Raw genomic sequence first — 226,764 nt, forward strand, 5'->3', positions numbered from 1 at the left:
CCCGGCAGCGCGCTATAATCCGTCGCGCCCACATCCTCCCCCGCTTGCGTGAGGAGCGTGGTGATCTGGCCGCGGTGATGCGTCTGGTGATTGAACATATGCGTCACCAGCGCCCAGTTGAAATTGGTGAACTCGGCATCGCCCTTCACCGTCCTGAAGGTGAAGGACTGCCCGAGCCAGGCTTCGTCCACGGTCGCCGCCCATTCCAGGATTTCGCGATCGAGCTCAGAGCGCGCGGCGCGCAGCATCGCTAGATCCGCCATCGGATCGCTGATCCGCGGCTTGCCTTCCCTGAAGCGCCCCATCCAGATGAGATCGGCATAGCGCAGGTGATTGAGCGTGCCGAGGATCGACTTGAAGAAGGCGCCACGGTCGTGCGCGACCTCTTCCGCCGGCAGTCGCCCCGCCGCGTCATAGACCTTGCCGTTCATCCACTCATTGTAGCGGGCCATGCTGACGACGTAGGGACGCGTGATCATCGAATTCCGCTCCGATCCTTCTTGCATTCGTGGATTCGTTGGCTGTAACTCACCTCAATTGTAGTACAAAGGGAGTGCACATGTCGGCTGCCATCTATCCGAGCCTCAAGGGCAAGACGGTTTTCATCACCGGTGGCGCCATGGGCATCGGCGAATCGATCGTCGAGGAATTCGCCAGGCAGGGCGCCAGGGTCGCCTTTGTCGATATCGCGAAGGAAGCGGGAGAGAAGCTCAAGAACCGGCTCGCGGGCGACATATGGTTCGGCCACTGCGATGTCACCGACATTCCGGCGCTGCAGAAGGCCATTGCCGAAGCCGCGAAAGCGCTCGGCCCCATCACCATCCTCGTCAACAATGCCGCCCATGACGAGCGCCATGCCTGGGACAGGATGACCCCCGACTATTGGGACCAGCGCATCGCCATCAACCTCAAGCACCAGTTCTTCGCCGCGCAAGCCGTCATCCCGATGATGCAGAAGGCGGGCGGCGGCTCGATCATCAATCTGGGCTCCTGCTCATGGAAGATCGGCCAGGGCGGCATGGCCGCCTATACGGCGTCGAAATCGGGCGTCACCGGCCTGACGCGCTCGCTGGCGCGCGATCTCGGCCCCGACAATATCCGCGTCAACACCATCTCGCCCGGCTGGATCATGACCGAGCGACAGCTGAAGCTCTGGGTCACGCCCGAGGGCGAGAAGAAGATCATGGAAAACCAGTGCCTCAAGCGGAAGCTCTTGCCCGTCGACATCGCCCGCGTGGCCCTGTTCCTCGCCTCCGATGAATCGGGCGCCTGCACCAACCAGGATTTCACGGTCGACGGCGGCTGGGTATAGACGCATCATCCCGAAAAGTTGCAGACTTTTCGGATAAGATGATGCGCATAGAAAATCACCTTTGCCTCCAACGAGGGAGAGCGGAGTTGATCTACACCGTATCGCTGTCGGGCCCGAAGCGCCATTCGATGCGGTGGCGATAGGTGTCGCCGGGCCTGAGCACGGCGGAGGGGAAATTCTCGTGGTTGGGCGCATCGGGCCAGTTCTGCGGCTCGAGCGCCAGCGACCCGAAGCGCCGGAGCGTGGCGCCGTTCTTGCCCTTGTAATCGGGCCCGTGATGGTTGCCGGTATAGAATTGCAGGCCGGGCTCGGTGGTGAAGAGATCGAGCTGCCGCCCGCCGGCCGAGACGCTCGCCGCGTGATGCAGCGCGCCGCGCTCGCCCTCCAGGCAGAAATTATTGTCGAAGCCGGTCTCGCCCAGCGCCTCGTCGAGCAGCACCGGCTCGCGGAAATCGTAATTGGTGCCGGATACGAAGCTCACATGCCCGGTCGGGATCAGCGCGCGGTCGGTCGGCGTATAGGTCTGGGCCGAGATCTGCAGCACATGGTCGCCCACCGTCTCGGCGCCGGAGAGATTCCAGTACACGTGATTGGTGAGGTTGACGATGGTCGCCCGCCGTGTCGTCGCTTCGAGTTCGCAGGAAAGCGTGTCCTCGTCGAACCGGTAGGTGCAGCGCGCCTTGAGTTTGCCGGGATAGCCTTCCTCGCGATTGGGCGAGACGAGCGTGAAGACGAGCGCGTCACCGTCGATCTCCGCCTGCCAGATGCGGCGATGGAAGCCCTGCGCGCCGCCATGCAGGTGGTTGGGCGGCTCGTTGACGCCGAGCTGGCGCTCCTTGTCGTTGAGCATGAACCTGCCGTTCTCGATGCGGTTGGCGAAGCGCCCGCATGTGGCGCCGGCATAGATGTCGCTTGCCGGAATTTCCTCCGGCCGCTCGGGTCCCTGGACGATGTCGAAGCCGTCGGGAAAAGCGAGCCCCATCAGCCGTGCCCCCACGGATGTGAAAGTGGCGCGATAGCCCTGATCGGACACGATCTCGAAATTGCGCGCCGCCTCGCCCTCGAATGTACCCGCTTCGAGTTCGGCGAGGCGCGCCGGCATCAATGATTGTCGCGCGGCAGACCCTTGGTCTGCGCGATCTTCTGGTATTTGACCGCGGGCTTCAGCACCATGCCCTGCGCCAGCTGGTCGACATTGGCGCGGAAGATCTCCTGCCACGGCGTCTGCGCCTCGGGGACATGATAGCCGCCATTGGCCTTGAGCGCGGCGCGGCGTTTCTCCAGCTCTTCTTTCGGGATAAGAATATCGGCCGTCCCCTTGTTGAGGTCGATTCGTACTTTATCGCCGTCTTTCAGCAAGGCAAGGCCGCCGCCCGCCGCCGCTTCGGGCGACGCATTGAGGATCGAAGGCGAGCCCGACGTGCCCGATTGCCGCCCGTCGCCGATGCAGGGCAGCGAATGCACCCCCTTCTTCAACAGCGAGCCGGGTGCGCGCATGTTCACCACTTCCGCAGCGCCCGGATAGCCGAGCGGCCCGGTGCCGCGCATGAACAGGATCGTATGCTCGTCGATATTGAGCTTCGGGTCGTCGATGCGCTTGTGATAGTCCTCAGGTCCGTCGAACACGACGGCCTTCGCCTCGAAGGCATTGGGATCCTTGGGGTCGGAGAGATAGCGCTGGCGGAATTCGTCCGAGATCACGCTCGTCTTCATGATCGCCGCGTCGAACAGGTTGCCCTTCAGCATCTTGAAGCCGGCATGCTTCTTGATCGGCTCCTCATAGGCCTTGATGACCTCGCGGTTGGCGGAGAACCTGCCTGTGCAGTTCTCGCCCATCGTCTTGCCGTTGACGGTGATCGCATCCTCATGGATGCGCTTCGCCTTGATGAGCTCGGCCACGACCGCCGGCACGCCGCCGGCGCGATGATAGTCCTCGCCCAGATATTCGCCCGCCGGCTGCAGGTTGACGAGCAGCGGGATGTCATAGCCATGCTTTTCCCAGTCGGCGACCTCGAGCGGCACGCCGATATGGCGGGCGATGGCATTGAGATGGATCGGGCAGTTGGTCGACCCGCCGATCGCCGAATTGACCGCAATGGCGTTCTCGAAGGCCTTGCGGGTGAGGATCTTGTCGGGGGTCATGTCCTCATGCACCATCTCGACGATGCGCATTCCGGTGCGATAGGCGATCTGGCCGCGCTCGCGGTAAGGGGCGGGGATCGCGGCATTGCCGGGCAGCGTCATGCCCAGCGCCTCGGCCAGCGAGTTCATCGAGGTCGCCGTGCCCATGGTGTTGCAGAAGCCGGTCGAGGGAGCGGAGGAGGCGACCAGCTCGACGAAGCCTTCATGATCGATGTCGCCGGTGGCGAGAAGCTCGCGCGCCTTCCACAGGATGGTGCCGGAGCCGGTGCGCTCGCCATTGTGCCAGCCATTGAGCATGGGGCCGGAGGAGAGCGCGATGGCCGGGATATTGACGGTCGCCGCCGCCATCAGCGCGGCGGGCGTGGTCTTGTCGCAGCCGATGGTGAGCACCACGCCGTCGATCGGATAGCCGTAGAGGACCTCGACCAGGCTCAGATAGGTCAGGTTGCGGTCGAGCGAGGCGGTCGGCCTTTTGCCGGTCTCCTGCATCGGATGGGTGGGGAATTCGAGGGGCACGCCGCCCGCCGCGATGATGCCGTCGCGCACCCTTTTGGCGAGCTCGACATGCGCCCGGTTGCACGGCGACAGGTCCGAGCCCGTTTGCGCGATGCCGATGATCGGCTTGCCCGACTGCAGCTCCTCGCGGGTGAAGCCGTAATTGAGATAGCGCTCGAGATAGAGCGCCGTCATGTCGATATTGTCGGGATTGTCGAACCAGGCCTTGGACCTGAGCTTGGGCAGGGATTTTTTCATGTCATACAAATAGCCGACCACCCCCTCGGGGAGCAAGCTTGTAATACCCTCGCCCTGCAAGCATTGGCGCCGCTGCCGGAAGGTTTCCCCCTCGCCCGTTGCGAAGCAACGGGAGAGGGTGGCCGAAGGCCGGGTGAGGGCACTTTGCCCGAAGATAGAGTGCTTTTGAAGGTTTCGCAGGCGTCCAGAAAGAGCCCTCATCCGCCCTTTGGGCACCTTCTCCCACGCTGCGCGCGGGAGAAGGGGAGTCTGTGCGGGGCGAGGGTAAGGTGCGACCCCTTGGCGCGGCAGGCCCCAGCCGCTATGGGGTTTTGTCATGAAAGCCCATGCCGACGACCTCATCTCCATCCGCGATATGCTGCGTTTCGCGGTCAGCCGCTTCACCGAGGCCGGGCTCGCTTTCGGCCAGGGCACGACGGGGGCGGTCGACGAGGCGGCCTTCCTCATTCTCGAAAGCCTTCACCTTCCGGTTGACGACATCAATCCCTGGGCCGATGCGCGGTTGACCAAGGCGGAACGGGAAGCGCTGCTCGCCCGCATCGAGGAGCGCGTCTCCAAGCGCAAGCCCGCCGCCTATCTCACCCGCAAGGCCTATATCCAGGGCATTCCCTTCCATGTCGATGAGCGGGTGATCGTGCCGCGCTCCTTCATCGGCGAGTTGCTGTTCTCCGATCTCTTCGGCGGCGAGGGCTTCACCCTGGTGCCGGATCCCTCATCCATCGGCCGCGTGCTCGATCTGTGCTCGGGCTCCGGCTGCCTGGCCATCCTCGCCGCCCATGTCTTTCCCAATGCGGAAGTGGATGCCGTCGAATTGTCACCCCAGGCGGCCGAGGTGGCGCGCCTCAACATTGCGGAATCGGGCTATGCCGACCGCCTGCGCCTCTACGAGGGCGATCTGTTCCAGCCGGTGGCCAAGGAGCGCTACGACCTCATCCTTACCAACCCGCCCTATGTCGATGCCGAGGCGATGGAGGCGCTGCCGCCGGAATTCCGCCACGAGCCGGCGATGGCGCTCGATGGCGGCGAGGACGGTCTCGACATCGTGCGCCGGATCCTGGCCGAGGTGCCCCGCCATCTCAATCCGGGCGGCGGCCTTCTCTGCGAGATCGGCCGCGGCCGCGAGATCCTGGAAGACGACTATCCCGAGCTCGATTTCTTCTGGCTCGATACCGCCGAGAGCGAAGGCGAGGTCTTCTGGCTCACCGCCGACAAATTCGGCCGTTGAGCCGCCCCGCGCATAACCCGCCGTCATCCCGGCGCCGGGGTGACGAATGTGAGCGAGAGTATCAGACCACGCTGCGCACCCGTCCACTGGGCGACGTCCCATAGCTCTCGCGATAGCGCCTGGCGAAATGCGAGCGCGATGCATAGCCGGCGGCTTCCGCCGCGCTGAGGCTCGACGCGCCTTTGGCGATCGCCGCCTGTCCGGCGCGCAGCCTTTAAATCTCACCGTCATCCCGGCGAAAGCCGGGACCCACTGAATAAGCGCAAGCGGGCGGCGCTGCTCGGCTGAGAGAATTTAGGGGGCCCGGGCTTGCGCCGGGGTGACGAATGTGAGCGAGAGTTTCAGACCACGCTACGCACCCTTCCACTGGGCGACGTCCCATAGCTCTCGCGATAGCGCCTGGCGAAATGCGAGCGCGATGCATAGCCGGCGGCTTCCGCAGCACCTAGGCTCGACGCGCCGCTGGCGATCGCCGCCTGTCCGGCGCGCAGCTTTTCCCGGCGCAAAAGTGCTCGGAACGATGATCCCTCCAGCGCCAGCCGCCGTCTCAAGGTCGAGGCGCCGAGCCCGGTCTCTTTGGCAATGCGCTCCACGGTCCAATCCTCGCTCGGAGCACTTCCGATCAGCCAGGCCACCTCATCGCGCAACGGCATCGTGAACAGCGCCCGTGCCTCGGGCAGCGGTCTGAGCAGGGTCAGCACTTCCGACAGCCGCAGCGCCTGCACCGCCTCGCTCATCGCCTCATCGCGGATCATGGTCGCCGCATGGCAGAGGCCCTCGACCAGATCCTCGCTCAGCGCCACGCTGAAGGCGCGCGAGACCTGCTCGCGCCCGCGCCGCTCGGCGAGGCTCAGGGGCGGCACGGCGTCCGGCAGCATCGGCACTTCCAGGACGAGCGATTCATAGACGCCGGAGTCGCCCGGAATATTCACCACATTCATCGGCACATTGCGCGGCAGCACGATCACCGATCCGGGCCGGAAGGTCCGGGCCACATCGCCGAGCCACACTTCCTTGGCGCCCCGAAGCACGATGCCGATCACAGGATGCGGCAGCTTGATGGCGGCCAGCCGCTCGCGCTTCAGCGCACAATAGGAGAACAGGTTGCGCGCATGGTTGTGCACGCCCTCAGCCGTGGCCGGCGCCCGGAAGCCGCGCAGCCGGGAGACCAGCGCGTGGCGCAGGCGGTCGTTGCTCTGGGGCACATGGATATTCATGGGCCTGACTGTAGCGCGCCGGTGCCTCGCGAAAAACCACCGAAGTGAGCATTTCGGGCTCAAGCCCGGGCGGCTCCGGCCCGTTCCCGGCCCGGCTCCCGGGCAGATTGCGGGGGAAAGGAGTCCCCTCATGAAGTTTCTGAAGTTTCTCGTGGCGGCCGCTTGCGCCGTGCCTTTCGCCGGATCGGCGCAGGCCGCCGATCTCGAGCTCTGGCGTCTCGATTGCGGCAGCGTGGAAGTGCGCGACCTGTCGCTCTTCTCCGATGCGTTCGGCTATGGCGGCACGCACCGGACTTTGACCGACAGCTGCTATCTCATCCGTCATGACAAGCAATATATGCTGTGGGACACGGGCCTGCCGGCGGCGCTGATCGGCTCCAAGCCCGACGCCAAGGCGCCCATTGTGCCGTCGCTTACGATCGATATTCCAAGCCAGCTCGCGAAAATCGGCGTGAAGCCCGAGCAGATCGGCTATATCGGCATCAGCCACTATCATTTCGATCATGTCGGCCAGGCGGCGGCTTTTCCGGATGCCGTGCTGCTGATCGGTAAGCCCGATTTCGACGCGCTGAAACTGCCGCCGCCGCCTTTCGGCGTCGAGCCGAAGCTGCTGCAGCCCTGGCTTTCGGGGAAATCGAAGGTCGAGCCCGTGTCGGGCGATCACGATGTCTTCGGCGATGGCAGCGTCGTCGTCCTGAAGATGCCGGGCCATACGCCGGGCGAGACGAGCCTGCTGCTGCGCTTGGCCGAGAGCGGCCCCGTCCTCTTGTCCGGCGACGTCGTGCATTTCGAGGAGCAGCTTGCCAATCGCGGCGTGCCGCCCTTCAACTGGGATCGCGCCCAAAGCCTGGCCTCGATGGACCGCCTGACATCCATCGCGAAAAATCTCGGCGCCAAGATCATCATCCAGCATGACGAGAACGATATCGCCAAGCTGCCCGCTTTCCCCAAAAGCGCCCGCTGAACAGCACTCCCTCCCCGCGAAGTGGGGAGGGTCCGCCGTGAGGCGGGGGTGGGGTCTATCTCTCCCCCTTGCGATAGGGAATCATCAGCGCGCGCGGATAGGAAGCGCGGCGCGACATGAGGATGAGCGCCAGGATCGAGAGCGCATAGGGCAGCATTAGGAAGATCTGATAGGGCACGAATATGCCGGCAAGCTGCTGCAATCTCAGCTGATAGGCATCGAAGGCGGCGAACAGCAGGGCGCCGAGCAGCGCCTTGCCCGGCCGCCACGAGCCGAAGACGACGAGCGCGATGGCGATCCAGCCCCGGCCATTGACCATCTCGAAATAGAAGGAGTTGAAGGCGGACAGCGTCAGGAAGGCGCCGCCGATGCCCATGAGCGCGCTGCCCGCCACCACGGCCATGATGCGCACCCGCGTCACATCGATGCCCTGCGCTTCGACGGCTGCCGGATTCTCGCCCGCGGTGCGCACCGCAAGCCCGGCGGGCGTGCGATAGAGGAACCAGCCGACGAGCCCTGCCGCGATGAAGGCAAGATAGGTCAGCGGCGTCTGGCGGAACAGCGCCTCGCCGAGAAACGGAATGTCGGAGAGGACCGGAACGGGCCACGGTGCGAAAGGCTCGATCTTGGGCGGCGACGTCACTTCCGGGAAAGCGAGCCGGTAGGTGTAGTAAGTGAGGCTCGCCGCGAAGAGCGTGATGCCGATGCCGGTCACATGCTGCGACAGGCCGAGCGGCACCACCAGCATCGCATGCAGGAGGCCGAAGGCAGAGCCCGCCAGCGCCGCCGCCACCACACCGAGCCACAGATCGCCGCCCTGATAGACGGTGAACCAGCCGGCAAAGGCGCCGACCGTCATGATGCCCTCGATGCCGAGATTGAGCACGCCGGCGCGTTCCGAGATGAGCTCGCCCAGGGTCGCGAAGATCAGCGGCGAGGCGATGCGGATGGCGGCAGCCCACAGGCTGGCGGAGAAGAGGATATCGAGCGCGTCCATCTATTTCCACCGGATCCGGTAGCGGGTGAACATCAGCGCCGTGACCATGGCGAGAAGGGCGGCCGCCACCATCACCTGCGCGATATAGCTCGGCACCTGCGCCTGCCGGCTCATCGCATCGGCGCCGACGAAGATGCCGGCGACGAAGATCGCCGCGGCGACGACGCCCAGGGGGTGCAGCAGCGCCAGCATGGCGACGACGATGCCGGCATAGCCGAAGCCCGGCGACAGATCGAGGGTGAGATTGCCCTTGAGGCCCGCCACTTCCGAAAGACCGGCAAGCCCCGCAAGTCCGCCCGACAGCAGCGCCGTCTTCAGCATGATGCGGTCGACCTTCATGCCGGCGAAGCGCGCCGCGCGCGGATTGAAGCCCACCGCCTTCATCTCGTAGCCGAGCGCCATGCGCGCATTGATGATCCACACGGCGAAGGCGGCGATGAGCGCCAGGATGAAGCCCGCATGCAATCGCTTGCCCTGGATGAGCTTCGGCAATTGCGCCTCGGCGATGACTTTCTTGGTCTGCGGCCAGCCCAGTCCCATCGGATCCTTCAGCGGGCCTTCGAGCAGCAGGCTGACGAACAGCACGATGATGAAATTGAGCAGCAGCGTCGTCACCACCTCATCGACGCCGAAGCGCACTTTGAGGAAGGCCGGGCCCAGCAGAGTGAGCGCGCCGGCGATCGCCGCGACGATCATGAGGATGGGGATCAGCAGCGGCGCCGGCAGCGGCAGGAGGCCGGTGCCGAAGACGACGGTTGCCACCGCACCCATATAGAGCTGCGCCTCAGCCCCGATATTCCAGAGCTTGGCGCGGAAGGCGACCGCGGCGGCGAGCCCGGTGAAGATGAGCGGTGTCGCGCGCGTCAGCGTTTCGAACAAGGCGAATTGCGAGCCGGCGGCGCCCTTGAGCACAAGGGTGAAGACCGAGAAGGGATTGGCGCCGCTGAAGCTCACCAGGATTCCGGCGAAGACGAACACCGCGAGGATCGCCAGCGTGGGATAGGCCAATGTCAAGGCGAGCGAGGGCGCTTCGCGGGGCTCAAGCCGCATGGGCCTCTCCCTCGCCGAAGCCATGGCCCGCCATCTTGAGCCCGAGCTCCTTGATCGTCACGGCCTTGCGCGGCTCGGGCGCCGAGATGCGGCCGCGATAGATGACGGCGATCCTGTCCGCCAGCGCCAGGATCTCGTCGAGATCATCGGAGATGAGCAGCACCGAGGCTTGGGCCTTGCGCGCCGCGAGAAGCCGCTGATGCACATAGGTGACGGCGCCGATATCGAGGCCGCGCGCCGGCTGGCAGGCCAGGATGAAACGCGGATCGAGCGACAGAGTGCGCCCGAGGATCAGCTTCTGCATATTGCCGCCCGACAGCAGCCGCACGCGGGCCTGGGGCGACGGGCATTTCACCTCGAACCGCTTGATGATGGCCTTCGCGAATTCATGCGCCTTGCCCCAGTCGAGGAAGCCGTGCCGGTTGAGGCTCGGATCGCGGTAAAGCTCGGCGATCACATTCTCGGTCACCGACATGTCGGCGATGAGGCCTTCGGCATGGCGGTCTTCCGGGATGCGGGCGATGCGCTCAATCGTCATGCGATCGGGCGTCCAGTTGCCTGCATCCTGGCCGAAGATGTGCAAGGACCCGCTCGCCTGCCGGCTGAGGCCGCTGAGCAGATTGGCGAGCGCCGTCTGGCCGTTGCCCGACACGCCGGCCAGCCCCATGATCTCGCCGCCATGGAGCGTGAGGGAGGCCTGGTCGAGACCGTCGGATGTCGTGACGGATCTGATCTCGATATGGACCTCGCCGCAGGGCTGCGGCTCGACCTTGGGTTCGGCGATGGGCCGCCCGACCATCAATTCGGCGAGCTCCTGGCGGTTCGTCTCCCGGGTCTTGCGCTCGGCGACGAGCTTGCCCGCGCGCAGCACCAGGATGCGGTCGCTGACACTCAGCACTTCATTGAGCTTGTGCGAGATGAAGATGATGGAGAGGCCCTGCGCCGTCAGCTTCTTCAGCGTCGCAAACAGGCTCTGGCTTTCCTGCGGCGTCAGCACCGCGGTCGGCTCATCGAGGATGAGGATACGAGCTTCGCGATAGAGCGCTTTCAGGATCTCGACGCGCTGCCTTTCGCCGACTGAAAGCGCGGCCACGGTTCTGTCGGGCTCGATGGCGAGGCCAAAATCCTGCGCCAGCCGGGTGAGGCGCTGGCGGGCTTGCGCCTTTCGCGCGGCGGGCCGCCACAGCTTCTCGGTGCCGAGCATGATATTGTCGAGCACGGTCAGATTGTCGGCGAGGGTGAAATGCTGATGCACCATGCCGACACCGGCCGCGATTGCCGCATGAGGCTGGCCTGCCGGCAAGGGCTTGCCGAACACGCTGATCGATCCGTCATCGGCGACATAGTGGCCGAACAGGATATTCATCAGCGTCGTCTTGCCGGCGCCATTCTCACCGAGCAGCGCCACGATCTCGCCGCGCCCGACCGCGAAGGAGATCGCGTCATTGGCGAGAAGCGCTCCGAAGCGCTTGGAGATGCGATCGAGATGGAGGACGGTGTCGGTCATGACTTACCCTCGCCCCGCTTCAGCGGGGAGAGGGAAGGGGCCCGCTGCGCAGCAGCGGGAAGGGTGAGGGGCATCGTGCATTGAAAGACTCCCTCACCCACATTCCGCTCATCCACCTTGGTCGTGTAATCGAGCGCACTTCCCAATAGGCCCCTCACCCTCCCATTGCTCTCGCAATGGGGCCCTCCCTCTCCCCGCTGAAGCGGGGAGAGGGCAGTTTGGCATCACGATGATTTCGGTTCCGAATCGTCGATCGTGACGGTGAAGGCGCCGGATTTGATCTCGCCCTCGCGCGCCTTCACCTTGGCGGCGACATCGGCCGGCACCTTGCCTTCGAAGGTGCCGAGCGGCGACAGGCTGCAGCCGCCGGCCTTCATGAAGGAATATTGCCCATAGTCGTCGGCCTTGAAGGCCTTTTCGGAGATCGCCTTGATCGCCGCATCGAGGGTCGGCTCGAAATGCCACAGCGCCGAGGCGACGACGGTGTCGGGATAATCCGCCTGCGTGTCGATCACATTGCCGATCGCCAGAACTTTACGCTCCTTGGCCGCGTCCGACACGCCGAAGCGCTCGGCATAGAGAAGGTCGGCGCCGGCATCGATCTGCGCGAAGGCCGTCTCCTTGGCTTTCGGCGGATCGAACCACGAGCCGATGAAGGCGACCTGGAACTTGGCGTCGGGCTTCGTCTCCTTCACCCCGGCCATGAAGGCATGCATCAGCCGGTTGACTTCCGGGATCGGATAGCCGCCCACCATGCCGATATTGCCTTTTTGCGTCATGGCGCCGGCGATCATGCCGGTGAGATAGGACGCGTCCTGGATGTAATTGTCGAACACCGCGAAATTGGGATTGGCGGCGGCATCGGGCTTGAAGCTGGAGCCGATCAGGAAGGCGCGGTCGGGATAATCCTTGGCGACGGCGCGCGCCGCATCTTCGACCGCGAAGGCCTCGCCCACGATCAGCTGGTGGCCCGCCTCGCAATATTCGCGCATCACCCGCTCATAGTCGGTATTGGCGACCTTTTCGGAGAAGGTGTATTCGATGTCGCCGCGCTCCTTGGCGGCAAGGGCCGCCTTGTGGATGCGGCTCACCCATTGCTGCTCGACCGGCACCGTATAGATGGCGGCGGTCTTGATGACGTCCTTGGCGCTGGCGGCGCCGTGAAACGAGCCGATGAGCGGCAACGAAGCTGCCGCTCCGGTGAGCCTCAAGACTTGTCGGCGTGACAGATGCATGATTTCCCTCCTCCGCTATGGTTTTTACCAGTTGATCAAAGCGCTCTGGCGCTGTCAATTGGGCCACTGACATTGTACGCGGCAAATTATCGTTATATGGCTGCGGTTATTGCGGGGATGGAACGGGTGGAATGACGAAGCTCAGCCTGGTGGGCGATATCGGGGGAACCAATTCGCGCTTCGGCCTGGTGGCGGAAGGCGCGATGGCGGTCACCCGCATCGAGAAACTGAAGAATGACGATTATGCCTCGCTCGAAGATGTTGCCGCGGCCTATCTCAGAAGCCAGAGCATTTCAGATCTCGAGGCAGCGGCCATCGATGTCGCGGGCCCCGTCACCGGAGAGGAATTCCCGCTCACCAACCGCGACTGGATCGTGAGCCGCACGAAACTCAAGGCGGCGCTCCACTGCCAGCGGCTTGTCATCCTGAATGATTTCGAAGCGCTGGCCCTGTCGCTGCCGCATCTGGGCAGGGATGATCTCGTCCAGATCGGCGGGACCGAGCCTGCCAAGCCCAGCGTCAAGCTGGTGCTGGGGCCGGGCACCGGGCTTGGCATGGCGGCGCTGGCGCCTTTGCCGAGGGGCGGCTGGCTGGCGCTGCCGGGCGAGCTCGGCCATGTCAATTTGCCGGTGGTCACCCGTGAGGAATTCGACCTCCGGGAAGCGATGACCGCGCCCGGCACCGTCTTCGAATCGGAATTCGCCGTCACCGGCGGCGGGCTTCATCTGATCTACATCACGCTGGCGCGGCTGGCCGGCCGCGCGCCTTTGCTCACGACGCCCGAGGCCATTCTCCAGGCCGCCCTTGCCGGGACCGATGCCGATGCGGTGAAGACGCTCGATCATTTCATCATCTGGCTGGGCCGCCTTGCCGGTGACGCCGCAATGATGATGCAGGCCCATGGCGGGGTCTATCTGGCGGGCGGCATCGCGCCCTCGATCGTGAGCGAGTTGCGCAAAGGTCCGTTCCGCCGTGTCTTCGAGGAGAAAGGCCGCCTCGATCTCAATTCCGTGCCGCTTTATGTGATCGTCGACGACTATCCCGCCTTCAAGGGCTGCGCCGCCGCTCTCCAGCACATCTGATAGGCGTACATCAAAAATTGACAAGATCGCCGCTATCGATCACGATGTCTCTGGATTTGGACAAATCCAGAGGACATGAACGTGATCGATCATATTAAGTGGAGCGGGATTCAGGCGGAAAACCGGCCTCCACTTTTCCGCATCCCGCTCTAGGTCAAGTGCAGGTCGATGGGAAAAATCACGATCCTCGATGTCGCCCACTCGGCGGGCGTCAGCGTCGCCACCGTCGACCGCGTGCTCAACCGCCGCACCGGCGTGCGCAAGGTGACGGTGGAGCGCGTCGAGGCCGCCATCCGCCAGCTCAATTACCAGCCTGACCGGCTCGCCGCCCGCCTCGCCCGCTCGCGCGATTATCATTTCTGCTTCGTGCTGCCGACCGGCAACAACACCTTCATGGTGTCGCTGGGCGAGGAGGTGCAGGCTGCCGCCGAGCGCATGGCGCCGGAGCGCGTGGTGATCGACACGCGCCTCACCGATGTGTTCGACGGCAATGCGCTGGCTCAGACCCTCGACCAGATCGGCGATATCTATGACGGCGTTGCGGTCGTCGCCCTCGATCATCCGAGCGTGCGCGAGGCGATCAGCGGCTTGACCGCGCGCGGCGTCACCGTGGTGACGCTCGTCTCCGACGTGCCGGGCTCGAAGCGCGTGCATTATGCCGGCATCGACAACACCTCCGCCGGACGCACTGCCGCGAGCCTCATGGGCAAGTTCTTAGGGAGCCGCAAGGGCGAGGTCGGCCTGATCGCGGGCTCGCTCGCCTTGCGCGATCACATCGAGCGCCAGTTCGGCTTCGAGCAGATCGTGACCCATGAATATCCGCATCTTGCGATCCTGCCGGTGCGCGAAGGCCGCGACGACTGGCAGCGTGTCGAGGAAGTGACGACCCAGCTCCTGAAGGAGCATCCGCATCTCATCGGCCTCTACAATGCCGGCGGCGGCACCCGCGGCATCATTGCGGCGCTCGAGAAAGCCCGGCGCGACCGCGACATCGTCTTCATCGCCCATGAGCTCACCGATCACGCGCGCAAGGCGTTGATCAGGGGCACGGTCGATGCGATCATCAATCAGGATGCCGGCCACGAGGTGCGCAGCGCAGTGCGCGTCCTCCTCGCCAAGGCCGACAATGCGCCTCTGGTCGAGGCGCAGGAGCGCATCCGCATCGACATCTTCCTGCGCGACAACCTTCCGTGAGCTAGCACCCATGTATCTCGGCCTCGATATCGGCACTTCCGGCGTCAAAGCGATCCTCATCGACGGGCGCCAGCGCATCATTGCCAGCGCCACCTCGCCACTCAAGGTATCGCGCCCCAGGCCAGGCTGGTCGGAACAGGCGCCGGACGACTGGTGGAAGGCCTGCACCGCGGCGGTCAAGGCCATTGCGAAACAGAAGCCCAAGGCGATTGCTGCGGTCGAGGGCATCGGTCTTTCCGGCCAGCAGCACGGCGCCACCTTGCTCGACAAGGCGGACAAGGTGTTGCGCCCGGCAATCCTGTGGAACGATGCGCGTTCCTTCGCCGAATGCCATGACATCGAGGCGCGTGAGCCGCGGGCGCGAAAAATCGCCGGCAATATTCCCTTGGCCGGCTTCACCGCCCCCAAGCTCGTCTGGGTGAAGAAGCACGAGCCGCGCGTCTTCGAGAAAGTGGCGAAGGTGCTGCTGCCCAAGGATTATGTGCGCCTGCGCATGACGGGCGAGCACGCCTCCGACATGTCCGATTCCTCGGGCACCTTCTGGCTCGATATCGCCAGGCGCGCCTGGTCGGATGAGCTTCTCGCCGCCACCGACGTGTCGCGCGACCAGATGCCGAAGCTCTATGAAGGCACCGAGGCGACCGGCCGGTTGACACCGCAAGTGGCGAAAGCCTGGGGCATGCCGAAGCGCCCGGTGGTCGCGGGCGGCGGCGGCGACAATCCGGCATCGGCCTGCGGCATCGGCGCGGTCACACCTGGCCAGGCCTTCGTGTCGCTCGGCACCTCGGGCGTGCTCTTCGTCTCCAATGAGCGCTTCATGCCCAATGCGGCGCGCGCCGTTCACGCCTTCTGTCATGCGGTGCCCGATGCCTGGCACCAGATGGGCGTCATCCTGTCGGCCACCGCGAGCCTCGAATGGCTGGCAGGTTTGCTCAGGACGCCGGCGCCGAAGCTCACCGCCGCCCTCGGCAAGTCGCTTTCAGGTCCCTCGCCCGCTTTGTTCCTGCCCTATCTCTCGGGCGAGCGCACCCCGGTCGCCGACGCCCAGATCCGCGGCCTTGCCATGGGAATCGGCCATGAGACGGATGCGAAGATCCTGACCCACGCGGTGCTCGACGGCGTTGCTTTCGCTTTCCGCGACAGCCTCGAAGCCTTGAAGGCGGCAGGCACCGACATGTCGCGCGTGATGGCGGTCGGCGGCGGCACGCGCTCGGAATTGTGGCTCAAGATCATCGCCACCGCGCTAGGTCTTCCGGTCGATGTGCCGGCCGATGGCGATTTCGGCGGCGCCTTCGGGGCGGCGCGGCTTGGCCTCATTGCGGCGACCGGCGCCGATTTCAGGAAGGTGTGCACGCCCCCGCGCATCGCCAGGACCATCAAGCCCGAAGCCCGCGCGCGTGACGCCTATGAGGCGGCCTATGGCCGCTATGTCAAAATCTATCCATCCATCCGGGAGATCTAGATGCGTTTCTATTCCGTAAGTGAGCCGGTCAGATATGAAGGACCGGAGAGCAGCAACCCGCTGGCCTTCCGCTATTATGATCCCAAGCGCAAGATTCTCGGCAAGACCATGGCCGAGCATCTGCGCTTCGCGGTGTGCTACTGGCACACTTTGTGCTGGCCGGGCCTCGATCCCTTTGGCGGCGAGACCTTCCTCAGGCCCTGGCACCAGGCCGGCGACCAGATGGATCACGCGCGCCAGAAGGCCGATGTGATGTTCGAGACGCTGCGTCTGCTGAATGTTCCTTTCTTCGCCTTCCATGATCTCGACATCGCGCCGGAAGGTTCATCGCTGAAGGAATTCAACCGCAATGTCTCGGCCATTGCGAACCATCTGCTCAAGAAGATGGACCAGACGGGCGTCAAGCTCCTGTGGGGCACCGCCAATATGTTCTCCAACCGCCGCTTCATGGCGGGGGCCGCCACCAATCCCGATCCCGATGTCTTTGCCTATTGCGCCGCCCAGGTTAAGCACTGTCTCGATGTCACGAAAGAACTGGGCGGTGAGAACTATGTCATGTGGGGCGGGCGCGAAGGCTATGAGACGCTGCTCAACACCGACCTGAAGCGCGAGCTTGCCCAGGCCGGGCGCTTCCTCAATCTCGTCGTCGACTACAAGCACAAGATCGGCTTCAAGGGCCCTATCCTGATCGAGCCCAAGCCGCAGGAGCCGACCAAGCATCAGTATGACTACGATGTCGCGACCGTCTACAGCTTCCTCAAGGCCAATGGCCTCGAGAAGGAGGTGAAGGTCAATGTCGAGCAGAACCACGCGATCCTCGCCGGCCACACTTTCGAGCATGAGATCGCGCTCGCTTCGGCGCTCGGCATTTTCGGCTCGATCGACCTCAACCGCGGCGATAACCAGGTTGGCTGGGACACCGATCAGTTCGCCATGAACGTGCCGGAGCTGGCGCTCGCCCTCTATGAGATCATCAAGGCCGGCGGCTTCACCACCGGCGGCATGAATTTCGACGCCAAGATCAGGCGCCAGTCGCTCGATCCCGATGACCTCCTCCATGCCCATGTGGGCTCGATGGATGCCTGCGCCCGCGCTTTGATCATGGCGGCGAAGATGGTCGAGGATGGCCGTCTCAAGGCCGAAGTCGACAAGCGCTATGCCAAATGGAACGAGCCGAAGAACCAGGCGATGCTTGCCGGCAAGGAAAGCCTCGCCGATATTGCCGGCCGCGTGCTGAAGGACGGCATCGAGCCCAAGCCCGTCTCCGGAAGACAGGAATATCTCGAAAATCTGGTGAACTCTTATCTCTAGGGTATGATGCTTACCCAACTCGTCATGGCCGCCCTCGAGGCGGCCATCCAGCCCCTCCATGCAATGGCTGTATGGCGTCGAATCTGGATGGCCGGGTCAAGCCCGGCCATGACGAAAGGGAGAGGGTTTCACTCGCTTGCGGCTCATAAGTAGCGGATCAATTGAACGAATAATCTAGGGAGGAGTTTATGGCGAAGAACATCAAGGGCCCGGCGATCTTCCTGGCCCAGTTCGCGGGCGATGCGAAGCCCTTCAATTCCTGGGACAGCATTTGCAAATGGGCGGCGGGCCTCGGCTATAAGGGCGTGCAGATCCCGAGCTGGGACGGGCGTCTCTTCGACATCAGGAAGGCCGCCGAATCGAAGACCTATTGCGACGAGATCAAGGGCGTCGCCAGGAAGCACGGCATCGAGATCACCGAGCTTTCCACTCATTTGCAGGGCCAGCTCGTTGCCGTGCATCCGGCCTATGACGAGGCCTTCGACAATTTCGCCCCCGCCGCCGTTCATGGCAAGCCGAAGGAACGGCAGAAATGGGCGGTCGAGCAGGTCATGCATGGCGCCAGGGCGTCGCGCAATCTGGGGCTTGACGCGCATGTGACATTCTCGGGCGCGCTCGCCTGGCCCTTCCTCTATCCCTGGCCACAGCGCCCGGCCGGCATGATCGAGATGGCCTTCGCGGAGCTGGCGAAGCGCTGGACGCCCATCCTCGATGAATATGACAAGCACGGTGTCGATGTCTGCTACGAGATCCATCCGGGCGAGGATCTGTTCGACGGCGCCACTTTCGAGATGTTCCTAGGCGCCGTGAAGAACCACAAGCGCTGCTGCATCAATTACGATCCCTCGCATTTCGTCCTGCAGCATCTCGATTATCTGGCCTTCATCGACATCTATCATGAGCGCATCAAGGCGTTTCACGTGAAGGACGCCGAGTTCAATCCGGATGGCCGCCAGGGCGTCTATTCGGGCTTCCAGCCCTGGATCAACCGCGCCGGCCGCTTCCGCTCGCTGGGCGACGGCCAGGTCGATTTCGGCGCGGTCTTCTCCAAGCTCGCCGCTCATGACTATGACTCATGGGCGGTGCTCGAATGGGAATGCTGCCTCAAGGATTCGGGCCAGGGTGCGGCGGAAGGAGCCCCCTTCATCGAAAGCCATATCATCAAGGTGACGGAAAAGTCCTTCGATGATTTCACCGCCCGCGCCATCGACAAGAAGCAGGTCCAGCGCATGCTGGGCATATAGTCAAGCGGCATTCAGGAGGGAGAAGAGACTATGGCCATCGAAGGACGCAGCGACGCCAAAGCGGGCGGGCGCATCAGGCTCGGCATGGTGGGCGGCGGGCAGGGCGCCTTCATTGGCGCGGTTCATCGCCTCGCCGCGCGCATGGATGACAAATATGAGTTCGTTGCCGGCGCCCTGTCCTCGAGCCCGGAGCGTTCTCAAGCTTCGGGTGCCGAGCTGGGCCTCGCCCCTGATCGCATCTATTCCGACTACGCCGAGATGGCGAAGGCGGAATCAAAGCGCAAGGACGGCATCGAGGCGGTCGCCATCGTGACGCCCAACAATATCCACGTGCCGGCGGCGAAAGCCTTCATCGAGGCGGGCATAAATGTGATCTGCGACAAGCCGCTCTCCATTTCGCTGAAAGAGGCGAAGTCGCTCGCGGCCTTGCTGAAGAAGAAGAACGTCGTCTTCGCGCTCACCCATAATTACGCCGGCTACCCGATGATCCGCCAGGCGCGCGAGATGGTGGCGAAGGGTGAGCTGGGCCAGATCCGTCTCGTCCAGGTCGAATATCCGCAAGACTGGCTCACCGAGGACATCGAGAAGTCCGGCCAGAAGCAGGCCGCCTGGCGCACCGATCCCAAGCAGTCGGGTGGCGGCGCCATTGGCGATATCGGGACCCACGCCTATCAGCTCGCAAGCTTCGTCTCGGGCCTCACGCTGGATGAGCTCTCGGCCGACATGACGAGCTTCGTCAAGGGCCGCAAGGTCGACGACAATGTGAATGTGATGCTGCGCTTCAGGAACGGCGCCCGCGGCATGCTGTGGGCGAGCCAGGTAGCGCCTGGAAATGAAAACGGATTGAGATTGCGCGTCTATGGCACCAGGGGCGGGCTCGACTGGACCCAGGTCGATCCGAATTATCTCTGGTTCACCCCCTTCGGCCAGGAGAAACGGCTGATCACAAGGGGTGGCGCCGGCTCAGGCGCCGCGGCAGGCCGCGTCACCCGCGTGCCGCCCGGCCATCCGGAAGGCTATCTCGAAGGCTTCGCCAATATCTATGCCGAGGCGGCGCGCGCCATCATCGCCAGGCGCGCGGGCAAGAAGGCCGACAAGGACGTCACCTTCCCCGGCATCGAGGACGGCGTCGCCGGCATGGCCTTCATCGAAGCCTGCAAGAAGTCCTCGGCCAGGAACGGGAAGTGGACGAAGGTGTAGCAATCACTTCAGTCGTCATCCCGGCGAAAGCCGGGACCCATTAGACTGGTGAAGTGCGAGCAGCGCCGCCCGGCTTTTCTTATTCAGGGGGTTCCGGCTCTCGCCGGGATGACGGAAGAGGGGTTACTTCAATTCCATCAGCTCGATCCGGTTGCCGAACGGGTCATCGACATAGACCCGGTCATACCCCTCGAGCGGCTCGTCGCGCTTCATGGCGACGCCCGCCGCTTCGAGTCGCGCCGCCAGCGCCGCCAGATCGCTGACCAGGAAGGCCGGATGCGCCTTGCGGGCGCGGCGGAAATCCTTCTCGACGCCGAGATGGACCTTGATTCCGCCCTTCTCGAACCAGCAGCCGCCCCGCTTCCTGAGATTCTCCGGCTTCTCCACCTCGGCGAGGCCAAGCAGGCCCTCATAGAAATGCCGGGCGTCGTCTTCCCGGCCTTCCGGCATGGCGAGCTGTATATGGTCGAGTTGAACGAGGCCCATTACCGATCTTTAAGCATTGCGGTTCATTGCAATCTAGCATAACACGCGAAGCCCCTGATCGAGGACTGCTGGCCATGGTGAAGCGCGACGGCGAAGTGCTCCTGGTTATCGACGTGCAGAACGACTTCTGCCCGGGTGGCCGGCTCGCCGTGCCGGGCGGCCACGAAGTGGTGCCGGTGATCAACCGGCTGGCGCGCGATTTCCGCCATGTCGTGCTGACCCAGGACTGGCATCCCGAAGGCCATTCCTCCTTTGCCTCCTCGCATCCGGGCAAAACGCCCTTTTCCACGGTCGCCATGCCCTATGGCCCGCAGACCCTGTGGCCCGATCACTGCACCTGGGACAGCGACGGCGCCCGCTTTCATGCGGAGCTCGACATTCCCCATGCCGGGCTCATCATCCGCAAGGGCTTCCGTCCGGAGATCGACTCCTATTCCGCCTTCTTCGAGAACGATCACAAGACGCCGACCGGCCTCCTCGGCTATTTGCGCGAGCGCCAGCTCACCCGCGTCACTTGCGTCGGCCTCGCCTTCGATTATTGTGTCCGCTATTCGGCGGAAGACGCGCGCTCTCACGGTTTTGACACGATCGTGGTCGAAGAAGCCTCGCGTGCCATCGATTTGAATGGAACCGCTGACGCTACAAGGGCGTCCTTTCGCGACAGAGGGATAAAGCTCACATGAATCTCCGCGAACGCATCATGGACTATGTTGTCGACTTGGCACCCCAGCCTGCCGTGCCGGTGGCCGGTACGCGTCGCAGCTTTCCGGTGCGCCGGCTCTACTGCGTCGGCCGTAACTATGCCGAGCATGCGCGCGAGATGGGCCATGATCCCAGGCGGGAGAAACCGTTCTTCTTCCAGAAGGCGGCGGATTCGATCGTCACCGACGGCGTTTTTCCCTATCCGACCGTGTCGTCCGACGTGCATCACGAGATCGAGCTGGTGGTGGCATTGAAGGCGGGCGGCGGCAATATCCCGGCGGCCAAGGCCCGGGACATCATCTATGGCTTTGCGGTCGGCCTCGATATGACGCGCCGCGACCTCCAGGCCGAGGCGAAGAAGGCGGGCCGCCCCTGGGAGGCCGGCAAGGCTTTCGATCGCGCGGCACCCATCAGCGCCATCACACCCGTCGAGCAGTCGGGTTATCTGGTCAAGGGCGCCATCACGCTCGATGTGAATGGCGAGCGCCGCCAGTCGGCCGATCTTGCCGACATGATCTGGCCGGTCGCCGATATCATCGCCGAGCTCTCGCAGCTCTTCCTCCTGGCGCCCGGCGACCTGATCTTCACCGGCACGCCCGCGGGCGTTGCCGCCGTCAAGCGCGGCGACAAGCTCCATGGTGAGATTGCCAGGCTCTCGGCGCTCGATGTGGTGGTTACCTGAGGACTGTCGCCTCAAGAATATATACTGTCATCCCGGCGAAAGCCGGGACCCATTAAATAAGTGAAGCTGGGGAAGCGCCGCCCGCCTTATTCTATTCAGGGGGTCCCGGCTTTCGCCGGGATGACGAATTGCTTACAGCGCGTTCGTATAGGCCGTCTTGATCGCGGTGTAGAATTCCGCCGCATGCCTTCCCTGCTCGCGCGGGCCATAGCTCGAGCCTTTTCGTCCGCCGAAGGGCACGTGATAGTCGACGCCCGCCGTCGGCAGATTGACCATCACCATGCCGGCCGCCGAGTTCCTGCGGAAATGGGTGGCATGTTTGAGCGACGAGGTGGCGATGCCGGAGGAAAGCCCGAAGGCCGTGTCATTGGCGACCGAGAGCGCCTCCTCATAGCTGTCGACCTTGATCACCGAGGCAACCGGCCCGAAGATCTCCTCGCGGTTGATGCGCATCTTGTTGTCGGTATTCACGAACAGGGCCGGGCTCAGATAATGGCCCTTGGTGTCGCGGTTGAGCAGCTCGCCGCCCCAGGCGAGCTCGGCGCCTTCATGGCGCCCGACATCGATATAGGTGAGATCCTGGGCGAGCTGGTTCTCATCGACGACGGGGCCGACCTGCGTGCCGTCCTTCAGCGCGTGATCGACCTTGAGCGCCTTCAGCGCCTCGACCGTCTTGGTGACGAAGGCGTCGTGGATCTTGCTCTGCACGATGAGGCGCGAGGAGGCGGTGCAGCGCTGGCCGGTCTGGTAGAAGGCGCCATCGACAGCGGCCGCGACCGCGACGTCGAGATTTGCGTCGTCGAGGACGATGAAGGGATTCTTGCCGCCCATTTCAAGCTGGAACTTGGCGCCGCGCATGGCGCAGGCCTGCGCCACCCGGGCGCCGGTCGCGACCGAGCCGGTGAAGGAGATCGCATTGACATCCTTGGAATCGAGCATCGCCTGGCCGACCACCGAGCCCTTGCCCATCACCAGGTTGACGACGCCCTTGGGCAGGCCCGCGCGCGAGAGGATCTCCACCAGCGCCCAGGCCGAGCCCGGCACCAGATCGGCCGGCTTGAACACGACCGTGTTGCCGAAGGCAAGCGCCGGCGCCATTTTCCAGGCCGGGATGGCGATCGGGAAATTCCATGGGCAGATCAGGCCGACCACGCCCAGGGGCTCGCGCGTGACGGTGACATCGACGCCGGGCCGCACCGAGGCGATGGCCACGCCTTCGAGCCGCAAGGCTTCCTGCGCGAAGAACTTGAAGATCTGGGCGGCCCGCATCGTCTCGGCGACGCCATTGCCGAGCGGTTTGCCTTCCTCGCGCGCGAGCAGCTTGCCGATCTCGTCCTTGCGCGCCAGAAGCTCGACGCCCACCGCTTCGAGAATATCGGCGCGCTGCTGCGGCGTCGTCTGCGACCATTGCGGAGCGGCGGCCTTGGCGGCGGCGATGGCGGCCTCTGCGTCACCCTGGCTCGCTTGCGCATAGGAGCCGATGATGTCGGACAGGTCGGACGGATTGATATTGTCCTTGGCGTTCCCGCCCTCGACCCATTCGCCATTGATGAAATTCTTGTGCAGTGTCATTAGGGTAACCTCTCCCGATTTGCGGCGGCGGAAGCTATAGCATCGGACCGGAAGCTGTGCAGCGGTTTTCGGATGATCCGATGCGAATGGGGAACACACGCCCGGACGCGAAAGGACGCGAAATGAAGATTGGATTTGTGGGTCTTGGCCTCATGGGTTCCGGCATGGCCGGACACCTTTTGGCCGCCGGCCATGAATTGTGGCTCATGGCGCATCGCAACCGTGTCTTCATCGATCCCTTGCTGGCCAGGGGTGCGCATGAAGCGAAGGATCTGGCGGGTCTCGCGCAACAGAGCGACGTGATCATCCTCTGCCTCACCACCGCCAGGGTGGTGGAGGAGACGGTGGCCGGCCTGAAGCCCCATTTGCGGCGCGGCCAGATCGTCATCGACACCGGCACGACGAATCCCGAGACGACGCGCCGTCTGGCGCGCGAGCTCGCCCATCTTGGGATAGGCTATGCCGATGCGCCGATGGCGGGCGGGCCCGAGCAGGTGGCGAAGAAGGATGTGGGGGTGCTGGTCGGCGCCGATGCGGGGACCTTGGCTGCGATCACGCCGGTCATTTCCTGCTATGCGAGCCGGCTGCGGCATTTCGGTCCGCCGGGGTCGGGCCATGTGGCGAAGCTCATCTCGAACTATCTGGTGATCGGCATGATCGGGCTCGTGGCGGAATCCTTCAAGGCCGCGCATTTGGCGCAGGTCGACTGGAAGGACCTCTATGAGGTGATGCAGAACGGCTCGGGCAATTCGGGCGTGCTGCGCAAGATGATGGATGCAGCGCTTGCCGGTGATTTCGACGGCTATAAATTCTCGCTCGCCAATGCCGCCAAGGACATCGGCTATTATGCGAGCCTTGCCGAAGAGCTCGGACAGTTGACGCCGCTCACCCAGGCAGTAGAGCAGATATTCGCCAATGCGGTCGCCACGGGTCATGGCGGCCGCAATGTCAGCCATTTGCTTGACCCGGCCATAGACGACGTCACATAAAGCATCACCCCGAAAAGTTGCGAGACATGCTGAACCTCAATCCCAATATCACCGTCATCGAAGAGGAGGGCGCCTTCGCCGTCCTCGATCGCGCGCTGGCGCTGAAGGCCAAGGGTGCGCCTGTCATCAATCTCGGCATCGGCCAGCCGGACTTCTCGCCGCCGCGCCACATATTGGAAGCAGCGGAGAAAGCGGTGCGCGACGGGCCGCATGGCTATACGACGCCGATCGGCATCCTGCCTTTGCGCGAAGCGGTCGCGGCGCATATCGAGGGCCGCTTCAAGGTGCCGGTCACGCCGGATGAAGTCGTTATCGTGCCGGGCGGCAAGGTCACTTTCTACTTCGCCTGTCTTCTCTTTGGCGGGCCGGGGACCGAGATCCTCTATCCCGATCCCGGTTTTCCGCCCTATCGCGAGGCGATCCGCTCGGGCGGTGCGAAGGGCGTGCCTTATCCGATCCGCGAGGACAAGGATTTCGGCTTCGATGCCGAGGAGGTGCTTTCGCTCATCACGCCCCGGACGCGCCTCATCATGGTCAACTCGCCAGCCAATCCGACCGGTGGCGTCGTCGATGCCAGGGAGATCGAGAAGCTGGCGCACGGCCTCGCGAAACACCCCAATGTCGCGATCCTTTCTGACGAGATCTACAGTCACCTCGTCTTCTCCGGCGCCAAATTCACGAGCTTCCTCGCCTTTCCCGAATTGCGCGACCGCACCATCATCCTCGATGGCTGGTCGAAGACCTTCGCCATGACCGGCTGGCGGCTGGGTTTCGGCATCTGGCCGAAAGCGCTTGTCGATCATGTGAGGAAGCTCATCACCGTCGATCATTCCTGCGTCAATGTCGCGGCCCAGATGGCGGGGCTTGCCGCCATGACCGGGCCGATGGACGAGATCGAGGGCTTCCGCAGGAGCTTCGAGAAGCGCCGGCAGATCGTGGTCGACGGATTGAATGCGCTGCCGGGCGTCAGCTGCCGCATGCCGGGCGGCGCCTTCTATGCCTTTCCCAATGTGAAGGGTACGGGCCGGGCGTCACGCGATCTGGCGCGCGATCTCCTCAACGAGGCGCATGTGGCGCTGATCCCGGGCGAGAGCTTCGGCGACAATGGCGCCGGCTATTTGCGCCTCTCTTATGCCGCGAGCGAGGCCGAGCTCAGGGAAGCGCTCGCGCGGATGAAGGGATTTCTCTCAGCTCGTCATGGCCGCCCTTGAGACGGCCATCCAGTCCAACCGTTGGCGGGGCAAGCCCGGCCACGGGAAAAGAGCCATGCCGGGCGCGGACCTTTAAGGGGCTGAGGATGAGAAGGTGGCGCCGGCATGGCGGGCAGTCGGGTGATGCCAGGAAAAGGGAACGCGACTGACGCTTCCTGGTGAGCTTAACGTGGCCTTAATTTATGACACGCGAGTGACGGCCTGACGTCAGTCACGCGAATCATGAGAGCCTGAGCGCCACCGCGCCCAGTACGATCAGTATGGCGCCGATCAGCCGCAGCCCCGTCACCTTCTCCTTGAGGACCAGCGCCGACATCAGCATGACGAACAGGATGCTGGTCTCGCGCAAGGCCGCCACCGCGGCGATGGGCGCCAGGCTCATCGCCCAGATGACGATCCAGTAGGCGCCGGCCGAGAGCACGGCACCGGCGGCCCCGCTTTTCCAGGAGGGGAGGATTTGGACGAAGGCCCTGGGCCCGCGGGTCATGAGCGCCACGGCGACCATGAACAGCCCGTCGAGCAGGAAGAGCAGCCCGGCATAGGCCGAGGCCGATCCCGACAGGCGTCCGCCGAAGCCGTCGACGATCGTATAGGCGGCGATGAAGCCCGATGTGCCGAGCGCGAAGAACAGCGTCATGCCGTCGAGCCGGATCGTCTTGCCGCCGGGCCGGACGGTGAGCCAGATGCCGGCGACGAGGGTGAGGATGCCGAGCGCCCCCACCGGCGTGACGGATTCCCCGGCAAGCCCCCAGGCGCCGATGAAAGTGAGGAGCGGCGCCGTGCCGCGCGCGATCGGATAGACCTGGCTCAGATCGCCGGTGCGATAGCTGCGCGCCAGGAAGATATTGTAGCCGGTATGCAGGAGCCCCGAGGCGAGCACGTAAGGATAGCTTTCAGGCCTGGGCCAGGGAAAGACCATGAGCATCGCAAGGCCCATGACGCCCATCAGGCAGGAGATCAGGAGCAGGGCAAGGAAACGGTCGAGATCGAGCTTGACCAGGAGGTTCCAGCTCGCATGCAGGATGGCCGCGACCAGCACGGCCAGGAAGATGGGAAGATCCACTTTCGCCCGAAATCAAGAAAGTTGCGCGGGCGCTTATAGCCCAGGCCGGGCCGGCCTGCCAGCCGCGATCAGCTGCAGCCGGAGGTGCAGTCGATCGTCTTGCTGAGGCGCGGCCGCATGGCGATCTGGTAGTGCAGGTTGAGCTCGTCGATGCCGATGATTTGCAGCGCGATGGGCGGTACCGAGGTGCAGACTTCCACGACGACGATGTCGTTGGCATCGGTCATTTCGGTGTCCCGCAGGCCCTGGAGGGCGGCTTCGTCACGGGCCGCGCCGCAGTTCGGCGGCGGCGCGTCCGGTTGCGAGCCGACCTGCTGCGTGTACTGCCATTGCTGCTTGGCCGTCGTCCCGTTGACGCGGAAGTCACGCACGGTGAGCGTGATGCTTTCGATCGGATAGGGTTCGGTGATTTTGCCGGTGGCGGTCCAGAACGCGCTGATCTGGGTGCCGGTGATCGAGTTGGCGTTCTGGGTGGTGAGATCGGCGAGCGTGCTGCCCGCGATCACCAGGCGGCGATGCACCATGAACCAGTTGGCGACATCGACGGTGCCGAAATAGAGCAGCAGCAGCAGGGGTGCGATGATTGCCATCTCGATGGCGGCCACGCCCCCGGGATCGCGCAGGAAGCCCACGAGCTTCGCCGGGAAGTTTCGTAAGGAACGGGTCTTGCTCATGGGTTCAACCGCCGAAGGGTTCGTTGCGGAACAGGGCGCCGGCGGTCAGGCGGCGCATTTGCTCGCCCTCGCCATTGCTGTAATTGCTGAGCCGGCTCAGGGCCGGAATGAACAATTTCCAGTCATAGCGGGCCTGGACCAGGACCCAGTCCGACGGGTCGCTCTTCTGCCAGCTCTGCGGGGTGCTGTCGTTGACCGTATCCATATCGACGCCGGCGGGCGGCTGGGTCGCCGACTTGCTGACATCCAGGCGGATCTTGCTGCAGTCGATATAGGAGAAGACATTCTTGCACACCGCCGAGCGGAAGGAATCCAGGCTCATATTCTGCGCCTGGCCGGTGCGGATCAGCCGCGAGGCGGCGGTCACGCCGTTCTGCAGCGAAATATCGGTGAACAGCACGACCGCGGTCTCGAAGATGACAAGGAGGAGCGCGAAGAACGGGCCGGCCACCAGGGCGAACTCAACCGCCGTCGCACCCTCTTCCCGCCGGCCGAAATGCCGGATGAGCCTCGCCAGTCCCCGCGTCTTGCCCCGCTTCATGGAAATCCGTCTCGCCTCTCAGCTGTACCGGTCTCGTCTATCAACTCGCCATTAGAGCGGGTTGAACAAATTCAATAAAATTTTAGACAGCTTGAGCGAGGCGCTTCACTGCGCCTTGGCGTTGCCGCTGGCGATGTCGCTCTTGGTCTGCATCTGCCGGGTCAGCGGGTCGAACACCCTGGTCGAATCATCGCCCACTTGCAGGGTCTGCTCGCACATCGGCGCGCAGGCCAGCGTCATGCGCCCGCCCGCCTTGAACACCTGGACGGCGTTCTTGTCGGTGATCTGCACGGTGACGTCGAGAGCGGCGAGCTGGTTGCCTTCGCGGTCGAGGATGATGAGATTGGTGACGCCGTAATTGCGGCCCATCAGCACGACCCGGTCGTCCTGCACGGTGACATCGGCAATGCTCGGATTGCCGACCACCACGGTGCCGGGCTGGCCGGAGACGGCGATGATCTTCGCCTGGTCGGCCTGGATGACGATGTCGCTGGCACCCAAGGCAGGCGCGGTGAGCGCCAGCAGGGCCGTGGCGACTGCGAGACCGGTTAAGGAATGATTAAGCATCGGGACAGGACCTTCATAGCCGTAGGGCCGGATGCGCGCTCCGGCAGGTCTGATTTGACCCGACAATGGTGAATCTTCCCTTACAGCGGCCTCGTTCTGCGCATTTCAGTTCCCCTCCCCCTTGCGGGGAGGGGTTAGGGGTGGGGGTCGGGCGGTGTCACAGAGACGGCGTCACTCATCGTTTGAAGGATCACGGAAATACCACCGGACCCCCACCCCGACGCTTCGCATCGACCCTCCCCGCAAGGGGGAGGGTTACTTCCCGATCGCCTTGAACTTCCGCGTCTGCTCGATGAGCGCGCGTTCCACCGGCAGGCGCTCCATCGAGGACGCGCCATAGAAACCATGGCAGCCGGGGCAGCTCCTGAGGATGAAACGGGCATCTTCCGGCTCGGCGATCGGCCCGCCATGGCAGAGGATGATGATGTCGTCGCGGATCTTGCGCGCCGCCTTGATCATCTCGTTGATGAGCCGGGCGCTGTCCTCAAGCGTGAAAGCCGTCGAAGCCCCGATGGCGCCGCCCGTGGTCAGGCCCATATGGCAGACCAGGATGTCCGCACCGGCCCTGGTCATCGCTTCCGCTTCCGCCACCGTGAAGGCATAGGGCGTGGTCAGCAGGTTCTTTTGATGCGCCAGCCGGATGAGGTCGACTTCGAGCCCATAGCCCATGCCGGTTTCTTCGAGATTGGCGCGCATCCTTCCATCGAACAGGCCGACGGTCGGGAAATTCTGGATGCCGGCGAAGCCGAGCGCGCTCAACCGGTCGAGGAAATCATCGAAGATGCAGAAGGGATCGGTGCCGTTGACGCCGGCCAGCACCGGGGTCTGCTTCACCACCGGCAGCACCTCCTTCGCCATGTCGAGCACGATGTCATTGGCATTGCCATAGGCCATCATGCCGGCAAGCGAGCCCCGGCCCGCCATGCGGTAGCGTCCGGAATTATAGATGATGATGAGGTCGATGCCGCCCGCCTCCTCGCCCTTGGCCGAAAGGCCGGTGCCGGCGCCACCGCCGATGATCGGCTCTCCACGCTTGATCATGGCGTTGAAACGGGCGACCAGCTCTTCACGCTTGAAACGGCTCATGGGTTCTCCGTGATCTCGCGGAACGCCGTGACCAGCGCTTCGGCGAATTGGGCATCATTGATGTGGAAGGGCAGCTTGCGCAGCTGATGAGATTGCGAGGTCTGGAAATCATTCTCGATCGCCGCGAAGAGCGCCGCATCGGCCGCGGGGTCGAAGAACGGCTTGCCTTCCTGGTCGAGCGCCGAGACGCCTTTCATCGGCAGCAGGAAGCGCACTTGCCCTTTCATGCGGTTGAGCTTCTGCGCGATGAACCGGCCGATCCGCGCATTCTCCTCAGGCGTCGTGCGCATCAGCGTGACATTGGCATTGTGGACATGGAGCTGGCGCTGGCGCAATGGCGCCGGCACCGTATCCATCCCCCAGAAATTCGCCATGTCGAGAGCGCCCGCCGAGCCGACATAGGGAACGGCATGCTCGGCAAAGACATCGAGGCGATGGGGACCGGCGCTCAGCACGCCGCCTGCGATCTCATCCGCGATCTCGGTCGTGGTGATGTCGAGCACGCCCGAGAAGAAGCCCGATCCCGCCAGCGCCTCGAAGGATTGCCCGCCGCTGCCGGTCGCGTGGAAGACGAGGCAGTCATACTGCTCATCGAGCAGCTTCGTCGCCATCTGCACGCATTGCGTGGTGACGCCGAACATGGTGAGGCCGATCGCCGGCTTCTCTTGCCCGCCTGCCGGCGGCTCGGCCCGCATCATGCCGGCGAGCGCGCCCGCCGCATTGGCGAGCACCCGCCTGGAGATGCGGTTGAGGCCCGATATGTCGGTGACTGGGTAGATCATCGCGATATCGGAGGAGCCGACATGCGGCCGGACATCGCCGCTCGCGATGGTGGAGACCATGACCTTCGGCACGCCGACGGGGAGGGCGCGCATTGCCGGCGTCGCCAGTGCCGTGGCGCCCGATCCGCCGGCCGAGATGACGCCGCCGAGATCGTCGCGCGATTTGAGGAAGATGGCGAAGGCTTCCGCCATGCGGGCGACGGCGCTGCCGCGCTCGCCGGTGAACACCGCACTCGCCGCGAGCGGATGGAAGGTCGCCACCGTCTGGGCACTGATATCGGCGCCGGCCATGGATTCTCCCGAGGTCGAGAGATCGACCAGCGTGACGGCAAGACCTTCGGCCTTCAGGCAGTCGCCGATATAGGCAAGCTCGCGCGCCTTGGTGTCGAACGTGCCGGCGACATAGGCGCGTTTCACGGACCTTCGCTCATTGGATTGGTTCCTCCCTCTCCCGACTGTGCATGAGCCGGAGCCGGCGGGCAATAGCGTAAACCCAGGAACATGAATCGCTGCGACAGGGACCCCGATGTTTGCTATCTGAACCATCGGAACATGAAAGGGCTCGCATCATGATCACCGGCAGCATTGGCAGGCATTTCGTTCTCGGCGCTTTCGCAGGCGTTGCCCTGCTGGGCGGCGGCGCCGTGGCGGCGCCGCAGAAGGAAACCTTCAGGGACTGGACCGCGACCCTCGATGAGATGAATACCGGCGAGGATATGCGCAAGACCTGCATGGCGGCAGTGGCCGGCCAGGGCTGGACGCTCAGCCTCGCGATCTCGAATGGCGATGTGCTGCCGCCCGACGCCTATCCCCAGATCGTCATTGCTTCGGACGGGCTGGCGCAAGGCGAAGGCATTCCGCTGGCCTTCGGCTTCGGCGACAAGCGCATCGATGTGCAAGGATCGGGCGACGGCAAGGAGGTGCTGGCCGGCAATGTGAAGGAGACGAGCCTCGCTTTGTTGCGCGCCATGGCGGCGGGAGACAAGCTCGACCTCGTGATCGCAGGCAAACCGTCGCCCTCGCTGTTCGCTCGCAGGCTTCACCGCCGCCTATCGCAAGCTCGGCGGCTGGTGCGGCTTCAAGACCGACGATGTCGCGAAATAGGAGATGGCCATGCATCGTTTCATCGCGCTCATCGTCATTGCCCTGGTCGGCACGGCGTCGGCGGCGCAGGCGGCGAGCTTTGATTGCGCCAAGGCGGGAACGCCCGACGAGATCGCCATTTGCGCCAATCCCGAGATTTCCGCCCTCGACAGCGAGATGGGCGGCCTGTGGTTCGCCTTCCGCAAGGTGCCGATGCTGATGGGCTCGAACGGCGCCCGCATGGACGCTGCGCAGGCCTTCCTGCAGCAGCGTGCCCGATGCGGCGGCAACCTGGCCTGCCTGCGCCCACTCTATCACGCGCGCATCGAAACATTGCAGCAGGGAATCACCCAGGCGATGGACAATTATTTCCAGCTGCAGAATGCCGATCCGCCGAAGTGTCAGTGACACAGGTTCCCCTCCCCGCAAGGGCTATCATGTGCACACATCGCGGTTGAGCCTTTCACCCTCGCCCCGCTTCAGCGGGGAGAGGGTAGGGGCCCGCCGCGCAGCGGCGGGAAGGGTGAGGGGCCTGCGTGCAACTTTCATACAGGCCCCTCACCCTCCCATTGCTGCGCAATGGGTCCCTCCCTCTCCCCGCTGAAGCGGGGCGAGGGCAAGGCCGCAATCCTTCTACGATGTGTGAATCCGATAGCCGCAAGGGAGAGGGTAACCGGCTACTTCCGTCGCATCTCCACATAGGCGATCGCCGAGTTGAGCGCCTGTTCGCGAGTCATCTGCGAGGTCTCGAGCACATAGGCGTCCCTCGCCGGGACGAGCGGCGCATGGGCGCGGGTCCGGTCGCGCTCGTCGCGGGCATGGATATCGTCGAGCACCGTCTCGAGGGAAGGCGCTTCGCCCCGCTCGGCCAGCTCGGCATGCCGCCGCTCGGCCCGGACTTCCGGGCTCGCGGTCACGAAGATCTTCACTTCCGCATCGGGGCACACGACGGTGCCGATATCGCGCCCGTCGAGCACCGCGCCGGGGGCGCGCTGTGCGAACTGGCGCTGGAAGCCGAGCAGCGCCTCCCTGACTTTCAGATTGGCGGCGACGATCGAGGCCGCCGCGCCCACATCTTCGCTGCGCAGGTCCTGCTCATGCGTAAGATCGGGCTTGAGCCCTTGCGCCGCCTCGAGCGCGGCTGCTTCATCATGGGGATCCCTGCCCGCCTGCAGCACCGCGAGGCCGACCATGCGGTAGAGCGCCCCCGTATCGAGGAAATGGAAATTGTACCGCCGCGCCAGCGCCCGGGCGAGCGTGCCCTTGCCGGCCGCCGCGGGCCCGTCGACGGCGATGATCATGGAGAGGGCTCGATGCGGCAGCCCATGCCGTTCATCAGCGCGGTGAATGTCGGAAAGCTCGTCGCGATCATGGCGCCGTCATCGATGCTGACCGGCTTGCGGGCCGCCAGCCCCATGACCAGGAAGGCCATGGCGATGCGGTGGTCGAGATGAGTCCTGACCTCGCCGCCGCCTGCGACCTCGCCGCCTTCGACCTCGAGCCAGTCGGGTCCGGAGCGCGTCGTGACGCCATTCGCCAGAAGCCCCGCTTCGACGGCGGCAAGCCGGTCGCTTTCCTTCACCCGCAATTCCTCGAGGCCCGCCATATGGGTGGTGCCTTCGGCGTATGCGGCGGCGACTGCAAGTGCGGGATATTCATCGATCATCGAGGGCGCGCGCAGTGCCGGCACCTTGATGCCCTTGAGCCTCGACGAACGCACGCGCAGATCGCCCACTTCCTCGCCGCCGGCGAGGCGGCGGTTCAGGATCGCGATATCGCCGCCCATCTCGATGAGCGTGGCGATGAGCCCGGTGCGCGTCTCGTTCAGCATCACATTGCCGAGGGTGATGTCGGAGCCTTCGGTGATGAGGGCGGCGACGATCGGAAAGGCGGCCGAGCTCGGATCGGCCGGCACGTCGATGGTCTGGGCTTTGAGCTCGCGCTGGCCGGTGATCATGATGTGGCGGCCGTCGGGGCGCGCCTCGGTCACGATCTCGGCGCCGAAGGCTTTCAGCATGCGCTCGGTATGGTCGCGCGTGGCCACGGGCTCGATCACCGTGGTGCGGCCGGGCGTGTTGAGGCCGGCGAGCAGCACCGCAGACTTGACCTGCGCCGAGGCGACGGGAAGCGTGTAGGTGATGGGCACGGCATGCTTCGCGCCATGCAAGGTGAGCGGCAGCCGGTTGCCTTCCGCCGTCTCGAAGCGCGCCCCGATCTCGGCCAGCGGCACGGTGACGCGGCCCATCGGCCGCTTCGACAGCGAGGCATCGCCGATGCAGCGCGCCACCAATGGCGTCGAGGCCATGAGGCCGAGCGCCAGCCTGACTCCGGTGCCGGAATTGCCGAAATCGAGATCGCCCTCGGGGCTTTGCAGGCCGGCGACGCCGACCCCCTGGATGCGCCATATCCCGTCTGGCGTCCGCTCGACCCGGGCGCCCAGCGCCCGCATGGCCTTGGCGGTATTGACCACATCCTCCCCTTCGAGGAGGCCCGACGCCCTTGTCTCGCCCACCGCCACGGCCCCGAACATGAGCGAGCGGTGCGAGATCGATTTGTCGCCCGGCACCCGGATCTGGCCCGTGAGGCCATGCGCGGGTTTTGAGGTCAGGGGAGAGGCGGTGGAACCGTGCACGGCAGCGTCCGGGACAAGGGGTTGCGGGATGGCGCCCGCTCCTAACATGGGGGTTTTTCCCTGTCACCTTTGCTTTTGACAAGCGCTGGCGACCGTGGCATGGAGCCGCTCAATCATTGAAATCCAGCGCATGATCCGGAAAAGTGGATGCCGGTTTTCCGATAAGATCATGCGCCATTAGAGAGGATCAACCGTGGTCAAGGCTGAACTCGGAAGCAAGCGTATATGCCCGTCCTGCGGGTCGAAATTCTATGATCTGCTGAAGTCGCCGATCATCTGTCCCAAATGCGGCACGAGCTTCATTGCCGCCCCCCTGCTGCCCTCCAAGGGTGAGCTGCCGCAGGCCGCGGTGGCCAAGCCCCGCGAGGTGCCGAAGCCCCAGTCGGAGGAGGCCGAGGAAGTGTCCGATGTCGAGCTCGTCAGCCTCGAAGAGGTCGAGGAGGGTGGCGACGCCGAGGACGAGACCGCGGCCATTGCCGATGTCGATCTCGGCGAAGAGGAAGAGGCCGCCGAAAGCGAGGAGGACAACACCTTCCTGGTCGAGGACGAGGAAGAGAATTCCGACGCCGCGGGCTATCTCGATGGCGGCATAGGCGCCGCCAAGGAAGGCGAGGAGGAGCCGTAAGCTCAGGCCCTCCGGCGGGAAATCAGGCCCGCCAAGTTTTGCTTGCTAAATGGCGGGGGCGGCACTAGTTTCCGCCCCGCTTCGCCGGGCCTCAGGGCCGGCACGGCATCCCAGGTCGATAGGGCTGAAAAGCGCCCCTTCGCAAACCCGGTGTGGGGTCATAGCTCAGTTGGGAGAGCGCTTGAATGGCATTCAAGAGGTCGGCGGTTCGATTCCGCCTGGCTCCACCATTTCCTTCTTATCCGTCCGGGACAAAAGCGTGCCGGGATATCCTGGCCGCAATCGTGATATGCTGATCCCGGAGCAATCCCGCCGAAGTTGAAGACTTGGCGATGGATCTGCTCCACCTAGTGACCTGGCGCCGGGATGCGCGCTGGAGAAGCGGAGGCACGATGCTGGCAAGAGATTGGATGGGCAGGACGGCGGTTATTGGCTTTGGCCTTTTGACGGTTGCCGGGACGGCGCTCGCCGAGGAATACGAGGCCTCGAGCGGGCAGGTCCTGGCGCTGGAGATCAGATCGACCACGCCCGAGGTCGACGCGCTCATTGATGCCACCTGTGTCGCCGCCAACACGATCGACATCCGCATTGGCGGCGAGCTCCCCTTCGGCAAGGGTGAGCGCGAGCCGACGCGCCTGACGCTCTCCGATGGCACGATCTCGACGAAGATCGCGGGAATTTCCGTCGTGAGCCCCGATGTCGAGATGACCGGCGGCTCGATGCTGCTGACCTCTGTCGAGCCGGACAGCAAGGTGATGCAGATCCTCGTCTCCGGCAAGCCGATCACCTTCAAGCCGCCGGATGGCTCCTCGCACAAGATCACGCTCGGCAAGAGCGCGACGGACGCGGTGAAGGCCTTCGTGAAGAACTGCGCGGATGGCGATAATAACTAGGCGATGATGACGGTGAGGCCCTGCACCCGCGCCAGCTCCTCGGCGAAGACCTGCGTCGAGCCCGCATCGATGAACAGGCGGTCGCCGGCGGTGAAGAGCGCGGCCGCCCGCCTGGCGATCCGGCACTTCTCTTCGACCAGCGCCTGCCGTTCTGCCAGGCCTGAAGGACACGGGAGGGCCGTTGACTGGCCCCTCAGGCCTGGGATCGAAGCCCGGCATGTGGGCGCCGGAGCCTCAAGTCACGAACGGTAAGGCACGCAACGCTTCTGCGGCGGACAGGCCTTCTTGGGTTGGTGGCCGGCAGGCCCACCGCAATGCAATGAGCCTGCCTGAGCAGACAGAATGCCCAAACAGGCGGTATGTCAACATAAAATTGACTGTTCGGTCATAAATTTTGGCAACAATGGCCATTCGGAAGTCCCATGGCCGGCCATCCAGCCCATCAGCCGCCCGACGGTCGCCATCTCATCAATCGCCTGAGGGCCAGGGCCTGCCGTGGAAAGTCGACCAGTCTGTTTCTTCGACAGGGAGCCCTGGAAACGCGGCACGCAAGGATTCAGCCCAGACACAGCTTTTGCGGACACAGCGATCCGGCAGGCGAAGCCTCTCACCCTCGATCCTGTCGAGATAGACTTCGCAACGGTGATAGGGATCTATGACGATCACCAGTTTTGCGAGGGCGCTGATGTTGACGACCGTCCTCGCCGCGGGAGAGGGACCTTCCCACCAGACGATTTGTTTATTCCGCAGATCGACGAAGCTTCCCCACTCGGTTTTCACGATCTTGGCGACGAAGAGCCAGACGAGCAGGCCGCCGGCCGACAGCGCCATCGCCGCTGCAACAAAAACGAACTTAGGCACTTCGGGATAGCTGACCAGAAGCACCAGGCCCACGGCAAGCGGCAGCAACAAGACCCAGGCCAGCGCCAGATAGTCATTGCCGTAATGCGCCGAATATTCCTCGATTCGATCGCCTTCCGGCAAGGCGGGCCCAGCGGGGGCGGTCTGCTGCGTATCCACGGGTTGCCGACCTCGAACAGATGAAACTGTGTCGAGATTACTCCTTGCCGAAATCCGGGCAATTGGGCCACCGCTCCCTGCGGAAAGCCCTACTCCTCCTCCGCCACGATGATCTCGACGCCTGCGATCTTGAGGATGCTTTCCAGCCCCGCATCGACGGGCTTCTCCGTCACCAGCCGGTCGATCTTCTCCGGCCCGCAGATCTGCAGCAGCGCATTGCGGTTGAGCTTGCTCGAATCCGCCAGCACCGTGACGGTGCGGGCGCTCTCCGCCATCGCGCGCGCCACGAAGGCCTCGTCCACGCTGTAGTCCATGATCTTGGCCGTCGAGCTGATGCTGCCCACCGCCAGCACCGCATGGTCGGCATGGATCTTCTGGATCTGCTCCACCACCTGCGCCCCCAGCGTCTCGAAGGCGTCGCCGAAATAGCTGCCGCCCATCAGGTGGATCGGCCCGCGCTGCGGCGCCTTCCACATCTCGGCCGCCACCAGCGCGGCATTGGTGATGATGGTGAAGGGTCCGTGCTGCGCCAGCTGCTCGGCGAAGAACAGGGTGGTCGTGCCGCAATTGATCAGCAGGCTGTCGCCCGGCTCGAACAGCTTCGCCGCTTTTTTGCCGATGCGGATCTTCTCCAGCCGCTGCCGGCCGCGCCGCTCGTCCAGCGGGCTCTCATGCGCCGACTGCGTCGCCGGCGCCGCCGTCGCCCCGCCATGGAATTTGCGCAGCAACCCTTGCTCCGACAGCAGCGCCAGGTCGCGCCGTACCGTCTCGCGCGACGTCGCAAGGTCTTCCGCCAGCTCCTCCACCGTCACCCGTTCGGAAGTCTGCACCAGCTCGAGGATCTTGCGCCGGCGGTCGGCGGGTCTCATGTGTGGATCTCCCATGGCTTGTGTTCGAACCGCAAGTTAAACCCAATATGCCTATATGGCATATTCTCTCCATGGTAGGATTACTTAGTTTCCAACGTTTTTCATCAAGCCAAATATCGGCCGTCGATAGGTCCTTGGCCCTGTTAGCTCCTCAGAACTGAGATAGTTTCCGTTATCCCCATGACTGAAGAAAGTAAGGCTGTAACAGAAGACTATCGAGTGCAGCGTCAACGCGCGGACGCACCGAAAAGTAGAGTTGACTACACCACGGCGACTTTCGATGACTGGCTCGCACAGAACGTTGCATGTTGTTTCGAAATGAAAGGTCCTCGGACGGCCTACCCGGATGCCTGAACTGTCACACACGCTTCTGGCGCGATGCGTCTCGATCGACATCGAGGTCGATCCTAAGACGGCACGGATTTTCGGGCTGGCAGCTGTTTGGCGCGAGGGGGCCGAGGTAATCGCTTCGCACAAAGGGCAGCTGGATCAGGCGCTCGATCAGATCGAAGTGGCATTGTCGGATACCACTCACCTGATCGGTCACAATATCCTACACCACGATTTGCCGCATCTAGTAGCGGTGAGGCCGCGATTGGCGGCGCTGGTTCTTTCTCCGATCGATACCCTTTGGCTGAATCCCTTGGCCTTTCCGCGCAATCCATACCACCACCTTGTGAAACACTATCAAGACGGGCGTCTGCAGGCGGGTCACATAAACGACCCGGAACTTGACGCCCGGCTGGTGTTCCAGGTTCTGGAGAACCAGCTCAGTGCCTTCCGTCAGTTGAAGGTCGAAGAGCCGGACGCCCTTTCTGCCTATCACTACCTGACGACGCGGGCAGAGCAGGCTGGAGGGTTTGATGCGGTGTTCAGGCACGTTCGAAGCGCAGCCGCACCTTCACACGAGACCGCAGAACGGGTGATCCGGCGTCTGCTTTCGGGCCGGGCCTGCGCGCTCGGTGTCGAGCAAACGTTGGGCCGGCTGTCGAGCCCGCAGCTCGGCTGGCCCATGGCCTATGCCCTGTCCTGGATTTCGGTCGCCGGTGGGGACTCGGTTATGCCGCCCTGGGTGCGGAAGCAGTTCCCTGAGGCCGCACGGATCGTAAGAGATTTGCGGGATAGTGCTTGTGATAGTCCAGATTGCGCTTGGTGCGGGGAAAAGAATGACCCCGCCCGGGCGCTGTTGCGCTGGTTCGGCTTCGACGCCTTCCGACCGCAGCCCGTGGATGAGACGGGTCGTCCGTTGCAGGAGCGGATTGTGAAGGAAACAATGCGAGGGCGGAGCCTGCTTGGCATCCTGCCTACCGGCACGGGAAAGTCTATCTGCTATCAGATCCCAGCGCTGACAAAATTCGACAAGACTGGGGCATTGACGGTGGTGATCTCGCCCCTTGTGGCGTTGATGGCCGATCAGGTGCAGGGGATGGAACGTGTCGGCATCTCCGCGGTTGTCACCGTCAACGGAATGTTGTCGATGCCCGAGCGGCAGGATGCACTGGACAAAGTGCGCATGGGCGACGCGGCGATGCTGCTGATCTCGCCGGAACAGTTGCGAAGCGTTTCGGTCCGATCTGTTTTAAAGCAGCGCGAGGTTGAGCTATGGGTGCTGGACGAGGCGCATTGCGTTTCGAAATGGGGCCACGATTTCCGGCCCGACTATCGCTATATCGGGAGATTCATACGGGAGTTCTCAGGAGATGAGCCGCCCGCTCCAGTGTTGTGCCTGACCGCGACCGCCAAGCCCGATGTGGTGCGCGACATCCGCGAGCATTTCCGGTCGCGGCTGGGCACCGAACTCATACTGCTCGACGGCGGTGCGGTGCGAACCAATCTAAGTTTTGAGGTAAGTTTGACGCAGCGGGGTACCAAGCTCGCAGACATCCTCGATGCGATCAACGCGAAGATGCCGCAGGAGGGAGTATCTGGTGCGGTCGTTTACTGCGCAACCCGTGAAGAAACCGAGCGTGTCTCAGAGTTTCTGAAACTGCAGGGCCTGTCGTCGGAACGCTTCCATGCCGGCCTGTCGCCCGAGGAGAAGCGCGACGTCCAGGAACGCTTCCGCACCGGTGATCTGAGGATCGTTGTTGCCACCAACGCTTTTGGTATGGGCATCGACAAACCCGACATCCGGCTGGTCGTCCACGGCGATATTCCCGGCTCGCTGGAGAACTACCTTCAGGAGGCAGGCCGCGCAGGGCGCGATGGGGCCCATGCCAATTGTGTGCTCCTGTTCGCAGGCGAAGACGTCGAGCGGCAATTCTCACTCTCCGCGCGCTCACGGCTTGCGCAGCACGAGATCGGCGCGATCCTCAAGGCAGTGCGGCGGCTCGACGAGCGGACGAAGAAGTCTGGCGAGGTCGTCGCCACTTCGGGAGAAATCGTGCGGGCAGACCGCGATCAGGAATTCGAGCGTGACAGTGCCACAGACGATACCCGCGTGAAGACGGCCATCTCCTGGCTGGAGGAGGCCATGCTGTTAACGCGCGAAGAGAACCGGGTGCGAGTGTTCCCGTCCTCCCTGCGCGTCCGCAGGCTAGAAGAGGCCAAGGCGATTGTCGACAGGGCTGCCATTACCGGTACGCGACGTACGCAGCTTGTAGACATTGTGCGGCATCTGATGAACGCTCCACCCGATGAGGGCGTCACGACCGACGAGCTTACGGGGGTAAGTGGCCTGACGGGCGGAGCGCTGAACAGAGTCATGACCGACCTCGAGATGCTCGGCATTGCTCGCAACGATCTGGCCGTAACGGTCTTTGTCCATGTCGGGGTCGAAGGATATTCGCAGCAGCGCCGTTCTGCGGCTGCGCAACTCGAGGCCAATCTGATCACTTTGATGCGCGAGTCGGCTCCCGATGCCGAAGGCGCCGGCGGCCAGCCGTTGAATCTAGCTGAGACCTGTCAGATCCTGCGCGACAAGGGGCATACGGCGGTACGCCCGGACATCGTCGAAAAGCTTCTGCGCGGCATGGCGCGCGACGGGCGCGATCAGGATGGTGGCAAGGGCAATGTCTGGCTCCGCAAGGTTTCGCGAAACACACTGATTGTGACACTGCAAAGGTCCTGGAATGCGCTGGAGCAGACAGCGGGATTGCGCCGACAGGGTGCGGAACTACTTCTCATGCATCTGATCGACAAGGTGCCCAAAGGCATCCGAGGCAAAGACGTTCAAGTCGAAACCACGATGGGCGATCTTCTCGCCGCCCTGAACGGGGATGCCCTGTTACGCGACACGGTGAAGGACATGACAAAACTCATGGATCGCGCACTACTATGGCTTCATGAGCAGGAAGTCGTAACGCTGGGAAAAGGGCTTACCGTTTTTCGTCCCGCCATGACGGTACATCTGAAGCCTGGCCGCGACGGCTTTACCCGGAAGGATTTCACCCCGCTTGAGGAGCATTACGCCGAGCAAACACTGCAGACCCACGTGATGGCGGCCTACGCCGAGATGGGTCTTGCCTCGATGGACCGGGCGCTGAAGTTGTCCGAGGATTATTTCGTTATGGATCGTAATGCCTTCATCCGCCGCTGGCTACCTGGGCATGAATCCGAATTCCGGCGACAAACCACCAGCGCCTCATGGAAGGCTATCGTCGAGGCGCTGGACAATCCAGTGCAGCAGAAGATTATTGCCGACGATCGAGAACAGACCAACGTCCTTGTGCTAGCGGGACCGGGATCCGGTAAGACTCGGGTTCTGGTCCACCGGATCGCCTATTTGATTCGCGTGAAGCGGGAGGACCCACGCGACATCCTCGTTCTTAGCTACAACCGCCACGCGTCAGCCGAAATCCGCGCCCGCCTGCGCCATCTGATCGGTGATGAGGCATACAGCGTCACCGTCTCTACCTGCCACTCACTCGCGATGCGTCTGGTCGGGGCGAGTTTTGCCGGCGGAGCGGCTGAAATCCAGGATTTCGATGAGTTCGTTTTGGAAGCGGTTCGGCTCCTGAATGGCGAGGGGCTCACGAGGACCGAGGCTGAGGCGCAACGCGACACGCTGATCCAGGGGTATCGTTGGATCTTGGTGGATGAGTATCAGGACATCGGCCCCGAGGAGTATGCCCTCATAGCCGCCATCGCGGGCAGATCACTGGACGATCCCGAACTGCGCCTTAGCCTTTTTGCAGTCGGTGATGACGATCAGAATATTTACGCCTTCGCGGGCGCGTCAGTCCACTTCATCCGCCAGTTCGAGGCAGACTACAAAGCCCGCCCCGAATTCCTGATCGAAAACTATCGCTCGACCCAGCACATCATTGAAACCGCCAACGCAGTGATCTCCGCGGCTTCTGACAGGATGAAGGCAGGGCATGACATCACTATCAACCGCAGGCGCGTAAAGGCCCCAGCGGGGGGCGCAATGGCGTCGCTCGATCCCGTGGCGCAGGGGCGGGTGCAGCTTCTCCAATGCCCGCCCGGCGATGTTGCACAGGCTGTCACGGCGGTGGACGAACTAGTTCGCCTGTCGCGCCTGGACGCTGACTGGAATTGGTCGCGAACAGCCATTATCGCGCGTGAGTGGCGGCGGCTAAACCCGGCGCGCGCTTATGCCGAAGCGCTTGGTATTCCGGTCCAGATGGCCAATGAGAGCCTGCCGAATATCTGGCGCCTGCGCGAGATGCAAAGCCTGATCGCCGCATTGCGGCGCGAACCTGCGCGGCTGATGGGAATCGCCAACTTGGTCGGGGCTCTCAATCGCCTGCCACCCAATCGCTGGACTGATCTGATTGCCGAAGGGATCGCCGCGCTGGCGCGGGAACTGGCCAACAAAACTATGCCCGTGCCCGATCTTATCGAATGGCTCGCTGAATGGGCTCGCGACACAAGAGGCGAGCAACGGGGGCTGCTCTTGCTGACCGCCCACCGCTCCAAGGGTCTTGAATTCGATGACGTGGTGATACTCGATGGCAACTGGGAGGCTTTCTCGAGCGGGGAGGACGCCGATGCACCCCGCCGCCTGTTCTATGTCGCCATGACCCGTGCACGCCGCAGTCTCGCGGTCATGGCCGCCGGCCGGCATCCTTTTGTACAGCCGGGAGGCAACTCGATCCTGCCGCGGCAGGTGAAGCCAGAGCTGGAAGCGATTGCCGGCGACATGCCCATCTATCAGATGCCAGACCTGAAGCTAGTCGATCTGTCCTGGCCTGGACGCCTTTTCGACGGAAATCCCGCGCTCGCGGCCATCACCGAGGCTCGCGTCGGCGATCCGATCGCGCTCCAGCCTGAGAACGGTGCATGGCTGATCCGGGATGCGAAAGGCCGGAAAATGGGCCGGTTGGCACGTAATTGGACACCGCCGGAGGGGCGCCATCTCAAGCGCGGTGAAGTAGGAGCAGTCGTTTGCTGGCGAAAGGCTGACAACAAGGAAGAATATCGCGATCACCTACGCCGCGACGAATGGGAAGTGGTATTACCAGAATTCGTCTTCGAGTGATCCTGGGTAAAGGCCACTCCGCATCGCTCAGATAGAATCGTGCCATCTCACGCTCCAGCGCACGGAGAATAGTCAGTTGCCCGCGAACTACTCTCAAGGCCTTGTTGGGGTTGAATGATCTGAGGATATTGAGGTTTTGATTTTACCGGAAAGTACGGATTGTGTGGCAGTTTTCTTGCAACATAGATTAGGGATTCTACGACTCGGCGAAGCGTGATTCTGTGGGCTGAGGCGCTTCTCCTGAGCGAGGTTAGCCCTTATTGATGTCACCACTCTCGCGACGACAGGAAGGCAACAGGCGCAACAGCCTCATCCGCGAACACCGCTGCCGTCAGCACCCCGCCATAGACGCAAGCCGTATCGATATTGACACGGTTGGGTCTGATCTCCGGGCGGGCGTGGTCGAGCGGTGTGTGGCCATGCATGATAAGTCTTCCATAATCGGCTTGCGACCGGTGGAAGCGGTCGCGAATCCACAGCAGCGCTTCCTTCGGCTGCCGGTCTAGCGGCAGATCGGGATCGACGCCGGCATGGGCGAAGAACCGTTTGCCGTCGTCGTAGGACAGGCGCAGCGATCTCATCCACGCAACATCGCCAGCGGGCAGCTCCTGAGGATCGCGTACGCCGTAGCTCGCCAGCGTTGCGGCTCCGCCATTGCTGAGCCAGTGAGATGGGTCACCGGTGTCAATGGCGTCAAGCAGCATTTCCTCGTGATTCCCCATCAGGCAGATCACGAAATCGGGATCGTGATGTTCGAGGCTGCGAATGGCCTCAATGACGGACCGGCTGTCCGGACCACGATCGATATAGTCGCCAATGAAGACCAGCCGGTGGCTTTGCCCGTTGGCATAGTCGCGGCACTGTTTGAGGCTCTGGAGCAGCGCCCTGTGGCACCCGTGAATGTCACCGATGGCGAAGGTGAATGCGGGCTCCATGGCGGCCATTCGGTTTGAGCTCCGACGCTTAGGTGAATCTGGTTCCTCTTAGCACATGGCGGAACCTTTATGGGCAAAGTGTTCCCGGGGCGTGATTGAGGCCAGGTTGATCCCATGTGGTGCATAAGTAACCGCCGGGATACCGGGCGTATTTCGCATGGCACGTCTTCGAGACGGGAAAACCTGACGCAACCGCACAATTTGATCCGCTCACGGAGTTTCCTGACAAGACAGTGGAATCGCGAAGCTTTTCCATTTCGCCACCCGGAGTCTGTCAGCATGTCGTTGCCGCCCCACAGCCGGCCCACGCGCGAACCGCACAGCATTTTTTGTTTGCCGCCACGTCCCCCGACACCACATGACGGGAGCAAAGATCAATTTGCATTCCCTTTAGTCAAGAGGAACACCGCCATGCGGAAACTGATCATCACACTCTCGCTTCTCCTGCTCCCGCTGATGGGAGGCGCCGCTCTCGCCGCCAGCGACAGCGGAACCGTGCGTTTCGTCGATACCCGCACCGGCATGCTGCAGCTTGCCGATGGCGCCAGCTACTATGTGCCGAACCGCCTGCCGCTCAGCCGCCTGAAGAAGGGCGACACGGTGCGCATCCAGTTCGAGAACCGCACCGGCGGTCCGGTCGTGAGCAAGATCGTGCGCACCGGCAGCAGCGATCGCGCCGTGCCGGTCATCACGCCGGCGCGCGATGCGCGGCGCGTGAACAAAAACTTCGGTATCGACAACGGCATGTGCAAGGTCACCGCGACCAGCAATCCCTGCTATATCGGCGCGCAGTAAGACGTAGGTAAAGATTATGAGAAGGGCTGAGGCGGCCTGCCGCCTTAGCCTCTGCTAGCCCAAGCCGCGCATCACCTGCGCCAGCTTCTCGATGGCGCGTTGCGTCGCGCGTCTGTCCGATGCGGCGAAGCCGAACAGCAATCCCTTGCGCGAAGGCTCGAAGCGATATTGCAGCGAGAGCGATGAGACATTGATGCCGTGCGTCTTCGCCGCCTCCGCGATCGCCCGGTCATCGCGTTCATCCTTGAACAGGCCGACGAGCTGGATGCCGCTGTCGGTGCGCCGCAGCTCCATCTCATCCTTCAGATGCCGGTCGAATTGCTCCATGAAGAACTGCCGCCTGTCCGCATAGAGCCGGCGCATGCGCCTGAGATGCCGGGTCAGATGTCCCTCGGTGATGAAATCGGCGAGCGCTGCCTGCGTGATGAGCGGCGCGAACTGGCCGGAGCAGCTCATCGCCGCGATCAGGCGGTCGCGCACATCCATCGGCACCACCATGTAGCCAAGCCGCATCGCCGGAAACAGGATCTTGGCGAAAGTGCCGACGAAGATGACGCGCGCATCCCGGGCGATGCCTTGCAGCGCCGGAATGGGCTGGCCCTGGAAGCGGTATTCGCTGTCATAATCGTCCTCGATCACCCAGGCATGCCATTCCGCCGCCATGCGCAGCAGATTGAGGCGCTGCGCCATCGCCATGGTGAGGCCGAGCGGATGATGGCAGGAGGGCGTGGTGAAGATCACCCGCGGTGGCGTCGCAAGCGGGGTGAGGTCCCAGCCGCGATCGTCGACGCGCAGGGGCTCGAGCCTGGCGCCGGCGGCGATGAAGGCGGCGCCCGCGCCATAATAGCCGGGCTCTTCCATCCACACCGTCTCGCCGGGGTCGGTGAGAAGCCGCGCCAGAAGGTCGAAGGCCGCTTGCGCGCCATTGGTGATGACCACCTGCTCAGGCGCGCAGACGACGCCGCGCGATGCGGTCAGATAGCGCGCGATCGCTTCGCACAGCGGCGGATAGCCCATGATGTGATAGGTGCCGAAGAGATCGCCGCGCGCCTGCTTGGCCCGCCGGTTCAGAAGCTTCGACCAGGTGTTGAAGGGGAAATTGTCGGCATCGGGAAGGCCCGGATGGAAGGCGGTGATGCCGGGCGTGCCATGATGGAAGGGCTGCTCGCTCATCACCCGGCCGCGCCGCGACAGCGCGGCATCCCCGGTCGGGCTTTCGGCCGCGGGCCGTGCCTCGGATGCGGGCAGGCCCTTCACCACGGGGGCGGAGCCCCGCTCGATGGCGAGGAAACCTTCCAGCGCCAGCTGCTCATAGGCGGCGATCACGGTGTTGCGGCCAAGGCCCAGGTCGCGCGCCAGAAGGCGGGTCGAGGGCAAGGCGGTGCCGGAAGGCAGCATCCGCCTTTCGATCAGCTGGCGCAGCTGCCGGTAGATCTGCCGGTCGAGATTGATGCCTGAGGAGCGGTCGAGCTGCAGAGTCTCCAGGCGATAGCCGGCCGTCATGCGTGGTTCCCTAAAATCCCCGGCATCTGGTTCTCCGCAGGGAACCACCATAGGGCTAGTCTGGCTTTCAACACAACTGTCATCCCGGCGAAAGCCGGGACCCATTGAATAAGCGCAAGCGGGCGGCGCTGCCCTGTTTGGATCGCATTCAGGGGATCCCGGCTTTCGCCGGGATGACGGAGTGAGGGCAGGGCTCCAACGAACCGGGCAGCAGACAATGCCGGGGTGGTCAGGGATGGGACGCATCAGGGTAGGGGTGATCGGCGCGGGCGGCATCGCCCAGATCGAGCATGTGCCCAACCTCCTGCGCCTCAGGGACCGTTTCGAGCTCTTAGGCGTCTGCGATCCTTCGGCCATTGCCCGGGATTTCATGGCCGACCGCTATGGCATCGCCACTTTCGAAAGCGTCGAGCATCTCCTGCATGTGCCGCTGGACGCCGTCGTCATCGCCTCGCCCGATGCGCTGCACAAGGAGCAGGCGCTTTCTGCCTTGGCAAAGGGGCTTCATGTCTTCTGCGAGAAGCCCCTCTGCTATGGCAGCGCCGACATTGCCGAGCTGATCGCCCAGCGCGACAAGGCCGGGCGCGTCCTCCAGGTCGGCTATATGAAGCGCTTCGATCCGGCCTTCGAGGCAGCGCTCGATCTCCTGCCCGGCGACGCCTCGGCGCTGCGCCACATCTGCGTCGAAGTGACCGATCCCGATGCCTGGCCCTTCATCCGCCATCATGAGTGGCGGCGCGGCGATGACGTGCCGAGGCCGCTCATCGCCGCGGTGGCGCGCAAGCAGAAGGAGCAGGTCGCGCGCGCCGTGGGCCTGAAGCTCGACGATGCCGCCTATCGCGGCTTCTGCGCCGCCTTTGCGTCATCGCTGGTGCATGACGTCAATGCCGTGCATGGCTTGCTCGACCGCCTCGGCATCGAAGATGGCGAGGTCACCGGCGCCGCCCTCTATGCCGGCGGCGATGGCGGCCATGGCAGCGTGAAATTGCGCGGCGGCCAGGCTCTGTGGACGATGACGCATCTGACCGTCCCCCGGCTTCCCGATTATCGCGAGCGCATCAGCCTTTATTTCGACGATGCGACGCTCGAGCTCGAATTCCCCTCGCCCTGGCTCAATCACCAGCCCACCCGCCTCACGCTGAAGCGCGCCCGCGGCCACCAGCTCCATGTCGAGGACATCCGCGTCGGCTATGAGGAAGCCTTCATCGAAGAGCTCAAGGGCTTCGCCGATGCAATTACCGGTGAAGCACCCCAGCGCAACACCGCCGAAGAAGCCGCCCGCGACATGGACCTGCTCTGCGCTCTGGCGCGCGCATCAATACCCTCGCCCCGCTTCAGCGGGGAGAGGGAGGGACCCATTGCGCAGCAATGGGAGGGTGAGGGGCATATGAAACGAGGAGTCCCCGCGTGAAAGTCCGCATCGGCATCAACCCCATCACCTGGACGAATGACGATGTGCCGGAGCTCGGCGGCGACACGCCGCTCGAGACCTGTCTTTCCGAGACGAAGCAGGCGGGCTATGCCGGCACCGAGCTGGGCGGCAAGTTTCCGCGCGACGCCGGCGTGCTGAAGCCCATCATGGCGCGCCATGGGCTCGCTGTGATCTCGGGCTGGTATGATGGGCGCTGCGCCGAGAAGGAGGTCGCGGCCGAGATGGAGGCGATCGGCCCGCATCTGACCCTCCTGAAGGAGATGGGCGCGAAGCATGTGGTCTATGCCGACACATCGCTCGGCCGCCACGGCGCCATCTGGGCCCCGATCTCTCAACGTCCCTCGCTCAAGCCCGATGAATGGCCGGTCTATGGAAGGAAGCTCACGCAGCTCGCCGAGCGCATGGCCGATTTCAGCGTGCGCATGGCCTTCCATCACCATATGGGCACGATCGTCGAGACCGATGCGGAAGTGGGCCTGTTGATGCGCCACACCGGCGAGGCGGTCGGCCTCCTTTATGACACTGGCCATTCTATCTTTTCCGGCGGCGATCCGCTCGCCCTCGTCAAGGCGCAGGTGAAGCGCATCGTCCATGTCCATTGCAAGGATGCGCGCAAGCCCGTGCTTGAACGGGCGCGCCGCGATGATATGAGTTTCATGGGCGCGGTGATGGACGGTATCTTCACCGTGCCGGGCGACGGCTTCATCGATTATGCTGCCATCCTGAAAGTGTTGGCGGCGAATGGTTACGAAGGTTGGCTGGTGGTCGAGGCCGAGCAGGATCCCAGGAAGGCGCATCCGCTCACTTACGCCACCATGGGCTTCCGCAACCTGTCGTGCCTGGCGAAGGAGGCAGGCTTTACCGTGGTGAACTAAATCCCACAATCCGTCATCCCGGCGAAAGTGACGCAACTGCGTCGCTTTCGCCGGGATGACGACAATAAGAAACTAGCCGAAGCATAACAACCAGGAGGAAACGCAAACATGATCTCGAAACTGATGAAACCGCTGCTCGGCCTTGTGGCCGCGCTCACACTGATGTCCGCCGCATCGCTCACCGCCGCGGCGGATGAAACCCGCGTCGTCTTCGTCACCCATGGCCAGTCGGGCGATCCCTATTGGTCGGTGGTCAAGAACGGCATGGACGATGCCGCCAAGACTCTGGGCGTGAAGGCCGAATATCTGGCGCCCGAGACCTTCGACATGGCGAAGATGGCGCAGATGATCGATGCCGCCACCGCATCCAAGCCCGACGGCCTCGTCGTCTCGATCGCCGATCCCGCCGCCTTGAGCGGGCCGGTGAAGAATGCGGTCGCTTCCGGCATTCCGGTCATCGTGATCGATTCGGGCGGCGGCAAGCTCACTAAGGAACTGGGCGGGCTCCTCTATCTCGGCCAGAGCGAATATGAGGCGGGCGTGCTGGCGGGCGAGCGCATCGCCAAGCTCGGCGTCAAGAAGGCGGTCTGCGCCAATCACGAGGTCGGCAATGTCAGCCTCGATGACCGCTGCGCCGGCTTCGCCAAGGGCCTCGGCGCCGATGTGCCGGTGCTCAATGGCGTGATGGACCCGACCGAGATGAAGAACCGCATCATCGGCTATCTCAACGCCAATCCGGGCACCGAGTTCATCCTCACCGTCGGCATCGGCGGCGCCGAGCCCGGTCTCATGGCGCTGGACGAGCTGGGCCTCGCCGGCAAGGTGAAGATCGGCACCTTCGACCTGTCGCCCACGATCCTCAAGGCCACGGCCGACGGCAAGATGGAATGGGGCATCGATGCGCAGCAATATGCCATGGGTTATGTTCCAGTGGTGATGTTCGACCTGTGGAAGAAATACAAGATCGCCCCCATCGCCGACTACCCGACCGGCCCCGGCTTCGTCACCAAGGAGACTGCGGCGTCGGTCATCGAATTGTCGAAACAGGGCAAGCGGTAGAAGCATCACTTCCCCTCCCCCCTGCGGGGAGGGGTTAGGGGTGGGGGTCGGGTGGTGTTGCAGATTGGGTAATATTCACTGCTCAAAGAAATCCCGTGAGACCACCCGACCCCCACCCCGACGCTTCGCGTCGACCCTCCCCGCAAGGGGGAGGGTCATGTTGGAGGAACCAATCCACATGACCACCGATACACGCGACGAAAGGGTGCGCGCCGTTCCGACACTGAGCCGGCTCCTCGCCCGGCCCGAGCTCGGCGCCGTCGCCGGCGCCTTGCTGGTCTTCGCCTTCTTCGCGGTGACGGCCGGCGGCTCGGGCATCTACAGCGCCAAGGGCATCGTCAATTTCCTCGAAATATCGGCCCAGCTCGGCATCCTCGCCGCCCCGGTGGCGCTGCTCATGATCGCCGGTGAGTTCGACCTGTCGGTCGGCTCGATGATCGGCTTTGCCGGCATCGCCATCGCCATACCGACCCTCGCCTGGGGCTGGCCGATCTGGCTCGCCGTGCTGTTCGCCTTCGCCGTCTGCGGCTTCTTCGGCTATCTCAACGGCCTCATCGTGGTGAAGACCGGCCTTCCGTCCTTCATCGTCACACTGGGCAGCCTTTTCATGCTGCGCGGCCTCACCCTCGGCATCATGCGCGGCGTCACCGGCCGCACCCAGGCCTCCGGCCTGCATGAATATTCCAGGGACGACTGGATCACGCCGTTCTTTTCCGGCCAGGTGCTGCGGACGCCGGTCGCCTGGCTCGCCGATCTCGGCATCATCGGCAAGCGCGCCGATGGCCTGCCGATGATCACCGGCATTCCGATGTCGATCATCTGGTGGATCGCGCTCACGCTGTTCTGCACCTGGCTTCTCACCCGCACCCGCTTCGGCAACTGGATCTTCGCCGCGGGCGGCGAGGCCAATGCGGCGCGCAATCTGGGCGTGCCGGTGGCGCGCACCAAGATCACACTGTTCGTCTTCACCGCTCTGGCCGCCACCCTCTTCGCCGCAATCCAGGTGCTGGTCACCGGCTCCGCCGACACGCTGCGCGGCAATCTCAAGGAGTTCGAGGCCATCATCGCGGTGGTGATCGGCGGCACGCTGCTCACCGGCGGCTATGGCTCGGCCATCGGCGCCATGTTCGGCGCCCTCATCTTCGGCGTCGTGCAGATGGGCATCTTCTATACCGGCATCGACACCGACTGGTTCAAGCTCTTCATGGGCGCCATGATGGTGACGGCGGTGTTGTTCAATTCCTATGTGCGCAACCGCGCCATGCGGAACCGCTGATGACGGCGCCCCTGATCGAGCTGCAGCGCGTCAGCAAATATTTCGGCACCGTCATCGCGCTGAAGGAGGTGTCCTTCGATCTCAAGGCCGGCGAGGTCCATTGTCTCCTCGGCGACAATGGCGCCGGCAAGTCGACGCTCATCAAGATATTGTCCGGCGTGCATGTGCCGGACGAGGGCGCCATTTTGGTCGCGGGCGAGCCGGCGCGCTTCGGGTCGCCGCGCGAGACGCTCGATCGCGGCATCGCCACCGTCTATCAGGACCTGGCGCTGGTGCCCCTGATGAGCGTGGCGCGCAATTTCTTCCTGGGCCGCGAGCCGATGCGCCGCCTCGGCCCGATCAGGCAGCTCGATATCGATTATGCCAACCGCACCGCCTGGCGCGAATTGCGCGACATGGGCATCGAATTGCGCGATCCCGAGCAGCCGGTCGGCACGCTGTCGGGCGGCGAGCGCCAGTGCCTCGCCATTGCCCGCGCCATCCATTTCGGCGCCAAGGTGCTGATCCTCGATGAGCCGACCTCGGCGCTGGGCGTCCACCAGGCCTCGATCGTCTTGAAGCTGGTCGTCGAATCGCGGGCGCGCGGCCTCGGCGTCATCTTCATCTCGCACAATGTCCATCACGCCTATGTGGTGGGCGACCGCTTCACCATCCTGAAGCGCGGCCGGAGTGCCGGCACCTATGCGAGAAGCGACATCAGCCGCGACCAGCTCCTCCATCTGATGGCGGGCGGCAAGGAATTGGTCGACCTCGAAGCCGAGATCGCCCGGCTTTCCACCAGCGCGTCATCCCGGCGAAAGCCGGGACCCATTCAATAAGTGCATGTGGGCGGCGTTGCCTGCCTTGAGAGAATTAGGGGATCCCTGCTTTCGCCGGGATGACGGAAGAGAGAAAGAGCATGGATAGAATCGGCGTCGGCCTGATCGGGACGGGGTTCATGGGCAAATGCCATGCCATGGCCTATGGCGCGGTAAAGGCGGTGTTCGGCGACGTGCCGGCGGTCGACCGCATCGCTCTGTGCGATGTCGACAAGGCCCATACGACGAAGCTCGCGCATGAGTTCGGCTTTGCGCGGGCGACCACCGACTGGCGCGATCTCCTCGCCGATCCATCGATCTCGCTCATCTCGGTCACCTCGCCCAACGGGCTTCATCGCGAGATGGCGGTGGCGGCTCTCGCCGCCGGCAAGCATGTCTGGTGCGAGAAGCCGATGGCGCTCACTTTGGCCGATGCCGAGGCGATGACGGCGGCCGCGGCCGAAGCGAAAGGCCAGGCGACGGCATTGGGCTATGGCTATCTGCGCAACCCGGCTTTGCAATATGCAAAATCGCTGATCGCCGAAGGGGCGCTGGGCGATGTCTTCGATTTCCGCGGCAGCGTGGATGAGGACTACATGGCCGATCCCGATCTGCCCTGGTCCTGGCGCCTGCGGGCGAAAGACGCGGGCCTCGGCACGCTGGGCGATCTCACCGTGCATCTGGTGTCGCTCGCCCGGGAACTGATGGGTCCGATAGCGCGCCTCACCGCCATGGTCGATGTGGTGCATGAGGAACGCCCCGTGCCGGGCGGTGCTGCCAAAGCCAGGGTCGAGAATGACGACATCGCCCATGCGCTGGTGCGCTTCGGGTCGGGCGCGCGCGGCGTCCTGACCTCGAGCCGCGTGGCCCATGGCCGCAAGAACGGCCTCAAGCTCGAAGTGCATGGCGCGAAGGGCACGCTGTGGCTCGACAATGAGCGCATGAACGAGCTCAATCTCTATCTGGCCGAAGGTCCGCCGGAACGCCGCGGCTTCCGCCGCATTCTCTCAGGCCCGCATCATGCGGCCTATGGAAAACTATGCCCGGCGCCCGGCCATGGGCTTGGTTTCAACGAGTTGAAGGTGATCGAGCTCGCCGAGCTGCTCTATCAGGTGACGGGCCGGCCGTCGCAATCCGTCACTTTTGCCAAGGGCCTCGAAATCGAGAAGGTGATCCACGCTTTCGCCCGCTCCGCCCAGCATGGCCAATGGGTGGATGTGGCATGAATAAAAACGGAGGCAGCTTGCGCTGCCTCCGTCCCCAATCCTCTCGCCCTATTATTCCATCTCCCGCCTACCAGAATTTCCCCTTCTCCCATCGCTTCGCAATGGGAGAGGGGGAATGTTGGTGAGATCGGGCTAAGCCGCCTTCTTCAAACCCTGCGCCTGCTCCAGCGCCTGGTCGAGATCGGCGATGATGTCGTCGATATGCTCGATGCCGACCGAGAGCCGCACATAGCCGGGCGTGACACCGGTGGCCAGCTGCTCCTCTTCGGTGAGCTGCGAATGCGTCGTCGAGGCCGGGTGGATGGCGAGCGAGCGCGCATCGCCGATATTGGCGACATGGTAGAACATCTTGAGCGCATCGATGAAGCCCCGGCCGGCCTCCACCCCGCCCGCGAGCTCGAAGCCCACCAGCCCGCCGCGTCCGCCTTTCAGATAGGTGGCGGCACGCCGGTCGGTCTCGCGGTCCTTGTGCATGCCGGGGAAGATCACCCTGGTCACCGCGTCATGACGGCTCAAATATTCCGCCACCGCTTCGGCATTGCGGCAATGCTCGCGCATGCGCAGCGGCAGGGTCTCCATGCCCTGGATGAACTGGAAGGCGTTGAACGGGCTCATGCACATGCCGAGATCGCGCTGCAGCGTGGTGCGGGCCTTCACCAGATAGGCGATGGGGCCCAAGGGCTTCACCGCCTCGGTCCAGATGGCGCCGTGATAGCTCGGATCAGGCTCGTTCAGCATCGGGAAGCGCCTGGCATTGGTCTCCCAGTCGAAAGTGCCGCTGTCGATGATCGCGCCGCCGATCGAGGTGCCATGGCCGCCGATATATTTCGTCGTCGAATAGACGACGATCGCCGCGCCATGCTCGAAGGGCTTGCAGATGACGGGGGCTGCCGTGTTGTCCATGACGAGCGGAATGCCGAGGCTCCGGCCGATGCGCGCCACTTCCCCGATCGGAAAGACGGCAAGCTTCGGATTGGGCAGGGTCTCGGCGTAATAGGCGCGCGTGCGGTCATCGCTCGCTCGGCGGAAAGCTTCCGGATCCTTGGGATCGACGAAGCGCACTTCGATGCCCATGGTGGGGAATGTGTGCTTGAACAGGTTCCACGTCCCGCCATAGAGATCGGTCGAAGTCACGATATTGTCGCCGGCGCGGCAGATATTCTGCAGCGCCAGCGCCGAGGCCGCCTGGCCTGAGCTCACCGTCATCGCCGCGGCGCCCCCTTCGAGGGCGGTGAGCTTGAGCTCGAGCGCCTCATTGGTCGGGTTGGTGATGCGGCTGTAGATATGGGCGATCTCCTTGAGGGCAAAGAGATTGCTCGCATGCTCCGTGTCGCGGAACTGATACGAGGTCGTCTGGTAGATCGGCACCGCCACAGCGCCGGTCACGGGCTCGGCGCGCGGTCCCGCATGCAGCACGGTGGTCTCGGCATGCTTGGAAGAAGTCATGGTCGTCTCCATTATTTAAAGGAATCAACGTCGGTCGTCGGTTCATTTCCCCTCGCCCGTTGCGAAGCAATGGGAGAGGGTGCCCGAAGGGCGGGTGAGGGCTCTTTGGCTCCGCCTGTTTGAAGGAAGAGCCCTCATCCGGCCTGTCGGCCACCTTCTCCCATGCTGCGCACGGGAGAAGGGAAAAATGGGTGTCTCTAAGCCGCGCGCGTCGGCAATCGCACCATTTGCCTTTCGGCGGCGCCCAGATGGGCGGTGAGGAATTTCGCCACGGTCGCTGCATGGGTCATCGGCAGGAAATGCCCGGCCCCGCTCACGGGGAGGACTTTCGCATTCGCCATCTGACCGGCAACGAGTCTCGTCAGATGCTGGGCCAGCAACGGCGAGTTCTCGCCATAGAGGCAAAGCACCGGACAGGTCACGCGGGCGCAGTCGCTCAAGCGCCAGCTCTCCGCATCGAGGGCGGCGAAATTGGCGCGGATCAGGCCCAGGCGCTGGACCAGCTTGAGCCGGTTCTCCGCCGGATAGCGCTCGAAGCTGCCCGGCCCGTTCCAGAAATCGATGAACCGCGCCACGCCGCGCTCGGGCTCGCCCTTGGCCTCGGCATCGTCGAGTGCCGTGACGATATCGGCAATGTCGGCATGCATCTGCTGCTCGATGGCATGGCCGTCGCGCAGCAGATGGAAGATCGCCGGCTCGAACAGGGTCAGGCTGGCGATCATGCCGGGCCATTTGACCGCGATGCGCAGCGCCAGTGCCGCCCCATAGGAGTGGCCGATGAGATGCACCGGCCCGTCGAAATCGCACAGCCGGCGCATGATCACCAGGGCTTCATCCGACAGGCTGCGCCTGGCCGCCGGCACTTCCTGCGCGGCATGGCTCGGCAGGTCGAGCGCCACGGTCTCGATGTCCTTCGGCAGCTGATAGACGAGGTCGGCCCATTGCCGCCGGCCTCCCGCCGTACCATGCAGCAATACCGCTGACATGCTACGGCGTCTGGTGGAGCGCCGCATAACGGGAGATCTAGCCATGATTCTTGGTCTTTCCATGGGCGACGAAAAAGATATCGCCGCGGGTCAAGCCTATGTCTTTCAACATGAAATCATCGAGCGCGTGGAGTTGGCGCGCGCCGCGATTGCGCTCCAGGCGCAGTCTCACTGCATCCAGAACCGTAGTTGCGAAGCTGCGCCGTATCCCGCGAGCGCCTGAACGCGCGCGGACAGCCTTGCTTCCCGAGGAAGCTTTGCTCATTGCATTCTCCATAGACAGTGTGTATGTGACGCCGCTCTTGCTAGGAACAACGCGCCCATCGGGCCAGCTCATCGCGGCCGTTTCTCTCGCGGATGTTATCTAGTGAAGCTGGCGGCGGGATTGAATGACCGCGCCGCCGGAAGAGTTGATCGATCCGCCGGGGGCAGAAATGGGTGTTGCGCGTTGAAAGACACGCTTTCCGAGATTCTGCGCGGGCTTAGGCTGAAAGGCGGCATCTTTCTCGATGCCCGCTTCACCGCGCCCTGGTGTGTGATTTCTCACATCACGCCCGAGGACTGCCGCGACCTTCTCAAGGACCCGCATGACTTCGTCTGTCTGCACTATGTCGTTTCCGGCAGGGTTTATGTCGGTGTCGGCGATGGCGAGCGCATGGAAGTGAATGAAGGCGAGCTCGTGCTCGTGCCGCGCAACGACGCGCATGTGATGTCGAGTGACACGGGTGGCCGCCCGATCAATCACCGTCAGCTCGTCGAGACATCGCCGGAGGGCGGCCTGGCGCGCATCGTCTATGGCGGCGAAGGTCCGCTCACTCATCTCATCTGTGGCTTTCTTGCCACTGAGGATCGCCATAATTCTTTGCTGGCCTCGCTGCCGCGGCTGCTCAAAGTGAATATCACCGAAGGCGTGTCGCGCGACTGGGTCGAATCTTCCGTGCGCTTCGTCGCCCAGGAGCTGGGCAGAAGCGAGGAGGCCTCCACATCACCGGCCGTGGGACGCCTCTCGGAGCTGCTCTTCGCCGAAGCCGTGCGCTCCTATGCGGCGGGCCTGCCTGAGGAAGAGAAGGGTTGGCTCAAGGGGCTCGATGACCAGTATGTCGGACGCGCTTTGGCGGCATTGCATGACCGCCTGTGCGAGGACTGGACCGTCGAGGCGCTGGCCGATGAAGCCGGCCTGTCACGCTCGGCCTTTGTCGAGCGCTTCACCGAGGCCATGGGCCTGCCGCCGATGAAATACATCACGCTGTCGCGCCTGCAGCAGTCCAAGCAATTGCTGCTCGACGGCCGCCTGGCCGTGGCGCAAGTGGCGGCGAAGGTCGGCTATGAGGCCGAGGAAGCCTTCGCCCGCGCCTTCAAGCGTGAATTCGGCCTGCCCCCGGCCAGGTGGCGCGACCTGCAGTAGGCCCATCCGTTCTGTGATCGCCTCGCTTGAACCTCGCCAGTGAAGCCTGGCCACGTTATCGTGGCCTGCTCGCAGGAGAGGCGCAATGACCACCGCCAACACCCAAGTCCTCATTGTCGGCGCCGGTCCCACCGGCCTGACGCTCGCTCTGTGGCTGACGCGCCTCGGCGTCGATATCCGCATCATCGACAAGGCCGCAGGTCCGGGCGAGACCTCGCGCGCGCTCGCCGTCCAGGCGCGCACGCTCGAATTCCACCGCCAGCTCGGCATCGTCGAGGATGTGCTTGGCGCAGGCGTCAGGCTCAGGCGGCTCACCATGCGTGTGCCGCCGCATGGCGTTGCGGCCACGCTCGAGCTCGGCAATTTCGGTGAGGGCGTGACGCGCTATTCCTACGCCTTCGCCTTGCCGCAGGATATACATGAACGTGTGCTCGTGGAGCACCTGCAGAAAGCCGGCGTCACCGTCGAGCGCCGGACCGAGCTCGTCGATTTCGCCGATGACGGCAGTGCTGTCACCGCGAATGTGCAAGGTGCGAAAGGCGCCGCTGTCATCCGCGCCGACTACATCGTCGGCTGCGACGGCGCCCACAGCACGATGCGCCATGGTCTCGCGCTCGGCTTCCCGGGCGGTGCCTACGATCAGTCCTTCTATGTCGCCGATGTCGCGGGAAAAGGCCCGGTCACCGAAGAAGGCCTCGACATCGTGCTGGGCGCCTACGGCTTCGCCCTTGTCATGCCGGTGCGCCAGCGTGGCTCCCTGCGCCTCATCGGCATCGTGCCGGAGCGCTTCGAGAAGCAGGAGCATATCACCTTCGAGATGATCCGCGCCGATGTCGAGCGCGAGAGCGGCATCGAGGTGAAGGCGCTGAACTGGTTCTCCACCTACCGCGTGCATCACCGTGTCGCCGATCGCTTCCGTGTCGGCCGCGCGTACCTCGCCGGCGATGCCGGCCATATTCACAGTCCGGCCGGTGGCCAGGGCATGAATACCGGCATCGGCGATGCGGTCAATCTCGCCTGGAAGCTCGCGGATGTCCTGAGGGGCAGGGCGAATCCCGGATTGCTCGACAGCTATGAGTCGGAACGCCTGGCTTTCGCCCATTCGCTCATCAGGGGCACCGACCAGGCCTTCCGCCTGGTGAGCGGCAGGTCGCTTCTGTCGAGGATCTGGCGACGCTTTGTCATGCCGCATGTCGCGGCGCGCATCTTGAAGACAAGGCGTGGCTCGCAGTTCTTCTTCGGGCTGATCTCCCAGACCCGGATTGATTATCGCGCCAGCGCCATCAGCGCAGGCTCGGCCGGCGAGGTCGCGGGTGGCGATCGCCTGCCCTGGGTCGATTTCGGCGGCGACGACAATTTCGCGCCACTGAACGAGCTCGACTGGCAGGTCCATGTCTATGGCGAGGCCGATCCTCTGTTCCGCCAGGCGATCGGCGCGCCGGGAATCGCTCTCCACCGCTTCGACTGGAATGAAGCGGTGGGCAAGGCCGGGCTCATGCGCAATGCCGCCTATCTGCTGCGGCCCGACGGCCATGTGGCGCTGGCATCCGAGACGCAGGATGCGGCTCGCTTCGAGGAATACATCGCCGCTCTCGGCCTCAAGCCACAGGCTGCCTCGCCTTCTTAGGTCGGTTGCCGAACGGGCTCATGCTCGATGGGCGCCAGCTCTTCGCCGCCGATCGCCGCCTCGAAGGCCCTGAGGCGCTTGTAGATCGACTGCAGCTCGACGATCGCCGTCCAGGAATTGACCAGATACTGGAAGGACGAGCTCACCTGGGTGAACGCGTTCTGGATCTGGTTCATCAGCCCGAGCGTGATCTTGCCGGCGACGACGGAAGGAATCAGCAGGAAGAAGCCGAAGATATTGTCGACCTGCAGATAGAGAATCCGTCCGACATTGAAATAGGTGTAATGCAGATAGAGGCGGAAATAATTCTTGCGCACCGCCTCGAACAGGTCGGCCAGGGTCGGTGGCTGGGCGCGCTCGGCATGGTCCTCGCCGAAGACGAGCTCCTTGCGATAGGCGGCCTCGACGCGCTGGTTGCGGAAGTTGAGGCCGGGCAGCTTGATACCCAGCATGGCGAGGAAGCCGGTGCCGAAGGCGGCCCATACGATCGCCGCGACGACCAGCGCATGCGGGATGGTCCCGACGAAGGGCAGTTCCGTGACGTTGTTCGAATAGCGCATGAGCGCCGGGAGGAAGGCGATGAGCGTCATGACGCTGCCGATGAGGCTCACCCCCAGATCCTCCATCGTCGTCGAGAAGCGCATCGTGTCTTCCTGGACACGCTGTGCGGCGCCCTCGATGTGCCGCAGCCTCTGCCAGTTGGCGACATAATAGTCGTTCATCGCGGTGCGCCAGCGGAAGATATAGTGGCTGATGAAGAAGCGGGTGAGAACCCCGATCGCTACCGCAACGAGCGCAAGGCCGAGGAATCCGCCCAGCTCCTGATAGAACTGCGGGGCGGTGACCGGGGCGCTCCTGGCGACCGCCGTCTGGATCAGGTCATAGAACGGGCCGTACCAGTTGTTGATGGCGACATCCACCTCGACGTCGAAATAGGTGATGAAGATGATGAGCGCCGAGCCCAGGATCGACCAGCGGGCCCAGGGATGCGGCGCATGGACCGTCCAGAAGCCGGCGAACAGCGCCACCGTGGTCGCATAATAGATATAGAACCAGATGAATTGCCGCGAGACGAAGACGCTGATGCTCGCACCATCCACGATCTCGCGGCTCGCGGGCAGGATGCCGAATGCAGTGCCGATATCATTGCCGAACCGGTACCAGAAGGCGATGGCGAGCAAGGTCCAGACGATCGCCGACCAGAAGAACAGCTTGGGCCGCGGGAAGAAGGAGACGAACATGGGAGATCCTTTCGGATCTCGAATAAATGTTGGCTGCGGCGGCGAAACAAGGGCCGCGCGGATTACATTATATTAAGATATCAGGACTGGCGGATCCTCGCACCCGTATCGGTATCGAACAGAAAGACGGCAGTGTCGGTGAAGTCGATGCCGATCGGCTCATCCATTTGATAATGCGCGGTCTTGTCGGCTTTCACCGTGACCGTGCGGTCGCCGACCTGGCATGAGATCAGCGTATGGTCGCCGATGAGCTCCAGCGCATAGACGCGCGCCTTGATCCTGCCCTTGCCGGGCGCCGTCACCCGGCAGTCTTCGGGTCTGAGGCCCGCCGTCACCTTGTCCTTGCTCTGCTGGAGGGCGGTTGAGAACGTGCCTTCCGGCCATGTGAAATTGCCCTTGTCGAGGGCACCTTCGAGGAAATTCATCGGCGGCGAGCCGATGAAGCCGGCGACGAACAGGTTGGCCGGATCGTCATAGATGCGCCGGGGCTCGGCGATCTGCTGCACCACGCCCTTGTTCATGATGGCGACGCGATGCGCCAGCGTCATCGCCTCCACCTGGTCGTGGGTGACATAGATGGTGGTGACGCCGAGTTCGGCCTGCAGGCGTTTCAGCTCGGAGCGCATGGCGCCGCGCAGTTTGGCGTCGAGATTGGACAGCGGCTCGTCCATGAGGAATACCGAGGGCCGCCGCACCATGGCGCGCGCCAGCGCCACGCGCTGGCGCTGGCCGCCCGAAAGCTGGCGCGGATAGCGGTCGAGATATTCCTCCAGATGCACCTTGGTGGCGGCGCCGCGCACTGCCGCATCGCGCTCGCCTTGCGGGATTTTGCGCATCTTGAGCGGGTAGCCGATATTGTCGGCGACCGTCATATGCGGATAGAGCGCATAGGACTGGAACACCATCGCCACATCGCGGTATTTCGGCAGCACATTGGTCACGTCGCGCTCGCCGATGAGGATCTTGCCCGATGTCACCGTCTCGAGCCCCGCGACCATGCGCAATGCCGTCGTCTTGCCGCAGCCCGAGGGCCCGAGCAGCACCAGGAACTCGCCATCGGCAATTTCGAGATCGAGGCCCTTGACGACCTCGACCGGCCCGAAGGACTTGTAGATTTGCGAAAGCGTGACCTTCATGCCCTCAGCCTTTCACCGCGCCGACGAGCAGCCCGCGCGCTATGTGTTTCTGCAGCACGCTGGCGATCACGACCACGGGCGCGATCATCACCACGATGAGCACCGACATGTTCCACCATTGCGGGCCCCGCGTGGTGTTCTGCGCCGAGACCAGCACCGGCATGGTCTGCGCATTGGCGTTGGAGAGGAAGAGCGCCAGCAGATATTCGTTCCAGGCGAGGATCAGCACCAGCAGGAAGGTGGCGACGAGCCCTGAGCGCACCAGTGGCAGCGCGATGGTGGCGAAGACGCGCAGTTTCGAGGCGCCGTCGATCTCGGCACTTTCCTCGAGATCCTTCGGTATGGCGGCGAAGAAATCGCGCGTCAGCCACACGACGATGGGCAGGTTGACGGCGGTGTAGGTGGCGATCAGCGCCACTTGCGTATCGAGCAGGCGCAATTGCTGGAACATCACATAGATGGGCAGCACCGCCACGATCGGCGGCATGATGCGGTTGGAGATGATCCAGAATTCGATGTCGCTGTTGCCGACCGCGGCCTGCGTGCGGCTGACGAAAGTGAAGAGCGCGATGACGAAGAGCGCAATCGCGACAATCGAGGCGACCGGCCATGTCACGCCGAGGCCCGCCACCGCGACGATCACCGCGACGAGGAGGAGAATGAAGGTCGCGACCGCGGCGAGCCTGACGTTGAAGCGGATGCGCACCAGCGCATAGGCCGCGAGCGCGCCGATCAGCAGCGCCAGGATGGTGCTGCAGACGGCGACGATCACCGAATTGAGATAGGGCCCGAGCGTATAGTTCTGCAGCAGCATGAAATCCCAGGCGGCGAGCGAGGGCTGGAAATCGACGAAGGGGATATAGAACGGCCCGTTATCGACCTCTCCCGCCCCCTTGAAGGAGGTGATCAGCACCCAATAGAGCGGCACCAGCACGACCAGCGCCCACAAAAAGAGCAGCGCATAGGTGATGACGAAAGCGGCCGGCGACTGCCTGTCGATGGCGGAAGGCTCGAACAGCCTTTGGCCGAGGGTTCTTTTGGAGGCGCTCATGTTTCATGCCTCCGCGCTGGCTGCACCACGAAATTGAAGAAGGACACGCAGACCACGGTCGAGATGAAGAGCAGGAGATAGCCGACCGCCGCCGAGCCGCCGAGATCCTGGGTACGCCAGGCGATGAAGGAATGGAGCGTCATCGATTCCGTGGCGAGACCGGGCCCGCCACCGGTCAGCACATTCGGCAGGTCGATGATCTTGAAGGCCTCGATGAGGCGGATCAGCACGATGGTCGCGGCTACGGGCGCGATGGCGGGCCAGGTGATATCGCGGAAGATCTGGAAGCCATTGGCGCCGTCAAGCGTCGCCGCTTCCACCTGGTCGCGCGGCTGGTTCTCGACCGCGGCGAGCAGCACGATGAACATGAAGGGCGTCCATTGCCAGGTGTCGCCGACCAGCACCATCAGCCGGGCCGACCAGGCTTCCGTCGCCCAGGACCATTCCTGGATGCCGATCGCCTGCACCAGCGGCGCGAAGGGGCCCTTCTGCATGTCGGCCAGCATGCGGAACGTGTAGGCGATGCCGACCGGCGTCACCATCAGCGGGATGAAGAAGAGCACGCGGAAGAAATTGCGCCCGCGGATCGGCCGGCCGCACAGCAAAGCGAGGCCGAGGCCCAGCGCGAACTGGGTGGCGACACCGATCACGACATAGAGCAGCGTGTTGACGATGGTGCCCGGCACGCCGCCCATCGCGGTGGTGGCGATGGCGGTGAGGACCAGGCCCATGGTCACGCCGGCGGAGAGAAGCCGTCCGAGCGCGCCGACGATGGAGACCCGCCCGCTGCGGAAATAACGGGAGAGAAGATAAAGCAGGAGGGCCGCGGTGATGAGGATGAGCAGCCATTGCATGGCGCCGAGCGCCCCGAAATTGCCGAGCAGGTGATATTGCTGCGATCCGGTCAGCAATTTCCTGAAATTGGTCAGGCCGATGAATTTGAGGGTGAAGCCGCCGGGCGCCAGGGCGAAGCGCGACAGCGCCAGATAGGCCGAGATGATGAGCGGGAAGACCGCGAAAGCGAGGATCACCAGCACTGCCGGCAGCACCATGATCGGCCCGCAATGGCGATCGAGCCATTCGGCCCAGCCGCGCGTGCCCCGGATGTCCGGCGAGTATTCAGCGGAAGCGGTCAAAGGCTCTTCCCAAATCCTTCATTCCGTCACCTGGCGAAAGTGACGGATAATCTCAATCCGTCATCCCGGCGAAAGTGACGGATAATTTTAATCCGTCATCCCGGCGAAAGCCGGGACCCCCTGACTGGAATCAACCGGGCGGTGCTGCTTTGGTGGCGCGTTCCGCCCTTATCCCGCCAATAGGTTGGTGAAGCACGACCAGCACCGCCCAGATTGACCTTATTCAATGGGTCCCGGCTTTCGCCGGGATGACGTTGGTTTGCATTGTTGTCCTCTCTCCGGGAGAGGATATAGGGTTCACCCTACTTCGCGCCGATGGTGGCCTTGTAGAACTGAAGCTGCTCGTCCTTGCCGATCTCGTCATTGAGCTCGTTCCAGCCATCCGTGACCGCCTTGACCGTCGCTTCCTTGTCGATCTCGCCGGCGAGGAAGCGCGATACCGCTTCGTCGAGCACCACCTGCTGATATTTCTGGTTCTGCGGGATGCGCAGGTCGAGGATCATGTTCGGGCTGCTCATGCTTTGGTTGATGGCGCCGAGATAGACCTTGGCCTCGTCCTCGCTCATGCCGGCATTCTTCCACAGATCGCTGTAGCTCAATTGCGAGAGGCGATAGGGGTTGAAGCCGGTGCCGCCGATCGTCACGTCGGAATTCGACTGCGCCGGCTGCGTCATAAAGGAGAAATAGGCATAGGCCGCGTCCTTGACCTTGTCCTGGGCCTTGGCATTGATGCCGCCGCCCCAGCCGCCGAAGGCCGCGAAGGGCGCGTGATTGACGCCATCGATGGCATGCGGGCAGGTCTCGGCCGTGCAGGCTTCGAGCTTGCCCGAATCCCAGTTCAGCACTTCCTTCGAGCCCGGCATGATCGCGGCACCCCATTTGCCCATCACCTTGGACTGCTTGGGATCGATCGAGATCGTGCCGACATCGCCCCAGTCGAGATTGAGGGCGCAGCGTCCCGAGGCGAAGAGCGGACGGGTGTCGCTGACATCGAGATTGAGCTCGTCCGGCGGTCCGTATTTGGTCGACTCCTGCAGGAAGTCGAGCGACTTGCGGAACGCCTCGTTGTCGACCAGGGGCGTCATGTCCTTGGTGTTGAAGAACGTGCCCTGGCTGGTGCCCTTGGACTGCGTCATCGAGCCGACCACGTCCGTCACGAACCAGTAGCTCTGCGCATTGCGCTTTTTGGCGATGCAGGAGCCGAAATCGGGCGTGCCGTCGCCATTCATGTCCTTGCCATGGGTGGCCTTGGCGACTTCGAGATATTCATCCCAGGTCGTCGGCACCTTGAGGCCGGCGGCTTCCAGCACGTCCTTGCGGTAGTACATCATGTGGAAGTCGCCATCGAGCGTGATCATATAGGTCTTGCCGTTATACTTCTCGGAGAAGTCACGGAAGAAGGCGCCGACATCGTCCTGCATGATGTCCTTGTCGGCATCGACGCGGGGCGTCAGGTCCTCGAGATAGCCGCCGGCGATATAGTCGACCATCCATTGCGGCGCGAACACCGCGGCATCGACCGAATTGGTGCCGCTCGCCCAGTCGGTGAGGACCTTCTGGTAGAGATCGGAGAAGGGCACCGCGACGACATTGATCTTGGCGCCCGTCAGCGCTTCGAAGTCGGGCGCGCGCCGCTGCAACGGCTCCTGGATGGCGCCCGTCTGGGTGATGACATTGACAGTGACACCGGCAAAGGGCTTGTCCTGCGCCAGGGCAGATCCGCCCGCCAGCAGACACAAGGCCGAAATGCCAGCCAGCAACTTACCAAATCTCATTGAGGTTCCTCCCGTATAGACCGAACTTTATTGCTGCATACCGGATCATCGGCACATGTCGCCCATGCGGGCTGTGACCCGGTCTTTGTCATACATTATCGACATCTGTCTGTGTGTCCAGCGCCTTTGCCGAGCCGCGCCAAGAGCTTAGCCGATGGATTGCCCGAACTTTGGGCAGGGTCTTGCCATAACGCGGCGAAACCCGGAAAACTCATTGCCCATGATCGACAAGCTGTTTTCGCTGGAGGGCAAGCGGGCGCTCGTCACGGGGGCAAGCCGTGGCATAGGCCGCGCTTTGGCCGTCGGCCTTGCCGCGGCCGGCGCCGACATGGCGATTGCCGCAAGACGCCTGGATTCCCTGGAAGAGACGGCCGAGGCCATTCGTGCTCATGGCCGCAAGGTGGTGCCGGTCGCGATGGATGTGACGCAGATCGCCACGATCCGCGCCGCTGTCGCCACCGCCGCCGTGTCGCTGGGCGGGCTCGACATATTGGTGAACAATGCCGGCGTCGAGCAGGTCTCACCCTCGCTCGATGTCGAGGAAGCTCTCTGGGACCGTATCGTCGACACCAATCTGAAGGGCGCCTTCTTCGCGGCCCAGTCCGCCGCCCGCCTCATGAAGCGCACCGGCGGCGTCATCCTCAATATCGCGTCCCTCACTTCCGAGCGCGGCATCCCGACCGCGGTGCCCTATGGCTCGTCCAAGACGGGATTGCTCGGCGCGACCCGGGCTCTGGCGGCCGAATGGGCGCCGCTCGGCATCAGGGTCAATGCGCTGGCGCCCGGCTATTTCCGCACCGATCTCACCGAAGCCTTCTATCAGAACGAGGATTGGCAGAAGGCGATGCTCGGCAAGATCCCGCTCCAGCGCTTCGGCGAGCTGGACGATCTTGTCGGCGCCAGCATCTTCCTTTGCTCCGATGCTTCGCGCTATGTGACGGGCGTGTGCCTGCCGGTCGATGGCGGCACGCTTGCTGCTCTTTAGACCTATAGGACCATCATGACCCGCGCCGTCAATTTCCATGAGCTCGCCTTGCTGTCGCAAGGTGAGCGTCAGCGCCTGCTTCAGCGCACCGAAACCGATCTGTCTTCCTATGAGGAGAAGGTCAGGGCCATCATCGATGCGGTGCGCCGGGAAGGCGACGAAGCGCTTGCCCGCTTCGCGCGCGATTTCGACAAGGCGCCGGTCGAGGCGTCCCAGATCCAGGCGACGGAAGAGGACTTTGCCGCGGCCGGGAAAGCGCTCGATCCGCAGGTGAAATCGGCGATGGACTATGCTGCCGAGGCGATCCGCAAATTCCATGAAGACCAGAAGCCCGAGGAGATGTGGCTGCATGAGATGCGTCCGGGTGCCTTTGCCGGCGATCGGGTGCGGCCCATTCCCTCTGCTGCCTGCTATGTGCCGCGCGGCAAGGGTGCCTTCCCGTCGGTGGCGCTGATGACGTCGATACCCGCCAAGGTGGCGGGCGTGCCCGAGCTCATCATCGTGACACCGCCCGGTCCCAACGGAAAGGTCGATGATGCGACTTTGGTCGCGGCGCGCATGGCGGGGGTCGACAAGGTGTTCAAGGCGGGAGGAGCCCAGGCGATTGCCGCCGTCGCCTATGGCACGAAGACGGTGCCGAAAGTGGCGAAGGTCATCGGCCCCGGCAGCCCCTGGGTGGCGGCCGCCAAGCGCATGGTCAGCCACGTGATCGACACCGGCACGCCGGCGGGACCGAGTGAGCTCATCGTGCTGGCCGATGACACGATCGACGGCCGTCTCGCCGCGCTCGATCTCCTGATCGAATCCGAGCATGGGCCCGACAGCTCGGCCTATCTCGTCACCTGGAGCAGGCGGGTTGCCGAGGAGGCGCGCGCCGCCATCCCGCATTACTGGGCGAAGATGGGCGCGCAACGCGCGGGGTTCTCCGCGACCGTGCTGTCGGGCCCGGTCGGCGGCATCGTGCTGGCGCGCGATGAGGATGAGGCGATCGCCTTCACCAACGACTATGCGCCGGAGCATCTCGAGGTCCTGGCCAGGGAGCCCTTCCGCTATCTGGGCCGGCTCGATCATGCGGGCGAGATCCTGCTCGGCGAGCATACACCGACCACGCTCGGCAATTTCGTGCTCGGTCCCAATCATGTCCTGCCCACCAGTGGCTGGGCCAAGACCGCCTCGCCCGTTTCGGTCTTCGATTTCATGAAGCGCACCTCGATCGCCTATGTGACCGAGAAGGCCTATCCGGAGCTCGCCCTGAATGCCCGCCGCCTCGCGACCTATGAAGGCTTCGAGGGCCATGCCAATGCGGTCTCGGAACTGCGCGATGAGATTTTGAAGGGCTGACACTTGATGACATTCGCCTCGCCCCGCTTTAGCGGGGAGAGGGATTAGCGTTCACCCGCGAGATGTGTGCACATGATAGCGGCTTTCGCGGGGTGACAGTGAAAACACTGAGAAAACATTGACGCCGCACTGTCTTTGTCGTTTGATCCGCCGCCGATAATTCATGAAAAGCAAAGTGAGAGGGTACTCCCATGGTCTGGTCTCCCAACCGTCGTGACATCATTAAGGCGGGCGCCGCCGCCTCCTTCGCGGGGCTTGGCCTTGGCACCGCCCTGGCCCAGGACATTCCGTCCAAGCCCGAGGCCGGTGCCGTGAAAATGGGCATCGAGCCGTGGCTCGGCTACGGCCAGTGGCACATCGCGGCCAGGAAGGATTTGTTCAAGGCGCAGGGGCTCGAAAGCGTCGAGATCATCAACTTCAACACCGATGCCGATATCAATGCGGCCCTTGCCGCCGGCCAGCTGCAATGCGGCAATATCGCCACCCATACGGCGATGAATTTCATCGCCGCCGGCCTGCCGCTCAAGATCGTGGCTTTGCTCGATGTGTCGAAGACGGCCGATGCCATGATCTCCGACGGTTCGGTCACCGACATCAAGGGCCTCAAGGGCAAGCAGGTCGCCTATGAGGAGGGCACCACCAGCGATATCCTGCTGAACTATGCGTTGAGTCAGAACGGCATGACCATTGCCGATATCGAGAAGGTGCCGATGCCGGCGTCGGATGCCGGCTCGGCGATGATCGCCGGCAAGGTGCCGGTCGCCGTCACCTATGAACCCTATCTGACGCTGGCGATGCAGCAGAATCCCAAGGTGAAGATGGTCTATAGCGCCGGCGAGAATCCGGGCCTCATCTCCGATGTCTTCGTGGTGCGCGAGGAATTCCTCAGCGAGAAGCCGGGCCAGATCGTGGCGCTGCTGAAGGCCTGGGACGCCGCCCTTGCCGATTATCGCAAGGACACGGCAGGCGGACGCGCCATCATTTCGGAAGCCGTCGGCGCCAAGCCCGAAGAGCTCGCCACCGCTTTCGACGGCGTCGTCTATTACACGCTGGCCGAGAACAAGACCGAGATGGCCAATTTCACCGGCAAGGTCATTCCGGAAGTGCACAAGGCGGCGCGCACCGCCGGCATCCTGCAGAAGGATGTCGACCTGTCCACCGCCATCGACACCCGGTTCGTGGATGCCGCGACGAAGTAAGACGGACAGCATCGGACCGAAAAGTGCGAAGCGGTTTTCGGAGTAATCCGATGCGCAAACAAAAGGGCCTCGCCCGCCTCTTCGCGCTTGGCGGCCGCATCAGGGCGGTGGAGTTCCTCGGCATTGCTGTCGCGGTCTTCGCCGTCCTCGGGCTTTTGTGGTTTGCAACCACGGCGGCCGGGCTGGTGCGGCCGCTCTTCCTGCCGTCTCCCGGCCAGGTGCTGTCGCGGCTCGGCGAATTATGGGCGTCGGGCCAGCTCCTCGCCGATATGGGCATCAGCATCTATCGCATCACTTTAGGCTTCCTCATCTCGACCGTGATCGCGCTGCCGATCGGCATATTGATCGGCAGCTATCGCGGCTGGGAAGCGGCGATCGAGCCCTTCGTCGATTTCATTCGCTATATGCCGGTCGTCGCCTTCGTGCCGCTCACCATCCTGTGGACCGGCACCGGCGATGCGCAGAAATTCCTCATCATCTTCATCGGCACCTTCTTCCAGCAGGTGTTGCTGGTGATGGACAATGTCAAATCGGTGCCGCGCGATTTCATCAATCTTGGCCGCACGCTGGAAATGCCGGAATGGCGCATCCTCAAGGGCATCGTGCTGCCTTCCGCCCTGCCCGCCATCTGGGATTCGCTGCGCATCAGCCTGGGCTGGGCCTGGACCTGGCTGGTGGTCGCCGAGCTCGTCGCCGCCACATCGGGCCTGGGCTACCGCATCACCACGGCGCAGCGCTTCTTCCAGACCGATCTCATCTTCGGCTATCTGCTGATCCTCGGCATTCTGGGCCTCGCCACCGACCAGGCGATGAAATATTTGGGCCGCCGCCTCTTCCGCTATCTGGAGGTGAGATGATGGCGGAACCCAAATTGTCGGTACGCAATCTCGGCAAGACCTTCATCTCCGACCGCGGGACCACCGTCGCGCTCGAGGGCGTCGATCTCGATATCGGCGACAATGAATTCGTAGGCCTGGTCGGCACGTCGGGCTGCGGCAAGTCCACGCTTCTCTCGATCGCCGCGGGGCTCGAGACGCAAAGCGAAGGAGAGATCCGCATCGATGGCGCGGATATCACAGGCCCCGGCCTCGACCGCGGCGTCGTGTTCCAGAGCTACACTTTGCTGCCCTGGCTCACCGCCGAGCAGAATGTCGAATTCGCGCTTCGGGCATCGGGCAGATCATCGGCCGAGGCCGCTTCGATCGCCCGCGATCATATGCGCCTCGTCGGCCTCACCGGTTTCGAGAAAGCCTATCCGGCCGAGCTCTCGGGCGGCATGAAGCAGCGCGTCGCCATTGCCCGCGCTTTGTCCTACCGGCCCAAGATGCTGCTGATGGACGAGCCCTTCGGCGCGCTCGATGCGCTCACCCGCCATCACATGCAGGAGCTCCTGACCGGCATCTGGGAGCAGCATCGCCTGACCGTGCTGTTCATCACCCATGATGTCGAGGAAGCCGTCTATCTTTCCGATCGCGTTGCGGTGATGACCAACCGCCCCGGCCGCATCAAGAAGATCGTGCCGATCGACCTGCCGCGCCCGCGCCGCTACACCATGGCGGCGAGCCCGGAGTTCCAGGCTCTGCATCGCGAGGTGATGGACGCCATCCGCAGTGAATCGCTGGCGGCAGCGGGATTTGCCGAGGCGCTCGAATAGAATCAAGTTCGTCATCCCGGCGAAAAACCGTTCTGTGAATTCACAAACGAAGTGCAGCACCCAAACACCGTCACCCCGGCGAAAGCCGGGGCCCCCTGAATAAGGGCAATCTGGGTGGTGCTGGTCACGCTTCACCAATATTGGCAATACGCGTCAGCACCACCCGGTTGATTCTAGAGCATGATCCGGAAAAGTGGATACCGGTTTTCCGGAAAAATCATGCGCAAACAAAAAGCTAGAGCGTGATGGCGACTCGACGAAAAGCCATCACGCTCTAGTCAGGGGGTCCCGGCTTTCGCCGGGATGACGGATAAACGGCGGCTATTCCTTCACCGCGCCCGTCATCGACGACACATAGTGCTCGACGAAGAAGGAATAGAGGATGACGACCGGCAGCGATCCCAGAAGCGCGCCGGCCATCAGCGCGCCCCATTCATAGACGTCGCTGCGCACCAGCTCGGTCAGGACGCCGACCGGCACCGTCTTGTTCTCCGACGACTGGATGAAGGTCAGCGCATAGATGAATTCGTTCCACGACAGGGTGAAGGCGAAGATGCCGGCCGAGATCAGGCCCGGCACCGCGAGCGGCAGCACGATGCGGGTGAGGATCTGCCAGCGCGTGGCGCCGTCGATCAGCGCGCATTCCTCGAGCTCATAGGGGATGGAGCGGAAATAGCCCATCAGCAGCCAGGTGCAGAAGGGGATGAGGAAGGTCGGATAGGTGAGGATCAAGGCGAAGCGCGTGTCATAGAGGCCGAGCTTGAACACCATGACGGCGAGCGGGATGAACAGGATCGAGGGCGGCACCAGATAGGCGAGGAAGATGGCAAGCCCGACGCTGCGCGATCCCTTGAAGCGCAGGCGCTCGATCGCATAGGCCGCGAAGACCGAGGCGAGAAGCGACAGGAAGGTCGCCGCGACCGAGATGATGACGGTGTTGAGAAGCCAGCCCGGATAGGACGTGTCGAGCAGCAGATAGCGGATATGGTCGAGGGTCGGGCGCACCACCCAGAACGGACTGTAGTTCTTGTAGTCGGTCAGCTCCTCATTCGGCTTGAAGGCGGTGATCGCCATCCAGTAGAACGGGAACAGCAGCACGAAGACGAAGATGGCGAGCGGCAGATAGACCGTCACCACCCGGCGCGGCAGGCGCTCCAGGTAGTTCATGCCGCCTTCATCGCCGGCGCGGGCGGTGGATGTCGCGGTATCGGCCATCAATCGCTCCCGCCCTGCTGCCAGCGCCGCCGCTGCAATCCGAAATAGCTGAACAGGATGGCGGCGAGGAGGAATGGGATCATGGCGACGGCGATCGCCGCTCCCTCGCCGAGATTGCCGCCCGATATGCCGCGCTGGAAGCTCAGCGTCGCCATCAGATGCGTGGCATTCACCGGTCCGCCGCGGGTCAGCACATAGATGAGCTGGAAGTCGGTGAAGGTGAAGAGCACCGAGAAGGTCATCACGATGGCGATGATGGGGGTGAGCAGCGGGAAGGTCACGAAGCGGAAGCGCTGCCAGGATGTGGCGCCGTCAAGGGTCGCCGCCTCATAGAGCGAGGGCGAGATGGTCTGCAGGCCGGCGAGCAGCGTGATGGCGACGAAGGGAATGCCGCGCCACACATTGGCGGCGATCACCGAGGCGCGGGCGTTGGTGGGATCGCCCAGGAAATTGATCGGCCCGGTGATGAGGCCGAACTTTTGCAGCACATAGGAGAGGATCGAGAACTGCGCGTCATATATCCACCAGAAGGCGATGGCCGAGAGAACCGTCGGCACCACCCAGGGAAGGAGCACGATGGCGCGGAAGAAGGCCTTGAAGGGCAGCTTCTCGTTGAGGAGCAGCGCCAGCCACAGGCCAAGTCCGAATTTCAGCAGCGAGGCGACGGTCGTATAGAGCAGAGTGTTGAAGACCGAGAGCCAGAAGACGCTGTCATTCCAGAGATATTCGTAATTCTCGAGGCCGATGAAGATGCCGGGCCGCCCGGTGCGCTCGTCGGTGAAGCCGAGCCAGACGCCGAGCCCCAGCGGATAGGTGAGGAAGAGCAGCAGCAAAGTCGCCGCCGGCAAAAGGAAGATGAGGCCGAGCGCCATGCGGCTGTTCTCGATCCGCTGCAGCAAAGGCACGCTCTGCCGTGTCGATCCTATGGCTGTCGTATCGGCCATTTTCCTCTCTTTTCGTCATCCCGGCGAAAGCCGGGACCCCCTGACTAGAATCAACCGGGCGGCGCTGCCCGCGCTTCACCAATTTAAGGGGTCCCGGCTTTCGCCGGGATGACGTTCTTTCGCCGGGATGACGGTATTATTTGTCACACCCGATAGTAGCGGTTGGCGCGCTTCTCGGCGCGTTCCATCGCCGCTTGTGGCGTCTGCTGGCCGGTCACGGCTTCCGCGAACATGTCGACCAGGACATAATCCGCCATCACCGCGGCGGACGCATAGCCCAGGGGACCGGCATAGCCGTTGTTGCGCAGCGTCTCCGATGCCTTGGCATAAGGCGCATTGGCGGGGTCCGCCGTCCACATCGGATTGCTGGCGAAGGCTTTGAGCGTCTGGCAGCAATAGCCGCTCGACTTGGTGATCCACTCACTCATCTGCGCTTCCTCGAACATGAATTGCAGATAGGCTTTCGCCGCATTGGGATATTTCGTGTATTTGAAGATGACGGCGGACGTGACCTGGAACAGTTCGGCCGCCTGGCCCACCGGACCGATCGGCAGATTGGTGGTGCGGATGTCCTTGGCGATCTCGGCAAGCTTCGGGTCGTTCTTCGCCGAATAATAGGCCGAGATGCCATTGGCGATGACCGACAGCTCGCCCGCCAGGAAGGCGCGGTTGTTGTTCACATCGAGCCAGCCCTCGGTGCCGGGGATGAAGGTCTTGTAGAGCTCCATCGCATATTCGATGGCCTTCAGCGTCTCCGGGCTGTTGATGGTCACCATGCCCTTCTCGTCCACCATCTTGCCGCCATGGCTCCACAGCAGCCAATGCGCATAGTTGTTGCCGTCGCCCACGCCATGGCCATGGGTGAAGCCGACCGGATGGCCGGTCTTCTGCAGCGCCTGGCACAATTCGAGGAACTTGTCGGTGGTCTTGGGGAATTCGGTGAAGCCAGCTTCCTTCACCCAGCTTTCGCGATAGACGATGGCATTGCCGATGGTGGCGAGCGGCAGGCCGACAAAGGCCCCGTCGCGTGTCGCATAGCTCTTCGGCCCGTCATACCAGCCGCCATATTTGTTGCCGAGATAATTGGCGAGGTCGCTGACATCGAGCAATTTGTCGGGATATTGATGCGGGTCGTCGAACCACACCAGCATCAGGTCGGGGCCTGAGCCGACATTGGCGGCGACCGCCGCCTTGGGGCGGATGTCCTCCCAGCTTTCCTTGTCGACACGCACCTCGACGCCCGTCGCCTCGGTGAATTTCTTGGTGTTGGCGAGCCACTGTTCCTCATCGCCCTTGACGAAGGGCGACCAGCGCAGGAGGCGCAGGCTGGCGCCGTCCTCGGGCTTGAAGGATAGCTCCTGGGCCCGGGCGCCTGAGCCGATGAGCGCCGGCGCCATGAGGCCGGCTGAAACCCCGGCGGTCGTCTTGAGCAAGTCGCGTCGTGTGAATCCCATCTTTTCCTCCTGACTTTGCTTATGAAATCCGCTCACCCGTCGCGCCATCGAAAAGATGGATGGCGCCGGCTTGCGGGGTGAGTGTGATCGTTTCGCCGGGCGTGAAGTCATGCCGCTCGCGGAACACGGCGACGATCTCATCGCCATTGCCGGCTTTCGCATTGACCTGGATCTCGGCGCCGGTCGGTTCGACGACGATGACTTCCGCCGCGATCCCTTTGTCGGCAAGCGCCAGATGCTCAGGCCTCACCCCGATCACCAGGGGATGGCCGGGCGCCAGTTGCGTCTTTGGCGCGATGGCAAGCGTGATGCCGCCTTCCGCCTCGAAGGCCGTTCCGCCATCCGCCAAACGGCCGGAAAGGAAATTCATCGCCGGCGATCCGATGAAGCCCGCGACGAACCGGTTCTGCGGCCGGTCATAGAGATCGAGCGGCCGGCCGATCTGCTCGACCTTGCCTTCATTCATCACCACGATCTTGTCGGCCATGGTCATGGCCTCGATCTGATCATGGGTGACATAGACGGTCGTGGTCTTGAGGCGCTGATGCAGTTGCTTGACTTCCGCCCGCATCGCCACGCGCAATTTGGCGTCGAGATTGGACAAAGGCTCGTCGAACAGGAACACTTTGGGATTGCGCACGATGGCGCGTCCCATGGCGACGCGCTGGCGCTGGCCGCCCGAGAGCTGGCGCGGATAGCGCTCGAGATAGGGGGCGAGGCCCAATATGTCGGCGGCCTGGCGCACCTTCTGCGCCGTCTCGGCGGCGGGCGCATTCTTGAGCTTGAGCGAGAAGCCCATATTGTCGGCGACCGTCATATGCGGATAGAGCGCGTAGTTCTGGAACACCATCGCGATATCGCGCTCCTTCGGCGGCACGTTGTTGACGACGCGCTTGTCGATGGCGATCTCGCCGCCGGTGATGCTTTCGAGTCCGGCGATCATGCGCAGGAGCGTTGACTTGCCACAACCCGAGGGACCGACAAGCACGACGAATTCGCCGTCCTCTATGTCGACGCTCACCCCATGGAGGACCTGCGCGCTGCCATAGGCCTTGCGTGCGTCGCGTATCTGGACTTCGGCCATGCTGCGGCGATCCTCCCATCCCGCACGCCGTTGATTTTTTTGCCTGACGTGCGAACCGCCAACGATACGAATGCCAGCCGATCACTGCAAGCCAAGATAGCCCTATTCGACAAAAGACTAATGGCCGCCGTCGGGTAAGACGAAGGCCCAAAAATCAGGCAACAGCGGCCGGTTGTCCCGGATCGCGACAGCTGGCTTGCTATTTAACCGAATTGTATGACAAAAAGCTGCCGGCCTTGAAATGCGAGGATGAGAGAATGCTGTTGTCCCAGGTGAGACATGAAGGCGCGGTCCGTGTCGTGGCGCGCGAGGCGGGGGCGCCCGGCCGGTTCGTCAAGGGTGCCTCCGGCGTCTATGAATTGGCGCTGGGAGCGGCCGGGAAGGGCATTTCGCTCGCCGAAGCGGTCAGGCAGCATGGTCTCGGCGACACGGTCGATCTCGAGCGCGCTTATGAAGAGGGGCGGCTCCTTGCCCCGATCACCCACCCAAGTCCCGCCAATCTGCATCTGACGGGCACTGGTCTCACCCATCTGGGCTCGGCCGCCACCCGCGACAGCATGCACAAGAATGTGATGGAGAAGGACAAGGAGACACTGACCGATTCCATGAAGATGTTCCGCATGGGGCTCGAGGGCGGCAAGCCCGCTTCAGGCAAGATCGGCGTGCAGCCGGAATGGTTCTACAAGGGCAATGGCGCCACCGCCACCGGGCCCGGCCAGCCGCTTCTCTCCCCGAGTTTCGCGCTTGACGGCGGCGAGGAGCCGGAGGTCGCCGGCATCTATGTCATTGCGAAGAACGGCAAGCCTTTCCGGATCGGCTTTGCGCTGTCGAATGAATTCTCCGACCATGTGACCGAGCGCATCAACTATCTCTTCCTCGCCCATTCGAAGCTGAGGCCCGCAAGCTTCGGCCCCGAGATCAGGGTCGGCGCCCCGCCCGAGGACATACGCGGCATGTCGCGCATCAAGCGGGGAGACCAGGTGATCTGGGAGAAGCCGTTCCTCTCCGGCGAAGCCAACATGTCCCACACTTTCGCCAATCTCGAGCATCATCACTTCAAATACGAGCTGTTCCGCCAGCCGGGCGATGTGCATGTGCATATGTTCGGCACCGCGACGCTGTCCTTCGCCGACGGCATCAAGCCGGAAGCGGGCGATGTCTTCGAGATCGACTGCGCCGATTTCGGCCTGCCTCTGCGCAATCCGCTCAAGATCGCCGCGGAGACGGCGGTGGAGATCGGGCAGCTGTGATCCCAGCCCGTCATGGCCGCCGCCCTTGCGGCGGCCATCCGGCCCTTCCATGCAACAGCTATAGGGTGTTGAGACTGGATGGCCCGGTCGAAGCCGCTCAAATTCCCCCTTGCAATTATGGGCAAGATCGTGAGATTTGGGAAAATCCATCTTGCAGATGCGCCTTGAAATTGGGCGGAAGAGCCACTTCCATCTCATTGGTTTGATGCGTGGTGTGATTTCAGGTGTGGAGCCTAGGAAACTTTCGCAAAGCAGAATGCTCCGCGCCGCTGGCGCGAAAATCCCTGTTATTCCCTATGGTTTTCCCTGTTTCAAATTGCCAACCCATTGATATTGCTCGATCGGGTATTTTTTTCCCCATTTTTCCCTGTAAATCCCTGTAATTCCCTGTATCCGTCTCCGATATGGCGAGACGGAGCCGAGGAATCGCTGCCTATCTTTGTCAATTGACCGCCTGTTTTTTCACCGGTGAACACGCGGAATCCATTACCGGTTCACTTCGGCAGCCGGTTATGCTTGTCGGCGCGGAACTGCAGGATGAAGTAAGGCGGGATGCAGGCACCTTGCGAGATCTTGCCATACCAGCTCGCATCGGGCGCGCCGCAGGAATCGGGCGCCTGCTGGTCTGAGGCATCGGTGAGCGTGATGGCCTGAAGCGCCTTCACCGATTCGCCACGCTCGAGAGGATCGGCCTGCGCCGTCCTGGCCGGCATGACCGTCAGCGCAACAGCACAAAGAACACTCATCCAGCGCATGGAAGCCCGCCATTTCCCGTGGCGGCGATCTTGCCATCTGGCTGCGGCCAGGAAAAGCACACGATCTAGGAGAGTGCCGCCCATTCCTCTCTGAGCGCCGGGGCAGTGAGGAGGCCCACGCCGCAGCGCCGCAGGATGTCGGCCGTCATGCCCACGAGTTCGGCATTGTTTCGTGCCGCCGTTCCATCGGGAAGCTCGAGATTGTTCTCGAAGCCGACGCGCACATGTCCGCCGAGCAAGGCGCCGAGGCTCACCGCTGCCGCTTCATGGCGGCCGAAAGCGCAGGTCGTCCAATGGCTGTAGCGCGGCAGGTCGGGGGCGAGAAAAGGGAGAAGGTCTCGCGGCTGCGACAATTGCCCCGGACTGTAGCGGCCAAGCACATAGAGGACCGGCACGTCCCGCCACGGGATCATCCCGCGCTCGCGCATCGAGGCGAGACGCTTTGCCTCTTCGGGTGAATAGAGAATGATCTGCGGCATGACGCCTTCGCGTCGCAGCCAGAGCAGGAAGTCGGCGAACTCCGCTTCCGCTGCCGCATCAGGACAGAGCTCGCGCAAGGCAAGGGATGCGGCTTCGGGGCGGACGGCCCTGGTGACCGCCATTTGCTCGCCAGGTCGGTAGAGGTCAAGCGCTTCGGTGGTGATCTGGAGGATGAGCCGGTCACCCGTCACCGCTCTGATGGCGCCGAGCGCCTGGCGGTAGGCCTCGGCATCGAGCAGATGGCGCCCGTCTCTGCCGCGAACATGAAGATGCAGCATCGCGGCACCGGCGGCCAGACACTCCTCGGCGCAGCGCGCCAGCTCCGCAACGGTCAGGGGCAGCGCCGGATGATCGGATTTGCCGCGCCGGCCGCCATTGGGGGCATTGGTAATCGAAATGGACGGCAAGGCTTTGGGTTTATCGGCCATCTATCCTCCCGATGATTCATATGTATCATTATATTGTTCAAAGAAACAATCGTTGCAGCCTGTGCCGGCCGGTGCTATCCTGGGTTATGGACCAAGGGCCGCTTTCCGCGCGTGTTGTGGAGCAGTTCGACGGCATGTCCGCCGAGCTTCAGGTGGCGGCGCGCTATGTCCTCGACCATCCGCGCGACGTGGCGTTGCTGTCGATGCGCGAGCAGGCCCGTAAAGCCGGCGTCCGCCCGGCGACGATGACGCGCTTTGCCAAGCGGATCGGTCTTTCCGGCTATGACGCCATTCGCGGCCTCTATGCCGATGCGTTGCGCGGCGGCTCGCTTGATTTCGCCAGCAAGGCCGGCGCGCAAGTGGCGAGCCAGAAGCTGCGCGGCGACAAGGCGCTTGCCGTCGAGATGCTGGGAACGTTGCAGGATCAGCTTGCCCGCCTGGCGAGCCCTGAGGCGCTCGAGCGTCTGATCAAGGCGGCAGACCTTCTGACGGCTTCGCGCCGGATCTACTGCCTCGGCCTGCGCTCGAGCCACCCGGTCGCCTGGCAGGCGCATTATATTCTGTCCTTCTTCGATGATCGCAGCGTGTTCCTGGATGCGCTGGCCGGCGTCGGCGCCGACCAGCTGCGCGGTGCCTGCAGCGAAGATGTCCTGCTGGTGGCAAGCGTTGCCCCCTATACGCGCGCAACTGTCGAAATCGCGCAATATGCGGCATCGCTGGGCGTCACGGTGATCGCCATTACCGACAGTGAAGTGGCGCCGCTGGCACAGCTTGCCGAATGCGCCCTCATCGTCGCGACCGAAAGCCAGTCCTTCTTTCATACGATGTCGCCCGCCTTCGTCATGGCGGAGATTCTCACCGCGCTGGTGGCCGGTCGCGGCGGCAATGCGGCGCTGAACGTGGTTCGCCAGATGGAGCGCCAGCTGATCGCGCTCGACGTTCATGTGAAGCCGCGCATGACGAGATCCGCGACATGACTCATCTGTTGCACCGCCGCATTCACGAGCACTTGCCGGTGGCGGTTTCCGGCAAGGGCATCGAGATCATCGATGCGGATGGCCGGCGCTATATCGACGCGTCGGGTGGTGCCGCGGTGTCCTGTCTCGGCCACGGCGATGAAGATGTCCTCGCCGCAATGCGCGCGCAGATGGATAAGATCGCCTATGCCCATACCGGGTTCTTCACGACCGATGTCGCTGAACGCCTGGCCGATCGTCTGGTCGCCGATGCGCCATCGGGTCTCGATCACGTCTATCTGGTCAGTGGCGGCTCGGAGGCGGTCGAGGCGGCGCTGAAGATGGCGCGACAGTATTTCGTCGAAAAGGGTGAGCCGCAGCGCCGCCACATCATCGCGCGGCGGCAGAGCTATCACGGCAATACGCTGGGAGCGCTGGCCGCCGGCGGCAATGAATGGCGCAGGACCCAGTTCGCGCCGCTCCTGATCGACACCCACCATATCGATCCCTGCTACGCCTATCGTCACCAGGCCCCGGGCGAGAGCGATGCGGACTATGGCCTGCGCGCCGCACAGGCGCTCGAGCGCAAGATCGACGAGCTCGGACCTTCGAATGTGATGGCCTTCATCGCCGAGACGGTGGTCGGCGCCACGGCGGGCGCCGTGCCGCCGGTGGGCGATTACTTCAAGCATATTCGCGCCATCTGCGACCGCCACGGCGTGCTCCTGATCCTCGATGAAGTCATGTGCGGCATGGGCCGTACCGGAACGCTGCATGCCTGCGAGCAGGAAGGCGTCGTGCCGGATCTCCTCACCATGGCGAAAGGCCTGGGTGGCGGCTATCAGCCGATCGGCGCGGTGCTTCTCGGCCGCCATATCTTCGAGAGCTTCGCCAGGGGTTCGGGTCTCTTTCAACATGGCCACACTTATATGGGCCATCCGATGGCCGCTGCCGCCGCGCTCGCCGTGCAGGAGATCATCGGCCGCGATCGGCTGCTCGACAATGTCAAGGTGATGGGGCGTCATCTCGAGCGCCGGCTCGGGGAGCGCTTCGCCAATCACCATCATGTCGGCGACATCAGGGGGCGCGGCCTGTTCCGCGGCATCGAGCTGGTCGCCGATCGTGCCGGCAAGGAGCCTTTCGCGCCAAACCTCAAAGTGAATGCGGCAGTCAAGCGCGAAGCTTTGGCGCGCGGCTTGATCGTCTATCCGATGGGTGGCACGATCGACGGCGCGCGGGGCGACCATGTTCTGGTGGCGCCGCCCTTCATTGTTGACGCAGCGTCGGTCGATGCGATCGTCGAACGTCTGGGAGATGCCGTCGATGCTGCGATCGGCAAGCTCGCAACCCGCAATGTCGCATGAAATAATCCGGCACGAAGCCCGTATCATGCAGGTAGCCCGCGTTGGACAACGACAAGGAGGAAAGCAGATGAGTAAACGATTGGGACTTCTCACCGGTCTTGGAATGATTGCGCTGCTGGCGGCAGGACCGGCATCGGCCCAGGATCAGCGCTTCATCACCATCGGCACCGGTGGCGTGACCGGTGTCTATTATGCTGCCGGCGGCGCCATTTGCCGGCTGCTCAACAAGGACAGGAAGACGCACGGCATCCGCTGCTCGGTCGAATCGACCGGTGGCTCGGCCTTCAACATCAACACGATCAAGGAAGGCGAGCTCGATTTCGGCATGTCGCAATCGGACGTGCAGTTCAATGCCCTGAACGGCAAGGGCGAGTATGACGGCAAGGCCTTCCCCGAATTGCGCGCCGTCTTCGCCATCCATCCGGAGCCCTTCACTGTGCTGGTGCGCGCCGATTCCGGCGTCGCCAAGTTCGAGGATCTCAAGGGCAAGCGGTTCAATGTCGGCAATCCGGGCTCCGGCACGCGCGCCTCGATGGAGCGCTTGCTGGCCGCCATGGGCTGGACGCTCGGCGATTTCTCGCTCGCCTCTGAGCTCAAGGCCGATGAGCATGGCCCGGCTTTGTGCGACGGCAAGATCGACGGCTTCTTCTATGGCGTCGGCCACCCGTCAGCCAACATACAGGACCCGACAACGACCTGCGGTGCCAGGCTCGTTGCGCTCACCGGGCCGGCCGTCGACAAGCTCGTTGCCGACAATGCCTATTACGCCAAGGCGACGATTCCCGGTGGCATGTACAATTCCAATCCGGATGCGACCGAGACTTTTGGCGTGACGGCGACGCTCGTCACGTCGGCCAGCGCGCCGGAGGAGGTCGTCTACCAGCTGGTGAAGTCGACCTTCGAGAATTTCGACGAGTTCAAGAAGCTGCATCCGGCCTTCGCCAATCTTGATCCGCAGAACATGATCAAGAACGGCCTGTCGGCGCCGCTGCATCCGGGGGCTGAGAAGTACTACAAGGAAAAGGGCTGGCTGAAGTAAGAGCAGCCGGCTTGGGTTAGGGGGCCGCGAGGCGAAAATGCTGGCGGCCCCTATGCTGAATCTTGGGGGAGGGAACCATGCAGGCCAGGACCGAAGCAGCGCCGAGCGTCGATCTCGATCAACTGGTGGCGGAAGCTGACACCGGCGGACGCAAGCCGAAAGGCGCGGCCGGCCAGCTCCTGCTGTGGACGGCGATCGCCTGGTCGCTGTTCCAGCTCTGGTATGCCTCGCCCTTGCCGTTCATGCTGGGCTTCGGCATCCTCAACGACACCGAGGCGCGCTCGATCCATCTGGGCTTCGCGCTCTTCCTCGCATTCACCGCTTATCCCGCCTTTGCATCCTCCTCGCGCAGAGAGATTCCGCTTGCCGACTGGATACTGTCGCTGCTCGCGGCCTTTGCCGGCGCCTATCTCTTCCTGTTCTATGATCAGCTGGCGACGCGGCCGGGCCAGCCGACCATGCTCGATCTCGTGACCGCCGGTGTCGGCATCCTCCTGCTGCTCGAGGCGACACGCCGCTCGCTGGGCCTGCCCATGGTGATCGTGGCGGTGTTCTTCATCCTGTTCACTTTCGCCGGCCCCTACATGCCTTCGGTCATCCAGCATAAGGGCGCCTCGGTGAGCCGCTTCCTTACCCACCAGTGGCTCGTCACCGAAGGCGTCTTCGGCATAGCGCTCGGTGTGTCGACCAGCTTCGTCTTCCTTTTCGTGCTTTTCGGCACGCTGCTCGACAAGGCGGGCGCCGGCAACTGGATGATGCAGATTTCCATTGCCCTTCTCGGCCATTTGCGCGGCGGGCCGGCCAAGGTGGCGGTCATCTCTTCCGCCCTCAATGGAGTCGTCTCCGGTTCCTCGGTGTCGAATGTCGTCTCGGGCGGCATCTTTACGATTCCGCTGATGAAGCGCACCGGACTTTCCGGCGTGAAGGCGGGCGCCATCGAGGCCTCGTCCTCGATCAACGGTCAGATCATGCCGCCGGTCATGGGCGCGGCAGCCTTCCTGATGGTCGAATATGTCGGCATTCCCTATTCCGAGATCATCAAGCATGCGCTGCTGCCGGCGGTCCTGTCCTATCTGTCGCTGCTCTATATCGTCCATCTCGAGGCGGTGAAGATCGGTTCGAAGCCGATCCCGCGCGAGAAGGTGGAGCGCAAGACCAGGCTGTTGCGCTCGGGGCTCGGCGTGGCCGGTACCATCGTCGTGCTCTGCCTGATCTACTATGGAATCCAGGCGGCCAAGATGATCTTCGGCGCCAATGCGGCGTGGATTCTGGGGGTAGCCGGCATAGCCCTCTATCTGTGGACGGTATGGTATGCGGCGCACTTTCCCGATCTCGCGCTCGACGACCCCGATGCGCCCATCATCAAATTGCCGCGCGCCTGGGATGTGACCCGCACCGGCCTCGATTTCCTCCTCCCGCTGGTCGTGCTCCTGTGGTGCCTCACGATCGAGCAGATGTCGCCGGGACTTTCCGCCTTCTGGGCCACCGCCGCGATCATCGCCATCGTCGCGACGCGCAAGCCCTTGCTGGCGCTGTTCCGCCGCCAGCCGGTGTCGGGCAACTGGATCGCCGCGCGCGATGATCTGATCGACGGCCTCGCCGGCGGCGCCCGCAACATGATCGGCATCGCGATCGCGACCGCGACCGCCGGCATCATCGTTGGCACCATCACGCTGACCGGCCTTGGCTTCATGATGACCGAATTCGTCGAATTCATCTCCGGCGGCAATGTCATTGCCATGCTGGTGCTGATCGCGCTGGTCTCCCTGGTGCTGGGCATGGGCATACCGACCACCGCCAATTACATACTGGTGGCGACGCTGATGGCGCCGGTCGTGGTCGAGCTCGGCGCCCAGGCGGGGCTCGCCATCCCGCTGATCGCCGTTCATCTTTTCGTTTTCTATTTCGGCATACTGGCCGACATCACTCCGCCGGTCGGCCTCGCCTCCTTTGCAGCTGCCGCGATCTCCAAGGAGGACCCGATTGCCACCGGCCTCCAGGGCGCGCTCTATTCGCTGCGCACCGCGATCCTGCCCTTCGTCTTCATCTTCAATCCCGAGATCCTGCTGATCGACATCGCAAATTGGGCGCATCTGATCTGGGTGGTGCTGATCTCGACCGTGGCGATACTGCTCTTCGCCGCCGCCACCATGAACTGGTTCGTGACCCGGAGCCGTCTGTGGGAATCAGCGGTGCTGCTGCTGTGCTGTTTTGCGATGTTCCGCCCTGGCTGGGTTTTGGATCGCTTCTACCCTGCTGCGGTCGAGGTGCCCGCTGCCACCTTCATGCAGAAGATCGAGCAGGCGCCGGAGGATGAGCGGATTGTCTTCGTGGTCCAGGGCATCAGTATCGAAGGCGAGGATGTGCGCAAGACCATCAGCCTGCCGCTTGGCCATCCCCAGGAGCCACGCTTGCGTCTGCGCGCGGTGGGTCTTGGCGTGTCACCCCTGGGGGAAAGCGTCACGATCTCGGATGTCGCCTTCGGCTCCTATGCCAAGCGCATCGGGCTTGAGGTCGGCTATGAGATCATCTCGGTTCTGGAGCCGGCGGAGCGGCCCTCGCGAGTGATCCCGGCGGCCATTGCCCTGTTGGTCGCCGGCGGCATCGCGGCCCTGCAATATGGGCGCAGCCGCAAGCTCACCGCGGTGCCGGCGGCCTGATCTGGCGGAATGATCTCGCTTCGAAAGCGTCGCGAGCGACCTCGAAGTCGGCGCGGAATTCCCGTGTCCAGTCGACGATCTCGCGGCTGAACCGCAGCAGCCTTTCGCCATGGCGGGTGAGCCTGTATTCCACCTTGGGCGGAACGACGGGATAGACTTTCCGCGTCACCAGCCCGTCGCGCTCCAGCTGCTTCAATGTCCGGGTCAGGACGCGCGCCGAGATCGGATGGATCTGTCCGATGCGGCGCTTCAGCTCGGTGAAGCGGATCGGGCCGTCATCGGTCATATGGAGGGTGAGCACGCTCCATCGGTCGCCGAGCCGCGACAGGACGGCGCGCGTGGCGACCGCGCCATCGCTCTCCATCGCTGGTTCCGCCAGCAGCCGTGAGGTCTCATGCATTGAATATGTCATGTTCATTTTCCTGCTGAATCGGGACGGATGATGGCCGGCCGCACATCGAGCGGCTTCGCCCGGCCCGAGAGGCTGACCGATATTGTTTTCGGGAAGTGATTGAGGATCGCCGTATCGCCGGCGACGCCCGCGATCAGGCGGAAGAGCTCGTCCGATATGACGATGTCGGCGCCGAAGCGGCGCGTCTGGCGCTCGAGCCGGCTGGCGATATTGACGGTGTCGCCGAACACGCTCATGCCGCCGCCATGGCTGGCGAGCGTGCGGCCGAGCATCACCGGGCCGGCATGGATGCCGATCCCCACCTTGACCGGGCTGAGATGGCTCTGCCGGCGCCATTCGTTCCAGCTTTCCACTTCGCCCAGGATCGTGAAGGCGCAGCGCAAAGCCCGGAAGGCCTGGACTTCGAGCGGAATGTTGCCTTTCCATACCGCCAGCAGCTCATCGCCGAAATGATCGACGATGGCGGCATTGTGCATGGTGGTCGCATGGCTGGTGTGGCGGTAGAAGTCGCTCAGCAGCAGATAGGCCTCTTCCGGCCCGAGTGTCTCGCAATGCTCGGTATAGCCGACAATATCGGCGAAGAGCGTTACCGCCGAGGTCATCTGCGGCGGGGCGAAGGGCTGCTGGCTGGCGCCTGGGGCGCCGGCCCATGGGCCCTGCGCAGCGGCGGCGCTGAAACGTTGCTGATACATGGATGATTGCCCGGTCATGTCTGTCACGGGTGCAATATGGGGCCGAGCGGTCGCGGAAGTTGGGCGGAACCGGGCCTTGTTTTCCATGATCTGTCACAGGCCCCGGCCTCGCCATAATTTGATACATTTTTCCCGCGGGCGAAGCTTTACTTACGGTCGCTCGGGTGTAGGTATCGTCTCATGGACTCGACACCACATATCGCTGTTGTCGACGATCACCGCGACATCCGTGATCTGGTGGGAAAATACCTCACCAAGCATGGTTACCGCGTCAGCATCGCGGAGAATGCCCAGGCCCTGCGCCGGCTTCTCGACCGCAGCGCCTTCGATCTCATCGTTCTCGACATCATGATGCCGGGCGAGGATGGGCTGTCCTTGTGCCGCCATGTGCGCAGCACCACCGAGATCCCCGTCATCCTGCTTACCGCCATGACCGAGGAGACCGACCGCATCATCGGCCTCGAGCTCGGTGCCGATGATTATCTCGGCAAGCCGTTCAATCCGCGCGAGCTTCTGGCCCGCATCAAGGCGGTGCTGCGCCGCGTCACCAGCCTGCCGCCCCAGCGCGGCCGCAGCAAGGCCAGGCAATTGCGCTTCGACCGCTGGAGTCTCGATGTCGGCCGGCGCGAGCTCATCGGCGCCGACGGCGTCGCGGTGCCGCTCTCGACCGCCGAATACCGCCTGCTCTGCGCTTTCCTCGATCATGCCGGGATGGTGCTGAGCCGCGACCAGCTCCTCGATCTCACCGTCGGGCGCACCGCCGAGCTCTTCGACCGCAGCATCGACAATCAGGTGTCGCGCCTGCGCAAGAAGATCGAGGTCGATCCCAAGACGCCGGCGCTGATCAAGACCCATTGGGGCGGCGGCTATTGCTTCTCGGCCGAGGTGGCTCAGGCATGATGAAATTCTGGGACCGCAGCATCGCCACGCAGTTCATCGTCCTCATGCTGCTCGCTCTTCTCCTGTCGCAGGCGATCAGCTTCCTCATCTCCATGGATGAGCGCGGCAATGCGCTGCGCGAGGCCTATAAGGGAGAGTTCCTGAGCCGCGCCGAAGCGGTGGCCCGGCTCATCGAGACGACGCCGCCGGCGCTCGAGAGTGACATCACGCGCGCCAACAACACGCTCAACACGCGCTATTGGGTGACGAGCGAAGGGCCGGCCGCCGATCCCGCCGCCTGGCGCCAGGCGGCCTGGTCCCGCCTTACCGAGCCGTTCTCCACCTCCGAATCGGCGGTCTTTATCGCCAAGGCGATCAAGCACGATCTCCAGCACGACAATACCGGCGCCAGGCAAACGACATCGCCCTGGATGGACGTCTCGTCGGCGGAGTGGCACTATCCGCGGCCGGCGAAGTTCATCCGTCTCGACAATTACTATGGCGTCGGTCTCGCCGTGCAGCTCGATCGCGGCGGCTGGCTCAATACGGCATTCGCCAAGCCCGCCATGAGCGGCTTCTGGACATCGCAATCGGTGCTCACCCTCATCGTCACCGCGCTTACCCTGTCGGCCATCATGATCTTCGCGGCGCGCGGCATAACCCGCCCCATGCGCCGCATGGCGGTTGCCGCGGAAGCCTTGGGCCGCGGCGAGGCGACGGCACCCTTGCCGGAGACCGGGCCCGAGGACATCCGCCATACCGCCCAGGCCTTCAACCGGATGCAGGAGCGCCTGCAGCGTTTCGTCGCCGACCGCACCCGCATGCTCGCCGCCATCGGCCATGATCTGCGCACCCCGATCACCTCCCTCAGATTGCGTGCCGAATTCGTCAGTGACAGCGAGGTGCGCGAGAAGATGATGAGCACCATCGACGAGATGCAGAAGATGACCGAGGCGACACTGAGCTTCGCGCGCGAGGAGGCGACCGTCGAGGAGACGCGCTCGATCGACCTGTCGGCGCTCGTCCAGAGCCTGTCCGATGACCTTGCCGATATGGGCCACGACGTCACCTTCTCCAACGGCCTCAAGATCCCCTATCGTTGCCGGGTGGAGGCGCTGAAGCGCGCCATCCGCAACATCATCGAGAACGCGGTACGCTATGGCCAGCGCGCCAGGGTCTCGCTCGCGCGCGGCGACGACAGCATCGAGATCATCATCGAGGATGATGGTCCGGGCATCCCGTCCAATCTCGCCGAGCAGGTCTTCGTTCCGTTCTTCCGGCTCGAGGATTCGCGCAGCCGCGAGACGGGCGGCGTAGGCCTCGGCCTCTCCATTGCCCGCAGCATCGTGCGCAATCATGGCGGCGACATCCGTTTGATCAACGGCGCCCCGGGCCTGCGCGCCATCATCACCCTGCCGGCGATCGACACCAGCAGCCGCCTTCCCGCCGCGGCTTAGTCTCCCTCCGCCGCGCGAAGCGCGGGGAGGGTGGTCGGAGCGAAGCGGAGATCGGGTGGGGTGCCTCAGCCGGCAAGTATTCAACAAGCTAACCTGAGCGTTGCGAGTACTTTGCCTGACAGATCGCCCTCGCGGAGAGACCCCACCCGTCGCGCGTTCCGCGCGCCACCCTCCCCGCCTCCGGCGGTGGAGGGAGATCATGAGGCTGATAGCGATTAAGGCCTGACCCCCGGCGTCTCGATCGGAAGGCCTGTGGCGCGCGACATCAGATAGGCTTCGAGCGCGATCAGTTCGGGCGCACCATGGGCGAAGGGCTCGGCCCGCATGCCGGTCATGCAGTTGCGCAGGCGCCGCTGCAATGAGCCGAGCGTCTGCCATTCAAGCCGATAGAGCGGATAGGCGGTGGGATGCGCCTGCGGGATGATGCTGCCGCCCAGTCTCTGGCCGGCATGCCCCTCATGGCAGGCGGCACAGGAAAGGCCGAGCTGGCCGAGCCGGCGTTCGAACAGATCCCTGCCGCTCTTGCGGTAGGGTGTCAGCCTGTCATCTGCCGGCGGAGCGATCGGCATGCCGCGCGACTGATGCGCGACATAGGCGGTGAGCGCCAGGAGTTCCGGACTTTCAGCCGGAAAAGCTTGCGCCTTCTGCTGCGTCTGCCGGCACAGATTGATCCGCCCGGCAAGATCGATCGGCCGCCTTGTGCTTTCTTCGATCGCCGGATAACGGGTCGCGGTGCCGCGCATGCTCTGTGCCGCCGTGCCGTGGCAGCCGCTGCAGGCGATATTCGCCGCGCCGGCGGGTGCCTGCCACAGGCCTTCGCCCTCGGCAATGAAGAGCATGCCGGGATTGCTCATGTCGTCCTCCTGCATGGCACGCGTCTCGGGCGTCATATAGTCGAGGCCGGAGCGTTTCTCCTGCGCGACAAGCCCGCCGGCGCCGAGCAGAGCCAGCACCGCCGCGGCGAGACCGTGCTTCAGCGCCATCAGACGACCGTGATCTCGGCGGTGGCGCGCTGTATGGTCCCCTGATCGTCGGTCCAGGCGAAGGTCAGGACGCCGCTTGTCGTCGCGACGGTGCTGAAGGCGATGAAGGGATTGGCCGCCATCGCCGGATAGAAGTCGGCCGCGAAGATCTCGACATCATCATAGAGACACTGGAAACGATGGATGATGTTGCGCGGCACGGCAGCGCCCTGCGCGTCTCGCCGGTGCCCCGTCTCCATGACATGGGCGATCATTGCCCTGATCTCGATGACTTCGCCCTGTTGTGCCTGCTTCGGCGTATTGATGAGGGCCCGCGTCACAGCAAGTCCTCGATGCAGGCGGCGAGCGTCACGATCACTTGCGCTTCGCCGAACCAGAGGCTGCCGTCGCTCATTTCGGCGACGGCCATGACGGTCTGCGAGCTGGCGAGGCGGATGCGGGTCGATATCCTGGCCCGCCCGGCGCGCGGCCCGAGATGAAAGACCGCGATATCGGCTTGCGGGTTCTTCTCATTGAAGAGGCCGATGCGCCGGACATGGTCGTTGGCGCTCATCGGGCTTTCGACCGTGACCGTGATGCCGACCGCATTGCCATTCTCTACCAGCGGCGGAACATCGAGCTTGACCCGGCCGGGCCGGACGTCACGATTGCCGGTAAAGCCGCGCACTGCTTCCGCCAGCGTCGGACGTGTTGTCATCTCTCACTCCTTGAGGGTCACGAGGAAAGCAACGATATCCTCGATGTCTTCTGCCCCGAGCACCGGCCTGCCGCGCCAGGCCTCAGCGGTCCGCGGATGATCGCTGATGCGGTAATAGGAGGGCATGATGGTCGAAGGACTGATATGCGCCATGTCGACGATGCGCAGCCGGATCTGTCCTTCCGAAAGCCTGCCGCCCACGCCGCTGAGATCGGGCGCCAGCGTGCCCTGCGCATGGGGCTCGGGCACAGGCGCCTGGTGGCACAGGAGGCACAGGCTGGCTTGGCGGTTGGCCAGCAGTGTCCGCCCGCGTGATGCATCCCCCGGGTGACCGGTGAGCGGCTGGACGATGGCATCGCCGGCGATCGAATAGGAACGCAGCGGCTCGGCGGCGGCCGGCGCCGCCAGGAGGACCACGACGATGAGGGCAAGCCTCATCCGAAGACTTCCCGTGTGATGGTCTGGAACCAGGCTTGCGCATAAGTGGCTTCCGCTTCACGCTGCGCCGCCGGCGCCTCGAGCGGGCTGACGCCGCCCGCTTCCTTGATCTCGGTCAGCAGCCCGTCGCGCGGCGCATAGACGCCGGCGACCGATATGCCGTAATCGGGTGCGACCAGGCTGTAGCAGGTATTGATGAGCTTCACCTCGCGCGGGTCTTCGCCGCGGATGAGGCTCGCGATCATATCGGCGCAGACCTTCGCTTGCGCATTGGCGGCGAAAGCGGATTTCGGCATCGCCCCGGCGATCGCCGCATCGCCGATGACATGGATATTCGGCACAAGCTTCGATTCGAATGTATGGGGATCGATCGGGCACCAGCCCGTCTGGTCGGCGACGCCTGCGGCGATGGCGACGGCGCCGGCCCTTTGCGGCGGGATGACATTGGCGACATCGGCGAGATGGCTGCCGAATTCGGTGACGAGCGTCCGGGTCTTGGCATCGATCTCGATGACGCGTCCGCCTCCCGACAAGGGCACCCATTCGATGAGGCCGGGATAGAGTGTCTTCCAGGCCGCCTCGAACAGGCGTTGCTTGGAGAAGGTATCCTTGGCATCGAGCAGGATCAGCTTCGAGCGTGGCTTTTTCGTCTTGAGATAATATGCGATGAGGCTTGCCCGCTCATAGGGGCCGGGCGGACAGCGGAACGGATTGGCGGGGGCCGACAGCACCACGACGCCGCCATCGGCCATGGCCTCGAGCTGGCGGCGCAGCAGGAGCGTCTGCGCGCCCGCCTTCCAGGCATGCGGCATGATCTCGGCGGCGGTCTGGTCATAGCCGGGCAGCGCATCGAATCTGATGTCGATGCCGGGAGCGAGGACGAGACGCTGGTAGTCGAGGCGCGCGCCGTCGGCGAAATGCACCTGGCGGGCCTCCGCCTCGATCGCCACGACGATCTGCCCGGCGATGTCGACGCCGGCCTGCTTCACGCCGTCATAGCCGAAATATTGCGCTTCGATCGGTCGCAGGCCCGCGATCACCGCATTGCTGAACGGGCAGGCGGTGAAGCGGGCATTGGGCTCGACCAGCGTGACGGCGATGGTGCCGTCCGCGGCCTTGAGGCGGCGCGCGCAGGTGGCGCCGGCAAAGCCGCCGCCGATGACGATGACATGCGCCTTGGCCTGGCCGAGCACGGGCGGCGCGGCAAGGGTCGCTATTCCGGCAAGGGCGCTTTTAAGGATTGCCCGCCGGCTGGCCTTGCGCCGCGTACCACTGCGCGATGGCATTGATCTCTTCATCGGAATAACCCTTTGCGATGCGGTCCATCACGGTCGCCGTGCGCTCGCCGGCACGGAAGGCCGCCATCGCCGTGACGATCTCGCCGGCCGGGCGGCCGATCAGGCCCGGCACCGGCCCGTCGTTGACCGGTGCATGGCAGCCGGAGCAGGCGGCAGCACTTGAGGGCTGCGCTGCCGCCTGGATCGGGACCGCGAGCAGGGCCACGACAATCATGCCGTGGCTGATCCCACGATAGGACCAGGGCCTGGTCATGCCAGGCTGTGGTTCTTGAGCGGCATGGTGCGGATGCGCTTGCCGGTCGCGGCGAAGAGTGCATTGAGCACCGCCGGCGCCGCCACCGCGATGGTCGGCTCGCCGACGCCGCCCCAGAAGCCGCCCGAAGGCAGAACGATCGTTTCGACGGGCGGCATGTCTGCCATGCGCATCACTTCATAGGTGTCGAAATTCTCCTGCTCCATGCGGCCTTGGGCGACGACGCATTCGCCATAGAGGCTGGCGGACAGGCCATAGGCGAAGGAGCCTTCGACCTGCCTTTCGATCTGCGCCGGGTTGACGGCATGGCCCGGATCGGTCGCCGCCACGATGCGATGGATCTTGAGCCGGCCGTCGGTGACCGAGACTTCCGCCGCCGCCGCGACATAGCTGGCGAAGCCCATGATCTGGGCGAGGCCGCGATGCACGCCTTGCGGCGCCGGCTTGTCCCAGCCGATGCGCTCGGCCACCGCATTCAGCACGGCCAGATGCTTGGGATGCTTGGCCATGAGCTTGCGCCGGAAAGCGAGCGGATCCTGGCCCGCCGCATGGGCGAGCTCGTCCATGAAGCATTCGACATAAAGCGCGTTCTGGTTGAGATTGACGCCGCGCCAGAAGCCCGGCGGCACCGGCGGGTTGCGCATCGCATGATCGACCAGGAGATTGTCGATCGAATAGCCGAACTCGTTCTCGGGCCCCGTGGCGAGGAGGCCCTGGAAGACGACGGGATCCTTGCCGTTCTGCATGCCGTCCGGCCTGACCGCGGCGAGGATCGACTGGCCCGATATGCGCATATGGAGCGCCGTCAGGTTGTTCTGCTCGTCGAGCACGCCGGTGAGCTTGCATTGCGTGGTCGGGTGATAGGCGCCATGCAGCATGTCCTCCTCGCGCGACCAGATGAGCTTCACCGGTATGCCCGGCAGCTCCTTGGCGATCAGCACGGCCTGGCGCACATAATCCTGGAAGGCGCCGCGCCGGCCGAAGCCGCCACCGAGATGGATCTTGTGGATGTCGCATTGCTGCGCCGGCAGGCCGGCTGCTTCCGCCGCCGCGGCGAGGCTGCCTTCGCCGTTCTGCGTCGGCACCCACACCTCGCATTTTTCCGCCGTCCAGACCGCTGTCGCGTTCATCGGCTCCATCGTGGCGTGATTCTGATAGGGATAGGCATAGGTCGCGGTCACTTGCCTGCCGGGACCCGCAAGCGCCTTGTGCGCATCGCCATTCTCATTGCCGATGAATGCCTCTTGCGCCTCGAGCCCCTGCGCCAGCATGTCGGCGATCGCGGCGCTGGTGAGGTCCTTGTTGGGACCGTCATCCCAGGTGATCGGCAAGGCATCGAGCGCCGTCTTGGCGCGCCACCATGTATCGGCGACGACCGCAACTGTTGCCTCATCCACTTGCACGACCTTCCTGACGCCCGGCATGGCGGTGATGGCCGACGCGTCGAAGCTCCTGATCTTGCCGCCGAATACCGGGCAGGCCTTGATCGCGGCATTGAGCATGCCGGGCTGTTGCAGGTCGATGCCATAGACCTGCTTGCCGGTGAGCTTGTCGGCGGTGTCAAGTCGCGGCAGCGGCTTGCCGGCGATGGTCCAGTCCTTCGGGTCCTTGAGCGTGACATCGGCGGGCGGCGCCATCTGCGCCGCGGCCGCCGTGACCTTGCCATAGGTCGTGCTGCGCCCGCTGGCGCCGTGGCTGATGACACCCTTGGCGACGGTGCATTCCGCGGGTGCTACCTTCCACTCCGCGGCGGCGGCGGCGACCAGCATGGCGCGCGCGGTGGCGCCGCCCTTGCGCACATATTCATGCGATTCACGGATGCCGCGGCTGCCGCCGGTCGAGAAGCTGCCCCATACGCGGTTGCGCGCCAGATTGGCGGCGGGTGTCGGATATTCGGTGGTGACTCTTGCCCAGTCGCATTCGAGCTCCTCGGCGACGAGCTGGGCGAGGCCGGTCAGCGTGCCCTGGCCCATCTCGGAGCGGGCGATGCGGATGATCACGGTCTCGTCGGGCTTGACGACCACCCAGGCATTGATCTCGGGCGCGGTCTCCTCGGCGGCGGCGCGGCCGGGCAGCGGCACATGGAAGCCGAGCGTCAGTCCGCCCATGGCGGCGAGCGAGCCGGCGATGAAATGGCGGCGTGAAACGGCGGGAACGAATGTCATGGATGCCTCCTCAGCCATTGCTTGCGGGTGTTTCGCCGGATGCGGCGAGCTTGATTGCCGCGCGCACGCGGTTATAGGTGCCGCATCGGCAGATATTGGTCATCTCGGCATCGATATCGGCATCGCTGGGCTTGGGATTCTGGGCGATGAGCGCCGCCGCCGCCATGATCATGCCGGCCTGGCAATAGCCGCATTGCGGAACGTCGAGCGCCAACCAGGCTCTCTGCACCGGATGCGATCCATCGGGCGACAGGCCTTCGATGGTCACGATCTGCTGTTCCGGCGTGAAGGCGCTCACCGGCATGGAGCAGGAGCGTGTCGCGACACCGTCGACATGCACCGTGCAGGATCCGCATTGCGCGATGCCGCAGCCATATTTGGTTCCGGTGAGGCCGGCCTGCTCGCGCAAGGCCCAGAGAAGCGGCGTGTCGGGATCGACATCGATGTCGCGTGTCGTGCCATTGATCGTCAGTCGGGCCATCGGGGTCTCCTGAGATGTTGGATAGGATGGGGTGCAGCGTGCTGCATGGATGCGAGGCTATGAGCCGCCTGTCGCAGAATCTTGGTCGCGACATTGCCAATTTGTAATGGGCTGTCGCTCCTGAGCGGGGCCGACACAGCTTGATACAATTTTCTTGGGCGAGCAGACCGCCATGTCGCTTACCTGTGCATCGGACGGCGCTTCAGACGCGCGTGCCCTCGCGCGCGTGCGGTGGATATTTTTCCGGAGATCACGAGATGAGTTATGTTTCTGCTGCCGCGCTTGCTTTAACGCTGGCCTTCTACGGTGCTTTCGCCACGGCGGCGCAGGCGCAGGAGGCCACAGAGGGCGAGCGCCTGTTCCGTCAGCGCTGCGCCACATGCCATGCGATCGAAGCGGGACAGAGCCGGGCCGGCCCGCATCTCGACGGGCTCATCGGCCGTCGTGCCGGCAGTGTCGAGGGCGCGCGCTATTCCCGCGCTGTGCAGGAATCGGGCATCACCTGGGACGAGGCATCGCTCGACAATTTCCTCGCCAATCCGCGCAAGGCGGTGGCCGGAACCACGATGATGATCGGCGTGCCCAATGCCGACCAGCGCACAGCGATCATCGCTTATCTCAAATCATTGCCGGCTGGCGCGAACTGACCAGCTCGGGCTGCCTGGCGACGCGCTCGATGCGCGCCAGGGCTTGTGTGATTTCGTCATCCGATATCGTCAGCGGCGGCGAGAAGCCGACACTGGCTGGACCCTTTCCCGTCGTCGAGAGTCCTTCCTGCCAGAATGCCCTGACCAGCGCATCGATGAAGTCAACACCCGCCGCCATGCCGCAATGGTCCGGCCGGAAATCAAGCGCCAGCAGCAGGCCCTTGCCGCGCCCCCCAGCCAGGAACGGATGCTCGGCGGCGAGTCGCGCAATCCTGGACATGACATGGGCGCCAAGTTCCTGGGCCCGCGCGGTGAGCCCTTCGCTCTCGATGATCTCGATCGTCGTCAAGGCGGCGCGCGTGGTGAGCGGGTTCTTCTCATGCGTATAGTGGCCGAGATCGAGATCGGGCGCGACATCGAGGCGGGCATCGGCGATGACGGCAGCGATGGGGACGATGCCGCCGCCAAGCGCCTTGCCGAGCACCACCGCGTCGGGAACCACGCCGAAATGCTCGAAGGCGAAGAAACGTCCGGTCTTGCCGAGGCCGGAAGGTATCTCATCGAAGATGAGGAGCACGCCATGCTCGGCGCAGAGAAGCTTGACTTGCCGCCAGAAATCGTCGGGCGGCACATGGCAGTTCGACCGGATCGGCTCGGCGATGAGGGCGTCGATGCGGTCGGGATTTTTGGCCAGCACGGAGCGCAACTCGGCCAGCGTCGCTTGCGCGCCGCCCGCCTGCCAATAGCCTGGAATATGGTGACGGCCCGGCAGGAAAGGACCGAGCCGCTTGTCGGGCATGGCGCGCGATAGTCCAAAGGCGCCGAAGCCATGGCCATGATAGGAGCCTTCGAAGGAGATCGTCTCATGCCGGCCCGTTGCGGTGCGCGCAAGCTTGAGTGCGATCTCGATCGCATCCGATCCGCCCGTGGCGAACAGGACCTTGGCGCGGTTGCCCGGCCATTTGGCGAGGAGCTTTTCCGCCAGCAGCACGGCGGGCGTATTGGTGAACCGGCGCGGCGCGAAAGGCAGCTCGTCGAGCTGCCGCTTCAGGGCCGCGGTGAGCGTCGGATGCCCGTAGCCCAGATGATGCGCGGTATTGCCATGCAGATCGATGAAGCGGCGCCCCTCGACATCCTCGAGCCATGCGCCTTGCGCCGCGACGAGCGCGAAAGGACAGGGCGAGGAACCCTCCTGGTGGAAGAAAGCGGCAGAGTCGCGGGCGATGAGGCTGTGCTTCATGGCAATGTCTTTCCGTTGGCGAGGCCGGTAGCCGCGATCGACGCGCCGCGCGGCCATCTGAGCGTCCAGCGCGCGCCGGCCGGCTGGTCGATCAGCCGGATCAGTCCCATCGCAGTGAGCGCGATGGCGAGCAGGATGACGCTCTTGGCGCCGGCATAGCCGAAGTCGCCCGATGTCGCATGGTTGAAGATGGTGACCGAGGCGAGCTTATGGTCGCCCGACACCAGGAAGATCACCGAGGAGAGCGTGGTGAGGCCGTCGACAAAGACATAGAGCGTTCCGAGCAGCAGGGCCGGGCGCAGCATCGGCAAGGTGACATGGACGAAGCGGCGGGTCAGGCCGGCGCCGAGGCTTTCCGCTGCTTCATCGACCGCCGGATTGAGCCGCTGCAGGGCGGCGCGCGCCGCCAGCACGCCGACGAACAGGTTGGCGAACAGGATATTGATGATGAGGATGGCGGAAGTCCCGGTGAGCGACAGGGATTTGATGCCGAAGGGCACGTTGAAGGCGATGATATAGCCGATGCCGAAGATGATGCCGGGCAGGATCGCCGGGATGAGTGCCAGGAACACGATGAGATTGGCGCCCGGCGGCTTCAGCCGCTCGACCACGAAGGCGATGACGATGCCGAGGAGGCCGCCGATCGGTGCGGCGGTGCCGGCAATGGCGAGACTGCTCCAGATCGTGTCGAGGCCACGGTCGGAACTGCCATAGCCTGAGCCGGCAAGGCCGACATCGACGCCGGCGGAGGTGAAATAGCCGAGCGTGAAGCTCCAGTCGGCACCCCACACCCGGGTGACGGCGCCGAGCGCCATCGTCCCATAGATGATGAGAACGAAGCCACAGGTGGCGGCGGCCAGCGTGCCGAGCGCCAGGCGCCAGGCTTGTGGCATGGCAAGCTCGCTGGCGCTGCCGGCCTCGCCGGTCGCATAGGCCTTGCGCCGGCCGATCCGCTCGAGGCCGAGATAGAGAAGCAGCGGCGGCAGGAGCAGCCAGCAGCACAACGCGGCGGCGAGCGGCGTGTTCTGATAGGCGGTGATCTGGTCGTAGATGACCTCGGCGAGAACCGGGACGTCCTGCCACAGGAGCGATGGATTGGCGAAATCCGTGAGGCTTATGATGAAGACGAGTGCCACGGCGCGCTTCACTCCCGGCCAGGCGAGCGGCAAGGTCACATGTAGGAAGATCGCGGCATGGCTGGCGCCCAGCATCGCGGCGGCCTCATCCACCCGCCCGCTTTGCCGGCGCATCACATTGTCGAGGATGATGAGGCTCGCCGGCAGCGCGGAGAGGGTCTGCGCCAGCACGGTGCCGATGAAGCCATAGGCATTGGTTTGATCGGCATCGATCAGGCCGAGAGTCTGGTCGAGGAAATTGTGGGTGACGAGGCCGCGGCGTCCGAACAGCATGAGGATGGCGGTGGCGATGAGGACGGGCGGGGTGACGAGCGGTGTGAGCAGGATCGCGCGCGTCGCCGCCGGCGCCCGCAGCCCGCCGCAATTGATCGCATAAGCGAGGAGCAGAGCCAGCATGACGGTGAGGGGCGTGGTGGCGGCGGCAAGCGTCAGGCTGTTGAGGCTGGCCCCGATCAGATGGCGGTCGTGGAACACGGCGAGGAAATTGTCGAGCCCGTAGCGGTCGTCGGCGCCGCTGCGCAATTGATCGAAGCGCGCCTGCCCGATCCGGTCCCTGACCTTGAAGGCGAGGGGAATGCGTTTGTGCAGCATGACATGCGCGATCGGGATTTCCGCGGTCACTTTCTCCCGCTCGGGCGCCGGCAGTGCCGCAAGCGCGCGGGCGGTGGCCTCGGCCTGCTCCGAATAGGCGGCCTTGCGGTCCCAGCTGACGGCAAGGTCGGCGAGCGTGAAGGCGGCGGCCGTCGCATCGACGCGCTCCGCCGATGTTGCGGCATCCGTCCATTGGCGCATGATCCTGGCGCTTTCATCGGGCGGGAGTTCGGCCAGCGCTTCCTCGGTGACCGCCTTGAGGCGCGGCAGGGAGAGTGACCCGCGAATGACGAAGCTTTCGACCAGCATGGCGCCGATCGGATAAGCGATGAAGAGGGTGAGCCCCGCCAGCACCGCAAGCGTGACGATGATCTTCGGCAGATCCCGGAACGCCATTACGCCACTTCGTCACGCACGATCACGGCATGGCGCGGATCGGGCCGCACCGATACGGGCATGCCGATGGCATAGCCATTGCGGCCGGCGAGCGACGGCCGGTCGGCGATGACATGGCGTCCCGACGGCAAGGCGATGTCGAGGCGGACGAAGGAGCCGAGGAAGGTGAGCGCAGTGATCCGCCCGGCCAGTCCGTCCTGCGGGTCGGCGCTGACATCGAGATGCTCGGGCCGGTAGAGGGCGGTGAGCGATCCGCCGGATTTGAGCGCCGGTGTCGGCTGGATCGGCCAGATCTCGCCCGCATCTTCGATGCCGCGGGCATCGGCGCGTCCCTTGATCAGGTTGGAGGCGCCGACGAACTGCGCGACGAAGCGCGTGGCCGGGCGATGATAGATGTCGGCCGGCGTGCCGACCTGCTCGATCCGTCCCTGGCGTATCACCGCCACCCGGTCGGACAGGGCCAGCGCTTCTTCCTGGTCATGCGTCACATAGAGCGTGGTGATGCCAAGCCGCTCCACCAGGCTGCGGATTTCCGCCCTGAGCCGGGTGCGGATCCGGGCATCGAGCGCCGACATCGGTTCATCGAGGAGCAGGACTTCCGGATCGCTCGCCAGCGCCCGCGCCAGGGCCACGCGCTGCTGCTGGCCGCCCGAGAGCTCATGCGGATAACGCGTGAGCAGCGCCTCGATCTCGAAGAGCCGCGCCAGCTCCCCGACCCGATGGTCCGTCGCGGCGCGCGGTTTTCCCGCCATGGCGAGCGCGAAGCCGATATTCTGCGCCACGGTCTTGGTGGGAAAGAGCGCGTAGGACTGGAACACGAAGCCCATGCGTCTTCGCGCCGGTGGGGCTTGCGTCATATCGCTCCCCGCCAGCATCACGCGGCCGCGATCCGGCCGCGCAAAACCCGCCACGATGCGCAACAGCGTGGTCTTGCCGCATCCCGAGTCGCCGAGCAGCGTCACGAATTCGCCGCGCGTCAGCTGCAGCGAGACGTCATTCACCACCATGGGCCCGCCATAGGACTTGGCGACGCCCAGGATCGCGAGATGCGGCTGGGGAGCATGCATGGCCCGCGCCTCGCTCGTCTATTGCTTGAGGATGCGGCTGGCAAATTCCTTGCGGAACTCGTTGATGTCGACCGGCCGGCGCATCTTCCATAGAGTGACTTGCTTGAGGTCGACAAGGCCATGTCCCGGCACCGCGGTGGCGCCGACCACCTTGCCGAGCACCGCGGCGGCGTCATCGCTCGCCATGAAGTCGAGGAAGACCTTGGCTTCGGCGGGATTGGGTCCGCCCGCCACCAGGCCGCCGCCTTCCGACACATTGGGCGTGATGCGGCCATAGACGATGTCGACCGGCTTGCCCGATGATTTGGTCTCGAAGCAGGTTGTGTCGAAGGTGAGGCCGATCGCCACTTCGCCCGCCGCCGCGAGCTGGGCGCCGCCCGAGCCGCCGTCGGAATACTGATAGACATTCTCGTTGAGATTCTCGACGAAGGGCCAGCCGAACGCATCGACGAAGGTGGTGAGGATGGCGCCGCCGGTGCCCGACTTCAGCGGCGAAGGCAGCGAGATCTCCTTGGCATAGGCAGGCTTGATCAGGTCTTCCCAGGTCGCGGGCATCGGCAGGTCCTTCTGCGCCAGCCTGTCCTTGTTCACCACCATGCACATCGTGGTCGCGAAATACTTGTTGTAGAAGCCGTCGGGATCGCGGAAATCCGTGGTGATCTTGGAATCCTTCGGCTCATAGGGCTCGAACACGCCCGCCTGCTTCAGCTGGTCAAGGGCGACATTGTTGACGAGATAGACGATATCGGCTTGCGGCTTGCCCTTCTCGGCAATGGCGCGTTCGGTGATCGGCCCGGTCGAGCCGGAAACGAATTTCACCTTGATGTCGGGATGCTTCTTCTCGAAGGCCGCGACGATCGCCGTATTCACATTGTCCGACGCATTATAGATGGTGATCTCGCCGGCGAGTGCCGCGCCGGCTCCCAGAGCGAGCGCGAGGGCGGCCGTTGCTGAGCGGATAAGGGACTTGGCTGTCGTCATTTTGACTCTCCCGAAATCTGAGTTGTTCTGTAATATTAGTGTTGCTTAAATCTGTGACACTCATATGAAGCATTGCTTATGGTCTAGGGGCCGGATATCACATGAATTTCGCGCAGTTGCGGGCCTTCAACGCGGTCGCCACCCACCGCACCTTCTCGAGCGCCGCCCAGGCTTTGGGCGTCACCCAGTCGGCGATCACCCAGAACATCAAGTCGCTGGAGGAGAGCGTCGGCGCCAGCCTGTTCACCCGCACCGGCGCCGGCATCGAGCTCACCGCGAGCGCCTATGATCTCCTGCCGCGGGTGCGCGAAGTGGTGCTGGCGCTCGAGGATCTGGGTGCGCGCATGAGCAAGACGCGCGACCTGCGCCTCGGCCATTTGTCGATCGGCCTGTGCGCTCCCTATGTCGCTATGCCGATCTTCGAGCGCTTCTCGGCAAGCTATCCGGGTGTCACGCTCAATGTCAGGCTCGGCAATTCATCCAGCCTGCTCGACCTCGTCGCCCAGCATGATGTCGACGTCGCGGTCGTCACATTGCTCGAGCCCAGCGACGACTTCGTGTGCGAGAAGCTCGTCGACCAGCAGGTGATGATCGTCGTGCACCCGTCGCATCCCTGGTGGCGCAGGGATCGCGTCAATGTGGCCGAGCTCGCCGGTCAGCCTTTCATCCTGCGCGAGGTGGGATCGATGACGCGACAGATTTTCGAGCGTGTGATGGCAAGGCACGGCGTTGCGATCACGACGCGCCTCGTCCTCGGCAGCCGCGAGGCGGTGAAGGAAGCGGTGGCGGCAGGTCTCGGCATCGGCATCGTTCTCAGCCAGGAGATCGGCCAGGATCCACGCGTCCGGGGCATGGCGATCGCCGACGACGGTGTGACGGCCGGCGAATATCTCGTCACCCTGGCACGCAACCGCGAGCGCGGTGTCATCCGCGAGTTCTTCGCAATCGCCGGCGGCGTGGAAACCTGACCGGCCTGATCTTACGGGACGATGACGGTCAGATAGGGAGCCGTCGGCTTCTCCGCATCGCCGCTGATCGCCGGCGCCTGGTGACGGATGGGCTTCAGGCTCTGGAGATAGGCCGCCAGCGCATAGGCGTCTTCATCGGTCAGTCGCCCATAATGCTTGTAGGGCATTGCGGGTGCCAGAATGCGGCCATCGGGCCGCTCGCCGGTGCGCACCGCCTTGACGATATCGTCGGCGCTCCATGAGCCGAGCCCGGTTTCGTGATCGGGCGTCAGATTGGGCGGATAGAAGATGCCAAGGCCTGGAATCTGGAATCCGACTTCCGAGCCGGCCAGATAGCGCTCGGGATCGGGCTTGCCGAGGAACACGCCAGTGGTGTGGCATCCGGCGCAATCCATGATCGTGGCGAGATACTCGCCGCGCTTCGCAGGCTCGTCAGCCGCGGCGGGAACCGTTGCGGTCAGGACGAGGCCGGTCAATCCGAGGATCATTGCAATCGCATTGCGCATGATGAAGGTTCTCCGTTGGAGTGTTGGACAATTTTGGGAAGGAAATGGACTCTAGCCTGTGCGCCGGGATGCCCTGGCCGCGTCGACCAGCGCGCGGATCGCCCACTGCTTGACCGCGCGGGCTTCTCTGTCGCTTGCTTGCAACACGTCCTTGAAGACGACGATGGCTTCCGGACCGACGATGAGGGCCAGCGCCTTCTGCAGCAGGTCGAAGGCGGCGGGATCGAAATCATTCTCGCAGGGCTTGAGCGCCGCCTCGATCAGCGGCGTGCGGCGGTTCTGGCGGGGAGGGATGTCGCTCTCGCCGCCGCCTTTGACGGCCCGTTGCAGCGAATGCACCAGCATCATCCGCAACGAGGATTCATTGGAAAGGACGACGTCATGCAGCGCGGTGTCGACCTGCTGCAGGCGCTTGACCGGATCCGCCGATGACGTGCCGTGGAAAAGATCGTCGGCTTCCGGAATGGCGATATCGAAGGAGGCTTCGAGCAGAAGCGCTTCGACGCCGGGAAAATAGCGGTAGGCCGTCGCGCGCGACACCATGGCTTCATCGGCGATCTCTTCGAGACCGGGACTGCGTCCTTTTCTCATGAGGCGTGCCGCGGCTTGCAGCAGGTCCTTGCGGGTGCGTCGCCGCTGGTTGGCGCGGCCTGATCTTTCGCCATCCATCGTTTCATTCCTGGGGCAGCTGGCGCATGATGGCGGCGAGATCGACCCACACATTCTCGCGCTGGATGTCGCCCGAGCTGGTGAACTCGATGATATGGAGGAGCCGGAATTCGAGCGGCCGGTTACGGCCTTCTATTCCGAAGGGCCGGCCGGGAGCGCGGCCTTGCCAGAGCGATTCATCGACCAGGAAGCTTTTGCCGTAGAGCCGCTTGCGGCATGTGACGCGGCTTTCCGCGAGATCGGCGAACATCTGCTCGTAGAATGCGCGTGCATTGGCGCGGCCATGCGACGGCCCTGTGAGCCAGCCGACGACATCATGCTCGGCATCGGGCGCGAGAGTCGCCAGGACGCCGTCTATGTCGTCGCGGGCTTCGAAGCTGAAATGCTCGTCGACTTTCTGGTCCATTTCCAAGGGGGTCAGCATGGCTAATCCTCACTTAAGGTGAGACTGCCTTAATGAGACTCATGTCTTATGTCAATACTGAAATATCATAAAAGGACACGAAGCTCGCGCGTGGCGCGTGTCCGATTGAGATCAACCAGCTGATATTGCTCGGATAAGTCAGGAAAATCGCGCGGCGTCAGAATTCCGGATTGTCCTGCAGATTGGTAACGACCCGCCGGTTCTGCGCCTTGCATTCGATCTCTGGGCAGTCGTCGCCGATCTTCTCGCGGCCATAGCCCTTGGCCAGCATGCGCTCAGGGCCGATACCCATCGAAGCGAGATAGCTCTTCACCGCATCGGCGCGCTTCTGCGAGAGCGCGGTCTGGGCTTGCGTGGAGCCCGGATCATCCGCCGAGCCCTGCAGCTTCACCTTCCAGTTGGGATACTGGTTCAGCCATTGCGCCTGCTTGTCGAGGGTGGCGCGCGCCGTGTCGTCGAGCGCCGCCGAGCCTTGCGTGAAGAAGGTGCGGCGTCCGACATTCACCATGAAGTCTTGCTCGCTGCCCGGCACGGCATTGATCGCGCCGGTCGACGTGCTCGTATCTTCCGTGAGGCCGGGGTTCTTGTTGCCCGAGCTCGTGCAGGCCGCAACGAGCAGAAGCAGAGCGACAGCGGTAATGCGTTTCATCATCGATCAATCCGACGGCAGCGAGTCGACTTCGGCGCTTTCATCGATCACCGGCGCGCCCAGATGCCGCAGCACGAGGACGCGGGTGCCGATCGGGCAACGCTGATAGAGGTCGATGACATCTTCGGGGAACATGCGCACGCAGCCCGATGAGACATTGGAGCCGATCGACCAGGGCTCCATCGTGCCATGCAGGCGATAGCCGAGATCCTTGCCATTGCGATGGAGATACAGGGCACGGGGGCCCAGCGGATTGTCGATCCCGCCATCGACATATTCGGGAAGATCGGGCTGGCGCTTGCGCATCTCGGGCGGCGGCACCCAGCGTGGCCACAGTGCCTTGCGGTCGATGCGGGCGCGGCCATACCAGCGGAAGCCGTCGCGCCCGACCCCCACCCCATAGCGCAGCGCCGTCTGGTTCTCGAAGACGACATAGAGGAAGTGATTGGACGCATCGACGACGACGCTGCCCAGAGGCTCGGTGCTCTGATAGGCGACCAGCTGCCGGCGCCACTTGTCCTTGATCTTCTTCCAGTTGGTCCGGCGATAGGTGTGACCGTTATCCTCCTGGGTGCCGGCGAAATATTTCATCGCCGAGCCGCTGAAGGTCTTGGAATAGGCATGCGCCTCGCCGGCCAGCCCGGCCGTGCCGATCGCCGCGAGCCCACCGATAAAATCCCTTCGGGTCAAAGACATGGCTAGAACCTCTCGAGACCCCTCTCGAATCCTCGGGCCACTCTACATGAACCGCAAATCTTGCCAATACGTTACGTCAGTTCAGGTGGACCGGGACCGGGGCGCCGTCAATAGATCGCCGGTTCCGCGACGGCGGCGCCGAAAGTGGTTTCGAGGAAGTCGAAATCGCAGCCTCTATGCGCTTGCGTCATGTGGCGGGCGGCCAGCCAGCCGAAGCCGCGCTCATAGCGGGGTGGCGGCGCCCGCCATTGCGCCCGCCTGGCCTGCAGCGTGTCTTCCGGCACCTTGAGCTCGATGCTGCGCCGCGCCACGTCGACTTCGATGATGTCGCTGTTCTGGACCAGCGCCAGCGGGCCGCCGACATAGGCTTCGGGCGAGACATGCAGCACGCAGGCGCCATAGCTCGTGCCCGACATGCGGGCATCGGATATGCGCAGCATGTCGCGCAGGCCGGCTTTGACCAGCTTCTTCGGGATGGGCAGCATGCCCCATTCCGGCATGCCGGGCCCGCCCAGGGGCCCGGCATTGCGCAGCACCATCACATGATCGGGCGTGACATCGAGATCGTCGCGCTCCACCTGCGCTTTCATCTCGGCATAGGAGTCGAAGACGATTGCCGGTCCCTGGTGCTTCAGGAAGCGCTGATCCGCGGCCGACGGCTTCATGACGCAGCCATGGGGCGCCAGGTTGCCGCGCAGCACCGCGGTGGCGCCTTCCTTGTAGATGGGCTGGTCGAGCGGCCGGATGACGTCCTCATTATATATGCCGGCATCGCGCGCCGTCTCGATGATCGACTTGCCCGTGACGGTGATCGCATTTTCATGGAAATGCGGGATGAGCCTTTTCAGCACCGCCTTGAGCCCGCCCGCATAGAAGAAGTCCTCCATGAGATAGGTCGTGCCCGACGGCCTGATATTGGCGATCACCGGAATGCGGCGCGACATGGCGTCGAACTCATCGAGCCCATAGGAAATGCCGGCGCGTCCCGCCATGGCGATGGCATGAATGATGGCGTTGGTCGATCCGCCGATCGCCATTTGCACCATGGTGGCGTGATCGAAGGCCTCGCGGGTGAGGATCCTGTCGGGTGTCAGATCCTCCCACACCATCTCGACCGCGCGCCGTCCGGAAGCCGCCGCCATGCGTTGATGCGCCGAATCGGCAGCGGGGATGGAGCTGGCGCCCGGCAAGGTCATGCCGAGCGCTTCGGCAAAGGCGGTCATCGTGCTCGCCGTACCCATGGTCATGCAATGGCCGTAGGAGCGCGCGATCCCGCCTTCCATGTCGCGCCAGTCGTCATCGCTGATCTGCCCGGCGCGCCTTTCGTCCCAGTATTTCCACACATCGGAGCCTGACCCGAGCAGCCCGCCCCGCCAATTGCCGCGCAGCATGGGCCCCGCCGGCACATAGATGGCGGGCAGGCCGGCGGAAGTGGCGCCCATGATGAGGGCCGGCGTGGTCTTGTCGCAGCCCCCCATCAGCACCACGCCGTCGATCGGATGGCTGCGGATCAGTTCCTCGCATTCGAGCGCCAGCAGGTTGCGGTAGAGCATGGTCGTCGGCTTGACGAAGGGTTCGCTCAGGCTGAGCGCCGGCAATTCGATCGGCATGCCGCCCACCTGCAATATGCCGCGTTTGACCCATTGCACCCGGTCGGGGAAATGCGCATGGCACGGATTGATGTCGGACCAGGTGTTGATGATGCCGATGATCGGCCGGTCCCAGTCGACCTTGTCATAGCCCATCTGATTGGCGCGCGAGCGATGGCCGAAGGCGCGGAGATCATCGACGCCGAACCAGCGGCGGCTGCGCAGCTCCGCCAGCGTCTTACGCTTTGCCATATTTATCTATCCCCTTAAAGCATGATACGGAAAAGTGGATACCGGTTTTCCGAAAAGATCATGCGCAAAAAAGCTGGAGCGTGATGACGACTCAAGGTGAAAATCATCACGCTCCGGCGTCATTTCATTTCACCGGCAGCGCATGCGAGCGCTTCACCTCGCCGAGCGCGAAGCTCGATTCGATCGAGGCGACGCCGTCGAGCCGCGTGAGCTTCTCCTTCAGGAACCGCTCATAGGCTTCGAGGTCGCTCACCACGATGCGCATCAGATAGTCGCGCTGTCCGGTCATGAGGAAACAGTCGACCACTTCCGGCCAGCGCCGGATCGCCTGGGCGAAACGGTCGAGTTCCTCCTCGCGCTGACGCTCAAGCTTGATCGAGGCGAAGACGCTGATCGGCAGGCCGACCTTGGATGGATCGATGACGGCGGCATAGCCCTTGATGATGCCCGCTTTTTCCAGGTTGCGCACCCGTCTGGCGCAAGGTGAGGCCGAAAGCCCCACTTTTTCGGCAAGCTCCTGGATGGCCAGGCGGCCATCGGCCTGCAGCGCGCGCAGGATTCTGAGGTCGATCTCGTCCAGTTTCGGCATTGGTGATTTTCACCATTTTCTCTCAATAGACAACAGAATAACGCCAATTCGAGGCGTATGATAAGCGAGAATTGGCAAAAACAGCCAGGCTGGATTTGCTAGGTTTCGGGCTCTCAGGAGCAGAGCAGACCATGGCCGACCCGCGAATTCCCATTCTTTCCGATCTCGAAAGCAAGGTCCTGTGGCTTGCCACCTGGATGATCCACAATGCCAATAATATCAGGCCCAAGACCGACGGGCTGAAGGTCGGCGGCCATCAGGCGTCCTCCGCTTCGCTCGCCACCATCATGACGGCGCTCTATTTCGCCATCCTGAAGCCTGAGGACCGGGTGGCGGTGAAGCCGCATGCGAGCCCCATCTTCCACGCCATCCAGTATCTGTTCGGCAATCAGTCGCGCGACAAGCTCGAAGATTTCCGCGGGTTTCATGGCGCCCAATCCTATCCCTCGCGCACCAAGGACACCGACGATGTCGATTTCTCCACCGGCTCGGTGGGGCTGGGCGTCGCGCAGACGCTGTTCTCGTCCCTGGTGCAGGATTATGTGCGCGCCAAGGGCTGGGGCACGGACCGGCCCGAGGGCCGCATGGTGGCGCTCATTGGCGATGCCGAGATGGATGAGGGCAACATCTTCGAGGCGCTGCTCGAAGGCTGGAAGCACGGCCTGCGCAACACCTGGTGGGTGGTCGACTACAACCGGCAGAGTCTCGATGCGGTGGTGCGCGAAGGCCTGTGGCAGCGTTTCGAATCCATCTTCCGCAATTTCGGCTGGGATGTCGTCATCCTCAAGCATGGCAGGCTTCAGGAAGAAGCCTTTGCCGAGCCGGGTGGCGAAGCCTTGCGGCAATGGATCGACAATTGTCCCAACCAGCTCTATTCGGCGCTGACCTTCCAGGGAGGTGCCGCCTGGCGCAAGCGCCTCATGGACGACATTGGCGATCAGGGCGATGTGTCGAAGCTGATCGAGCGCCGCTCCGATGGCGAGCTGGCGCGGCTCATGTCCAATCTCGGCGGCCATGACCTGCCTTCGCTGCTCGAGGCCTTCGAGGCGGCACAGAAGCATGACCGGCCGGTCTGCTTCATCGCCTATACGATCAAGGGCTTCGGCCTGCCGCTCGCCGGCCACAAGGACAATCACGCCGGCCTGATGACGACGGCGCAGACGGAGGAATTCCGTTCATCGCTCAAGCTGCGGCCGGGCCATGAATGGGATCTTTTCGAGGGATTGAAGACGCCGGTTCCCGTTCTTGCGGATTTCATCAAAGCCGCGCCGTTCAATGCGATGGGCCGGCGCCGCTTCACGGCATCTCGGCTCGACGTGCCGGCGGAAATCACGGCAACGCAGCCATCCACGCAATCGACGCAAGCGGGCTTCGGCCTTCTGATGAACGAGATCGGCAAGAGCGACAGCGCCCTCGCCCGCCGCATCGTCACCACCTCTCCCGATGTGACGGTGTCGACCAATCTCGGCGCCTGGGTCAATCGCCGTGGCCTCTTCGCCAAGACCGAAATGGCCGACACCTTCAAGAAGGAGCGCATCGCCTCGACCTTCGCCTGGGAATTCTCGCCCGAGGGCCAGCATTTCGAGCTCGGCATCGCCGAAATGAATCTCTTCATCATGCTCTCCGCGCTCGGCCTCTCGCATTCGCTCTTCGGCGAAAGATTGATCCCGATCGGCACGCTCTATGATCCCTTCATCGAGCGCGGCCTCGATGCCTTGAACTATGCCTGCTATCAGGATGCACGTTTCATCCTCGCCGCGACCCCGTCCGGCGTGACCCTGGCGCCGGAAGGCGGCGCCCATCAGTCGATCGCCACACCCTTGATCGGCATGGCGCAGGACGGGCTTGCCAGTTTCGAGCCGGCCTTTGTCGATGAGCTCGCCGTCATCTTGCGCTTTGCCTTCGACTACATCCAGCGCTCGGGCGAGGCCGAGGTCGACCAGGCGACATGGCTGCGCGATGCGGTGGGCGGCTCGGTCTATCTGCGCCTCTCGACCCGCCCGGTCGAGCAGCCGACGCGCGCCATGACGCCGGATCTCGCCGAGGCGATCGTCAATGGCGGCTACTGGATGCGAAAGCCCGGCCCCAATGCGCAAGTCATCGTCGCCTATACGGGTTGCCTCGCGCCGGAAGCGATCGAGGCCGTGGGGCTGATGGCGGAGGATCGGCGCGATGTCGGCTTGCTCGCCGTCACTTCGGCCGACCGGCTCAATGCCGGTTGGACCGCGGCGCAGCGCGCCCGCGAGCATGGTCTCGTCCATGCCAAGAGCCATATCGAGCGCCTGCTCGCCGAGGTGCCGTCGCATTGCGCGCTGGTCACGGTCATCGACGGCCATCCGGCGACGCTGGCCTGGCTGGGCTCGGTCCATGGCCATCGCACCCGCTCGCTGGGTGTCGAGCATTTCGGCCAGACCGGCACGATCGCCGACCTCTATCGTCACTATGGCATCGATGCGAATGGCATCGTGCAGGCCGCCCAGGCCATCACGCCCGGCCGGCCGATCCGCCAGCTCAAGCTCATGAGCTGAGAGAAATCCATTTATAATGAGATGGTTAGCTCAGCTACGGTGAGCTTCACCGATTCTTCTTGCCAAGTCATAGGATGATCATATGATCCCTTGCCTACGGGGCAGGTCGCCGTCCCATAGGCCGGAGGATGCATGAAGCCGCGCTCGCCCATCATGGGCTCCCTGGACGCCTTGCCTCTGCGCGTCGCCACCGTGCTGGCGCGCGAGATCGAGCAGGGCGAGCTTCAGCCCGGCAGCCGCCTGCCGACCGAGCCGCAAATGGCCGAGCGTTTCGGCGTCAGCCGCAATGTGGTGCGCGAGGCGATCGCGCAATTGCGCGCCGACGGCATGGTCGAGGCGCGCCAGGGTGTCGGCGCCTTCGTGCTGGCGCCCGAGCAGCGCGCCGCCATCCGCATCGACCGCGAGGCGCTGAAGACCGGCGACAATATGGAACGGCTTTTCGAGCTTCGCCGCATCCTTGAAGTCGAATCGGCGGCGCTCGCGGCCGCGCGGCGCGATGAGACGCATCTTGCGGCGATCAAGGCGGCGCTTGACCGCATGAGTGGCGAGGAGCGCTGGCAGGATGGCAGCATCGAGGCCGATCTCCTCTTCCACCGCGAGATCGCGCGCGCCACCGGCAATGGCTATATCCACACTTTCATTTCCTTCATCTGCGAGCAGATCCGCCAGACGATCCATTATGCCCGCCTTACCAATCCTCTGCATGGCCTGGTCGAGGTCAATGTGGCTGAGCATGTGCGCATCTATGAGATGCTGGTGGCGGGCGATCCCGCGGGTGCCGGCGAAGCGATGCGCCGTCATATCACCGGGGCGGCCGAACGCGTCGGTATCATTCTGCCGGGGGCGAAATAGCCATGTCGCTCGGCCCGATCCATAAGATCAGCGACATCTGCCTGCTCGTCGAGGACATCGAGCGCACGGTCGACTTCTATGTCGGCAAGCTCGGCTTCCGCTTGCGCCGTCGCGCCGAGGGCTTTGCCGATTTCCACAGCGAAGGCGTGACGCTCGCCGCCTGGGAGCTTGACCACATCAACCGGCACACTGGCGTCTCCCATGCGCGCTCGCCCAGGACGGCGCACAAAGCCTGCATCGCCGTGCAGCTGTCTTCGCCGGAAGAGATCGACCGGTTCCATCGCGATCTGTCGGCGAAGGGCGTCACCTTCTATGGCCCGCCGGCCGATTATGTCTGGAATGCGCGCTGCGCCTATTTCACCGATCCCGACGGCACGCTGTGGGAGCTCTATGCCTGGCTCGCCGGCGGTCCTGGTGACTGTCACACCGAAACAACATGAAGGGCGCGAATGCGATGCCCTCAACAGAGGAGGAAGTGCAGATGACGAGGGCCTATGGACTGAACCGGCGAAATTTCATCAAGGCCGGCTTTGCCGCCGCGGCGCCTGGCTTGGGCCTCATGCTCACGCCGGGAGCGCGCGCCGAAGGCAAGGTGGTGATCCAGTATGACTGGCTGATGTCCAACGGCCAGATTGGCGACATCATCGCGGCCGCCAATGGCTATTTCAAGGAAGCGGGCCTCGATGTCACCTTCAGCCCGGGCGGCCCCAATGCCGCGACCGTGCCGCCGGTCATTTCGGGCGCCGCATCGCTCGGCCAGTTCTCCGAGACACCGCAGCTCTATGCCGCGCGCGCCTCGGGCGTGCCGGTCAGGATCATCGCTTGCGGCTTCCGCACCAGCCCCTATGCCTACACGTCGAAACCCTCCAACCCGATCCGTTCGGCCGCCGACCTCAAGGGCAAGAAGATCGGCGTGCAGCCCACCGCGCGCTTCGTCATCGACGAGATACTGGCCAAGAACGCCATCGATCCCTCCGAGGTCACCATCGTCAATGTCGGCTTCGACAAGGCGCCTCTGGTGCGGGGCGATGTCGATGCCATTGGCGGCTGGATCACCAACACGCAGGCTCTGAGCGTGGTCGGCGATGACCGCATCGATCTTCTGGTGCGCGATCTGGGCTTGAGCTCCTATGCCAATGTCTATTTCGCCACCGATGCGGCCATCGAGCAGAATGCCGAAATGCTGACGAAGTTCATCAGCGCCGTCGGCAAGGGCTGGGCCTTCGTCCATGCCAATCCGCAGGACGCAGTGAAGAAGATGGTCGAAACCTACCCCGAGCTCGATCTCGGCTGGGAGCAGAAGACCATCGACCTGATCCTGAAGCTGAGCTTCGATGCGACGACCGCCAAGGATGGCTGGGGCACGTTCGACGCCGCTTCCGTCGAGGAGCAGCTGGCGCTGCTCGACAAGGTCGGCCAGTTCCCCAATGGCAAGCCGGCCGCCGCCGATTGCTATTCGACCAGGATCCTCGAAGCGACCGCGGCCGATCGCCCGAAGCTCTGATCGCTCATGGCGCGGGCCGTCGAAGCGCAGGCGCTGGATGTCGGCTACGCCGCCGGCAGCACGGTCATTGCCGGTCTCGATCTTGCGATCGAGGCCGGGACCTTCCTGTCCATCCTGGGGCCTTCGGGCTGCGGCAAGTCCACTTTCCTGCGCGTCGTCGCCGACCTGCTGGAGCCGCTGCGCGGAACGATCAAGGTCCTGGGTGATGATCCGCATGAAGTGCGCCAGCGCCGCGATGTCGGCTTCGTCTTCCAGGATTCCACCTTGCTGCCCTGGCGCACGGTGCGCGACAATATCCGGCTGCCGCTCGCCATTGGCCAGTCGCGCCTGACCCGCAGGATCGACGACAGGACCGATGAATTGCTCGATATGATGGGGATAGCACCCTTCGCCTTGCGCTATCCGCACCAGCTCTCGGGCGGCCAGCGCCAGCGTGTCGCGATCGCGCGCGCTCTTCTGGGCGAGCCGAAGCTTCTGCTGATGGATGAGCCCTTCGGCGCGCTCGACGAGATCACGCGCGACCGGCTCAATGACGAGCTGCTCAATCTGTGGCGGCGCAGCGGGGCCACCATCCTCTTCGTCACCCATTCGATTGCCGAGGCCGTCTATCTCGGCAGCCGCATCATCGTGCTCACCGCCAATCCCGGCCGCATCCGCAAGGATGTCGATCTGCGGCCGCTCAAAGGGGACGGCAATCGCTGCTCGCGCGAAGATCCGAAGATCGTCGCCATGATGGCCGAGATGCGCAGCGCGCTTGAGGCCGCGTCATGAGCGAGCCGAGGCTCACAGCACTGCTGCAGGCCATTCTCTATCCGCTCTTCGGCGCGGCCTCGCTGATCCTGGCCTGGCAGTTCCTGCTGCCGGCGCTTGGCGTGCCCGCCTATATCGTGCCGACGCCGACCGCCATTCTCGCGATCTTCGCCAAAAGCGGCGCGCTGCTCCTGTCCAATCTCTGGCCCACCGCCATCGAGGCGCTGGCGGGCTTCGTCATCGGCAACCTTGCCGCCGTGATCCTGGCGATCGTTTTCGTCCATAGCCGCTTCCTGCAGGCGGCCTATTTCCCGGTGGTGCTGTTCTTCAACACCATACCGGTCCTGGCATTGGCGCCGATCATCATATTGATCTTCGGCCTCGGCATGACGCCCAAGATCGTCATCGCCGCGGTGATCTGCTTCTTTCCCACCCTCGTCAACATGATCCGGGGCCTGGGCTCGGCGAGCGCCAATGAGCATGAGCTCTTCCGCGTCCTTTCGGCGACGCCCTGGGAAGTGCTCTGGCGGCTGCGCTTTCCGCGTGCTCTGCCGATGCTGTTCTCTTCGCTGAGGATCGCCTCCGCCACCGCGGTCATCGGCGCCATTGTCGGCGAATGGATCGGCTCAGACAAAGGGCTGGGCGCTCTCATCATCCAGGCCACCTTCAACTACCAGTCCGACCGCCTCTATGCCGCGATCGTTCTCTCATCGGTGCTGTCGATCAGCTTGTTCGTGATCGTCGTGGCGCTGGAGCGCCGTTTCGTGCGCTATTGATCCTATCTCACCGCGCCGGCACACCTGTGTTGACGCAGCAGGATTTGCGCACGATCAGATCGGCCTGCAGCACAATGCGGCGGCTGCGATTGCCGGCCTTGCCGGAGATGCGCTCGAACAGCAGCTGCGCGCCGAGGCTGCCGAAAGTCTCGCCCGGCTGATCGACCACGGTGAGAAAGGGCGAGAGCACCGCCAGATGCTCGACATCATCGAAGCAGACGAGGCCGATATCCTCAGGCACCGAGATGCCGCGTTCGCGCAGCGCCTGCATGGCGCCGAGCGCCGTCATATTGTTCACCGTGAAGATCGCTGTCGGCAGTGGATCGAGCTCGAGCATCAATTGTGCCGCGCGATAGCCGCCCATGCGGTCGGTCGTCGTCGGGAAGATCAGGTCGTCGGATGCGGGAATGCCGGAGGTCGCCAGTCCCTGGCGATAGCCTTCGAGACGGTCGCGCCCGGTCGACACATCGTCCGAATCGGTGAAATGCGCGATGCGCCGATGGCCGACCGCGATCAGATGCTCGGTGAGCTTCTTGGCGCCGGCAACATTGTCGCTGATCACGATGTCGCAATCCGTCTCGGGCACCGCGCGGTCGAGAAGGACGAGGGGAAAGCCGCCCTTGAGAAGAGGCAGCAGGGCAAGACGTGAGTGGTCGCCGGCCGGCGCCAGCAGCAGACCCTCGACCCGATGTGACACGAGGTCTTCGATATATTCACGCTCAAGCCGGAGATCGCCCTCGCTGTTGCACAGAAGCACGCGGTAGCCGGCCTTGCGCGCCGTCGTCTCGGCGCCGCGCACCACGGGCGCGAAGAAGGGATTGACGACGTCGGGAACGATGAGGCCGATGGTCTTCGTCTGTTGCGAGACCAGGCTGCGCGCCAGCCGGTTGGGAATGTAGTGGAGCGCCAGGATCGCCTCTTCGACCCGGCGCTGCGTCTCGGCATCGACGCCGCTGCTGCCATTGACCACGCGCGACACGGTCATTGCCGATACGCCGGCTTTCTGGGCCACGTCGCGAAGGGTTACGGGCATGGAAGTCTTTCGATGTTAGCGTACCATGAGTTGATGTTAGAGTAACAAATATGCCAATTGCAGCAAGGGGATAAGCGCAGTTTTCCGTATGATTCAGTGTTGACTCTCATGTTAGTGATTGTTAGCGTTACCATAACGCGAGCCAGTGAAACAAGCGGCCGCTCAATCATGGGAGGATGTCATGACCAGCAAATTCAGGACTCTAATTTTGCCGCTCGCTTGCGCGACGATGGTTGCCGCTTCGGCGCCGGCCCTGGCGGCGGGCGAGTGCAAGCCCGGAAAGACCGGCAAGATCGCCTTCATGCTCAAGCATCAGAAGGCCTTCCGCTATCTCAATGCCGACGTGCCCTTCTTCGTCAAGACGGCCGAGGCGGGCGGCTACAAGGTTCTCGTCCAGTCCGCCGATCATGACGCCGCCAAGCAGGTCGCCCAGGCGGAGAATGTCATCACCCAGGGTGTCGATGCGATCGTCATCCAGCCGGTCGATTTCAAGGTCGCCGCCACGATCGCCGAGAAGGCCAATGAGGCGGGTATTCCGATCGCCTCCTATGACGATCTGATCCTTGGCGCCGAGCAGACTGCCTTCATTGGCCGCGATCCGCGTGAAGGCGGCGCTTCGGCGGCGCGTGCCATCGTCGCATCCGTGCCCAAAGGCAGCTATGCGCTGATCGGCGGCGATCCGGGACAGACCGGCTCGACCCAGATGCAGGAAGGCTATCACATGGTGGTCGATCCGCTCGTCGCCAATGGCGACATCAAGATCGTCCTCGACCAGTTCTCCGCCGGCTGGAAGACGGAAGCCGCGCAAGCCCATGCCGAGAACGCTCTGACCCAGAACAACAATGCCATCGACGCCTTCCTTGTCTCCTATGACGGCATGTCGGTTGGCGTGCTGCAGGCCATTGATGGTGCCGGTCTGAAAGCCGGGGTGATACCTGTCACTGGCCAGGACATGGAGCTCGCTGCGGCCCAGGCCATCGTCGAGGGGCGCATGTTCGGCAGCGTCTGGCCGGCGCCGGATGAGATGGCCGTCGCCGTCGCCGGCGCCAAGGCGGCGATCGCCATGGCGAAATGCGAGGACATCGGCGCCACCGACAAGATCAACAACAAGGCCGCCGACATTCCCTGGGTGAAGACGCCGATCTATCTCGTCAGCCAGAAGGAAATGCCGGAATTCGTCTGCAAGCATCAGCACTGGCTCGACATCAAGGAAGTCTACAAGAACGTTCCCGACCAGATGCCGAAATGCAATTAGGGCGTTGAGAGCGCCGGCTGATGAATGCGACAGATACGCGGGAGGACGAGCGCGCGGCGCGCACCGATCCTCCCGTGCTGGTCGCTGGAAATCTGACCAAGCAGTTTCCCGGCGTCACCGCCGTCGATGATGTCAGCCTCACCATCAAGAGAGGTGAGATCGTCGCCTTGCTGGGACAGAATGGCGCCGGCAAGTCGACACTGATCCAGATCATCGCCGGCCTGCATCCGGCGGGAAGCTTCGCCGGCGAGATTCGTCTTTCCGGCAAGCCTTATCAGGCGGGCAGCGTCGCCGAGGCAGAAGCGGCCGGCGTCGCGCTGGTGCCCCAGGAAATAAATGTCGCGCCGGAAATGACGGTGGCCGAGAATCTCTATCTCAACGCCGAGCCGCAGCTTTGGGGTTTCCTCGACCAGCCCTTGCGGCTGACACGTGCCGGCAAAGCCTTGCGCGACTTCGGGCTTGCCATCGATCCGGCGCTCCCGATGAAGGCGCTCGACCTCGCCACCCAGCAACTCGCCCTGATTGCGCGCGCTTTGTCGAAGAAGGTTGCTCTCCTGATCCTCGATGAGCCGACGGCGGCCCTCACCGAGGGCGAGGCGCAGCGCCTCTTCGATCGCATGCGGTTTCTGGCGGCGCGCGGCATGGCGATCATCTTTGTCACCCATCGCCTGGCCGAGGTATTCGCGGTGTCCACCCGTATCGTGATCATGCGCGACGGCCGCATCTGCGGCACCCATGCAACCAGCGATGTAACGAGATCGCAGGTGGTCACGGAAATGGTGGGTCATGCGGTGGCATCGACGGAGAGAGCCCGGCAGCCAGTGCGCCGCGGGGCGGCGCTGACGGTGGAAGGACTCAAAGTGTTCGATACGGACGATCCGGCGCGTTTGCGCGTGCGCGATTTGTCTCTGTCTTTGGCGCAAGGCGAGATACTTGGCCTTTTCGGCCTGGTGGGCTCGGGCTGTATCGAAGCCGCCGTCGCTCTCTATGGCGCCTGGCCCGGATCGTGGGAAGGCGCAATCACGCTCGACGGATCGCCGGTCAATCTCGACAACCCGACGATTTCCGTCGCGTCGGGCATGGGCTTCATGGCGCAGGACCGGCGTGACTGCCTCATGCCCGATCACGCGGTGCATGACAATATCATCCTGGCCAGCCTCGAGCGTCTTTCGGCGACAGGTTTCAGCGATGATGCGAGAGCGCGGCGGACGACCCTCGATCTGGTGCGCGACCTCGCCGTCAGGACACGCTCGATCGAAAGTCCGGTCGGCACATTGTCGGGCGGCAATCAGCAGAAGGTCCAGGTGGCGCGCTGGTTGTCGGCGCAAGCGCGCATCCTGATCCTGGTCGATCCGACTCGCGGTGTCGATATCGGAGCGCGCGGCGAGATCAAGCGAATATGGGCGCGGCTCAGCGAGGAGGGACGCTCCATTCTCATCGCCTCGACCGATGCCGAAGAGCTTGTCGATATCTGCGACCGGGTGATCGTTCTGCGCGGCGGTGAGCCGGTGGCCGAAATCGGCCGTGACGAATTGACCGAAGAGAGAATTCTGGGGGTTGCCGCCGGTGTCTGATCCAGCCATGACCATGTCAAAATCGGAAGAGCTTCAGGCAGGACAGCGCCGCCTTGGCTCTTTCAGTCTGGCATCTTTGCGCGACTATATGCTGCTGGTCATCCTCGCCGCCATCTGGTGCTTCTTCTATGTGGCGACCGACGGCATCTTCCTGATGCCGCGCAATCTGGTGCTGTTGGCGCTGCAGACCTCGATCGTGAGCCTCGCCGCGATCAGTGCCGTCATGCTGATCGTCACGCGCAATTTCGATCTTTCGGTCGGCTCTGCCGTGGCGCTGGTCGGTGTCGTTGTGGCTCTCCTTTCCGGCCAGTATGATGTTCAGCCGATCATTGCTGTTGCTGCTGCCATCCTGGTCGGGCTCCTGATGGGCGCCTGGCAAGGCTTCTGGGTCACGCGCATCGGGGTTTCATCCTTCATCGTGACATTGGCCGGCATGCTCTACTTCCGCGGCCTGTCAATGATCGTGACCAATGGGGCGACCATTGCTTCCCTGCCGCGGCCGCTGACCCGCTTCGCCACCGCCTTCCTGCCGCCGTTGCCGTCGATCCTGCTGGTGATCGCCACGGCCGGGGGCTTTCTCCTTCTGCGCTGGTGGGAAATCCGCCGCGCCCATCAGCTGGGCGTCGTGGCGAAGCCGCAATCATTGTTTGTGAAGACTTTGATACCGGTCATCGTCGCGACGGGGATCACGCTGTTCATCGTGTCCTGGCAAGGCATGCCCTGGCTCGTCCTACTCGTCGCTTTCTGTGCTCTCGCCGCCGAACTGGTCATGCGCCGCACCCGCTATGGCGCGCAGCTCTACGCAATAGGCGGAAACCCCGAGGCCGCGCGCCTCGCCGGCATCAACATCAAGCGGGTGATCTTCTGGAATTTCGTCATTGCCGGCCTCGCCTATGGCATCACCGGCGTGGCGCTCACCGCGCGCGTCGGCGGCGCGGTGGCGGGAAGCGCCGGTCTGTTTCTGGAGCTCGACGCCATTGCCGCGGCGATCATTGGCGGGACGGCGCTTTCGGGCGGCCGCGGCCGCATTCTGGGTGCGCTGGTCGGCGCGCTGCTCATGGGCAGCCTCAATAATGGCATGAGCCTCATGAATGTCGCGCCCTTCTTCCAGGACACCGTCCGTGGTGCGGTTCTCCTTCTTGCCGTGGCGCTCGATCACTTGAGCCGCAGCCGCGCCCGATCTAAGTAACCCTCTCCATCATACTGAGGTCCAGGAATGACGTACCTGCCGCATCCCGATCGCTATAAAGCCATGCATTACCGCCGCTGCGGGCGAAGCGGCCTCGATTTGCCGGCGCTCTCGCTGGGCCTGTGGCACAATTTCGGCGAGGATGCGTCCTTCGCGAATGCCCGCGCCATCAGCCGGCGCGCTTTCGATCTCGGCATCACGCATTTCGATCTGGCAAACAATTACGGGCCACCGCCCGGTTCGGCAGAGGAGGCCTTCGGCAAGATACTCAAGACCGACTTCGTTCATCACCGCGATGAGCTCATCATCTCGACCAAGGCCGGCTACCGGATGTGGCCGGGGCCTTATGGCGAGTTCGGCAGCCGCAAATATCTGCTGGCGAGTCTCGATCAAAGCCTGAAGCGCATGGGTCTCGATTACGTCGATATTTTCTACTCGCATCGCTTCGATCCCCGCACGCCGCTCGAGGAGACGATGGATGCGCTCTCAACCGCCGTGCGGCAGGGCAAGGCGCTCTATACCGGCATCTCGTCCTACGGCCCGGGGCGCAGCGCCGAGGCGGCCGCCTTGCTGCGGGCTTCAGGCGTGAGGCTCCTCATCCACCAGCCGAGCTATTCCATGCTCAACCGCTGGATCGAGCGTGACGGCCTCCTGGACCGGCTCGAGAAGGATGGTGTCGGCTGCATCGCCTTCACGCCTTTGGCGCAAGGCCTGTTGACCGGAAAATATCTGAACGACGTTCCGGCGGGCAGCCGCGCCACCGCGGGCAAATCATTCTTCCCTGAATTCCTCAATGACAAGGTGCGGGAACGCTTGCGGGCGCTTGCCGCCATCGCCACGCGCCGCGGCCAGTCTTTGGCGCAGATGGCGATTGCCTGGGTGTTGCGCGATCCGCGCATGACCACCGCCTTGATCGGGGCGAGCCGGCCGGAGCAGATCGATGAAAATGTCGGCGCTTTGGCGCGGCTCGATTTCACGGCTGCGGAGCTTGCCGAGATCGATCGTCACGCGGTCGACAGCGATATCAATCTCTGGGCAGAATCGAGTGCTGGATAGAGCACGATCCGGAAACTGGCTCACACATTGAGCCGGTGCTCGAAATAGGCCTGGTGCTCGCGCGACAATCGGCAGGCGAGCTCGACATCTTTTGCCTTGATCGCATCGACGATCGGCTGATGGCTTTCCGCCGCCGCCATGAAATCGATGCCGGGTTCCGACAAGGTCACGCGGGTATGGATTTCGAGATGGAGCGAGTCCCATAATTTGAGCAGCAATTCATTGCCGGCCGCCGCCACGATGGCGCGGTGGAACTGCACGCTATGGGCGATCATCCGCTCGATATCCCGGGCCAGTGCCGCGTCCCGCATGCCGTCGACCTCGCGCTGCAGCACGGTGATGTCGAGTGCCAGACTGCCGGTGGCGAGCCGCGCGGCCGCTTCCTCGAGCGCGCCGCGCACCAGATAGATTTCTCTTTGCGCGCTGGTGGCGAAGGGCTTCACGAAAGAGCCGCGCCGCGGCTTGCTGGTGACGAGCCCGGCCATTTCGAGATCGCGCAGGGCTTCGCGCACCGGCAGCTGGCTGGTGCCGAATTCCTCCGCCAGCTTCAGTTCGATGAGCCGCTCGCCGCTCTTGTAATGGCCGGTCGCGATGCGCTCGACGAGCGTCTTGCGGATGCGCCCGCTGAGCGACGGGGAGGAATCTTTATGGGGGTCGAGCATTTCGAGATTGATTATTGATAATTGATCGCTTAGGCTTTGCGCACAATAAGCGGCTGGAGGCGTGTTGGAAAGCGCTAACTGGCCCAAGGCAGCGGGATCGCACCGATCTCGTGCCCAAAGGGCGCTTTCCGCCAAAGTCGTTCGACTTTGGCGATCAGGGAAGCGCCAGAAAATGGGAGGAATGAATGTCCGTCACGCTTCTGGCGGCCAGGCAGGCACGCGCCGTTCCGGCATTGCAGGCCAAGGGTGGGATTGTGGTCGCCGGCGGCACGCTGGCGGTTGCCGACCTCAATCACGGCCAGGGACCTGGCACACTCATCATTGTGGACGGGCTGGGGCTTGGCCGGATCGAGATCAAGGGGCGCAAAGTGATCCTTGGCGCCATGGTCACCATGGCCCAGATCGCACATGATCGCCGTCTCAAATTCCTTCATCCGGTTAGCCAGTCCATTGGCGGCCCGGCGGTCAGGGCCATGGCCACGATCGGCGGCAATCTCTTCGCACCGGCGCCCTATGGCGATATGGCGGTGGCGCTCCTGGCGCTCGATGCCGAAGTCGCCCTGCATGACGGCAAGGCATTGCGCAAATTGCCGCTCGAAAACTTTCTCAAGCAGCGCGGCAAATACGAAAAGAGTCTCGTCGTTTCGGTCAGCTTCGCCATGCCGGAAGCCAACAGCTTTCGCTATGTGAAGGCGGTGCGCCGCAAGCCGGTGAGCGCGTCCCTCGTCACCATCGCCGCCGTGCTGCCGCGCAAGGCCGGCAAGGTGAAGGATGCCCGCATCGCTTTCGGCGCCATGGGGCCATGCGCTTTGCGCGCCCGCAAGTCGGAACGGGCCCTCGAAGGCAAGGCGCTTGACGCTTCCGCGATCAAGGAAGCAGCCGATCTGGCCGCCGATGGCACGGCGCCCGCCGATGATGCCTATGCGACGGGCTGGTATCGCCGGCAAATCGCCCCCATTCACCTGCAGCGCCTGCTCGGCGCCTGACCGGAGAGAGACATGACCAAGGTCCCCGTCCAGTTCACCCTCAATGGCAGAGAACAGAATGAATTCGTCGATTCGGGCTCGACCCTGCTCGCGGCGCTGCGCGACAAGCTTGGCCTCTATGGCACCAAGGCCGGCTGCCATCAGGGCACTTGCGGCGCCTGCACCGTCATCATCGACGGCTCGCCCCAGCTCTCCTGCCTGACGCTCGCCGAACGCTGCGCCGGCAAGAGCGTGACCACGCTCGAAGGGCTGACCGGCAATGGCGCGCTGCATCCGCTGCAGCAGGCCTTCATGGAAGGCTTCGCCGCCCAATGCGGCTTCTGCACGCCGGGCATGATCCTGGCCGCCAAGAGCCTGCTCGACCGCAATCCTTCTCCCTCGCGCGACGACGTCATCGATGCGATCTCCGGCAATATCTGCCGCTGCACCGGCTACGACCCCATCATCAACGCCATATTGACGGCGGCCGAGCAGTTGCGCGGCGCCAGGAAGAGCGCGTGAGGGCGACATGATCGAATACCGCAAGGATTATTTCAGCGACGCGCGCACCGACGGCCTCACCGAAGTGGGCGTGACGCGCCAGCGCTCCGATGTGTTGGGCCATGTGACCGGCAAGACGCAATATTATGCCGATCGCCATTTCGCCGGCCTTCTGCATCTGAAGATGGTGAGGAGCCCGCATCATCATGCCCGCATCAAGTCGATCGATGTGTCCAGGGCGCTGAAGGTGCCGGGCGTGGTGCGCGTCCTCACCGCCAAGGATGTGCCGCAGAATATCTACACCATCCTCTGCCTGATCCAGGTCGAGCCCAATGACGAGCCGGTGCTGGCTTTCGACAAGGTGCGCTTCAAGGGCGAGCAGATCGTGGCCGTGCTGGCCGAAAGCGAGCAGGCAGCACTCGCAGGCGTCGCCAAGGTGAAGGTTGTCTATGAAGAGCTGCCGGCGGTCTTCGACGTCGAGGAAGCGCTGAAGCCGGGTGCTCCGCTGGTCAATGAATATCACGGCAGGAACTGGTTCACCTATGAGGGCCATCACTGCCGGCGCGTGCGTTTCGGCAATGTCGATGAAGGCTTCGCCGCTGCCGATCATGTCATCGAGGAAATGTACCAGTCCTCGCCCATCGAGCACGCGCCGACCGAGACGACCGGCTGCATCGTCGTGCCCGACCAGAATGAACGCTATACCTGCTATTCCAACACGCAGGCGCTTTACTTCACCCTCGACAATTCGGCGCTGATCCTCAATTCGCCCTTCCACAAATTGCGCCTGGTCGGGGGCACGGTCGGTGGTGGCTTCGGCGGCAAGGTCGATGTCATCACCGAGCCCATTGCCTTCCTCGCCGCCATGCTGACCAGGCGCCCGGTCAAATATGAATATTCGCGCGCGGAGGAGATGCAGGTCTCATCGCCCCGCGCCGCCGAGCGCATCTATATCAAGGATGGCGTCGCGAAGGACGGCCGCATCCTGGCGCGCCAGGTGAGGCTCTATGTCGATGCCGGCGCCTATTCGCGCCATTCGCCCTATGGCACCACCAAGGCGGCGGCCCACATGCCGGGGCCATATACGATCCCCAATGTCTGGGTCGATTGCCACTGCGTCTATACCAACCGCACGCCGTCCAGCGCCATGCGTGGCTTCGGCGTGACCATTGGCGACTTCGCCCTCGAAGTGCAGATGGACAAGCTCGCCCGGCTCATAGGCATGGACCCGATGGAATTCCGCATCCTCAACGCCTATCGCGACGGCGACATGAAGGCGCACCAGAAGGAAGTGGACGGCGCGGCGCTGGTCGAATGCGTGCAGGCGGCCTCCGATCTCGCCAACTGGCCGATCGCCGGGCGCTACAGAGCGATGTCGTCGCAGAAGCGGGAGGGCTGATATGACGAAGAAACGCGGTCGCGGCATGGCGTCGGTCAATTACCCGACCGGCATGAATCTGGGCGGCGATCCCTCGCAGGCCCTCATCCATGCAACGACGACGGGAAGCTTCATCGTCACTTTGTCGAGCGTCGATCTGGGCCAGGGGCTGAAGACGGTGATGGCGCAGATCTGTGCCGAGACCCTGGGCGTTTCGACGGAAAATGTCATCATCGACACGGCCGACACCGATACCGGACCCCATTGCATGGGCACTTTCGCCTCGCGCGGCACGCATCGCATCGGCAATGCCATCATCATGGCGGCGAAGGAGGCGAAATCCGTTCTCCTTGAAGTCGCCGCCGAAGAACTCGAGGTCGATGCGGGCGATCTCGAGACCGATGGCGCCGGCAACATCCGTGTGAAGGGCAGCCCGCAGAAGTCGATCGCCATTCTCAATGTGGCGCTCGCCGCCCATTTCAAACATGGCAGGACGATTTCGGGTCGCGGCATCTTCCTGCAGCCGCGCTCCTATCCTGAGCCCGAGACCGGCAAGATGACGCCCGCCACTTGCTATGCCCATGCCTGCACCGTGGCGGAGGTCGAGGTCGACACCGAGACGGGCGAGGTTCAGGTCCTCTCCCTCAAGAGCGCCTATGAAGTGGGCCGCGCGCTCAATCCGCGTATGGTCGAGCAGCAGATCATTGGCGGCGCCTGGATGGGCCTGTCGCACGCGCTCTATGAAACGACCGAGCCCTATTATCCGAACCGCGCCCATGGGCCCACCGATTTCAACCAGTATCTGATGCCAGGCCCCGGCGATCTGCCGGAATTCAGTAACGTCATCATCGAGCGTCCGGCCGGCGACGGCCCCTTCGGCGCCAAGGGTGTCGGCGAGATGACCGCCAATTCGCCGATCCCCGCCATTGCCAATGCGATCTTCGATGCCGTCGGCGTGCGCGTCGATTCGCTCCCCATCACGCCTGAGAAAGTTCTGCGCGGCATTCAGGCCCTAGCGCATGATCCGGAAAAGTGGACGCCGGTTTTCCGAAAAGATCATGCGCAAACAGAAGATGCCGCCCGCCACTAAGAGGAGAATTCCATGTTCAAAGTCATGTCCCTGATGAAGCGCCGCACCGATATGAGCCTTGCCGATTTCCGCGAATGGGCCCAGTCCGAGCATCCAGTCCTCGCCAAGAAGCTTCCTGGCCTGCGCGGCTATCGCATGAATGTCGCGCGCGAGGAGAATGCCGACAATCCTTACGACGCGGTGAGCGAGATGTGGTTCGACAGCGCCGAGGCACGGCTTGCCGCCATGGCCACCGATGAGGGCAAGGCGGCGGGCGGCGATGCCGCATCGCATTGCGCCAGCCGGTTCCATTTCCTGGTTGAAGAGAAAGTCTTTGTCTGAAAAAGAGATCGCATCACCCGAAGCGCTGGCCAAGCACCTCGAGCATGAGCTTTATCTGCCCGGCGAAGAACTGAGCACGGCGGTCTTCCTGGCGCTCAGACTCGGCAAGCCTTTGCTTCTCGAAGGCATGCCGGGTGTCGGCAAGACCGAGGCCGCCAAGGCGCTCAGTTCCGCCCTCGGGTTAAATCTCATTCGGCTGCAATGCTATGAAGGCATCGATGCCGGCCACGCGCTCTATGAATGGAACTATGCCCGCCAGCTTCTGAGCCTCAGGCGCGATCACGATGCCGATCTCTATTCGGATGAGTTCCTGATCGAGCGCCCCTTGCTCAAGGCGCTGAAGGATCCGGCGGGCACATTGCTGCTGATCGATGAGATCGACCGTGCCGATCATGAATTCGAGGCCTTCCTGCTCGAATTCCTGTCCGACTTCCAGATCTCCATCCCCGAGCGCGGCACGCTGAAGGCGGCCTCGCCGCCCTTCGTCATCCTGACTTCGAACCGCACCCGCGAACTGCATGAGGCCCTGCGCCGGCGCTGCATCTATAGCTGGATCGCCTATCCGGACGCCGAGCGCGAGGAGCAGATCATCATGCTGCGCGCCCCTGATGTGGCGCGCGCAGCCGCCAAGGCCGTGGTCTTGGCCGTCAACGGCCTGCGCCGCCTGCCGCTCGCCAAGGCGCCCGGAATATCGGAGGCGATCGACTGGGCCAATGCCGCAAGCCTGCTCGAAAAAGGCGGCAGAAGCTGGCCGGAGGCCTTCCGCCGCTCGATCGGCGTTGCCATCAAGGATGAGGAGGATCTCGCTCTGGCGCGGCCTGAGCTCGATGCGCTTCTCGACAAGGCCTGCGCCTCATGAAGTTGCCGCATGTCGCCAGGCTGCTCGTCGATTTCACGCATCTGCTGCGCGACCATGGCTTTGCGCTCGCGCATGAGCAGGTCGTGATGTTTCTCGGGGCCGTGCGCCTGCTTGGGCCGAAGAGCATCGACAGCATCAGGCAGGCCGCGCACGCCACTTTGGCACCGCCGCCGGACCGGCGCCCGGAATTCGATGCGCTGTTCCACGCTTTCTTCTACGAGCAGGCTTCGGTAATGGCGGCGGCAAGGAGCCTGCCGGAGGAAGAGGCGGCCGTGAAAGAGACAGGCCGTGGCGACAGCGAGCCGCCGGAGCTGAGAGACCCGGGCCGTTCGGGCAAATTCGCGACCGGACAGGAGATGCTGAGCGTCCGGAAATTCGGCGTGAACCCGGGCGACGAAGCGATAACCCGGCTGAAGAGGAAGGCCCCGCAAGCTTTGCCGCGCCGCTTGGGCTTTCGCAAGGTGTCGGACCGCAAAGGTCAGAGTCTCGATCTGCGGCGCTCGATGCGCCAGGTCGTGGCGCATGATGGCGATATATTGCGCCTGATGCAGGCCCGCCGGCAGAAGCTCGAGCGGCCGATCGTGCTGCTGATCGACATATCGGGCTCGATGAAGGCGCATACCGAGGATTACCTGCGCTATGCCCATGCGCTGACCCAGCTGGCGGACAAGGTGGAGACCTTCACCTTCGGCACCAGGCTGACGCGCATCAGCCGGCCGCTGCGTCAGCGCGACGAGGGGAAGGCGCTGGCCAGTGCTGCCGCTTTGGTCGATGATTGGGATGGCGGCACAAGGATCGGCCCGGCGCTGCAGGCTTTCATCGCCAATCCGCGCTATGCTTCGCTGCTGCGCGGCGCCGTCGTCCTCGTTCTCTCGGATGGGCTGGAGCGTGGCGATCCGGCGCAGATGCGCGAGGCGATCGCGCGCATCACCCGCCGCGCCTGGTATCTCGCCTGGCTGACGCCGCTGGCCGCCGATCCGCGCTTCCGCCCCGAGACGGCCGGGCTGAAGAGCATCCTCTCATTACTCGATCGGCTCGACAATGGCGCCACGCTGGCGAGCCTCGTCGATCACACGCTCGGCATCGGGGCGCCATCATGACCGCCATCATCGACGCCCATCACCATATCTGGCGCCAGCAGGATCTGCCCTGGCTCGCAGGCCCGATGCTGCCGCGCATTTTCGGCCCCTATGAAGCGATCCGCCGTGACTATCCGATCAGCGAATATCTGGCCGATATCGCGAAATCGGGTGTCACCAAATCGGTCTATGTCCAGGCCAACTGGGCCAGGGAGAATTTCGAGCAGGAAGTGGCCTATGTGCAGAAGACCGCCGATGAGACAGGCTGGCCCCATGCCATTGTGGGCTATGCCGATCTGATGGTGGACGATGTGAGGCCTGCGCTTGACCGCCTGAAGCGCTACCCTCTGCTGCGTGGGATAAGGATGCAGCTGCACTGGCATGAGAATCCGCAATATCGCTTCGCGGCCAGGCCCGATCTGATGCGCGACGCGAAATTCCGGCGCAACATGTCGTATCTCGCCGATTACGGCCTGAGCTTCGATCTGCAGGTCTTCGCCGGCCAGATGGCCGATGCGGCCGAGCTCGCGGCGGACTTCCCCTCTGTCACTTTCATTCTCCAGCATGCCGGCATGCTGGAGGACCTGTCCGTCATCGGCCGCGGCGTCTGGCGCTCCGGCATGCTGAAGCTTGCCCGCCAGCCCAATGTCGTCTCGAAGCTCTCAGGCCTCGGCACTTTCATCCACGCGGTCGATGCCCGCCAGATCGGCGCGATAGCGCGCGAGACGATCGGCATGTTCGGGCCTGAGCGCTGCCTGTTCGGCTCCAATTTCCCGATCGAGAAATTATGGGCGAGCTATGATGAGCTCATCGCCGCCTATCGCGCGGCCCTGGCCGACTATCCGGCCGATGCGCAGGAGAAGATGTTCTCCGGCACGGCGAAGCGGGTTTATAGGATTCCCTAACTGCGCGCTGTTCGCCGCGCCAGCTCGACATAATCCACTTTCGAACGGTGCCTTCTGTCGAGCGGTATGGCGTTCACCACCGCGATCTCGATGCCGAAATCATCGCGCGCTTTCTGCTTCCACTGCGCCGCATGGGCCTCATCGCCGGCGAGCGCCAGCGTCTCCGGCACGCGCTCAGGAATCAGCGCCGCTTGCCGCACGCCGGGCCAGAAGCGCGCCGCGGCCTCGACCTCGAAGGGAAAATAGCGCCCGGCGCGGGCTTTCAACCGGCCCTTGAGCCACAGGCGGCCATCCTCATCCATGAGGCCGGCATCGCCGGTGCGGTGCCAGATCTCGCCATCGCGCGTGATCTTGTTCTCGGCGTCGCCCTGGCCGCCGAGATAGCCCTTGTTCACATGGGGGCCGGTGACGGTGATCTCATCATCGAGCAGCACAAGGCGCGTTCCCGCACCTGGCCGCCCGGCCAGCAGGCCCTGGCCGGTCTTCATCTTCTGCCAATCGGAAGCCTGAGTATTCCTGAGCGATTGCGCCGCGATCGGCTCGGCCTCCGTCGATCCATAGATCGAGACGATGTCGAGACGCGGATGCCGATCGGACAGTTTCTGCAGGATATCGGGATAGACCGGCCCGCCGCCGGTGAAGACCTGGCGCAGGCCCGGCATCTCGCCGCCTCTGGCCAGCGTCTCGCACAGGACCGGCGGGATGAGGGCCCGGCTCGCCTGGTGATCGCGGATGAGCGTCGCGACCTGGACCGCGGTGGCCTTGTCGTGCTGTGACAATTTCCAGCTCGGCAGCAGCGAGGTGATGCCTGAGGCGAGATTGGCGATCACCAGCACCGGAAAGCACACGAGATCGGTCTCATGATCGCGCTCAGCTTTAAGCACGGCGCCCATCTCGGCATTTTGCGCGGCAAGGAAGCCATGGCTGCGGATGATCGCCTTGGGCCTGCCGGTCGATCCGCTGGTGAAGGAGATGAGGGCCGGATGATCATGCGTGGCCTCATGCAGGACATCACTGCCGCGCTGCGTCTCGTCATAATGCAGATTGAGGGGCACTTTCCAGAAAGCCGGCACGATATAGCGCAGCAGGCGATAGGGACCTGCCGTCAGCACCGCTTTCGGCTGGGCGATCTCGACCGCGTGGCGCAGCCCGCTGAGCCCGAGCGCCGGCTCGGGAAAGACGATCGTGGCGCCAAGCCGCCACAGCGCGGCAATCGCGATATAAAGATCGATGCCGAAAGGCACCGCGATCAGGACTCGGTCGCCCGCCGCGAGCCCGGCTTTGCGCCAGCTTGCCGCCATATGGTCCGAGCGTGCGGCGAGATCGGCAAAGCTGATTGTCCCGCTTCCGGGATCGATGATCGCCGGCCGGTCGCCCCATGAGGCGGCCTTGCGCAGGAAGGGGTCGAGCAGGTTCATCGCGTCTAGTCCAGCAACCTGCCCATCAGCTGATAGCTGCGGAACACCTTGCCGCCATGCTTGGCGCTGGCATTGCGCGAAATATTGTCATTGTGCATCAGCGCATGGATGGCATGGGTGAAGCCGAGCTCGGCGGCCTTGTGATGGGCGAGGTCGAGCAGCATGCGCCCGCCGCCTCTGACCGTCGTCGCATAGGTCTTGATGATCAGAGTCGTGGGCTTCGGCCCTTCGAGCCAGTTGGGGATGGAGAAGATGAAGCCCACGAGCTTGCCTGAGTCGTCGCGCGCGAACATCACATGGCGCGGATCGATGCGCGGGATCACCGGCTCATAGAGCGCGCGAAAGCCTTCGAGGTCGAGCGGCTTGTAATAGGCGTTTCTGGCGAAGGCGGCGCCCGACAATTCGAAGAGCGGGCCGATCAGCCCTTCGGCATTCTTTCCGTCCCAGGCGGTGACGGTGAGGCCGGGAAGCGCGAAGGGCGCCTGGCAGAGGATCGCCGGGGTAATCGCGGTGCGCGCCGAGACATAGTCGGAAATGGGCATGAAGCCGGCGGAAATGAAGGCTTGCCTGTCCTGCGGGAGGCTTGTGGGCTCAAGCAGGAAAGGCGGCGTGCCGTCGCTCTCCGACACCAGGCGATAGCTGTGCCAGGTATCGCCATCCATCGGTCCGATGACGGCGCCGAAGGCTTCGGCGCGCAGCTGGGCCACGGCCTGGTCGAGCAGATGTTGGCCGGCCTCGGCCGTATCGCAGCTGAATTTGCCGATCGCCGCCGTCTCGCGCCCGTCATGCGCAGGGCCGTCGCGATAGAGCATGGCGCTGGCGCCGGGAACGGTGATGGATTGGGCGGTCGTCATGTCGAAATTTCCCTGATCAGGAATAGAGTAACGGGCGAAACGAGGCTGAGCGCGAATATGCCGATGGCGCGCCGGTGCGCGAAGAGCCGGGGTAACGCAAGCGTGACCGCCATGACGGCGGCAACCGAAATGCCAATGGCCCACCAGCCGATCGGCTCCGGGATTTCCCGGCTGGTCACGCCGTGCACGATGGCGATGAGGGCAGCACCTCCCGGGATCGCGAGCGCGCGCCAGTGGCCCGTGAGCGCCAGGCCGAAGAGGGCGGCGGCGGCAAGACCGAATGTCAGCCCATAGAAGGCGACCGTCGTGCGGCCCGACATTTCACCCGCGAACAGCCAGGCGAGGCTGACCAGCGCCGCGCTGCCGAGGAATTCGAGATCGGGAAATTCGTCTTCGCTCTTGCGCCAGGCCCTTGCCAGGAGATGGGCCGCGACCGCGAGCAAAGGCAGGATCGCCGTCGCCACCGTCGAATAGGTGCAAATGAGGAAGATGAGCGCGATGACGACGCGCGCCGCATGCGGCGTCAATCCGAGATAAGGGACGGCGGTGAGGATGCCGCCTGTCGCCATGATGAACAGCCCGGCCAGCATCAGGAGCGTCATCGGATCGGAGGTGAGATGCGTGGCCAGCAGCAGATGCACGCCGATGGGCACGAAGAGATTGTCGAGCCCGCGCCAGGAATCGGCCTCGATCAGCGTGGCGAAGGCGGCGATGAGAAAGCTGAGCACGATGACATTGAGCTCGGCGATATCGCTCATCAGCATGAGGGCGATCATCGCCACGAGCCAGGTGACGGTGAAGCAGGCGGCCATCCCTTCCAGGCTCTTGACGCCATCGGCGATCAGATAGCGCCTGCTGCCATAGGCGCTGCCGACCAGGGCGGCGGCGGCATCTGAAAGAGTGAGGATCAGGATCGGCAGGACATAGAGCACCGGCGCTCCTTGCGAGCGGAAGAACAGGAGACCGACCGCGAGCGACAGATAGATCTCGCCATAGGATGGCCGCTTCACCGCATGCAGCACGCTGGAAAGCCCATCGGACGAGAAGCGGGCCAGGCGCAGCACCAGCATGGTGGCGACCGAAAGGGCGACGAGCAGGAAGACCGGCCACAGATCGGTGAAGATGAAGGGCAGAGCCAGCGCATAGAGGCCGGTCATCACATGGATAATCTTGCGCTGCATTTCGGGCGCGATCGCAAATCGCCCGGCGATCCGGCGCAGCAGATACATCAGCGCCAAAATGAGGGCGATCGAGCCGACGACCAGCAGAAGATTCTGCGTGACCGTCATGGCAGGACTTCCTCCACGACGAAATCGGAATAGAAGAACGCCTTGTCCTGTGCTTTTCCCGAAATCTCGATATCGCTGAGCGTCCTGACCCGGTCACGAAAGCTGATCGGCACCCGGCGTGGCACCATCATGTTCCAATAGACGAGCCGGGCCTGGGGCTCGGCGGCCGCGAGGATCGATCCATAGACATTCTCGAACACCACCAGGCTCATATATTCGAATATGTCCGACAGGTTGAAGCCGTCGAAGCGCTGCCCGCCGGCGATCACATCCTCGAGCGGTGAATGCCGGACATCCAGTCGGTCGAGGCGGGATCGGATAGTGTCGTAATGTTCCGGTCGCCAGGCGAGCGGCAGCGCCCTGCCATGCCGGCCGGTGAGGATCCAGTGCAGATAGGGATTGTCGGCGGGATCGAGGTCGATGGCCGCATGTTCGATGCGGCGCGCGACATGCTGCGCGGCGCTGCCCTCGACATGGTCGAAGAAAGCAGGATCGCGCCCCAGCCGTCCCATGGTGAAATTGGAGAAGAACACATTGAGCAGCAGGCGCCAGCGCCAGCTGTTCCAGCGCTGGCGCATGAATGTCTCACGCTCAGGTCCAGGGCGCGAACGGAAGACATCGGCGACAGTTTTCTGGCTATGGACGAGCGGCAGGAAGACCTGCCGGAACAGGCGGAAATAGCGTTCGAACTTGCCGATGCCGCCCAGCCCATGCGCCACGATGGCGTCCTTCTGTGACCGCCAGAAGGAACAGTCCCGCTCGGGCAGGTCTGCGCTCGCGCGATCGAGCAGCGATGCCCGCCGCTCCGACGGCCGCGAGCCCATGAGTTCGAGGAACTCGCCGTGATCGAGGCGGCGCAGCATGGCGATGCGCAAATGGAGACAGGCGACCTGCGCCGCCGAGAGGTCGATCGCGATGACGCGCTCGGGATCGAGCAGCAGCATGGCCAGCGCATTGTCGCCGGCCGAGCAGATCGACACCAGCCGGGCGCCGGGACGGTGGCCGAGCGCCCTATTCAGCACATCGGCATCTTCCCAAAGCTGCGCATAGCGGATCTGCTCGAAATCGGCTTTGCCTTCGATCTCACTGCGCATCGGTCTTGCTCACCTGGCCCGTGGCGCCGTCGACGGTCAGTTGCTCGCCGGTCCTGATCCAATGCATCGCGCCCTTGAGGCCGACCACGCAGGGAATGCCGAGCTCGCGCGCCACGATCGCCGAATGCGACAGGAGGCTGCCGCGCTCGACGATGATGGCGGATGCATTGGAGAAAGCGGCGATCCAGCCGGGATCGGTATGGCGCGCCACCAGGATCTCGCCCGGCTTGACGATCTGCTGGCGCGGGTCCTCGACCACGCAAGCGATGGCCGTCACCAGCCCGGCGGAACAGCCGGTCCCCTGGCGCTGCCGGTCGGAAGATGAAGCGGGCCTCACCGCATGGGCCGCGCGCGCAAAACCCGTCGCGGCGCCGGCGATGGTCACCCGTTCCGGCGGATCGGGATGGCGCGCTGCCTCCTGCAATTCCTGCTTGCGCAAGGCAGCGAGCCCCTTGAGATCGGTGCTGACGGCGAAGCCTTCGATGGTGCCGAGGATCTCCTGCACCGTCAGGAACATGATATCGCGCTTCTCCGCCAGCAGGCCCTGGGCTGCGAGCCGCTCGCCGCAGGTGAGAAAGAGCCTGCGTGCCCGCCCGAAGATGCGGGTGCGTTCGAAGCGCAGATTCTCCCGGTCGCGCACCCGGTTCTTGGTCCAGGTCATCAGCCGGCGGGCGAGGAAGGCTTTGACGGGCTTGCCGGCGAAGAGGCTCCTGATCTGCGCGAGCGGGTCTCCGCCGCGCGGCCTCGCCTGTGCCGGGCTCCGCGCCGAAGCGGCGATGGCCTTGAGCAGTGGCGCCGGGTCGTCATTGAGTGACAGGCTTTCGAGCTTGAGCTCCTCGGTGCAGCGGTCGCCGAATTTGTCGATATAGCGCCGGACCTGCGCATCGAGATCGCCGTGGCGCGCGAGCATTGAAGCATCTCCCGCCGCGAGAGCGTCGATGGCGGAGGCATCGTCCTTGATGAGCTGTCCCATCTCGCGGATCAGACGCGCCGGCTCCGCCGAGATGATATCGCCCTGGCCGATCAATATGTCGCTATGGAGTCTGATGCCCGCTTCGCCCGCCCATTTGCCCATGAGCTTGCGCGAGGCGCCGAAGGCCATCATGCACAGGAAGTCGTTGATGAGCGGCGCGTCCCAGCGGTCGAGCAGGCTCAGCTCGATGCGCCGGTATTCCCGGGCGAGCTCCGACAGGGGCATCGCATCGAGCGAGCTGGCCGGCCGGGCGAGCGCCTGGTTCAGCCGCTGATAGAAACCGGCGATCATGCGCTTGAGGCCGAAAGCATGGGCGATGAGCCGGAAGATGCCGCGCGCCATCCGCCCATATTCGCCGAGCCGTCCCGCGACACCTTTTGGCTTGGTGATGAGCATATTGGCGATTTCGTCGGGCAAAGGCTCGCTCACCCCCATCATGGTTTCCATATGGGCCCGGTTGAGCGCGAAGCCCGGCAGCATGGCGAGCACGCGATACCAGTTGAGGAGATTGTAATAGACCCGCCCGTCGAGCCGTCCCAGCATGTTCTCGAACACCGCTGCATTGCCGGCGATGGTCGTCTCGCTCACCCCGATCATGCGCACGAACATGCGGTAGACGCGCGCATAGGCATATTGCGCGAAACTATAGGTCAAGGGTGCCACGACGCCCGGATAGCTTTCGATGATGTTGGAATTGTCGAAGATGATGACATCGTCGCCGGCCGCCGGCTGGTCGATCGCCGTGGTGATCGGGCGTGACTGCAGCACAAAGAGCGCTTCTTCGTCGAAGGCCCATTCCATGTCCTGGGGCTTGCCGAAAACCGCTTCGGCCCTGCATGCCATCTCATGGAGCTTGCGCAGGTCGGTGGCCGAGAGGACGCCCGCTTCGGGGCCCGCAAGCATGCGGCCGTCGCTCTTGGCGACGACATAATCATCGCCATCGGCCTCGCCGCCGACGAGCTTGTCGCCGAGCCCGGCGACGCCTGAGATGACGATACGGTTCGGATCGCGCTTCACCGGGTCGGCGGTGAAGAGGACGCCCGCCGCACGGGCCCTGACCTGCTTCTGGATGATGACGGCCGGCCGCCCCCCGCCCGCCAGGCCGCGGGCGCTGCGATAGGCCTGAACGCTCTCGCGCGCCCCCGACTGCCAGACCTTCTCCACCGCTTCCGGCACATCATCCGGCTCGATGCCGAGCAGCGAGAGGAATTGTCCGGCATGCGAATGGGCGGCTCCATCTTCCTCGACGGCCGATGAGCGCACCGCGAAGGGGCCGGGTCCCAGTTCGGCCAGCCGCCGGGCGATCTCCATCTTCGCGCCCGGAGTCAGATTGTCGCCGGAAAAGGCCTGCGATGTGACCATCAGAAAGGCGGGGACGGGAAAGCCCTGATGGATGAGAAAGGCAAGAGCGGCGGCCTTGCCGCCCACCGCGCTCAAGGGCGGCTGGTCCCTGGGCTCATAGATGAACCTCATCCGATCACCCGCGAGAGAAGCGGCACGAAGCCCGCAAGGCTGTAGCAGGCGAGGACCCAGAGCCCCGAGAGCTGATCGATCCGCTTCTGGCCTTGCGCGGTGGAGTCTTTGGCGAATTTCATGGCGGTATGGACGACGAGCGCCAGAGCAGCGGCGCCGAGAAGCGCAATGATGGCAAGTGCGCCCGCGACATAGCCGACGCCCAGCAGAAGGAGATAGGCGACCGTGGCGAAGCCCGCCCACAGCCAGGCGCTGCGCTCAGGGCCGAGCAGGCTCGAATAGGTCTCGACGCCGGGACGCTCATTCTCCGGCGCCCATATTTTGCGGCCGACCTCGATGACGCAGCCATTGGCGCAGGAAAGCGCGATGAAGAGCCACAAGCCCCGCGGCGGGCCCCGGCCGGCGGGCAGCCATTCGGCCGCGGTGATGAAGAGATCGATCAGCGGCATGATCGCCATATGCGAGGCGAGATAGAGAAAGGGGCGGGCTTTCAGCCAGAGGGGCACGAAGAACTCGACCGTCATCAGCCCGAGCCACAGCCAGACGAGAAGCAGAAAGATCACGAGGGCAGGTGACAGAAAGTAAGTCAGCGTCAGCATCACCGGCGCGCAGATGATGCCCAGCGTCTTGATGAGGCCGAGGCTGATCAGGCCGCGCTGGATCGGCCGCTCCGGCCGGAAGCGCAGATCATCTTCATAATCCTTGACCTCGTCGCAGGCCCGCATCTGGAAGAACAGCAGGAAGACGACCGCCCAGACGATGACGAAGGTCGAAATGGCGGGCAGCGGCCGCGAAGCCAGATGCGCCGAGACGCAGAGGCTCGCGGCCGTGAAGACGGCCAGCAGGAGCCCGGTGCGCAGCAACGGGAAGCGCTCGGCCTGGTAGATCCACAGCCTTCTGATCAACGGCATCTGTGAGACGGCATCGGCGGTCACGGAGACGCCTTGCTGCCGCGCGCCAGCTTGAGATGGGCGCGGCTGAAATGCCCTGCGGCGATGGCGCCGATGATCGAGATCTCGCCCGCGAGGCAAAGGGCGGCGGCGACTTCCGCCAGCGCCGATGCCTTGTTGGCGCCCTGCAGGCCCATGAGCCGAAGTGCCGCACCCTGGCTCGGCAGCTTCGTGCCGCCGCCGACCGAGCCGACCAGGATATTGGGCAAGGTCACCGAGAGAAAGACGCCGTCATCGCGCCGCTCGAGGCGCGTGAAGCCGACCGCCGATTCGGCGACGCAGGCGGCATCCTGCCCGGTGGCGATATAGAAGGCGGCAAGTCCGTTGGCATAATGCGCCTGTGCGCCGATCTGGCCGCTGAGCAGGGCGCCCAGATTGGCGACCTGGCCATAGGCGACGATCGCCGCCACCTCGCAATGCAGATATTTGCGGATGAGCTCTTCCGGCAGGAACACGCTCGCCGTCACCTTGCGGCCGCGCCCCGCCAGTATGCCGAGATGCGAGGCCTTCTTGTCGCCGGAGAAATTCGCCTCGATGAACCAGCGCCGCGGCTTCACCGGCGTATGCTCGATGATGTGCCGGCACAGCGCATCGGTGGCGAAGGTCACCATATTCTGGCCCGACGCATCGCCCGTCGTGTAGCGGCAGATGAGGAAGACGGTGTCGTGATCGATGAAGGGATCGATCGACACAAGGCGGCCATGGCTGGTCGTTGCTTCGGCGGCTTGTCTGAGGTCATCGGCCTGGCCCACCAGCCATTCGACGAACTGCCCGGCGGCGAAGGAATGGTCGAACAGGAAGGCCGGGCTTCGAAGCACGCCCTCGCTGACCAGCACCGAAGTGATGCCGCCCGCCTTGCCGGCAATCTCGGCACCTCTTCCATAGGAGGCGACGAGCGCCGCTTCGGTGGTCGCCAGCGGCACGTAATAATCGCCATTGGCGTGAAGGCCGTTGACGCGGAGCGGACCGATGAGGCCGACGGGGACTTTCACCGTGCCGATGAAATTCTCGATATTCGCTTCATAGAGCGGAGCGGCGGCGAGCGTTGCCGCATCGGCGATAAGTGCCCGGTCGCCTGTCGCCGGCAGCCTTGTGGCGTCGAGCCTTTCCCATAGAAGCTCGACCGACTGCGCCGTCGCCTTGCGGCTGGGGCGCAGGCTCTGCAATTTGGAGAATTTCGGGCTGAGGCGCTGGGCGATCTCCTCGGCGGTGAAGTTCTGCCGCAGCTTTTTGAGATAAGTCACGACATGGGACGGCAGGATGGACATGGGACCGGCAGTCTCGGTTAAAACCTTGAATCTGAAACGAATACCGTATCAGGCGGGACGGCGCTTTGCGCGGTTTGGTTAAGGGGTTATGAGCAGCTAAACGCTAAAATATTTGACGTTTACGTTAAGATAATGCTCGAACTGTCAGACGTCCTCCGGCATGATCCGGTAGCCGATGCCCGGCTCGGTCTGGATAAAGCGCGGATTGGCCTGGTCCTCCTCGAGCTTGCCGCGCAGCTGGCCGATGAGCACGCGCAGATACTGCATGTCCTCGGCATGCGCCGGCCCCCAGATGGCGGTGAGGATCTGGCGGTGCGTCATGACCCGCCCTGAATTGCGCAACAGCAGCAGCAGTAGGTCGAATTCCTTTGGCGTCAGCTTGAGCCCTTCGCCGTTCTTGCTTGCCCGGTGCGCCGCCACGTCGACCGTGATCGGACCATGGCTCAGCACCGGCGTCGTATTGCCGGCGATGTTGTGATGGCGCAACGCCGTGCGGATGCGGGCGAGCAGCTCGCCGATGCCGAAGGGCTTGTTGACATAGTCGTCGGCACCGAGATCGAGCGCCTCGATCTTCTCCGATTCGCGCTCGCGCGCCGAGACGATGATGATCGGCACAGCTGAGAAGGCGCGGGTCTGGCGGATCACCTCCTTGCCGTCGAGATCGGGAAGGCCGAGATCGAGGAGGACGAGATCGGGCGCCGAACTGGCGATCGCCTTGAGGGCTTCCGCCGCGGTCGCGGCCGTCGTGACCGAAAAGCCGCCGGCATTGAGGCCGAGCTTGAGGAAGCGCTGGATCTGCGGCTCGTCATCGACGACGAGGATTCGGATATTGCCGGACATGCCGCGATGATAGCATGGCCGCGGCCGGCACCAAGATGTGGTGACGCATCGGCCCAAAAAGTCCATGGCCGCCCCGAGAGGCGGCCATCCAGTCCAAAAATTTGGTGCGTGATCGGACGGAAAACCGCGCACACTTTTCCTGGTCACGCGCCATGCGGTTTTCGGATAAGCCGATGCGCAAAATGAAGATCAGCTGTCCTGTTGCTGGCTGAGCAGCGTCTGCGCGATGGCGCCGGCGCGCGCCACATGCTCGCGGCAGGCCGTCGCCGCCGCCGCCGGATCATGCCGGCGGATGGCGTCATGGATCTTGCGCATTTGTGCCGGCCCGCTGACATGCCGGCCCGCCGAGGCGATGGTCATGGCGCGCAACCGGCTGATGCGGCCATTGAGGCGCTGCACCATTTCCCAGGCGACCGCCTTGCCGCCGCACAGGAACATGGTCTCGTAGAAGCGCGTGGTGGCGGCGAGCACGGCGCGATGGTTCTGCGCCGCATAGGCGCTTTCGATATCGTTCATGGCGGTGCCCATCTTCTCGATCGCATCGGCGCCGGCATGTTCGGCCGCGGCAAAAGCGGCAGAGGCTTCGAGCAGCCCGCGGATCTCATAGATCTGGGCGGCGGCGTCGCGGTCGAGCTTGGCGACGATCGGCCCGTGATGCGGGATGGTCTGCACCAGCCCTTCGGTTTCCAGATGGCGCAGCACCTCGCGCACCACCGACCGGCTGACGCCGAGCTGCGCGCAGAGATCGCGCTCGGTCAGGCGGGCGCCGGGCTGGAAGCGGAATTCGAGGATGGCCGAGCGCACCCGTTCCAGCGCGATCTCGCGCAGCGTCTTCGGCGCCTGGCTGATCCTCAGATCATCCATGTCGTCGCTCTCCTGGATATGGGTCACGGCCGCGTCTCTCCTTCGATTCCGTCGCTTGACTCAGATTGTATACCATCTTACAGTAGACCAGAAGACAATTTTGAGCGAGTCTATGAGCCTTCATTTGCGCAAGACACATATATTGTCGGAATCGACCCTGATCGAAGGCGGCAAGCCGGCCGAACGCCCCCTCAAGCTCTTTGCCGCCGCCGCCGTCCTCAAAAATCCCTGGGCCGGCCGCGGCTTCGTTGAAGATCTCAAGCCTGAAATTCTGGACATTGCTCCCCGTCTGGGTGAACTCCTCACCGGCATGATGCTCGAACTCGCCGGCTCCGGCGAGGCCATCGAAGGCTATGGCAAGGCCGCCGTCGTCGGCACCGATGGCGAGATCGAGCATGCTTCCGCCCTCATCCACACGCTGCGTTTCGGCAATCACTACCGCAAGGCGGTCGGCGCCAAGAGCTATCTCGCTTTCACCAATATACGCGGGCCCGCCAATGCGCCGGTGATGATCCCCCTGATGCACAAGGCCGATGAGGGCATGCGCTCGCATTACCTCACCATCCATTTCGCCATTCCCGATGCGCCGGCGCATGACGAGATTCTGGTGGCGCTTGGCGGCTCGATCGGCGGGCGCCCGCATCACCGCATCGGCAACCGCTATGAGGATCTGCGTGAGCTCGGCGGCACGAATGTCTGATCCGGCCGCAAAGCGCGGCGGACAGGAGACGATGCTCCCGCGCGAGAAAGCGGGCGGCACCTCCTATGTGCGGCTGGGCCAAGGCGAGCCCATCGTCTTCATCCATGGTGTAGGCCTCAATGCCGATGCCTGGCATCCCCAGATCGAGGCCTTCGCGTCGACCCATCAGGTCATTGCGCTCGATATGGCGGGCCATGGTGGCAGCGCCTTGCCGGCGGAAGATGCGGGCCTTTCCGCCTATGTCGAGCAGCTGCGCCGGCTTCTCGACGATCTTGGGATCCCTGCCGCCACCATTGTCGGCCATTCGATGGGCGGGCTCGTCGCATTGGGCTTTGCCCTCGCGCATCCCGATCGCACTTTGCGTGTCGCGGTCCTCAATTCCGTCTATGAGCGCGATCCCGCCAGCCGGAAAGCTGTCGAGATGCGGGCGCGCGAGATCGCGATGAGCAGTGGCGCGGTCAATGCCGATGGCCCGCTCAAGCGCTGGTTCGGCGATGGCGGTGAGAACGGCGCCACGATCAACCAGGTGCGGCAATGGCTGACCTCGGTCGATCCCAGGGGCTATGCGGCCGCCTACCGGATTTTCGCCACGAGTGATGATGCCTTTTCGGGCCGCCTCGGCGAACTCGCCATGCCGGCGCTCTTCGCCACCGGATCGCTCGATCCCAATTCGACGCCTTCCATGTCGCGCGCCATGGCGAAGGCGGCACCTCGCGGCGAAGCGCTGATCCTCGAGGGCCAGCGCCATATGATGAATCTGGTGGATCCCGACGCGGTCAACCGGGCGCTGCGGGCATTCCTTGCGCAATCCGTCACCCGCATCGACCCGCGCGATCTGCGCACCGCCTTCGGCAGTTTTATGACCGGCGTCACCATCGTGACCACCATCGATGCCGATGGAGCGCCGCGCGGCTTCACCGCCAATTCCTTCACTTCCGTCTCGCTCGATCCGCCATTGCTTCTCGTCTGCATCGCCAGGGCGGCATCGAGCTGCGCCACCTTCACGGCCGCCCGGGGCTTCGCCGTGAATATCCTGGCCGAGAGCCAAAAGGACATATCGGGCGTCTTCGCCTCGAAGCGCGCCGACAAATTCTCCGCCGTTGCCTGGCACGCCGCGACCTCGGGCAATCCGCTGATCGACGGCGCCGTCGCCTGGTTCGATTGCGCGCGCGCCGATGTCATCGATGCCGGCGATCATGTCATCCTCATGGGCGCCATTCGAGGCTTCGCCCATAGCGATGCCAATCCGCTGGGCTATGCGAGAGGGGGCTATGTTGCGCTCGGTCTCGAGCAGGCGGCGGTGAATGCCGCGGCCCATGGCGGGCGCACGGTGGTGGGCGCCATCCTCGAAAGCGAAGGCAGGCTGGTGCTGATGCCAGGTCCCGACGGCAAGAGCCTCATCCTGCCGGAGGCCGGCCGCATTGGTGCCAGCGGCAGCGTCTCGGCGCTCAAATCAGCCCTTCTCGGCAGCGGCATCGAGGCCTCGCTCGGCTTCCTGTTTGCCGTCTTCGAGAATCCCTCGACCCGCATCCAGTCCATCTATTACCGCGGCGATGCCGTGCTCACGCGCGAAGGCCCCGCGGTGCTGGTCGAGTTCGACGCCATTCCCTGGGACCGGCTTCCCGATGAGGCGACGCGCATCATGCTGAAGCGCTTTGTCGAGGAGCGGCGTCAAGGCCGTTTCAAGATCTATTCCGGCGACCATGAGCAGGGTGAAGTGAGGGCGGTGGACTGACGATGAAACTCTCTCTTTTCGTACATATGGAACGGCTCAACGCGGCCCAAAGCCATGAAGAGCTCTATCGCGAATTCATCGAGCTCTGCGAGATGGCCGATGCCGGCGGCCTGCATGCCATCTGGACCGGTGAGCATCATGGCATGGATTTCACCATCGCCCCCAATCCCTTCATCAATATCGCCGATCTGGCGCGGCGCACGAAGACCGTCCGTCTCGGCACCGGCACGGTGGTGGCGCCGTTCTGGCATCCGCTTAAGCTCGCCGGCGAAGCGGCGATGACCGACATCATCTCGGGCGGCCGCCTCGATATCGGCATTGCGCGCGGCGCCTATAGTTTCGAATATCAGCGACTCGCCGGCGGCATGGATGCCATGACGGCGGGCTCGCATCTGCGCGAGATGGTTCCGGCGCTGAAGGGCCTGTGGGCCGGCGACTATGCGCATCAGGGCAAGCACTGGGCCTTCCCCTCGACCACCTCTTCGCCCAAGCCCGTGCAGAAGCCGCATCCGCCGATCTGGGTCGCGGCGCGCGATCCCTCATCGCATGATTTCGCCCTTGCCCATGGCTGCAATGTCCAGGTGACGCCGCTGCATCAGGGCGATGAGGAAGTGAAGACGCTGATCGGGCGCTTCAATGACGCCTGTGCCGCGCATCCGGAAACGCCGCGCCCGAAGATCATGCTGCTGATGCATGGTTTCGTGGGCGCTGATGCAGCCGACTGCCGCAAGGCCGCCGAGGATCTGCGTCGCTTCTACGGCTACTTCATGGCCTGGTTCAAGAATGAGCGCCCCATCCGCCAGGCGCTGATCGAGGAGCTGAGCGAGGCGGATCTCGCGGCGATGCCGCAATATGCGGTCGATAACATGCTCAAAGCTACCGTGACCGGCACGCCCGATCAGGTCGTCGCGCGCCTCAAGGCCTATGAGGCGCTGGGCTATGACGAATTCAGCCTGTGGATCGATTCCGGCATGACGACGGAGCGCAAGAAGCAGTCGCTCAGGCGTTTCATCGATCACGTGCTTCCGGCTTTCGGCTAGAGCGATGCGCAAGTTCCAGCACTATATCGATGGCCGCTTCGAGGAGGGACCTGCGTCTTTCGAAAGCCGCAATCCTGCGACCGGGGAAGTCTGGGCGCTTATGCCCGACGCAGGCCGTGACGGCACCGACCGGGCGGTGAAGGCGGCCCATCGCGCCTTCACCGATCCGGCCTGGGCGGATCTCACCGCGACTCAACGCGGCAAGCTGCTTTATCGTCTCGCCGATCTGATCGCCGCCAACGTGCCGGCGCTCGCCGCCATCGAGACGGCCGACACCGGCAAGATCATCCGCGAGACCTCGTCCCAGATCGCCTATGTCGCCGACTATTACCGCTATTATGCAGGCCTTGCCGACAAGATCCAGGGCGCTTACCTGCCGATCGACAAGCCCGGCATGGAAGCCTGGCTCCGGCGCGAGCCCATCGGCGTCGTCGCCGCCATCGTGCCCTGGAACTCGCAGCTCTTCCTCTCGGCGGTGAAGCTCGGGCCGGCGCTGGCGGCGGGCTGCACCATCGTCCTCAAGGCCTCCGAGGAAGCGCCTGGCCCCATGCTCGATTTCGCCAGGCTCATCCACGAGGCGGGCTTTCCGCCGGGCGTCGTCAATATCATCACCGGTTTCGGCGCCGAATGCGGGGCCACGCTCACATCCCATCCGCTCGTCTCGCGCATCGCCTTCACCGGCGGGCCTGAGACGGCGCGCCATGTGCTGCGCAATTCGGCCGCCAATCTCGCCGTCACCAGCCTCGAGCTCGGCGGCAAGTCGCCGATCGTCGTCTTCAGCGACGCCGATATCGACAGCGCCGCCAATGCCGTGGTGGCCGGCATCTTCGCCGCCACCGGCCAGTCCTGCGTGGCAGGCTCACGGCTTCTGGTGCAACGCGATCTCAAGGACAGGTTCCTGGAGATCCTCGCCCGCAAGGCCGGTCAGATCCGCATCGGCGATCCGCAGCAGAAGGAAACCGAGCTTGGTCCGCTGGCCACCGAACGCCAGCGCGACAGGATCGAAAAGATCGTGGCTGCCAGCGTCACCGCCGGCGCGAGATTGATCACCGGCGGCAAGCGGCCTGACGGTTTTGACCGCGGCTTCTATTATCTCCCGACCATCCTTGACTGCACGGGCGTGAATTCGCCTTCGGTCGATGAGGAACTGTTCGGGCCGGTGCTCTCCGTCCTCGCTTTCGATGATGAAGACGAGGCGCTTCGCCTCGCCAATGCGACGCCTTACGGGCTCGCTTCCGGTGTCTTCACCCGCGACCTGGCACGCGCCCATCGCCTGGTGAGGAAGATCCGCGCCGGCATCGTCTGGGTGAACACCTATCGCGCCATTTCGCCCATCGTGCCCTTCGGCGGCTATGGCCTGTCGGGCTTCGGCCGCGAAGGCGGCCTCGACTCCATCCTCGATTACACCCGCACCAAATCGGTGTGGCTGAAGACGACGGATGATCCCTTCCCCGATCCTTTCGTGATGCGATGAGGATCTGGCGAGCAAGAGAATAAAAACAGCAACATCCAAGGAGGATTACCCGTGTTCAAGAAACTGTCCATTGCCTTAGCCTTCACCATGGCGACGTCTTTCGCCGCTTATGCCGATGATCTCGTCTTCACGAGCTGGGGCGGCACCACCCAGGACGCGCAGAAGGAAGCCTGGGCCGATCCCTATACGAAAGCCTCGGGCATCAATGTGCTGCAGGACGGGCCCACCGACTATGGCAAGCTCAAGGCCATGGTCGACAGCGGCAATGTCTCCTGGGACGTCGTCGATGTCGAATATGATTTCGCCATTGCCGCCGCCAAGGCGGGCCTGCTCGAGCCGATCGATTTCGCCATTGTCGACAAGAAAGAGATCGATCCGCGCTTCGTGACCGACCATGCGGTCGGCAGCTTCTATTATTCCTTCGTGCTCGGCTACAACAAGGATGTTCTGAAGGAGGAGCCCAAATCCTGGGCCGATCTGTTCGACACGGCGAAATTCGCCGGCAAGCGGACATTCTATAAATGGTCGGCGCCGGGCGTGCTCGAGATCGCCCTTCTTGCCGATGGCGTCGCGCCCGACAAGCTCTATCCGCTCGATCTCGACCGCGCTTTCGCCAAGCTCGACACGATCAAGAAGGACATCATCTGGTGGGGCGGCGGCGCTGAATCGCAGCAGTTCCTCGCCTCCGGCGAAGCGCCGCTCGGCATGTTCTGGAACGGCCGCATCTTCGCGATCCAGCAGACCGGCGGCAATGTCGCCGCATCCTGGAACCAGAACCTGACCGCCGCCGATGTTCTCGTCGTGCCGAAGGGTGCCAGGAACAAGGAAGCGGCGATGAAGTTCTTGGCGACCGCGACCAGCGCCGATGGCCAGGCGGTGCTCGCCACCAGGAGCGGCTATGCGCCGATCAATATCAACGCCAAGACCCGGATGGATGCGGCCGTCGTCGCATCGCTGCCCGACGCCCATAGCGAAGGCCAGATCAATCTCGACATGGGCTACTGGGCCCAGCATCGCGATGAGATCGCCAAGCGCTGGTATGACTGGCAGGCCAAGTGACAACGGACGCCGGCGGGCGGTTCTGCCGCCTGCCGGCTTCTTGAGGTGACCTGAGCTATGGTGACCGCGACAGCCGATATCAGGGAGCCATTCCGCTGGACGGGCATGGGTTACGCCGTCCCGGCCCTTTTGCTGCTCGCCTTCTTCTTCGTGTTGCCGGTCCTGGCGCTGCTGTTGCGCAGCATTACCGAGCCCGAGCTTGGTCTGCAGAATTATGCCGAGCTCTTCGCCACCTCGACCTATGCCCGCGTGCTGTTCAACACCTTCCTGGTGGCGGGCGTCGTGACACTGTTCTCGCTGCTGCTCGGCTTTCCGGTCGCCTGGCTCCTCGCCATCATGCCGCAGCGCTGGGCCAGGATCGTCTTCGCCGTCATTCTCCTGTCGATGTGGACCAATCTCCTCGCCCGCACCTATGCCTGGATGGTGCTGCTGCAGCGCACCGGCGTCATCAACAAGATGCTGATGGCGACGGGCCTCGTCTCCGAGCCCTTGCCGCTGGTCAACAACCTGACCGGCGTCACCATCGGCATGGTCTATATCATGCTGCCCTTCATCATCCTGCCTTTGCATGCGACCTTGCGCGCCATCGATCCGGCGATATTGAACGCCGCCGCTCTGTGCGGCGCCGGGCGCTGGCAGATTTTCCGCCGTGTGCTGGTGCCGCTCTCGGCGCCAGGGGCCGCTGCCGGCGCGCTCATGGTCTTCGTGATGTCGCTCGGCTATTTCGTGACGCCGTCGCTCTTGGGCGGCACGGCCAATATGATGCTGGCCGGCATGATCGCGCAGCTCATCCAGTCGCTGCTCAACTGGGGCCTGGGCGGCGCCGCCGCCTTCATCCTGCTCACCGTCACGCTCGCCATCTATGCCCTGCAGCTGCGCTATTTCAGCGGCGCCGCCGGCACGGCCGGAGGACGCTGAGATGCTTCTGTCCTATGACCGACTGGGCGGCCTGCGCTTCGGACTATGGGCGATCACCATCGCCATCTGCCTTTTCCTGCTGCTCCCCGTTCTGTTCATTGCAGCACTCTCCTTCGGCTCCTCGCAATGGCTGGTCTTCCCGCCGCCGGCCTGGACCTGGCGCTGGTACGGCGAGCTCTTCGCCGATCCGCGCTGGCTCGCCGCTGCCTGGACGAGCCTCAAGGTCGGCGCGCTGGTGACGATCTGCTCCGTCGTGCTCGGCCTCCTCGCGAGCTTCGCCCTGGTGCGCGGAAAATTTCCCGGCCGCCTGTGGCTCAAGGCACTGTTCCTGACACCCATGGTCCTCCCCGTCGTCGTCTTCGCGGTGGCGCTCTATGCGCTGTTCCTGCGCATCGGCTTGAGCGGCACGCTCATCGGCTTCGTCATCGCCCATACGATCCTGGCTTTTCCCTTCGCCGTGATCTCGATCACCAACGCGCTCGAGACCTTCGACAAGTCGATCGAGGACGCGGCCATCCTGTGCGGCGCCTCGCCCTGGCTCGCCAAATGGAAGGTGACCTTGCCGGCGATCCGCCTCGGCCTGTTTTCCGCAGCCCTCTTCTCCTTCCTGATTTCCTGGGACGAGGTCGTGGTGGCGATCTTCATGGCGAGCCCGACCTTGCAGACACTGCCGGTGCGCATCTGGGGCGCCCTGCGCCAGGACCTGACGCCGGTGATCGCCGCCGCCTCCACCATCCTCGTCGTGCTCACCCTCATCTTGATGGCCGTTGCCGGCCTTGTCCGGAAGGTCTTTGCCAAATGACCGACAGCTTCCTCACCATCAGCGGCTTCCGCAAGACCTTCGGCAGCATCGTCGCCGTGGAGGACGTGTCGCTCAATATCCCGAAGGGCGAGTTCCTGACCTTTCTCGGGCCTTCGGGCTCGGGCAAGAGCACGACGCTTTATGCCGTGGCCGGCTTCGATGATCCTTCCGCCGGTGACATCTCGATCGATGGCCGCTCGATCCTCGCCACGCCGCCGCATAAGCGCAATATCGGCATGGTCTTCCAGCGCTATACGCTCTTCCCGCATCTGCCGGTTGGCGAGAATATTGCCTTCCCCTTGCGCGTACGCGGGCATTCGGCTGCGGATATTGCAAAGACGGTCAAGGCCATGCTGTCGCTGGTGCGGCTCGAAGGCTTCGAAGACCGCCTGCCGGCGCAGCTTTCGGGCGGTCAGCAGCAGCGCGTGGCGCTGGCGCGCGCGCTTGCCTATGACCCGCCGGTGCTCCTCATGGATGAGCCACTGTCCGCCCTCGACAAGAAATTGCGCGAGGAGATCCAGGTCGAGATCCGCCGCATCCACCAGGAGACCGGCGTCACCATCCTCTATGTGACGCATGACCAGGAAGAAGCCTTGCGCCTGTCGGACCGCATCGCCGTCTTCAATCACGGCCGCATCGAGCAGGTGGGATCAGGCGAGGATCTCTATGCCAGACCGGCGACGCGCTTCGTCGCGGGTTTCATCGGCGATTCGAATTTCCTCAAAGTGCGCGAAGTCGAACGCCGCGGCAGTGCCGCGAGCGCCATTCTGCCGGATGGCACGCGCATCGAGAATATTCCCGCTCATGCCGGCAATGGCCATGCCGCAACGCCTGAGCTGATGGTGCGCCCGCAGTCGCTCAAATTCGTGCAGGGCTCGGGCGCCGGCCTCGCGGTCAAGGTCAAGGACGTGACCTTTCTCGGCGACACATCGAGCGTGCTGCTCGAAACCGGCTGGGGCCAGGAAATCTGGCTGCGCGGCGCCGGATCGGCGGTGAAGACGAACGCGCTTTCCGGCCCCCTCCATGTCGAATGGAACCCGGCCGACAGCCATCTGTTCTGCTGACCACCCATTCCGTCATCCCGGCGAACGCCGGGACTCCCTGAACAAGCGCATGTGGACAGCGGTGCCCGCACGGGTGGAGTTTATTGGATCCCGGCTTGCGCCGGGATGACGTATCAGCCCAGATACTCCTTCAGGATAGAAGCGCCGAGCGTATATTTGGGATCGACCATATTGCCGACCCGCACGCGGCCCGCCTGGGTGAGCAGGAAATAGGCCTCGTCCCGCTCGAAGCCGTAATCGCTCACCAGCCAGGTGATGAGCTCGCGATAGGCGATGCGCGCCGCGTCTTCCATCGGCCGCGTGCTGCCGATGGTCATGATGAATTTCTCGTTCTCGAGCCTTGGCCAGGCGATCTGCCAGTTCTTGATGAGATCGACCTGCACTGTCGTGGTCGAGGGAATCTCGACCGCGACACCGCACAATTCGCCGTCGCCCTGCGTGCCATGGCAGTCGCCGAGATGGAGATAGGCCTCCTTGTGATGCACCGGGAAATAGACGACGGCGCCCGGGCAGACATCGGGCAGGTCCATATTGCCGCCCCAGTAATCGGGCTGCAGCGAGGTGACGGCCTCGATCTCCGGGCTCACGCCCAGCGTGCCGATGAAGGGCTCATAGGGCAGCGTGATCGTCTTGCTGAATTTGATGCCTGATTCCGTCACTTCCATTTTCTTCACCCGCTCCGGCAGGGGTGCGTTGAGGAGCGCCGTATTGCCGGTGGCGACGAGCCCGCCGAATTCCGGGATGAGCGCCGTCGTGCCGACGGGCTGCGGCCCGCGGGGCTTGATCGAATGAATATGGACGCAGAGCACATCGCCCTTCTCGGCGCCTTTGACGGCGATCGGCCCGTTCTGCGGATTGACGAAGGGCAGGTTCAGCACCTTGGTCGGCAGGTCTTTCTCGGTCCTGATGGCGCCCTCGAAAGCATCCTGTGTCTCGGCGACGACAATGTCGCCCGGCTCGATGGTCAGCACCGGCTTGGCATAGGCGCCATAGACATACTGGTACTTGCCCTGCTTCTCGACGGTGAGCTCGTGGGTCTTCCCCGCTTTGCCGCGCGCGACACCTTTGCGCGCCATATAGCTCGTGCCCAGCCAGTCAGCCATGAATTCCTCCTGCGCCTGCTTTGGCAGGAAAGTTAGCGGCTGGAATAGCCGCCGTCGATGGCAATCGCCTGGCCCGTCATGAAGGCCGACAGGTCGGATGCGAGATAGACGGCAAGCTCGCCCATCTCTTCGAGCTTGCCGGCGCGCGGTATGGCATGCATGAGCCTTTTCGCCGCCAGCGCCGCTTCCGGGTCTTTCTCCGCCTGCGCCACTTCGATGGCGAGCGGCGTCTCCACATAGCCCGGACAAATGGCATTCACTCTGATACCGTGGGTTGCGAAATCGAGCGCCATCGCCTTGACCATGCCGATCACACCGGCCTTGGCGCCGCAATAGGCCACGCGCTCGGCATGGCCGACGAGTCCATAGGTCGAGGAGATGATGATGACCGAGGCCGTCTTGGCCGCGAGGAGCTGCGGCGCCGCATAGCGCACCGCGAGGAAGGCGGGCCTCAGCGTATGATCCATGATGCGCTGGAATTCTTGTGGGTCGGCATCGAAGATCGAGGTGCGCCCGCCCGCTCCGGCGCTCACCACCAGCGTATCGATGCCGGTGAGGAAGGTATCTGCCGCGGCCGTGACACGTACGACATCCTCTGGCCTTGTCGCATCGCCGGAGGCTGTGGAGGCGCGGCCGATCTTCGAAAGCCGTGCTGCCGCCTCATCGAGGATATTGGCGCGCCGGCCCGACAGGAACAGGTTCGCCCCTTCGCGCGCCATGGCTTCGGCAATGGCGAAGCCGATGCCGGTGCCGCCGCCATAGATGAGCGCCCGCTTGCCCATGAGACGCCCACCCATGTCAGCGGATCTCGAAATGGAGGATGGATGCCGCTTCGATCGCCTTCCAGTCGATGGCGATGCCGAGGCCCTGTCCGTTCGGCGCATGCACATAGCCTTGCTTGTCGGTGCGGATGACGTCATGCGATCCATATTCGAAAGCGGGATAGGGCACCGGCTGCTCGAAATAGGTGCAGTTGTCGAAGGCCAGCATGACATGGAGATTGGCCGCCTGGGTCAGCGTATAGCCCCAGCACTGGATCTCGACATCCATGCCCAGAGCTTCGGCGAGCCCCATCACCTTGCGGATCGGCGTGATGCCGCCGCAGATCGTGGCATCGACCCGAAGCGCGCTCCAGGCGCCGGCCCTGGCGCCCTGCAGCAGCATTTGCAGGTCGGTCCAGGTATTGCCGGCGGCAATGACGGGCACCGTGCTCTGCCGCCTGATCTCGCGATAACCTTCGATATCTGTGTCGACCAATGGCGCCTCGAACCAGCGGAAGCCGAGATCGCTCAAAGTCCGCGCCGCGCGGGTCGCGCTGTGTAGATCATAGCGCTGCTCGACATCGAGCATCAGAGCGAGATCGCGGCCCTCGAAATGCTTTCTGACCGCCGCGCACATTGGCAGGTCGCGCTCGGGCTGGCACCAGCAATGGAACTTGACCGCCTTGAAGCCCTCTTCGTGCCGTTCGCCGACATAATCGATATAGGCCTGGTTGTCGGCGAGCAAAGGCGTCGAGGCATAGGACAGGATCTTGTCGCGCGCCCCGCCCAGGAGCTGATAGAGCGGCAGATTGGCATGGCGCGCCGCCATGTCCCACAGCGCGATATCGATCAGCGAATGGGCCTGCGGCACCATCGGCGTGCCGAGATTGCGCATCTGCTTCCACAATATCTCGCGCTCCCCCGGATGCCGCCCGATCACGTCGGGCAGCACATGGCGCAGCGTCTCGCCGACGGCGCGGTCGAAACTGTGCGGCGTGATCATCGCCCCACCCGCAATGCCCTGAAGCCCGCTCGCCGCGGTGAGCCTGAGAATGATATTGGCCATATATTGGCCGCTCATGCCCTCCGCCCATGTATAGCGCTCGACATCGGGGCCCACGACGAAGACTTCCGCTCTCTCTATTCTGTGCTCTTTCATGCTTCTTCTCTCTTGCTGACGGATGCTGCCCCCTCGCCATGCCAGCCGAGATGGCTCAGGAAATCGCGCGTCCTGGCGACCCGGGCATTGGTGAAGATCTCCTGGGGCGCGCCTTCCTCGATGACGCGGCCCTTGTCGAAGACGGCGACGCGGTCGGCGACGCGGCGCGCGAAATCCATCTCATGGGTGACGACCAGCATGGTCATGCCTTCATCGGCCAGCGTCTTCATGACGCTTAAGACCTCGCCGATCGTCTCGGGATCGAGCGCCGAGGTCGGCTCGTCGAACAGCATGAGCGCCGGCTCCATGGCGAGCGCGCGGGCAATGGCGACGCGCTGCTGCTGGCCGCCGGACAAGGCGGAAGGATAGGACAGGGCCTTGTCGGAAAGGCCGACCTTGGCGAGGAGCTTTTTCGCCCGCTCATCCGCCGCGGCGTGGCCGAGCTTCAGAACCGTTGTCGGCCCGATGGTGATGTTGCGCAGGACGGTGAGATGCGGGAACAGTTCGAAATTCTGGAACACCATGCCCATGCGCTGGCGCACCAGGCGCACCGAGCTTTCCGTGCTTTTGACCTCATGGCCGTCGAAGCGGATGCGGCCTTCATCCACGGGATCGAGCGCATTGGCGCAGCGCAGAAGCGTCGACTTGCCGGAGCCGGAAGGCCCGATCAGGCAGACGACCTCGCCGCGCCTGAGCGTCAGGCTGACGCCGTCGAGCGCGGTCAGATCGCCATAGCGCTTGACCACGCTCTCGAAGATGAGAATCGGATCGTCGGTCATTCGGCAACCTTGAAACGGTGGTGGATCCAGTCGACGAGCTTGGCCTGCGGATAGCCCATCAGCCAGTAGAGCGCCGCCATGGCGGTGAGCACTTCCAGGATGCGATAGGTCTCGGCGCGGATTTGCAGCGATACGTAGGAGAGCTCGGCGACCGCGATGATCGAGACGAGCGATGTGTCCTTGAACAGCGACACCCAGGTCGAGGCCAGCGCCGGCAGCACCCGCATCAGCGCCTGCGGCGCCACGATGCGCAGGAAGACATTGGCCGGCGTCATGCCGAGCGCATAGGCGGCATTCCATTGTCCCTGCCGGATCGACACGATACCGGACCGGAAGGTCTCCGAGTTGAAGGCCGAGATGTTGCAGACGAGGCCCGTGACCGCGGTGGCGATTTGCGACAGTTGCACGTCGAAATAGGCTGGCAGCACATAATAGACCCAGTAGATCTGCAGGATGAGCGGCGTGGCGCGGAAGAATTCGACGAAGCCGGTGGCGGCCATGGCGAGCGCGCGGATCCTGGAAAGCCGCAGCAGCGCCAGCACCAGCCCGCCCGGAATGGCGAGCAGCATGGTGACGCAGGCAAGCCAGATCGTCATCCAGGCGCCTTCGAGGAGGCGCGGCAGGCTCGACCAGACGATGGACCAGTCGAAGCTCATGACGAGCCCAGATGCGCCAGGCGGCGATAGAGGCGGTCGACGCCGCGCGCCATCGGATAGCACAGGATGAAATAGCATAGCATCGCGGCGGTATAGAGCTCGAAGGGGCGGAAGGTCTTGCCGGCGACGATCTGCGTCTGGCGCAGCAATTCCGGCACCGCGATGACGGAGGCGATGGCGCTGTCCTTGATGGCGATGACGCAGAGCGAGCCGAGCGCCGGCAGCATGCGGATGACCGCTTGCGGCAGGATGATGGTGCGGATCGCCTGGAACGGGCTCATGCCGAGGGCGAGGGCCGCCTGCATCTGGTTGCGGCGCACCGAAGTGAGTCCGGCGCGGATCGTTTCCGAGACATAGGCGCCGAGATGCAGGCCGAGTCCGACAATGCCCGCCGTCACCGCATTGATCGAATGGCCGATGACCAGCGGGAAGGCGAAGAAGGTCCACACCAGGATCACGAGCAGCGGAATGGCGCGCATGCTGTCGACATAGAAGCCGAGCACGATATTGGCGAAGCGCCCGCCATAGGTCCTGAGCGCGCCGACGATCACGCCGATGGCGAAGCCGAGCAGCGTCGAAAGCGCGCTGACCAGGATCGTCATCATCAGCGCCTTGAGCAGGAACGGCCAGCTCTGCAGGATGGGTTGGATATTGATGTCCATGATGGATTACCCTCGCCCTGCAAGCGTAGCGCAGCGGGGAGAGGGAAGGGGCCCGCCGCGCAGCGGCGGGAAGGGTGAGGGGCACTCGTGCAACATCGCACTTCCTCTCATGTCTGGCTTTTCCATACCAAGGCGCAAGACGCCCCTCACCCTCCCATTGCTGCGCAATGGGTCCCTCCCTCTCCCCTCTTCGAGGGGCGAGGGCAGCTACCCCCCGCTCTTGAGCAGCTTGATCTCCTCGGCGGTGACCTGGTCCTTCATCTCGTCATAGACGGCCTGCAGCCAGGCATGGAAGACCGGATCCTTCTTGTCGACCGCGAGGCCGACATCGGTCGCCATTTCCTTGCTCTGCAGGCAGTCATCGCCGGCAGGGAAGGAGACGAGGCCGGGTACCTGCTTGTTCAAAGCGGGCCAGGCGACATTGTCGATGGTGGCGATGTCGGCGCGCTTCGCCAGGATTTCCTCGACCGGCGCATTGGCGCCCGAGCCCGCCACGCCTTTGAGCGTGATCTTGGGGAAGCGGGTCGGCGCCCAGGTCTCGGGCGGCGTGCCGGTGAAATAGACCATGGTCAGGTCATCGCGGTTGAGATCGTCGACCGTCTTCAGGTCCTTGAGCTTGGCATTGTCGGCAAGCCCGAACATGCACAGGCTCGAGCGCGAATAGACGACGAAGTTCACCACTTCCTGGCGCTTCGGCGTCACCGCCAAAGGCGCGATCGAGATGTCGGCCTCGCCGGTGGCGAGGATCGGCACCTTGGTCTCATGGCTGACCGGCACCACTTCGAGCTTGACGCCCAGCCGCTTGGCATATTCCTCGGCGAGCAGCCAGGCGGGGCCGGAGAATTGCGGACCGGAGCCTGATGTGTTTTCCGGCAGCCACGGGAATTCGCCGATGGCGGCGACCTTGAGCACGCCGCGCTGCTTGATCGCGTCGATCTTGGCGCTCTGTCCGGCGGCCGGTATGTCGGCGCCGCCGCTGAAGGCGAGGCCGGTTGATCCCACAAGCAGCGTCATGGCGAGCGCCATCCGCCGCGTCATTCGAGCCAAACTCATTTTCATCTCCCTGCAAAGCCCGGCTTCATAGGTGAGCCAGGTCCATCGGCCCCGAGGACCACATTCATCAAACACAACGGTCGAGGTTGGGCTTGACGGTATAATTGTATACAATTAGTTTGAATGCGCAATAGGCAATTGAGAATCGCCGCGTTAAGACGGAAGACATGCGGGAGAAGCTGGACAACCCATGATGGCTGACGGACCGACCCTTCCCTTTGCGCGCTCGCCGAGCTTGGCCGAGCAGGCGGCCGAGGCCATTGTCGGCGGCATTGCCGCCGGCATCTTCAAGCCGGGCGAAAGGCTGGTCGAAGCCCATCTCGCCGCCACCTTGCAGATGAGCCGCGTTCCCTTGCGCGAGGCGCTGAAGATCCTGGAGGCCCAGGGCATCGTGGCGAGCACGCCCCATCGCGGCACCTTCATCCCGGCTTTCGACGACAGGCGCATCGACCAGATCTGCGAGGCGCGCATCGCGCTGGAGAAGATCGCGCTCCGCGATGCGGTCGCGAACCGCAAGGAGCTGCCGGCGCTGCTCGGCCGGCTCGATGCCATCATCGCGACTATGGAGCAGGCGGCGGCGCGTCTCGCCTGGATGGATGTCAGCAAGGCCGATCTCGCTTTCCACCGCGCCATTTGCGAGGCCTCCGGAAACGCCATCGTTCAGACCCTGTGGGAGTCGCTGGCGCGCCATGTGCTCATCGTCTTCGGCCAGGAGATCCGCGACGAGAAGGATGCGCTGGTGATGGGCCCGCATCACCGCCGCTTGCGCGACCTGATCGCCGCGGGCGACATTGCTGCGCTCACGGCCGAGATACCCGGGCACATATTGCGCCTGCGCGGGCGCTGATCCTCTTCGCCACATTACGAATTGTATGGCGGCGGACATTGTTGGGCGCGCAGCTATCTCGCCATCACGGTGGCCCAGTCGAGATCGAAGCGGGCCAGATATTTGCGCAGGCGGTCGGCGTCGTTGCCGCTCGTCTTCTCCCGGCGCGACGCTGCGAACAGCCGGCGCCCGGCGGCACTGAGCGAGGCGCTGTCGCGGCATATGGCGATGACGGTTGCCAGCTGGCTCTGGTCGAAGAGGTCGATCCGCGCTAGGCGCTCATCGGAGAAGACCCCGTTCAGAATATCCGTCGCCGCATCGCGCCGCCCGCCGGACCACAGGGCCTTGAGCCGCTCGATCTCCTCGCCGACCGTCGCCTCGTCGATGCGGCCCTTGGGCGCCAGTGTCGCCATGCGGGTGATCGAGGCGGACAGGTCGCGGAAATTGGCGCTCCATTTCGCATCGGGCGATGTCGCGAAATGAGTGAAGCGCAGACGCGCCTCCTTGTTGAAGGTGATCTTGGCGCCGTCGTCGCGCGCCTGCCGGTCGAGCTCGAAATCGATATTGGGCTCGATATCTTCCGGCCGGTCGCGCAAAGCGGGCAGTGCGAAGGTCCACAGATTCAGGCGCGCCAGCAGGTCCTCGCGGAAATGCCCTGAGCGCACCGCCTCATTGAGGTCGCGATTGGTTCCGGCGACGAGCTGGAAGTCGCTCGCCGTTTCCTTGTCGGCGCCGACGGCCAGGAAACGCTTCTCCTCGATGGCGCGCAGGATCATCGCCTGCTCGTCGGGGCCGAGCTCGCCGATCTCATCGAGAAACAGGAGCCCGCCATCGGCGGATTTGAGCAGGCCCGACCGTGCCGCCTGGGCGCCGGTGAAGGCGCCTTTGACATGGCCGAAGAGCGAGGACATCGCCGTGTCGCCCCGCAAGGTGGCGCAGTTCACATCGACAAACGGTCCCTCGATCTGGTGGCGTGTCTTCTTGAGCTCATAGATGCGCCGCGCCAGTTGCGATTTGCCCGCACCCGTCGGCCCCATCAGCAGGAAAGGCGCCTTCGAATTGATGGCCACCTGCTCGATGCGGTCGATCATGCGGTTGAAGGCCGGGTTGCGCGTGGCGATGCCCGATTTGAGGAAGGAGGCGGCATCGCGCTGCTCGGCCCTGAAGCGCGTGGCGATGCGGTCATAGCGCGACAGGTCGAGATCGATGATGCGCATCGGGCTGGTCAGGTCGCCGCGCGCCTTCTTGGGCGGCGAGAGCTGCAGCAGCTTGGCCGGCACATGGCGCGTCTCGGCGAGCAGGAACCAGCAGATCTGCGCCACATGCGTGCCGGTGGTGATGTTGACGAAATAGTTCTCGCTCTCGGTGTCGAAGCTGCGCCCGCGCGCAAAGTCATGCAGCGCGCCATAGACTTCCTCGAAATCCCAAGGGTCCTTCAGATTGATGATGACGGAGGCGACCTTCGTCTCGGGCGAGACCTGGTTGATGTCCTGGATCAGCCGCCGCGCCAGGCTGGCCGAGCGGTCGTCATGGATGAGCTCCAGGCGGTCGACGATGAAGTCGTCCTGCTGGCACACGGCAATGGTCGGCCGCCAGCGCTCCCAGCGTGTATCCCATTTCCCGACATCCAGAGTCGTGCCGAGAAAGCCGATGACGACATTCGCTTTGGTCATCAGAGATTTATATTATAAGATAAGATTATATCCAATAGAATTGGAGCGTATGTTCAGCTGGACTGCGCTACAAGCCGCATCTAGAATAAATAACCTATGTAAATCAGTATATTGGGTAAAAATCAGATATCGCGCCGTCATCTGGCACGCGCGCTGCAAAGGAAGTCTTCGTCAACAGAAGGACGAAGAGCAATGGCAAACAAATCCGTGTTTGCATCGACGATCGGAAGGCTGCTTCCGCGTGCGAATGCCTGGAACCATGAGAAGGCTCCGGCCTATGGTCTTGTGCCGCGTGCTGCGCTGGCGCAACTGGCCGCGACCGGGACTTTCAACCGGACCTTCTATGCTGAGCCGCGGGAGCAGCTCGATCTGGTGCTGAAGCTGGCGCTGCAGGTGGATTCCGCCTTCATCGCCAGGACGGCGATCTATGCGCGCGAAAAGGGCCATATGAAGGATATGCCGGCGGCCTTGCTGGCGATCCTTGCCACGCTCGATACCGGTGATTTCGCCAAGGCGTTTCCGCGTGTGATCGTGAATGGCCGCATGCTGCGCAACTTCGTGCAGGTCATCCGCTCGGGCGCCATCGGTCGCAAGTCCTTCGGCTCCCGGCCCAAGCGTATGATTCTCGCCTGGCTGGCTCAGGCCTCGGATGAGGATATCCTGCGCGCGAGCATCGGCAACGATCCCTCGCTCGCCGATATCATCCGCATGGTTCACCCGAAGCCCGCCTCGAAGGCGCGCGAAGCGCTCTATGGCTATGTGATCGGTCGTCCCTATGACGCCGCCGCATTGCCGCAGATCGTGAAGGATCTTGAAGCCTTCAAGCGCGATCCCTCGCTGCCGGTGCCCAACGTGCCGTTCCAGTTTTTGACCGCGCTTCCGCTGACGCAGAAGCAGTGGGCGGAAGTGGCCCGGACGGCGTCCTGGCAGACTTTGCGCCAGGGGCTCAACACCTTCGCGCGCCACGGCGTGTTCGGTATTGCCGGCATGTCGGAGCACGTGGCTGAGCGCCTCGCCGATGCCAAAGCGATCGCCCGCGCCAAGGTCTTCCCCTATCAGCTGCTGGCGGCCTATGCCGCCTCGGCCGGGGAAGTGCCGAAGCCGGTCCGCAACGCCTTGCAGGATGCGATGGAAATCGCCATCGGCAATGTGCCGGAGCTCGATAAGCGGATCGTGATCTGCCCGGACGTTTCGGGCTCGATGACGTCGCCCGCGACGGGATACCGCAAGGGGGCTTCGAGCGTTGTGCGCTGCATCGACGTCGCGGCTTTGGTGGCTGCTTCGTTCCTGCGCCGCAACGCCCGGGTCGAGCTGCTGCCCTTCGAGCAGGATGTGATCGATATCGATCTCAATCCGCGCGATACGGTGCTGACCAATGCCAGGAAGCTGGCCAAGATCGGCGGCGGCGGAACCAACTGCTCGGCGCCGCTGGTGCGGTTGGCGCGCGAGAAGGCGAAGGTCGATCTCGTCATCTTCGTTTCTGATAACGAATCCTGGGTGGATGCATCCGGGGGTGGCGCTACCGGAACGGCGACGATGAAGGCATGGGAGAAGGTGAAGCGGGTGAACCCGCAAGCCAAGCTCGTCTGCATCGACATCCAGCCCAACACGACGACGCAGGCGGTCGAGCGTGAGGACATCCTGAATATCGGAGGTTTCTCCGATACGGTGTTCGAGATGATCGCCGCCTTCGCCGAGAACCGGCTGGGTGCTGATCACTGGATCGGTGAGATCGAGAAGATCGCGCTATAACGACAAGGGACCACGGGGCGGCGCCTCGTGGTCCAGCGAAATGGGTGAATGCGGACAGGAATACAGTGGCACCGGGGGGTCGAATCCCCAGTTCTTGTCCTCTCTTGTCACCGCCGCGGGGCGAATGCCTGCGGGACTACAGGGTAGAGCGCCTGCCGGCAATGGCAGGAGGTCGGAGGTTCGTTTCCTCCCGCCGGTGAAAGCCGGTAGTAGCTCAGGAAACGTCTCGCATAAACTTGCCGCCTGGCGGATATGATTGAAAGGAACAGGCCCTTACGAATGCCGATGGAACTACAGGCTGTAAACCCCGGGTCGCGGGTTCGAATCCCGTCAAGTCCACCATCTATGGGCTTGTAGCTCAGCGGTAGAGCAGGAAATGTTTCATCACCTTCTTGTCGTAAGGACCTTCATTGGTAAGTAAAGAAAATGGAAAAGAACATCACTCGGCTCAGCAAGTTTCTAAGCTACATTCTGCGCCACGCACCGGATGAGATCGGTCTCGTCTTGGGCGAGGGCGGCTGGGTTTCGACCAGTGAGCTCATCGCCAAAGCGGGTGCGCATGGACATCAGCTCACGCCGGAAATCCTCCGCGAAATCGTGGCGAGCAATGACAAAAAGCGCTTCACCTTGTCGCCGGATGGAGAGCGGATCAGGGCGGCGCAGGGCCATTCAGTGGCTGTTAGCCTCGATCTGGCGCCGGTCACGCCGCCCAGCCAACTCTTTCATGGCACGGCGGCGAAGGTGCTGGACAAGATCCTGGCTGAGGGCCTCAAGCCGCAAACGCGCCAGCATGTCCATCTCTCGCTCGATAGGGAGACGGCGCGCAAAGTGGGCATGCGGCATGGCAAGCCGGTCATCCTGCTCGTCGCGGCGGATCGGATGCATCATGATGGACTGCATTTCTACAAAGCCGACAATGGCGTCTGGCTGACCAGCCATGTGGCGCCGCATTATTTGACTGTGAAGGATTGAAGACGATGGCTCATGGCTACGAAGTTCTGACCGAGCCGGCATCGCATGAGCATGCCGCGCCCATCAAGATGTGGACCAAGGGTGTTCCGGTCGATGAGCCGTCGAAGCAGCAGCTTCTCAACACCGCCAGCATGCCCTTCATCTATAAGTGGCTGGCGGTGATGCCGGATGTGCATTTCGGCAAGGGCTCGACCATTGGCTCGGTGATCCCGACGATCGGCGCCATCATCCCGGCGGCCGTCGGCGTCGATATCGGTTGCGGCATGATGGCGGTGCGCACCTCGCTCGTGGCTGCCGATCTCCCGGACACGCTCGCTCCCTTGCGCTCGGCGATCGAGCGCGTGGTGCCGCATGGCCGCACCGTGAGCCGCGGCAGCCGCGACAAGGGTTCGTGGCATGATCTGCCACAAGCGACGTCGGAAGCCTGGGCCGGCCTTGAGACAGGCTTCGCCCAGATCGTCGCCAAGCATCCGAAGCTCGCCAAGGCCAATACGGCGGTGCATCTCGGCACCCTCGGCACCGGCAACCATTTCCTCGAGATCTGCCTCGATCAGGCGGACCGCGTGTGGTTCATGCTGCATTCGGGCTCGCGCGGCGTCGGCAACCAGATCGGCTCCTATTTCATCGAGAAGGCGAAGGAGGACATGCGGCGCTGGTACATCAACCTGCCCGATGCCGACCTCGCTTATTTCCCGGAAGGCACCGAGAACTTCGATGACTATGTCGAGGCGGTGGAATGGGCGCAGCATTTCGCCATGACCAACCGTCAGGTGATGATGCAGCATGCCATCGACGCGGCGCGCCAGGTGATCGAGAAGCCTTTCGAGGCGCATCTCGAGGCGGTGAACTGCCACCACAACTATGTGGCGCGCGAGCATCACTTCGGCAAGAACGTGCTCGTCACCCGCAAGGGTGCCGTGCATGCGGGCGAAGGCGTCATGGGCATCATCCCGGGCTCGATGGGGGCCAAGTCCTTCATCGTGCGGGGCCGCGGCAACATCGAAAGCTTCTGCTCCTGCTCGCATGGGGCGGGGCGCGTGATGTCGCGCGCCGAGGCGAAGCGCCGCTTCACCATCGCCGATCATGTCGCCGACACGGCCGGCATCGAATGCCGCAAGGACGAGGATGTGATCGATGAGACGCCCAAGGCCTATAAGGATATCGATGCCGTGATGCTGGCGCAGGCCGATCTTGTCGAGATCGTCCATACGCTGCGCCAGGTCATATGCGTAAAGGGATAGTCAGGATAGTAATATCATGTTGACGATCGATGGCAGCCAGGGCGAGGGCGGCGGGCAGATCCTGCGCTCCGCTCTGACGCTTTCCCTGCTGACCGGCGAGCCGTTCCGGATCGAGAAGATCCGCGCCGGCCGCGCCAAGCCGGGCCTGCTGCGCCAGCATCTGGCGGCGGTGAAGGCGGCGGTGCAGATTTCCGGCGGCAAGGCCCAAGGCGTCGAGCTGGGCTCGACAGCGCTCACTTTCGAGCCGGGCGAAGTGCGCGCCGGCGACTATGGCTTCGCCATTGGCTCGGCGGGCGCGGCTTCTCTGGTGTTCCAGACCGTGTTCCTGCCGTTGGCGCGCCAGACGGCGGCATCACGCCTCACCATCGAAGGCGGCACGCATAATCTCGCGGCCCCACCTTTCGAATTCCTCGAGCGCGCTTTTCTTCCCGCGGTTCGCCGCATGGGCTTCGATGCGACGCTCACCTTGCAGCGCCACGGCTTCTATCCGGCGGGCGGCGGCAAGCTCATGGCCGAGATCGGCCCGGTGCGCACCGGGCCGGAGAAGTTCGTGGCGGAGGATCGCGGCACGCTGCTTTCGCGCAATGGTGAAGCCATGTTCGCCAATCTCGGTGTCGATATTGCCCGGCGCGAGGCAGGCCGGTTGCAGGAGCTTCTGGCGCTGGCCGAAGGCGAGGTGAAGATCAGGGAAGTCGAGGCTTCGGGTCCCGGCAATCTGCTGTGGATCGAGATCCGCCATGAGCACATCACCGACGTCTTCACCGCCCATGGCGAGCTTAACGTCACGGCCGAGCAGGTTGCGGGCAAGGTGGCAAAGCAGGTCGACAAATATATCGAGAGCGAAGCCGCCATCGGCGCTCATCTCGCCGATCAGTTGCTGCTGCCTCTGGCGCTTGCCGGCGGCGGGCGCTTCACCACCACGCGCCCGACGCCGCACACGCACAGCAATATCGCGGTCATCGAGAAGTTCCTGCCCGTCGAGATCACGATCACCGACGCCCGCCGCGGCGCGCGGCTGATCGAGGTGTCGCTATAGATCAGGCCAGCTCGCTGACCTTATACTGCGCCCGATCGAGCCAGGCCGGGTTGATCTCGACACCCCAGCCCGGCCGGTCGGTGATCTCGACATGGCCGTCCGTGACCGCATAGGGGTCCTCGGTGAACAGCCCATATTGCCAGGGATAGTAATCCGCCTCCTCGATCGAGAGCTCGAGATATTTCCCCGCATTCTCGATCGCGGCCAGGAGATGCATGGTGCACATGGTGACCAGCGAGAGATTGGCGCTGTGCGGCGTGCAGGGAAGTCCCGCTCTGGCGCCCATTTGTGCCACATGCAGCGTGCGGGTGATGCCGCCCAGATACATGACATCGGGCTGGATGATGTCGACGGCGCGCATGTCGATCATCTGCTTCCAGGCGGTGAATTCGCAATCCTGCTCGCCGCCGGTGACATCGATAGTGAGCGTGTCGGTCACTTCCTTCGTCTGGGCGAATTCCCAATAGGGGCAGGGCTCCTCGAAATGGCCGATGCCGTCGCTTTCGAGGAGGCGCCCGACCTCGATGGCGCGCTTCGGCGAGAAGCCGGAATTGCCATCGACCAGTTTGTCGATGCCGTCGCCGAGGGCGCGCGACACCAGGGGCACGATGGCCTCGGTGCGGCCCGGCCATTCGTCGCGGTCGCGGCCGCATTCCGCCCCCACCCGCCATTTGAAGGCGGTGAAGCCCTTCTCGTCGCGCAGTTTGAGAAAGCGGCGCGCCTCGTCTTCAGGGCTGATGTCGCGCTTCATCGAGGACGCATAGGCCCGGAGCTTGCCGGGCCTGCCGCCGAGCAGCACGGTCACCGGCTTGCCTTCGAACTTGCCGCGCAGATCCCACAGCGCGGTGTCGAGCCCGGTCGTGGCGCGCCGCAGATAGGAGCCGGGGAATTTATGCTCCCGTTCATTGATACGCTCGAGCAGGTCGGCGAAATCGATGGCGTCCCTGCCCAGCGCATGGCGCGCCACTTGGCGGTGGAAGATCTCGGCCGTGATATCGGCCTGATAGGTCGAGAGCTGCCCCCAGCCCTGATCGCCCGTATCGGCCGTCACGCGGACGAAGCCCACGAACTCATCGGCGAATGTCTCGAGTTTCTGGATTCTCATTCTGGCGCTCTTCCCTCATCCGGCGTCTTGGCATAGTCTCCCGCTCCGTCAAACTCAATCTCCATCGTCATTCATCCATGTGGGACTACATCATCATAGGCGCGGGCTCGGCGGGCTCGGCCGTGGCGGGACGCTTGAGCGAAAGCGGCAGGCATCGGGTTCTGCTCCTCGAAGCGGGTCCCTCCGACCGCAATGTCTGGATCAGGATGCCCATAGGCTATGGCCGCACCTTCTATGATCCGCATGTCAATTGGATGTATCAGACCGAGCCGGTGCCGGGCTTCAACGGCCGTATCAGCTACTGGCCGCGCGGCAAGGTCCTGGGCGGCTCGAGCTCGATCAATGCCATGGTCTATTCCAGGGGCCAGGAAGCGGATTTCGCCGAATGGGAGGCGATGGGCAACAAGGGCTGGGGCTGGCGGGATGTGCTCGCCGCCTATCGCAAGCTCGAGGACCATGATCTGGGCGCCGGCGAGCATCATGGCAGCGGCGGCCCCTTGCATGTGACGACCATCGACCGGCAGGCCCATCCGCTGAGCCGCCTGTTCATCGCCGCGGCACAGGAGGTGGGGATTCCCCCGAGCGCCGATCTCAATGGCGCGACCATCGAAGGTGCCGGCCTCTATCAGATCACCACCCGCAAGGGCTTTCGCGAATCCGCGGCATCCGCCTATTTGCGCAAGCGCCCCAATCTCGACATCGTCACCCGCGCGCAGGCGACGAAGCTCATCTTCGAGGGCAGCCGTGCGGTCGGTGTCGCCTATGCCCAGGGCGATAGGATGCGCGAAGCGCGTGGCAGGGAGATCATCCTCTCCGCAGGGTCGATCGGCTCGCCGCAGCTCCTGCAATTGTCAGGCATCGGCCCGGCATCGGTCCTGAAGGCGGTGGGCATCGATGTGCGTCTCGGCAATGAAGCGGTCGGGCGCAATCTCCAGGATCATCTCTGCTATGATTTCACCTATCGCACCTCGGCGCCGAGCCTCAACACCGTGCTCTATCCCTGGCACGGCAAGTTGCGCGTGGGCCTGCAATATGTCCTGACGCGGCAAGGCCCCTTGTCGCTCAGTCTCAACCAGGCGGGCGGCTATTACCGCTCCGATCCCGCCCGCAAGGCGCCCGATATCCAGCTTTATTTCTCACCCCTCACTTATGAGAAGGCGCCGCCCAAGACGCGGCCCTTGATGAATCCCGACCCGTTCCCGGGCTTTTACACCAGCATCTCGCCCTGCAAGCCGAGGAGCGCCGGCCATCTGGCGATCAAATCGGCGGATTGGCGCGCGCATCCATCTATCCATCCGAATTATCTCTCGGATCCCGGCGATCTCGCTGAAATGGTCACCGCGGCGCATTTCCTGCGCAAGCTCGGCGCGGCGCCGAGCCTCGCTGCGGTCATCGATGAGGAGCTCAAGCCCGGTCCGGCCGTCACCGGCGATGCCGAATTCGCCGAAGATATCCGCAACCGCGCTTATTCTGTCTTTCACCCGGTGGGAAGCTGCCGCATGGGGCCCGACCCCGGCTCTTCGGTCGTCGATCCCAGTCTGCGCGTCCATGGCATCGAAGGCTTGCGCGTCATCGATGCCTCGATCTTCCCGACTATCACCTCCGGCAACACCAACGCCCCCTCGATCATGGTTGGCGAGCGCGGGGCCGGCTTCATTCTCGAGGATGCCTAGCCCGGCAGGACGATAGTGGCGATATCCATGCGAGATTTCCCGTTTGGAACTCACATGTGGGCGAGCGCGATCCTTGTTCCTTCCCGTCTCCTCATGCTGAGCTGCGAGCGCAGCGAGCCTCGAAAGGGTGAGGGGTATGGCTTAATCCAAACTCAACGTGCCTCAGTGATAGGGGAAATGGCAGGCGACGCCGTTGCGGTTCTGCTCGGAGGTTGAGAAGAGGGGCTCGCTGCTGCGGCACAGATCGGCCGCCTTGGGGCAGCGCGTGGCGAAGGAGCAGCCTTTCGGGACATTGATCGGGCTCGGCGGCTCGCCATCGACCAGGCATTCGGCCGGATTGAACGGGCCTTTGTCGAGCACCGGCACCGCCGAGAGCAGAGCGCGCGTATAGGGATTGCCGGGATTGTCGAAGATCCGCGCATTGCCGGCATTCTCGACGATCTTGCCCAGATACATCACCGCCACACGGCTGCAGACTTTGCGCACCAGAGCGAGGTCATGTGAGATCACCAGATAGGTGAGGCCGTGCTTGGCCTGCAGGCGTTCGAACAGGTCGATGAGCCGGCTCTGCTCGGCGGGATCGAGCGAGGACAAGGTCTCATCGAGGATGAGCAATGTCGGTTCGAGCACCAGGGCGCGGGCGATATTGACGCGCTGGCGCTGGCCGGCGCTCATGCCGATCGGCAGGCGCTCGGCATCATCGTCCTTGAGCCCCACCTCATGCATCACCGCGCGCGCCCGCTCGCGCGCTTCGGCGCGCTTCACGCCATGGATGTCGAGCGACGTGCGGATGGTCTTCGCCACCGACAGATGCGGCGGCAGGCAGTTATAGGGATCCTGCAGCAGAAGCTGGAATTTGCGCCGCATGGCGAGCAGCTCCTTGCCCCGGAGCCCCGCCATGTCCTTGCCCTGGAACCTTATATGCCCGCGATCGGGCGTCTCGATCCAGCTGAGCAGCCGCGACAAAGTGGACTTACCGCAGCCCGATTCGCCGACAAGGCCGACATTCTCGCCGGCCCTAATGTCGAGTGTCACGCCGCGCACTGCCTTGACTTCCAGCGTGCCGGAGAATCGCGTCCGGTCCGGCACGCGATAGGTCTTCACCACATCCTCGACCGACAGCAGCACGTCAGAGGGAAGCGCCGCCGCGGTGGTGTTGCGTGGGACGTCGACATCCTTGCCCCAGATGCGCGGCGAGCTGTCGATCAGCCGCCTTGTATGGGCTTCGGCCGGCCTGGCGATCACTCTGTCCTTGGGCCCGCGCTCGATGATGCGACCCTTGTCGAGGATGATCAGGTCATCGATCAGCTCCTTGGCGACCGGGACCGACGAGGTGAAGAACACGATCGCGGTCGCGAGGTCGCGCTCGAGCCCGCGCAGCAGGCGCACGATCTGGGCGGCGATGGTGACATCGAGCGGTTGGGTGATGTTGTCGCAAATCAGGATCTTGGGCTGCGCCACCAGCGCATCGACGATGGCCGCGCGCTGCAGCATGCCGCCCGAGAACTGATAGGGATATTCATCGAAGCGCCGCGCCGCCGAAGGGATGCGCACCTGGTCGAGCAGATCGAGCACGCGCTTCTTGGCCGCCGCCCAGCCTGTATGCGGAACGACGGCGCGCAGTTTCTGCGCGATCTGGACACCGATCGGCAGGGTCGGATCGAAGGAGGTGCCGGGATCGGAGCCGATATAGCCCACGGTGCGGCCGCGCAGCTGGCGCAATTCCTCATTTGTGAGCTGGCTGAGCTTGCGGCCGGCGACCGCGACCGATCCCCTTGTCTGGCGCAGCGGCTCCGGCACCCAGCCGGTCAGCGCCCGGCCCAGTACCGTCTTGCCCGATCCGCTCTCGCCGATGATGCCGATGAGGCCGCGTTCCGGCACGGCGAAGCTGACGCCGTCGAGGATGGCGCGACGCTCCGCCCCGCGCACCAGCTCGATGCCGAGGTCCTCGACCGCGAGGATCGTCTCCCGCTCAGATCTGGCCGGAGAAGAGCTTGTTGCGGGCGCGTTCAAGCGAGGCTCCCATGAGATTGATGGACAACAAAGCGAGCAGCAGGAAGCCGCCCGGCATGGTGGCGATCCACCAGGCATTGATGAGATATTTCCGCCCGTCGGCGATGATATTGCCGAAGGTCGGCGTCGGCGGCTGCACCCCGATGCTCATGAAGCCGAGAATTGCTTCGAAGATCATCATGCGGGCGAGGTCGAGCACCGCGACGAAGGCGATGGGCGGCAGGATATTGGGTGCGATCATCGTCAGGATGATGCGCCAGTGCGAGGCGCCGAGGATCTGCGCGGCCCGCACATATTCCTTGTTGCGCTCGCTGAGCGTGACGCCGCGGGCGACGCGCGCATAGACCGGCCAGCCTGAGACCGCCAGCACGAAGATGATGAGCGGCACGGTCGGGCGCGACACGGTGAGGAGCGTGATGGCGAGGATGATGAGCGGGATGGAAAGCTGCGCGTCGGTGAGGCGCATGAGCAGCGCATCGACCACCTTGCCGAAATAGCCCGAGACCAGCCCCACCATCGAGCCGAACAGGAACATCAGGATGACGGTGGTGAAGGAAATGCCGAGCGCATATTGCAGCCCGATCAGCGAGCGCACGAACAGATCGCGGCCCAGGTGATCGGTGCCGAGAATATGTGCCCATGTGCCGCCCGGCAGGAACACCGGCGGCAGGTACTTGTCCTTGATCTGCATTTTCGCGGGGTCGATCCCGGTGACGAGCGGCACCAGGATCGAGGCGGCGATGAGGGTGAGGATGAGGATGAGGCCGAAGCGGAATTCCCGCTGGCCCCAGGTCTCGCGCCACAGCCTGGCCGCCGGGCTCAGGCCGCGCGTGCTGGCACGTGGCGGCGTCAGGGCGCTGGCGGTCATGTCGGTCACGATTCAGAGCTCCACGCGCGGGTCGATCTTGGCGCTCACCAGGTCGACGAGGATATTGGCGATGACGAAGATCGCCGATGATATGATCGAGATTCCCTGGATCACCGGATAGTCGCGCTGGCTCACTGCCTGCACGGTCAGGAGCCCGAAGCCCGGATAGTCGAAGATATATTCGACGATGAGCACGCCGCCGACCAGAGCGCCGATCTGCACCCCGAACAGATTGAGATTGGGCACCGCGATATTGCGCAGCACATTGCGCAGGAAGATCGTGTGGGACGGGATGCCGCGCACATGCGCCAGCGCGATGAAATTCTGCCGCACCGCGGCGGCGATGGAGACCGACAGCGAGCGGATGAAGAGCGGTGCCATTTCGATGGCGATCACCGTCGCCGGCAGGATCGTATAGGTGAAGCCCCGATAGCCGATCGAGGGCAGCCAGCCGAGCTGGGCGGTCAGCAGGAAGGCGAGCACGATGCCGAGCCAGAAATTGGGCAGCGACACGAAGACCGAGGAGAGATAGACCGCCAGCCGGTCCGGCCAGTGGCCCTGGTTGAGCCCGGCCGCGACGCCGATCGGGACGGCGATCAACATGGCGATGAGGAGCGCCACGGCGGCGAGCTGCAGCGTCATCGGCAGGGCGCCCAGCATCAGCCTCAGCACGCTGGCGCGTTGCGTCTGGATATCGTCCTGGGTGGCGCCGAGCGACATGCCGCTTTCGGCTCTTATATAGGATGTGCCGAGATCGCCCTCGAACACCTTGATGATATAGGCCAGATACTGGGTCGGGATCGGATCGTTGAAGCCGAGCTCCTCGGTCTTTCTGTCGATGGCGTCCTGTGTCGCCATCGGGCCCAGGATCAGCCGCGCCGGCGTGTCCTTCTTGCTGTCGTCCCAGCGCAGGATGGTGAAGATGGCCATCGAGACGATGAGCATGATCACCACGCCTTGCGCCAGCCGTCGCAGCAGGAAGCGGAGTACGAAACCCAATCACCATTCTCCCGCGATCGACATTCGCCCATCCCGCATGTCGATCGCTTCAGGCAGAGATCTTGTATTTATGTAGCGCTATATTGCGCCTTGGTCACATCGAGAGGGCCATTCGGATAGAAATAGGCGCCATCGAGGCTCGCCCTTGTCGCATGCAGGTTGACCGAGGTGAAGAGCGAGAAGGACGGCAGCTTTTCCGCGATCCTGGGCGTCGTCACCGTCTGGATGATCTTCTTGCGCTCTTCCGGATCGGCGGCGGCGCGTTCGAGATCGAGCGCCTCGTCGATTTCCTTGTCCCTGATGCCGTTGATGAGGCCGCCCTGCGGTCCGGCCGAGCCGTAGAACATCGAGCGCAGCACCAGATCGGGCTCGGGCGAGCCGGTCGACCAGCCGACATCGACCATGTTGTCATGCGGCACGCCTTCCTTCGCCTGGTAGATCTTCTCGACCCAGGCCGCCACCTCGAGCACCGTCAGCTTCACCGGAATGCCCTGCTCCTGCAGCATCGCGGTGATCACCTCGCCATATTCCTTGGTCTTGGGATAGAAGCCGGTGCCGACCAGATATTCGAGCTCGGGCAGGCCCTGGCCCTTGGGATAGCCCGCCTGGTTGAGGAGCTCCTGGCACTTGGCCGGGTCGTAGGTCGGATAGTTGGGCAGGTCGGCATAGCCGAATTTGAGCGGCGAGATATAGTTGGACGAGGCATGACCCGCGACGCCCATGACGCCCATGATCTGCTCGCGGTCGATCGCATGCGCCACCGCACGGCGCATCACCGGATTGTCGAAGGGCGGCTTGTTGCAGCGGAAGTGGAGATATTTGTTCTCGGTCGAGATGGTGCGGTGCGTCTTGACGCGGTTGTCGGAGACCAGCGTCTCATACTGCTCGGGCTCCAGCCTTTCGATGATGTCGATCTCGCCGCCGAGCAGGCCCAGCACGCGCGTGGTGGCGTCGCCGATATAGTTGAAGCGCAATTCATCGAGCAGCGGCCGTCCGTTCTGGAAGCCGTCATAGGCCTTGAGCACGGTCGAATTGCCGTCCTGCTTGACGAACTGGAAAGGTCCGGTGCCATTGGGATGCGCCTGCAGGCGCTTGGGATCGGCGACATCGGCTTTCGACATGATCGGCAGGAAGCCCATCAGGAAATAGAGCGCGCTCGCGGGATAGCCGCCGGCCTTGGTCGAGACGCGCGCGGTGAGCCGGTCGACGACCTGGACTTCGACCGGGCCCGGATACCAGGCGGCGGGACGCGTCGCCTGTGAGGCATATTCGAGCGAGGCCTTCACATCCTCGGCCGAGAAATCCGCCCCGTCATGGAATTTGACGCCATCGCGCAGCGAATATTCGATCGTGTGATTGTCGATGATCTTCTGGCCCGTCGCCAGCTCCCACACGATCTCATCCGGCTTCTCCGGCCGCATCGGGGTGCGGAAGAGCTGGCCGAAGATGAAGCCTTCGAGATTGATCTGGGCGAGGGAGGTATGCGAGGTGGGATCGAAGCTGGCCGTTACCGGCTCGCCCGACCCGAAGATCAGCGTCTTGCGCGTATCGGCATAAGCGCGCCGGATGAAAGGAGCGGAAAGCGCCGGGGCGGCAAGGCCTCCAAGAGCGAGGCTGTTGAAGGACCGGCGGCTGAGATGAAGTCCCTTGCGAATGGTCATGCGTTCACTCCCCATGGTTTATAAGTACACATTTTCCAACATGGAGCTGAGGCGCAACGCGACCGCTGCCAGAAGGAATATGCGTTTACCCTTTAATTGGTGGATTTTTTACAAGGCAGTTGCGCTGCAGGTCAAGAGGGATTATGCCTGTTTCAAAGAAATCTCACATTATCGGGCATGACTTCGTGAATATTGCAGCAACCATCGGCCCTCACGCCGCCTTTCATGCGCTGTTGCGCGACTTCTCCCGTTTCGGAGCGACCCCGGAAGGCGGCATTCACCGCCCGGAAGGGAGCGCGGCCAATGGCGAGGCGCGCCGCCATCTCGCCGACTGGTTCGGGCAGCGCGGCCATCGCGTCGTCGTCGACGGCATCGGCAATATGTTCGGCATCATCGAGCTGGCCGGACCTGATGCGCCCCTCGTGATGACGGGATCTCATATCGACAGCCAGCCCAATGGCGGCTGCCTCGATGGCACCTATGGTGTCGTCGCCGGCTGCATCGCCGCCGAAACCCTTGCCCAGGAAGCCGGAGCCGGCCGTCTCAAGCCCAGGGCCAATCTGTGTGTCGCCGCCTGGACGAATGAGGAGGGCGCACGCTGGCAGCCTTCCACCCTGGGCTCCGGCACCTATGTCGGCGACTTCGCGCTCGATTACGCGCTCGCCCGCAAGGATGGCGATGGCGTGAGCGTGGCTGAGGCTCTGTCCGGCATCGGCTGGCTCGGCAGCGATGCAGCGCCGGCAATGCCTCAGGCCTATGTCGAACTGCATGTCGAATGCGGCCCCGTCCTGGAGCGGCGCAATCTGCGCTTCGGCATTTTCAAGCGCTGGTGGGGCTGCCGCAAGATCGAATTGCGCATCGATGGCGCGCCCTCCCATACCGGTCCGACCTTGATGAGCGAGCGCCGCGATGCGCTCCAGGCGGCGGCGCGCATCATCACCGCGGTCCGGCAGTTCGCCGATGAGGCGCCGAAGGATGTCATGCACACTTCCGTCGGGCGCATCGAAGTGTCGCCCAATTCGCCCAATGTCGTGCCGAGCCGTGTGCGCCTCTTCATCGAATTGCGCTCGGCGGAAGAGGCGGTGATCGATGGCGCCTTTGCGCGCCTCGAAGCCACGATCGCCGAGACGGCGAAAGCCACCCAGACCGGCATGGAAATCGAGCGTGATGAATATCGAAAGCCCGGCCAGTTCTCGGACAGGCTTGCGGACCTGGCGGACAGGGCGGCGCGCGACCTTTCCGTCGGCGTGCTGGCCCTCGACACCATCCCCGCCCATGATGCGGTGCGCCTTGCCCCCTTCGCGCCCTCGATCGTCATCGCGGTGCCGAGCATCGGCGGCCTCTGCCACACGCCGCTGGAGCGCACCGAGCCCGCCGATCTCGCTTTGGGGCTTGATGTCCTCACCATAATGCTGAGAAAGCTGGTCGAGAGCGGTGGGAGTTAAGGTAGGGTTATCACATATGGAATTTTGCCGAAGCGCTTGGGAAAGAGAATGCGCTCCCTCTAGTTTCCCTTCTCCCGTCCGGAGGATGGGAGAAGGTGCCCGAAGGGCGGATGAGGGCTCTTTCTTAAACTATGTCGCTTGGGTGCCAAAGAACCCTCACCCGGCCTTCGGCCACCCTCTCCCATTGCTTCGCAACGGGCGAGGGGGAAAATTGGAGACGGCTTGCCGGGACCAGGAATTCTCACGTGCGATTGCTCTAGTGCCTGAGGGGGTGGATGTTCGGATCGGTTGCGCAGGATAGGGAGAGCATCGCCAGGCTCGCGGGGCGTGCCGGAAATGCCTGGCGCGATGCCTGCGCGCCGCATGCCTCGCCGAGCTGGCGCGGCATCGATGCCACTTGCATCATCATTTCAGGCGAGCCGGCGATCTTCGCCAAGGCCTATCATCCGGAAATCGCCCTCTATGCGCATATGCCGTCCATCATGGCGGCGGCCCTTCATGCCGGCAGGATCGGCGTCGGGCCGCGGATCATCGCGCAGGATCCGGCGCATGGCCTTCTGGTGATGGAGGCCCTGACCGAGGGCTGGCGCGCCGCCACGCTCGCCGATCTGGCACCTTCAGGCCGGCATGGCTTCGCGGTGCTCGCTTTGCGCAAGTCGCTGCAGCAGGGGCCGAAGCTGCCGCGCGATCTCACCGTCTTCGATCATATCGATGCGCTCGATGACGCCTTGCTGGCGGGCAAGGCCTATGTCCCTGAGGACTATGATCGGCTCATCGCCAATATCCGCCGCGTCGCTGCGGCGGTGAAGGCGGCGGGTCATGATCTGCGCCCCGCCCATGGCGATGGCAACGCCTCCAATGTGATGGTCCATGAGAGCGGCGCCGTCCGCCTCCTCGATTATGATCTCGCGGCCAATCGCGACCCCTATGAGGATATCGCTTCGCATCTGGTCGAGGCCTTCTGGTTTCCGGCCGAAGCCGCATCCGCCTTCGAGGCCTTCCACGGCTGTCTCGATGAAAAGCTCTTTGCCCGCGTCAGGCTCTATGGCGTCGCCGATGATCTGCGCTGGACGATGATCGGTCTCCTCACCTCGCATCATTCGCCACGCAAGGCGGTGGAGTATCTGAAATTCGCCGAATGGCGCCTGCTGCGCGCCCGCATGGCGATGCGCCATCCGGATTTCGAGACATTGCTGGGGCGTCTATGAGCGGGAAACTCGAGCTTGGCCAGGCGCGCACCGAGGCCGAACGCGAAGCGGAGCGGGCGATCGCCGCGGTGCCGTTGTTCCAGAAGGGCCGCGTCACCTATTCGATGGTCGGCGGCGGGCTCTCCAATTCCAACTGGCGCATCGAGGTCGCCGGCCATCGGCGCCCCTATTTCCTGAAGATACCGGGCAAGGGGAGCGAGCTCTTCATCAACCGCAAGGCCTCCAACCAGGCGGCGCGCCTGGCGCATGAGCGCGGCGTCGGCGCCGAGGTCGTTTATTTCGATCCCGTCTCCGGCCTCGAAGTGACTGAATTCATGGAAGGCTATCGCGCCTCGACCAATGTCGATTTCCTCGATCCCGAGATCTGGGGCCGCGTCACCGATCTCTATCGCGAATTCCACACCTGTCCGCCCCTCATGATCACCCGCACCATCTTCGACATGGTGGAGGAGCATATCGGCCAGGTGCGCGAGCTCAAGGCGACATTGCCCGCCGATTTTGCCGTCCTTCACGAGAAATACCGGGCCGCCAGGGACGCCTTCACCGCCTCCGGCCTCGATATCACCGCCTGCTTCAACGACCCGATGCCCGGCAATTTCCTTCTGTCGTCCGACAACCAGGTCAAGCTCGTCGATTTCGAATGGGCTTCCAACAATGAGCGCTATTACGATCTGGGTGTGTGGATCGGCGAGATGTTCTACAGCGATTGCGTAGTCGAGGCGATCGCCCGGCGCTATTTCAAATCGGACTCGAGGCAGCATCCCGCCCGCCTGACCGTGATGCGCGCGGTGGCCGATTTCAAATGGGCTTTGTGGGCGATGGTCCAGGAGCGCATTTCCTCGCTCGATTTCGACTATCACAAATACGGCGTCTGGAAGTTCATGCGCGCCCGCCTCTATATGGACGATCGGCGTTGGACGAACTGGCTGCATCTCGTATAATCGGGAGCGCAAGGCGAGCTGGAAATGATGGGACATGGATGGATCAGCACCTGCCGGCCCTGAGCGTGATCAGGCACGAATCCATATTGCGTGAGCTCGAGGCCTCGGGCCGCCTGCGGGTCAGGGTGCTGGCGCCGGCTTTCGGGGTGAGCGAGGAAACCATCCGCCGCGATCTGAGCGAGCTCGAGGGGCAGGGCCTGTTGCGCCGCGTCCATGGCGGGGCGGTGCGCCATGAGGTCGATCGCGAGCAGCCCATTCTCGAGCGCTCGCGCGTCAAGGCGCGCGAGAAGATCCATATCGGCCAGATCGCCGCCGATCTCGTCAAGGACGGCATGTCGGTCTTCATGGACACGGGCTCGACGCCGGTCGCGGTGGCCCAGGCGCTCGCCAAGCGCACTGTCGCCAATGTGACGGTGACGACGAACTCGCTCGATATCGGCAAGATCCTCGCCCATACTGCGGGGCTCCGGGTGCGCATGACGCCCGGCATGCTGCGCGAGAACGACAATGCCATTGTCGGCCATGAGACCTGCGACTATGTGCGCCGCTTCGCCTTCGACCTGTCGATCGTCGGCATCGCCGCCTGCGATCTCGAATTCGGCTGGATGGATTACAGCCAGGATGAAAGCGACCTGCGCCGCATCGTGGCGGCCAATGCGCAGCCGGTGGTCATCGTCTGCGATGATTCCAAATTCGGCCGGCGCGCCTCGATCATCACCTATCCCCTCGACCATGCGCTGACCGTTGTCACCAACAAGCCGCCGCCGGCCGAGTTCCTGCAGCGCTTTGACCGGTCCGGCATAGCGATCAGGACCTGACGCTTAAGAATTCCTCGCAATATCAAATAGATGAAGAAATCTGGATGACCATTCGATAGATTGTATAAAATATTCAATAGACAAATTGGGATTTCTGCTGTAGAAGACGCCGATAGTCTCAAGCGAGGATCCCATGACATCGAGCCGCTGTTCCTGGACCGGCGTCTTCCCGGCCGTCACCACCCAGTTCAAGGATGATGGGCATTTCACCCTTGATCTCGCCGCCACGGCGAAAGTCATCGAAGGCCTTGTCCGCGACGGCGTCTCGGGCCTCATCATCTGCGGCACGGTGGGCGAGGGCTGCTCGCTCAGGAGCGACGAGAAGCTCGCCGTCTATGAGATGGCGAAGTCGGTTTCCAGGGGCCGCGTCCCCGTCATTGGCGGCGTGGCGGAATTCACCACCCCTTTCGCCATCGAAACGGCGCGCGCCGCCCAGCGCATCGGTCTCGACGGCGTCATGGTGATGCCGGCCCTCGTCTATTCGGCCAAGCCCTTCGAGACGGTGGCGCATTATCGCGCCGTGGCCCAGGCGATCGACCTGCCGGTCATGGTCTATAACAACCCGCCCATCTACAAGATCGATGTGACGCCCGGGATGCTGGCCGATCTTGCCGATGTCGAGAACATCGTCTGCTTCAAGGAATCATCGGGCGACACGCGCCGCTTCATCGACCTCGCCAATCTCACCGGCGACCGTTTCACCCTCTTTGCCGGCCTCGATGACGTCGTGCTCGAAAGCATCGCCGTCGGCGCGGTGGGCTGGGTGTCGGGCCTCTCCAATGTCTTCCCGCGCGAAGGCGAGACCCTGTTCCGGCTGGCGCGCCAGGGCCGCTATGCCGAGGCCATGGCGATCTATCGCTGGTTCATGCCGCTGCTCCATCTCGATGCCCGCCCCGACCTCGTCCAGTGCATCAAGCTGTGCGAGCACATTGCCGGCCGCGGCTCGCGCCTGACCCGGCCGCCGCGCCTGGCTCTGTCGCAGACGGAAGAGGCCGGGATCGCCGCGATGATGAAGACGGCGCTCGCCACGCGGCCGCATCTGCCGGATGTCGGCCTCGCCATCGCTGCCTGACCGGAGCATGCGCAGACAAAAAGCTGAGCGTGAGGGCGACGGCCATCATGCTCTTGAGAGCGTCCGGCGGCTCGATTGCCCGGATCAGGTCATCGTGTCCGTTTCCTGGGCGCCTTCAAGTGGCTGGTGATGAAGTGGCAGGTCTCGTTGAGGAGCTTCTCCATGTTGCGCCGCGCCGCTTGCGGATTGCGCGTCCGGATGGCGGCCAGCACATCGCCATGCTGGGGCAGGAAGATGGTGAAGGATTCGCGCGCCGCCTGATGGCTGATATGGAGGCCGGCCGCGATCAGATGGCCCATCTGGTGCAGCAACGCGTTCTGGCCTGCGGCCAGGATGGCGCGGTGGAATCTGAGATCGGCGTCCACCTGGGCCGAGCCGTTGCGGCCTGCCCGCGTCATTTCCGCGAAGGCCGCGGTGATCTCATCGACATCGCTGGCATTCGCCCGTTGCGCCGCCAGCGCCGCCGCCGGCGGCTCGATCATCAGTCGGACTTCGAAAAGCTCGTCATAGAACTGTAAGGGCGCCATGGTGCTGTAGCGCCAGCTGAGCACCTCGGGATCGAGCAGGTTCCAGTGGATTGGAGGCATGACCCGGATTCCGGTGCGCGTCCTCGATTCGATGAGCCCACGCGCCGCCAGGGATTTGACCGCCTCGCGGATCACCGACCGGCTGGCGCCGAATTCGCGGCCGAGATCGGCCTCGATTGGGAAGGGCTCGTCGGGCGTGAGATCGCCTTTGATGATCCGGGTGCCGAGATCCTCGACGACATGTGCGAAAAGGTTGCGCTTCTGCGTCCGCCCCAGCGAAAGCCTTGGATGCTTGGACATGATGGGCGCCGATCTTCGGAGATTCGCCGGGGCCTTGGCAAGCGATGTCTAATTATATGATAATTGACAGGGCGTTAACCCGCTTGTGTTCCAAAGTCACAACCGTCAGTTGACTCTGGAAATCCTGCCGTAATGAGATATGATGCAGATCAGGGTTACGGGGATCACAAAATGAAGAAGCTTATCCAACTGTCCGCCACGCCTGCGCTCATGGCCGGGATGACCGCGCTTTCACCGGCCGTGGCGGATGCGCAGTCACTTCTTGATGACATGAATTTCTATATCGGCGCGACCGGGGGGTATCTCTCGGGCGAGGCGGAGCATCGCTATTCTGCCAACGACGTGAATATAGAAACCGATGAGGATATTGGCATTCTGAGTGCCATTGTTGGCATCGACACCCGCAGCGATGGATGGCTCTTCGGCATTGAAGGCGACATCGGCCTTCCGCTCGGCGATTTTGGCGACAATGATCTCCCCCGGGATTTCAGTGGTCGGATATGAACTACAACGCGCATCTGCGCGCCCGCGCCGGAAGAAGCTTTGGTTCTGCCGATGTTTTTATCGCGGCCGGCCTCGCAATCGCTGAGTTCGAGAATGAGAATAACTCCCAGACCGAGAGCGACGATTTCACGCTCACCGGGTTCTCCATCGGCGCCGGTGTGGACTGGCCCGTCACCGAACGCCTGAAGGCGCGCGTTGAAATTCTCCACGACGACTACGGCCGGAAATCCACGGTGCAGGATAACTATTCCGGCGACTGGACCGACACGACGCTGCGTGGCGGCCTGCTTTTTCAGTTCTAGGTCTCGCTGGCCAAGCGCCTTATTTCTCGGATTTCGACATGAACCTGTTTCCTCGGGGCATTGGTGGTCTTCTGTCGGGCCTGGGCGTCGCCTTTCTCCTGGCGCATGCCGCGCTGCCGGCCACTGCTGAGCCTTTGGGCATCGGCGCGACGCCGCCGGGCTCGCCTTCCTATGGCATCGCTCTGGCGATCGCCAAGGCGGTGAAGGAAGGGGCGGGGCTCGATCTGCTGCCCAAGCCGTTCAAGAGCACCGGCCAGGCCGTGCCGCTGGTCGAGCGCGGCGAGCTTCCTTTCGGCCTGTCCAATGGCGCCGAGCTCTCGGCGGCCTGGACCGGCACCAATGTCTTCAAGGATCGCCAGGCAAAGTCGTTGCGCCTGGTGGCGCGCCTGTTCCCGTTCCGCCTCGCACTTGCGGTTCGTGCCGACGATCCCGCCCGGAGCCTCGCCGATCTCAAGGACCGCAACCTGCCGTCGGGGTTTGCCACCACGACCACGGGCGAAAGCCTGGTGGCCGCCATGCTATCGACGGCCAATCTCACTTACGGGGATGTGAAATCGGTCAAGGTCGCCGATTTCCAGGCCATGCGCGAGGCCTTCCTCGCGCGGCGCACCGATGCGACGATCTTCATCATCGGCTCGGGCGCGGACCAGGAGCTCGCCCGCAAGGCGGGCGGCGTCAGGCTGCTGGACTTGCCTGCAGGTGATGATGTCGATGCAAAGATCAAGGCCGTGCTTCCGGTCGCGCGCACCGAACTGCTTGATGCCAAGGATGCAGGCGCCGGTGCCGACAGGCCGGTCCGCATCCTCGCCTATGACTTCTACCTCTATACGCATGACGGCGTGACGCCGGATGTCATGAAGCCGCTGATCGCCGCCATGCTGGAAAAGCACGAAACCCTGGTCGGCGCCTATCCGTCATTCTCCTGGCAGACGCCCCAGACCATTGTTGGCGATATCGGCATTCCCTATCATGCTGGCGCGGAGAAATTCTATCGCGAGAACCAGCTGTGGCCGGCAAGTCCCTGAACGGTGAGATGCGGTTGCCGGTTGTCATATCCGGCAGCTGAATGCCTGTGACGTACAGCATGTCCGGCGCGCGCCTGGCCGGCGCCCTGGCGGCCTGCCTCATCGCCTGGCCGATTCTCTGGGTGCTCGATCCCTTCGGCCTCCTGCAGCCCCATCTGCTGGTCGAGCAATTCGCGATTGCCGAGCTCGGCTTCTGTCTGGCCTGGGCGGCGCTGGCCTATGGGCCGGCGATGCCGGCGGGCCTGCGCCCGTTGCTTGCCGCCGCCATGCTCATTTTGTGCGGATGGCTGTTCATCCGTTTCCCGGCGCTTACTCTGTCGCTCTATGGTGAGGGCCGTGAAGGCCTCATTCTTTCCTGCCTCATGATGGCCACATGCTTCATCGCCGGCTGGTTCCTGGCGGGAAAGGGGCTCACCTGCCTGATCGCGGTTTTCCTCGCCTATGGTCTCGCGGCGATGAATTTTCCCAACACCTTGTCTTCTTTGGGCGGCAGCCCCAAAACCTTTTTCACCTATATGACCTTCGGCAGCGATGCCATCATCGGCCAGACGCTGCTTGTCGTCACTTTGACGGTCTCGACATTCGTTCTGTTCGGCCGTGCTTTCCTCCTCGCCGGCGGCGCCGGCATGATCAACGACCTGGCGCTGTGGCTGGGCGGGCGCAATGCCGGAGCACCCGTCAAGACCGCGGTCGTGGCCTCGGGCCTGTTCGGCACGATCAGCGGCAATGCCACATCCAATGTTCTCACCATCGGCAGCGTCACCATTCCCCTGATGATGCGCTATGGCGTCAGGCCGGCGACCGCCGGTGGCATCGAGGCGGTGGCCTCGACGGGCGGCCAGCTGATGCCGCCGGTCATGGGCACTGCCGCCTTCCTGATGGCGGAATTTACCGGCATTCCCTATGCCGAGATCGCCTTGGCGGCATTGCTGCCGGCGGTCTTGTTCTATTTCGTCCTCCTGCTCGAGGCGCATCGCATCGGCAAGGAGTCCGTCATGCCGCAGGCCACCGCGCCGGAATCGATCGGCCGGACCGCGGCCCTGGCATCGCTCGGCCTCTTCGCGGCGATACTGGCGAGCATCTGTGCCTTGTTGTTCTGGTTTGCCTATGCGCCGGAATGGGCCGCCGTCATCGGCACGCTCCTGTGCGGTGCCGTCGCGCTGCTGCGCCGGCGCGGCGAATGGAGAGCCGAGATGCTGCATCGGGAGTTGACGGAAGTGGCCGCCATTCTCGTGCCGCTGGTGGTGACGGCGGCCATTGTCGGCGTCATGCTGGCGGTCATCAACGCCACTGGCCTCGGTGTCACCCTGGCGCTGATGCTGGAGGAAATCGGCGGCAAGAGCCTGTTCCTTTCCCTCCTGGTGGCGGCCCTGGCGAGCTACCTTCTCGGCCTCACATTATCCACGGCGGCGGTCTACATCATCAGCGCCACCTTGGTGGCGCCGGGCCTGGTGGCGCTGGGGATTCCCGTGCTGGCCGCCCATCTCTTCGTTCTCTATATGGCGATGCTGTCGATGATATCGCCGCCCGTCGCCTTTGCCTGCCTCGCCACTTGCGGGCTCACGGGCGCCGGCTTCTCCGCCACCTGCCGCGAAGCCATGCGCTTCTCGGTCGTCATCTTCTGGATTCCCTTCGTCTTCGTCTATGACCCGGCCTTGCTGCTCATCGGGTCGCCCTGGCAGATCCTGACCGCCTTGATTGCGGCGCTGGCCGCGGCGCTGTCGGCCTGTGCGGCTTTCGCCGGCCTTCGTGCGAAGAACCTGCTGCAAGCTGTCGGCTTTGCGGTGTTGGCGGTTGTTCTTGTTGTGCCGGCCGCCCCCGATGTCATACGGCTCATCCTGGCGGTCATGATCATCGCGTGGTTCGGCCGCGGCCTGGTTCTTGCCCGGCGGTGACTCTCAGCCCGACAATATGCGGGTGCCGTGATCGGCGACGGTGGCGAACAGGGTCTTGAGCTTCTGCCGGTCGACCTTGCCGGAAGGCAGCAACGGGAATTTGTCGAGCACGAGATAGCGGCGCGGCGTGATCTTGCCGATGCGCCGCGACAGCCTCTCATCGAGCAGCGGCAGCGCGAAATTGGGCCGCACGATCAGTGCGACGCAGACCGTATCGAATCCGGCCACGTTCTTGCGGCTCACCACGGCCGCCTGCACCACGCTCGGCGACTTGGCGGTGAATTCCTCCAGCCGGTGCGCCGACAGCTTGTTGCCGCCGACATTGACGAGGTCGGTCGAACGGCCTTCGAGGGCGAGGATGCCGTTCTCGATCCAGCCGAAATCGCCGGGCTCGAACCAGCCCTCCTCGTCATAGGGCGATCCGGTTGCGCCGGCGGTGATGGAGGAGGAGGGCCGGTAGAGATCCGGCACCCTGATCTGGATGCGCCCGGTCTTTCCCTCCGGCAGCACCTTGCCGTCGCGCGCCAGTGCCCGCATCTCGACCCAGTCGGCGATCTTTCCCACAGCGCCCGGCCGGTCGCTGATCACATCGAAGGTGCCGGTTGCGGTCGGGCCGGTCTCGGTCGCGCCATAGGCGCTCACGATCTCCGGGCACAGTCTTAGCCGCGCCCGCTCGATCAGGCTGATGGAAGCGGGGCTGCCGCCGATGATGACCCGCTTGAGCGCCTCGAGCTTGTGGCCGTCGGTGCGCGCATTGATGAGATCGATCAGCAGATTGGGGGTCGTCATGATCTCTGCGATGGCGAGCCGGTCGACTTCGCCGATCGTATGGGCGGCGTTGCGGGACGGGAATATCAGCAGTCCTCCCGAGCGCAACGTCCTGAATCCGTTCTGGAATCCCCACATGGCCGACATGCCGGGGGTGATCAGCCGGCGCGCATGGACAGTGCCATGCATGCGGTCCTGCAAGGTCAGCCTGGCGATCTGCGTGGCGAAATCGAGGGTGAAGAACTTGCGCTCGCCGGTGCTGCCGGAAGAGCCGCAGATGAACGCCAGCTCCGCATGCCGGCGCTCGACCTCGCCGGCGATTTCGATATCTTCACCGGCTTCCGCCGCCCAGCTCTGGTCGAAACGGATCGTCCCAGGCTCCGTGGCATAATCGATGTTGTCGCTGATGGCGCCGTCAAGTTTGACGCCAGCGTCAATCATATTCCGGCCCTTGTCGCCGATGGCGGCCACGGCGCCGATGCGCGACAAAGCGACGATCATGCAGACGACGGCGGCGGGATGTGCGAGATTTACAGCCACGAGCTGTCCCGCGGCAACGCCATGCGCGCGCGCCTGGCGCGCGAAACGCGCAATTGTCTCGCCCAGCCGGCGATAGGTGATTTCCTGGCCGTCCGGGGTCACAATGGCGACATTTCCCGGACTGCCCTCGATGGGGGAGCGCAGGAGATCGAAAAGATTACGGGCCGTCATGGGTGCCGCTGATCTGTAGTCGAGGCGACCATGTCATAGGCGCTCCGTCGTTTGGCGCAATAGGCAAATAGCGACGTTATAGGAGCGTCTGCCGAAATTTCAGGGCTATAAGGGGTGCTTTATTCCTTGTGTTTAGAAAAAGACACAGAATCATCACCGCCAATTGTGCCGTCATATTAGGCACTGGCTCTCGCAGCAGCCGGCAAGGACAGTATTCTCACGCTTTGCCGGCATCGATTCTTAGAAGCATTCTGATCTTGTCTCTTCCACGCGCCAGCCGCGACATGACCGTGCCGATCGGAATGGCGAGCGCATCGGCGGCTTCCTGATAGCTGAGTTCCTGGACGGCGACGAGGACGACAACGTCGCGCTGTTCCTTGGGCAATGTGTTGATGGCGCGAAACACGCGGCCGAGATCGGCGACATGTTCCTGCGTGGCCTCGCGCCCCTCCGAGGATATGGCCATCTGGCTCTTGGCGAAGGCCAGGCGCACGCCCGATTGCCGGCAGTTGCTGACATGGAGATTATGCATCACGGTGAACAGCCATGGCCTGATATTTGCGCCACTGTGAAACAGATGGCGCCGGCTCAGCGCGCGTGCCAGGCAGTCTTGCACCAGGTCCTCGGCCAGATGCGCCGACCTGGTGAGCTTGAGGGCGTATTTCTTGAGTGTCGGGAGCTGCGCCAGGATCGTTTCATCGGCATAGCCGCGATCCTTGGACGCCATGGCGGCAGGAGAAATCTTGGCCGGCGCAACGGGAAATGAAACCGCATTGGTCCATTCGGTCGTCTTGTGGGCGACATGCATTGGTAAACCCATTCATGGTTGGTGACGGCAGCGCTCCCGGCGCAAGCTGGCTGCCCTTCGATAGGTTACTTTTTTGGAAGATCCGGGCCTGGCGGGTTGCCGTCCGGATTGTCAGCAGAGCTGTGCCTCGTCAGTGCATTTTGACGTGTCTCGCGGGGCTGGTAGCCGTCGCTCCCACTATGGTGAAAGCCCGGTTCATTTGCTTGCAGGCTGTCTTGATTTTTTCTTGAGTTATTATTCACCGGCGAAGTCGCCTCCGGCAGGGCCTGCCCGTCTGTGTCTTGCGCGCGCCTCCCGAACCACATCTTGCAGGCGAGATAGGTGAGTAAAATTACACCTAGCCATTTGATGACGATGAAGGCATAGGCAAATTGATGCAGGAAGGCTGCCAGGCCGAGCACGGCGATGGTGAAGAACACCGCTTCGCCGACCCACAGGGCAAGGGTAAAGGGAAGAACGCTCCATCCGTCATGGGTGGTCACGCGGGCCGCCAATTCAGCGGGCGATTTGGCGGTAACGAAGATGGCGCCGGCAAATAGTCCGAGCGCTGATGATGTTATGGTGACATTTCGTTGTGATGTTCGGGGGACTCATCACATACGGCGCGTCACCGTTGCTGTTCCGGCAAAGAATGATTTCGCTGGATGACATGACCGCCTTGCCCATATATCAAAACACGACACCTGCCGGGGAACTTGCAATGACCATGTCAAAGACTTTCGACTGGAAATCCGCACCCGGCGGTGAGGACTGAGCGGGTCCGCCGGGAATGAAAAAAGGACGAGCGGCATATGGAAAATGCTGTGCCGATCCGTCGATCACGCAGACTTACCGCTGACCTGACGCATGGTCATCAGTTTGAACGCTGGGTGCTTTTGGATTATCACGAAGCAGGGCAATTGCGGGGGATCGTTTGATCTATCGGTTTCGCGAGTACCAGATAGATACGGACTTGTTCGAGCTCAGGCGCGCCGGGGAGGCGGTCAAGGTCGAGCCGCAGGTATTCGACCTGCTGGTCTTCCTAATCGCCCACCGCAATCGCGTCGTCAGCCAAAGCGAGCTTCTCGATTCGATCTGGTCAGGCAGGATCGTGTCGCTTTCGACCCTGGCGAGCCGCATCAATGCCGCCCGATCGGCGGTCGGCGACAGCGGGGCTGCGCAGAAGCTCATCCGCACCATCCAGCGCAAGGGCTTTCGCTTTGTCGGCGAAGTGCAGGAAGTCGCAAGCCGGACATCCGCGGCGCGGGCGCATGCGGAAGCGGATGATGCCAATCAGGAAATCCGCTTCTGCACCACGGCCGACAATGTACGGATTGCCTACAGCGTGGCGGGCCGGGGTCCGCCGGTCCTGAAGGCGGGGAACTGGCTCAACCATCTCGAATATGACTGGAAGAGCCCGATCTGGAGCCACTTGCTCCGCTGGATGGCGTCGGAGAACCAGCTCGTCCGCTATGATGCCCGCGGCAACGGCCTGTCTGACTGGGATGTGAGCGAGATTTCCTTTGCCTCCTATCTGCGCGACCTCGAAAGCGTGGCCGATGCCTCGGGCCTCGAGCGCTTCACCTTGTTCGGCATCTCGCAAGGCTGTGCGGTGTCGATCGCCTATGCCGCCAAGCACCCGGAGCGTGTCGGCCGTCTCATCCTCTATGGCGGTTTTGCCCGCGGCCGCCGCATCCGCGGCACGCTCGAGGAGATCGAGCAGGCGGAAGCGATGATCACCTTGATGCGCACCGGCTGGGGCCAGGAGAATCCGGCTTTCCGCCAGGTTTTCACCTCATTGCTGCTGCCCGGCGGGACGCCCGAGCAGATGCAGTGGTTCAACGACCTGCAGAAGACGACGGCGTCGCCCGGCAACGCGGTCAGGATGCGTTTCGTCTCCGACACCCTCGACGTTTCGGACCTGCTTGCCCGGGTGAAGGCGCCGACCCTGGTGCTCCATTGCAAGGACGATGCGGTGCAGCCTTTCGCCGAGGGCATGCAGATCGCCGCCGGCATTCCCGGTGCCCGGTTCGTGGCGTTGGAAGGGCGCAATCACCTGATTCTGGAGAGCGATCCGGGTTGGCCGAAATTCCGCGAGGAAGTCAGCCGCTTCCTGCGCGCGGATACTGCCTGACGCGCATTTCCGGCCGATCAGCGAAGCGCGGCATCCGGGCATGCCGTCGATGAAGTTGATGGCACGCTCCAGGACTTCCTTTCCGAAAGCGGACATGTCCGAGCGCTTGGTTTCGAGCGGATAAAAGGGAGACGACTCGTGGATCATGAAAACTCTGTATGGCGGGGGACAAGGCACGCCGGTGCGTGCCGTTGTCGCTCATCATGCTGGCCATGTCGCCACAAGTCTTGGTTGGGGCGTGGAGTTCCCGTCCAGATTCCCTTGATTTATGCCGGGTTGTGGCAGGAGAAGCGATGGCCCTGTGCCATGGCCTGCTCCCCCGGCATCTCGTTCCGGCAGATCTCATGCTTGAAGGAACAGCGTGGATGGAATTCGCACCCCGATGGCCGCTTGAGAAGGCTCGGCGTCTCGCCTTCGGCTTCGATGATCTGGGTCGATGAATCGGGATCGGCCTTGAGATTGGCCGAGAGCAACGCTGTCGTATAGCGATGGCGCGGCCTCGCGAAGATCGCCGCCGTGTCGCCTTCCTCGACGATGCGCCCCAGATACATGACCGCCATCCGATCGGCGACATGGCGCACCACATGGAGATTATGGGTGATCATCAGGAAGGCGGTGCCGAATTTCTCCTGCAGTGCCCGCATGAGATTGAGCATCTCGCCCTGGATCGAGACATCGAGCCCGGCGGTCGGCTCATCGGCGATGATGAGCTTGGGCCGGAGCGCGATCGCGCGCGCAATGTTGATGCGCCGCGCCTGGCCGCCCGACAATTGATGCGGGTAGCGCTCGGCGAAATGGGCGGGCAGGCCCACATCCGCGAGCAACGACCTGATCTTGCGGTCGAGATCGGCCGTCTCGCCATGGACCTTGAAAGGCTCGGCCAGGATGGACTGCACCTTGAGGCGGGGGCTGAGCGAGCCCATCGGGTCCTGGAACATCATGGCGATCTGGCGCCTGACCGGGCGTAGCGCCGTCTCGCCGAGGCCTGAGATGCGCTGCCCGCCGAATTCGATTTGGCCGCTATGGGTCGGAACCAGGCCGACAATGGCGCGCGCCAGCGTGGTCTTGCCCGATCCGGATTCGCCCACCAGCGCATAGGTCTTGCCGGCTTCGAGCGCGAAGGAGACCTGGGCGACGGCCTCGATGAAAGCGGGCTGCCCGGAGAGCCGGGCGGCGATCCGGCTGGCCGCCGGGAAGCGGATGGTCAGGTCATTGACCGTGAGGAGCGCCGTCATGGCGTGCCGAGCTCACGCGCTTTGTGGCAGGCGGCGCGATGCCCGGGCCCGACCGTCTCGGGAGAGGGCCTCTCGCCGCAGCGCGCGAATTCATCGGGACATCGGCTGCGGAAGATGCAGCCTTCGGGAATATGGACGAGGTCCGGCACTTCGCCCGGAATGGTGGGCAGCGTGTCCTGCATCTCCGTGAGGCGGCCGGGATCGCATTCGAGCAATTTGCGCGTATAGGGATGGCGCGGGTCGCGGAAGATGTCGCGCACCGTGCCCTGCTCGACCACCTCGCCCGCATACATGATGGCGACCCGCTCGCACAGGTCCGCCACCGCGCCCAGGTGATGCGAGACGAACATCACCGAGCAGCCGATATCGCGCTGCAGCTCCCGCAGGAGCCGGATGACCTGCACTTCCAGCGTCGCATCGAGCGCCGTCGTCGGCTCATCGGCGATGAGGAGATCGGGCTCGGTCAGCAGCGCCATGGCGATGCAGATGCGCTGGCGCATGCCGCCGGAGAATTGATGCGGATACTGGTCGAGGCGCCTTGCCGCGTCCGGCATGCGCACCCTTTCCAGAAAGTCGATGGCGCGGCGGCGTTTTACGGCGAGGCTCTCCGGACGCCGATACTGGATGGCGGTCATTTGCGTGCCGATGGAGAGAACCGGGTTCAGCGCCGTCATCGGGTCCTGGAAGATAGTGGTGATGCGCTCGCCGCGCAGGCGCCTGAGCCCCGCTTCCGTCATGCCGACGATATTCTCATCCTCGAAGCGGATACTGCCGCTGACGGCGCTGACATTGGCGGGCAGGAGCCCGATGATCGAATTGATCAGCGTCGACTTTCCGCAGCCCGATTCACCGATGATGCCGATGATCTCGCCTTTTTCGACGCTGAGCGAGACATTGCGCAGCGCCTGGAGCTCGCCCCGCCTTGTGCGGAACGCGACGGAAAGGCCGTCGATATCGAGAAGCGCCATCTTCAGGCGTCCTTGCGCAGGCGCGGATCGAGGTGATCGCGCAAGGTCTCGCCGAGGAAGGTGAAGCCCAGCGTCGCGATGATGATGGGCAGTCCTCCGGCAATGGCCGGCCATGAGCTTTCGCGGATGAAGGCATAGCCGTCATTGAGGATCGATCCCCAGGAAGGCGTCGGAGGCCGCACCCCCAGGCCCAGGAAGCTCATGCCGGCTTCGATGGTGATGACGACCGGGATGTCCATGGAGACCAGGATCACCAGGGGTCCGATGAGATTGGGCAGGATATGGATGGCGAGGATGCGCCAGGGCCGCGCTCCCAGGACCCGCGCCGACAGCACGAATTCCGCCGTTTTGAGCGACATGGTCTGCGCCCGCACCACCCGCGCATAGCCGGGCAAGGTGGCGAGCACCACGACGAGGACGACAGAGGCGAGACTGGGCCCGGTCAGCGTCACCAGCGCCAAAGCCAGCATGACGGTCGGGAAGGAACGCAGTGAATCGAAGAACAGCAGCAGCAGTGAATCGAGCCAGCGCGGCCCATAACCCGCGATCATGCCGAGCACCAGGCCGCCGATGAAGGAAATGCCGGTGGCGACGAAGGCGACGCCGAGCGCGATGCGGGCGCCATAAAGGGCGCGGGTGAAGAGATCGCGGCCCAGATGATCGGTGCCGAGGAGATGGGCGAAGCTCGCATCGAGAAAGCGGTCGCGCATCGCGAGCTTGGCCGGATTATAGCCGGTGAAGCCGGCAAGGAGCGCGCCGAGCAGGATGAGGGCGACGAGGGTGATGCCGAGCAGGCCCATCGGATCGCTGATGATCCGCCCCAGCGTGCTGTGGCGGAAGCCGGAGCCTCGCGCCTCGCGCGCGCTGTCAAAGAGTTGATCGGACACGGGGATCTAAACCTGCCGCGATGAGATCGGCGGCGAGCGTGCACAGGACATAGAAGCCGGTGGTGATCATCACGGCGCCCATCACGACCGGATAGTTGCGGGTGCTGATCGCATCGAAGATGAGCTTGCCGACGCCGGGCCGCGCGAAGACGATCTCGGCGAAGACGGCGCTCGAGATCATGTTGCCCACCCCCATGCCGAGCACGACCACGGTGGGGATGATCGCGATCTTGAGCGCATAGCGATAGGTGATCGTCCGCTCCGGCAGGCCGAAGGCGCGTGCCATCCGGATGTGGTTCTCGGTCAGCACCTCCAGCATCGAGGCGCGCACCATGCGGGCGAGATAGCCGACCCAGCCGAGCCCGACGGCGAGCGAGGGAAGAACGAGATGATGCAGCTGGTCGAGCGGGGCGCCGCTGTCGCCCGCGCCAATGGTCGGGAACCAGCCGAGCCTCACCGAGAACAGCAGGAGCCCGTAGACGGCGACCACGAAGGCGGGCAGTGCGATCGAGCTCACCGACAATATGCCGACGATCCGGTCGGCGAGCGAGCCTCTGTAGATCGCAGCGAAGCAGCCGAGCGGAATGCCGAGCAATGCCGACCAGCCGATGCTGGCGGCGACGAGCGCCAGCGTGAAGGGAAGCTGCTCCATGACGGTCACCAGTACCGACCGGTTGGTCAGTACGTCGGTGCCGAGATCGCCGGTCAGCACCCGGCCGAAGAAGCGCACGATCTGGATGACGGCCGGCTGGTCGAGCCCCATTTGCTGGCGGAACATTTCGCGCATCTCGGGCGATGCGAGCGGCCCCAGGAGCACCGCCGCCGGATCGCCTGGAATGAGCTGGATCATGCTGATGAGAAGCATAAGCGAGATCGCCGTGATGATGACGGCAAGACCGGCGCGCTTCAGGGTATAGGTGAGCATGTCTACTTAGCCTCACCATCTCTAGATATTCCCCCTCTCCCGTGCGCCAGCATGGGAGAGGGTGCCCGAAGGGCGGGTGAGGGCTCTCTGTTTACGTAGCGAGTGCTCTTCAACATCTTTGTTCAGCCGATGAAGAGCCCTCATCCGGCCTTCGGCCACCTTCTCCCACGCTTCGCGCAGGAGAAGGGGAAAATACGGAGAGCGCGCGCCGCGTTTTACGCACTCTTGAATGCATGGAAGATCGGTCCGCCATGGGGCAGGAGCGCCGGCGTGATCGTGTCGCTATAGCCGATGCCGGTCACGCCATGGGTGAGGAAGACATAGGCGCCTCCCTCCTCCATCAGGTCCTGCATGCGGACATACATGTCATTGCGCTTCTTTTCATCCTGCTCGACCTTCGCCTGCTTGTTGAGCTCGCCGAATTCCGGGCTGTTCCAGCGTTCCCAGTTCCACACGCCGATCTGCTCCGGGGTGAACCAGTCGGTGGCGAATGAAGGATCGGGCTGCATCGAGAAGCGGTTGATGATGATCTGGATCTTCTTCCAGGCATCGCCCGATTTCTGATCGCCCAGGCTCCAGAAGGTGCCGGAATCATGCTGCTGGATCGTGGCGGTGATGCCGACCTCGGACAGATTGGCCTGCACCGCCTGGGCGGCGCTGACTTGCTCGGTCTTGTTCAGGATGTCGATGGTGCATTCGAAACCTGAAGCCAGGCCGGCCTTGTTCAGGAGCTCGCGCGCCGCATCCGGATTATAGCCATAGATGTTCTTCTCGCGATGGCCGATGAGGCCTGGCGCAATGATGCCGGTCGCCGGTTCCGCCGCGCCGAAATAGGCGGCATCGAGCACGCTCGGCACATCGATCGCCTGCTGTACGGCGCGCCTCACTTCAAGCTTGTCGAAGGGCGGCGCCTCGACATTCATGCCGAGCCACACATAAGCGAGCGACGGCTTGACCGCGATCTTGCCGCCCTTGGGCGGCGTCTGCTTGAAACGCGGAATGGAGCTTGGCGCGATCCAGGTATAGTCGATGTCGCCGGCCTCGAGCGCCAGCTCCGCCGTCTTCTCGTCTTCGATCGGGATGACATGGATCTCGTCGAATTGCGGCGCTTCGCCCTTCCAGTCGGGATTGCGCGCCAGCACGACGCGCTGCTTGGGCTGCCATTCTTTCAGCAGATAGCGCCCGCATTGCGCCGGAGGCTTGGTGTCGAACTTGCCGCCCACGGCTTCCACCGCCTTGCGCGACACGATGCGGCCGGAACCGAAGACGAGGCCGACATTCCACAAAGGCGGAAAGGGCGCCTTCAGCACGATGGTGCCGGACTTCTCGTCCTTCACCTCGACATGGTCGAGCGCTTCCCAGTCGCCTTTGTAGACCGCATCGAGCTTGGGATCGATCATGCGCTCGAAGGAGAATTTGACGTCATCCGCCGTCACCGCTCCATGCCCGTCGGTCCAGACGAGTCCGTCCATCAGCGTGAATTCGATATGGGTCGGGTCGGTCTGCTCCAGCCGGCTGGCGGCATCGAGCTTCCATTTCCACACATCGCCCGGCGTCATGTCGGCGAGGCCGACGAAGATGTTGCGCATGATGTCGTCTTCCGGCGCTCCCTTGCGGAAGGCCGGATCGAGATTCTGGATGTCGGCATAGGAGCGTACCTTGAGCGTCTTGCCGTCGGCCGACAAGGCAGCTCTGGAATAAAAGGCCGGTGAAAAGCCTGCCGCAGCCATCGCGGCCAGGATCTGGCGTCTGCTTAGCCCACTCATCTTCCGCTCTCCCTGTTTCCTCGCTTATGCGCCGGACAGGATGCGCCAGGAGACGAGAGCTTGGCAACCCTGCACTCTCAAAGGTGATCGCGAGGTATTCGATATGACCATTCGCGCGAGAACGGCACGGCATCGCCTTCGCGGGCGACAAGCTTGCCGGTAAGCACCAGCTCGGTGCGGGTGACGCTCATATTGGTCGTTGCCTCGACCGCGATATGGAAATCGTCGCGCTTATATTCCTTGCGCCATTTTGTTTCGGCGGTGGCTGAAAGCGGGTCATCCGGATGGATCCGATAGGTTCTCTCCGCTTTTACCCCATAGGTCCAGTTATAGGCGTCGATCTGGGTGAGGCCGTCATCCTGCAGGCGATACATCTCGACATCGCCGCTCTTGAGATCACGCGTGATGGTGGAGGCGCTGGCGCCCTGGCGCAGCGCCGTCTTGCGCAGCGCCGGCGCATTCTCGGCCGGCGCGAAGCTCGGAAGCTGCGCATCCTCGGGGCGTTCCGCCCGCACCGGCAGATCGAGATGGCTCACGCCCGCTTTGATGCTGAGGGTCGCCGTCTCGGGCGAGGGCCAGACGATCGGCCAATAGGCCGTCGACAGCGCGAGCCGCAGCCGGTTGCCGGTTCCGATCCGCTGCCCGCAGTCATTCAGGCGGATCGCCACCTTGTAGCGCTTGCCGGGTTCCACCGGCTTCAGATCGACATGCCCGTCGCGATGGGTGAGGTTGAGAAGCCCATAGGTGAGCCGCGTCGCCGATCCATCGGGCAGTACCTCCGACAAGGTTGCGGCGACAAAGGCATTGGGCCGGTCGGCCGCGACATCGAGATGGAGCACCGGCGCGCCGAGGAGATCGAGGGGCTGCATCAGGGGCAGGGTGTCGAAGACAAGCGAGCCGCCGGCCTCCTCGCGCTGGTCGCCCGGCTCGTCTGCCTCGAGCCCATAGGGACACCACTTGCCGGCGGCAAGGCCAATGGTCTGCGGCGAGGAAATGGCGAGCGTGAGATCGCTCGGTTGCGGAGCTTCGGTCAGGACATGGTCGCCGAGCGTGAGGCTGAGCGGCTTCGCCCCCTTGATCGGCCAGCCTGCCTCGCCGACCCAGCGCCCCGGACGCTCCTTATAGTGGCTGCGCGGCGGCACCGGGTCCTGGATCCAGGCGCGCAAAGGCGGCTCGTCCATGATGCCGGTTTCGATGCCTTTCAGCCATTTGTCCCACCAGCGCAAGGCTTCCTGCAGGAAGCCGATGCGCGGCCCGGGCTCGGCGAAATTCGGGTATTTATGCGCCCACGGACCGATGAGCGCCTTCTTCGGGCATGTGAGATGCTCCATCATGCGGAAGATGGCGTTGGAATAGCCATCCATCCAGCCGCCGACCAGATAGACCGGGCACTGTACGGCGCCATAGTCCTCGCAGATCGAGCCGTGCTTGTAGAGCTCATCGCGCCTTTGCCGCCGGTGCCATTCTTCCAGCCAGAAACCCGACTCGTTCAACCGGCCCATCCACAGATCGCGCCATTTGTCACCGACCAGCGCGGGATCGGGCGGGGTCGCGTTGATGCTGAACATCGTCGAGCCCCAGGCGAATTTGTCGACGAGGAGGCAGCCGCCCATGAAATGGATGTCATCGGCATAGCGGTCATCGGTTGAGCACAGCGAGATGACGGCCCTGAGCTCGGGCGGGCGGCGCGCCGCGATCTGCAATCCGTTGAAGCCGCCCCAGGATATGCCGATCATGCCGACCGATCCGGTCGACCAGGATTGCGCGGCGATCCATTTCAGCACCTCGAGCGCGTCATCCTGCTCCTGTTTGAGGTATTCGCCCTTGAGAACACCTTCGGAATCGCCGGCGCCCCGCATGTCGACGCGCAGCGAGGCATAACCGTGGCCGGCGAAATAGGGATGGTTCAGCGCGTCGCGCTCGGTCGTACCGTCGCGCTTGCGATAGGGCAGGTATTCGAGGATGGCGGGAACCGGCCTTTCCTCGGCATCGATCGGCAGCCAGATCATCGCCGACAGCTTGACCCCGTCCGACAGCGGAATCTCGGCATGCTCGATGATGCGGATGGCGCGTGGAAATTCGGTCCGTGTCTTCATCAATCTATTATAGCCTCGGCGTCGATCTCGACATCATAATTCCCGATCAGCGCGCCGGCGGCGAGCAAGGTGTTTGCAGGCCTGATATGCCCGAAGACGCGGCCATGCGCCTTGGAGACCTCTTCCCAGTCATTCTGGTCGCGCAGATAGACGCGGGTGCGCACCACATCCTCCATCTCGCCGCCCAGCGCCTCGATGCTGGCGCGGATCTTGTCGAGGATATAGACGGCCTGGCTCGCCGGGCTGCCTGGGGCGATGACTTCGCCTGCGCCATGTGTCGCGGTCGTGCCCGAGACCAGGATGCGGTTCCCGACCTTGACGGCGCGGCTATAGCCGGCCAGCGGTTCCCAGATGCTGCCCGTGTCGATGCGCAGCCGGTCCGGCCGCTCCGGCATCGGCTCGGCCTGATAGACTTTCGGGAAGGCCGCCAGATGGTGGCTGAGATCGCCGGAGGCGGTGAGGAAAGGCGGCCGCCGGTATTCATCGCCACAATCGCCTTGGATCGGCGTGGTCAGGGCAAGGGCCTGATCGAGCACACGATGGTCATCCGCGTCGAGCGCGAAATCGAAGATCTTGAGATTGTCGGCCCGATGCTCGCGCTCGCCGAGCCTTGCCCCGATGATGATGCCGGCGATGGCCTTCTGCTCGAGCACCCAGCGCGTCGCGACATTGCCGATCGAGACGCCATGCTTTTGCGCTATCTGATGGGCGGCGGAAAGGATCGCCTGCAGCGCGTCCCAGCCGCCGATCTGATCGACGAAGCGCAGATACTTCATCGTGCTCCAGTCGGCGGCCTGAGAGGGCCGCGCCCTTCCATGCCATTTCTCGGTGAGAAGCCCGCCCGCCAGCGTGCCATAGGCGAGAAGCCCGATGCCCGATTTGGCGCAGAACGCACTCATATCTCCCGCAGCGCGCCGGTCGAGCAGCGAGAAGCAGGCCTGGTTGGTGACGAGAGGAATGCCGTGGTCATGCAGCAGGCGCAGATGGCCGGTATCGAAATTGGTGGTGCCGAGATGGCCGATGCGGCCTTCCTGCTTGAGGCGGGTGAGTTCCTTCATCGCATCGATCCAGCCCGGATGCTGGAATGTCCACCAATGGAACTGGAGGAGATCGATCCTGTCCGCGCACAGGCGCCCGCAGGCCCTGTCCACCGCGGCGCGCACCACGTCGGGCGTCATCGGTCCGGGTGTCGGGCACCATTTGGTGGCGAGCACCGGTCGGTCGGCTCTCACCTTGCCGGCGCGATGAAGCTCATTGAAATGGCCGGATATGATTTCGGCGCTGCCATAGTGGTCGGCCATGTCGAATGTGTCGAAACCCGCTTCGGCATAGGCCTTCATGTCGAGGGCGAGGGCGGCGGGATCGAGAGCCCGGCCATCCTTCTCCATATCGGCGATCTGCCAAAGACCACAGAGGATCCGGCTGATTTCGAGATCGGGCGCAAGCGTGATGCGGTCGGGACGGCGGGTCATTACTCTCTCATAGTTTCCCTTCGCCCGTGCGCAGCATGGGAGAAGGTGGCGCGAAGCGCCGGATGAGGGCTCTTTATTGGAAGAAATCCAAGCCGCAAAGGGCGGCATAATTGCACGAAGAGCCCTCACCCGCCCTTCGGGCACCCTCTCCCATTGCTTCGCAACGGGAGAGGGGGAATGTCTTAGAGAGCCCGCTTCAGTTGCCGATCTTGGCCTTGATCGCGTCGACATCGGCAGTCGTCATCTCGCCGACCGTCGTGACCTCGCCTTTCTGGATGCGCCACAGGCGGAACGGCCCGGTGATGTCGCCATATTGATCGAAGGAGACGGGACCGATCACGCCTTCATATTTGATCGGTTTGCCTTCCTTGATCAGAGCGAGCGCCTTGGCGAACTCCTCCTTGCCGGCATGGATGACCGTGCCCCTGGGATCAAGCACCTTGTTGATCGCCTCCTTGATCGCCGCCGAGTCGGGCTTGCCGGCTTGCGCAATGGCGAGCCCGACGATGGCGCCCGCATCATAGGAGCGGTCGGCCGCCGGGTTGGACGGGTCGATGCCGGAGAATTCCTTGTAGTTCTTCATGAAGTAATCGGTCGATGGCGTCGGGCTGGTGCCCGACGAGGTGCCATAGGCGTCTTCGAGATATTTGTCGCCGACATTGGCGATGAAGTCCTTGCTGTTCATGCCGTCATTGAGCAGGAACTTCGCCACCCCGCCTTGCGAGATCCACTGCCTGGCGACGGTGGCGCCATCGACCGGATAGGAGATGAGATAAAGCCCGTCGGGCGAGCCCGCCATGGCTGCGGTGACTTCCGCCTGGTAGCTGGGTTGCTTCTCATTATAGGGCGTGACCGAGGCGATCTCGCCGCCCAGCGCCTTGTAGGCTTTCGAGAACTCGGCCACCATGTTGACGCCGAAGTCGTTGTTCACATGGATGACGGCGAGCTTCTTGAAGCCCTGGTCGAGCGCATATTTGGCGGCAGCGACCCCTTGCAGCGCATCCGACGTGATGGTGCGGAAGAACACGCCATTGGTCTTGCCGTCGCGCCCGAGCGCGCTCAGCGTCGGCGAGGAGGAAGCGGGTGAGACCTGCACCACTTTCGCAGGCCCGGTCACCGAGGTCAGGATCGGGATCGAGACGGACGAGATGATGCCGCCGATGAGCACCGGCACCTTCTTCACCTGCACCAGTTGGGCCGCCACATCGACCGCCACATTGCCTTGGCTCTGGCTGTCGCGCGTGTCGGTCAGAAGCTTGCAGCCATTGATGACGCCACCGGCATCATTGATGTCGCGGAACGCCATCTCGACCGATTTGGCCCCGGCCTGGCCATACTCGCCGGCTGGCCCCGTCAGCTCCATGACGAGACCGACTGTGATATCGCAATCGGCGGCCTTGCCGGGCACCGACATGAGCGCCACGCCCGCCAACGCGGTCATGGCCAAAAATGCATATTTCATGTGTCTTCCTCCTCCGTCCTTGTTGTTGGGCGGGCCTGCCCGCCTCTTGTCAATCTGCGATCCAGGTTTCCTGCAGATAGCGCCAGACGACGCCGCAGGGCGCTCCGGGGGCGGCTTCGAACAGGGCCACCGATACGCGCTTTGACGTCTCGCCGTCACGATACTGTTCCTCGACATATTGGAGCAAGATGTCCTGTGCGGTCTCGTGGAGGGGTCTGATGTCGTGGATGGCGATGCGGAAATCGGCCCGCGCCGTGGCCTTCTTGAGCGCCGTGATGATCTGCGGCCGGTTGACCCGCCGGCCTTCCGGCGTCACCATCGCCATATCCAGCGCCAGGGCCTTCTCGCAGCGGCTGAAATCGCGGTTGCGGCCGGTGAAGACGTCGACGAAATAGGCATGCAGCTCGACCACTTCGCGCGCCGCGGCTTGCCCGAGCGGTGTCATGACGCCTCCTTGTTGAGATTGTATTTCATGATCGACCCATGCCGTCCGTTTCGGTCGCGCTCAAGCGTGAATGTATCGCCCTCAGGTCCCCTGGCTTGCCGCAGCACATGAGCGATCGCGGCATGATCGGCTTGCGTCAGCCGGAGGGCGAAGATGGCCTGGTTGGCGGCGACATGCGAGCGGTTGCGCGCGCCGACAATGACCGCGCCGACCTGCGGGCGATCGAGGATCGCGCGGCTGGCGATGGTGGCGATATCGCTTCGATGAGCATCGGCGATCCGGCGCAATGTGGCGAGCAGCTCCTGGAACAGATCCCAGCCGCCGAAATCATCGATGATGAGCTTGTATTTGGTGAGCGAGCGGTTCTCGAAAGGAGGCTTGGGCTCTCTCTTGCCCAGCCAGCGGTCGCTCAGGAAGCCGCCCGCCACCGAGCCATAGCAGAGGAGATGGACATCATGCGCGCGGCACAGCGCGACGAGGCCGTTTTCCGGGCGCGCATCGAGAAGCGAATATTGCACCTGCATGCTGGCGAGCGGAAAGCCCCGGGCGATCAGCTCGGCCGAATGCGGTGTGTCGAAATTGGTGCCGCCCAGGAGATCGATCTTGCCGTCCTGCTGCATCTCCGTGAGCCAGCGAGCAGCCTCGCCAGCCCCCGGTATTGCATAGTCCCACCAATGGAACTGCACGAGATCGAGCCGCTCCATATTGAGGCGTCCGAGCGACTGATCGATGACGGCTTGCACATGGCGCTTCGAGATCACCGGCAAGATATCGAGATCGGGCACGAATTTGGTGTGGACCTTGATGCGCGCCAAGGCCTCAGGCCCATGGCTGTTGCGATAGGCGGTGCGGAACGCGCCGATGATCTCCTCGACGCCGGTATAGATGTCGGCACAGTCGAAGGTCGTGATGCCGGCTTCGGCGAAGGCGATGAGATCATCGAGCGCCATCTGCCGGTCGACCGCGCCATGGCCGCCGGCGAGCTGCCAGCCGCCGCGAATGACGCGCGAGATCGCATAGCCTGGGCGCAGGTCGAAGAACTCGGTCATGGTTGGTCGAGCTTGACGGCGGTGGTCTCGGAATGCCGGAAGCGCCTTTTGCCGAGCCTTGTGATGCGCAGCCGGCTCGGGCAGTTGGGATCGGGACAGGCGATGTCCGCATCGCTCGTCATCCAGTCGTTTTGATGGGTTTCGCGCTGCTTGGCGGCCAGCAGCGGCAGCACCGAGGCGAGCGAATAGATGGAGATGCCCTGGCCCTCCGGCAGATAGAGCATCTCGCCCTTGAGCTCGAAATAATCACCGACCTTCGCGCCGCAATAGAGCCTGGCCCCTTCCGGCGCCACCACTTCCACGCGCAGGTCGTAAAGCTCGAAACTGTCGTCAGGGACAGCGGCCATGAACAATCCATCCTCTGGTGATGAAGCGGGAGGAATGATAACAGCTACATATATTTAAGGGGAAGGGGTATGCTGGAAGTCCGGTCCGTGTCGAAGCATTTCGGCGGCGCTCATGTCGTATCCGACGTATCGCTGAAGGTCGGCAAGGGCGGCATTGTCGGTCTGATCGGACCCAATGGCGCCGGCAAGACCACGCTGTTCAATCTCATCGCCGGCACCTTGAAGCCCTCGCAAGGCGCGATCCATCTGGAAGGGGCTGAAATCACGCGGGAAGGTGCGCATCGCCGCCTCGCCCGCGGGCTCGGCCGCACTTTCCAGATACCGAGGCCCTTTGCCGAGATGACGCTCATCGAGAACATGCTGGCGGCGGCCCAGGCGCAGACGGGCGAACGCCTCTTCGCCAATTGGGTGATGCCGGGCCGGGTCGCAGGCGAGGAGCGCGCCAATGCCGAGAAGGCGATGGCGCATCTGGAATTCTTAGGGTTAGCGCGGCTGGCGCGCGAGCCGGCACGCGTGCTGTCCGGCGGCCAGCGCAAATTGCTCGAGCTCGGCCGCGTGCTGATGGCCGATCCGCGGATCATCCTGCTCGACGAGCCGGGCGCCGGCGTCAACCCGGCTTTGCTCGACGCCATCATAGAGCGCGTGCTCGAGATCAACCGGCGCGGCGTCACCTTCCTCATCATCGAGCACAATATGGATCTGGTGGCCAGGCTCTGCGGCCATGTCTTCGTCCTGGCCGCGGGCCGCCTGCTGTCGGAGGGAATGCCGGAGGATGTCGTGCGCGATCCCATGGTCATCGACGCTTATCTCGGCACCGGTGCGGCATGAGCGAGCCTCTCCTCGCCATCGAAGGGCTCGCGGCCGGCTATGAGCCGGGCGCCGCCATCGTGCGCGGCGTCAGCCTCGCAGTGAAAGCGGGCGAGATCGTCACCATTCTCGGGCCCAATGGCGCCGGCAAGTCGACCTTCATCAAGGCCATCGCCGGCCTCGTGCCGAAATTCGCCGGGACCGTGAAGCTCGGCGGTTCGGACATCACCCGCATGCCGGCGCATCTACTGGCGCGCCAGGGCCTGGGCTTCGTGCCGCAGACCGAGAATGTCTTCACCCTGATGTCCATTGCCGACAATCTGCGCCTCGCCGCCGATATTTTGCCCAAGCCGGAGCGCGCGGCGAAGATCGAGGAGATGCTGAAGCTTTTTCCCGATCTCGATCGCCAGCGCAGCCTCGCCGCCGGCCGCCTGTCGGGTGGCCAGCGCCAGATGCTGGCGGTGGCGCGCGCCTTGATTGCGGGGCCTCGCATCCTGATGCTGGACGAAGCTTCGGCCGGGCTGTCGCCCAAGCTTGTCGGCCAGGTGTTCGCCAAGCTCGCCGATATCCGCAAGCGCGGCATCACCATCGTGATGGTCGAGCAGAATGCCAAGGCGGCGCTGGCGCTCGCTGATCGCGCCATCATCCTGGCGGAGGGCAGAACAGCGCATGAAGGCAGGTCAGCCGACATCGCCAGTGATCCCCAGATCCGCCAACTCTATCTGGGCCTGGCGCCGGCGCGAGGTGCGGCATGAATCTGCAATTCATTGCCGACGGCCTCATCATGGGGGCGCTCATCGGGCTTGGCGCGATCGGCGTCACGCTCACCTATTCAATCCTGCGCTTCGCCAATTTCGCTCATGGCGAGTTTCTCGCCTGGGGCACCTATTTCACCTTGCTGCTGACCGCGGCGATCGGCGCCCTTGTCGGCGGATCGGGGACGCTGGGCGCCTTGTCCTTCGGCTGGCCGGTGATCCTGGCGGGCGTGATCGCCGCTCTTCTCACCGGCCTCGTGGCTCTCGCGCTTGACCGCATCCTCTTCGCCAGGCTGCGCCAACGTGGCAATGCCATCGTCATGGTGATGGCGAGCTTCGGCGCCTCGATGGCGCTCAGAAGCCTGCTTGAATTCCTCTTCACCTCGGAGCCCAAGTATTTTTCGCGCGATATCCAGATCGCCTTACCTCTGGGTCTGGGCATCAGGCTGACCCCCGACCAGCTCTTCCTCCTGCTTCTCACCGTGATCCTGGTCGTTGCCATGGAGCGCTTCATGACGAAGAGCCCGATCGGCCGCGCCATGCGCGCCGTGTCGGAGAATCCGGTGCTGGCGCGGGTGGCGGGCGTCGATGTCGATCGCGTCATCCGCGCCACCTGGATGATCGGCGCAGCACTCGCCTGCGCCGCGGGCGTAATGCTCGGCATCACGGTGCAGGTCAGGCCCTTCATGGGCTTCGACCTCTTGCTGCCGCTCTTCGCCGCGGCGATTTTGGGCGGCATCGGCAGCGTGCCGGGCGCGGTGCTCGGCGGCCTGATCGTCGGCATCGCGGAAGCCGCCGCCGTCCAGGTCGTGGGTGCCGACTACCGCGCCGCCATCGCCTTCCTCATCCTCATCGCGGTGCTGCTCATCCGCCCGGCCGGCATATTCGGAGTGCGCGAGTGATGCTCGATATCCTCGCTTATGCCGCCTTCTTCCTGGTAACGGCGCTCACCTATGGCATCATCTGCCTCGGCCTCAATGTGCAATGGGGCCAGACCGGGTTGTTCAATGTCGGCGTCGCCGGCTTCGTGGCGATCGGCGCCTATACATCGGCCCTTCTCACCACACCCGATGCAGCCGGCCGTTTCGGCGGCTTCGGCCTGCCGGTGTGGCTGGGCTGGATTGCCGCCCCGCTTGTCGCAGGCGCCGCTGCGGCACTCATTGGCGCCATCACCTTGCGGCTCCGCGCCGACTATCTCGCCATCACCACCTTCGGCATCGCCATTGCCATCCAGCTCGTCGCCCTTAATGCCGAGACGCTGACCGGCGGGCCTTTCGGTATCGGCTTCATTCCGCGCGCCTTTGCCGGCCTCGAGGACCAGCCGGTGATCTTCAACCTGGCAAACCTCTTGCTCGTCGGTCTGGTCACGGCGCTCCTCTATTATGGCCTCGAGCGCCTCACCCGCAGCCCCTGGGGCCGGGTGCTGCGCGCCATCCGCGAGGATGAGACGGCAGCCCAGTCGCTGGGCAAGAACGCCAATCTCTTCCGCATCCAGGCCTTCGCGCTGGGTTCCGCCATCATGGGGCTGGGCGGTGCGATCGGCGCGCATTTCATCGGCTTCATCGCGCCGGAGAATTATGTCTCGGCCATGACCTTCCAGGTCTGGGCGATGCTGATCATCGGCGGCTCCGGCAACAACAAGGGTGCGCTGCTGGGCGCTGTGCTGGTCTGGGGATTGTGGAGCGCGTCCGGTGCGCTGCTCGCCGCTTTCGTGCCGGCGGAATATCAGGCGCGCGCCGCGGCCCTGCAGATCGTGTTCATCGGCGTGGCGCTCGCCGCTTTGCTGGTCTTCCGGCCGCGCGGCCTGTTGGGCGAGGAGAAGATCGTCTCGCGCTTTCTCAAAGATTAGAGGTTTGCCAGAGCGGGCTGAAGCTTGCCCGCATTCACCGCAAGATCGAGGAAGGTGTAGCGATTGCGGATCTCACGCGAGCGCAGCAGCGCATCCTCATAGAAGGGACGTGGAAGATGAATCGCCGACGGCGTCAAGGGCGCACCGGCATTCTTGAGCACGGTAGCCAGATAGTCGGGATCGAGCGATATCGAGGCGATGCGGTCGCGCATCTCCGGCCAGGCACCGGCAAGACGGTCATTGAGCATCCCTGCGGCTTTGGCGTCGAGCCGCTTGCGGGCGAAATCATCCCAGCATGATGGGCCCAGCACATCGCCATAGCGGGCGATGAAGCTTTCCTTGGTCTCGGTGTCGGGTGTCAGCGTCGGCCGGGACTTCAGCATTCCCTGCTGCAGGCGCGCCAGCGACAATGTGGTGACCCCGATCTGCTCGCCATGATAGACGAGCGGCCGCCTGGGATCGCCCAGCATGTCGATATAATGGCTGACCAGGTGCTCGCCCTGGCTCGCCGGCTGGCTCGTGCCGTAAATCGCGGTGCCGAATCCCGACAGGACGAGCGTGCGCACCAGCCGTTCCATGACCGCGATATCGCCGGCCATCAGCGCCTCCGACTGGTCGAAGAGCGGCTTCTCGTCATCGCGGAGAAGCGCGTAGGGCAACTGCCGGTAGGGTTGATCGAGAAGCAGATGGGCGAGCAGCCAGTCCGCCTGCGATGTGGCGCGGCACAGGCTGTCGCCGAGGCCCGAGCGGATCAGGCGAGGCGGTGCTGCCGCGAGGATAGCGAGGTCGAAGAAGGCGCCGCGCGGCGCCTGCGCCGGCAATGATTTCTTGTGGCCATGCTCGGTGATGGCGGCGTTGAGCGACGTATAGCCGTTCATCGACGGCGCCGTGGCGAAGACCGCATAGGGCTTGCTGTCCCGGGCGCTCGCATATTTGCACAGATCGTTGATCGTGCCCGAGCCGATGGCGATCAGCGCGCCGGCACTGCGCGTCACCTGGCGGATTTTCGCGACCGTTTCGTCATCGGGATGCGGCGCATCGGGGAGTACGATGCTCTGCACATGATGGATGCCGAACAAAGCCTGCTCCACCCGCCGGCCGAGGATCGCATGGGTAGTCTTGTCGCTGATAATGGCGATATGCGAATCGAATTCGAGCGCCTTGACGAGATCGCGCTCCATGCCGACGAGGCTCGGCCTGATGACGAGCGATCGCGTCGTCACTCTTTGCCGGCCGAGCCCGTCCGGGTCTTCGTAAGTGCCATTGAGGAGTTGGGTGATCTTGTCTTGTTGCGGCATGGCTTCAGGCTTGCGGGAAGAGGGGTTTGAGAGCTGAGAAAAGGGTCAAATAGCGCTGATAGGATTGGTCGAGCGTCGCGGCCGCCAGCGAGTCGGGCAAAAGCTGCTCTTGTGGCGGCGGCAGAAGTGCTGCGGCTTGCTTGAGATCCGTGAAGCAGCCCGAGGCGACGCCGGCCAGCATGGCGGCCCCGATGACCGAACTATGGGCATGCCGCGGAAGCGTTGCCGGCAGATGGGCGATATCGGCGCGAATCTGCGCCCACAGCCGGCTCTGGGCGCCGCCCGCCAGCAAGGTCAGCGAGTCTGGCCGCGCCCCCAGCGTTGCGAGCCGGGTCAGGACATCGCGCATGGCGAAGCCGCAGCCTTCGAGCATCGCGCGCGCCAGATGCGGGGCGCCATGCGATGGCGTCAGTCCGTAGAAGCAGCCGCGCGCTTCGGCGATCCATTCGGGCGCCATGGCCCCGGTCAGCGCCGGGAGAAAGATAAGGCCGTCCGAGCCCGGCGGCGCTGTCGCGGCAAGCCGGTCGATCTCGGCGAAATCGGCGACGCCGAGAAGGCGCTTGAGCCAGGCGACGGCGCCGCCCGCGAGCCAGCCTGGATTTTCGATGAAATAGCCGCCCGCCGGATAGGCATGGGTCTCGACAAGCCGGCCCATGTCGATGCGGGGCTCGGCAAAGACCGCGCCGACAACTTCGCCGGTTCCAATGGCGACCAAGACATTCCCGGGTTCGACTAGGCCGGCGCCCAGGGCGGTGGAGAAATCATCCCCGGTGCCGACCGCGACCGGAATGCCGGCGGGCAGGCCGGTGAGCGCTGAGCCTTGCGCCGTGAGCTTTCCTGCCGGTTCGCCGGCGGATGCGAGGGCTGGCAGTTCCGTTTCCGCTACATCGAAGGCCGCGAGCAGCGAGGCCTCATAGGCTTTCGTCTTGAGTCCATAGAGCATGCTGGTCGAGGCCAGCGCATGGTCGATGACCGTCGCACCGGTGAGGCGTTCGACCATGTAGGAGACGGGCTGATGATAGCGCGCCGTCCGTGCATCGCCGCCATGGCGCTTGAGCCAGCGGATCTTGGCGGCGAGATGGCTGGCATCGGCGACGATCCCGGTGAGCTCATGCAGGTGATCGGCATCGATGTCGGCAAGCTCCTGCGTGGCGCGCCGGTCCATCCAGGTGAGGCAGGGACCGCGCGGCCCTCCCTTCGTGTCAACGGGAATGCAGCCATCGAGCTGGCCGCAGATGGCCATGGCGCCCACCTTGCCGGCCGGGCAGCCGGCTTTCGCCAGCGCCTCGCCAATGGCGGGACCGAGCGCGTCTTCCCATAGTCGCGGATCCTGCTCGGCCCGGCCAGGGAGAGGGAAAGAGGGCTGATAGGATCGGCTCGCCTCGCCCCTCACGGCAAGCTGGGAATCGGTCACCGCCACTTTCAGGCTTTGTGTCCCGATATCGACGCCGATCAGCACGCGTGGTGCCTTTCCGCACACACCCAAACACCGTCATCCCGGCGAAAGCCGGGATCCACTAAAATCTTTCTACGCGAGCAGCGCTTCCCAGACTGCACTTGTTCAATGGGTCCCGGCTTTCGCCGGGATGACGAAGAGCAAGTGGAGGGGAGATTACACATGCCTTCGGCTCCAAATCCTAACAGCAGCTCGGCGCGCGTTTCTCTTTGACTTGGCCGTAGCTCTTGAATTTCTCCATGACGCGGCCGATCTCGTCATCGGGCAGGATATGCGGCACGCCGATCTGCAAGGCGCGCCAATATTGCGCCGCCAGGGTCTCGATCTCGACCGCGAGCCACGCCGCCTTCTTGAGGGTGGGGCCGATGCACACCATGCCGTGATTGGAGAGCAGGCAGGCATGGCGGTCCTGGAGCGCGCCGACGATATAGTCGGCAAGCTCCTGCGTGCCCCAGGTCACATAGGGGACGCAGGGCACGGTCGGACCGCCGGCAGCAGCGATCATGTAGTGAACGGCGGGAATTTCCCGCCGCAGCATCGACAGCGACGTGCAGAACATGGAGTGAAGATGGATGACGGCGCCCACTTCCTTCTTCTTCTCCATGATGTCGCGATGGAAGCGCCATTCGGTCGAAGGCTTGCGCGGTCCCTGATGCGAGGCGTCGAGCTTCATCGTGACGATGTCGGCCGGCTTCATCTCGTCATAGGGGACGCCTGACGGCGTGATCAGGAAGCCGCCATCGACGCGCACGCTGATATTGCCCGACGTGCCCTGGTTGATGCCGCGCTCGTTCATGAAAATGCAGGTGGCGATCATCTGCTTGCGGATGTCTTCATTCTTCATTGTTGTCTCCTGATGTCATCTGGCGTCGGTGCCGGCGATAAGCACTTCGACACCCAAAGGTGAAAGCGCTTCTGCCATTTCGGCTTCGGGCTCGCGGTCGGTCACCAGATAATGCACACGCTCCAGGCTCTGCACCTGCACCGGCGCATAGCGGCCGAATTTCTGCTGGTCGGCGACGACGATCACCGTCTGCGCCGACTGCAGCATGAGATTGTGGAGTTCGGCCTCCTCGCGGCTGAAATCCATGAGTGTGCCGCGCGGTGAGATGGCGCCGGCGCCGATGATGGCGAAATCGGCGAAGTAGTTGGCCAGCATCTGGGTGGCGTCGCGGCCGAGACAGGCCTGGTTCTGTGCCTGGATCTCGCCGCCGAGCAGATGCACCCGGTTGTTGTTGCGTCCGGAAAGCTTGAGGGCGCTCGCGATGCAGTTGGTGAAGATGGTGAGGCCCTGGCGCGTGACCAGGTGATCGGCGGCGCTCTGCACCGTGGTGCCGCCCGCGAGCAGGATCGAGGCGCCATCGGGGATCATGCTGGCGGCCAGCCGGCCGATGGCGGCCTTGCCCGCCACATTGGTGGTCTGGCGCACCGCCATGTCGGGCTCATGCGATTCGAGCGAAATGGCCCCGCCATGGGTTTTGCGCAGTTTGCGCTGCTCGGCCAGCGTCAGGAGATCGCGCCGGATCGTCTCGCGCGACACATTGAGGGTGCGCTGGATGTCGGTGATCGAGATCGAGCGGTGCGCCTTGACCAGCGAAAGAATGTGGCTTTGCCGCTCCTCGGCGAGCATGGAGGCCTCCCAGTCACTTGAAAACCCTGCGCAATTTTCCTGTTCCGCGCAGATTTGTGGTGTTTATAGCATTTTCTTGCATTAACTAGCAATAATGTTGTAATTTGTGCAGATAAAAATAAGCCACCCTCAGGAGGAGACAACAATGCCGATGATGACGGAAAGGAAATTTTCCCGGCGCTGCCTGTTGAAAGCAGGGACCGTCGGTGCGCTGGGCTCATTGGTGCTCGGCAGGCCGGGGCCCTTCATCAGCAGGGCCGAGGCCGCCACGCCCACTTTGCGGCTTCTGATGTGGCAGCCTTATGCGATCAAGGAGACGATCGCGGCCTTCGAGGAGAAGTTCAAGGCGAAGTTCGCCCCCACTTTCTTCGACGGCAATTCCGAAGCCTTCAACAAGCTCAAGGTCGGCGGCACCAAGGATTTCGACATGGTGATGGCCGATGGCTTCTGGCCCCGGCTGTATTTCCGTCAGGGCCTGACCAAGGCGCTCGACTACGGCAAGCTCACCAATATGAGCGGCGTCTTTGCCGACTTCCATCCCGACAAGTTCAAATTGCTCGCCGATGAGGAAGGCAAGAACAATGTCGCGGCGCCCAATTGCTGGGGCGGCTATGGCATCACCGTCAACACGGCGATGATCGCCAAGGAGGACATCGGCTCGATCGAGCTGTTGCTCAACAGCAAATATGCCGGCCATTTCTCCACCAATTCGCGCTTCGAGGAAAATATCGCCTTGATGGGCATTCTGGCCGCGACCAAGCTCGGCACCAAGGATGGCGCGCGTCCCGACGGCAAGCCCTTCAATCCGTACAATCTCACCGATGACGAGCTGGCCGAGACCAAGCGCCTGCTGATCGAGCAGAAGAAGCTGCTCCTTACCCGCTACCAGGATTATGACGCGCTCGAGCGCCTGATGCGCGCCAAGACGGTGTGGGCGGCGCCCGAATTCGCCGAGAGCTATCGCAAGCTCACGGTCCTGAAGAAGGAGGGCAAGGTCGATTTCGATGTCGAGCATGTGCTGAAGCCCAAGGAAGGCGGTCTCGGCTGGGTCGATACCTGGATGGTGAGCGCGGAAGCCGATTCCGAGCGCACCGAGCTCGCCCATGCCTGGATCAATATGTTCCTCGAAAAGGACAACTATGTCCGCGTCGTGCGCTCGACCGGCTATGGCGGCGTGGTCGATATACGCTCGCTGATGTCGGAAGACGAGATCGCGCTCTATTTCCAGAACCGCAGCGCCGAGGCGAGCCAGCTCCATATGTTCGACCAGCCCTCCTCGCCCGAGAAATGGGAACGCATCTGGTCGGATGTCGAGGCGTCTTAAATCGAATATCCTCTCTCCGTGGGGCGAGGGCGGCAACGCATGACTGGGAGAAGCGATGGCGGGCGCAGACCTTAAGACGGCTTCGTTGTCGCTTCAATCCGTCTCCCGGCATTTCGGTCCGATCAGGGCCGTCGACGGTATCGATCTCGATATCGGCCAGGATGAATTTTTCTCGCTTCTCGGGCCGTCGGGCTCCGGCAAGACGACTTTGCTCAGGATCATCGCCGGGCTCGAGCGCCCGTCGGCGGGCCGCGTCCGGGTCGCGGGCCAGGATGTGACCGAGCTGCCGCCCTATAAGCGGCGCATCGGCATGGTGTTCCAGAATTTCCTGCTCTTCCCGCACAAGACCGTGGCCGAGAACATCGTCTTTCCGCTGCGCATGCAGAATGTGGCGCGGGCTGCGCGCGATGAAAGGCTGCGCTGGGCGATGAAGCTCCTGCGCCTGGAGGGGCTCGCGGCGCGCTATCCCAATGAGCTGTCGGGCGGCCAGCAGCAGCGCGTGTCGCTGGCCCGTGGCCTCATTGCCAGGCCCGCCATGCTGCTGCTCGACGAGCCGCTGGCCAATCTCGACCGCGAATTGCGCGCCGAGATGGAGGTCGAGATCCGCCGGTACCAGAAAGAGCTCAACATCCCCTTCGTCTATGTCACTCACAATCAGGAGGAGGCATTGACGATGAGCGACCGCATCGCGGTGATGCGGGGCGGCGTGTTCGAGCAGGTGGGGCCGCGCGATGATGTCTACCGTCGGCCGAAGACCGAATTCGTCGCCACCTTTGTCGGCCAGTCCAATCGGCTGAGCGGCTTCGTCGAGACCGTGAAGAACGGCGCCGTGGCCTTCGCCTGGCAGGGCCACACGCTGCATGTGCCGCATCAGGGTGACATCGCCGCCGGCGACAAGGCGCAGTTCCTCATCAAATATGAAGATATCGAAGTTGCGGGTGCCGCCGGCAAAGGCCGGAGCGATCATCGCAGCGGCAACAGCCTTGAAGGCAGGCTCCGCGACATCATCTTCAAGGGCCAGACCGCGAATTACATTGTGAGTCTGGCGAATGGCGCCGAGCTCATCGCCAGCGCCTCGTCGCGCGACCACAAGGTCGGCATTGGCGAAGCCGTATCGCTGCGCTGGCCGGAAACCTCCGGCATGTGTTTCAGGTCATGAAGCGCTTCCCGCCTTTGCTGCTGCTCGCCGGACCCGGCATCCTGTTCATCCTGGTGACGCTGATCCTGCCGCTCGCCGCCATCTTCATGTTCAGCTTCTGGCGCACCGAGAGCTACGAGCTCTATGCCGACTGGAATCTCGACAATTACCGCACGCTCATGCGCGAGCCCGCTTACCTGGTCTTTCTCCTGCGCTCAGGCCTGGGCGCTCTCGCCACCTCGCTGATCTGCCTCATCTATGCCTGGCCGGTCGCCTATTTCATCGCCCGCCATGGCGGACGCTATCGCCTGCTGCTCGTTCTCCTGCTGGCGGCGCCCTTCTTCACCGGCGTCATTCTCAGGATCGCGGCGCTCCAGGGCATATTGGGACCGGGCGGCCTCATCAACATGGCGCTCGGCATTTTGGGTTTCCAGCCGATCGCTGCCCTGATGTACACCCAGACGGCCGCCACCATCGGCCATGTCTATCTCTTCATCCCCTTCATGGTGACGGCGATCTATCTGTCGCTGGTCAATTTCAACTTCGATCTGCTCGAAACGGCGAAGGTCAATGGCGCAGGCCCTCTGCGCGCCTTCATCGAGGTGACCTGGCCGCTGAACTGGATCGGCACTGCCATTGGCATCGTGCTGGTCTTCATTCCCTGCCTCGCTTCGGCAGTGACGCCGCGCTTCCTCGGTGGACCGCGGGCCACGTCCTTCGGCATGAGCCTCGGCCAGCAATTCGGCGAGACCGGCACCTGGGCGCTGGGCTCGGCCATGGGTGTCGTGCTGTTCCTGGCCTCGCTCGCCGTCCTGGCGCTGATGGGCCTTACCGTCAATCTCAAGCGCAGCGGCTTCACCGGCATGGGGACGAGATGACGTCGGTCGGCGATCGCGCCGAAGCCTGGCGCCGCAGGGCGATGAGCCTGCTGCTCTGGCTGCTCTATATATTCCTCTATGCGCCGATCCTCTATGTCATCTATGCGTCCTTCTCCGTGGACATCGTCTGGCCCTTCCCGCCGTCCTTCACCACGGACGCCTATGCTGAATTGTTCGACAATGCGCTTTATGCCGATGCACTCGCCAACAGCCTGCTGATCGGATTGGGCAGCGGCGCCGTCTCGACGCTATTGGCGACGGCCGGCGTCATTGGCGTGCTGCGCTATCCATCGCGCCATCGCGGTCTGATCCTGATCGCTTTCCTGGCGCCGCTCTTCGTGGCGGAACTCCTGATCGGCATTTCATCGCTCGCCTTCAATGCGCGGCTTCTGGGCCTGCCCGGCAATCTTTTCTCCGCCATTGCCGCCAATGCGGTCGAAGGCACGGCCTTCGCCTTCCTCATCATCCTGGCGCAGCTGGTTCGCTATGACTGGCAGATGGATGATGCGGCGATGGTGTTCGGCGCCGCGCCGGTGCGCTGCTTCTGGGAAGTCACCTTGCCGACCATCTGGCCGAGCCTCCTGGGCGCCTTCCTGATCAGCTTCATCCTCGCGTTCAACAATCTCGAAATCTCCTTCTACAATCTGGGCGCCATCCCGACCTTGCCCTCGGTGGCCTGGGGATCCTTGCGCTTCGGCCTGGGGCCTGAGCTCTTCGCTCTGGCCGCGCTGACCAATGGCCTCGTCTTTGTCCTTTTCGCCGTCATGTATGTCTTGATGCGCACCGGAATCGTCAGATTCGGCTATCGCGGCGGCTGATTTCAAGCCGCTTGCCGCCCCGGCCGGTTCTTTGTAAGGGGGGCAAACGGTATTCCCGAGAGAGGGGCAGTGTCCTTGAGCAGAGCCATCGGCCTTTGCGCCGCCATCTTGTTGAGCCTGAGCCTTATCGGCCCGGCGCATGCCGAGCCGTCGGACGAGGTATTGGCGGCGATCTCGCAATACTCCGCGGAGTATGGCGTTCCTGAATCCTTGGTGCACCGCGTCGTCAAGCGTGAGAGCAAGTACAATCCGCGGGCCGCTCATCGTGGCAATTTCGGCCTCATGCAGATCAAGCTCGCGACCGCGCGCACCATGGGTTATCGCGGCGGCGCCAAGGGCTTGCTCGATGCCGACACCAATCTGAAATATGGCGTGAAATATCTGGCCGGCGCCTATCTGGTGGCCGGCGGCAATGAGAAGAAGGCGCTGCGCTATTATGTGAGCGGCTATTATTATGCCGCCAAGCGCAAGGGGCTGCTCGAAGAGACGGGCCTGAAGCCGAAGCGCTGAACACGACAACGAGCGACCATCGTAATGTCCGGGAGTCTCTATTCCGTTTTCGCCGCGCAGGCGGCCGCCGATCGTTCGAAGACTTTCATCGAGCGGCCTGACGGCTCGCGCATCACCTATGGCGATGTCGACAAGGACACGGCGCGCATCGCCAACATACTGAGCGGCATGGGCGTGGCGCCCGGTGATCGCATCGCCATCCAGGTCGACAAGAGCGCCGAGGCCCTGCTGCTCTATCTCGCCTGCCTGAGACTGGGTGCCGTCTATATCCCCTTCAACACGGCCTATACGCTGGCCGAGCTGCGCTACCTCGTCGCCGATGCGGAGCCGAGGCTCTTCGTCTGCCGGCCGGATCGCGCCGCCGAAATGGCCGAGTTGGGCATCCAGCATCTGCGCACGCTGGGTGTTGCGGGCGACGGCACGCTGCTCGAAGGGCTTGCGCGGGCGGAGACATCCTTCGCCGATCATCCCTGCGCTAATGACGATCTGGCGGCGATCCTCTATACGTCGGGGACCACCGGGCGGTCCAAGGGCGCCATGCTGAGCCACGGCAATCTCAGGTCCAATGCCGAGGTGCTGAAGGATTTCTGGCGGTTCACCGCCGATGACCGGCTGCTTCATGCGCTGCCGATCTTCCACACCCATGGTCTCTTCGTGGCGACGAATATCGTGGCGGTGGCGGGTGCCTCGATGCTGTTTCTGCCCTCTTTCGACATCGAGGAGATTCTGCGGCTGCTGCCGCATGCCAGCGTGATGATGGGCGTGCCGACCTTCTATACGCGCCTCCTGGCGCAGCCCGGCTTCACCGCCGATGTGGTGAAGAACATCCGGCTCTTCATTTCGGGCTCGGCCCCCCTGGCCGCGACGACGCATCGCGAATTCGAAGCCCGCACCGGCCATGCCATTCTCGAGCGCTATGGCATGACCGAGACCAACATGAACACCTCCAACCCTTATGAGGGCGAACGCCTGCCGGGCAGTGTCGGCCTGCCCTTGCCGGGCACGTCCATCCGCATCGCCGATCCGTCAACGGGCGCGGAAGTTCCGCCAGGCGAGGTCGGCCAGATCGAGATCAAGGGCCCCAATGTGTTCAAGGGCTATTGGCGCGCGCCCGAAAAGACGAAGGCCGAGTTCCGCGCCGATGGCTATTTCATGTCGGGCGATCTCGGCTTCAGGGACGACAGGGGCTATGTCCACATCGTCGGGCGCAACAAGGATCTCATCATCTCGGGCGGCTTCAATGTCTATCCGGCCGAGGTCGAGGCGGTGATCGACGAAATCGAGGGCGTTGCGCAATGCGCCGTCATCGGCGCGCCGCATCCCGATTTCGGCGAGGCTGTCATCGCGGTGGTGGTGGCGAAGCCGGGGACTCAATTGGATGAAGGCGGGATCACCGCAACGGTGGCTGAGCGGCTCGCCAACTACAAGCGGCCGAAACGCATCATCATCGTCCCGGAATTGCCGCTCAACACCATGGGCAAAGTGCAGAAGAACATCCTGCGCGAGCGTCACCGCACGGTCTTTCAGGGTTGATTCTTTCAGCATGGTCGCTCTATCCTGATGGCGATCGCTTCTAAAATCATCACACTCTAATGCAGGCCGCCGATACCGAGATAACGCTCGATGACCTGCGACTCTCGTGCGACTTCATCCGGTGTGCCCATCCAGGCGATACGACCGCGCTCGAGGATGATGACATGGTCGGCGAAGTCGAGTGCGCTCCTGATGCGCTGCTCGACCAGGATGATCGTCATGTCGCCGGACCGCGCCAGCGTGACGAAGGCGGCCATCAGCTCCTCGCAGATGATGGGGGCCAGGCCTTCGAGAGGCTCGTCCAGCAGCAGGACGGTCGGGCGGCCGAGAATGGAGCGGGCGGTCGACAGCATCTGCTGCTCGCCGCCGGAAAGCCGCGCGCCGAGATGCGACCGGCGCTCGCCGAGGCGCGGGAACATCCGGTAAGCCTCCGCAAGGGCGCTTCGCGGCCGCCCCTTGAGGCCGACGAAGAGATTTTCCTCGACCGTGAGCGTCGGAAACACCCAGCGCGCCTGTGGAACATAGCCGAGGCCCTTATGAGCGCGCGCCGCCGTCGCCATGCCGGTAATGTCCTCGCCGTTCAGGTGAATGGCGCCGTCGAGGCGCCGTGTCTGGCCGGCCAGTGACGCGAGCAAGGTCGTCTTGCCCATGCCATTGCGGCCGAGCACGGCTAGCCGGGCGCCGGCGGGAAGTGAGAAGGACACATCCTCCAGTACCCTTGTGGGGCCGTAGCCGGCGCTCAGTTTCCTGACCTCAATGGGCGCGGCGGACATTGGCATAGCTCCCGAGATAGGCCTCGCGCACGCGCTGGTCGCGCGTCACCGCTTGTGGCGGACCGTCGAAAATGATGGCACCGGCCGCCAGGACCACCACGCGGCGCGCGAAGCGGAAGACGAGATCCATATCATGCTCGATCATCAACACCGCAAGGTCAGCCGGCAAGTCGGCAAGGGCGGCTTCGATGCGGCCGGTGTCGCTCTGCGGCACGCCTGCCGCCGGCTCGTCGAGCAGCAGCACCTTGGGTCGAAGCGCCAGTGCCAGCGCGATCTCGAGCAGACGCTGCTGGCCGTAAGCGATCTCGCGCACCTTGCGATGGGCCACGGTGCCGAGGCCAAGCGTTGAAAGCAGAATGCCGATCTCGCGCATCACTTGCGGCATGGCGCGATAGCTGCCGGCGAGGCGATGGGTCTTGCCGTCACGCTCGAGGATCGCCAGCGCCAGATGCTCCTCCGCCGTCATGTCCTGGAAAAGCCTGGTCACCTGGAAGGAGCGCACCAGGCCGCGGTGCGCGCGCTCGGCGGGGCCGCTATGCGTGACGCTCGCCCCGCCAATCAGGACATCGCCCGAATCGGACCTCAGATTGCCGGTAACGAGATTGACGAAGGTCGTCTTGCCGGCGCCGTTCGGCCCGATGAGCGCCACCCGGTCGCCGGGCTCAAGGCGCAAGGAAACATCATCGATCACCTTCAGCCCGCCAAAGGCCTTCTGCAGATTTCTCGCCTCCAGGATGGGGCTCATGCGGTCCCCCGGCGGCGTGCGAGATAGTCGCTGATCGATCCATAGAGACCCTTGGGCGCGAAGAGCACGATCGCGACCAGAAGGGCGCCCACCATGGTCAGCCAGTGGAAGGGACTGGCGGCGGAGACGAAATCGGCGAACAGCATGAAGAGAACGGTGCCGGTCAGCGCGCCGTAAAGTGATCCCGTGCCGCCGAGCACCAGCATGACCAGCGCTTCGGCCGACAAAGTGAAGGACAGGCTGTCGAGACCGACCACCTGGGTCGAGATGGCATTGAGCGCACCCCCGGCGCCCGCCACGGCACCCGAAATGACATACATCTTCGCCAGGGCCCGATAGGGCGATGCGCCCATGGAGCGGATGCGCAAGGGATCTTCCTTTATCCCGCGGCACAGCATGCCGAAGGGTGAGCGCGCCAGGATACGCAGCAGGACGAAGACGACAAGCAGGAGCGCGACGCCGAAACCAAAAGCGGTGCGGCCCCACAGATCGAAGGCGAAGAGGCCGAGCAAGGGGCTTGGCGAAATTCCGGACAGGCCGTCGCTGCCGCCGGTCCAGGAGGAGAGCTTGTTGGCGAGCTCATGGAAGAGATAGACCGTCGCGATCGAAAGCACGAGCTGCGGCAGCCCGGTGGCGCGCAGAATCACGAGCCCGCAGACGAGGCCGGCAGCAGCACCGGCGGTGATGCCGGCCAATGTCATCAGAAGCGGATCGCTGATCGCAAAATGCGCCGCCGCGACGCCGGCCGCGTAGCTCCCCGCACCATAGAGTGCAGCATGACCGAGCGTCGCGATGCCACAATAGCCGGTGACGAGATCGAGCGACAGAACGAGAAGCGCCAGCGCGATGATGCGCGTGAGGAGTGCCAGATTGTCGGGGAACAGCAGAAAGCCAATGCCGGCGGCGGCGAGAATGACCGCAATACCGACAAGATCCGTCGATACCCGCCTTGTCGATTGGCCGGCCCGCATCAGGCCCTTCTCCCCAGGAGCCCGCGCGGAAACAGGCAGATGATCACGATCACCGACAGATAGAAGAAGAACTCGCCGAATTCCGGCAACCAATAGCGTCCGGCGGTGTCGATGCTGCCGAGGAGAAGGCAGGCGACAAGCGCTCCCGGTATCGAGCCGGCGCCGCCGACGGATACGACGACCAGGAAGGTGACCATGTAGCGCAGCGCATAATAAGGCTCGACGGGCAGCAATTCGGCGCCGACCACGCCGCCAAGTGCGGCGAGGCCGACCGCGACGGCGAAGCTTGCCGCATAGATGATCTCGGTTCTGACCCCGAGCGCCGCCGCCATGCTGGCATTGTCGACGGAGGCGCGCAATTTGATCCCGAAGGCCGTCTTCTCGATCAGGAACCACAGCAGCGCCGCCACCGCAAGGCCGCACAGTATGGCGAAGATGCGATGCGTGGCGATCGAGCGGAAGCCGAGATCGAGCGCGCCCCGCAATTCACCTGGCAGGGGAATGGTCTTGAGCGTCGGTCCGAAGACATAGTTGGCGATGCCGATGATCATGAAGGTGATACCGATGGTCATCAGCACCTGCGTCAGTTCCGGCGCGCCATAGATGCGCCGGTAGAGCAGTCTTTCGATCGGGATGGCGATGGCGATCGTGCCGAAGACGGCCAACAAAATGGCGGCGGCATAGCCGATGCCCAGCATCTGCGTCGCATAGGAGGCTATATAGCCGCCGATCATGGCGAAGGCGCCATGCGCGAGATTGACCACGCGCATGAGGCCCATCGTCACCGACAGGCCGATCGAGATGACGAACAGCACCATGCCATAGGCCAGCGCGTCGACGGCGACGCTGAGAGCGCTCTGCATCTCTGTTTTTCTATTTGGCGGCCGCGAGCCCCGGATCGCCCTGCTTCTCGAAAGTGCGCAGCTCCTTGTTGATGTAGCTGCCGTCTTCCGCCTTGCTCACCTCGCGCAGATAGATGTTCTGCGTGATGTGCCGGCTCTCGGCATCGATCGAGACCGGTCCACGCGGGCTTGCCCAGGACAGACCCTTGACCGCGTCGACCGCCTTTTGCGCATCGGCTTCGCCGCCGGTCGCCTCGATCATCTTGTAGATGACATGCATTCCGTCAAAGGCGCCGACGGACGGGAAGGAGAGCTCGGCCGGGTTGCCGATCGCCTTGCGCGCGGCCGCGACGAAAGCCGTGTTCTCGGACGAATCATGGGCGATCGAATAGTGGAAGGTGGTGCGCAAGCCGAGTGCTGCATCGCCGAGCGCCGGGAGATCCGACTCCTGCGTAAGATCGCCCGGCGCATAGAACTTGATACCCGCCTTGTTCAGGCCATTCTCGTTGTAGGCCTTCACGAAGCCGAGCGTCGGTGGACCGGAGGGCAGGAACACGAACAGGCCCTCGGCGCCCGAATCCTTGATCCGCTGCATGATCGGCGAGAAGTCATTCGTCGCCATCGGGAGACGCAGCTGCTCGACGATGGTGCCGCCGGCTTTCTCGAAGCCGGCCTGGAAGGCCTTCTCCGCGTCATGGCCGGGCGCATAGTCGCTGACCACCGTGATGATCTTGCGGGTGCCGTCTTCGAAAGCGACCTGCGCCGTCGGCGTCACGGTCTGCCAGATGGTGAAGGAGGTGCGCACCACCAGCGGGCTCTTGGTCACGATGGCAGAGGTAGCGGCATTCATGATCACCATCGGCACATTGGCCTGCTCGAGCAGCGGCGCTGCCGCCATGGCGTCGGGCGTGAAATAGAAGCCGGCCAGATATTGCACGCCTTCCTTGACCACAAGCTCCTGGGCCAGCGCCTTGGATTGCGCCGGGTCCGCCTTCGGCACGTCGCGATAGATGATCTCGACCGTGTCGTCGCCGATCGCCGTGCCGTGCATCGCCATATAGGCGTCGATGCCGGCCTTGAAATTCTTGCCCTGCAGGGCGAACGGGCCGGAAAACGGTCCGATGACGCCGATCTTGACGGTGTCGGCGAGCGCCGCACCCTGAAAAGCTGCGGCCGCCAGAACGGCCAGAACCAGGCGCTTCATGTCAACCCTCCCATGTGTTTGATCGGCTCTTTGCATGGCCTGAATGATGCCGAATCTGCCATGCCGTTCGATCTTGCAAAAATGAAATCAACAGGGCCTCCCATAATCTGGCGATTATGTTTGCTGGCTGGGTGCGGGCATCACCGCACCCAGCCGCGCGATTGCATCGGTGAGCTCAAGGCCAAGCCGCAATGCGGCTCCCGTGGCGCAGAGCATTTGCGGCAGCAGCATCCATTCGAGCGCCCAGGCGGAACCTGAGCGTTCCTGTTCGTGAACCAGCGCGTTATGCATTCCGCCCAGCAAGGTGGCGTTGAAACGGGCGAGCGTGACCAGGATTTCGGCTGCGACCGGATTGCGCTTATGCGCCATGGTCGAGGAGCGCCCGCCGCCCTTGAGCTCGATCTCAGCTCCCGCTTGCGCCATGAGCGCGACATCCTGGCCAAACTTGCCGAGGCTGCCGGTGATGAGCGACAGGATACTGGCGAGATCGGCCAGCCGGTCGCGCTGGCTGTGCCAAGGCGGCGCGTCGGCGAGTCCGAGCTCGGCCGCCAGAGCGACCCTGACCGGCAGGCTTGCGGCGCCGAGACTGTCGAGCGTGCCCGCTGCCCCACCGAACTGCACGACAAGCCCGTTCTGCCGGAACCCGGCAAGCCGGTCACGGCTGCGTTCGAGGGGACTGAGCCAGGCGGTGATCCGGTCGCCGGCCGAAATCGTGATGGCCGGCTGCATGCGCGTCATCGCGGTGAGTGAGTTGGCGCCATCGCGCCCGCCGAGTGCTGCCATGGCCTTGCCCAGGCTGCCGAGGCGGCTATCGAGAAGAGCAAGCGCCGGCTTGAGGCGCAGCATCAGGCCGGTATCGATGACATCCTGGCTGGTGGCGCCGAAATGGACGCGCTGTGCGGCGGGCTCTCCCACCTTTTCGCGCAACTGCCTGATGAACTCCGGCACCATGATGCCGTCGATCGCGACCGCGCCGCGCAATTTGCCGATATCGGGCGCAAAGCTCGTCGCCGCGCCGGCGATCCGCTCTGCTGCGCCGGCCGGAATCACGCCGGCCCGCGCTTCGGCCCTTGCCAGCGACACCTCGAAGCGGAGCATCGCCGCGATCTCGGACGAGATGGCGAAATGAGCGGTGATCTCGTCATCGCCCAGAAGGCCGCCCAGCACGGGATGATCGAAAACACCAATGGTCATGTCCTAGATATCCAGAAATACAGTTTCCCGGTCGCCCTGCAGATGGATGTCGAACCTATAAGTGTCGCCCTCGCGCGGTGCAATCAGGGTCCGGATGCGATGCCGGGACTCGATGCGCAGAAGCAACGGATCCGCGTCATTCGCCGCCATCTCGTCGGCGAAATACATCCGCGTCTGCAGGCCGATATTGATGCCGCGGGCGACGATCCAGAAGGTGATATGCGGGGCCATCGGGCGGCCGTCGATGAAGGGAACGCGTCCCGGCTTGATCGTCCTGAAAATGAAGGCGCCGGTCTCGGCATGACTCGCACAGCGTCCCCAGCCGGTGAAGTTCGGGTCCGCGGCACCGCGTGTCTCCGCCGGGCTGTTATAGAGGCCTGCGGCGTCGGCCTGCCAGATCTCGATCAGCGCATCCTTGAGTGGTGCGCCGGCCCCGTCGACGATCACGCCCGTCACCGTGATGCGTTCGCCCAGTGTGCGGTCATTGACCATCGCACTGCCGAGATCGGAATCATAGACGCCACCTATGCCGGCGAAGTTCGGCATCAGGCCGATATGGACATATGGCCCGGCGGTCTGCGAAGCGCTTTCCTTCAACCGCCTTGCATCTTCGGCCATCAGTTTCCCTCCAGGCGGTTCTCGAACATGGTCGATCGCCGGCCACGCAGCACGATATCGAATTCATAGGCGCGCGCGTCCATCGGGATGGTGTTCTCCATGTCGAGGAGCGCGATGAGCTGCTCGATGGCGCGCCTGTCGGGAATGCTGCGCACGATCGGGCAGCGCCAGATCAAGGGATCGCCCTCGAAGTACATTTGCGTGATCAGGCGCTGTGCGAAGCCCGTGCCGAAAAGCGAGAAATGGATGTGGGACGGGCGCCAGTCATTGGGTCCGTTCGGCCAGGGATAGGGACCGGGCTTGACGGTCAGGAACCGATAGCGGCCGGCTTCGTCGGTGATGCAGCGTCCGCAGCCGCCGAAATTCGGATCGAGCGATGCCTGATAGCGCTCATTGCGGTGGCGATAGCGCCCACCCGCATTGGCCTGCCAGACTTCGAGCAGCACGCTGGGAACAGGCCGGCCTGCTTCGTCGAGCACCTTTCCATGCACGATGATGCGCTCGCCGATCGCCGCTTCGCCCGCCCTCGCGAAATTGTGGATCAGATCACCATCGAGACGGCCAAGCAGGGAGTGGCCGAAGACCGGACCGGTGATCTCCGACAGCGTGTTGTCGAGGCTAAGCAGCGCCTGTTGCGGCGAGCGCAGGATGGAAGACTTGTACGCCGGCGCCAGTGCCGGGGGCTGCCAGTTGCGGTCGCGCGGAAGGAAGGCGCCGTCTTTCGGCATTTGCTTGGTGTTTCCGGTCATCTCAGGCGGCTTTATCCGCATCGAGCTTGTCGAAGACCTGCTTGGCGATCCTGATCGCGGTGTTGGCGGCGGGCACGCCGGCATAGATCGACACATGCAGAAGCGCTTCCGCCACATCCTCGCGTGTGGCGCCCGTATTGGCGGTCGAGCGCACATGCATGGCGAATTCCTCGTCATGGCCAAGCGCCGCGAGGAGTGCCAGTGTCACGATCGAGCGCTCACGCTTCGTCCAGTTGGGCCGCGACCATACGGCACCCCAGGCGGCCTCGGTGATGAGGTCCTGGAACGGGCGGTCGAACTCGGTCGCCGATGACTGCGCCTGATCGACATGGGCATCGCCCAGCACGGCGCGCCTTGTCGCAAGGCCCTGCCGATAGCGCTCGGTCGTGCGGCTGCTGTCAGCCATGAGATGCTCCTGCCATTGTCTTGGTGAAATCACGGATCAGCATGCTGAGCGCCTTGGGCTGCTCGATGCAAGGAATATGGCCGGCCCCGGCGATGATTTCAAAGCGGGCGCCAGGAATGAGCTTGGCCAGCGACTTCACGAGATCAGGCGGTGTCGAGCCGTCCTGATCGCCGACGACGCAAAGTGTCGGCACGGCGATGCGCCGTGCCGTCTCGGTGAAGTCGGCATCGCGGATGGCGGCGCAGGCGGCGGCATAGCCCTCGGGTGGCTGACGGACGAGAAGCATGCGGCAGCCGGCGAGCTCGTCCGGCCGCTTGCTGTGGAAGTCCGGCGTGAACCACAATTCCATCACGCGATCGGCAAAGCTTGCGATGCCCGCGGTCTCCACCGCAGCAATGCGGGCATTCCAGCTGTCGGCGGTTCCGATGCGATGCGCCGTGTCGCAGAGGATCAGGGCGCTGACGAGATCGGGTCGCAGAGCATAGAGGCATTGCGCGATGAGCCCGCCGATCGACAGGCCGCAGATCACGGCGCGGCTGATCGCCAGATGGTCGAGCAGACCGGCGAGATCGCGTGCATGGGTCTCGATCCGGTGCGGCGCATCGCCGAGCTCCGACAGTCCGTGGCCGCGCTTGTCATAAGTGAGGATCGCGAAATCATCCGCCAGAAACTGCTCGACGGCTCCCCAGATCCGAAAGTCCGTGCCGAGCGAATTGATGAAGACGATCACGGGCTTCGCGGATGACGCGCCGGTCAGCTGGTAGTGGATGACCGTGCCGTTGATGCGGGCGAATTTCACGAAAGCCTCCTTGAGGCGACTGTCATACTTTAGTTTGGTTAGGTAAAATGATATTTTAGGCCTTTCCGTTAACATTGGAGTTATGGTTGAGCGATGATCGACCAACGCATCAAGATCCGCCATCTCCAGACTTTCGTGGAAGTCGCCAAGCACAGGAGTGTGATGAGGGCGGCCGATCGCCTGCATGTCAGCCAGCCGGCGGTGACCAAGACCATTCGCGAGCTCGAGGAGGCGCTCGGCGTGCGCGTGCTCGAGCGCGACGGGCGCGGCATGCGGGTGACCCGCCATGGCGAAGTGTTCCTGCGTCATGCCGGCGCCTCCTTGTCGGCGCTTCGGCAAGGGATCGATTCCGTCTCGGCCGAACGCCTTGGCGCCGCACCGCCCCTGCGCGTCGGCGCGCTGCCGACGGTCTCCACCCGCATCATGCCGAAGGCGATGATGATGTTTCTCTCCGAGACGACTGGCAGCCGCGTCAAGGTCGTCACCGGCGAGAATTCCCTGCTGCTCGAGCAATTGCGCGTCGGCGAGCTCGATATCGTCGTGGGCCGGCTCGCCGCGCCCCAGAATATGAGCGGCTTCTCCTTCGAGCATCTCTATTCCGAGGAGGTGCAGTTCGTCGTCAGAGCCGGTCATCCGCTGCTCAGTGAGAAAGCGTCAGGCTTCCCCGAGCTGTCTCACTATGTCGTGCTGATGCCGACGCGCGAATCGATCATCCGACCCTTTGTCGACCGGCTCCTGATCCGCAACGGCATCGCGACCTTGCCGAGCCATATCGAAACGATCTCGCATTCCTTCGGTCGCGAATTCGTGCGCGCCACCGACGCCATCTGGATCATTTCGGCGGGCGTCGTCGCAGCCGATATCGCCGAGGGCGTGCTGGCATCCCTTCCCATCGACACCAGCGAGACCAGGGGCTCCGTCGGCCTGACCATGCGCATCGATGCGACGCCCTCGCCGGCGCTTGATCTCCTGGTGCGCAGCATTCGCGAAGTCGCGGCGGCCTTGCCTCAGTAGGACAGGCCGACATAGTTCTCGGCCAGCATGCTCGCGGCCGCCCTCGAATGGGTGAGATAGTCGAGCTCGGCCAGCTGAATCTTGGTCTCGAAGGCACCCGCTTCCGGAAAGCGGTGCAGCAGCGTCGTCATCCACCAGGAGAAGCGGACCGCCTTCCACACCCTGGACAACGCCCGCGCCGAATAGGCTTCGAGACCGGCCTCGGACCCCTCGCGATAGTGCTCGCACAGGCCCTCGGAAAGATAATGCACATCGCCGACCGCCAGATTGAGTCCCTTGGCGCCGGTCGGCGGCACGATATGCGCCGCATCGCCGACCAGGAAGAGGCGGCCGAAACGCATCGGCTCGGCGACGAAGGAGCGCAGCGGCGCGATCGATTTCTCGAAGGAGGGTCCGGTCGTCACTTTCTCGGCATGGTGGCGGGGAAGCCGTGCCCGCAATTCATCCCAGAAGCGCTGATCGCTCCAGGCCTCGACTTTTTCGCCGGCAGGCACCTGCACATAGTAGCGGCTGCGGCTCAGCGAACGCATCGAGCAAAGCGCGAAGCCGCGGGCATGGTTGGCGTAGATAAGCTCGTGGCTGACCGGCGGCACTTCGGCCAGAAGGCCGAGCCAGCCGAAGGGATAGATGCGCTCGTAGCAGGTCATGGCGGAAGGGGGAACGGCGCGCCGGCTTGCGCCATGGAAGCCGTCGCATCCGGCGATGAAGTCGCAATCGATGCGCAAGGGCTTGCCGTCGTGGATCAGGGTGACATAAGGCCGCTCACCGTCGAAGTCGTGCGGGACGACATCCTCGACATCATAGAGACTGAGCATGCCGTCCGTTTCGCGCGCATCGAGCAGATCGCGGGTGATCTCGGTCTGGCCGTAGACGGTGACATGCTTGCCGCCGGTCAGTCCGGCAAGATCGATACGATGATCGCGTTCGTCGAAGGCGAGCGAGAAGCCGTCATGAATGAGCCCCTCGTTGTGAAGCCGCGCGCCGAGTCCGGCCTGATCGAGGACGCGAACAGTTCCCTGCTCGAGGACGCCGGCCCTGACGCGCGCCAGTATGTGGTCCCTGCGGGTGCGGTCAACGACGACATTGGCGATCCCGGCACCGCTCAGAATTTGGCCAAGCAGGAGCCCCGACGGCCCGGATCCGATAATGGCGACCTGCGTGCGCATGATTTTCGGGCGCAGGTTGGTTGCAAACCGGGGCCAAGTAAAATGATTTCTGGATCACTCTGGTGAACCCGCAGGTTATGCCCGTTTCCGCGGCAGGCGGAAGCGGGCATAAGGCTCAGCGATGCTGATCGGGAATCTGGAAGCTGCGGTCGAAATCGATCTGGGCCCGGTAGGAGGGCGGCAAATTGAGATCGGCGAGATCGTGGTTGCTTAGACGAAGGGCGTCGAGCCGGGGCGTCGCTCGGCCTGCGGCAGAACGGCTCTGGACCATCGAAAACAGCCGGGAAAGGCGGGTTGTGAGTGTCATAGCGGGCCTCATTGTTCCTGTAAGCCATCGAATTGATGGTAAATATGATCTGCTTTTCCTATGGTTTCCAATGCGAAATGTGCTATCAGGCATCAAATAGTTTGATGGCTCCCAATGGCTGAGACACCTCCCCTGCAGGCCGTGAAGGTCTTTGATGCCGTGGCCCGCCACCTGAATTTCACCAGGGCGGCCAATGAGCTGAACATGACCCAGTCGGCCGTGAGCTATCAGGTGAAGCTGCTGGAGAGCTTCATCGGCGCGCCGCTTTTCCTGCGTGAGGCACGCGGCGTCGCCTTGAGCGAGCAGGGCAGGACGGTGGCGCCCATGGTGCGCCGTGCCCTTAATGATCTGACGCAAGCCTTTCAGTCGGCCAGGAGCGAGACCACCAATCTGCTGGTGATCTCCACCATGCAGACCTTCGCCTCGACCTGGCTGGCGCCGCGCATCGGCAGTTTCCAGATGCAGAATCCCGATATCGCGGTGAAGCTCGACGTCTCCAATCATCTGGTCGATTTCCACAATGACAGGGTCGATGCCGCGATTCGTTCCGGCAAGGGAAACTGGCCCGGTCTCAGGAGTCATCTGCTCGGCGGCGGCAATTTCACCGTCGTCTGCAGTCCTCTCTATTATGAGAAGATCGGCAAGCCGAAATCGCCCGCCGATCTTACCGACTGCATCTTCATCGGGCCGCGCGATGATTGGTGGCCGGTCTGGTTCGCCGCCGCAGGGCTCAAGCCGCCCGCCGCTCTGTCGCGGCCAGGTGTCGATGTCGAGACCCAGCAAATGGCAGCCGTCCTTGCCGCCGCCGGCCACGGCCTGGCGGTGGTGCATCTGGGCTTCGTGACCCAGGAGTTCAAAGAAGGCAAACTCATCCAGCCCTTCGATGTGACGGCGACCACGGGCTTCAATTATTATCTTGTCTATCCCGAAGCGGCGCGGGTGCCGCGCAAGACGGTCCTGTTCAGGGAGTGGATCCTGGCCGAAGCTGGCCAGATGGCAAGTTGAGATTCGTTATTCGGTGATCGACCGCAATGCGTCATTGGCAGATGTGCCATCGCATTCGCGCACCGGACCAGGCCCACCACGCTCAGCTGCGGAGGGCAGGCATTGCAGTTTCGTCCAGGAAACGAGGCGCTCGGCCACCGCCTGCTTGAGCTTCGCATCGTATCTCATGAGGTTGAAGCTCTCGGCGAACCACAGGCCGTCATTGGCCATGCGGATGATCGTCGCGAAGATCGGATCCAGCCCGTCGGTCTGGATGGCGGTCTGGTGGCGCTGGCCTTGCTGGCGTACCGGTTCGACGCGCTCGGGAAAATTGGTGAGGGCGGCGGTGATGGCGCCATTGACCTTGTCGAAGGTCTTGCCGGTGATCGCTTCGCCATTGAAGGTCGCCGTCACATAGGCGCGGGTATTGCGCCCGAGCGTTTCCTTGTCCTCGAGAATGGCATCCGCCCAGGCGGTGTCGAAACGGGCGACGAAGCGCTCGATCATCGCGGAGGTGAGCGCTTCCTTGCAGTCGAAATGATAGAGGGTGGTGCCCTTGCTCACCCCGGCTTCGGCCGCGAGCGCGTCGAAGGTGAGGGCGTTCACGCCATCCCGGTCGACGATGATCTCGGCGGCATCGAGAATCAGGTCGCGGGTGTTCCGCTTGGTCTTGCCTTTCCCCATGGTTTTAATATACCGTCCAGTCAGTACAAATCAAGTGTCTTTGTTCCGTCGGGAGACCCATGGCCTATAAGTCCTCGCCCCGCCCCACTTTTTCCGGCGCCACCCACATTCCCTATGCTGGCGTGACTCGGTTTTTGTGGGGCGACGAAACGGCAGGCTTCGTCGATGACTGGATTTACGCCTCGACCGACAAGATCCATCAGCTGGTTTTCGGCCTTCCCCCGCATGGGGCATTCCGGCATTCCACGGATCGCCCGACGGTCTTCGGGGCGGACGAAGTCCTGTATGTGCTGGAAGGCACTTTGGGGTCCGCCAATCCGGAAACCGGTGAAGTTCATGTGGCGCAGACGGGTGAGGCGATCTTCTTCCGAAAGGACACCTGGCATCACGGCTTCAGCCTGTCGGCCGAGCCCTTGCGCGTGCTCGAATATTTCGCGCCCCCGCCCTCGACCGGAACGTCAGGGCCCTATGCCCGCACCAGGCCCTATGTCGAGCAGCCGAAATACCGGCAGGATGGCTTCATCGGTCGCTGGCCGTTGGCGGCCTCGGAGCAGCGCAGCGGCGCGACCATGCGGGTCATGCGCGATGCCGATCTCCTTTGGGAGCTCGACGGCGCCGACCAGGGCGTGCTCACCGGTCTCTATGCCGCGACCGAGCATTTGACCGCCGGGCGCTCGAGCGTGGCGCCGGGCCGCGCCTCATCGCTCCAGGCGCATGGCGGCGATGAATGCCTCTATCTCCTCTCCGGCACGCTCAACATCCTGGTCCCCGAAAAGGACGGCCAGACCTGGTTCGAGATCCATCCCAAAGATGGCTTCTTCATCCCGGCCGGAGAGAAGCATCAATACTGGAACATGGGCAAGGAGCCGGCGACCTTCGTCTTCGGCGTCGCGCCCCACTATCAGGTGAAGCCATGAGCAACGCCATTGGCATCGATATCGGCGGCAGCAAGACCGCGGTCGGTCTGATCAACCTCGACACCGGCAATGTCCTTGCCGAAGAGGTCTTCGACACCCCGGACCTGTCCGAGACGGGCCAGCCCTATGTCGACCGGCTGCAGGCGATCGTCGCGCATATGCGCGAGGAGGCCGAGGTCTCCAAGATCGGCATCGGCCTGTGCGAGCTGGTCGACAATCAGGGCCGCATCGTCAGTGCCCATCGTGTCGATGTGACGGATGCGCAGCTGCGAGATGCTTTCTATGATTTCGAGACGGTGGTGATCGAATCCGACGTCCATGCCGCGGCCCTGGCGGAAGCGAGGTTCGGCGCCGGCCGCGACATGAAGCAATGGGTTTACGTCAATGCCGGCACCGGCATATCGAGCGTGCTGATGAGAGGCTCCGATTGCTATAATGGCGCGCATGGCTGGGCCATCTGTCTCGGCATGTCACCGATCGATCTTGCCAATGGCCGCGACAGCGGCGCGCCCGACATCATCGAGGATCGCGCCGGCGGTGCCGGCCTGGTGCGCGAGGCGCGCGAGGCGGGCCTCGCTTTCGAGACCGCCGCCGATCTCATTGCCGCTGCCGCGCGTGGCGAGACGAAAGCGACACGTGTCCTCGAAAAGGGTGGGCACGTACTGGGCAATGCCATCGGCTTTCTCGTCAACATGCTCGACCCGCAAAGAGTGGTCGTCGGCGGCGGCCTGGTCAGCTTCGATGGGCCTTATTGGCGGGCAATCGGCGAAACGGCGCGCTCGAGTATCTGGCATCGGCCGGCCAAGGATGTGCCGATCCTTCAGTCCCTGCTCAAAGGCCGGGCAGGCATGATCGGCGCGGCCCTCGCCAACGGACGGCTCTAGGTTTATACGCCAGTCACGAACACTATTTGTGTGAGAGCAAGTGATGAAGGCGCGCGTCCAGTGGCTGGAAGGCCGGACTTTCGTAGGTGAATCGGGCAGCGGCCATGCCGTCGTCATGGACGGCGCGCCGGAAGCGGGCGGTCGCAATCTGGGCATAAGGCCGATGGAGATGCTGCTCATTGGGCTTGCCGGCTGCACCGCTTTCGACGTCGTGCACATCCTCGAAAAAGGCCGCGAGGCGGTGACGAGTTGCGATGTCGAGGCGACCGCCGAGCGCGAAAAGACCGATCCAAAGATCTTCACCGCCATCCATCTCACCTACAAGCTGAAGGGCCGCAAGCTCAAGGAAGCGGCGGTCGAGCGCGCCATCAATCTCTCCGCCGAGAAATACTGCTCGGCCTCGATCATGTTGGCCAAGACCGCGAAGATCACCCATTCCTGGACGGTGGAAGAGGAAGCCTGAGCGCTATAAAATTTTCGTCATCCCGGCTTTTCGCCGGAATGACGGGATGAGAGGGATTAGCCTCTTAAGGCGAGTCCGCTGCCGGGATCGAAGAAATGCACCCGCTCCATGTCGACGCCGATCTCCAGCGCGGCACCGCGTTCGGGAAGATGGCGCGGATCGATGCGCGCGGTGATCCGGTTTGACGCGGTGCCCCTCAGCTCGAAGAAGACATAGGCGTCTGCCCCGGTCATTTCGGTGATCAGCACTTCGCTTCGGAGGCCGCCGCTGGTGGGATTGGGATAGAGGAAAGCTTCCGGTCTGACCCCCAGGATGAGATCGCGATCGATCCATTGGTCGAGGAAGGGCCGCGCCGCAGCTTGCTGGGGGGTAAGCGGCAGGGTCATGTCGGTTCCGGCGATGGTGCAGCGCAGTGTCTTGCCCTTGCGCACAGGCCTTACCGTGATGAAATTCATCGCCGGCGAGCCGATGAAGCCGGCGACGAAGAGATTGACCGGCTTCTCATAGAGCTCGCGCGGTGCGGCGCATTGCTGAAGATTGCTCTGGCTCTCGTCGCTGACCGGCCGCAGCACCGCGACGCGGTCGCCCATGGTCATCGCCTCGACCTGGTCATGCGTGACATAGAGCGTGGTGACGCCGAGCCTGGCATTGAGCAGCTTCAGCTCGGCGCGCATCTGCACGCGCAATTTGGCGTCGAGATTGGACAGGGGCTCGTCCATCAGGAAGCATTGCGGATCGCGCACGATGGCGCGCCCCATGGCCACACGCTGGCGCTGGCCGCCCGACAAGGTGCCGGGCTTCTTGTGGATATAGGGCATGAGGTCGAGGGTTCGCGCCGCCTGCTCGACCTTCTGCCTGATGATGTCCTTCGGTATTTTCCGTTGGCCAAGACCGAAGGCCATGTTCTCATACACATCCATATGCGGATAGAGCGCGTAATTCTGGAACACCATGGCGATGTCGCGATCACCGGGGCCGAGATCGGTGACATCCCGCCCGCCGATCGCAATGCGTCCCTCGGTCAGGGTCTCGAGCCCGGCGGCGCTGCGCAGAAGCGTGGACTTGCCGCAGCCCGACGGGCCGACCAGCACCAGGAACTCGCCATCCTTCACATCGAGATCGACGCGCGACAGCGCCAGTGTCCCGTCGCCGAAGCGCTTGCCGACCGACTGGAAGCTCAAAGTCGCCATCAGCGCGCCCGCTCGAGCTTGACGGCACCGCCGGTCCGCGTCGCTTCCTCGATTGCGGTCAGGACACGGGTGACGGCGAGCCCGTCCGCGGCATCGGCGAGCACGGGCAGATCATGCGTCACCGCATCGACGAAGCGCGCGATCGCTTCCATGACGAAGCCGCCGATACGCCCGCCCGCCGCCGGCGTCACGCCCAGCATGTCGCCGCCCCGCAAGCCTGCACCGGTATATTTCTTGAAGGTGCCGTTCTGCGCGGTGTCGATCGCGAGCGATCCTTTCTCGCCGACGATCTCGGCCCTGAAGTCGAAGACCAGCGGCAGGTCGCGCGGCAGCACCCAGCTGTTCTCGAGCGAGGCAATGACGCCATTGTCGAATTCGAGCAGCGCCAGATGCACATCCGCCGTGTCGACGCCTTGGCTCGCAAGAAAGCCATGCCGCTTCATCGCCTGCACCCGCACCACTTCGGCATTGAGCGCGAAGCGCAAGGCATCGACTGCATGGCTGCCGAGGAACCACAGAGCGGAAGATTTGGCCGCCCAGCTCAGGAGCTCGAAGGGGACGAAGAGCGTGTTGGAAAGCCTCGCCGAGGCATGGAGCGGTGCGCCGATCTCGCCCGCTGTGATCGCTTCCTTGACCGCATGGACGGCCGGATTGACCCGGTTGTGGAAGTCGACCATCACCTTGGCTTTGCTCTTGGCGGCAAGCTCGGCGATCTTCTCGGCTTCGGCCAGCGTCGTGGCGAGCGGCTTTTCGCTGAGCACATGCTTGCCGGCCTTGATCGCCGCCAGCACGATGTCGCCATGGGCGAAATCGGGCGTCGCCACCGTCACCGCCTCGACTTGCGGGTCGGCGATGAGCTCGCGATAATCCGTATAGGCCTTGGTTGCGCCGAACTCCTTTTGCATCGCCTGGGCGCGGTTGGGATCGAGATCGCAGACCGCGGCGATCTGGGCCCCGGGCAACGCGTTCAGCGTCTTGCAGTGGAAGGAGCCCCAGAGGCCGGCGCCGACGACGCCGAATTTCGTTTTGCCTGTCTTCGAGATAGTCATGTCAGCCCTTTACTGAACCAAAAGTGAGCCCGCGCACGACATAGCGGTCGAGCGCCAGGAAGATGAGCATGGGAGGGATCATGGCGGCGACCGCGGCCGCGGCGATGAAGCCCCAGGTGACGCCGGCGGTGCCGAAATAGCGCAGCGTGCCGACCGGCAGTGTCGCCGTCTCGCGGTTGCTGAGCACCAGCGGGAAGGCGGCATTGTTCCACGAGAAGACGAAGGCGAACATCGAGGTGACGATGACGCCGGGCAAAATGAGCGGCAGCACGATGCGCCCGATGATGGTGGCGGTCGAGGCGCCGTCGACGCGCGCCGCCTCTTCGATCTCGACCGGCACTTCGTCGATGAAGCTGCGCAACAGCCAGATCGAGAAGGGAATGGTCAGCGTCTGCAGGATGAGGATCATCGAAAAATAGCTGCCCTTGAGCCCGACAGCGCTGGCGAGGATCGAATAGGGGATGAGGAAGGCGACCGGCGGCGCCATCAGGAGGCCCAGATACCACATCATCAGATGCTTGCGGCCCTTGATGCGGAAGCGCGACAGCGCATAGGCGGCGGGCAGCGAGAAGGGCAGGTTGAGCATTACCGCGCCCGCCGCCACGATGAGGCTGTTCAAGAGCTGCGGCAGGTTGTTGCCGGGATCGCCAAAGGCGTAATTGACCGAATCCCAGATGGGCGTGAAGGCGGTGACCGGCGGCATGGTGAAGAAAGTGTCGGCCGGGCGGATGGCCAGCAGCACGAACCAGAAGATCGGCCCGATGAAGACCACGAGCATCAGCAGCATGAGGGCATAGACGGCGGCTTTCGCCGGCACGGACCTCGTCATCAGTCGAACTCCTTGAAGGCGAAGAAGACGAGGAGCGCGATGATGGCGTTGACGACGATGACCATGAGCCAGGTCATGGCGCTGGCCAGGCCGATATTGAAGTCGACCAGGCCATATTGATAGAGGCTGTAGCCGAGCGTGCGCGTCGAGGCGCCGGGGCCGCCCTTGGTCAGCACCAGCACGAGGTCGAAGGTGTTGAACAGCTGCATGAAGCGCAGCATGATCACGATCATCGCCGTCTTCTTGATGAGCGGGATCTTGATCCTCATCAGCATCGCCCAGGGCGAGGCCTTGTCGATGCGCGCCGCCTCGATGATGTCGGGCGGTA

Annotated in this window: 216 protein-coding genes and 1 tRNA gene (1 of these 217 only partly in view); 99 read left to right on the forward strand and 118 right to left on the reverse strand. The window is 63.7% G+C overall.

Translation table 11 applies throughout. The annotated features are described in order from the left end of the window. On the reverse strand, positions 1-479 hold a 479-nt coding region (locus tag DT068_RS03035; RefSeq protein ID WP_119388785.1), incomplete at its 3' end, for a DinB family protein. A gap of 80 nt (positions 480-559) precedes the next feature. Between DT068_RS03035 and DT068_RS03040 the strand changes: the two genes are divergently transcribed. Continuing rightward, positions 560-1,312 carry an SDR family NAD(P)-dependent oxidoreductase gene (locus tag DT068_RS03040; protein WP_119388320.1) on the forward strand — a complete coding sequence of 251 codons (753 nt, stop codon included), beginning with the start codon at positions 560-562 and terminating at the stop codon, positions 1,310-1,312. 91 nt (positions 1,313-1,403) lie between these two features. On the opposite strand, the gene DT068_RS03045 is transcribed toward DT068_RS03040, so the two are convergent. Next, the gene (locus tag DT068_RS03045) at positions 1,404-2,414 is read right to left on the reverse strand and encodes an aldose epimerase family protein (RefSeq protein WP_119388321.1); all 1,011 of its coding nucleotides are present in this window, start codon (positions 2,412-2,414) and stop codon (positions 1,404-1,406) included. Then, positions 2,414-4,207 carry an IlvD/Edd family dehydratase gene (locus DT068_RS03050; protein WP_119388786.1) on the reverse strand — a complete coding sequence of 598 codons (1,794 nt, stop codon included), beginning with the start codon at positions 4,205-4,207 and terminating at the stop codon, positions 2,414-2,416. The genes DT068_RS03045 and DT068_RS03050 overlap by 1 nt, the downstream gene beginning before the upstream one ends. Positions 4,208-4,523: 316 nt before the next feature. On the opposite strand from DT068_RS03050, the gene prmB reads away from it, so the two are divergent. After that, the gene (prmB, locus tag DT068_RS03055; protein ID WP_119388322.1) at positions 4,524-5,432 is read left to right on the forward strand and encodes a 50S ribosomal protein L3 N(5)-glutamine methyltransferase; all 909 of its coding nucleotides are present in this window, start codon (positions 4,524-4,526) and stop codon (positions 5,430-5,432) included. A 61-nt stretch (positions 5,433-5,493) separates the two neighbouring features. On the opposite strand, the gene DT068_RS03060 is transcribed toward prmB, so the two are convergent. Further along, positions 5,494-5,643: an AraC family transcriptional regulator gene (locus DT068_RS03060; RefSeq protein ID WP_368904456.1), complete on the reverse strand. Its 150-nt coding sequence runs from the start codon at positions 5,641-5,643 to the stop codon at positions 5,494-5,496. Between the two features lie 130 nt (positions 5,644-5,773). After that, positions 5,774-6,649, reverse strand: a complete 876-nt coding sequence (locus DT068_RS03065; RefSeq protein ID WP_119388323.1) for an AraC family transcriptional regulator — start codon at positions 6,647-6,649, stop codon at positions 5,774-5,776. A gap of 130 nt (positions 6,650-6,779) precedes the next feature. Here DT068_RS03065 and DT068_RS03070 point away from each other — a divergent pair, with 130 nt between their 5' ends. Continuing rightward, positions 6,780-7,613, forward strand: a complete 834-nt coding sequence (locus DT068_RS03070; protein WP_368904394.1) for an N-acyl homoserine lactonase family protein — start codon at positions 6,780-6,782, stop codon at positions 7,611-7,613. A 55-nt stretch (positions 7,614-7,668) separates the two neighbouring features. Here the strand turns inward: DT068_RS03070 and DT068_RS03075 are convergent, their stop codons facing one another. The 4 genes from DT068_RS03075 to DT068_RS03090 all read right to left on the reverse strand — a co-directional run bounded on the left by DT068_RS03075 (position 7,669) and on the right by DT068_RS03090 (position 12,402). Beyond that, positions 7,669-8,610 (reverse strand): ABC transporter permease, encoded by a 942-nt coding sequence (locus DT068_RS03075; protein ID WP_119388324.1) that lies wholly within the window; start codon positions 8,608-8,610, stop codon positions 7,669-7,671. Continuing rightward, positions 8,611-9,660 carry an ABC transporter permease gene (locus DT068_RS03080; protein WP_119388325.1) on the reverse strand — a complete coding sequence of 350 codons (1,050 nt, stop codon included), beginning with the start codon at positions 9,658-9,660 and terminating at the stop codon, positions 8,611-8,613. It lies immediately after the preceding gene. Then, the gene (locus DT068_RS03085; protein WP_119388326.1) at positions 9,650-11,167 is read right to left on the reverse strand and encodes an ABC transporter ATP-binding protein; all 1,518 of its coding nucleotides are present in this window, start codon (positions 11,165-11,167) and stop codon (positions 9,650-9,652) included. Before DT068_RS03085 ends, DT068_RS03080 begins: the two co-directional genes overlap by 11 nt. A 224-nt stretch (positions 11,168-11,391) precedes the next feature. Beyond that, entirely contained in the window at positions 11,392-12,402 is a 1,011-nt protein-coding gene (locus DT068_RS03090) for a BMP family protein (protein WP_119388327.1), read from the reverse strand. A 131-nt stretch (positions 12,403-12,533) separates the two neighbouring features. Between DT068_RS03090 and DT068_RS03095 the strand changes: the two genes are divergently transcribed. The 6 genes from DT068_RS03095 to DT068_RS03120 all read left to right on the forward strand — a co-directional run bounded on the left by DT068_RS03095 (position 12,534) and on the right by DT068_RS03120 (position 19,895). Beyond that, complete coding sequence (locus DT068_RS03095; protein WP_119388328.1) at positions 12,534-13,484, forward strand: glucokinase; 951 nt, start codon at positions 12,534-12,536, stop codon at positions 13,482-13,484. Positions 13,485-13,652: 168 nt separating this feature from the next. Further along, the gene (locus DT068_RS03100; protein ID WP_119388329.1) at positions 13,653-14,678 is read left to right on the forward strand and encodes a LacI family DNA-binding transcriptional regulator; all 1,026 of its coding nucleotides are present in this window, start codon (positions 13,653-13,655) and stop codon (positions 14,676-14,678) included. Positions 14,679-14,688: 10 nt separating this feature from the next. Next, positions 14,689-16,140 carry a xylulokinase gene (xylB, locus tag DT068_RS03105; protein ID WP_119388330.1) on the forward strand — a complete coding sequence of 484 codons (1,452 nt, stop codon included), beginning with the start codon at positions 14,689-14,691 and terminating at the stop codon, positions 16,138-16,140. Next, positions 16,141-17,451 (forward strand): xylose isomerase, encoded by a 1,311-nt coding sequence (xylA, locus tag DT068_RS03110; protein WP_119388331.1) that lies wholly within the window; start codon positions 16,141-16,143, stop codon positions 17,449-17,451. A gap of 188 nt (positions 17,452-17,639) precedes the next feature. After that, positions 17,640-18,695: a sugar phosphate isomerase/epimerase family protein gene (locus DT068_RS03115; protein ID WP_119388332.1), complete on the forward strand. Its 1,056-nt coding sequence runs from the start codon at positions 17,640-17,642 to the stop codon at positions 18,693-18,695. 30 nt (positions 18,696-18,725) lie between these two features. Next, positions 18,726-19,895, forward strand: a complete 1,170-nt coding sequence (locus DT068_RS03120) for a Gfo/Idh/MocA family protein (RefSeq protein ID WP_119388333.1) — start codon at positions 18,726-18,728, stop codon at positions 19,893-19,895. A 123-nt stretch (positions 19,896-20,018) separates the two neighbouring features. On the opposite strand, the gene DT068_RS03125 is transcribed toward DT068_RS03120, so the two are convergent. Then, entirely contained in the window at positions 20,019-20,381 is a 363-nt protein-coding gene (locus DT068_RS03125; RefSeq protein ID WP_119388334.1) for a VOC family protein, read from the reverse strand. Positions 20,382-20,455: 74 nt separating this feature from the next. Between DT068_RS03125 and pncA the strand changes: the two genes are divergently transcribed. Together pncA and DT068_RS03135 are read left to right on the forward strand one after the other, a co-directional pair. Continuing rightward, positions 20,456-21,064, forward strand: coding sequence for a bifunctional nicotinamidase/pyrazinamidase (pncA, locus tag DT068_RS03130; protein WP_119388335.1), 609 nt, complete (start codon positions 20,456-20,458; stop codon positions 21,062-21,064). Beyond that, entirely contained in the window at positions 21,061-21,765 is a 705-nt protein-coding gene (locus tag DT068_RS03135) for a fumarylacetoacetate hydrolase family protein (protein WP_368904395.1), read from the forward strand. Before pncA ends, DT068_RS03135 begins: the two co-directional genes overlap by 4 nt. 132 nt (positions 21,766-21,897) lie before the next feature. Here DT068_RS03135 and DT068_RS03140 read toward each other — a convergent pair whose 3' ends face one another. Further along, positions 21,898-23,337, reverse strand: coding sequence for an aldehyde dehydrogenase family protein (locus tag DT068_RS03140; protein ID WP_119388336.1), 1,440 nt, complete (start codon positions 23,335-23,337; stop codon positions 21,898-21,900). Between the two features lie 122 nt (positions 23,338-23,459). Between DT068_RS03140 and DT068_RS03145 the strand changes: the two genes are divergently transcribed. Together DT068_RS03145 and DT068_RS03150 are read left to right on the forward strand one after the other, a co-directional pair. Next, a complete protein-coding gene (locus DT068_RS03145; protein WP_162913983.1) occupies positions 23,460-24,326 on the forward strand; it encodes an NAD(P)-dependent oxidoreductase in 867 nt (288 codons plus the stop codon). Between the two features lie 26 nt (positions 24,327-24,352). Further along, on the forward strand, positions 24,353-25,537 hold the full coding sequence (locus tag DT068_RS03150; protein WP_119388338.1) for a pyridoxal phosphate-dependent aminotransferase: 1,185 nt from the start codon (positions 24,353-24,355) through the stop codon (positions 25,535-25,537). Between the two features lie 220 nt (positions 25,538-25,757). Here the strand turns inward: DT068_RS03150 and DT068_RS03155 are convergent, their stop codons facing one another. The 6 genes from DT068_RS03155 to DT068_RS03180 form a co-directional block, all read right to left on the reverse strand. After that, positions 25,758-26,600, reverse strand: coding sequence for an EamA family transporter (locus DT068_RS03155; protein ID WP_119388339.1), 843 nt, complete (start codon positions 26,598-26,600; stop codon positions 25,758-25,760). 68 nt (positions 26,601-26,668) lie between these two features. After that, positions 26,669-27,274 carry a TadE/TadG family type IV pilus assembly protein gene (locus DT068_RS03160; RefSeq protein ID WP_119388340.1) on the reverse strand — a complete coding sequence of 202 codons (606 nt, stop codon included), beginning with the start codon at positions 27,272-27,274 and terminating at the stop codon, positions 26,669-26,671. Between the two features lie 4 nt (positions 27,275-27,278). Next, positions 27,279-27,815 (reverse strand): TadE/TadG family type IV pilus assembly protein, encoded by a 537-nt coding sequence (locus tag DT068_RS03165; protein ID WP_119388341.1) that lies wholly within the window; start codon positions 27,813-27,815, stop codon positions 27,279-27,281. A gap of 105 nt (positions 27,816-27,920) precedes the next feature. Continuing rightward, positions 27,921-28,382, reverse strand: a complete 462-nt coding sequence (locus DT068_RS03170) for a pilus assembly protein N-terminal domain-containing protein (protein WP_119388342.1) — start codon at positions 28,380-28,382, stop codon at positions 27,921-27,923. A 255-nt stretch (positions 28,383-28,637) separates the two neighbouring features. Continuing rightward, a complete protein-coding gene (locus DT068_RS03175) occupies positions 28,638-29,468 on the reverse strand; it encodes a phosphoenolpyruvate hydrolase family protein (RefSeq protein ID WP_119388343.1) in 831 nt (276 codons plus the stop codon). Continuing rightward, a complete protein-coding gene (locus tag DT068_RS03180; RefSeq protein WP_368904396.1) occupies positions 29,465-30,667 on the reverse strand; it encodes a Tm-1-like ATP-binding domain-containing protein in 1,203 nt (400 codons plus the stop codon). Before DT068_RS03180 ends, DT068_RS03175 begins: the two co-directional genes overlap by 4 nt. 152 nt (positions 30,668-30,819) lie before the next feature. On the opposite strand from DT068_RS03180, the gene DT068_RS03185 reads away from it, so the two are divergent. Continuing rightward, positions 30,820-31,437, forward strand: a complete 618-nt coding sequence (locus tag DT068_RS03185; protein WP_119388345.1) for a hypothetical protein — start codon at positions 30,820-30,822, stop codon at positions 31,435-31,437. After that, the gene (locus DT068_RS03190; RefSeq protein WP_119388346.1) at positions 31,364-31,741 is read left to right on the forward strand and encodes a lysozyme inhibitor LprI family protein; all 378 of its coding nucleotides are present in this window, start codon (positions 31,364-31,366) and stop codon (positions 31,739-31,741) included. The genes DT068_RS03185 and DT068_RS03190 overlap by 74 nt, the downstream gene beginning before the upstream one ends. A gap of 269 nt (positions 31,742-32,010) precedes the next feature. Here DT068_RS03190 and cmk read toward each other — a convergent pair whose 3' ends face one another. Both cmk and aroA read right to left on the reverse strand, forming a co-directional pair. Further along, the gene (gene cmk, locus DT068_RS03195; RefSeq protein WP_119388347.1) at positions 32,011-32,634 is read right to left on the reverse strand and encodes a (d)CMP kinase; all 624 of its coding nucleotides are present in this window, start codon (positions 32,632-32,634) and stop codon (positions 32,011-32,013) included. Next, on the reverse strand, positions 32,631-34,013 hold the full coding sequence (gene aroA, locus DT068_RS03200) for a 3-phosphoshikimate 1-carboxyvinyltransferase (protein WP_119388348.1): 1,383 nt from the start codon (positions 34,011-34,013) through the stop codon (positions 32,631-32,633). The genes cmk and aroA overlap by 4 nt, the downstream gene beginning before the upstream one ends. Before the next feature lie 145 nt (positions 34,014-34,158). On the opposite strand from aroA, the gene DT068_RS03205 reads away from it, so the two are divergent. The 3 genes from DT068_RS03205 to DT068_RS03215 all read left to right on the forward strand — a co-directional run bounded on the left by DT068_RS03205 (position 34,159) and on the right by DT068_RS03215 (position 35,483). Continuing rightward, positions 34,159-34,590 (forward strand): TIGR02300 family protein, encoded by a 432-nt coding sequence (locus DT068_RS03205; RefSeq protein ID WP_119388349.1) that lies wholly within the window; start codon positions 34,159-34,161, stop codon positions 34,588-34,590. Between the two features lie 154 nt (positions 34,591-34,744). Continuing rightward, positions 34,745-34,820, forward strand: a tRNA-Ala gene (locus tag DT068_RS03210). A gap of 162 nt (positions 34,821-34,982) precedes the next feature. Beyond that, the gene (locus DT068_RS03215) at positions 34,983-35,483 is read left to right on the forward strand and encodes a hypothetical protein (RefSeq protein WP_162913984.1); all 501 of its coding nucleotides are present in this window, start codon (positions 34,983-34,985) and stop codon (positions 35,481-35,483) included. A 468-nt stretch (positions 35,484-35,951) separates the two neighbouring features. Here DT068_RS03215 and DT068_RS03220 read toward each other — a convergent pair whose 3' ends face one another. Continuing rightward, positions 35,952-36,467: a hypothetical protein gene (locus DT068_RS03220; RefSeq protein WP_119388351.1), complete on the reverse strand. Its 516-nt coding sequence runs from the start codon at positions 36,465-36,467 to the stop codon at positions 35,952-35,954. Between the two features lie 125 nt (positions 36,468-36,592). Further along, positions 36,593-37,372, reverse strand: coding sequence for a DeoR/GlpR family DNA-binding transcription regulator (locus tag DT068_RS03225; protein ID WP_162913985.1), 780 nt, complete (start codon positions 37,370-37,372; stop codon positions 36,593-36,595). 346 nt (positions 37,373-37,718) lie between these two features. Between DT068_RS03225 and DT068_RS03230 the strand changes: the two genes are divergently transcribed. Continuing rightward, positions 37,719-42,815: a RecQ family ATP-dependent DNA helicase gene (locus tag DT068_RS03230; RefSeq protein ID WP_119388353.1), complete on the forward strand. Its 5,097-nt coding sequence runs from the start codon at positions 37,719-37,721 to the stop codon at positions 42,813-42,815. A 266-nt stretch (positions 42,816-43,081) separates the two neighbouring features. On the opposite strand, the gene DT068_RS03235 is transcribed toward DT068_RS03230, so the two are convergent. Next, positions 43,082-43,759 carry a metallophosphoesterase family protein gene (locus tag DT068_RS03235; protein WP_368904398.1) on the reverse strand — a complete coding sequence of 226 codons (678 nt, stop codon included), beginning with the start codon at positions 43,757-43,759 and terminating at the stop codon, positions 43,082-43,084. A 402-nt stretch (positions 43,760-44,161) separates the two neighbouring features. On the opposite strand from DT068_RS03235, the gene DT068_RS27910 reads away from it, so the two are divergent. Beyond that, positions 44,162-44,545: a DUF1344 domain-containing protein gene (locus DT068_RS27910; RefSeq protein ID WP_162913986.1), complete on the forward strand. Its 384-nt coding sequence runs from the start codon at positions 44,162-44,164 to the stop codon at positions 44,543-44,545. A 54-nt stretch (positions 44,546-44,599) separates the two neighbouring features. Here the strand turns inward: DT068_RS27910 and mocR are convergent, their stop codons facing one another. Beyond that, positions 44,600-46,048: a rhizopine catabolism transcriptional regulator MocR gene (mocR, locus tag DT068_RS03245; protein WP_119388355.1), complete on the reverse strand. Its 1,449-nt coding sequence runs from the start codon at positions 46,046-46,048 to the stop codon at positions 44,600-44,602. 235 nt (positions 46,049-46,283) lie between these two features. On the opposite strand from mocR, the gene DT068_RS03250 reads away from it, so the two are divergent. The 6 genes from DT068_RS03250 (at position 46,284) to DT068_RS03275 (ending at position 52,713) form a co-directional block, all read left to right on the forward strand. After that, positions 46,284-47,459, forward strand: coding sequence for a Gfo/Idh/MocA family protein (locus DT068_RS03250; protein ID WP_119388356.1), 1,176 nt, complete (start codon positions 46,284-46,286; stop codon positions 47,457-47,459). Next, positions 47,456-48,355 (forward strand): myo-inosose-2 dehydratase, encoded by a 900-nt coding sequence (gene iolE / locus DT068_RS03255; protein WP_119388357.1) that lies wholly within the window; start codon positions 47,456-47,458, stop codon positions 48,353-48,355. Before DT068_RS03250 ends, iolE begins: the two co-directional genes overlap by 4 nt. A 108-nt stretch (positions 48,356-48,463) precedes the next feature. Next, on the forward strand, positions 48,464-49,414 hold the full coding sequence (locus tag DT068_RS03260; protein ID WP_119388358.1) for a rhizopine catabolism ABC transporter substrate-binding protein: 951 nt from the start codon (positions 48,464-48,466) through the stop codon (positions 49,412-49,414). A 178-nt stretch (positions 49,415-49,592) separates the two neighbouring features. Further along, positions 49,593-50,690, forward strand: coding sequence for an ABC transporter permease (locus tag DT068_RS03265; RefSeq protein WP_119388359.1), 1,098 nt, complete (start codon positions 49,593-49,595; stop codon positions 50,688-50,690). Beyond that, a complete protein-coding gene (locus DT068_RS03270; protein ID WP_119388360.1) occupies positions 50,690-51,508 on the forward strand; it encodes an ATP-binding cassette domain-containing protein in 819 nt (272 codons plus the stop codon). Before DT068_RS03265 ends, DT068_RS03270 begins: the two co-directional genes overlap by 1 nt. Before the next feature lie 80 nt (positions 51,509-51,588). Next, a complete protein-coding gene (locus DT068_RS03275; RefSeq protein ID WP_119388361.1) occupies positions 51,589-52,713 on the forward strand; it encodes a Gfo/Idh/MocA family protein in 1,125 nt (374 codons plus the stop codon). Positions 52,714-52,845: 132 nt separating this feature from the next. Here the strand turns inward: DT068_RS03275 and DT068_RS03280 are convergent, their stop codons facing one another. From DT068_RS03280 to DT068_RS03290, 3 genes are all read right to left on the reverse strand, one after another. Continuing rightward, a complete protein-coding gene (locus DT068_RS03280; RefSeq protein ID WP_119388790.1) occupies positions 52,846-54,159 on the reverse strand; it encodes an O-acetylhomoserine aminocarboxypropyltransferase/cysteine synthase family protein in 1,314 nt (437 codons plus the stop codon). Between the two features lie 197 nt (positions 54,160-54,356). Further along, a complete protein-coding gene (locus DT068_RS03285) occupies positions 54,357-55,145 on the reverse strand; it encodes an alpha/beta fold hydrolase (protein WP_162913987.1) in 789 nt (262 codons plus the stop codon). A gap of 37 nt (positions 55,146-55,182) precedes the next feature. Beyond that, positions 55,183-55,482, reverse strand: a complete 300-nt coding sequence (locus DT068_RS03290; RefSeq protein ID WP_368904399.1) for a DUF1127 domain-containing protein — start codon at positions 55,480-55,482, stop codon at positions 55,183-55,185. 111 nt (positions 55,483-55,593) lie between these two features. Between DT068_RS03290 and DT068_RS03295 the strand changes: the two genes are divergently transcribed. Continuing rightward, complete coding sequence (locus DT068_RS03295; protein ID WP_119388364.1) at positions 55,594-56,550, forward strand: AraC family transcriptional regulator; 957 nt, start codon at positions 55,594-55,596, stop codon at positions 56,548-56,550. Between the two features lie 85 nt (positions 56,551-56,635). After that, the gene (locus DT068_RS03300) at positions 56,636-58,177 is read left to right on the forward strand and encodes an FAD-dependent monooxygenase (RefSeq protein WP_119388365.1); all 1,542 of its coding nucleotides are present in this window, start codon (positions 56,636-56,638) and stop codon (positions 58,175-58,177) included. Here DT068_RS03300 and sbmA read toward each other — a convergent pair. The 5 genes from sbmA to DT068_RS03325 form a co-directional block, all read right to left on the reverse strand. Then, positions 58,174-59,418 carry a peptide antibiotic transporter SbmA gene (sbmA, locus tag DT068_RS03305; protein WP_119388366.1) on the reverse strand — a complete coding sequence of 415 codons (1,245 nt, stop codon included), beginning with the start codon at positions 59,416-59,418 and terminating at the stop codon, positions 58,174-58,176. The genes DT068_RS03300 and sbmA overlap by 4 nt on opposite strands. An 80-nt stretch (positions 59,419-59,498) precedes the next feature. Next, a complete protein-coding gene (locus DT068_RS03310) occupies positions 59,499-60,554 on the reverse strand; it encodes an ABC transporter ATP-binding protein (RefSeq protein WP_119388367.1) in 1,056 nt (351 codons plus the stop codon). A 4-nt stretch (positions 60,555-60,558) separates the two neighbouring features. After that, the gene (locus DT068_RS03315; protein ID WP_119388368.1) at positions 60,559-61,605 is read right to left on the reverse strand and encodes a carbohydrate ABC transporter permease; all 1,047 of its coding nucleotides are present in this window, start codon (positions 61,603-61,605) and stop codon (positions 60,559-60,561) included. Next, entirely contained in the window at positions 61,602-62,741 is a 1,140-nt protein-coding gene (locus DT068_RS03320; protein ID WP_119388369.1) for a carbohydrate ABC transporter permease, read from the reverse strand. The genes DT068_RS03315 and DT068_RS03320 overlap by 4 nt, the downstream gene beginning before the upstream one ends. Positions 62,742-63,043: 302 nt before the next feature. Continuing rightward, positions 63,044-64,516, reverse strand: a complete 1,473-nt coding sequence (locus DT068_RS03325; protein WP_119388370.1) for an ABC transporter substrate-binding protein — start codon at positions 64,514-64,516, stop codon at positions 63,044-63,046. Positions 64,517-64,736: 220 nt separating this feature from the next. Here DT068_RS03325 and DT068_RS03330 point away from each other — a divergent pair, with 220 nt between their 5' ends. From DT068_RS03330 to DT068_RS03350, 5 genes are all read left to right on the forward strand, one after another. Further along, positions 64,737-65,501: an SDR family NAD(P)-dependent oxidoreductase gene (locus DT068_RS03330; protein WP_119388371.1), complete on the forward strand. Its 765-nt coding sequence runs from the start codon at positions 64,737-64,739 to the stop codon at positions 65,499-65,501. 15 nt (positions 65,502-65,516) lie between these two features. Then, a complete protein-coding gene (gene hisD / locus DT068_RS03335; RefSeq protein WP_119388372.1) occupies positions 65,517-66,842 on the forward strand; it encodes a histidinol dehydrogenase in 1,326 nt (441 codons plus the stop codon). Between the two features lie 191 nt (positions 66,843-67,033). Then, positions 67,034-68,041 carry an ABC transporter substrate-binding protein gene (locus DT068_RS03340; RefSeq protein WP_119388373.1) on the forward strand — a complete coding sequence of 336 codons (1,008 nt, stop codon included), beginning with the start codon at positions 67,034-67,036 and terminating at the stop codon, positions 68,039-68,041. Positions 68,042-68,091: 50 nt separating this feature from the next. Further along, positions 68,092-68,898: an ABC transporter permease gene (locus tag DT068_RS03345; protein WP_119388374.1), complete on the forward strand. Its 807-nt coding sequence runs from the start codon at positions 68,092-68,094 to the stop codon at positions 68,896-68,898. Continuing rightward, positions 68,898-69,695, forward strand: a complete 798-nt coding sequence (locus DT068_RS03350) for an ABC transporter ATP-binding protein (RefSeq protein ID WP_119388375.1) — start codon at positions 68,898-68,900, stop codon at positions 69,693-69,695. Before DT068_RS03345 ends, DT068_RS03350 begins: the two co-directional genes overlap by 1 nt. Positions 69,696-70,016: 321 nt before the next feature. Here DT068_RS03350 and DT068_RS03355 read toward each other — a convergent pair whose 3' ends face one another. From DT068_RS03355 to DT068_RS03370, 4 genes are all read right to left on the reverse strand, one after another. Beyond that, positions 70,017-70,910 (reverse strand): carbohydrate ABC transporter permease, encoded by an 894-nt coding sequence (locus DT068_RS03355; RefSeq protein WP_119388376.1) that lies wholly within the window; start codon positions 70,908-70,910, stop codon positions 70,017-70,019. Next, complete coding sequence (locus DT068_RS03360) at positions 70,910-71,854, reverse strand: carbohydrate ABC transporter permease (RefSeq protein ID WP_119388377.1); 945 nt, start codon at positions 71,852-71,854, stop codon at positions 70,910-70,912. The genes DT068_RS03355 and DT068_RS03360 overlap by 1 nt, the downstream gene beginning before the upstream one ends. Positions 71,855-71,997: 143 nt before the next feature. Continuing rightward, on the reverse strand, positions 71,998-73,308 hold the full coding sequence (locus tag DT068_RS03365) for an ABC transporter substrate-binding protein (protein WP_119388378.1): 1,311 nt from the start codon (positions 73,306-73,308) through the stop codon (positions 71,998-72,000). 19 nt (positions 73,309-73,327) lie between these two features. Then, entirely contained in the window at positions 73,328-74,392 is a 1,065-nt protein-coding gene (locus tag DT068_RS03370; protein ID WP_119388379.1) for an ABC transporter ATP-binding protein, read from the reverse strand. A gap of 257 nt (positions 74,393-74,649) precedes the next feature. Between DT068_RS03370 and araD1 the strand changes: the two genes are divergently transcribed. Continuing rightward, a complete protein-coding gene (gene araD1 / locus DT068_RS03375) occupies positions 74,650-75,642 on the forward strand; it encodes an AraD1 family protein (RefSeq protein WP_119388791.1) in 993 nt (330 codons plus the stop codon). Positions 75,643-76,136: 494 nt separating this feature from the next. On the opposite strand, the gene DT068_RS03380 is transcribed toward araD1, so the two are convergent. Beyond that, entirely contained in the window at positions 76,137-76,397 is a 261-nt protein-coding gene (locus tag DT068_RS03380; protein WP_162913988.1) for a hypothetical protein, read from the reverse strand. Positions 76,398-76,462: 65 nt separating this feature from the next. After that, entirely contained in the window at positions 76,463-77,305 is an 843-nt protein-coding gene (locus tag DT068_RS03385; RefSeq protein WP_119388381.1) for a beta-keto acid cleavage family enzyme, read from the reverse strand. An 86-nt stretch (positions 77,306-77,391) separates the two neighbouring features. On the opposite strand from DT068_RS03385, the gene DT068_RS03390 reads away from it, so the two are divergent. The 4 genes from DT068_RS03390 (at position 77,392) to DT068_RS03405 (ending at position 83,324) form a co-directional block, all read left to right on the forward strand. Beyond that, a complete protein-coding gene (locus DT068_RS03390; RefSeq protein ID WP_119388382.1) occupies positions 77,392-78,282 on the forward strand; it encodes a MurR/RpiR family transcriptional regulator in 891 nt (296 codons plus the stop codon). Beyond that, on the forward strand, positions 78,279-79,625 hold the full coding sequence (locus DT068_RS03395; RefSeq protein WP_119388383.1) for an aspartate aminotransferase family protein: 1,347 nt from the start codon (positions 78,279-78,281) through the stop codon (positions 79,623-79,625). Before DT068_RS03390 ends, DT068_RS03395 begins: the two co-directional genes overlap by 4 nt. Before the next feature lie 67 nt (positions 79,626-79,692). Beyond that, positions 79,693-80,664: a TAXI family TRAP transporter solute-binding subunit gene (locus DT068_RS03400; protein ID WP_119388384.1), complete on the forward strand. Its 972-nt coding sequence runs from the start codon at positions 79,693-79,695 to the stop codon at positions 80,662-80,664. Positions 80,665-80,741: 77 nt separating this feature from the next. Continuing rightward, on the forward strand, positions 80,742-83,324 hold the full coding sequence (locus DT068_RS03405) for a TRAP transporter permease (protein WP_119388385.1): 2,583 nt from the start codon (positions 80,742-80,744) through the stop codon (positions 83,322-83,324). On the opposite strand, the gene DT068_RS03410 is transcribed toward DT068_RS03405, so the two are convergent. Together DT068_RS03410 and DT068_RS03415 are read right to left on the reverse strand one after the other, a co-directional pair. After that, the gene (locus DT068_RS03410; RefSeq protein WP_368904400.1) at positions 83,302-83,736 is read right to left on the reverse strand and encodes a winged helix-turn-helix transcriptional regulator; all 435 of its coding nucleotides are present in this window, start codon (positions 83,734-83,736) and stop codon (positions 83,302-83,304) included. The genes DT068_RS03405 and DT068_RS03410 overlap by 23 nt on opposite strands. A gap of 2 nt (positions 83,737-83,738) precedes the next feature. Beyond that, a complete protein-coding gene (locus tag DT068_RS03415) occupies positions 83,739-84,428 on the reverse strand; it encodes an adenylate/guanylate cyclase domain-containing protein (RefSeq protein ID WP_162913989.1) in 690 nt (229 codons plus the stop codon). Between the two features lie 180 nt (positions 84,429-84,608). On the opposite strand from DT068_RS03415, the gene DT068_RS03420 reads away from it, so the two are divergent. Further along, positions 84,609-85,328 carry a response regulator gene (locus DT068_RS03420; protein ID WP_119388388.1) on the forward strand — a complete coding sequence of 240 codons (720 nt, stop codon included), beginning with the start codon at positions 84,609-84,611 and terminating at the stop codon, positions 85,326-85,328. Further along, positions 85,325-86,764: an ATP-binding protein gene (locus DT068_RS03425; protein ID WP_119388389.1), complete on the forward strand. Its 1,440-nt coding sequence runs from the start codon at positions 85,325-85,327 to the stop codon at positions 86,762-86,764. Before DT068_RS03420 ends, DT068_RS03425 begins: the two co-directional genes overlap by 4 nt. A gap of 215 nt (positions 86,765-86,979) precedes the next feature. On the opposite strand, the gene soxA is transcribed toward DT068_RS03425, so the two are convergent. From soxA to DT068_RS03465, 8 genes are read right to left on the reverse strand one after another with little or no spacing between them, the layout of a single operon-like run. Then, positions 86,980-87,747, reverse strand: coding sequence for a sulfur oxidation c-type cytochrome SoxA (soxA, locus tag DT068_RS03430; RefSeq protein WP_119388390.1), 768 nt, complete (start codon positions 87,745-87,747; stop codon positions 86,980-86,982). Next, on the reverse strand, positions 87,747-88,067 hold the full coding sequence (gene soxZ, locus DT068_RS03435; RefSeq protein WP_119388391.1) for a thiosulfate oxidation carrier complex protein SoxZ: 321 nt from the start codon (positions 88,065-88,067) through the stop codon (positions 87,747-87,749). The genes soxA and soxZ overlap by 1 nt, the downstream gene beginning before the upstream one ends. Continuing rightward, entirely contained in the window at positions 88,064-88,444 is a 381-nt protein-coding gene (locus DT068_RS03440; RefSeq protein ID WP_119388392.1) for a SoxY-related AACIE arm protein, read from the reverse strand. The genes soxZ and DT068_RS03440 overlap by 4 nt, the downstream gene beginning before the upstream one ends. A gap of 3 nt (positions 88,445-88,447) precedes the next feature. Beyond that, positions 88,448-88,882, reverse strand: a complete 435-nt coding sequence (soxX, locus tag DT068_RS03445) for a sulfur oxidation c-type cytochrome SoxX (protein WP_119388393.1) — start codon at positions 88,880-88,882, stop codon at positions 88,448-88,450. After that, positions 88,879-90,168, reverse strand: coding sequence for an FCSD flavin-binding domain-containing protein (locus tag DT068_RS03450; RefSeq protein ID WP_368904401.1), 1,290 nt, complete (start codon positions 90,166-90,168; stop codon positions 88,879-88,881). The genes soxX and DT068_RS03450 overlap by 4 nt, the downstream gene beginning before the upstream one ends. Continuing rightward, positions 90,116-90,433, reverse strand: coding sequence for a c-type cytochrome (locus DT068_RS03455; protein ID WP_368904402.1), 318 nt, complete (start codon positions 90,431-90,433; stop codon positions 90,116-90,118). Before DT068_RS03455 ends, DT068_RS03450 begins: the two co-directional genes overlap by 53 nt. Continuing rightward, positions 90,430-92,598, reverse strand: a complete 2,169-nt coding sequence (locus DT068_RS03460) for a xanthine dehydrogenase family protein molybdopterin-binding subunit (RefSeq protein WP_119388394.1) — start codon at positions 92,596-92,598, stop codon at positions 90,430-90,432. Before DT068_RS03460 ends, DT068_RS03455 begins: the two co-directional genes overlap by 4 nt. Positions 92,599-92,608: 10 nt before the next feature. Further along, positions 92,609-93,079, reverse strand: a complete 471-nt coding sequence (locus tag DT068_RS03465; protein ID WP_119388395.1) for a (2Fe-2S)-binding protein — start codon at positions 93,077-93,079, stop codon at positions 92,609-92,611. Between the two features lie 257 nt (positions 93,080-93,336). Between DT068_RS03465 and DT068_RS03470 the strand changes: the two genes are divergently transcribed. Beyond that, entirely contained in the window at positions 93,337-93,726 is a 390-nt protein-coding gene (locus DT068_RS03470; RefSeq protein WP_119388396.1) for a c-type cytochrome, read from the forward strand. On the opposite strand, the gene DT068_RS03475 is transcribed toward DT068_RS03470, so the two are convergent. From DT068_RS03475 to DT068_RS03490, 4 genes are read right to left on the reverse strand one after another with little or no spacing between them, the layout of a single operon-like run. Beyond that, on the reverse strand, positions 93,698-94,966 hold the full coding sequence (locus DT068_RS03475) for an aminotransferase class III-fold pyridoxal phosphate-dependent enzyme (protein ID WP_119388397.1): 1,269 nt from the start codon (positions 94,964-94,966) through the stop codon (positions 93,698-93,700). The genes DT068_RS03470 and DT068_RS03475 overlap by 29 nt on opposite strands. After that, positions 94,963-97,089, reverse strand: a complete 2,127-nt coding sequence (locus DT068_RS03480; protein WP_119388398.1) for an ABC transporter permease — start codon at positions 97,087-97,089, stop codon at positions 94,963-94,965. Before DT068_RS03480 ends, DT068_RS03475 begins: the two co-directional genes overlap by 4 nt. Beyond that, entirely contained in the window at positions 97,089-98,156 is a 1,068-nt protein-coding gene (locus DT068_RS03485) for an ABC transporter ATP-binding protein (protein WP_119388399.1), read from the reverse strand. The genes DT068_RS03480 and DT068_RS03485 overlap by 1 nt, the downstream gene beginning before the upstream one ends. Positions 98,157-98,174: 18 nt before the next feature. Then, positions 98,175-99,137: an extracellular solute-binding protein gene (locus tag DT068_RS03490; protein WP_119388400.1), complete on the reverse strand. Its 963-nt coding sequence runs from the start codon at positions 99,135-99,137 to the stop codon at positions 98,175-98,177. A 101-nt stretch (positions 99,138-99,238) separates the two neighbouring features. On the opposite strand from DT068_RS03490, the gene DT068_RS03495 reads away from it, so the two are divergent. Continuing rightward, a complete protein-coding gene (locus DT068_RS03495; protein ID WP_119388401.1) occupies positions 99,239-100,105 on the forward strand; it encodes a LysR substrate-binding domain-containing protein in 867 nt (288 codons plus the stop codon). Between the two features lie 11 nt (positions 100,106-100,116). Here the strand turns inward: DT068_RS03495 and DT068_RS03500 are convergent, their stop codons facing one another. From DT068_RS03500 to DT068_RS03530, 7 genes are all read right to left on the reverse strand, one after another. Then, positions 100,117-100,611 (reverse strand): c-type cytochrome, encoded by a 495-nt coding sequence (locus DT068_RS03500; protein ID WP_119388402.1) that lies wholly within the window; start codon positions 100,609-100,611, stop codon positions 100,117-100,119. 51 nt (positions 100,612-100,662) lie between these two features. After that, complete coding sequence (locus tag DT068_RS03505; RefSeq protein WP_119388403.1) at positions 100,663-101,280, reverse strand: TetR/AcrR family transcriptional regulator; 618 nt, start codon at positions 101,278-101,280, stop codon at positions 100,663-100,665. Positions 101,281-101,284: 4 nt separating this feature from the next. Further along, positions 101,285-101,704 carry an ester cyclase gene (locus DT068_RS03510; protein ID WP_119388404.1) on the reverse strand — a complete coding sequence of 140 codons (420 nt, stop codon included), beginning with the start codon at positions 101,702-101,704 and terminating at the stop codon, positions 101,285-101,287. 157 nt (positions 101,705-101,861) lie between these two features. Then, entirely contained in the window at positions 101,862-102,356 is a 495-nt protein-coding gene (locus DT068_RS03515) for an OmpA family protein (RefSeq protein WP_119388405.1), read from the reverse strand. 3 nt (positions 102,357-102,359) lie between these two features. Continuing rightward, entirely contained in the window at positions 102,360-103,049 is a 690-nt protein-coding gene (locus tag DT068_RS03520; protein ID WP_119388406.1) for a L,D-transpeptidase, read from the reverse strand. 107 nt (positions 103,050-103,156) lie between these two features. Beyond that, the gene (gene araD / locus DT068_RS03525; RefSeq protein WP_119388407.1) at positions 103,157-104,890 is read right to left on the reverse strand and encodes an L-arabinonate dehydratase; all 1,734 of its coding nucleotides are present in this window, start codon (positions 104,888-104,890) and stop codon (positions 103,157-103,159) included. A gap of 124 nt (positions 104,891-105,014) precedes the next feature. After that, positions 105,015-105,479 (reverse strand): Lrp/AsnC family transcriptional regulator, encoded by a 465-nt coding sequence (locus DT068_RS03530; RefSeq protein ID WP_119388408.1) that lies wholly within the window; start codon positions 105,477-105,479, stop codon positions 105,015-105,017. Positions 105,480-105,610: 131 nt separating this feature from the next. On the opposite strand from DT068_RS03530, the gene DT068_RS03535 reads away from it, so the two are divergent. The 6 genes from DT068_RS03535 (at position 105,611) to DT068_RS03560 (ending at position 111,889) form a co-directional block, all read left to right on the forward strand. Beyond that, the gene (locus DT068_RS03535; protein WP_119388409.1) at positions 105,611-108,007 is read left to right on the forward strand and encodes a thiamine pyrophosphate-binding protein; all 2,397 of its coding nucleotides are present in this window, start codon (positions 105,611-105,613) and stop codon (positions 108,005-108,007) included. A gap of 132 nt (positions 108,008-108,139) precedes the next feature. Continuing rightward, complete coding sequence (locus DT068_RS03540; RefSeq protein ID WP_119388410.1) at positions 108,140-108,859, forward strand: FadR/GntR family transcriptional regulator; 720 nt, start codon at positions 108,140-108,142, stop codon at positions 108,857-108,859. 2 nt (positions 108,860-108,861) lie between these two features. Next, complete coding sequence (locus DT068_RS03545; protein ID WP_368904403.1) at positions 108,862-109,299, forward strand: VOC family protein; 438 nt, start codon at positions 108,862-108,864, stop codon at positions 109,297-109,299. 41 nt (positions 109,300-109,340) lie between these two features. Then, positions 109,341-110,363, forward strand: a complete 1,023-nt coding sequence (locus tag DT068_RS03550) for an ABC transporter substrate-binding protein (RefSeq protein ID WP_368904404.1) — start codon at positions 109,341-109,343, stop codon at positions 110,361-110,363. A gap of 6 nt (positions 110,364-110,369) precedes the next feature. Further along, positions 110,370-111,134: an ABC transporter ATP-binding protein gene (locus DT068_RS03555; RefSeq protein ID WP_119388412.1), complete on the forward strand. Its 765-nt coding sequence runs from the start codon at positions 110,370-110,372 to the stop codon at positions 111,132-111,134. Further along, positions 111,131-111,889, forward strand: a complete 759-nt coding sequence (locus DT068_RS03560; protein WP_119388413.1) for an ABC transporter permease — start codon at positions 111,131-111,133, stop codon at positions 111,887-111,889. Before DT068_RS03555 ends, DT068_RS03560 begins: the two co-directional genes overlap by 4 nt. Positions 111,890-111,896: 7 nt before the next feature. On the opposite strand, the gene DT068_RS03565 is transcribed toward DT068_RS03560, so the two are convergent. Continuing rightward, entirely contained in the window at positions 111,897-112,922 is a 1,026-nt protein-coding gene (locus DT068_RS03565; protein WP_119388414.1) for a LacI family DNA-binding transcriptional regulator, read from the reverse strand. A 181-nt stretch (positions 112,923-113,103) separates the two neighbouring features. Between DT068_RS03565 and DT068_RS03570 the strand changes: the two genes are divergently transcribed. Genes DT068_RS03570 through mgrA form a run of 4 tightly spaced genes read left to right on the forward strand, consistent with a single transcriptional unit; the run spans position 113,104 to position 117,996 of the window. Continuing rightward, positions 113,104-114,177 carry a substrate-binding domain-containing protein gene (locus tag DT068_RS03570; protein ID WP_119388415.1) on the forward strand — a complete coding sequence of 358 codons (1,074 nt, stop codon included), beginning with the start codon at positions 113,104-113,106 and terminating at the stop codon, positions 114,175-114,177. A gap of 20 nt (positions 114,178-114,197) precedes the next feature. Next, positions 114,198-115,751, forward strand: a complete 1,554-nt coding sequence (locus DT068_RS03575) for a sugar ABC transporter ATP-binding protein (RefSeq protein WP_119388416.1) — start codon at positions 114,198-114,200, stop codon at positions 115,749-115,751. 7 nt (positions 115,752-115,758) lie between these two features. After that, entirely contained in the window at positions 115,759-116,940 is a 1,182-nt protein-coding gene (locus DT068_RS03580) for a sugar ABC transporter permease (protein WP_119388417.1), read from the forward strand. A gap of 27 nt (positions 116,941-116,967) precedes the next feature. Next, positions 116,968-117,996, forward strand: coding sequence for an L-glyceraldehyde 3-phosphate reductase (mgrA, locus tag DT068_RS03585; protein WP_119388418.1), 1,029 nt, complete (start codon positions 116,968-116,970; stop codon positions 117,994-117,996). Between the two features lie 20 nt (positions 117,997-118,016). Here the strand turns inward: mgrA and DT068_RS03590 are convergent, their stop codons facing one another. After that, complete coding sequence (locus tag DT068_RS03590; protein WP_119388419.1) at positions 118,017-118,658, reverse strand: GntR family transcriptional regulator; 642 nt, start codon at positions 118,656-118,658, stop codon at positions 118,017-118,019. Positions 118,659-118,843: 185 nt separating this feature from the next. On the opposite strand from DT068_RS03590, the gene DT068_RS03595 reads away from it, so the two are divergent. The 8 genes from DT068_RS03595 to DT068_RS03630 are packed head-to-tail and all read left to right on the forward strand — an operon-like array spanning position 118,844 to position 125,756. Next, positions 118,844-119,644, forward strand: a complete 801-nt coding sequence (locus DT068_RS03595; RefSeq protein WP_119388420.1) for an FAD binding domain-containing protein — start codon at positions 118,844-118,846, stop codon at positions 119,642-119,644. Between the two features lie 12 nt (positions 119,645-119,656). Further along, positions 119,657-120,145, forward strand: a complete 489-nt coding sequence (locus DT068_RS03600; protein ID WP_119388421.1) for a (2Fe-2S)-binding protein — start codon at positions 119,657-119,659, stop codon at positions 120,143-120,145. 7 nt (positions 120,146-120,152) lie between these two features. After that, complete coding sequence (locus DT068_RS03605) at positions 120,153-121,523, forward strand: xanthine dehydrogenase family protein molybdopterin-binding subunit (protein WP_368904405.1); 1,371 nt, start codon at positions 120,153-120,155, stop codon at positions 121,521-121,523. 1 nt (position 121,524) lies between these two features. Further along, positions 121,525-122,592, forward strand: coding sequence for a xanthine dehydrogenase family protein molybdopterin-binding subunit (locus tag DT068_RS03610; protein ID WP_119388422.1), 1,068 nt, complete (start codon positions 121,525-121,527; stop codon positions 122,590-122,592). A gap of 12 nt (positions 122,593-122,604) precedes the next feature. Further along, positions 122,605-122,913 carry an EthD family reductase gene (locus DT068_RS03615; protein WP_119388423.1) on the forward strand — a complete coding sequence of 103 codons (309 nt, stop codon included), beginning with the start codon at positions 122,605-122,607 and terminating at the stop codon, positions 122,911-122,913. After that, positions 122,852-123,772 (forward strand): AAA family ATPase, encoded by a 921-nt coding sequence (locus tag DT068_RS03620; RefSeq protein WP_119388424.1) that lies wholly within the window; start codon positions 122,852-122,854, stop codon positions 123,770-123,772. The genes DT068_RS03615 and DT068_RS03620 overlap by 62 nt, the downstream gene beginning before the upstream one ends. After that, positions 123,769-124,872 (forward strand): vWA domain-containing protein, encoded by a 1,104-nt coding sequence (locus tag DT068_RS03625; RefSeq protein ID WP_119388425.1) that lies wholly within the window; start codon positions 123,769-123,771, stop codon positions 124,870-124,872. The genes DT068_RS03620 and DT068_RS03625 overlap by 4 nt, the downstream gene beginning before the upstream one ends. Next, the gene (locus tag DT068_RS03630) at positions 124,869-125,756 is read left to right on the forward strand and encodes an amidohydrolase family protein (RefSeq protein ID WP_119388426.1); all 888 of its coding nucleotides are present in this window, start codon (positions 124,869-124,871) and stop codon (positions 125,754-125,756) included. Before DT068_RS03625 ends, DT068_RS03630 begins: the two co-directional genes overlap by 4 nt. On the opposite strand, the gene DT068_RS03635 is transcribed toward DT068_RS03630, so the two are convergent. From DT068_RS03635 to DT068_RS03675, 9 genes are all read right to left on the reverse strand, one after another. Continuing rightward, positions 125,753-127,174, reverse strand: coding sequence for an AMP-binding protein (locus tag DT068_RS03635; RefSeq protein ID WP_119388427.1), 1,422 nt, complete (start codon positions 127,172-127,174; stop codon positions 125,753-125,755). The genes DT068_RS03630 and DT068_RS03635 overlap by 4 nt on opposite strands. A gap of 5 nt (positions 127,175-127,179) precedes the next feature. After that, complete coding sequence (locus tag DT068_RS03640; RefSeq protein ID WP_119388428.1) at positions 127,180-128,028, reverse strand: hypothetical protein; 849 nt, start codon at positions 128,026-128,028, stop codon at positions 127,180-127,182. Further along, positions 128,025-129,317, reverse strand: coding sequence for a diacylglycerol/polyprenol kinase family protein (locus tag DT068_RS03645; protein ID WP_119388429.1), 1,293 nt, complete (start codon positions 129,315-129,317; stop codon positions 128,025-128,027). Before DT068_RS03645 ends, DT068_RS03640 begins: the two co-directional genes overlap by 4 nt. Continuing rightward, entirely contained in the window at positions 129,314-130,411 is a 1,098-nt protein-coding gene (locus DT068_RS03650) for a BtaA family protein (protein ID WP_119388430.1), read from the reverse strand. The genes DT068_RS03645 and DT068_RS03650 overlap by 4 nt, the downstream gene beginning before the upstream one ends. Beyond that, a complete protein-coding gene (locus tag DT068_RS03655) occupies positions 130,401-132,857 on the reverse strand; it encodes a PEP/pyruvate-binding domain-containing protein (protein ID WP_119388431.1) in 2,457 nt (818 codons plus the stop codon). The genes DT068_RS03650 and DT068_RS03655 overlap by 11 nt, the downstream gene beginning before the upstream one ends. After that, positions 132,854-133,792, reverse strand: a complete 939-nt coding sequence (locus DT068_RS03660) for a UbiA family prenyltransferase (RefSeq protein WP_368904407.1) — start codon at positions 133,790-133,792, stop codon at positions 132,854-132,856. The genes DT068_RS03655 and DT068_RS03660 overlap by 4 nt, the downstream gene beginning before the upstream one ends. Continuing rightward, positions 133,789-135,075 (reverse strand): hydroxymethylglutaryl-CoA reductase, encoded by a 1,287-nt coding sequence (locus tag DT068_RS03665; RefSeq protein ID WP_119388432.1) that lies wholly within the window; start codon positions 135,073-135,075, stop codon positions 133,789-133,791. The genes DT068_RS03660 and DT068_RS03665 overlap by 4 nt, the downstream gene beginning before the upstream one ends. A 144-nt stretch (positions 135,076-135,219) precedes the next feature. Beyond that, the gene (locus tag DT068_RS03670) at positions 135,220-135,915 is read right to left on the reverse strand and encodes a response regulator (protein WP_119388433.1); all 696 of its coding nucleotides are present in this window, start codon (positions 135,913-135,915) and stop codon (positions 135,220-135,222) included. A gap of 189 nt (positions 135,916-136,104) precedes the next feature. Next, on the reverse strand, positions 136,105-136,779 hold the full coding sequence (locus DT068_RS03675; RefSeq protein ID WP_119388797.1) for a GntR family transcriptional regulator: 675 nt from the start codon (positions 136,777-136,779) through the stop codon (positions 136,105-136,107). Positions 136,780-136,891: 112 nt separating this feature from the next. On the opposite strand from DT068_RS03675, the gene DT068_RS03680 reads away from it, so the two are divergent. From DT068_RS03680 to DT068_RS03715, 8 genes are all read left to right on the forward strand, one after another. After that, positions 136,892-137,479 (forward strand): amino acid synthesis family protein, encoded by a 588-nt coding sequence (locus DT068_RS03680; RefSeq protein WP_119388434.1) that lies wholly within the window; start codon positions 136,892-136,894, stop codon positions 137,477-137,479. Then, positions 137,472-139,214, forward strand: coding sequence for an alpha/beta fold hydrolase (locus tag DT068_RS03685; RefSeq protein ID WP_368904408.1), 1,743 nt, complete (start codon positions 137,472-137,474; stop codon positions 139,212-139,214). The genes DT068_RS03680 and DT068_RS03685 overlap by 8 nt, the downstream gene beginning before the upstream one ends. Positions 139,215-139,216: 2 nt before the next feature. After that, positions 139,217-140,254, forward strand: coding sequence for an LLM class flavin-dependent oxidoreductase (locus DT068_RS03690; protein WP_119388435.1), 1,038 nt, complete (start codon positions 139,217-139,219; stop codon positions 140,252-140,254). Positions 140,255-140,258: 4 nt separating this feature from the next. Further along, positions 140,259-141,728 carry an aldehyde dehydrogenase gene (locus DT068_RS03695; protein WP_119388436.1) on the forward strand — a complete coding sequence of 490 codons (1,470 nt, stop codon included), beginning with the start codon at positions 140,259-140,261 and terminating at the stop codon, positions 141,726-141,728. Between the two features lie 87 nt (positions 141,729-141,815). Beyond that, the gene (locus DT068_RS03700) at positions 141,816-142,787 is read left to right on the forward strand and encodes an ABC transporter substrate-binding protein (protein ID WP_119388799.1); all 972 of its coding nucleotides are present in this window, start codon (positions 141,816-141,818) and stop codon (positions 142,785-142,787) included. Positions 142,788-142,844: 57 nt separating this feature from the next. Beyond that, on the forward strand, positions 142,845-143,705 hold the full coding sequence (locus DT068_RS03705) for an ABC transporter permease (RefSeq protein WP_119388437.1): 861 nt from the start codon (positions 142,845-142,847) through the stop codon (positions 143,703-143,705). A 1-nt stretch (position 143,706) separates the two neighbouring features. After that, positions 143,707-144,507 (forward strand): ABC transporter permease, encoded by an 801-nt coding sequence (locus tag DT068_RS03710; RefSeq protein ID WP_119388438.1) that lies wholly within the window; start codon positions 143,707-143,709, stop codon positions 144,505-144,507. Beyond that, the gene (locus DT068_RS03715; RefSeq protein WP_119388439.1) at positions 144,504-145,571 is read left to right on the forward strand and encodes an ABC transporter ATP-binding protein; all 1,068 of its coding nucleotides are present in this window, start codon (positions 144,504-144,506) and stop codon (positions 145,569-145,571) included. The genes DT068_RS03710 and DT068_RS03715 overlap by 4 nt, the downstream gene beginning before the upstream one ends. A 113-nt stretch (positions 145,572-145,684) precedes the next feature. Here the strand turns inward: DT068_RS03715 and DT068_RS03720 are convergent, their stop codons facing one another. The 7 genes from DT068_RS03720 to DT068_RS03750 form a co-directional block, all read right to left on the reverse strand. Beyond that, on the reverse strand, positions 145,685-146,674 hold the full coding sequence (locus DT068_RS03720; protein ID WP_119388440.1) for an acetamidase/formamidase family protein: 990 nt from the start codon (positions 146,672-146,674) through the stop codon (positions 145,685-145,687). A 32-nt stretch (positions 146,675-146,706) separates the two neighbouring features. After that, on the reverse strand, positions 146,707-147,471 hold the full coding sequence (locus DT068_RS03725) for an SDR family NAD(P)-dependent oxidoreductase (protein ID WP_162913990.1): 765 nt from the start codon (positions 147,469-147,471) through the stop codon (positions 146,707-146,709). A 1-nt stretch (position 147,472) separates the two neighbouring features. Beyond that, complete coding sequence (locus tag DT068_RS03730) at positions 147,473-148,594, reverse strand: mandelate racemase/muconate lactonizing enzyme family protein (protein ID WP_119388442.1); 1,122 nt, start codon at positions 148,592-148,594, stop codon at positions 147,473-147,475. Beyond that, entirely contained in the window at positions 148,591-149,373 is a 783-nt protein-coding gene (locus tag DT068_RS03735; protein ID WP_119388443.1) for an amino acid ABC transporter ATP-binding protein, read from the reverse strand. The genes DT068_RS03730 and DT068_RS03735 overlap by 4 nt, the downstream gene beginning before the upstream one ends. Then, positions 149,370-150,029, reverse strand: coding sequence for an amino acid ABC transporter permease (locus tag DT068_RS03740; RefSeq protein WP_119388444.1), 660 nt, complete (start codon positions 150,027-150,029; stop codon positions 149,370-149,372). Before DT068_RS03740 ends, DT068_RS03735 begins: the two co-directional genes overlap by 4 nt. Continuing rightward, on the reverse strand, positions 150,026-150,691 hold the full coding sequence (locus DT068_RS03745; protein WP_119388445.1) for an amino acid ABC transporter permease: 666 nt from the start codon (positions 150,689-150,691) through the stop codon (positions 150,026-150,028). Before DT068_RS03745 ends, DT068_RS03740 begins: the two co-directional genes overlap by 4 nt. 207 nt (positions 150,692-150,898) lie before the next feature. Next, complete coding sequence (locus DT068_RS03750; protein ID WP_368904409.1) at positions 150,899-151,744, reverse strand: substrate-binding periplasmic protein; 846 nt, start codon at positions 151,742-151,744, stop codon at positions 150,899-150,901. A 190-nt stretch (positions 151,745-151,934) separates the two neighbouring features. On the opposite strand from DT068_RS03750, the gene DT068_RS03755 reads away from it, so the two are divergent. Beyond that, positions 151,935-152,591 (forward strand): GntR family transcriptional regulator, encoded by a 657-nt coding sequence (locus tag DT068_RS03755; RefSeq protein WP_119388447.1) that lies wholly within the window; start codon positions 151,935-151,937, stop codon positions 152,589-152,591. A 53-nt stretch (positions 152,592-152,644) separates the two neighbouring features. Here the strand turns inward: DT068_RS03755 and rtcR are convergent, their stop codons facing one another. Further along, positions 152,645-154,243, reverse strand: a complete 1,599-nt coding sequence (gene rtcR, locus DT068_RS03760) for an RNA repair transcriptional activator RtcR (RefSeq protein WP_119388448.1) — start codon at positions 154,241-154,243, stop codon at positions 152,645-152,647. A gap of 192 nt (positions 154,244-154,435) precedes the next feature. Between rtcR and DT068_RS03765 the strand changes: the two genes are divergently transcribed. The 4 genes from DT068_RS03765 (at position 154,436) to rtcA (ending at position 159,244) form a co-directional block, all read left to right on the forward strand. Then, positions 154,436-155,995 carry a vWA domain-containing protein gene (locus tag DT068_RS03765; RefSeq protein WP_119388449.1) on the forward strand — a complete coding sequence of 520 codons (1,560 nt, stop codon included), beginning with the start codon at positions 154,436-154,438 and terminating at the stop codon, positions 155,993-155,995. Positions 155,996-156,421: 426 nt separating this feature from the next. After that, entirely contained in the window at positions 156,422-156,967 is a 546-nt protein-coding gene (locus tag DT068_RS03775) for an RNA 2'-phosphotransferase (protein WP_119388450.1), read from the forward strand. Positions 156,968-156,972: 5 nt separating this feature from the next. Further along, the gene (locus DT068_RS03780) at positions 156,973-158,208 is read left to right on the forward strand and encodes an RtcB family protein (protein WP_119388451.1); all 1,236 of its coding nucleotides are present in this window, start codon (positions 156,973-156,975) and stop codon (positions 158,206-158,208) included. Between the two features lie 16 nt (positions 158,209-158,224). Beyond that, positions 158,225-159,244 (forward strand): RNA 3'-terminal phosphate cyclase, encoded by a 1,020-nt coding sequence (rtcA, locus tag DT068_RS03785; protein WP_119388452.1) that lies wholly within the window; start codon positions 158,225-158,227, stop codon positions 159,242-159,244. A gap of 1 nt (position 159,245) precedes the next feature. On the opposite strand, the gene DT068_RS03790 is transcribed toward rtcA, so the two are convergent. Further along, on the reverse strand, positions 159,246-160,349 hold the full coding sequence (locus DT068_RS03790) for a mandelate racemase/muconate lactonizing enzyme family protein (protein WP_119388453.1): 1,104 nt from the start codon (positions 160,347-160,349) through the stop codon (positions 159,246-159,248). 77 nt (positions 160,350-160,426) lie between these two features. Between DT068_RS03790 and DT068_RS03795 the strand changes: the two genes are divergently transcribed. Beyond that, positions 160,427-162,022 (forward strand): GMC family oxidoreductase, encoded by a 1,596-nt coding sequence (locus DT068_RS03795; protein ID WP_119388454.1) that lies wholly within the window; start codon positions 160,427-160,429, stop codon positions 162,020-162,022. Between the two features lie 162 nt (positions 162,023-162,184). On the opposite strand, the gene DT068_RS03800 is transcribed toward DT068_RS03795, so the two are convergent. The 4 genes from DT068_RS03800 to DT068_RS03815 all read right to left on the reverse strand — a co-directional run bounded on the left by DT068_RS03800 (position 162,185) and on the right by DT068_RS03815 (position 167,563). Continuing rightward, a complete protein-coding gene (locus DT068_RS03800) occupies positions 162,185-164,035 on the reverse strand; it encodes a dipeptide ABC transporter ATP-binding protein (protein WP_368904410.1) in 1,851 nt (616 codons plus the stop codon). Beyond that, entirely contained in the window at positions 163,995-164,903 is a 909-nt protein-coding gene (locus tag DT068_RS03805; protein WP_119388800.1) for an ABC transporter permease, read from the reverse strand. The genes DT068_RS03800 and DT068_RS03805 overlap by 41 nt, the downstream gene beginning before the upstream one ends. A 12-nt stretch (positions 164,904-164,915) precedes the next feature. Beyond that, positions 164,916-165,902, reverse strand: a complete 987-nt coding sequence (locus DT068_RS03810) for an ABC transporter permease (RefSeq protein WP_368904411.1) — start codon at positions 165,900-165,902, stop codon at positions 164,916-164,918. A 68-nt stretch (positions 165,903-165,970) separates the two neighbouring features. Next, entirely contained in the window at positions 165,971-167,563 is a 1,593-nt protein-coding gene (locus DT068_RS03815) for an ABC transporter substrate-binding protein (protein ID WP_162913991.1), read from the reverse strand. A 185-nt stretch (positions 167,564-167,748) separates the two neighbouring features. Between DT068_RS03815 and DT068_RS03820 the strand changes: the two genes are divergently transcribed. The 5 genes from DT068_RS03820 (at position 167,749) to DT068_RS03840 (ending at position 173,047) form a co-directional block, all read left to right on the forward strand. Then, the gene (locus tag DT068_RS03820; RefSeq protein ID WP_368904413.1) at positions 167,749-169,008 is read left to right on the forward strand and encodes a Zn-dependent hydrolase; all 1,260 of its coding nucleotides are present in this window, start codon (positions 167,749-167,751) and stop codon (positions 169,006-169,008) included. 275 nt (positions 169,009-169,283) lie between these two features. Beyond that, on the forward strand, positions 169,284-170,216 hold the full coding sequence (locus tag DT068_RS03825) for a phosphotransferase (protein ID WP_119388458.1): 933 nt from the start codon (positions 169,284-169,286) through the stop codon (positions 170,214-170,216). Continuing rightward, the gene (locus DT068_RS03830) at positions 170,213-171,157 is read left to right on the forward strand and encodes a phosphotransferase (RefSeq protein ID WP_119388459.1); all 945 of its coding nucleotides are present in this window, start codon (positions 170,213-170,215) and stop codon (positions 171,155-171,157) included. The genes DT068_RS03825 and DT068_RS03830 overlap by 4 nt, the downstream gene beginning before the upstream one ends. A gap of 38 nt (positions 171,158-171,195) precedes the next feature. Then, positions 171,196-171,975 carry a DeoR/GlpR family DNA-binding transcription regulator gene (locus tag DT068_RS03835; RefSeq protein ID WP_119388460.1) on the forward strand — a complete coding sequence of 260 codons (780 nt, stop codon included), beginning with the start codon at positions 171,196-171,198 and terminating at the stop codon, positions 171,973-171,975. A gap of 133 nt (positions 171,976-172,108) precedes the next feature. Next, positions 172,109-173,047 (forward strand): dihydrodipicolinate synthase family protein, encoded by a 939-nt coding sequence (locus DT068_RS03840; RefSeq protein ID WP_119388461.1) that lies wholly within the window; start codon positions 172,109-172,111, stop codon positions 173,045-173,047. Between the two features lie 89 nt (positions 173,048-173,136). Here the strand turns inward: DT068_RS03840 and DT068_RS03845 are convergent, their stop codons facing one another. Then, complete coding sequence (locus DT068_RS03845; protein WP_119388462.1) at positions 173,137-173,874, reverse strand: FadR/GntR family transcriptional regulator; 738 nt, start codon at positions 173,872-173,874, stop codon at positions 173,137-173,139. 171 nt (positions 173,875-174,045) lie between these two features. Between DT068_RS03845 and DT068_RS03850 the strand changes: the two genes are divergently transcribed. The 4 genes from DT068_RS03850 to DT068_RS03865 are packed head-to-tail and all read left to right on the forward strand — an operon-like array spanning position 174,046 to position 177,600. Continuing rightward, on the forward strand, positions 174,046-174,378 hold the full coding sequence (locus DT068_RS03850) for a hypothetical protein (protein ID WP_119388463.1): 333 nt from the start codon (positions 174,046-174,048) through the stop codon (positions 174,376-174,378). Then, positions 174,375-174,680 (forward strand): outer membrane protein, encoded by a 306-nt coding sequence (locus tag DT068_RS03855; protein ID WP_119388464.1) that lies wholly within the window; start codon positions 174,375-174,377, stop codon positions 174,678-174,680. Before DT068_RS03850 ends, DT068_RS03855 begins: the two co-directional genes overlap by 4 nt. 38 nt (positions 174,681-174,718) lie before the next feature. Continuing rightward, positions 174,719-175,705: a TAXI family TRAP transporter solute-binding subunit gene (locus DT068_RS03860; protein ID WP_119388465.1), complete on the forward strand. Its 987-nt coding sequence runs from the start codon at positions 174,719-174,721 to the stop codon at positions 175,703-175,705. A 59-nt stretch (positions 175,706-175,764) separates the two neighbouring features. Next, positions 175,765-177,600, forward strand: a complete 1,836-nt coding sequence (locus tag DT068_RS03865) for a TRAP transporter permease (protein ID WP_119388466.1) — start codon at positions 175,765-175,767, stop codon at positions 177,598-177,600. Positions 177,601-177,603: 3 nt separating this feature from the next. On the opposite strand, the gene DT068_RS03870 is transcribed toward DT068_RS03865, so the two are convergent. From DT068_RS03870 to DT068_RS03880, 3 genes are all read right to left on the reverse strand, one after another. Continuing rightward, positions 177,604-179,079, reverse strand: a complete 1,476-nt coding sequence (locus tag DT068_RS03870; protein ID WP_119388467.1) for a class I adenylate-forming enzyme family protein — start codon at positions 179,077-179,079, stop codon at positions 177,604-177,606. Between the two features lie 217 nt (positions 179,080-179,296). Continuing rightward, positions 179,297-179,887 carry a sigma-70 family RNA polymerase sigma factor gene (locus DT068_RS03875; RefSeq protein WP_162913992.1) on the reverse strand — a complete coding sequence of 197 codons (591 nt, stop codon included), beginning with the start codon at positions 179,885-179,887 and terminating at the stop codon, positions 179,297-179,299. A 65-nt stretch (positions 179,888-179,952) separates the two neighbouring features. Next, the gene (locus DT068_RS03880; protein ID WP_162913993.1) at positions 179,953-180,369 is read right to left on the reverse strand and encodes a LysE family translocator; all 417 of its coding nucleotides are present in this window, start codon (positions 180,367-180,369) and stop codon (positions 179,953-179,955) included. Between the two features lie 470 nt (positions 180,370-180,839). Here DT068_RS03880 and DT068_RS03885 point away from each other — a divergent pair, with 470 nt between their 5' ends. Next, positions 180,840-182,000, forward strand: a complete 1,161-nt coding sequence (locus DT068_RS03885; RefSeq protein WP_368904414.1) for an alpha/beta hydrolase — start codon at positions 180,840-180,842, stop codon at positions 181,998-182,000. Between the two features lie 266 nt (positions 182,001-182,266). On the opposite strand, the gene DT068_RS03890 is transcribed toward DT068_RS03885, so the two are convergent. From DT068_RS03890 to DT068_RS03940, 11 genes are all read right to left on the reverse strand, one after another. Beyond that, entirely contained in the window at positions 182,267-183,235 is a 969-nt protein-coding gene (locus DT068_RS03890; RefSeq protein ID WP_119388471.1) for an oligopeptide/dipeptide ABC transporter ATP-binding protein, read from the reverse strand. Further along, on the reverse strand, positions 183,232-184,203 hold the full coding sequence (locus DT068_RS03895; RefSeq protein WP_119388472.1) for an ABC transporter ATP-binding protein: 972 nt from the start codon (positions 184,201-184,203) through the stop codon (positions 183,232-183,234). Before DT068_RS03895 ends, DT068_RS03890 begins: the two co-directional genes overlap by 4 nt. A 2-nt stretch (positions 184,204-184,205) precedes the next feature. Continuing rightward, on the reverse strand, positions 184,206-185,090 hold the full coding sequence (locus DT068_RS03900) for an ABC transporter permease (protein ID WP_368904415.1): 885 nt from the start codon (positions 185,088-185,090) through the stop codon (positions 184,206-184,208). Continuing rightward, a complete protein-coding gene (locus DT068_RS03905) occupies positions 185,071-186,015 on the reverse strand; it encodes an ABC transporter permease (protein ID WP_119388473.1) in 945 nt (314 codons plus the stop codon). The genes DT068_RS03900 and DT068_RS03905 overlap by 20 nt, the downstream gene beginning before the upstream one ends. Positions 186,016-186,230: 215 nt before the next feature. Next, a complete protein-coding gene (locus tag DT068_RS03910; RefSeq protein ID WP_368904416.1) occupies positions 186,231-187,781 on the reverse strand; it encodes an ABC transporter substrate-binding protein in 1,551 nt (516 codons plus the stop codon). A gap of 77 nt (positions 187,782-187,858) precedes the next feature. Then, entirely contained in the window at positions 187,859-189,877 is a 2,019-nt protein-coding gene (locus DT068_RS03915) for a CocE/NonD family hydrolase (protein WP_119388474.1), read from the reverse strand. Further along, positions 189,877-191,349: an aldo/keto reductase gene (locus DT068_RS03920; RefSeq protein WP_119388475.1), complete on the reverse strand. Its 1,473-nt coding sequence runs from the start codon at positions 191,347-191,349 to the stop codon at positions 189,877-189,879. Before DT068_RS03920 ends, DT068_RS03915 begins: the two co-directional genes overlap by 1 nt. Before the next feature lie 196 nt (positions 191,350-191,545). Then, positions 191,546-192,790 (reverse strand): ABC transporter substrate-binding protein, encoded by a 1,245-nt coding sequence (locus DT068_RS03925; protein ID WP_368904461.1) that lies wholly within the window; start codon positions 192,788-192,790, stop codon positions 191,546-191,548. Positions 192,791-192,860: 70 nt separating this feature from the next. Beyond that, positions 192,861-193,256, reverse strand: coding sequence for a hypothetical protein (locus DT068_RS03930; protein ID WP_119388477.1), 396 nt, complete (start codon positions 193,254-193,256; stop codon positions 192,861-192,863). Continuing rightward, positions 193,253-194,305 (reverse strand): aldo/keto reductase, encoded by a 1,053-nt coding sequence (locus DT068_RS03935; protein WP_119388478.1) that lies wholly within the window; start codon positions 194,303-194,305, stop codon positions 193,253-193,255. The genes DT068_RS03930 and DT068_RS03935 overlap by 4 nt, the downstream gene beginning before the upstream one ends. Then, a complete protein-coding gene (locus tag DT068_RS03940) occupies positions 194,302-194,652 on the reverse strand; it encodes a TIGR04076 family protein (RefSeq protein ID WP_119388479.1) in 351 nt (116 codons plus the stop codon). The genes DT068_RS03935 and DT068_RS03940 overlap by 4 nt, the downstream gene beginning before the upstream one ends. Positions 194,653-194,721: 69 nt before the next feature. Between DT068_RS03940 and DT068_RS03945 the strand changes: the two genes are divergently transcribed. Genes DT068_RS03945 through DT068_RS03960 form a run of 4 tightly spaced genes read left to right on the forward strand, consistent with a single transcriptional unit; the run spans position 194,722 to position 198,063 of the window. After that, positions 194,722-195,480: an ABC transporter ATP-binding protein gene (locus tag DT068_RS03945; RefSeq protein ID WP_119388480.1), complete on the forward strand. Its 759-nt coding sequence runs from the start codon at positions 194,722-194,724 to the stop codon at positions 195,478-195,480. Then, on the forward strand, positions 195,477-196,214 hold the full coding sequence (locus tag DT068_RS03950; RefSeq protein ID WP_119388481.1) for an ABC transporter ATP-binding protein: 738 nt from the start codon (positions 195,477-195,479) through the stop codon (positions 196,212-196,214). The genes DT068_RS03945 and DT068_RS03950 overlap by 4 nt, the downstream gene beginning before the upstream one ends. After that, positions 196,211-197,116 (forward strand): branched-chain amino acid ABC transporter permease, encoded by a 906-nt coding sequence (locus DT068_RS03955; protein WP_119388482.1) that lies wholly within the window; start codon positions 196,211-196,213, stop codon positions 197,114-197,116. Before DT068_RS03950 ends, DT068_RS03955 begins: the two co-directional genes overlap by 4 nt. Next, on the forward strand, positions 197,116-198,063 hold the full coding sequence (locus tag DT068_RS03960) for a branched-chain amino acid ABC transporter permease (RefSeq protein ID WP_119388483.1): 948 nt from the start codon (positions 197,116-197,118) through the stop codon (positions 198,061-198,063). Before DT068_RS03955 ends, DT068_RS03960 begins: the two co-directional genes overlap by 1 nt. On the opposite strand, the gene DT068_RS03965 is transcribed toward DT068_RS03960, so the two are convergent. The 4 genes from DT068_RS03965 to DT068_RS03980 all read right to left on the reverse strand — a co-directional run bounded on the left by DT068_RS03965 (position 198,060) and on the right by DT068_RS03980 (position 202,447). Further along, on the reverse strand, positions 198,060-199,361 hold the full coding sequence (locus DT068_RS03965) for an iron-containing alcohol dehydrogenase (protein WP_119388484.1): 1,302 nt from the start codon (positions 199,359-199,361) through the stop codon (positions 198,060-198,062). The genes DT068_RS03960 and DT068_RS03965 overlap by 4 nt on opposite strands. A 4-nt stretch (positions 199,362-199,365) precedes the next feature. After that, positions 199,366-200,820 carry a xylulokinase gene (locus DT068_RS03970; RefSeq protein WP_162913994.1) on the reverse strand — a complete coding sequence of 485 codons (1,455 nt, stop codon included), beginning with the start codon at positions 200,818-200,820 and terminating at the stop codon, positions 199,366-199,368. Between the two features lie 178 nt (positions 200,821-200,998). Continuing rightward, a complete protein-coding gene (locus DT068_RS03975; protein WP_368904417.1) occupies positions 200,999-201,661 on the reverse strand; it encodes a class II aldolase/adducin family protein in 663 nt (220 codons plus the stop codon). A gap of 15 nt (positions 201,662-201,676) precedes the next feature. After that, the gene (locus DT068_RS03980) at positions 201,677-202,447 is read right to left on the reverse strand and encodes a DeoR/GlpR family DNA-binding transcription regulator (RefSeq protein ID WP_119388486.1); all 771 of its coding nucleotides are present in this window, start codon (positions 202,445-202,447) and stop codon (positions 201,677-201,679) included. A 145-nt stretch (positions 202,448-202,592) separates the two neighbouring features. Between DT068_RS03980 and DT068_RS03985 the strand changes: the two genes are divergently transcribed. From DT068_RS03985 to DT068_RS04010, 6 genes are all read left to right on the forward strand, one after another. Continuing rightward, positions 202,593-203,771 carry an ABC transporter substrate-binding protein gene (locus tag DT068_RS03985; RefSeq protein ID WP_119388487.1) on the forward strand — a complete coding sequence of 393 codons (1,179 nt, stop codon included), beginning with the start codon at positions 202,593-202,595 and terminating at the stop codon, positions 203,769-203,771. A 55-nt stretch (positions 203,772-203,826) separates the two neighbouring features. Further along, positions 203,827-204,930 (forward strand): ABC transporter ATP-binding protein, encoded by a 1,104-nt coding sequence (locus tag DT068_RS03990; protein ID WP_119388488.1) that lies wholly within the window; start codon positions 203,827-203,829, stop codon positions 204,928-204,930. Continuing rightward, entirely contained in the window at positions 204,927-205,787 is an 861-nt protein-coding gene (locus DT068_RS03995; protein ID WP_119388489.1) for an ABC transporter permease, read from the forward strand. Before DT068_RS03990 ends, DT068_RS03995 begins: the two co-directional genes overlap by 4 nt. Then, a complete protein-coding gene (locus DT068_RS04000; protein WP_368904418.1) occupies positions 205,784-206,605 on the forward strand; it encodes an ABC transporter permease in 822 nt (273 codons plus the stop codon). Before DT068_RS03995 ends, DT068_RS04000 begins: the two co-directional genes overlap by 4 nt. A 75-nt stretch (positions 206,606-206,680) precedes the next feature. Beyond that, positions 206,681-207,115, forward strand: a complete 435-nt coding sequence (locus tag DT068_RS04005) for a transglycosylase SLT domain-containing protein (RefSeq protein ID WP_368904419.1) — start codon at positions 206,681-206,683, stop codon at positions 207,113-207,115. Positions 207,116-207,139: 24 nt separating this feature from the next. Continuing rightward, complete coding sequence (locus tag DT068_RS04010) at positions 207,140-208,648, forward strand: malonate--CoA ligase (RefSeq protein WP_119388491.1); 1,509 nt, start codon at positions 207,140-207,142, stop codon at positions 208,646-208,648. Between the two features lie 56 nt (positions 208,649-208,704). Here the strand turns inward: DT068_RS04010 and DT068_RS04015 are convergent, their stop codons facing one another. The 10 genes from DT068_RS04015 to pcaD form a co-directional block, all read right to left on the reverse strand. After that, positions 208,705-209,421, reverse strand: coding sequence for an ABC transporter ATP-binding protein (locus tag DT068_RS04015; RefSeq protein ID WP_119388492.1), 717 nt, complete (start codon positions 209,419-209,421; stop codon positions 208,705-208,707). Beyond that, the gene (locus DT068_RS04020; RefSeq protein WP_119388493.1) at positions 209,402-210,166 is read right to left on the reverse strand and encodes an ABC transporter ATP-binding protein; all 765 of its coding nucleotides are present in this window, start codon (positions 210,164-210,166) and stop codon (positions 209,402-209,404) included. Before DT068_RS04020 ends, DT068_RS04015 begins: the two co-directional genes overlap by 20 nt. Further along, on the reverse strand, positions 210,163-211,137 hold the full coding sequence (locus DT068_RS04025; RefSeq protein WP_119388494.1) for a branched-chain amino acid ABC transporter permease: 975 nt from the start codon (positions 211,135-211,137) through the stop codon (positions 210,163-210,165). Before DT068_RS04025 ends, DT068_RS04020 begins: the two co-directional genes overlap by 4 nt. Continuing rightward, entirely contained in the window at positions 211,137-212,000 is an 864-nt protein-coding gene (locus tag DT068_RS04030) for a branched-chain amino acid ABC transporter permease (protein WP_119388495.1), read from the reverse strand. The genes DT068_RS04025 and DT068_RS04030 overlap by 1 nt, the downstream gene beginning before the upstream one ends. Before the next feature lie 10 nt (positions 212,001-212,010). Beyond that, the gene (locus tag DT068_RS04035; protein ID WP_119388496.1) at positions 212,011-213,183 is read right to left on the reverse strand and encodes an ABC transporter substrate-binding protein; all 1,173 of its coding nucleotides are present in this window, start codon (positions 213,181-213,183) and stop codon (positions 212,011-212,013) included. Positions 213,184-213,297: 114 nt separating this feature from the next. After that, a complete protein-coding gene (locus DT068_RS04040; RefSeq protein WP_119388497.1) occupies positions 213,298-214,377 on the reverse strand; it encodes a 3-carboxy-cis,cis-muconate cycloisomerase in 1,080 nt (359 codons plus the stop codon). A 3-nt stretch (positions 214,378-214,380) separates the two neighbouring features. Next, positions 214,381-214,995: a protocatechuate 3,4-dioxygenase subunit alpha gene (pcaG, locus tag DT068_RS04045; RefSeq protein ID WP_119388498.1), complete on the reverse strand. Its 615-nt coding sequence runs from the start codon at positions 214,993-214,995 to the stop codon at positions 214,381-214,383. Then, complete coding sequence (gene pcaH, locus DT068_RS04050) at positions 214,995-215,723, reverse strand: protocatechuate 3,4-dioxygenase subunit beta (RefSeq protein WP_438816410.1); 729 nt, start codon at positions 215,721-215,723, stop codon at positions 214,995-214,997. The genes pcaG and pcaH overlap by 1 nt, the downstream gene beginning before the upstream one ends. Positions 215,724-215,745: 22 nt before the next feature. Further along, entirely contained in the window at positions 215,746-216,150 is a 405-nt protein-coding gene (gene pcaC, locus DT068_RS04055) for a 4-carboxymuconolactone decarboxylase (protein ID WP_119388500.1), read from the reverse strand. After that, the gene (pcaD, locus tag DT068_RS04060) at positions 216,143-216,949 is read right to left on the reverse strand and encodes a 3-oxoadipate enol-lactonase (protein WP_119388501.1); all 807 of its coding nucleotides are present in this window, start codon (positions 216,947-216,949) and stop codon (positions 216,143-216,145) included. The genes pcaC and pcaD overlap by 8 nt, the downstream gene beginning before the upstream one ends. A gap of 93 nt (positions 216,950-217,042) precedes the next feature. Between pcaD and pcaQ the strand changes: the two genes are divergently transcribed. Beyond that, positions 217,043-217,963 carry a pca operon transcription factor PcaQ gene (gene pcaQ, locus DT068_RS04065; protein WP_119388502.1) on the forward strand — a complete coding sequence of 307 codons (921 nt, stop codon included), beginning with the start codon at positions 217,043-217,045 and terminating at the stop codon, positions 217,961-217,963. Here the strand turns inward: pcaQ and pobA are convergent. Together pobA and DT068_RS04075 are read right to left on the reverse strand one after the other, a co-directional pair. After that, complete coding sequence (gene pobA, locus DT068_RS04070; protein ID WP_119388503.1) at positions 217,957-219,129, reverse strand: 4-hydroxybenzoate 3-monooxygenase; 1,173 nt, start codon at positions 219,127-219,129, stop codon at positions 217,957-217,959. The two genes, pcaQ and pobA, sit on opposite strands and share 7 nt — an antisense overlap. Positions 219,130-219,244: 115 nt before the next feature. Next, complete coding sequence (locus tag DT068_RS04075) at positions 219,245-219,436, reverse strand: hypothetical protein (RefSeq protein WP_119388504.1); 192 nt, start codon at positions 219,434-219,436, stop codon at positions 219,245-219,247. 114 nt (positions 219,437-219,550) lie between these two features. Here DT068_RS04075 and DT068_RS04080 point away from each other — a divergent pair, with 114 nt between their 5' ends. Continuing rightward, on the forward strand, positions 219,551-220,441 hold the full coding sequence (locus DT068_RS04080) for a LysR substrate-binding domain-containing protein (RefSeq protein WP_119388505.1): 891 nt from the start codon (positions 219,551-219,553) through the stop codon (positions 220,439-220,441). A 6-nt stretch (positions 220,442-220,447) separates the two neighbouring features. Here the strand turns inward: DT068_RS04080 and DT068_RS04085 are convergent, their stop codons facing one another. After that, on the reverse strand, positions 220,448-221,104 hold the full coding sequence (locus DT068_RS04085) for a TetR/AcrR family transcriptional regulator (protein WP_119388506.1): 657 nt from the start codon (positions 221,102-221,104) through the stop codon (positions 220,448-220,450). Between the two features lie 59 nt (positions 221,105-221,163). Here DT068_RS04085 and DT068_RS04090 point away from each other — a divergent pair, with 59 nt between their 5' ends. The 3 genes from DT068_RS04090 to DT068_RS04100 are packed head-to-tail and all read left to right on the forward strand — an operon-like array spanning position 221,164 to position 223,368. Continuing rightward, a complete protein-coding gene (locus DT068_RS04090) occupies positions 221,164-222,021 on the forward strand; it encodes a cupin domain-containing protein (protein WP_119388507.1) in 858 nt (285 codons plus the stop codon). Beyond that, positions 222,018-222,905: an ROK family protein gene (locus DT068_RS04095; protein WP_119388508.1), complete on the forward strand. Its 888-nt coding sequence runs from the start codon at positions 222,018-222,020 to the stop codon at positions 222,903-222,905. Before DT068_RS04090 ends, DT068_RS04095 begins: the two co-directional genes overlap by 4 nt. Before the next feature lie 43 nt (positions 222,906-222,948). Then, entirely contained in the window at positions 222,949-223,368 is a 420-nt protein-coding gene (locus tag DT068_RS04100; protein ID WP_119388509.1) for an OsmC family protein, read from the forward strand. A 56-nt stretch (positions 223,369-223,424) separates the two neighbouring features. Here DT068_RS04100 and DT068_RS04105 read toward each other — a convergent pair whose 3' ends face one another. The 4 genes in view from DT068_RS04105 to DT068_RS04120 are tightly spaced (at most 1 nt apart) and all read right to left on the reverse strand, a layout consistent with a single transcriptional unit that may run on beyond the window. Then, positions 223,425-224,558 carry an ABC transporter ATP-binding protein gene (locus DT068_RS04105; protein WP_119388510.1) on the reverse strand — a complete coding sequence of 378 codons (1,134 nt, stop codon included), beginning with the start codon at positions 224,556-224,558 and terminating at the stop codon, positions 223,425-223,427. Further along, positions 224,558-225,607 carry a Gfo/Idh/MocA family protein gene (locus tag DT068_RS04110; RefSeq protein WP_119388511.1) on the reverse strand — a complete coding sequence of 350 codons (1,050 nt, stop codon included), beginning with the start codon at positions 225,605-225,607 and terminating at the stop codon, positions 224,558-224,560. The genes DT068_RS04105 and DT068_RS04110 overlap by 1 nt, the downstream gene beginning before the upstream one ends. A 1-nt stretch (position 225,608) precedes the next feature. Further along, a complete protein-coding gene (locus DT068_RS04115; RefSeq protein WP_119388512.1) occupies positions 225,609-226,436 on the reverse strand; it encodes a carbohydrate ABC transporter permease in 828 nt (275 codons plus the stop codon). Continuing rightward, a protein-coding gene (locus DT068_RS04120; protein ID WP_119388513.1) for a carbohydrate ABC transporter permease crosses the window boundary here: on the reverse strand, positions 226,436-226,764 show its end. It continues 574 nt past the right edge of the window; only the last 329 of its 903 coding nucleotides appear in the window; its start codon lies beyond the right edge, outside the window — the gene reads right to left on this strand; the stop codon is at positions 226,436-226,438. The genes DT068_RS04115 and DT068_RS04120 overlap by 1 nt, the downstream gene beginning before the upstream one ends.

This window comes from Taklimakanibacter lacteus (genome assembly GCA_003576695.1).
Taxonomy (GTDB): domain Bacteria; phylum Pseudomonadota; class Alphaproteobacteria; order Rhizobiales; family Aestuariivirgaceae; genus Taklimakanibacter; species Taklimakanibacter lacteus.

Bases quoted from the DNA above. Each gene is read 5' to 3' on its own strand.
- DT068_RS03360 (WP_119388377.1), bottom strand. From the start codon at position 71,854: ATGGCCGATACGACAGCCATAGGATCGACACGGCAGAGCGTGCCTTTG.
- DT068_RS03930 (WP_119388477.1), bottom strand. From the start codon at position 193,256: ATGACACCGCTCGGGCAAGCCGCGGCGCGCGAAGTGGTCGAGCTGCAT.
- DT068_RS03405 (WP_119388385.1), top strand. From the start codon at position 80,742: ATGCAGGCCAGGACCGAAGCAGCGCCGAGCGTCGATCTCGATCAACTG.
- DT068_RS03695 (WP_119388436.1), top strand. From the start codon at position 140,259: ATGCGCAAGTTCCAGCACTATATCGATGGCCGCTTCGAGGAGGGACCT.
- pcaG (WP_119388498.1), bottom strand. From the start codon at position 214,995: ATGGCCGAAGATGCAAGGCGGTTGAAGGAAAGCGCTTCGCAGACCGCC.
- DT068_RS03735 (WP_119388443.1), bottom strand. From the start codon at position 149,373: ATGACCGACGATCCGATTCTCATCTTCGAGAGCGTGGTCAAGCGCTAT.
- DT068_RS03315 (WP_119388368.1), bottom strand. From the start codon at position 61,605: ATGAGCGCCTCCAAAAGAACCCTCGGCCAAAGGCTGTTCGAGCCTTCC.
- aroA (WP_119388348.1), bottom strand. From the start codon at position 34,013: ATGTTAGGAGCGGGCGCCATCCCGCAACCCCTTGTCCCGGACGCTGCC.
- DT068_RS03165 (WP_119388341.1), bottom strand. From the start codon at position 27,815: ATGAAGCGGGGCAAGACGCGGGGACTGGCGAGGCTCATCCGGCATTTC.
- DT068_RS03395 (WP_119388383.1), top strand. From the start codon at position 78,279: ATGACTCATCTGTTGCACCGCCGCATTCACGAGCACTTGCCGGTGGCG.
- DT068_RS03465 (WP_119388395.1), bottom strand. From the start codon at position 93,079: ATGGCCCGACTGACGATCAATGGCACGACACGCGACATCGATGTCGAT.
- DT068_RS03690 (WP_119388435.1), top strand. From the start codon at position 139,217: ATGAAACTCTCTCTTTTCGTACATATGGAACGGCTCAACGCGGCCCAA.
- DT068_RS03510 (WP_119388404.1), bottom strand. From the start codon at position 101,704: ATGCTGACCCCCTTGGAAATGGACCAGAAAGTCGACGAGCATTTCAGC.
- DT068_RS03350 (WP_119388375.1), top strand. From the start codon at position 68,898: ATGGCGGAACCCAAATTGTCGGTACGCAATCTCGGCAAGACCTTCATC.
- sbmA (WP_119388366.1), bottom strand. From the start codon at position 59,418: ATGTTCGTCTCCTTCTTCCCGCGGCCCAAGCTGTTCTTCTGGTCGGCG.
- DT068_RS03440 (WP_119388392.1), bottom strand. From the start codon at position 88,444: ATGACAACACGTCCGACGCTGGCGGAAGCAGTGCGCGGCTTTACCGGC.
- DT068_RS03345 (WP_119388374.1), top strand. From the start codon at position 68,092: ATGCGCAAACAAAAGGGCCTCGCCCGCCTCTTCGCGCTTGGCGGCCGC.
- DT068_RS03750 (WP_368904409.1), bottom strand. From the start codon at position 151,744: ATGAGTTTGGCTCGAATGACGCGGCGGATGGCGCTCGCCATGACGCTG.
- DT068_RS03845 (WP_119388462.1), bottom strand. From the start codon at position 173,874: ATGTCCAAGCATCCAAGGCTTTCGCTGGGGCGGACGCAGAAGCGCAAC.
- DT068_RS03470 (WP_119388396.1), top strand. From the start codon at position 93,337: ATGAGTTATGTTTCTGCTGCCGCGCTTGCTTTAACGCTGGCCTTCTAC.
- DT068_RS03580 (WP_119388417.1), top strand. From the start codon at position 115,759: ATGACCATGTCAAAATCGGAAGAGCTTCAGGCAGGACAGCGCCGCCTT.
- DT068_RS03855 (WP_119388464.1), top strand. From the start codon at position 174,375: ATGAACTACAACGCGCATCTGCGCGCCCGCGCCGGAAGAAGCTTTGGT.
- DT068_RS04035 (WP_119388496.1), bottom strand. From the start codon at position 213,183: ATGAAGCGCCTGGTTCTGGCCGTTCTGGCGGCCGCAGCTTTTCAGGGT.
- DT068_RS03125 (WP_119388334.1), bottom strand. From the start codon at position 20,381: ATGGGCCTCGTTCAACTCGACCATATACAGCTCGCCATGCCGGAAGGC.
- DT068_RS03260 (WP_119388358.1), top strand. From the start codon at position 48,464: ATGATCTCGAAACTGATGAAACCGCTGCTCGGCCTTGTGGCCGCGCTC.
- DT068_RS03780 (WP_119388451.1), top strand. From the start codon at position 156,973: ATGGCTCATGGCTACGAAGTTCTGACCGAGCCGGCATCGCATGAGCAT.
- DT068_RS03415 (WP_162913989.1), bottom strand. From the start codon at position 84,428: ATGTATCAGCAACGTTTCAGCGCCGCCGCTGCGCAGGGCCCATGGGCC.
- DT068_RS03490 (WP_119388400.1), bottom strand. From the start codon at position 99,137: ATGACGACAGCCAAGTCCCTTATCCGCTCAGCAACGGCCGCCCTCGCG.
- DT068_RS03935 (WP_119388478.1), bottom strand. From the start codon at position 194,305: ATGACCGAGTTCTTCGACCTGCGCCCAGGCTATGCGATCTCGCGCGTC.
- mgrA (WP_119388418.1), top strand. From the start codon at position 116,968: ATGACGTACCTGCCGCATCCCGATCGCTATAAAGCCATGCATTACCGC.
- DT068_RS03265 (WP_119388359.1), top strand. From the start codon at position 49,593: ATGACCACCGATACACGCGACGAAAGGGTGCGCGCCGTTCCGACACTG.
- DT068_RS03925 (WP_368904461.1), bottom strand. From the start codon at position 192,790: ATGACCGCGTTGGCGGGCGTGGCGCTCATGTCGGTGCCCGGCAAGGCC.
- pcaH (WP_438816410.1), bottom strand. From the start codon at position 215,723: ATGCCGAAAGACGGCGCCTTCCTTCCGCGCGACCGCAACTGGCAGCCC.
- DT068_RS03595 (WP_119388420.1), top strand. From the start codon at position 118,844: ATGTCCGTCACGCTTCTGGCGGCCAGGCAGGCACGCGCCGTTCCGGCA.
- DT068_RS04000 (WP_368904418.1), top strand. From the start codon at position 205,784: ATGACGTCGGTCGGCGATCGCGCCGAAGCCTGGCGCCGCAGGGCGATG.
- DT068_RS04080 (WP_119388505.1), top strand. From the start codon at position 219,551: ATGGCTGAGACACCTCCCCTGCAGGCCGTGAAGGTCTTTGATGCCGTG.
- DT068_RS03765 (WP_119388449.1), top strand. From the start codon at position 154,436: ATGGCAAACAAATCCGTGTTTGCATCGACGATCGGAAGGCTGCTTCCG.
- DT068_RS03325 (WP_119388370.1), bottom strand. From the start codon at position 64,516: ATGAGATTTGGTAAGTTGCTGGCTGGCATTTCGGCCTTGTGTCTGCTG.
- DT068_RS03725 (WP_162913990.1), bottom strand. From the start codon at position 147,471: ATGGGTGGGCGTCTCATGGGCAAGCGGGCGCTCATCTATGGCGGCGGC.
- hisD (WP_119388372.1), top strand. From the start codon at position 65,517: ATGACCCGCGCCGTCAATTTCCATGAGCTCGCCTTGCTGTCGCAAGGT.
- DT068_RS03420 (WP_119388388.1), top strand. From the start codon at position 84,609: ATGGACTCGACACCACATATCGCTGTTGTCGACGATCACCGCGACATC.
- DT068_RS03170 (WP_119388342.1), bottom strand. From the start codon at position 28,382: ATGCTTAATCATTCCTTAACCGGTCTCGCAGTCGCCACGGCCCTGCTG.
- DT068_RS03290 (WP_368904399.1), bottom strand. From the start codon at position 55,482: ATGAGCTGGCCCGATGGGCGCGTTGTTCCTAGCAAGAGCGGCGTCACA.
- DT068_RS03535 (WP_119388409.1), top strand. From the start codon at position 105,611: ATGGCCGACCCGCGAATTCCCATTCTTTCCGATCTCGAAAGCAAGGTC.
- DT068_RS03775 (WP_119388450.1), top strand. From the start codon at position 156,422: ATGGAAAAGAACATCACTCGGCTCAGCAAGTTTCTAAGCTACATTCTG.
- pobA (WP_119388503.1), bottom strand. From the start codon at position 219,129: ATGCGCACGCAGGTCGCCATTATCGGATCCGGGCCGTCGGGGCTCCTG.
- DT068_RS03605 (WP_368904405.1), top strand. From the start codon at position 120,153: ATGATCGAATACCGCAAGGATTATTTCAGCGACGCGCGCACCGACGGC.
- DT068_RS03555 (WP_119388412.1), top strand. From the start codon at position 110,370: ATGGCGCGGGCCGTCGAAGCGCAGGCGCTGGATGTCGGCTACGCCGCC.
- DT068_RS03895 (WP_119388472.1), bottom strand. From the start codon at position 184,203: ATGGCGCTTCTCGATATCGACGGCCTTTCCGTCGCGTTCCGCACAAGG.
- DT068_RS03680 (WP_119388434.1), top strand. From the start codon at position 136,892: ATGAGCCTTCATTTGCGCAAGACACATATATTGTCGGAATCGACCCTG.
- DT068_RS03950 (WP_119388481.1), top strand. From the start codon at position 195,477: ATGAGCGAGCCTCTCCTCGCCATCGAAGGGCTCGCGGCCGGCTATGAG.
- DT068_RS03455 (WP_368904402.1), bottom strand. From the start codon at position 90,433: ATGACCAGGCCCTGGTCCTATCGTGGGATCAGCCACGGCATGATTGTC.
- DT068_RS03390 (WP_119388382.1), top strand. From the start codon at position 77,392: ATGGACCAAGGGCCGCTTTCCGCGCGTGTTGTGGAGCAGTTCGACGGC.
- DT068_RS03560 (WP_119388413.1), top strand. From the start codon at position 111,131: ATGAGCGAGCCGAGGCTCACAGCACTGCTGCAGGCCATTCTCTATCCG.
- DT068_RS03520 (WP_119388406.1), bottom strand. From the start codon at position 103,049: ATGTCTTTGACCCGAAGGGATTTTATCGGTGGGCTCGCGGCGATCGGC.
- rtcA (WP_119388452.1), top strand. From the start codon at position 158,225: ATGTTGACGATCGATGGCAGCCAGGGCGAGGGCGGCGGGCAGATCCTG.
- DT068_RS03100 (WP_119388329.1), top strand. From the start codon at position 13,653: ATGGGAAAAATCACGATCCTCGATGTCGCCCACTCGGCGGGCGTCAGC.
- DT068_RS03280 (WP_119388790.1), bottom strand. From the start codon at position 54,159: ATGACTTCTTCCAAGCATGCCGAGACCACCGTGCTGCATGCGGGACCG.
- DT068_RS03840 (WP_119388461.1), top strand. From the start codon at position 172,109: ATGACATCGAGCCGCTGTTCCTGGACCGGCGTCTTCCCGGCCGTCACC.
- DT068_RS03115 (WP_119388332.1), top strand. From the start codon at position 17,640: ATGGCGAAGAACATCAAGGGCCCGGCGATCTTCCTGGCCCAGTTCGCG.
- DT068_RS03075 (WP_119388324.1), bottom strand. From the start codon at position 8,610: ATGGACGCGCTCGATATCCTCTTCTCCGCCAGCCTGTGGGCTGCCGCC.
- DT068_RS03920 (WP_119388475.1), bottom strand. From the start codon at position 191,349: ATGACCCGCCGTCCCGACCGCATCACGCTTGCGCCCGATCTCGAAATC.
- DT068_RS03715 (WP_119388439.1), top strand. From the start codon at position 144,504: ATGACCGACAGCTTCCTCACCATCAGCGGCTTCCGCAAGACCTTCGGC.
- DT068_RS03755 (WP_119388447.1), top strand. From the start codon at position 151,935: ATGATGGCTGACGGACCGACCCTTCCCTTTGCGCGCTCGCCGAGCTTG.
- DT068_RS04105 (WP_119388510.1), bottom strand. From the start codon at position 224,558: ATGGCGACTTTGAGCTTCCAGTCGGTCGGCAAGCGCTTCGGCGACGGG.
- DT068_RS03225 (WP_162913985.1), bottom strand. From the start codon at position 37,372: ATGAGACCCGCCGACCGCCGGCGCAAGATCCTCGAGCTGGTGCAGACT.
- DT068_RS03865 (WP_119388466.1), top strand. From the start codon at position 175,765: ATGTCCGGCGCGCGCCTGGCCGGCGCCCTGGCGGCCTGCCTCATCGCC.
- DT068_RS03385 (WP_119388381.1), bottom strand. From the start codon at position 77,305: ATGGCCGATAAACCCAAAGCCTTGCCGTCCATTTCGATTACCAATGCC.
- DT068_RS04090 (WP_119388507.1), top strand. From the start codon at position 221,164: ATGGCCTATAAGTCCTCGCCCCGCCCCACTTTTTCCGGCGCCACCCAC.
- DT068_RS04085 (WP_119388506.1), bottom strand. From the start codon at position 221,104: ATGGGGAAAGGCAAGACCAAGCGGAACACCCGCGACCTGATTCTCGAT.
- DT068_RS03230 (WP_119388353.1), top strand. From the start codon at position 37,719: ATGCCTGAACTGTCACACACGCTTCTGGCGCGATGCGTCTCGATCGAC.
- DT068_RS03215 (WP_162913984.1), top strand. From the start codon at position 34,983: ATGCTGGCAAGAGATTGGATGGGCAGGACGGCGGTTATTGGCTTTGGC.
- DT068_RS03790 (WP_119388453.1), bottom strand. From the start codon at position 160,349: ATGAGAATCCAGAAACTCGAGACATTCGCCGATGAGTTCGTGGGCTTC.
- DT068_RS03625 (WP_119388425.1), top strand. From the start codon at position 123,769: ATGAAGTTGCCGCATGTCGCCAGGCTGCTCGTCGATTTCACGCATCTG.
- DT068_RS03805 (WP_119388800.1), bottom strand. From the start codon at position 164,903: ATGACCGCCAGCGCCCTGACGCCGCCACGTGCCAGCACGCGCGGCCTG.
- DT068_RS03825 (WP_119388458.1), top strand. From the start codon at position 169,284: ATGTTCGGATCGGTTGCGCAGGATAGGGAGAGCATCGCCAGGCTCGCG.
- DT068_RS27910 (WP_162913986.1), top strand. From the start codon at position 44,162: ATGCGGAAACTGATCATCACACTCTCGCTTCTCCTGCTCCCGCTGATG.
- DT068_RS03475 (WP_119388397.1), bottom strand. From the start codon at position 94,966: ATGAAGCACAGCCTCATCGCCCGCGACTCTGCCGCTTTCTTCCACCAG.
- DT068_RS03120 (WP_119388333.1), top strand. From the start codon at position 18,726: ATGGCCATCGAAGGACGCAGCGACGCCAAAGCGGGCGGGCGCATCAGG.
- DT068_RS03185 (WP_119388345.1), top strand. From the start codon at position 30,820: ATGATCACCGGCAGCATTGGCAGGCATTTCGTTCTCGGCGCTTTCGCA.
- DT068_RS03050 (WP_119388786.1), bottom strand. From the start codon at position 4,207: ATGAAAAAATCCCTGCCCAAGCTCAGGTCCAAGGCCTGGTTCGACAAT.
- DT068_RS03495 (WP_119388401.1), top strand. From the start codon at position 99,239: ATGAATTTCGCGCAGTTGCGGGCCTTCAACGCGGTCGCCACCCACCGC.
- DT068_RS03190 (WP_119388346.1), top strand. From the start codon at position 31,364: ATGCATCGTTTCATCGCGCTCATCGTCATTGCCCTGGTCGGCACGGCG.
- soxA (WP_119388390.1), bottom strand. From the start codon at position 87,747: ATGGCGCTGAAGCACGGTCTCGCCGCGGCGGTGCTGGCTCTGCTCGGC.
- DT068_RS03425 (WP_119388389.1), top strand. From the start codon at position 85,325: ATGATGAAATTCTGGGACCGCAGCATCGCCACGCAGTTCATCGTCCTC.
- DT068_RS03540 (WP_119388410.1), top strand. From the start codon at position 108,140: ATGAAGCCGCGCTCGCCCATCATGGGCTCCCTGGACGCCTTGCCTCTG.
- DT068_RS04075 (WP_119388504.1), bottom strand. From the start codon at position 219,436: ATGACACTCACAACCCGCCTTTCCCGGCTGTTTTCGATGGTCCAGAGC.
- pcaQ (WP_119388502.1), top strand. From the start codon at position 217,043: ATGATCGACCAACGCATCAAGATCCGCCATCTCCAGACTTTCGTGGAA.
- DT068_RS03070 (WP_368904394.1), top strand. From the start codon at position 6,780: ATGAAGTTTCTGAAGTTTCTCGTGGCGGCCGCTTGCGCCGTGCCTTTC.
- DT068_RS04095 (WP_119388508.1), top strand. From the start codon at position 222,018: ATGAGCAACGCCATTGGCATCGATATCGGCGGCAGCAAGACCGCGGTC.
- DT068_RS03610 (WP_119388422.1), top strand. From the start codon at position 121,525: ATGACGAAGAAACGCGGTCGCGGCATGGCGTCGGTCAATTACCCGACC.
- DT068_RS03630 (WP_119388426.1), top strand. From the start codon at position 124,869: ATGACCGCCATCATCGACGCCCATCACCATATCTGGCGCCAGCAGGAT.
- rtcR (WP_119388448.1), bottom strand. From the start codon at position 154,243: ATGACCAAAGCGAATGTCGTCATCGGCTTTCTCGGCACGACTCTGGAT.
- DT068_RS03860 (WP_119388465.1), top strand. From the start codon at position 174,719: ATGAACCTGTTTCCTCGGGGCATTGGTGGTCTTCTGTCGGGCCTGGGC.
- DT068_RS03085 (WP_119388326.1), bottom strand. From the start codon at position 11,167: ATGACCGACACCGTCCTCCATCTCGATCGCATCTCCAAGCGCTTCGGA.
- DT068_RS03615 (WP_119388423.1), top strand. From the start codon at position 122,605: ATGTTCAAAGTCATGTCCCTGATGAAGCGCCGCACCGATATGAGCCTT.
- DT068_RS03675 (WP_119388797.1), bottom strand. From the start codon at position 136,779: ATGGATGATCTGAGGATCAGCCAGGCGCCGAAGACGCTGCGCGAGATC.
- DT068_RS03380 (WP_162913988.1), bottom strand. From the start codon at position 76,397: ATGCGCTGGATGAGTGTTCTTTGTGCTGTTGCGCTGACGGTCATGCCG.
- DT068_RS03565 (WP_119388414.1), bottom strand. From the start codon at position 112,922: ATGCCCGTAACCCTTCGCGACGTGGCCCAGAAAGCCGGCGTATCGGCA.
- DT068_RS03140 (WP_119388336.1), bottom strand. From the start codon at position 23,337: ATGACACTGCACAAGAATTTCATCAATGGCGAATGGGTCGAGGGCGGG.
- DT068_RS03730 (WP_119388442.1), bottom strand. From the start codon at position 148,594: ATGAAAGAGCACAGAATAGAGAGAGCGGAAGTCTTCGTCGTGGGCCCC.
- DT068_RS03795 (WP_119388454.1), top strand. From the start codon at position 160,427: ATGTGGGACTACATCATCATAGGCGCGGGCTCGGCGGGCTCGGCCGTG.
- DT068_RS03545 (WP_368904403.1), top strand. From the start codon at position 108,862: ATGTCGCTCGGCCCGATCCATAAGATCAGCGACATCTGCCTGCTCGTC.
- DT068_RS03890 (WP_119388471.1), bottom strand. From the start codon at position 183,235: ATGACGGCGCTCCTCACGGTCAATGACCTGACCATCCGCTTCCCGGCG.
- DT068_RS03670 (WP_119388433.1), bottom strand. From the start codon at position 135,915: ATGTCCGGCAATATCCGAATCCTCGTCGTCGATGACGAGCCGCAGATC.
- DT068_RS03410 (WP_368904400.1), bottom strand. From the start codon at position 83,736: ATGACATATTCAATGCATGAGACCTCACGGCTGCTGGCGGAACCAGCG.
- DT068_RS03990 (WP_119388488.1), top strand. From the start codon at position 203,827: ATGGCGGGCGCAGACCTTAAGACGGCTTCGTTGTCGCTTCAATCCGTC.
- DT068_RS03705 (WP_119388437.1), top strand. From the start codon at position 142,845: ATGGTGACCGCGACAGCCGATATCAGGGAGCCATTCCGCTGGACGGGC.
- DT068_RS03815 (WP_162913991.1), bottom strand. From the start codon at position 167,563: ATGACCATTCGCAAGGGACTTCATCTCAGCCGCCGGTCCTTCAACAGC.
- DT068_RS03600 (WP_119388421.1), top strand. From the start codon at position 119,657: ATGACCAAGGTCCCCGTCCAGTTCACCCTCAATGGCAGAGAACAGAAT.
- DT068_RS04030 (WP_119388495.1), bottom strand. From the start codon at position 212,000: ATGCAGAGCGCTCTCAGCGTCGCCGTCGACGCGCTGGCCTATGGCATG.
- xylB (WP_119388330.1), top strand. From the start codon at position 14,689: ATGTATCTCGGCCTCGATATCGGCACTTCCGGCGTCAAAGCGATCCTC.
- DT068_RS04115 (WP_119388512.1), bottom strand. From the start codon at position 226,436: ATGACGAGGTCCGTGCCGGCGAAAGCCGCCGTCTATGCCCTCATGCTG.
- DT068_RS03985 (WP_119388487.1), top strand. From the start codon at position 202,593: ATGCCGATGATGACGGAAAGGAAATTTTCCCGGCGCTGCCTGTTGAAA.
- DT068_RS03980 (WP_119388486.1), bottom strand. From the start codon at position 202,447: ATGCTCGCCGAGGAGCGGCAAAGCCACATTCTTTCGCTGGTCAAGGCG.
- DT068_RS03640 (WP_119388428.1), bottom strand. From the start codon at position 128,028: ATGACGACCGCCCAATCCATCACCGTTCCCGGCGCCAGCGCCATGCTC.
- DT068_RS03160 (WP_119388340.1), bottom strand. From the start codon at position 27,274: ATGAGCAAGACCCGTTCCTTACGAAACTTCCCGGCGAAGCTCGTGGGC.
- DT068_RS03150 (WP_119388338.1), top strand. From the start codon at position 24,353: ATGCTGAACCTCAATCCCAATATCACCGTCATCGAAGAGGAGGGCGCC.
- DT068_RS03655 (WP_119388431.1), bottom strand. From the start codon at position 132,857: ATGAGGTTCATCTATGAGCCCAGGGACCAGCCGCCCTTGAGCGCGGTG.
- DT068_RS03665 (WP_119388432.1), bottom strand. From the start codon at position 135,075: ATGTCCATCCTGCCGTCCCATGTCGTGACTTATCTCAAAAAGCTGCGG.
- DT068_RS03575 (WP_119388416.1), top strand. From the start codon at position 114,198: ATGAATGCGACAGATACGCGGGAGGACGAGCGCGCGGCGCGCACCGAT.
- DT068_RS03905 (WP_119388473.1), bottom strand. From the start codon at position 186,015: ATGCTCACCTATACCCTGAAGCGCGCCGGTCTTGCCGTCATCATCACG.
- DT068_RS03570 (WP_119388415.1), top strand. From the start codon at position 113,104: ATGACCAGCAAATTCAGGACTCTAATTTTGCCGCTCGCTTGCGCGACG.
- DT068_RS03700 (WP_119388799.1), top strand. From the start codon at position 141,816: ATGGCGACGTCTTTCGCCGCTTATGCCGATGATCTCGTCTTCACGAGC.
- DT068_RS04100 (WP_119388509.1), top strand. From the start codon at position 222,949: ATGAAGGCGCGCGTCCAGTGGCTGGAAGGCCGGACTTTCGTAGGTGAA.
- DT068_RS03065 (WP_119388323.1), bottom strand. From the start codon at position 6,649: ATGAATATCCATGTGCCCCAGAGCAACGACCGCCTGCGCCACGCGCTG.
- xylA (WP_119388331.1), top strand. From the start codon at position 16,141: ATGCGTTTCTATTCCGTAAGTGAGCCGGTCAGATATGAAGGACCGGAG.
- DT068_RS03080 (WP_119388325.1), bottom strand. From the start codon at position 9,660: ATGCGGCTTGAGCCCCGCGAAGCGCCCTCGCTCGCCTTGACATTGGCC.
- DT068_RS03550 (WP_368904404.1), top strand. From the start codon at position 109,341: ATGACGAGGGCCTATGGACTGAACCGGCGAAATTTCATCAAGGCCGGC.
- DT068_RS03235 (WP_368904398.1), bottom strand. From the start codon at position 43,759: ATGGCCGCCATGGAGCCCGCATTCACCTTCGCCATCGGTGACATTCAC.
- araD (WP_119388407.1), bottom strand. From the start codon at position 104,890: ATGGCAAAGCGTAAGACGCTGGCGGAGCTGCGCAGCCGCCGCTGGTTC.
- DT068_RS03975 (WP_368904417.1), bottom strand. From the start codon at position 201,661: ATGAAGAATGAAGACATCCGCAAGCAGATGATCGCCACCTGCATTTTC.
- DT068_RS03645 (WP_119388429.1), bottom strand. From the start codon at position 129,317: ATGACGGTCACGCAGAATCTTCTGCTGGTCGTCGGCTCGATCGCCCTC.
- DT068_RS03480 (WP_119388398.1), bottom strand. From the start codon at position 97,089: ATGGCGTTCCGGGATCTGCCGAAGATCATCGTCACGCTTGCGGTGCTG.
- DT068_RS03720 (WP_119388440.1), bottom strand. From the start codon at position 146,674: ATGGCTGACTGGCTGGGCACGAGCTATATGGCGCGCAAAGGTGTCGCG.
- DT068_RS04025 (WP_119388494.1), bottom strand. From the start codon at position 211,137: ATGCGGGCCGGCCAATCGACAAGGCGGGTATCGACGGATCTTGTCGGT.
- DT068_RS03275 (WP_119388361.1), top strand. From the start codon at position 51,589: ATGGATAGAATCGGCGTCGGCCTGATCGGGACGGGGTTCATGGGCAAA.
- DT068_RS04010 (WP_119388491.1), top strand. From the start codon at position 207,140: ATGTCCGGGAGTCTCTATTCCGTTTTCGCCGCGCAGGCGGCCGCCGAT.
- DT068_RS03355 (WP_119388376.1), bottom strand. From the start codon at position 70,910: ATGGCCGATACCGCGACATCCACCGCCCGCGCCGGCGATGAAGGCGGC.
- DT068_RS03340 (WP_119388373.1), top strand. From the start codon at position 67,034: ATGGTCTGGTCTCCCAACCGTCGTGACATCATTAAGGCGGGCGCCGCC.
- DT068_RS03940 (WP_119388479.1), bottom strand. From the start codon at position 194,652: ATGGCCGCTGTCCCTGACGACAGTTTCGAGCTTTACGACCTGCGCGTG.
- DT068_RS03450 (WP_368904401.1), bottom strand. From the start codon at position 90,168: ATGCCATCGCGCAGTGGTACGCGGCGCAAGGCCAGCCGGCGGGCAATC.
- DT068_RS03090 (WP_119388327.1), bottom strand. From the start codon at position 12,402: ATGCATCTGTCACGCCGACAAGTCTTGAGGCTCACCGGAGCGGCAGCT.
- DT068_RS03835 (WP_119388460.1), top strand. From the start codon at position 171,196: ATGGATCAGCACCTGCCGGCCCTGAGCGTGATCAGGCACGAATCCATA.
- DT068_RS03250 (WP_119388356.1), top strand. From the start codon at position 46,284: ATGGGACGCATCAGGGTAGGGGTGATCGGCGCGGGCGGCATCGCCCAG.
- DT068_RS03850 (WP_119388463.1), top strand. From the start codon at position 174,046: ATGAAGAAGCTTATCCAACTGTCCGCCACGCCTGCGCTCATGGCCGGG.
- cmk (WP_119388347.1), bottom strand. From the start codon at position 32,634: ATGATCATCGCCGTCGACGGGCCCGCGGCGGCCGGCAAGGGCACGCTC.
- DT068_RS03095 (WP_119388328.1), top strand. From the start codon at position 12,534: ATGACGAAGCTCAGCCTGGTGGGCGATATCGGGGGAACCAATTCGCGC.
- soxX (WP_119388393.1), bottom strand. From the start codon at position 88,882: ATGAGGCTTGCCCTCATCGTCGTGGTCCTCCTGGCGGCGCCGGCCGCC.
- DT068_RS03330 (WP_119388371.1), top strand. From the start codon at position 64,737: ATGATCGACAAGCTGTTTTCGCTGGAGGGCAAGCGGGCGCTCGTCACG.
- DT068_RS03285 (WP_162913987.1), bottom strand. From the start codon at position 55,145: ATGTCAGCGGTATTGCTGCATGGTACGGCGGGAGGCCGGCGGCAATGG.
- DT068_RS03875 (WP_162913992.1), bottom strand. From the start codon at position 179,887: ATGCATGTCGCCCACAAGACGACCGAATGGACCAATGCGGTTTCATTT.
- DT068_RS03460 (WP_119388394.1), bottom strand. From the start codon at position 92,598: ATGACATTCGTTCCCGCCGTTTCACGCCGCCATTTCATCGCCGGCTCG.
- DT068_RS03590 (WP_119388419.1), bottom strand. From the start codon at position 118,658: ATGCTCGACCCCCATAAAGATTCCTCCCCGTCGCTCAGCGGGCGCATC.
- DT068_RS03620 (WP_119388424.1), top strand. From the start codon at position 122,852: ATGCCGCATCGCATTGCGCCAGCCGGTTCCATTTCCTGGTTGAAGAGA.
- DT068_RS03400 (WP_119388384.1), top strand. From the start codon at position 79,693: ATGAGTAAACGATTGGGACTTCTCACCGGTCTTGGAATGATTGCGCTG.
- DT068_RS03685 (WP_368904408.1), top strand. From the start codon at position 137,472: ATGTCTGATCCGGCCGCAAAGCGCGGCGGACAGGAGACGATGCTCCCG.
- DT068_RS03965 (WP_119388484.1), bottom strand. From the start codon at position 199,361: ATGCCGCAACAAGACAAGATCACCCAACTCCTCAATGGCACTTACGAA.
- DT068_RS03745 (WP_119388445.1), bottom strand. From the start codon at position 150,691: ATGGACATCAATATCCAACCCATCCTGCAGAGCTGGCCGTTCCTGCTC.
- DT068_RS03040 (WP_119388320.1), top strand. From the start codon at position 560: ATGTCGGCTGCCATCTATCCGAGCCTCAAGGGCAAGACGGTTTTCATC.
- DT068_RS03370 (WP_119388379.1), bottom strand. From the start codon at position 74,392: ATGGCCGAAGTCCAGATACGCGACGCACGCAAGGCCTATGGCAGCGCG.
- DT068_RS03365 (WP_119388378.1), bottom strand. From the start codon at position 73,308: ATGGGATTCACACGACGCGACTTGCTCAAGACGACCGCCGGGGTTTCA.
- DT068_RS03960 (WP_119388483.1), top strand. From the start codon at position 197,116: ATGCTCGATATCCTCGCTTATGCCGCCTTCTTCCTGGTAACGGCGCTC.
- DT068_RS03830 (WP_119388459.1), top strand. From the start codon at position 170,213: ATGAGCGGGAAACTCGAGCTTGGCCAGGCGCGCACCGAGGCCGAACGC.
- pcaC (WP_119388500.1), bottom strand. From the start codon at position 216,150: ATGGCTGACAGCAGCCGCACGACCGAGCGCTATCGGCAGGGCCTTGCG.
- DT068_RS04020 (WP_119388493.1), bottom strand. From the start codon at position 210,166: ATGAGCCCCATCCTGGAGGCGAGAAATCTGCAGAAGGCCTTTGGCGGG.
- DT068_RS03505 (WP_119388403.1), bottom strand. From the start codon at position 101,280: ATGGATGGCGAAAGATCAGGCCGCGCCAACCAGCGGCGACGCACCCGC.
- DT068_RS03300 (WP_119388365.1), top strand. From the start codon at position 56,636: ATGACCACCGCCAACACCCAAGTCCTCATTGTCGGCGCCGGTCCCACC.
- DT068_RS04015 (WP_119388492.1), bottom strand. From the start codon at position 209,421: ATGTCCGCCGCGCCCATTGAGGTCAGGAAACTGAGCGCCGGCTACGGC.
- DT068_RS03485 (WP_119388399.1), bottom strand. From the start codon at position 98,156: ATGCATGCTCCCCAGCCGCATCTCGCGATCCTGGGCGTCGCCAAGTCC.
- DT068_RS03740 (WP_119388444.1), bottom strand. From the start codon at position 150,029: ATGAGCTTCGACTGGTCCATCGTCTGGTCGAGCCTGCCGCGCCTCCTC.
- DT068_RS03500 (WP_119388402.1), bottom strand. From the start codon at position 100,611: ATGCGCAATGCGATTGCAATGATCCTCGGATTGACCGGCCTCGTCCTG.
- DT068_RS03710 (WP_119388438.1), top strand. From the start codon at position 143,707: ATGCTTCTGTCCTATGACCGACTGGGCGGCCTGCGCTTCGGACTATGG.
- DT068_RS03995 (WP_119388489.1), top strand. From the start codon at position 204,927: ATGAAGCGCTTCCCGCCTTTGCTGCTGCTCGCCGGACCCGGCATCCTG.
- mocR (WP_119388355.1), bottom strand. From the start codon at position 46,048: ATGACGGCCGGCTATCGCCTGGAGACTCTGCAGCTCGACCGCTCCTCA.
- DT068_RS03870 (WP_119388467.1), bottom strand. From the start codon at position 179,079: ATGACGGCCCGTAATCTTTTCGATCTCCTGCGCTCCCCCATCGAGGGC.
- DT068_RS03635 (WP_119388427.1), bottom strand. From the start codon at position 127,174: ATGAACCTGCTCGACCCCTTCCTGCGCAAGGCCGCCTCATGGGGCGAC.
- DT068_RS04110 (WP_119388511.1), bottom strand. From the start codon at position 225,607: ATGACTATCTCGAAGACAGGCAAAACGAAATTCGGCGTCGTCGGCGCC.
- DT068_RS03910 (WP_368904416.1), bottom strand. From the start codon at position 187,781: ATGAGTGGGCTAAGCAGACGCCAGATCCTGGCCGCGATGGCTGCGGCA.
- DT068_RS03045 (WP_119388321.1), bottom strand. From the start codon at position 2,414: ATGCCGGCGCGCCTCGCCGAACTCGAAGCGGGTACATTCGAGGGCGAG.
- DT068_RS03650 (WP_119388430.1), bottom strand. From the start codon at position 130,411: ATGCGCAGTGAGATCGAAGGCAAAGCCGATTTCGAGCAGATCCGCTAT.
- DT068_RS03915 (WP_119388474.1), bottom strand. From the start codon at position 189,877: ATGAAGACACGGACCGAATTTCCACGCGCCATCCGCATCATCGAGCAT.
- DT068_RS03955 (WP_119388482.1), top strand. From the start codon at position 196,211: ATGAATCTGCAATTCATTGCCGACGGCCTCATCATGGGGGCGCTCATC.
- araD1 (WP_119388791.1), top strand. From the start codon at position 74,650: ATGCTGTTGTCCCAGGTGAGACATGAAGGCGCGGTCCGTGTCGTGGCG.
- DT068_RS03945 (WP_119388480.1), top strand. From the start codon at position 194,722: ATGCTGGAAGTCCGGTCCGTGTCGAAGCATTTCGGCGGCGCTCATGTC.
- DT068_RS03135 (WP_368904395.1), top strand. From the start codon at position 21,061: ATGAATCTCCGCGAACGCATCATGGACTATGTTGTCGACTTGGCACCC.
- pncA (WP_119388335.1), top strand. From the start codon at position 20,456: ATGGTGAAGCGCGACGGCGAAGTGCTCCTGGTTATCGACGTGCAGAAC.
- DT068_RS03175 (WP_119388343.1), bottom strand. From the start codon at position 29,468: ATGAGCCGTTTCAAGCGTGAAGAGCTGGTCGCCCGTTTCAACGCCATG.
- prmB (WP_119388322.1), top strand. From the start codon at position 4,524: ATGAAAGCCCATGCCGACGACCTCATCTCCATCCGCGATATGCTGCGT.
- DT068_RS03145 (WP_162913983.1), top strand. From the start codon at position 23,460: ATGAAGATTGGATTTGTGGGTCTTGGCCTCATGGGTTCCGGCATGGCC.
- DT068_RS03310 (WP_119388367.1), bottom strand. From the start codon at position 60,554: ATGAAGGTCACGCTTTCGCAAATCTACAAGTCCTTCGGGCCGGTCGAG.
- DT068_RS03270 (WP_119388360.1), top strand. From the start codon at position 50,690: ATGACGGCGCCCCTGATCGAGCTGCAGCGCGTCAGCAAATATTTCGGC.
- DT068_RS03515 (WP_119388405.1), bottom strand. From the start codon at position 102,356: ATGATGAAACGCATTACCGCTGTCGCTCTGCTTCTGCTCGTTGCGGCC.
- DT068_RS03530 (WP_119388408.1), bottom strand. From the start codon at position 105,479: ATGCCGAAACTGGACGAGATCGACCTCAGAATCCTGCGCGCGCTGCAG.
- DT068_RS04040 (WP_119388497.1), bottom strand. From the start codon at position 214,377: ATGACCATTGGTGTTTTCGATCATCCCGTGCTGGGCGGCCTTCTGGGC.